This is a genomic window from Shewanella spartinae (assembly GCF_019457555.1).
Classification (GTDB): Bacteria; Pseudomonadota; Gammaproteobacteria; order Enterobacterales; family Shewanellaceae; genus Shewanella; species Shewanella loihica.
The window spans coordinates 3,109,022-3,339,707 of sequence record NZ_CP080418.1; the positions used below are offsets into that span (position 1 = coordinate 3,109,022).

Below are 230,686 nucleotides of genomic sequence, written 5' to 3' on the forward strand. Positions count from 1 at the left end.
TTGGGACCGATAATCGAAAACACGGCGCCGCGCTCGACCTCAAAGCTCACATCGGTCAGGGCCTTTACCCCACCAAATGCGAGCGAGATCTGATCGACAGTTAAAATGGTATCTTTCACAACCCTACTCCTTTAAACGGCTCTGCCTGGGTGTCTCGGCGGTGAGTGCCAGGGGCTTGGCCCCTGGCGAAACTAAACGGGTAAAAAAAGTGGGGAGGAGGCCCTCCCCCAAGAGCACTTACAAGGCGTAACGCATTGAGAACTGTGCGTAGTTAGAATCGACCTTCTGGTCGTCCAGGGCGAAGTTACCCACTTCGATACCCACGGCCAGTGCCGGTGTCAGGTTCTGGAACAGGTTGACGCTCCACTGGCTGCGATCGGCATCTGACTTGTCGGTCTCTATGCGACCATAGAGGAAGGTGCTGCGCAGGGTGTCTGTCCAGTAGTGGCGGTAGGCGGCGAGGTATGAGGTGCTGGTTTCCACCTCTTCGCCGATAAGATCTTTAGTCACCCCCAGGCCCACGTAGCGGCCCACTTCCCCTTGATGGAACTGGAAGCGCAGGTCATCTTTGCCGAAGGTGTTGATGCGACCGGCAATCGAGCCACCGAAGGCGGTCTCGCTGTTGCCGCCCAGGGTGTTGAGCCTGCGACCCAGCGCCGAGATGGAGACGTTACCCCAGTCGCCCTTGAAGTTATAACGGGCTACCACATCCGGCAGATCGTCGTTGGCGGTATCGCCGCCGTCACTCTCAGGGTTCTCGATAGAGACCTGGAAGCCGCCCATGTCGTAGCGGATCTGGCCCTGACGCACGAAGGCCAGACCGACCGTGGCACCGGCGAAGTCGGCGGTTTCCGGGATGGCGCTGGTGTTCATGAAAGTGGTCCAGGTCTGACCCACGGTTAAGTCTTTGTACTTGATGAAGGCGTGACGCAGACGTGGATGGGCCGAGTTAGACACCACCTGGTTGCCGCCACCGCCGAGGAAATCCATCTCGATGAAACCCATCACGTCGCCGTGAACATACTTGGTATTGAAACGAGACTCGTTGGCGAAGATACGGAACTGTGACGCGCTCTCTTCGAGCGGCGTGCCGGTACCGATCCAGAAGTCGCGATAGGCGACATCGCCATTAACATAGCGGGCATCGACCTTGAGGTAGCCGCCGAAAGACAGCTTGCCGTCGTCGCCGACGTTAAAGTCATAACCTGCCATGGCAGAACTGGCCATCAGACCGAGTGAAGTTGCGAGTGTGAGTTTTTTTATTGTTGATGTGAGCATCTTGATTATCCCCTTTTGTGGTTGCCTCCAAGATGGAGAAATGCCTCCTTGGCCTCAATTGGGAATAGGTAGTAATGCAGCGGTAGTAGGCCATAGGGCGCAATACCCGAGGATTAGGCAGTAAGCACTAATACTTAAGTCGATGGCCGTAAATGCCGACTTTCACCTTAACTGTGATATGTTGGCTTGAATAACAAAATAAAAGGAGCGAGCCTTGATGGCGAGATAAGCTCCTGAAAAGATAGGATAAGTGACAGATGTTCCCAAACTGGCTATTGGTTGCCATCAGCATCAGCTATATCGGCCTGCTGTTTTTAATGGCATTTCTGGGTGACAAGTACCGAGGCAAGTGGTTTGCCGGGCAGCACACCGTCATCTACTCCCTCTCCCTTGGGGTCTACTGTACCTCCTGGGGCTTTCTCGGCACCGCCGGACAGGCCGCCAATAACTCCTTCGCCTATCTGCCGGTTTATATCGCGCCTATCTTGCTGTTTATCTTCGCTTGGCCCTTTATCCAGCGGGTGATCCGGGTTTGTCTCAAGCTCAACATCACCTCGATTGCCGATCTGCTGGCGGCCCGTTTCGGCAAATCGCCCTTGCTGGCGGTGGTAGTCACCTTCGTCGCCCTGTTCGGCACCCTGCCCTATATCGCGTTGCAGCAGAAGGCGATCGTCAACTCCTATGAGATCTTGCGGCAAGATCACCTGCTCTCCTCCTGGCAGTTGGGCCTGGTGGTGAGTCTGATCCTCGCCGGTTTCACCATAGTCTTCGGGGTGCGCGCCATTGATGTGACCGAGCGCCATCCGGGGATGATGCTAGCCATCGCCTTCGAGTCCTTTGTGAAGCTTATCGCCTATCTCACCATAGGCATCTTCGTCTCCTTCTTCCTGTTCGACTCGCCCATGGATATCTGGCGCCAGGCGACGGAGATAAAGCCCCTAGAGGCGGAGTTTAACTACCCCAACTTCATCTCGCTGTTTGGCCTGTTGATTATCGTGATGTCGGCATTTCTCTGTCTGCCGAGGCAGTTCCAGGTGTTGATCGTCGAGCTGAAATCACAGAAGCATGTGCTCTGGAGCCGCTGGACCTTCCCCCTCTATGTGCTGGTGTTTGCCTTCTTCGCCACGCCATTGGGTCAGGCGGGTAATATCCTCTACGGCGACTCGCTACAGAGCGACGCCTATGTGCTGTTTCTGCCCGTCTTCAGCGGCGATATCTGGCTGGGGCTGTTTAGTTTTCTCGGCGCCATCTCGGCGGCCAGCTCTATGGTGATCATCTCCACCATCGCCCTGAGTACCATGCTGAGTAACGAGATCGTCTTCCCGACCCTATTTAAGATCAACAATATACAGAGCAATGACTTCCACAAGTTCCGCTCGCACCTGCTTAATATCCGCAAGGCGCTGGTACTGCTGGTGATCTTCATGAGCTATGGCATGTTCCTCATCGCCCCGCCCGACACACTGGCCTCCCTGGGTGAGGTAGCCTTCGGCGCCATCGCCCAGATAGGCCCTGCGCTGTTTGCCGCCTTCCTCTGGCGCCGGGTCACGCTGATCGGCGTATTGGTTGGGATCTCCAGCGGCTTCGCCCTCTGGCTGGTGCTGAACCTGTTGCCGCAGCTGGGTCTCTACGGTCACCCCTTCGCCGGCAGCGGTTATTCGATGACCACTATGGCAACTCTGGTGGGTCTGTTTGTCAACGTGATGGCCATCTGGCTGGTCTCCTCCTTTACCCGCCAGAGCGTGCACGAGCAGATGCAGATAGGTCACTTCATTGAGCGCCCAGAGCTGGACAAGGCGCTGCCCGAGGTGCCCAAGCATGTGAACCCGACCGAGCTTGAGCTACTGGTGGCCCGTTTCGTGGGTAAGGACAAGGCCGCCCAGGGCTTCTACTCCTTCTTCTCCTGTCAGCCCCAGCCAATTCTGGACAAGAACGCCCACAATCAGGCACTGATCTTCTTTACCGAAAACATGCTCGCCAGCGTCATGGGCTCTGCCTCGGCGCGCCTGGTGCTCTCCTGCGCCCTCCATGGCCGCGACATCGCCATCGAGGATGTGGCCCAACTGGTAGAGGAGGCCTCCAGCCATCGCAAGGAGTTCAGTCGCAGCGTGCTGCACAGCGCCATCGAGAACGCCAGCGAAGGGATCTCGGTTATCGACAAAGACCTCAACCTGGTGGCCTGGAACCAGCAATACCTCAGCCTGTTTAACTACCCGGACGACCTTGTCTACATCGGCTGCCCGGTGCGCCAGCTGATCGAGTACAACCTCAAGTTCGGCAAGGGCTATATCCCCAACCTGGATGAACAGGTGGAGCGGCGCCTCAACTTCCTGCGCCAGGGGAGCCGCCACGCCACAGAGCGAATCCAACCCGACGGCAAGACGATTCGCATTCAGGGCAACCCCATACCCGGTGGCGGCTTCGTGATGATCTTCTCCGACATCAGCATGTACCGCGAGGCCGAGAAACTACTGAAAGAGAAAAATTTAGACTTGGAGGCCAGGGTGTTTGAACGCACCAAGCGACTCGAGCAGGCCAACCTGCAGCTGGCCAAGTCCAACGAAGAGCTGGCCGAGGCGCTACAGAAGGTAGAACAGGCGCACCAGAAGAAGAGCCAGTATCTCAAGGCCTGTAGCCATGATCTGCTGCAGCCGCTGTCGGCGGCGCGCCTCTTCTCCTCCGCCTTCGTCCAGGGCGGGCAGCTGTCCAACAAACAGAAACAGCAGATAGGCTATATCGACAACGCCCTGCAGGTGGCCAACGAGCTGCTGCTGGATCTCAACGAGGTGTCACGCATCGAGGGTGGCACGGTAGTGCCCGAGATCACAGAGTTTGCCCTGCAGGAGGTGCTCGACTCCCTGGTGGAGGAGTTTAGCGCCATGGCCAGCACCACACAGGCTGAGTTTAAGTGCATCAAGACCAAGCTCTGGGTGCGCAGCGACAAGGTGCTGCTCAGACGCATACTGCAGAACCTGATCAGCAACGCGTTTCGTTACGCCGGCGGCGGGCGCATATTGCTGGGTTGTCGCCGCCACGGTGACACCATCGCCATCCAAGTGGTGGACGACGGCCCCGGGATCCCCGCCGATAAGCAGGCGGTGATCTTCGAGCAATTTACCCGTCTGCAGCACTCGGGCCACGAGGGCGTTAACGGCCTGGGACTTGGGCTGAATATCGCCCAGGGGCTGGCGGAGCTGATGCAGCATCGGCTTACCCTGTCATCACAGGTTAATCAGGGCAGTATCTTCAGCCTGCGCCTAAATGTCGCCCAGCCAAAGCTTATAGAGGAGCAGAGCAGCCAGCCGGATATTCTTACCCTCAACGGCGTCAAGGTGCTGTGCGTCGATGACGACCCCAACGTGCTGGCTGGCATGGAGGAGCTATTGAAGGGCTGGAAGTGTCAGGTGCATACCGCCTCCTCGGCGCAGCAGGCCAAGGCCTGTGTCAGCCAGTTTTCCAGCAAGATAGACATAGTGCTGATGGACTATCAGCTGGATAACAACCTAAACGGCCTGGATCTCATGGCCGAGCTACAGGCCCTCTCCAGCCGCCCCATTCCGGCGATTCTGATCACCGCCACCATAGACGAGGAGGTGGTGCAGCGCACCAAGGCGTTGGGTTATGGCTATCTGCGTAAGATCATCAAGCCCATCGCCCTGCGCGCCGTGATGAGCGCCACCCTGGCCAACAGCCTGCACAACAACTATTCGGCCCAGCCGAGCCCCCACTTTAATCTGGTGGACCCGCTGACCGATTAAAAGCAAACGCCCCGCTGCGGACATAAACCGCTGCGGGGCGTTTTTTATTAAATATGGGAAACCTGTCAGCCTGAAACGACTAGACCTCTTCTACCTCGGCGGTCAGCGGCGTCTTGTCCAGATAGAGCTGGCTCATGGCGATCACCGCCTGAGTGCGGGTATGTACCCCAAGCTTGAGGAAGATGGCGCTGGCGTGGGCCTTAATAGTAGCCTCTGACAGACCCAACTCATAGGCGATCTGCTTATTGAGCAGGCCGTCGGCAAACATCATCAGGATCTTATGCTGACGCGGCGACAGACTGGCTATCTTACTGCTCATGCTGTCCAGGGTCACAGCGCTGAGATCCTCACACCCCGGCGGCATCCACTGGCGGCCGGCCATCACGGCATTGATCGCCTTAACCATCTGCTCGACCGGCGAGGACTTGGGAATAAAGCCCGCCGCGCCGAAGGACATCGCCTTGCCCACAGTGACTTTATCTTCCTGGCCGGAGATCACCACTATCCCTATGTGGGGATAGCTGTTACGAATATTGACTAAGGTGTTGAATCCATGCGCATTGGGAATGTTCAGATCCAATAAGAGCAGGTCTGCATCCTGATGCTGGGTTAAGATCTCATCCAGTGCCGTCACCGTTTCCGCCTCAAACAGCATAGGCTGATCGAACTGAGTGGTTAGGGTGTTTACGAGTGCTTGCCGAAACAGTGGATGATCATCAGCTATTATTATTTTTAGTGGCTGTAACATGCTTGATCCCTCATATGTACTCATTTCCAGTCTACGCGAACCTTAGAGATTATCAAACAGGCCCAAAACCCATGGTCGAGGGACAGCTTGTCAGTTAACATTTACATTACAAGTAGATAGCGGCATTGTGACGCCAAAAGCGGCCACAGAGGCTTGAGTCAATATAGACTTATTATCTAGGTCATCACCCTATTATTTGTGCTAGAGATGGCGTATTGAGGCCTTATCGCAGCTTGTTAATCCCAAAAGGCCCTAGAAGCTGCGCCGTAGGGGCGAGAAAATCATCCAGGGACACTGGCTTGAACATGGCTCACGGCTCACATATTCTAATCAATATCGGCCTTGGCCATTGTAAGCGAGACAGCGCTAAGGGACGTTACCAACAGCCGGACATAGCTAACTTGGCAAGACATATATAAATGACAGACTGGTCAAGGCCAGCACAATCACAAGACTTGCCGCCAGGCGCGACACAATAGAATTCATTCAGAGGGAACTCAGTTGCCAGATAAGACAGCATTGGTATTAGGGGGCGGCGGTGCGCGCGCCGCTTACCAGGTCGGGGTACTCAAGGCGATAGTTCAGTTCTATCCCCGTAACCACGGCGTGCCCTTTAAGATCATCTGCGGCACCTCTGCCGGCGCCATCAACGGCACCTCTATTGCGACCCATGCCTCCTGTTTTCATTTAGGGGTACGTAAGCTCGAGTGGGTCTGGCGCCACTTTAGCACCCACAAGGTCTACCGCTCCTCTTTTGGCGGCATCTTTTCCCACCTGGCGCAGATGGCGCTGATGGGGCTGCAGGATGTGAAGATCAACACCGAAGCCGGCAGCCTGTTCGACAACCAGCCCCTGAGAAACCTGCTGAACAACCTTATTAACTTCGAGCGGATCGACCGCAATATCGCCAACGGCGCCCTGCATGCCCTGAGCGTAGATACCTCCTGCTACAACTCGTCGCGCTCGGTGAGCTTCTTTCAGGCCGCCAAGGAGATTGATGAGTGGAACCGCGCCCGCCGTGGCGGCCAGCGCACTCATCTGCATACCGAACATCTGCTGGCCAGCGCCGCCATCCCCCTGGTGTTTCCCTCGGTGAAGCTCAATCGCGGCTATTATGGTGACGGCTCTGTGCATCAGCTGGCGCCCCTGAGCAGCCCAATTCATCTGGGGGCGGAGAAGATCATGGTGATCAACCTGGAGAGCCCCCATAAGCAGGTGCATAAGGAGTTCGAGCATCATCCCAAGACGGCGACCATAGCCGGTCACCTGCTCGATACTATCTTCTCCGATACGTTAAACAGCGATCTCGAGCGTCTACAGCGGATCAACAGCACACTCAATCTGATCCCCAAGGAGCGCAGACATGAGGCGTCGCTCAAGACCATAGACACACTTGTGATTAAACCCAGCGAAGACCTTAGCCTTATCGCCGCCCAACACTATCAGGATATGCCAATGGCGGTGAAGGCCCTGCTGCGGCTAATCGGCATCAACCAGCAATCTGACTCGAGTATCGTCTCCTACCTGCTGTTCGAGCAGTCTTATTGCAGCGCACTGATCAACCTGGGTTATCAGGATGCCATGTGTCAAATAGATGAGATCAAGGCCTTCTTCAATATCCGCTAAAGACTCTCAAAAGGCGTTAACTAGACTGGACGGGTCGACTATAAGGTGACAGCCCCGCGGCGGGCGAGGATCGCCTGACTGGCGCATTCCGCCCACAGACGATAGCTGGCCGCACTGGGGTGAAAGCCATCGCTGGCCAGGGCTTCTGGCGTCAGAGGCAGCATGAGGGGCAGAAGCTGACAGGCCCCTTGGCCCTGGCAAAACTGCTCTAGTGCCCGATTAAAGCGCGCCTCCCGTCGCCGCAACACACCGGCGAGAGGCTGAGAAAATCTCGGAAAGTCCCCTAGGGGCGGCAGCGGCGTCAGCAGCACCCTTGCGCCGGGTGAGGCCTCAAGTAAGCCGCCTATCAGCGCGCCGGTCGAGGCGAGCCAGCGCTGCACGTCGATGGGCGAGAGCAGATCGTTGACCCCCAAAGAGATAAGAATAACATCGACCCTATTTGGTGCCTGCTGGATAAGCTTGAGCGTCTGGGCCGTGGTCATGCCCGACTTAGCATGTAAGCACCAGTTGAGGCGATAGTGAGGTGCCAGCAGACGAGTGAGCTGACCGCTCAGGGCTTCATCCTGGTGGGTGACGCCGACGCCCGCCGCGGCAGAGTCGCCAAGAATCAGGAGCCTAAGTGGCTTCCCCTCCCCCAGCTCGCCACTGCGCTCACCATCGGGCTCTGGCAGCCTTGGCGTGCGCCACTTGACCCACAGCGCCTGTATCAAGAGCAGCGGAGAGAGCACAATTAACAGGGCTGGTCGTACCATAGCGCTTTTACCCTCTCTTCTCCGGTTAGCCTTGAAGCAGGTAATGCTCGGCCTTCTCGATGCGCCTTGGCTTACCGAGGATGATGAGGATATCCCCGGGGCGAATGAGCCAATCAAGCTCAGGGCTTTCTACCTCGGCGCCGCTGCGGCGCACCGCCCGCAGCTCCACCCTAAGCTTGTCCCAGGGAATGGCCGAGAGCGGCTGGCCCACCACCTGGGCGCCTTTGGGCAGGGCCACGGCGTGCAGCAGTTCCAGAGTAAAGTCTGTCTCCTCACCGGAGAAGAAGCCGTGCAGATATTGATAGTGGTTACGCCGCTCATATTCGAGGCGCTTGAGGATCCGGGTCAGGGGCACGCCGCACTGATAGAGCACTTGAGACACCAACATCAGGCTGCCCTCCAGGGTTTCCGGGATCACCTGACTGGCTCCCGCCTCCTCCAGCGCCTCCATGCCCTCATCGTCGCGGGTCCTCACCAAGATCTTGGCCTCGGGCGCCAGCTGACGGCACAGGGGCAAGACCTCATCGAGGACATGACTGCTGGTAAAGGTCAGCACGATCAGCTTGGCCTGTTTGATCTGCGCCTGCTTGAGGATTGCCCGCTTGGCCACATCGCCAAAATAGACAGGCTCCCCCGCCCGGCGCGCCTCGCTCACCCTGGTGGGGTCCCGGTCGAGCACCAGATAGGGGATCGCCTCGGTCTTCATGAAACGGGCTATGGTCTGCCCCACCCGGCCATAACCTAGAATCAACACCAGGTCGCTACTCTGCTCCGGGATAGGAATAGTCTCGTGGCCGCCCTGCTTAACCGACTTGACCCCGTGCAGGCGCCTTGCGATATCTACGCTGTGACGCACCAGCCAGGGAGCCACCGCCATCGAGAGCACGGCCACCATCACCAGCTTAGTACTGACGGTGATCTCCAGCAGCTGATAGTTGACCGCCAGCGCCAGCACCACGAAGCTGAACTCCCCCACCTGCGCCAAGCTGATGGCAGTAGCCACAGAGGTGCGAAACGACTCCTTGGCCGCCCTGAGCAGGCCAAAGACGATCAAGGCCTTGGCGATGATCACCGCCACCACCAGCAGCAGTACCTGCCACCAGAAGGTGATCACCAGGCTAAAGTCGAGCAGCATGCCGATAGAGATGAAGAAGAGTCCCATCAAGAGATCCCTGAAGGGGCGAATATCTGCCTCCAGCTGGCGTTTGTATTGGCTCTCCCCCAGCAGCATACCGGCGATAAAGGCGCCCAGCGCCATGGAGAGCCCCAGCCACTGGGTCAGGGCGCCTGTGACCAGCGCCACCACCAGGGTAGAGAGCACAAATAGCTCGTTGGAGCGCGAGCGCGCCACCTCATCAAACACCTTAGGCAGCGCCCACTTACCCACGGCCATCAGGGCGATGAAGGCTAATACCCCCTCCCCCATGGCGAGCAAGATCTGGTGCCAGCTCAGCATCTCGCCATCTGAGGCCAGCAGGGGCATGAGGATCAACAGGGGCACCACGGCCAGATCCTGAAACAGCAAGACACTCACAGACAGCTCACCGTGGCGCCGCCTGAGCCAGCCACGCTCGTTGAGCAGCTTGAGTACGATGGCAGTAGAGGAGAGAGCGATGGCCGAGCCCACCACGATGGACTCACTCAGGTTAAGCCCCAGTAGCATGCTGATGCACATGGTGAGGACGGCGGTGACAAACACCTGGGCGCTACCCAGGCCAAATACGGTGCGGCGCATGGCCCACAGCCTGGGCAGCGAGAATTCAAGACCTAGAGAGAACATCAGCAGTACTACCCCCAGCTCGGCCACCGAGTGGATCTGCTGCTGAGTGAACCAGTTGAACACAGAAGGGCCGCTGATCACCCCGGTGATCAGATAGGCCAGGATAGCCGGCAGGCCCGCCCGCCTAAAGAGGGCGATCGCCACTATGGCCATCATCAACATCAACAGGATCTTAATCAGTATGCTGTGTTCCATTACCGCTGCGCGCTCCTCTGCCTGCCCTCAAATACGCTCTTCCCAAAACTGTGTGCCCAAAACGGTGTGCCCAAATGGGCCTGGACACGAACTCTAGCGTCAAGTTTCTTGCCCGAGTCAAAATACTGTCACCGACTAAGCCCCCCTTCCCCAGACTAACTCAATGACATATATAGACAAACTCATCATTTAGTATTAGGCACGTTTTTTGCTTTATATAACCTATCTCGGGTCCGTTACATTGTGGAGTAAAGATTATGGACTTTGCCTTAGCGACAGAATTTTCGTTTGACGAATATCGCTATCAGCCAGATCACCATCACAATACAGTCGGTGCGCCTAATTTGGTCACCGTCATGCAGCAGCTGCATGAGAGCCTAGATCCACGGACGGTATTTGCCTGCTACGGCAAACTCATGGGACAACACTTGCCAGTGCAGGGGATCACCCTGTGCTATAAAGAGTATCAGCTAAGCTGGGGCGGTGAGCAAGGTTTACTAATAAAACAAAACCTTAGCCATGATGGGGTGAGCATTAGTATCGCCTATCGTCTATCGGCGCCGCTGATCAAGCCACAGACAGAGCTGCTATATCAGTTGCAGTCACTGCTGCTGAGTCCCTTGGTAAACGCCATCGCCTACCAGCAGATGGCGAGACAGGCGATGCATGACTCACTCACCCATCTGGGCAACCGCCGCTACTATGAGCAGAGCCTCAAGCAGGTTCTGGCCCGCGCTCAACGCCATGGGGATGCGATCACCTTAGTGGTGCTGGATCTCGATAACTTCAAGAGCCTGAATGACAAGTATGGCCACCTGGTGGGCGATGAGGTGCTGAGTCAATTCGGCCACACCCTAGAGCAGGCGATTCGCGACAGCGACCAGGCGTTTCGTATCGGCGGTGATGAGTTTACCCTGCTGATCGAAGGCGATACCCAGGCGGCCAGCGTGCTGTGTGAGCGGATCCTCGCCATGATGGAAGGCGATAGCCTGCTGACCAAGTTTCAGGTGCAGACCAGCATGGGCCTTGCCCAGTGGCAGCTTGGCAATGACGCTGAGACCCTATACCTCAGGGCCGACAAGGCCCTCTACCGCGCCAAGGCGGCCGGACGTCGCTGCTACCGCGTCGATTAGAGTGGCATCCGAGTCAAAGACGAGATCGAGTGAAGATTAAAAGGACTTTAGAACAGGTTTAGAGCAGATTTAAAGAAGTCGCGATTTGAAAAGTACCCAGCAGGATAGCGCCATCCTGCCGCCTAGATGTTAGGTATTGGAAGATTGCTATTAGATGTTAGGTATTAGCTGTTAATTACTAGATGTTAGCGATTAGATATCAGCTATTAGCCATTAACTTCGGCAAGGCTGAACTTCCAGCCGCCCTCGCCTTCAGGTGCCAGGTAACGTTTATCCACCCAGAGCCCCACAGCGGCAACTAATTGCTCGCCCGAGAAGATAAGCGGAACATGTCCTCGCTCCCAGGGAGGCACGGCAAACTCTTGCCACAACTTCTTAAGCTCCCGCCCCTTGTCCCGCCCATGGGGATGACAGCGCAGGCTACCCGGGGCGCCAAAACGAAGCGTCAGGTCGTCTGTCTTTTCTAGACGTAGCCGAAGCCCCGTCAGGCTCCAGTTCGCCACAAGCTGGCTTTGGCTATCGATAGGCCAGCTTAACGTCGAGCCTTGGGATCTCACATCCTCATCCAGGCCTTGCAGCACTTGGTTATGTCTAGGTGCAACCTCTGCTGAGTCCAGATAGAGGGCGTGTTGAAAACGTCTCAGCACCATAGATCTGATGCGAATCGCCACCTGAGCATCTGCCTTGGCCTCAAGCTGCGCCAAAATATCCCCCAGCTGCGCCGCCGAGGGTAAAGGGAAGCCGCGATGCTCGATAAAGCCCCGCAGCAGATGGGGACGCCAGCGCCCTGGCTGCTCTGCCAGCGCCTTCAGATCCAGCACGGTCGCCTGGCTATGGGGCACGCATAGCAGCATGGCAGGTAAACGAAGACTCACCTCCTCGTCGATCAGCGCCTGCTGCTCGGCGCACAATTGAGCGCTGCGACTGGCGGTGGCGGCAAAGGCCGGCCAGCGCGCCGTGAGGATCGGCAGCACCTGATTGCGTAAAAAGTTGCGGTCGAAACGACTGTCCTTATTACTCTCATCCTCGATATGGCTAAGCCTCTCGGCCTTAGCGAAGGCTTCTATTTGGGCGCGGGATGTGGTCAGCAACGGCCTGAGCAACAGATTATTGGGGGTAAAAGCCTGCACCTCTCCCATGGCCGCCAGCCCCTTGGGCCCGAGGCCACGCTTGAGGGCCAGTAATAGCGTCTCTAACTGATCGTCCTGATGATGGGCGGTGAGCAGGATATCGCCGGGGGCTAACTCGCTTCGCAGTGCATCGTATCTCGCCTCGCGGGCCGCTGCCTCGAGACTGATGCGGGCGCCACTAGCCACTGTCACCCGCTTGACGCTGATCGGCAAGCCATACTCGCGGGCGCGACGCTCACAATGGCGCTGCCAGCTCTCAGCATTGGCGCTGAGGCCATGATGCACATGCACCAGGAGATAATTAAACTCGGGATGCTGCTTGGCAAATAGGCTCAGGCCATGGGCAAGCACCTCCGAGTCGACGCCGCCGCTGTAAGCCAGTACTAACTTAGTATCAGGCTTAGTGCCGGCCGCAGGCTTCACCCGCGCTAGTAGCTGGGTCAGGGCATCAAATGGACAGAAGCTGTCGGGCGCCATCTAGAAGAGGATCCTTACCTTGTCAGAGCCGGTCAGTGTCTCCAGTGCCAGCATCAGCTCGTCGGTCGGGTTGACCCGCCATTCATCCCCCAGCCTAAACTGGGCCTTGGCGGTGGGCTGAGCATAGTTGATCACCAAGGGCACACTGCCCGCCTTCCAGGGCTCGACAGCTTGTTGGAACTGGCCGAGCCACTCTGGTGTGATACTGGTGCCATCCAGATCCACCTCGACCGCGTGGGCGAAGTGGCTGCGCGCCTCACCCATGTCGATGATGTTGCGGGCCGTCATGCGATTGCCGCCGGAGAAGTCATCGAAACTCACCTCCCCTTCGACGATCAAGATCCTGTCTTTCTCCAGCAGCTCACCAAATTTCTCAAAGGCCTCGGTAAACAGCATCACCTCCAAACGCGCACTCTTGTCGTCCAGGGTGACCAGGCCCATCTTGGAGCCGCGTTTAGTCATCATCACACGGGTCGCCACCACGAGCCCGGCGGCCTTGGTGGTCTTGCCCCGCTCGGTGGGATGCACATCCTTGAGCCTACCCGAGGTGTAGTGCTTGAGCTCCTTGAGGTACTGATTAATCGGGTGACCGGTGAGGTACAGACCCAAGGTCTCCCGTTCGCCCTCGAGCCACACCTTATCGGGCCAAGGTGTACAGTGCACAAACTGCTGCTTGTTGTCTTCCGGCTCGCTGTTGAGCAGGCCAAACATGTCGTGCTGACCAATCGCCTCGGCCTTGGCATGCTGATCGGCGGCGCGAATTGCCTCAGGCAGAGTCGCCATCATGGCGGCGCGGTGCGGTCCCAGGTTATCCAAGGCGCCGGCGCAGATCAGTTTCTCGATAACCCTGCGGTTTAGCTTCTTGAGATCGACCCGGGCGCAGAAGTCGAACAGGTCCACGAATGGCCCATCCTCCCGCGCCTTCAGAATCGATTCCACCGGGCCTTCACCCACGCCTTTGATGGCACCGATGCCATAGACGATGTTGAGGTCGTCATCTACCGTGAAGCGGAACAGGCCCTTGTTGACGTCCGGCGGCAACAGCGGCAAGCCCATGCGCTCACACTCGTCCACCAGGGTCACGATCTTGTCTGTGTTGTCCATATCCGCCGACATCACCGCCGCCATAAACTGCGCCGGGAAATGGGTCTTGAGCCAGAGGGTCTGGTAGGACACCAAGGCGTAGGCGGCCGAGTGCGACTTGTTGAAGCCGTAACCGGCAAACTTTTCCACCAAGTCGAAGATCTTCATCGCCAGCTCGCCGTCGACGCCGTTCTTCACAGCGCCCTCTTCGAAGACACTACGCTGCTTGGCCATCTCTTCGGGTTTCTTCTTACCCATAGCACGACGCAGCATGTCCGCGCCGCCCAGGGTATAGCCCGCCAGTACCTGGGCGATCTGCATCACCTGTTCCTGGTAGAGAATGATGCCGTAGGTGGGCTCCAGAATCGGCTTAAGGCTCTCGTGTTGCCACTGCTGATCGGGATAAGAAACCTCTTCACGACCGTGCTTACGCTCGATGAAGTTATCTACCATGCCCGACTGCAGCGGCCCGGGACGGAACAGGGCCACCAGTGCGATCATATCCTCGAAGCAGTCAGGCTGTAGGCGCTTAATCAGATCTTTCATGCCGCGGGATTCCAGCTGGAACACGGCGGTGGTTTCATAACGCTGCAGCAGACGGAATGAAGCCGGGTCGTCCAAAACGATCGCCTCGATACGCACAGGCTCTTTGCCCTGCTTCGCAAGATGCGGATTGATCATCTGCAGCGCCCAGTCGATGATGGTCAGGGTCCTCAGACCCAGAAAGTCGAACTTCACCAGACCGGCGGTTTCCACGTCGTTCTTATCGAACTGGGTAACCGGGTTGTGCCCTTCGGCATCACAGTAGAGCGGCGCAAAATCGGTGATCACCGTCGGCGCGATCACCACGCCCCCGGCGTGTTTACCCGCGTTACGGGTGACCCCTTCCAGCACCCGGCACATGTCGATGAGATCTTTCACCTCTTCGTCGGCGTCATAGGCCTCGGGCAGTGCCGGCTCGGCCTCGAACGCCTTGGCCAGGGTCATGCCGGGCTCGGCCGGGATCATCTTAGAGATACGGTCGACGAAGCCATAGGGGTGACCCAGTACACGGCCCACGTCACGCACCACGGCCTTAGCCGCCATGGTACCAAAGGTGATGATCTGCGACACGGCGTCGCGGCCATAGAGTTCGGCCACGTGATCGATCACCTCGTCGCGTCTGTCCATGCAGAAGTCGACGTCGAAGTCGGGCATGGAAACACGTTCTGGGTTAAGGAAACGTTCGAACAGCAGGTCAAATTCCAGCGGATCCAGGTCGGTGATCTTAAGGGCATAAGCCACCAGAGAACCCGCCCCCGAACCACGGCCTGGACCGATAGGGATACCGTTGTCTTTCCCCCACTGGATAAACTCCATCACGATGAGGAAGTAGCCGGGGAATCCCATGTTATTAATTACCGTCAGCTCGACATCGAGACGCTCGTCATACTCACCGCGGCGCTCGGCGCGCTGTGCCTCATCGGGAAAGAGGAACTCGAGACGCTCCTCCAGGCCCTTCTTGGAGACCTCGACCAGAAAATCTTCGATGGAGAGATCGCCGGTGGGGAAGTTCGGCAGGAAGTATTCACCGAGTCTCACTGTGACGTTACAGCGCTTGGCGATCTCCACACTGTTTTGCAGCGCCTCGGGGATATCGTCAAATAGCTTACACATCTCATCCTGGCTGCGGAAATATTGCTGCTCGCTGTAGCGGCGCGGCCGCCTTGGGTCCGCCAGGGTGAAACCATCCGAGATGGCCACGCGGATCTCATGGGCTTCGAACTGCTCAGGCTGTATGAACACCACCTGATTGGTGGCGACCACGGGCAGGTCTTTCTCGCCCGCCAGCTCAACTGCCATATGCAGATAACGCTCCTCGTCGGGGCGCCCGGTGCGGATAAGCTCGAGATAATAACGGTCGGGGAAGTGGGTCTGATAGAAGGCGACCAGAGAGTCCACCTGGCCCTGGTTCCCCTTGAGCAGCGCCTTGCCCACGTCGCCATCTTTGGCGCCGGATAGCAGGATCAGCCCTTCGCTGTAGCGCTCCAGCCAGGCCTGGTCGATCACCGCCCTGTCTTTTACATGGCCACGCAGGTAGGCATCGCTGATCAGCAGGGTAAGGTTCTTATATCCCTCGTTGTTCATCGCCAGCACAGTCAGGGAGCAGAATTCATCCTCGAAACCCGGCACCAGCATGAAGAAGTCACAACCTACGATGGGCTTGATCCCCGCACCGTGACAGCCGCCATAAAACTTCACCAGACCGCAGAGGTTGGTGTTGTCGGTCAGGGCCAGTGCAGCCATCTGATCTTCACTGGCCTTGGCGAGAATGGGCTTGACCTTGGCGAGGCCATCAGACATGGAAAAATCACTGTGTACGCGCAGGTGCACGAAACGAGGTTCTGACATAAGGAGGTTCTGATTTAGTTAGCTAATTTTCTAATATTTATGCGGCGAACTATTCCCGTGAAAGAGTCGCCTTGAAAGAGTCGCCTTGAAAAGTCACCTTTAAAGAGCAACCTTGAAAGAGTACCAGAGTCACACACAGGGCACCAGTCGCAGGCGCCCCCGCGAGGGCGGTTTAACAGGCCTCCAGACGCTCCTTGACCGGCCTGAAACTCTTGCGGTGCTCTGCCAGCACGCCATGGGCCTCGAGCGCCTCGAAATGCGCCTTGGTGGGGTAGCCCTTGTGCTTGGCGAAGCCGTACTCGGGATAACGCTCATCCAAGGCTTCCATCTCTCTGTCGCGCACCACCTTGGCAACGATAGAGGCGGCGCTGATGGCCGGGATCAGGCCATCGCCCTTGATCACCGCATGCCCCTCCAGGGTCTCATCGGTAAAGTCCGGTACCCGATTGCCGTCGATCAATACTCTGTCAGGTCGGGCACGCAGTCCAGCAACGGCGCGCTGCATCGCCAGCATGGTCGCGTGCAGTATGTTGAGCTCATCGATCTCCAGCGGCGAGCAGCGTCCGACGCTGACATCCAGCGCCTTGGCGAGGATCTCCTCATAGAGGGCGTCGCGCTTCTTCTCCGACAGCTTCTTGGAGTCATTTAACCCCTCGATAGGATTGTTCGGGTCCAGCACCACGGCGGCGGTCACCACATCACCCACCAAGGGGCCACGGCCGACCTCATCGACGCCTGCGTAGAAGCCGCAACACAGTGCCTCGACCTGTTCGGCGGTAATTTGTTTATAGATAGCCACTATTTTGTCTCCACTAGCTCAATAACCGCCTGGGCCGCGCGCGCACTGGCATCGCATCTTAGCTGTTGATGCAGCGTCATAAAGGTCTCCATCAACGGCTGATGATCGCCATCGAGCTGATTGGACACGGCGTCGACTATCTTATCAGGGGTACAGTCGGCCTGGATCAGTTCAGGGATGATCTCCCTGCCCGCCAGCAAATTAGGCAAGGAGTAATGAGATATCTGCATCATTCCCTTAGCGATACGATAGGTGATCGGCGATACCCGGTAGGCCACCACCATGGGGCGTTTCACCAGCATGGCTTCCAGGGTCGCAGTGCCCGACGCCAGCAAGATAGCGTCGGCCGCGGCCATCACGGTGCGAGACTGTCCCTCGACCAGATGTATGTCGAGATCCGGCGCATGGGTCTTGAGGGCCAGCTCAAACTGGGCCCGACGCTTGGCATTGACCAGCGGGGTGACGAACTTAAGGTCCGGGTAACGCTGGCGCAACTTTACCGCCGCCTGCACGAAAGGCTCGGCCAGCTGCTTGAGCTCGCCGCCCCGAGAGCCGGGTAAGATAGCGAGGTATTCGGCGTGGGGATCTAACCCCAGGGTCTCGCGGGCGCTGAGCTTATCACTCTCTAGCGGAATATCGTCCGCGAGTGTGTGGCCGACGAAGGTACAAGGCACATCGTGCTTATCGTAGAAGGCCTTCTCGAAGGGCAACAGCGACAGCACCATGTTGGTCGCCTTGGCGATCTTGAAGATCCGCTTCGGGCGCCAGGCCCACACAGAAGGGCTGACATAGTGAACCGTCTTGATCCCCTGTGCCTTAAGCTTCAGCTCCAGACCTATGTTGAAATCGGGGGCATCGATACCGATGAAGCAATCTGGCTTTAGGGCGGTCAGCTCGTCGATCAGCGTTTTACGCACCTTAAGCAGGCGCGGCAGGCGCGACAGCACCTCGACCAGGCCCATCACGGCCAGCTCCTCGAAAGAGAACAGGGACTCAAACCCCAAGGCATCCATCTGCGGGCCGCCGATACCGACGAAGCGGGCATCCGGGTATTTCTGTTTCAAGGCCTTGATCAGGCCGGCGCCGAGAATATCACCGGACAGCTCACCCGCCACCATGGCGAATACTTTTTGATTGCTCTGATTCATCTTCTGTTACTTGCTTACTGAAAATAAAAAAGCCCGTGAACACGAGCTTTTCTTCGATAGCTAAACCAATTAGCTAAACCGATTAAAGAAACCGATTAACGAATAATGCCTCGGCTCGAGTTAACCACAAAGTCCATCAGCAGCTTAACCTGCTCGTCCTCGGCATCCTCACCCAAGGCGGCAACCGCTTCTTCAATGGTCAAGCCCTTGCGATACAAGGTCTTATAGGCACGGCGCACCGCCAGTTGGCTCTCCTTGGAGAAGCCGCGGCGTTTCATGCCTTCGCTGTTCAGTCCCCTTGGGATAGCAGGCTGTCCCGACGCCATCACAAATGGCGGCACATCTTGCAGGATCAATGAATAACCAGCGGTAAAGGCATGGGCACCGATATGCACAAACTGATGCACACCCGTCATGCCGCCTAGGATCGCCCAGTCGCCCACATGGACGTGGCCGGCGATAGAGGCGTTGTTGGCCATGATCACATTGTTACCCACCACACAGTCGTGGGCGATGTGCACATAGGCCATAAACAGGTTGTTAGAGCCGATACGGGTCTCACTGTTATCCTGTACCGTGCCGCGATGTATGGTGACAGATTCGCGGATCACATTGTTATCGCCGATGATCAGTCGGGTTGGCTCGCCAGCATACTTCTTATCCTGGCAGTCTTCCCCTACTGAGGCGAACTGAAAAATACGGTTACCCTTGCCGATAACCGTAGGGCCCTTGACCACCACGTGAGAGCTCAGATGACAGTCGTCGCCGATCTCGACATCTGGGCCGATATAGGTCCATGGGCCTATGGTAACATTGTTACCGATTTTGGCATCTGGGTGTACAAATGCTAACTTATCAATCACTTGGCAATCTCTCTGCGGGCACACATGATCTCTGCCGAACAAACTAGTTCGCCATCGACCTTAGCTTCACCTGTGAAGACGCCAATCCCGCGGCGTTCTTTAATCATCTTAACTTCGAAATGAAGTTGGTCGCCAGGCTCGACCACACGCTTGAAGCGAGCGTTATCGATACCGGCAAAATAGTATAAGGCATCGTTAGATGGCTCATCGCTCATGGTTTTAAACGCTAACAGACCGGTCGCCTGAGCCATCGCCTCTAGGATCAATACACCTGGCATCACAGGAGCTACAGGGAAATGGCCCTGGAAGAATGGCTCGTTGATGGTGACATTCTTGATCGCATGCAGTGTTTCACCTGGCGTAAAGTCGAGGACTCTATCGATCAATAAAAACGGATACCTGTGAGGTAGGAACTTTAGGATCTCTTTGATATCCATCGTATTTAATTGATTTGACACTCAATAACTTCCTTAGCTGCCCTCGGGCAGTTAATCATCTGATTTAACGTTTTTTTCAAGCTGTTTGACGCGTTGGAACAATTCATCAAGTTGTCTGAATCTGACGGTATTACGTCGCCACAACTTGTTTTCCATCGCAACGGTAGCAGAAGAGTATACACCAGGCTCACGAATAACACTCGTCACATTGGTGCCACCCGAGATATGGGTACCGTCGGCAATCGACAGATGCCCAGCCACGGCGCTGCTGCCGCCTATGATACAGTATTTACCTATGGTACAACTGCCGGCAAAGGTAGAGCTACCGGCCAGCGCGGTGTTTTCACCGACCACCACGTTGTGTGCAAGCTGCACCTGGTTGTCGATAATAACCCCATCGTGGATCTCTGTGTGATCCAGCGCGCCGCGGTCGATACTGGTGCAGGCACCGATCTCGACACGGTTACCGATACGCACCCCACCGGTTTGTGGGATCTTGATCCATTGACCACGCTCATTGGCATAACCAAAACCGTCAGAGCCGATCACTGTACCCGAATGCACGATACAGTCTGTACCCAGCTGTACGTCATGGTAAAGGGTCACGTTGGCCCACAGGATAGAGTTTGAACCGACGATAACATCCTGGCCAAGCACACAGCCGGGACCTATCTGAACATTCTCACCTAAGATAACATTGGCGCCTATCACCGCATTGGCACCTATGGCGACGCCTTCACCCAGCTGGGCGCTAGGGTCGATAACCGCACTGGGGTGAATGGCCTCGGCGGCCTTAGGCGTGGTATCGAGCAGCTGAGCGACTCTTGCAAACCCGACATAGGGGTCGGCTAACACTATGGCATTACCACTGAAATGCTCGGCCATCTTGGGCGAGAGCAACACGGCAGAGGCTGCCGTGCCTTCTAACTGACTCTGGTATTTTGGATTCGCCAGAAAGGAGATCTCCCCCGCCTGTGCCTTCTCCAGCGTGGCGACACGGTGAATAGTCACCGTCTCGTCACCCTTGACCTCGGCATTCAGATGGGCGGCGATCTCACTTAGGGTATAACTTGTCATCAATGCTTAGCCTTTGCTCAGAGCTTCAACCACTTTGCTGCTGATGTCTGAAGTCGGCTTCACGTAGATCACGGCGCCGCGCTGTAGCACTACGTCATACTTCTCTTTCTCGGCGATAGCGCTGATGGCTTTTTGAACCTTAACCAATAGCTTGTTTTGCTCTTCACCGTTACGACGACGCATATCTTCGTCCAGCGCCTTGCCTTTAAGCTGCAGCTCAGCCTTGAGAGACTCCATCTTGCGCAGCATCTCAGTCTTTTGCGTTTCGCTCATCAGGGCCGCGTCGCGTTGCTGCTTCTCTAGCATGCCGCGAAGCTCTTCCTGCATCTTCTGTACGCCAGCCACACGATCGCCGAATTCGGTTTTCAGTGTTTTGCTGACTTCTTCGCGCTGTGGTAGCTGCTCAAATACCGCCTGCATATCGACTACGGCGATCTTTTCAGCTTGTGCTGCGATAGGTGCGCCTAACAGAACCAACACCATCATTGCGCGATTAAACATCTTATTCAAAATAAACTCCTTATAATCAGCAAAACTTGCCGATGACTTTTTATTTAAATTAGTTCTACTTTAGAAAGTTTTACCAATGTTGAACGAGAAGATCTCTGTGTCATCATCTTCATATTTTTTGATTGGCCATGCAAGACTAAATACCATAGGTCCCATTGGCGACAACCATTGAACGCTCATCCCCGCCGAGGCACGGATACGTCCTGGGTCTGAATAGTCAGACAGCTTGTCGAACTGCTCAGCCGGCAGGAAGCGATATGAGTCGTAATCGAACTCGGTATCCCAAACGTTACCGGCATCGACGAAGAAGCTGGTACGCACCGAGTTAGTGTAGGCCTCATCCAGGAATGGGGTTGGCACTATCATCTCGACACTCGCCGTAGCGATAGCGTTACCACCGATAGAGCGGCCACCGCTCACAGTGACACGGTTAGGATCCCCTGGCAAGGTACAAGTATCCCCTGCTGGATCTGGCGAGCAGGGCTCACTACCACGATACAGGTAGAATGAACGTGGACCCACAGAGTTAGACTTGAAGCCACGCAGTGAGCTGCTACCGCCCGAGTAGTAGTTCTCCCAGAAAGGTAGGATCTGGTCGTTGTCGTTGTACTGACCATAACCGTTACCATAACCCAGGCGCGCCTTAGTCAGGAGCACGAAGCTGTGGCTGCGGTTGATTGGCCAGTAGAAGCTGGTATCGAAATCTGTCTTAAAGTACTGCAGATCCGAACCTGGCACCGTCATCTTGCCGCTCAGACGCTGTGACGAACCATCGGTTGGGAAGGTGCCGCGGTTAAGCGTGCTGCGGTACCAGCCGAGGGTCAGCTCGAAGTTATCGAACGACAGGTCGGCGTTAGGATCGTTGGCATCACGATAGATGTTGTAGAAGCGCAGGGCCTGCTCGTAGGCCGAGATCTCCGAGATGCTGTTGTGACGATAGCCGATACCACCGTTGATACGGTTGTATTCGTTGATCGGGAAGCCGGAGTTGACCGCAATACCATAAGAACTGTTCTTATAGCGTTCGAGGTTCGCTTCCTGAGCGTCAAACTCGTTCCAGTAGATGCTACCACCCAGGCTCACGCCATCTTTGGTGAAGTAAGGATCTGTGTAGTTGATGTTGACGTTCTTCGAGTACTTGTTGGTATTAAGGTTGATACCTGCCTGATTACCTGTACCCAAGAAGTTACTCTGCTGCACACCAAACTGTAGGCTCAGACCCGACTCGGTACCATAACCCACACCAGCGTTGAACGAGCCTGATGGTTGCTCCTTCACGGTGAAGTCGACGTCAACCAGGTCGTCTGTGCCCGGCACCTGAACCGTCTGGGTGTCGACGGTTTCGAAGTAACCCAGGCGGTTCAGACGCGCCTTGGATTGCTCAACCTGGGCCGAGTTCAGCCAGGCGCCTTCCATCTGACGCAGCTCGCGGCGCATTACCTCATCTTTGGTAACCTGGTTACCGGTAAAGTTAATGCTACGCACATAAACGCGCTTACCCGGCTTGATGTTGACGTTGAGGGCGACCTCTTTGGTCTCATCATCGATCTCAGGATAGGTCTTCACCTCAGGATAGGCATAGCCGAAACGGCCCAGATACTTGCCATACATCTCTTCGGTAAAGGTCACGTCTGCGCCGTTATAGGTATCGCCTACCTTGATCGGCAGAATCGCCTGCATCACCTCTTCGCGGCCCATGAGGTCGCCAGTCAGGTTAACTTCTTTAACCTTGTACTGCTCACCCTCGTCAACGTTGATGGTGATATAGAGACCCTTACGGTCAGGGGTCATCGCCACCTGAGTCGAGGTCACCTCGAAACGGATATAACCGCGGTTGTGGTAGAAGGTCTTGATGGTCTCAAGGTCGGCCTGCAGCTTCTGCTTCTGGTAGCGGCGCTCGCCAAAGAGATCCCACCAGGCCACATAGTCTTTCAGCTCCAGCATGCCGATCAGTTCGGCGTCGCTAAAGACTGTGTTGCCCACCACGTTGATCTGACGAATCTCTGCCGCCAAACCTTCGGTAAACTTAAACTTCAACTCGACACGGTTACGCGGCAGGTTGATCACCTGAGCCTCAACCTTGGCGCCATATTTACCCACGCCATAGTAGAAGTCCTGCAGGCTCTTCTCGATGCCGCTGAGCATGGTGCGATCCAGCGACTCACCGGCCTTGACGCCACTGCCGTCGAGACTCTCTTGCAGCTGCTCGTCTTTAATGTCCTTGTTGCCTTCGAAGGTCACGACGCTGATGGTAGGCCTTTCTTTGACCGTTACCACCAAGACGCTGCCATCGCGGCTCACCTCGATATGCTCGAAGTTGGTCGAGGAATACAGGCTCTTAATCGCCTGCTGCAGACGCATCTCGTCGACCGTGTCTCCCACCTTGATAGGAATATTCAACAGCGCCGCACCCAGTGCAACACGCTGCAGTCCCTTAACCTGGATGTCGGTCACTTCAAAAGGCTGGAATGTATCGGCCCAACCCTTCCCTGATAAAGACGCACCGACTAATAACATCGAGGCAAAAATTTTATTCAATCTCATAGAGCACTTCTAATTATGTGTGTGTCCTTGCTCAGAGTCGGGAAAAATCATTGAAAAGGGCGATACTCATCAATATTAGCAGCAAGGCTGCCCCAAATCTGAATCCAATTTCCTGCACCTTTTCCGGTACAGGCCTGCCTGTGATCACTTCGATGAAGTAATATAACAGATGCCCGCCATCAAGCACGGGTAAAGGCAATAAATTAATAATGCCTAAATTCACGCTGATTAATGCCAGGAATCCCAAAAAGTAAACTAAACCATAGTTGGCGCTGTTTCCCGCGCCCTGAGCGATAGAGATAGGGCCACTCAGGTTCTTCACCGACACGTCACCGGTAAAGAGTTTGCCGATCATCTTAATGCTGACCGATACAAGTTGCCATGTTTTATCGGCGGCGACCATGAGAGACTCACCGACACCGTATTCCAGTTGCAGGCGCATCTCTTCGGGCCAAGGCGCCTGGGTTGGTGCCACGCCAATCACGCCCTCGACCTTACCGCCGTCAATAGTGCGCGCCTTAGGGGTGACATTAAACTTAAGCTGCTCACCATCGCGTCTGATGGTCACGCTAATTGGCTTGTCGGCCGATGCCTTGATCTTGGCAACAAACTGATCCCAATCGCCATAAGATTTGTTATCGACGGCGACTAAGGTGTCACCTAGGCGCAAACCCGCGGCATAGGCGGCGCCATCTTCGGCCACAAAACCCAACTTAGGGGTGATGGCAGGCCTAAAGACATTGAGGCCCAGCGAAGTAATGGGCGACTCAGTCTCAGGATTAAACTTCCACTTGCGGGTATCTAGCTTATAGGTGCGCTCCTCGCCCATCACGCCCGACAAAGGGGCCAGGGTGACGTCGATGGCGTCATCGCCTATGTGACCGACCAAGGCGTAGGTCACCTCTTCCCAGTTGCGCACGCTGCGATCGCCAACGGCAATCACCTGCATCGGCTTCTTGACCTGAATCACCGCCGCCGGCGAGCCGGACTGTGTCGATTCGATCACAGGTTTAATCGAGGGCACCCCAATAAGGTACATGATGTAGAGGGCAAAGATGGCGAACACAAAGTTGGCCATGGGGCCGGCACCGACGATGGCGATGCGCTGCCAGACAGATTTACGGTTAAAGGCCTGGGGCTTTAGCTCGTCGGCAACGGTATCGACCCGCTCGTCGAGCATCTTCACGTAGCCGCCGAGGGGGATCATGGCCACCACGTACTCGGTACCATCGGCGCCGATCTTGCGCCAGATGGCCTTACCGAAACCGATAGAGAAACGCTCAACTTTCACGCCACAGCGTCTGGCCACCCAGAAGTGACCATATTCATGGGCCGTGATGAGAATTCCAAGGGCGATAATGAATGAGCCCAAGTTCCACAAAAAGTCTAGCATTCCTCTCCTTATCTCTGCTTACGTAAGCGGCAAAACCTTAAAACGAGCTAGCGCGAGCCCTATATTTTGGCGACCCGCTCCTGCGCTGCACGCCGTGCCAGGCCGTCCAGCGCCAAAATATCTTCTATGGTGTCTAAGCTACGCTGCTCGACATGACTCAGGCAATACTCGTTTACCCGTGCGATATCGGTAAAACGTATCAATCCTGCCAGGAAGGCCTCGACCGACACCTCGTTGGCCGCGTTCAATACCGTGGTGGCTTCCTGTCCCTGCTCGCAGGCATCTATGGCCAGCTTCAGACAGGGGAAGCGATTGAAGTCGGGTTCAAGAAAGCTTAACTGTCCGACTTTGAAAAAATCTAAAGGTTCAACGCCCGCCGAAATTCTTTGCGGATAGGCCATGCAGTGCGCTATGGGGGTGCGCATGTCTGGATTGCCCATCTGGGCCAACACGCTACCGTCCTTATACTGCACCATAGAGTGGATCACGCTCTGGGGATGCACCACCACCTTGAGTTGCTCTTTAGTGGCATTAAACAGCCAACGGGCCTCGATATACTCGAGTCCCTTGTTCATCATGCTGGCGGAATCGACCGAGATCTTGCGGCCCATCGACCAGTTAGGATGTTTGCAGGCCTGATCCGGCGTCATCTGACTCAGACTATCGAGATCTGAGGTGAGAAAAGGTCCGCCTGATCCGGTCAACAAAATATGGGAGATGCCGGCACCGGCCAGATCGCAGGCGCCGATGGCTTGCTGAGCAGGCTCTGGCAGACACTGGAAGATGGCATTGTGCTCACTGTCTACTGGCAACACCTTGGCGTTTGAGCCCTGCATCGCATCGATAAACAGACGACCCGACATCACCAGCGACTCTTTATTGGCCAGCAGCACCCGCTTACCCGCCTTAACCGCCGCCAGTGTGGCAGGTAGACCCGCCGCGCCGACGATGGCCGCCATGACGCAATCCACCTCGGGCAGCGCGACGATAGCCGCCAACTCATCTTCGCCCGAAGAGACGGCAATCGCCATGTGCGCCGGCAAACGACGCTGCAACTCGGCCGCCGCCTGGGGGTCGACCATGTGGGCTATCGATGGATTGTACTTGATACACAAGTCGAGCATCTTATCGACACTCTTATGGGCGACCAGGGCAAAGGCCTTGTAGGCCTCAGGATTTTGCTCGATAACGCTCAGGGTACTGGCGCCGATAGAACCTGTGGCGCCTAGAATCACCATTTTCTGCATGGTTACATCCAAAATGCGATATAAATTAGGATAAAGATGGGCAGCGCCGCCGTCAGGCTGTCGATGCGATCCAGCACCCCGCCATGACCCGGCAATATGGTGCCAGAATCTTTAATGTCGGCCACACGCTTAAACATACTTTCCGATAGATCCCCAAGGGCCGAGACCAGGGCGACAAACAGGGTCACGCCGATCACGAGCCCCAGCTCCTGCTCTGGCGAGACCATCATCACGCCCGCCACGACCACCATGGTAGTCACCAGGCCACCGAGCAGCCCCTCGACGGTTTTCGCCGGGCTCACGTTAGGCATCAGCTTGTGCTTGCCCAGGGCCTTACCGGCAAAATAGGCTCCAGAATCGGTCGCCCACACGGTCAGCATCACCAGGAATACCAAGGCGCCGCCATAGTATGGCATGCTCGCCGTGCTCAGGGCCTTTAGCGCGATCAAGGCGGTAAAACAGGGCACTAGGGTCAGCTGACCGAACATGGATTTCAGCATGTGGCTCTTGCCCCAGAGGGCGGCGCTTTTAGGGTAGCTGAGCACCAGGAATAACGAGATGACCCACCACATGGCACCAATCAGTGTGATGGCGAGATAGACAGGATGTAGCTGCCCCTTAAACCAAACCTCTTCGGTGGGCACCAGGAGGTTTAACGCCACCAGCAAGATGCCTATGGTCAGGGTGAAACTCCACTGGGTCACATTACAGCGCTTGTCTATGATGCGTCCCCACTCCTTGGCGGCGATCAGGAACACAGCCACCAAAGCCCATGAAAAATACTCCACAGGGAAAAAGAAAATGGCTCCCATCACCAATGGGATCAACCATACTGCTGTTATTATTCTATGTTTTAGCAAAACTTTCCCTCTTAAATTTATTACTCAGCCTGCAAAGTCTCAATTTGAGAACCCGTCAATCCAAAACGGCGCTGCCGGGTAGCAAATACGGCTACCGCATCTTTAAAGGCCTGTTCATCAAAATCTGGCCATAACACATCAGTAAACACTAACTCTGCGTAAGCCGCTTGCCATAACACAAAGTTACTAATGCGAAAATCGCCACCGGTGCGAATCATTAAATCAACTTCCGGTTGATTTTGCATGCTTAAATGCTGACTTAGCGCCTCCTCGGTGAACTGACTGCTGGTCATTTCGCCAGATTCCACCTTTTTGGCTAAGGTTTGCGCCGCCTGCACTATGTCCCAACGACCGCCGTAGTTGGCCGCCACATTGAGGATCAAACCAGTGTTGTTGGCCGTCTTCTCCATCGCCGCGGCGATCTGCTTTTGTAAGCGGACAGAAAAACGACTGATGTCCCCTATGATGTTGAGCCTTACCCCGTTTTTATCCAGCAGTTTTATTTCTCGTTGTAAAACGGTGAAAAACAGCTCCATCAAGAGGCTGACTTCTTTCTCGGGTCTGCGCCAGTTTTCACTGGAAAACGCAAACAGGGTTAACGAACCTATCCCCATCTCACGCGCCATACTCACCGCGCGACGAACAGTCTTTACACCGGCCTTATGGCCTACAACACGGGGCTTGCCCTGTGCCTGTGCCCAGCGCCCGTTGCCATCCATGATGATCGCCACGTGCTTGGGAATAGACTGTTTTACCAGCTCTGCGAGTGCTTCATTAGATAACTCAGAGCCAGATTGAGATTCGATTGACATCTATTACAACCCTTAAAAATAGCAAACGCCGTGTAGTATACCCCTACACGGCGTGCGAACTCTAGTAACGAAACAGGGAGATTAGACTTCCATCAACTCTGCTTCTTTTGCCGTCAAGATCTCATCGATCTGCTTGATGTGAGCGTCAGTAAACTTCTGAATCTCATCTTCAGTGCGGCGTACATCGTCCTCGGTACACTCTTTCTCTTTCTCTAGCGCTTTCACGTCAGAGTTAGCGTCACGACGTACGTTACGTACGGCGATACGACCGTTTTCAGCCTCGGCGCGAACGACCTTGATCAGGTCCTTACGACGCTCTTCGGTCAGTGCTGGTAGTGGAATACGGATAGTCGTACCGGCAGACATAGGGTTTAGGCCCAGATCTGAACTCATGATCGCCTTCTCAACCGCTGCAATCATAGTGGTATCGAAGACAGTGATTGCCAGAGTACGAGAATCTTCAATAGATACGTTACCTACCTGCTTAAGCGGAGTTGGCGTACCATAGTAAGGCACCTTGATCGAATCAAGCAGACTTGGGTGAGCACGACCAGTACGTACTTTAGCCATTTGATTCTTAGTCGCTTCAACACACTTCGCCATACGGCTCTTTGCATCTTCTTTGATTTCGTTAATCACGTTAAATATCCTTAAATTCGTTCGTATCGGGTTATTTATTCGGCAGTCTTACGGCTACTTCTAATAAGCGTACCTTCATGGTCGCCCATGATAACACGTCGTAGCGCACCAGGCTTGTTCATATTAAACACTAAGATAGGCATATCGTGATCTCTTGCAAGGGTAAATGCCGCAAGATCCATCACTTTCAATTCTTTTTCCAGGACTTCGCCATAACCCATCTCGTCATATTTTACCGCTTCTGGGTTCTTGACTGGGTCATCAGAGTAAACACCATCTACCTTAGTGCCCTTGAGTACCACTTCGGCTTCGATCTCGATACCGCGCAGGCAGGCGGCAGAGTCTGTGGTACAGAAAGGATTACCCGTACCGGCGGCGAAGATCACCACACGGCCAGATTTAAGCAGGCTAATCGCTTCGGCCCAGTTATAGTCGTCACACACGCCTTTCAAGGGGATGGCCGACATCAGGCGGGCATTCACATAGGCTCTGTGCAGCGCATCGCGCATCGCCAGACCATTCATTACGGTTGCCAACATGCCCATATGGTCGCCCACCACACGGTTCATGCCTGCTTGTGCTAGGCCTTCACCACGGAATAGGTTACCGCCACCAATCACAACACCTACCTGAATACCAAGCTCAACCAGCTCTTTAATCTCTTGTGCCATGCGATCTAGCACCTTGGGATCGATGCCAAAGCCCTCTTCGCCCATCAGGGCCTCGCCACTCAGTTTGAGAAGAATACGTCGAAAAGCAGGTTTTGGATTTGTGCTCATAGTTGTTTGTCCTGATAAATGCCGATGGGTAACGTGCCAATTATATAGAAAAAAAAGCGCTGTGCAGCAATCTAATTGGCATAATAAAACCGCAGCGAATGCTGCGGTTTTTAGGGTATCTTACAACTGGCGATTACGCCTTAGAAGCGGCGATTTGCGCTGCTACTTCAGCGGCAAAATCTTCTTCTTTCTTCTCGATACCTTCACCAACTTCTAGACGAATGAAGTTAGTTACTGTAGCGCCTTTCTCTTTTAGGATTTCGCCAACAGTCTTCTTAGGCTCCATGATGAAAGCTTGACCAGTCAGAGAAACCTCACCGGTGAACTTCTTCATACGACCAGCAACCATCTTCTCAGCGATCTCTTGAGGCTTGCCTTCGTTCATCGCGATTTCGATCTGAACGGCTTTCTCTTTTTCAACAACTTCAGCTGGTACGTCTGATGGGTTAACGTATTCTGGCTTAGAAGCAGCAACGTGCATAGCAACGTGCTTCAGAGTCTCTTCGTCAGCTTCACCAGTTACAACAACACCGATACGGTCGCCGTGACGGTAAGAAGCTTGGCTAGCACCATCGATGTACTCAACGCGACGAACGTTGATGTTTTCACCGATTTTAGCAACTAGCGCAACACGAGTTTCTTCGAACTGAGCTTGTAGGTCGGCAATAGATACTTTGCCAGCTGCAGCAACATCCAGAACTTCGTTAGCGAAAGCCAGGAAGTTAGAGTCTTTTGCAACGAAGTCAGTTTGACAGTTAACTTCTAGAAGTACTGAGAAACCTTCGCCTTGCTTGATCAGGATAGTACCTTCAGCAGCGATGTTACCTGCTTTCTTAGCAGCCTTTGCAGCACCGCTCTTACGCATGTTTTCAATCGCTAGCTCAATGTCACCATTGGTTTCAGTTAGCGCTTTCTTACAATCCATCATGCCAGCGCCAGTACGCTCGCGTAGTTCTTTAACTTGGGCAGCAGTAATTGCCATTGTTAAATCCTCTATAGGTAACTCTACAAATCAAATGTGAAAAAACAGGGGCCTTAGGGCCCCTGTTCACCAATTATCTATCTTGGTTAATAAGGGCGATGAAATTCATCCCGCCTTTATTATTCAGCTTCTACGAAACCGTCTTGCTCAGCTTGTACCGCTAGGTCTTGACCACGACCTGCTTTAGCAGCCGCTGCTACTGACTCAGCATACAGACGAATTGCACGCATAGCGTCATCGTTACCAGGAACGATGTAGTTGATGCCGTCTGGAGAAGAGTTAGTATCAACAACAGCAACAACTGGAATACCTAGGTTGTTAGCTTCTTTAATAGCGATATGCTCATGGTCAGCACCGATAACGAAGATAACGTCAGGTAGGCCGCCCATGTTCTTGATACCACCAAGAGACTTTTCTAGCTTCTCAAGCTCACGAGTACGCATTAGCGCTTCTTTCTTGGTCAGCTTGTCGAAAGTACCGTCTACAGACTGGCTCTCAAGATCTTTTAGACGCTTGATTGATTGACGAACTGTTTTCCAGTTAGTCAGCATGCCGCCCAACCAACGGTTGTCAACGTAGTATTGATCACAAGAAATAGCAGCTTCTTTGATCGCTTCGCTTGCAGCGCGCTTAGTACCAACGAAAAGTACTTTACCTTTCTTAGATGCTACGTTGCTGATGAACGCTAGTGCTTCATTGAACATAGGCACAGTGTGCTCTAGGTTGATGATGTGTACACCGTTACGAGCGCCGAAGATGAAAGGCTTCATCTTAGGGTTCCAGTAACGAGTTTGGTGACCGAAGTGAACACCGGCCTGAAGCATGTCGCGCATTGAAACTGTAGTCATTTTTTTACCTTAAAAAATTGGGGGTTAGACCTCCACGCATCCCATATCTCCGACCTAAATAGGCACCCCGAAGAACGTGTCGATACGTGTGTGATTTAGTATTTAGTCATAGCCATGTATAATGGCCGCCACATTCGCTCCAAGATGGGGTCATAATGAACCTCATCGGCAAGAGTCAAACATAACGGCGCGCTTTATACCATAATATCGGCGCCAACACAAATTTTTAGCGCCTTGAGGCGCCCCAAATTCGACTACCGACACAACAGAGAAAGCTTAATGAGTATAGTGATAAAAACAGCCGAAGAGATCGAAAAAATGCGCGCGGCAGGCAAGCTGGCCGCCGAGGTATTAGAGATGATTGCCCCCCATGTTAAGGCCGGGGTAACCACAAACGAACTCAATGATATCTGTGCGAAATATACCGAAGAGCAAGGCGCAATTTCGGCCCCGTTAGATTACCATGGCTTTCCTAAATCTATCTGTACTTCCATCAACGAAGTGATCTGCCACGGCATCCCAAGCGATCGCGCCCTGAAAGATGGCGACATCATCAATATCGACATCACAGTGATCAAAGATGGCTACCATGGCGACACCTCTAAGATGTTCCTCATCGGTGACGTCAGCGCCAAAGACAAGCGCCTGTGCCGCGTGGCTCAGGAAAGCCTGTATGAGGCGATCAAGAAGGTGCGTCCAGGCATGAAACTGGGCGAGATCGGCACCATCATCGAGAAATATATCAAGAGCAAGAAAACCGGCCTGGAAAAATACAGTATCGTCACCGACTACTGTGGCCACGGCATCGGCGCCGGCTTCCACGAGGAGCCGCAGGTGATGCACTACAAGAACAATGACAAGACGGTACTGCGTCCTGGCATGTGTTTCACCATAGAGCCGATGATCAACGCCGGTCGTCACACCAGCGTACTGGACAAGGACGACAACTGGACGGTGACCACCTCTGACGGTAAAAACTCGGCTCAGTGGGAACACACTTTGCTGATCACCCCTACGGGTGTAGAGGTCCTGACCCTGCGCGAAGAAGAAAACTTCCCCCGCATCATCAACCACTAATCGCACACGCAGCTAAATTGTGGTTTACTCCCATAGCAGGCCATCCGGCCTGCTATGCTCGCTCTGAGGTTAAGGACTGCAATGAACACTGCGCTAACAGCTAAGAACGCCCTAAAACAACAAAATCAAGAACTCCTAGAACGTTTCAGCGCCGGCGAATCTGTGACCGCCCTGGTCAGCCAACGCTGCCGTTTCGTCGATGAACTCCTTATTGCCCAGTGGCAAGCCCATCAACTCGATACCACGCCCGTGGCGCTAATCGCCGTCGGCGGCTATGGCCGGGGGGAACTGCATCCCCAATCCGATGTGGATCTGCTGTTTCTTATCCAAGGTTCGCTCGAATCCAGCGACGAAGCTAAACTCAGTCAGTTTATCGCCTTCCTCTGGGATGCGGGCCTCGAGGTGGGTCACAGCGTCAGAACAATTGATGAGACCATAGCTCAGGGCAAGGCCGACATCACCATCGCCACCAACCTGCTGGAAGCCAGATTACTCTGCGGCCCCCAGGCGATGTTTAATACTCTGTATGACAAGGTGCGTGAGGGCGATTTCTGGCCCGCTAGCGACTTCTTTGTCGCCAAGCGCGATGAACAGGTGGCGCGCCATGCCAAGGCCAGCGCCTTCGATCTCGAGCCCAATCTCAAATCCTGCCCGGGCGGCCTGAGAGACATTCAGACCATCACCTGGGTGGCGATGCGCTACTTCGATGCCAGCTGCGCCGAGGAGCTGGTCGCCCATGGCTTCCTCGAGCAGGATGAACTCGAGGAGCTGCTGGAGTGTCAGGGCTATCTGTGGCAGCTGCGCTTTGCCCTGCACCTTATCTCGGGGCGCGACGAGAACCGCCTGCTGTTCGACCTGCAGCGTCAGGTGGCGGAGCTGCTCGGCTACAAGGACGAGACCCAACTTGCGGTCGAGCAGATGATGAAGCGTTACTATCGCACCGTGCGCCGGGTGATGGAGCTCAATCAGATGCTGCTGCAACTCTTCAAGCGCGCGACCCTGGGCCACACCAAGGAGCTGGAGATCCAGCCCATAGACGAGGATTACCAGCGCCGCGGTAGCTTTATCGAATCCCTGCAGGCGGATCTGTTCCATGACCCGGTAGAGATCATGCGCCTCTTCCTGCACACGGCGCGCAACTCTAATATCAAGGGGATCTACGCCCCTACCCTGCGCAGCCTAAGGCGCGCCCGTCGCGCCCAGCAGACGCCGCTGATGGACAATGAGGATTGCCGCAAGGTGTTTCTGGAGATCTTGCGCCACCCTCGGGGCATAGCCTCTCTCTCCCTGATGCACCGCCACGGCATACTGTCGGCCTACCTGCCAGCCTGGCGCAACATCGAGGGGCAGATGCAGTTCGACCTCTTCCACGCCTACACGGTCGACGAGCATACCCATAGACTGCTGCTCAACATCGACAGATTCTCACAGACGGAGCAGAAGGATGAGTTCCCCTTAGGCTCCATACTGATCAATCAGCTGCCGAAGAAGGGGCTGCTGGTGCTTGCGGCCATCTTCCACGATATCGGCAAGGGACGCGGCGGCGATCACAGTAAACTCGGCGCCGTCGATGCCCAAGAGTTTTGCGATCTGCATGGCCTCAACAAGCATGATGGTCGCCTGGTGAGCTGGTTGGTGGAAAATCACCTGGTGATGTCGGTCACCGCCCAGCGCCGGGATATCTCGGATCCCGATGTGGTGGCCGAGTTTGCCGACAGGGTGCGTGACGCCGTGCACCTGAGTTACCTCTACTGCCTCACGGTCGCCGATATCTGCGCCACCAACGAGAAGACCTGGAACAACTGGAAGGGCTCGCTGCTGCGGGATCTCTACTTCTCCACCCAGAGGGTGCTTGCCAGGGGCAAGGAGAAGCCGGTGGATATTCGCGCCCGCGTGCGCGAGCATCAGGGCAAGGCGAAGAAGGAGCTGCTGCGCCGCGGGATCAAGGAGAAGAGTCTTGATACCCTGTGGCAACGATTCAAGGCCGACTATTTCCTGCGTCATCAGCCCAATCAGGTGGCCTGGCACGCCGAGGCGATACTCAAACACAAGCACGATGAGGCCCTGGTGCTGATCTCCAAGCACACCACCCGCGGCGGCACCGAGCTGTTTGTCTACAGTCAGGATAAGCCAAAGCTATTTGCCACAGTGATGGCGGTGCTGGATAACAAGAACATTAACGTGCATGACGCCAGCATCATGACCTCAAAAGATGGCTACGCACTGGATTCTTTCGTCATTTTAGAGCAAGATGGCAGCCCGGTGTCGCAGATCTCCCGTATCCAGGGGATCAAGAAGGCACTGGTGAAAGCCTTAAGCAATGACACGGCGAAACTGCCGAAATTTAAGAAGCTGCCGCGTAAGATGAAACCTTTCAGGGTACCGACCCAGGTAAGCTTCCTGCCGGCGCGCAAACAAGGCACCAGCATGATGGAGCTGATCGCCCTGGACAGCCCAGGACTATTGGCCAAGGTGGGGGATATCTTCTATCGTTGTGAGATCACCCTGTTGGCGGCGAAGATCACCACCATAGGCGAGCGCGCCGAAGATTTCTTTATGTTGCAGACACAAGATGGGCAGCAACTGAACGAGACACAACAAGAGGCGCTCAGTGAAGCACTGGTCAAGGCGCTCGATACGCAAAACCAAGTTTAATCAACAGACAATTTTATGATAATTGGGAGACGTTAATGGAGGCTTTACGCCAACGTATAGAAGCAGCTTTTGAAGCTCGCGCAGAAATCACCCCTACCACGGTCGAGCCGAGTGTTCGCGCCGACGTTGAGAAAGCCATCGCCATGCTAGACACAGGTGAAGCGCGCGTCGCCGAGAAGATCGACGGCCAATGGCATGTACACCAGTGGCTAAAGAAAGCCGTATTACTCTCTTTCCGCATCTTCGACAACCAGGTGATCGACGGCGCGGAAACCAAATTCTTCGACAAAGTACCGATGAAATTTGCCGACTATGACGAGGCACGTTTCAAGCAGGAAGCGATCCGCGTAGTACCGCCTGCCGCTGTGCGTAAAGGCTCTTTTATCGGCAAGAACACCGTACTCATGCCGTCTTACGTTAACCTCGGCGCCTATGTCGATGAAGGCACCATGGTTGATACCTGGGCGACTGTAGGTTCTTGCGCCCAGATTGGTAAGAACGTGCACCTGTCTGGCGGTGTCGGCATCGGCGGCGTGTTGGAGCCGCTACAGGCAGGCCCTACCATCATCGAAGACAACTGCTTCATCGGAGCGCGCTCAGAAATCGTCGAAGGCGTAGTGGTCGAAGAAGGCAGTGTTATCTCTATGGGGGTATACATTGGCCAGAGCACCCGCATCTATGACCGTGAGACCGGCGAGATCCACTATGGCCGCGTGCCAGCGGGGTCGGTTGTCGTATCAGGCACCCTGCCCTCTCAGTGTGGCAAATATAACTTGTATGCCGCCATCATAGTGAAGAAGGTCGATGCCAAGACCCGCGGCAAAGTAGGTATCAACGAGTTGCTACGCATCGTCGATTAATCCCTGTCGCACCCTAACCTTAAAAAGCCAGGTATTTATCTGGCTTTTTTTTACCTCTAAAGGGATATCCAGACACATTCTGTTACTCCCAGACATAGCCTGATCCACTCCTCACATACCGATACATTTCGCGACAAATAGCTAACAGCTTTTCACTAAATAAAGGGCTTTACTCATAGTCGATCCCAACAGAAATATGCTAGGAGCACAAAATGAGAAAGTTACTAACGATTGCCGCCATCGCATTAGCCCCACTGGCTTTTTCTTCACAAGCCGCCATGTCGCCTCATATGGAAAAAACCTTAGTGGCCGTATGTAAAGCCGGCGCAAGCAACAGCATTATTGAATTTAACGGTACAATGAAAGAGTATCGCATCAACAAACAGCGCGTCTTCCCTCGCCTTGTCTGCAATGACCAGAGCTTCCATCAATTTGCTCTGAGCAACGGCGCCGATCGCACTGCCGCTAAGATTGAACGCTACAGCTTAGGTACTGTGACCATTAAAGATCTCGCCATGAACTATGGTGACGAAGAGATTTTAGCCGTTAACTTCTAAGTTAATAAGCTTGGGCATCAAGCTGACCTGCAGCTAAAAACCAATAAAAAAGAGCCTACAGGCTCTTTTTTGTTAACTATAAATTATAGATTTACTCGGTACTACAGACTAGAAGACCACAGTCTTATTACCGTAGACGATCACCTCTTCCTGCAACACCAATTGCAACGCCTTACTCAGCACACTCTTCTCCACATCCCGGCCACACCTGGCCAGCTCCTCGGCGCTGTAACTGTGATCCACAGGGATCACATCCTGCTTGATAATCGGCCCTTCATCCAAGCAGTTGTTTACGAAGTGGGCCGTGGCACCGATGATCTTCACCCCACGCTCCCACGCCTGACGATAGGGCGAGGCGCCAATGAAGGCTGGCAAAAACGAGTGATGAATATTGATGATACGGTTTGGATATTGCTCGACAAACTCTGGGGTCAGCACCCGCATAAATTTCGCCAGCACCAGGTAGTCAGGGTCATGTTGCGCAATCACGGCTAACATCTCCTGCTCATGCTCATGACGCGTCTTGCCCTCATGAGAGACACAATAGAAAGGCACCTCAAACTTATCAGCTAGCGGCTTGAGCGTGTCGTAATTACCGACGATAGCGGCGATCTCCACATCCAGGCCACCATAATAGGCCTTCATCAGGATATCCCCGAGGCAATGGGCCTCCTTGGTCACCATCACCACCACGCGCTTCTTGCCCTTGACCACCAGCTTACGATGACGCTGCTCAGGCAGCACCTCATCGATATCGGCCAGGAACTTCGCCTCGTCGAACAGCCCTTCCAATTCGGTGCGCATGAAGAATCGCCCCTGAGCATTGTCGACAAATTCACTGTTCTTAACGATATTGAGCCCGTGGGCATAACAGACACCCGTGATCTTAGTGATAAGTCCTGGTGCGTCGGCACAATCTGTGATTAATACTCTCTGTTGCATCTTCTCTACCTCTAAATGTCTAACCTTTCAAATTCACGATTTGTGCCTATCTAGATAGCGCTGCAATAAGCGCCTAATACTCTCCGCTTTCGTGCCGTAAACCAACTGAACCCCGTTGCCGACCAATACCACACCCTTGGCGCCCAGCTTGTTGAGCTGGGCCTTATCCACCAGCTCGGCGTGTTTCACGCTGATGCGTAGTCGTGTCAGGCAGGCGGTTAATTCATTGATATTATCCTGTCCACCCAAGGCGGTGATCATGGAGATCAGCCCGGCCCGCTGGCCGCTGCCCGCCTCCATGCGTCCCGGGGTCTTGAGGTTAAACGCCAAGATGGCGCCGCGAAACACCAGATAATAGATAACCGCCGTGAGGGGGCCGAGGATCAAAAACCATTCTACATTTCTGGACTGTCCCAGCAATAGACTGAAATCGACTAAGCCATGGGAAAACACTACGCTATGGTGGATATCCAGCGAAATCGTCACCGCATAGGCAATCCCCGTCATCAAGGCATGCAGAATAAACAGCAGCGGGGCGACAAACATGAAGGCAAATTCGATGGGCTCGGTGACCCCGGTCAGCCAACAGGCGGTGGCCGCCGACAGCATGATCCCGGCGACCCGGTTGCGCTCATGTTTATCGGCACAGCGCCAGATGGCCAGCGCGGCTGCGGGCAGGCCCCACATCTTTATTAGATAACCACCGGCCAGATTACCTGCCTGTGGGTCGCCGGCCAGATAGCGGGCCACTTCGCCTCTGACCCACTCATCGCCATTGAAATACTGCCCCATTTCCAGGTAGAAAGGGGCATTCCAGATATGGTGTAGCCCAAGTGGGATCAGCAAGCGTTCCACCATGCCATATACGGCAAAGGCCGAGGCGGGTTCCTGATAGACGGCCCAGTTAGAGATCTGCTCGATCCAACTAGACAATAAAGGCCACAGGAGCAGAAACAGGTAGGCCAGCAAGATGGCCATCGGCAGCATTAACAGCGGCGCCGAGCGGCGTCCCTCGAAGAAGGAAAATACCGCCGGCAGGCGTATACGCTCGCTGTGCTTAACCGCCAGACAGGTAAAGGCACCTACCATCATGCCACCGGCAATGCCCGTGTCTATGGTGGCCTGCCCCAAGATCATCTCGGTCGGCAAATGATAGATCTTCGCCAGCGCCGACAGGCTAGAGAAGAAGACTCCATAGCCGAAGACCGCACTGAAGGCGGCTATCCCCTGATCTCGGCAGAAGCCTATGGCAATAGTGACCGCAAACAGCATGGGCATCATGGAGAAAACCAGGTTGCCCACGGTCCACATGAGCGTGGCGAGATCCGCCGAAATAAAAGGAATGGGGTTGGTTGCCAGGCCAATCATTACCCCCGCCGCGGGCAAGATGGCGATAGGCAGCAGCAGCGCTTGGCTCAGCCGCTGGGCAAACTTAAACCATTGACGACTGATCCGGCTTAGTCGGCCGCGTGGTCGTTGATGAGTTGGGTCCATTGGGTTAACCATGCTTTTGCTTCTACTTCCGGCTCCATCGTCTCACAGGCATCTATCTTAAGCAGTTCACCTATGCGCGTGCCGCCAAGCTCAGTTAACAACTCATCGAAACGTATACCGGCAAAACAGAAGGTCTCATAGCTCGAGTCCCCCAGCGCCACGACGCCATATTCCAGCTTTGGCAGGTAAGGTGCCTCGCCTCTCAGGGTCTCAAACCAGGGGCTGATATCATCGGGCAAATCGCCCTGCCCCGTCGTAGAGGTGACCACCAGCAGCAACTCATCCTCGGGCGGAACGAAGCCGTTGAGGGTCTCTGGTGTCATCAGAGTGACCTGGATATCTTTGGCCAATAGCTCTTCTTGTAGGGTCTCGGCAACAAACTGTGCATTGCCATAGACAGTTCCATATACCAGATTCACTTTTCTCATGTTTTACTTAGCCCTTAGCGCATTAATTACTTATACTCTAAACATACTTTATTGAAAGCTTGATAGCTACACTAGGTTATTGAGTTTCAAGGATCAATTCGATGCGACATTCGAGCCGACAGAAACATCTAAAGCATGTTCACCGCAGCGCGCACATCAGGCGCATGTGTTATTTCAGAACCGTTCAGTCCCTCTCGCTCAACCCGCATCCCCCATCAGAAATTGACCTCCCCGAAGAGAAGCTATCGCCCCTCACAGCCATCAAATCGGCCTGCGCGCTGGTCAAGTAACCCTAAAGCCCGAACTTCAAGTATCGAGTCACGGGCCTTTAGGGTTAGGCGGAATAAACTTATCTAGGCGCACGCCGTTTTGCGCTCGCTGTTTAGCGTTACCTTTATGCCTAAAACATTAAGCCTCACAGATAAGTAACGCTTGTTCGCCACTCAGCTGCTGGTCATCCCAGCCGAACAGTTCAAACAGCGACAGCCACTCGGCCTCGAGCTCTGTCTCCACCGCTATTCGCTCGCCGCTTCGAGGATGATTGAACTCAAGTTTCTTGGCGATCAGCCACAAACGATTGATGCCACTATGCTCGCGCATGAAACGGTTCTGCTTGCCGTCACCATGGGTGGTATCACCAATGATGGGATGACGCAGATGGGCCATATGCCGACGCAGCTGATGCTTGCGCCCTGTATGGGGAGTTAGCTGAACCAAGGCATAGCGACTGCTGGCATAGCGGCCAGAAGGATAAGGGATCTCACAATTGAGTAAGGGGTGATAACTGGTCTGCGCCTCCTGCGCCGCCTTGTTAGGGTCGACATTCTTGTCACCCAGCTCGTCGAGCTCTTGCTTCAAAGGGTAGTCCAGCAGCCCAGGCTCGTGCATGTTCCCCCTGACCAGAGCAACATAATGCTTTTGCACCGACTTGCTGGCGAACTGTTCACACAACTGGTTCGCCATCTCACTGCTCTTGGCAAACAGCAGCACACCCGAGGTCGGTCTGTCGAGACGATGGACGGGAAACACATGGCAGCCCACCAGATCCCGCGTCATCTGCATGGCGAAATATTTTTCCCGCCGCGCAAGGTAGCTGCGATGCACCAGCAGACCAGCGGGTTTGTGGATGGCGACAAGATCGTCATCTTCATAGAGGATCTCGATTGTCGGTGCCGCTTCGACGACAAGGCTGTCATCGTCGCCAGCTAGCCGCTCATTAAGGTTTTCCATGGTTTCAGGGTTAGTTAGATCCACTCAAATGCTCATCTAATTGATTAATAATGGTGATTAATACTCGCATCTCGGCCCTACCTTGCCACACATGCTCGGCCATGGGAGCCAAGGCAATCTGACTGGGCAGCGCGCCATTGACCGCGATGATCTCGCCCATCTTGGGCAGAAAGATAAACTGCAACCACTGCTCAAATGTCATCGACTCGCAGGCAAAGGGCGTCGGGTCCGCCATCGCCTCGGCAGAAGGCGGCTGGTCTTGCCACAAATGCAGTCGTTTCAATTCGGCTTCGATAAGCCCCAGCTGTTTTTCGGTATAGAGAGACACACTCACCTCAATGATAATGATCGCCGTGGCGCCTAAGCCTTTACATGAACCCAAGTCAGCACATGAGTCAGTACAAGAACTTTAGCCTGCGAGCTATTTCGGCCGAAATTGTACCATCTCAGCGGACTTCTCCCTATAATAAGCGCCATTTAATCTGTTCCCTGTAAGTAAAACGGCATTCTAATGACTGAAATTACCACTCTTACTCAATTTCTCAGCACGGCTAACACCCAATTCCAAGTCTATGATCTCGGCCGCCGGGTACAGCATATTGACATGATGGCCTTCTCCCAGATTGAGGCGCTCCAGGCCCCTTATCCCTCGCCTATCCAAGGCCATGCCCAATTTGCCATCGTCTTCTGGGACGACTCCAACCAACACTTCATCTGGTTCCTTAAGCTCCCCTTGGATGAACGAGGCCTACTCTCACCTGCGCCGAGAACCCAGTTTATTCGTATGGTGATAGAGGCGCTGGGCAGCGATCCAACCCAGGCACTCTCACAAGATCAGCAAGACAAGCTCGCCAACCATCCTTTCGCCTTTAAACCGAGTGCGGAGAAACTTGCGCTCTTCAACGCCTTGGTACGTAAACAGCTGGGCCTACCCGCCTCGGCGCAATATGAATTTGCCTATCAATACCTATCGGGGCAAGTTTCACCTGAGCGTTGGCAAGATGTGGGGTTACAGGGATTAGCGGATATCTGTGTGCGCGCCACGGCGCTCGACCACAATGAGCAGCTGCTTAACGCCTTTGAACACAGCGCAGACGAAGTCAAGATAGCCCTGTGCCAACAGCTGGAGCACATCACACTCGAGGCGCCTTTAGCCGAGCGGCTGTTAAGCGCGTTTTATCAAGCCAGTCCCGAACATAGACTCTACTACCTGCGCGCCTTAGCCTCGGCGCCAGCCCTTGCTCAGCAAGCGATACAGTACCTGGATGAGCAAGATGCGCTGGATGACAACGCCTTGATCACCATAGCGGGCCGAAATTGGACCGCATTAAAAGACGATCAGTCTCGCAAGATCTATCTCGAGGCCTTAGCAAAACAACCCCAGGGCTTCTTTAACCAGATCTTTGCTGATATTGTGGCAATTCCAGCGATACGAACTCAACTCTTGATGGCATTAAGAGACAGCGAACGCAGCCAGGCCCTCGCCAATGCCATAGGTGGACTCTTTAGGGTGACCAAAGCATGATGACAGACTTTTTAATGATCGCCGCGCTGGTGATCATTGCTGCCTTTTTCTGGCAATTACGCCAGATGGCCGAACTGAGCCGGGTATTTGCCAGCAGTGAATGTAAGAAGCAGCGAGTGCAGCTCCTGGCTATCGCCATGGAATCTGCCCGCCCCAGCGTAGGGGGCACTAGCGGGCTGACCTGGAAAGCCAAGTTCTTGATGGAGTTCAGCACCGACGGTATCAATCAATATCGCGCCCATATCTGGATGCATGGTAAGAAGATAGAGAAGATTCAGTGGCCTATCTTTCCCGAACCCGAATGGTTGCAAGCCCCAGAGGCACGAGGTTCGGTCGGCGGCAGTTGTGGCAGTCGCGGCGGTTGCAACTCTGGCGGCTGCAAATAAGCCATCAAGCACGCATCGACGGCTGCCTCGCATTCCAATGCTTACTCAAATTAACAGTCAGTCTGCAGCCATGCATAATACCAATCGTAGTAAATAACTGATCATGCTAGCTTGTTAAAACGTCCGATAACGGTGTTATCATTTTTGATTGTAGAATAACTACTTATCAAAAAATGCTGCCTTATTCTCGAACGTTTTTCCCGCGCTATTTCTGATCACTTACTTACCGTGATTGGTATAAATCCAGGCACCTGCCATTACAACAGAGCTACTGTTCTAAAACCCAGATAAAGAAAAAGCGCGGCTCAATTAAGAGTCGCGCCTTCTATCTTTTTCGCTAAGCAATCCAGCTATTTTAGTGCTCCCTGCTCCATCCTTGCGAATTTATGCTCCTTGCATCTTCCTTGGTCCATCTATTCCTTGTACCTTTTAGCACTTCCATACTAAGGTACCGTCCCTGAGCTTGATCATCCATTTACCAAGTTTGCTTAATCCCTAAGCATGTCCAGTCTCTTCCTTGGGATTCCTTTCCTACACTCCTTGTCATCTACCATCCTAGGTAGATATCCATCATCCGTGAGTGTTCGGCCTTCCCTAGTTGTCGACTCTTCCGTGAGTTGCCATCCTTGTACCATCCTTGCCATCATCATCCTGATGATGTGTAGGTCATCCTGACCCTTCCCTGCGCATTCATCCTTGAACACTGTTAATTCTAGTGTCCCTGTCGCCCAATAATAGGGATGGAAAAAATTCTGCTTAAGGAGTCACATTATTGCCATCTTGGTAATTAACAGTAAGCGCATGAATTTAATAATAAATAAGCAAGGTTACAGATATAGACAGCATGTTATCAGCTTTATCTCGCACATCAATGTAAGAGATGTCTCACACGGCGGCGGGCACTTTCTGTGAGCAAAGGCCAACTCCAGCAAAACCTTTCACTCAATGCCCCCAGAACTCTGGATTCCCCAGCTAAAAAGAAGGGCTAAAAAAATCGAGCAGAAAAAGAAAAGGCGCACTTTATAGTGCGCCTTTCTATACTCTTGTGTTAGCCATCCTGCTATCGCCGTGCTCCCTGCATCATCCTGATCACATCGGCGTCCTGCCGTCTCCAATTCCTGAGACATCCTGTCTTATTCTTCCCTGGGTGGTCGACTCATTCAACCACGCTCCCACATCCTATGGGCTCCAACGCGTCCTGCCATTATCCAATTATGCTTACTCTTACCTGTTCCCTGGTAAGCAATTCCTTGATAAACATCCTTGGTTACACTCACAATCCCTTGAGTGACAATCCTTTTAGAAACAGTCCATTTAGCTGAAGTCCATTTCGCGATAATCCCTATCGCCTATCGTCCTAAAGCATCCTGCTCTCATCCCTGACGCTAAGATTCTCGCTTCCTCGACAATCTTGCTATCCTTGGCTTTCCTTCGCCGTCCGTATTGCTTAAGTAAGCTCCTTAACTTGAGTTCAGTATACTTACCGCTGCGCCAGAATGTACGCCATCAAAAACAATTGTGAACAGCTTAAATTTTAGCCAAAGACAAATATGCAGTTAACTTATTGAACATTAATGATATTCAAATATCCGCAGGCGAAAACAGGGTTAATTTCAGGAGAAAGACTCACATGTTTGTAAGCGATCTCTCACAAACGGCTTGGCAAATTGTGAGTAGGCACATCTTAAGGGTTTTATAATGATGTCTGTGATCACACGACCTCCCCCGTGACAGTCGCGGGATAAAGCTGTCATCGACGGCCCGTTAGCCACTGGGCCAACATAACCCAGTCGGCAAAGAAGCTGTATAAAGGGTACTCGAAGGTTGCCGGCCGGTTTCGCTCAAACACGAAATGCCCTATCCAGGCTGCGCCATAACCCAGAACAGGCAGCAGCCAGAGTAGCCAATACTTGGCCAGCACTAAGGCCACCACCAGGAGCGCGATCACTGACAGGCTCCCCACATAATGCAAGGCGCGGCATCTGGGATCCCTATGTTGCGACTGGTAGAAGGGATAGAAGTCTTTGAAGCTGGTGTAGCGCTTACTCAATCTCAGGGCTCCGGTAGAAAAGCAGCTCGCCCGGCACGCCGCCTATAACGAGGCGCTCGATGGGGGCAAAATCCATGGAGGAAAACAGGTGGGCATGATCATCTTGGGTCACATAAACCCCAACCCCTTCGAGCTCGGGTTGCTCGTCACACCAGCTCATCACCGCCTGGATCAAACGTCTACCTAACCCCTTATGCTGCTCGATCGGTGTGACGGCAATAAACTGCAATATGCCACATTGAGTGCTGGGTAGATGCTCTAGAATCGAAGATTCTTTCTTCATCAGCGCCTGGGTCGACTGCCAGCCGGCGCTCAACAACATCTTCAGGCGCCAATGCCAGTATCTGGCCTCCCCCAATGGCACCTGCTGGGTCACGATACAGGCCAAGCCAATCAGGCGCTCCTCCTCAAACAGGCCAATCAATGCCTGCTCCTCTTGCCACAGGGTGTGCAGTTCCTCGCGAATGGCACCGCGTAGCTTCTGCTCATATTGCGCCTTGTCTCCCTTATGCAGGGCAGCAATAAAGAAGGGGTCGTCATGGTAGGCGTTATAGAGAATCGAGGCGGCGACGCGTAGGTCTTCGGCGGTTAAATAGACAGCTTTATAGGTTTCGTTAACAGGTGGGGTAGCTGTTGTCATCATTGCTGTTATTCCTTGATCCAGATCAACATGGTCCAATGTAACAAGCTTGTAAAAAAGTGCAAACTTTAATCGATTCGAAACTTTATCAATTTATCGCATACTAAATAGAAGCACCTCATCATCAACAAGCGAGGGATAAGATGGACATCACACAACCGGATCTAGCCACCCTATTTGACCAACTCGGCCTGCCGAGTGAACCCGATGCCGTTGAGGCTTTCATCAAGCAGCATTCCATCGCCGCGGAGATCCATATCGCCGAGGCCCCCTTTTGGACCCAGGCCCAGAGGAATTTTTTAGCCGAAGCCTTAGCAGAAGATGCCATGTGGACAGAGGTGATCGATCACCTCGATGCCCAGCTTCGCACTTAGATAGCGAGGCTTAAACATCCTCTTATGACTCGGGTATCTGGGACTAAAGAATAGGCTTAAAAATTGGCTTCGAAAAGTCTCACTTGTGAATGGCTTATACAAAAAAGGCAAGCCGAACTGGCTTGCCTTTTTACTAAAGAGTATCCATTACATGTTGTGGTAGGCCTTCTCACCCCAGCCCACGACGCGATTGTCTGTGATCACGATAGGCGTGCATTCATCCTTGGTGGTGGTGCCATCTTCCCGCGTACGCTGGGTACGGTAGTAGAGCACGTTGATCGTCTTATCTTGCTTGGTATAGGCCTCGTTAAAATCGGCGGTGCCCATAAGCGTCATCACCTGATCGCGCGTCATCCCCAAGGACAACTTAGACAAATTCACGCGATTTTGCTCCTGCACGCGCTCCCAAGAATTACCCGTGCTCCAGCCCTTGTCACCTTCACCCACATTCAATACACACCCAGATAGCACTAAACTGGTCGCGCCGAAGACCAATGCTGTTATTAATTTTGTTTTCACTTTCACGTCCTGTTTATCTATTATAACTGGATTCAGGTAAAGCAAAGCTTATGCCAAACAGACATATCCATATTTTTCAATACCTTGTAACAATCAAAGGTTCGAGTGTATGTCTGTCAGGCTAAAAAGTAAGGAATTTCACCAATCATGAGTCCACTCGAACAGGTGCTGGTCGCCGCACGTAAATTGAGTCTGGCGGGTAAGCCTCCCAGCCTGGCATTGATCAAGGCAAGTCTGGGCAACTCGCTTCCCATGCCTATCCTGGTTCAAGGATTACAACGCTTTAAATCTATGTCAGCCGATGAGCAGGCGGCGATAGTGGTAACCACAAGCGCGCCAGCAGCAAATGTCCAAAGCGACGACGCTATGCCAACGCTGGCCCAGCTCGCCGAGCAGGTTGCCAGGCTCACAGCCAATCAACAGGCCTTGGTTGAGCGTATCAGCGAACTCGAAGCCAAATTAAACGACAAGGACCCTCGCTGATGCACGTGGTGGAACTCAGATTCGAGTGTTTTGACAACACCACTATCACGGCCGCCGAACGCGCGATTAATGGTCTGCTGGAAGCCTACCGGGCCAATGGCCAGGTACTAGGCCGTGAATTTGCCGTGGCCTTCAACGAAGGGGAGTTCAGGGTGCGCCTGCTGCTGCCAGAAAAGAGTAGCCTAGCCAAACGCTTCAACAGCCCCTGGGTCAACTATGCCCTCGAGGAGCTCACCCAGGCTAAGCTGCTGCATCCAAGGGAAAAATATATCGGCCAGGATATCAACTCTGAAGTCAGCAGCACAGAGACCCCCAGCTGGCAACTGCTCTACACCAGCTATGTACACATGTGCTCGCCGCTACGAAACGGCGATACCCTGCAACCCATTCCCCTGTATCAGATCCCCGCGACCTTCAACGGCGATCACAAGCGGGTGATCAAGTGGCAAACCGAATGGCAGGCCTGCGATGAGCTGCAGATGGCGGCGGCCACCAAGGCAGAGTTCGCCGCCTTAGATGAATTGAGCCAGTGTGACAGCGACCTGTTTCGCCGTGGCTGGGATCTGCGTGGACGCATCGAATACCTCACCAAGATCCCCACCTACTACTACCTATACCGCGTGGGCGGCGAGAGCCTGGCCGCCGAGCAGCAAAGGCCCTGTCCACGCTGCGGCAACACTCACTGGCTATTGGAAACCCCTTTGTTGGATCTGTTCCACTTCAGGTGCGACAACTGCCGCGTCGTCTCCAACATCTCATGGGATCATCTCTAATGGCGTTTCGCGCTCACTCTCTTCTCGCGAGCTAATTATCTTTTAGCACGCCGACTATCTCCTTGAGCCTAGGTGCCGCCACATGGTCTTGAGTCGTTGCCAAATCCCGGGATGATCCGTCTCGGGCATAGGCGCTTCGACCGGCTTTTGTGGCGGGCAGACTCGCGGGCGAAGAGAGGCGATAAAATCCTCCAGGCTAGCGGCCAGTTGACGATGTGGCTGCTCCCCTGGGATCTCTATCCAGACGCTGCCGGTCTCGTTCTCCACCACCAGCATCTCATCCCCCTCCCCAAGCACACCGATAAACCAGGTCGCAGGCTGTTTCAGCTTCTGCTTCATCATCAGATGGCCGATAAGGTTTTGCTGCAGATATTCGAAATCTTGTTGGTTCCAGGGCTGCAACAACTCACCCTCACCAAAGTCTGAGTCAAACATCAACGGCGCCGCAAAGTAACGCCCGTAGAAGGCCTGTATGCTTGGATGCAGTGTGATTGAGAGGGCATGCTCTATGTTATCGAACTGTCCCTGGCTGTCGCGTTTTACCGCCTGCCACTGCACCGACCGCTCGGGCGATGCATCGACCTTCTCCTGATCACACTCCAGCACGCAGGGAGAGGCCTCCCCCTGCGGGAAATAACGGGGCGATTCACCCAGTCTATCGCTATAGGCTTGATGATAAAGCGTAAAAAATTGATCCAGTGCAGGCAAAGAAGACACTTAGCAGTTACCCGAATTTTAAGTATAATGTGCGCCTATTTTGACATGGAAAAACGATTGATGACACAGGTTCATGACCCTTATCGCGACGCCCCCGCGTTGTCCAAACTGACCTTAAGTAAATCGACCGGCTATCAAGCCCAATACGATTCCTCCCTGCTACAAGGCGTACCACGCCAGCTCAATCGGGATGCCATCGCCTTAGGCGATACCCTGCCCTTCCATGGCGCCGACATCTGGACCGGCTATGAACTCTCCTGGTTAAACGCCAAAGGCAAGCCCATGGTGGCCATCGCCGAGTTTATCCTCGACTTTAACAGCGACAATCTGATCGAGTCCAAGTCTTTCAAGCTCTATCTCAACAGCTTCAACCAAACCCGCTTCGACTCCATCGAACAGGTTCAGCAGACCCTGGCTAAGGATCTGTCGGCCTGCGCAGGCGGAGAGGTAGTGGTCAAGATCATCGAGCCAAAGCAGTTCGCCCATCAGCGCGTCGTGGAACTACCAGGCACCTGCATCGACGATCTGGATATCGAGATCGACAACTACGAATTTTCGAGCGATTATCTTATCGACAGCACAGATGACAAGAGCGTGGCGGCCGAGACACTAACATCTAACCTGTTGAAATCTAACTGTCTTATTACCTCTCAGCCTGACTGGGGCAGCGTGATGATCCGCTACCAGGGCCCAAAGATAGATCGCGAAAAATTGCTGCGCTACCTGATCTCCTTCAGGCAACACAATGAGTTTCACGAGCAGTGTGTCGAGCGCATCTTCGTCGACCTCAAGCGCCTGTGTCACTGCGCCAAGCTGACCGTCTACGCCCGCTACACCCGCCGCGGCGGCTTAGACATCAACCCCTATCGCAGCGACTTTGAAAATCCACCCGAAAACCATCGACTGGCACGCCAGTAACCTGATGAATGAAGGATTGAGCCCGCATTAAGCGGGCTTTTTGTTATAGAGACCCATTGAAGTGACAAAAGCGCTACACTCACCTCAGGTGCCACCTCATCTCACTTCATCTCACTTCATTTCACCTCAATGCATGCAAAAAATATTATTTAGCACACCTTAAAAATACCACTTTAGAGATACCTCTAATTTAGTATAAGCTCATGATCTTTATCACAATTATTGACACAAAAAATCAATCACTGTGCAACATTGTTTTAGATCAACAAACCGATCCTTTTGCAGCCCTATAACAGCTCCTGAGCAATGACCAAACAAAAGGATCACAATTAATGAAACTTCACGCCCTCAGCATCGCCGTGCTTGCTAGCTTGTCCGCCTCTGCCCTTGCGACAGAGAGCGTCGATCCCCTTAAGAAAGCCTTTATCGACGACTCTCAAGTCAAAGTGCAATTCCGCCTGCGCTATGAAGATGTGGACCTGGCCGATGTCGACCAGCAAAATCAAACCACGCTGCGTACCCGCCTGACCTATCAAACCGGCGACATCTACAAGCTATTTGCCCTGGCTGAAGTGGACGACGTGCGCTCTACCGACGATGAGCCACTGATTGCCGACTATGAATATACACAAATTAATCAGGCCTTTATCGGTTACCGCGGCCCGGCGAATACCTTGGCTCAATATGGCCGTCAGCGCATCCTGCTCGACAACCAACGCTTCGTCGGTGGTGTTGGCTTCCGTCAAAACGAACAGACCTATGATGCCTTCTCGGTGAAGAACACAGCGGTAGAAGGGCTCACGGCTTACTACGCCTATGTGAATAACGTTAATCGTATCTTCCCGGAAGGTTCGGGTAAGGATGAGCACAAGAACAAGACCCACCTGGTTAACGTTAACTACAAAGGGTTAGACTTCGTTAAGCTCAGCGGTTACGCCTATCTTATCGACAACGTCAATGTGGCCGCCTTCTCCACAGATACCTATGGTCTGCGCGCCACAGGCGATATCAAGCTGGAAAAACTCAAGTTCAACTACGAGGCGGAGTACGCCCAGCAATCTGAAGGCGGCGACAACCCTGTCAGCTACTCAGCCCCTTACTATAAGCTGGGTGCGGGGGTGAACTTCGAAGCCTTCGGCGCGAAAGTCGGCTACGAGGTGTTAGGTTCTGACGATGGCAAGGCGGGCTTTATCACGCCACTGGCCACACTACACGCCTTTAACGGCTGGACAGATAAATTCCTCTTCGGCGGCAAGGGTAACTGGGAAAACGGTATCGTAGATACTCACGTGATCCTCACCGCAAAGGTTGCAGGCTTGAAACTGTTGGCCAAGTACCACAAGTTTGATTCAGACTACGGCGATGTGGACATGGGTAAGGAATGGGGCGTCTCGGCTACCTATCCTTTCGCCAAACACTATAGCCTAGGGGTGAAATACGCCAGCTTCAGCGGCGCCGATGCTGGATATGCCTTCTCCAACGACACAGATAAACTCTGGTTGACCTTCCAGGCAAACTACTAAGCCTTTTCCTATCGCCCGAGACGGGCAATAGGCGCCAATACTCCCTGAGTAGCAACAGCTTTTTGCGGGAAAACCACAGGTGAAAACCTCGGCCTTCCCGCTTTTTTTAGCGGTAAATATCCAGCTAGCTTTTGGGCTAAATTGAAGTCTTTATTGGATGAAGTCTGTATTGAGTGAAATCTGTAGCTCGGGTAAGGCATGTCACTCAGACAACAAGGCCTGTGCACTCACCATCTCACAGCGTAAATCTAGCGGATCTGCCGATGAGAGGCTCAGCGCGAAGCGATACTCATCACCGAGTTGCCACAGCATACTCTGCCAGCCCGCAGCCGGTTGAGCCTGTTGTGGGTCATTGCCTAAATCCGTTTGCTGAGAATCTTCTTTGACGAGAAACAGGCGCACCGCCTGCTCGAGCCTACCTTGTCTGGCATCTAGCCCCTTAAAATTTAGCGCCTGATGCTGAGTCTCACTCAACTCGAAATAGAAAGATTTGAGCGAGAGTGCCAGCCCAAGCCCCTTGGCCTTAATGTAGGACTCCTTCAACGCCCAGAGATCGAAGAAACGCTGACGCTGACGCGCGCTCGGCAGCGCCAGCAGGGCCTCTCGCTCCTGGCGGGTAAAGTAATGATTCAGGATGGCATGAATGTTAGTGTTCTGCCTCAGACGCTCAATATCGACCCCGAGTTCCAGCTGAGGCGATTTAGCGATAGCCAGCAACATATAGTCGCCACTATGGCTCAGGTTAAACACCAGATGGCTGCGCGCAAAAAAAGCTTTGCTGAGCATGGGCTTACCCTTATCTAGGTAATCGAAGCGCCACTCACTCGGGGCGATAGCGCCGCCTATGTCGGAATTTAACTGGCTTTGGTTTAACTGGGTATGAGCTTTTGACAATAGCGCACGCAGATAGCACCTGACCAGGAGCCCCTTCTCCCTTGCCGGCGCCATTCGATAACGCATCACTTTCTGCTGCTCATCCAAAGGTAAGGTATCGAGCAGATACGCTTGCAGCTCGCTGCTAAGTCCCGGCAAGTTCAAGGGGCAAAGATAAAGATATAGGGAGATAGCGTCGCCAGCGGCCATGTTCAACTCGATTAATGTCCTGGGATTAATGCCCTGCGCTTAATGTCCAGCAGAGGAGGAGAAAAGATAAGAGGCCCAAGCCTAACATCTCAGGCTTTGGAGTACCACACTTGCCTTTTAGCTGAGCCTTTCAAGCTGAGCCTTTCAAGCGGCGCCGTTCAAAAGGAATCGTTCAAGCAAGGCCTTAAGCATAGGATTAGACATTCGAACTAAAAGCTCCACTTAAGCTGCAGGTAGCCCAAGGTGGAAGCCGACTGGCCGAACAGGCTGGCGCTCGAACCGTCGAAGCGCTGCGCGATCAGGCTAAGTTGCCAGTCATCCGCCAGCGAATACTGGTAGGTTAAGCCGACAAAAAAGGAGTCATCATCATAATAGCTGGCGTTGGCACTGAGACGACTGAGCGGCGTCAGATCAAAACCCAGATCCAGATAATAGGTCCAGGTGGTGAAGCTCAAGGTACGGGCCGAGAGCGGCAGATTCAGATAGAGCAAGGCGCTGTCGACGCTCAGGGGCGACGAGATATAGAGGGCGGCGCCCAGTACGCGCCAGTTGGCATCAGTGGCGAAGCTGTAATCCATCTCCAGGGTCGCCACAGTACTGGCCTCAAGTATCTGTGTCGCGCTTGCGAGCGACTGTATAGTCCTAGGCTCGGCATCGACAGGCGCCACGTATGACGTATTTATAGGATCGAAATGGCTCACCTCGCCCCGCAGCCCCGCGCCCCAAATATCGCCAGCGAATCCGCCGCCAAACACCCTGTCGTCACGGGTCTCGCCGAGTATCAGCTGCCAATCCCAGCCCAAGTCATACCCCAAGTCATCGCCGAAGTCATAGCCAAAAAAGTTATGCCCAAGATAGCGCCCGGCGTACTGACGATTCGTGCAGCCAATCGATACATCATTTATTGCGCTATCCGCCCCCTGGCTATAGACAAACTCCAGCTGGCTGGCGTAACTCAATTGGCGGCTAAGCTTAACGGCATCGACCCCGCGGCGCTCGGGATAATCGACATCATAGATGGAGTAGGCATTAAAGATATCATTGGGATTCCAAAGCGTGCTCATGGCCCAATTAACCCTAAAGCGCCCGGCGACCAGCTCCCAGTTGTCAGCAAACTGCCAGCTCAAATAAGCGCGATCTAACTGGCTGTTGCCGATCCAGCCGTCGCTATCTAGCCAGTTGGCCGACAGATCCCAGTAACCGGGATCCCAGGCAAGCAGGTCACCGTATCCCGGCAGCCTACTGCTGTCCCCGACCATGAGGCGATTGCGCAGGCCGACATTCACCCTGAGCGACTGCCAGCGATACTCGGCGTCGATACGATTATGCAGCAGGCTGTCCCAAAGCTGCTCGCCCTCGGCCGGGGCAATGACAGAGCCGAGATAACTCACATAGCCCTTGACCTGCCAGGGCTGCTCTGGCGTAACGCCAGGAATGGGCGCCGCCTGTGAGCCCCGACTTGACAAGGCACCAAGACTCAACACAGCCGCCCAAAGGCAGAGGATGGCAGTCAACATTGGCCTTAACCCAAGCTTTAGCATAAGCACTCAGCCGCCCGATTCATTGACGGCGATCCTCGACCAAGCGGCCATCTTCAAACACTATCACCCGCTTGGCCCTGGCGATCACCCGGGGATCATGGGTCGAAAAGATAAAGGTGGTGCCCTCCTGCTCATTGAGCGACTGCATGATATCCAACAGCTCGGCGGTGCTCTTAGCATCCAGGTTGGCGGTGGGCTCATCGGCCATCACAAACCTCGGTCTGGGGGCCAGTGCGCGCGCAACGGCTACCCTCTGCTGTTGCCCGCCCGACAACTTGGCGGGGATCTTATCCTGCTGGCCTGTCAGCCCTACCTGGGCGAGCAGCGCCATGGCCCGCTCGCGACACTCAGTCTCGCTATGGCCCTGCAGCTGCATAACAAACTCGACATTCTCCAGCGCCGTCAACACGGGCAGCAGGCTATAGTCCTGAAAGATAAAGCCCACATGGTCGCGGCGAAAGGCGATTAGCGCCTGCTCGCTCAGGTGGGTGATATCCTCGCCGTCGATAAACACGGCGCCGCTACTCGGACTGTCGATGCCGCCTATCATGTTAAGCAGCGTGGTCTTGCCTGAGCCGGAGGGGCCCATGATGGCGACAAACTCGCCCTGGGCTATGGTGAGGTCCAGAGACTTTACCGCCGCCACCGGAAAGTCACTCTCGGGGTTATAGATCTTAGTTAATGCTTGAATCGCTATGGTCATTAAATATCTGACTCCTTTGGCCTAATGCTTCTGCGACATGGCGTCTACCGGACGCTGCTTGACTATCTGCCTCGCAGGATAGAGGGCCGCCAGCAGGCTCACAATCACCACCATCGCCAAGGTCGAGAGATACTGGCCGAGGGTGACCTGGGGATAGAGGGTGGTCGACACCCCGAAGGCGCCGAGTCCATCGGCCATGTTACCAAGGGGGATGCCTGTGTTTACCAGCAGCGCGATCACCAATACGCTGAGCATAAGGCCAAGTAGCGCCCCCGTCAGCCCAAGCAGCAGAGACTCCAGCAGGATCAGTCCCATTATCTTGCGCTTCACCATGCCGATGGCCATCAGCACACCAAACTCCCGCGTGCGCTCAAACACCGCCATCAACATGATGTTGGCGATCCCCAGCCCCAGCGCCGAGATGAAGATCAGCAGAATCACGGCGTTGCTGGTGTCCATCTGAGCGATAATGGTAGCCAGCATGGGCTGGATCTCTTGCCAGTCGCGCACCCTGTCCTGGGGCGACAGCACGCTCGACAACCTCCTGGCAAGCGCCTTAGCGCGGCTATTGTCCAGACTATCGCTTTTTGTCAGGCGAATGGCGATCTCATGCACGCCATCCAGCCCCGCCAAGGCGGTCAGATCGGCGCGGCGCACATAGGCATTGGCCTCATCGAAGGTGCTGGAGGGGGAGCGATAGAGGCCCGCCACCCGAAACGCCGCGCCGCTAACCGCCTTATCGGCGTTGCTGAAGGTAAGCACCACCTTGGAACCCAGCCTTAACTTGAGGCGGCTCGCCGTCTTCTCCGAGATCACTATGGGATGCCGTCCACCGGCCTCGAGCCAGCCCCCCTGGGTGATGTTGTCGACGATGGGCGTCACCCTGGCCTCGGCGGCCGGATCGACGCCATTGATGCGAATACCGCGACTCGCCCGGGGCGAGGCCAGCATCCCCTGCACCACAAAGCGCGCCGAGACACCTTGCACCTCGGAGATCTCACTAAGCTTAGTCAGCACGGGCTCGGGCGCGCGTATCCGGCTATTGATATCCGGGTCGAGCAGGTAATCCTTGTTATGCACCTGCAGGTGGCTGGTCTGCCAGGCGACGGCGTTATCTATCATGTTGGCGTACATGCCTGTCATGAAGCCTAACATCACCACCACGCCCACCAAGCCAAACACCATGGCGCACACCATGATGCTGGTGCGCAGCCGGTTACGCCACAGATTGCGCCAGGCCAAAAGGGCCAACATGGGCGGATGCCAGCCAGAATTATCCTTGGTCATCATCGCCTCCTTTGAGAGCCGCAACCACCACCAGATGCTGGGTGCGCCACAGGGGATAGCAGAGGCAGAGCGCCATCAGGCTGAGGATGATGATCACCTGATTGCGCACCAGCGCCAGCGATACCTTCATGGGCATCACAGGCTCCCAGCCCATCTCGAGCATCATCTTGGCGGTCTCGCCAGTCAGAGAGATGGGGTGATAATAGAAGTAGCCTATCACCACGCTACTGACCCCAAGCCCCAGGGCCGTCCCCAAGGCGGCGATCAACAAGGATTCGATCATCACCAGGCGCAGCAAGGTCAGGCGCGCCATGCCGGTCGCCAGCATGACGCCAAACTCCCGCCTGCGCTCCAGTGTCATCATCAAGATAGTGGCAAACAGGGCGAAGCCGACGATAAGATAGAGCAGGCAGATCATAAACAGGCCGCCGGCCCTATCCAGGGCGATCTGCTGCGCCATCTCAGGGGCCAGCGACTGCCAGTCCCGTACCTTGACCCTATCACCATAAAGCACAGAAAGCCTCTCGGTCAGAGGCGCCACCTCATCTAAGTTGTCACTATGCAGTACCCAGGAGGTCACCTGATCACCGGTTGAAAACAAGCCTTGGGCCGCACTCAGAGGCATATAGACCAACTGATTGTCCAGCTGCGCCAGGGGGAAATGCAGTATGCCGGCGATAGGATAGACTCCGGCCGCCGTTTGACCATGGTAGCCCTGACCATAGAGCACCAGCTCATCGCCGACACCCAGTTTCAGATACTCCGCCAATCCTTGTCCCAGCAGCACCTGCTGGGCTCCTGGGGTTAAGTAACGACCGGCCACCAGCTTGTCATCTATACCCGAATAGTCGCTCTCAAGCTGCGGGCGCACGCCATACACCAGCACGCCTTTGGAGCGCTCCTTGCTGGAGGCCAACAGGAAAGATTCGATTCTGGGCAGGGCGTAGCTGATGTGGGGCAAGGCCTTGGCCGGGGCGATAAAATCATCATCGCCGGGCAGCAGATCTTCGATGCTCTCTGTGATGGCATATTCGGGGGATTGCAGCTGGATCAGGCCGGTGGAGAAGCGGGCACTGTTGTCGATATTGTGCTCGTAACTGCCCTCCTGCATGCTGCGCATAAAGAGGGAGAGAAACAGCGCCAGCGCCAGGGCGAAGGCGGTCAGCAGGGTGCGCCGCTTCTGCCGCCAGAGATTGCGCCACGCCAGCTTAATCAACATGCCTCACCTCTACTCTTATATCTAAGTTTCTATACCTAAGTCTTTGTACCTAAGTCCTTGTACCTAAGTCCTTGTACCTTAGCCTTAGCGTCTTAGATTTATCTCTGTGTTAGTCCCGCAGCGCCTTCATCTGCTGCTGAGAGAAGAAATCATCACCTATCTCGAAATCAAATGCCGCCTCATGGGTGATAAGCTCGGTGCGCTGCCCCGGTTTATCGGCCGGGATCATCACCATTTTGGTGGCCAAGATGCGCCCGCCCATCTCCTGAATGCCTGAGGTGGTCAGGGTGTTTACCAGCTCATCGAACTCGTCGAAAAATTCCACCTTACGCTGCAGATAATCGCGACTCGAGATCCACAGACGGATACGGCTCCAGACCACGGGCGCGTCAGGCTTGGCAAAGGCATCGATGACGAAGCAGTCATCCCCCTGAATCGATTCGTGCTGCACCAGCTGATGGCGATAGTCGACAACTATGGAGGACTGATTGATAAGGTCGTCATTGGTGAAGTCTGAGCCCATCCAAGACTGACTCAACATGGAGGGGGCTATCTTGATGATGCGCTCGATGGCGGGCACCCAGTTCCACATCTCACGGTAGCGTTTGAGAGACACGCTGCCCTTGTCCTTCGCCGGCGCCGTCACCAGTACCAGCGACAGCTCCTGCCCCTTGGTCCAGCTCTTCATGCTCATGGAGCGCGTCCAGTCCGGACGCACAATATTCATGGTCGCCACCACATAGCTGGACTTGCCGCGCATCTGCTCGTCGGCGCGGCGCACTATCTCGCGCGCCTCCAGGGCGTCGCTACTATTTATAACCGCAGTCTCGGCAATCATAGTCTCAGTAGCCAGAGTCTCAGTAACCAGAGTCTCGGCTGTCGCTGAATTTGGTGCCATACACACCAAGGCAAGGCCTAGCATGCCCGCTAACCAAGGTCTCGCTCCATCCATGTCGACGCCTCCCCCAATTGCTCAAATGCCGTGCTAAACACTAAAACTTTAGACTATAACTTGTTGTCTTAAAAGGAAACAAACGAAAGTGTGACCCGCTTTTTTTTCCCTCGCTCTAAACTTACTTAAACCTTTTCCTAAGCCTTTTCCCTGTCACCATGACTTGGCGGTGTCGAGGTCACCAGAAATTCCAGCACCTGCTCGCCGCCGTTGCGCAGGCAATGAGCCTGACCCGGCGCCACATGCATCCCCTGGTGAGCAGTGAGTCTATGCTCGATACCCTCCACCTCAAGCAGTGCCGTGCCCGACAGGATGAAGAAAAACTGCTCCGCCACCTTGTGGTAGTGACGCTGCTCGCCCCTACCCACAGGCACCCGCTCCTGAATCACGCTTAGCGCAGAACGCTTCACCAGATGCCAGCCATCACAGGCGTTGCCTTCCATATCCTGTTCGCCCCAAAGATAGTGCTCACTGTTGTCGCGACTGACCACCTTCATCGATGCCCACTCCTTATTTCCGCTGCTAGATTAATTTATGATGCGACCAAGCTAATCCTAAGACCCAGCGAGTGCAATAAGCGTCAGGGCATTTAGCTAATGCAAGATAGCGCTGGCACAAGAAAAAAGGAGAACTTAGTTCTCCTTTTTTCCGGCTCATTTTTCGAGGCTCATTCATCAATGACTAGCATATGACGCTAATGCCTAATCGGTTCTTAGTGAGCCTTTGCCGCCGAGACCAATGCCTTCTGCACATGATCCGGCACCACATCATAGCGGCTAAAGGTCATGGCAAACTGACCGTCGCCGCCGGTTAAGGATTTCAGCCTGGTCGAGTAATCGTCGACGGTCGCCAGCGGCGCCTCGACCTCTACTTCCACCTTACCGTTGCCCTGGGCCTGGGTGCCGCAGATGATGCCGCGATTGGCGCTGATATCCCCGGTAATGTCACCCACATGCTCCTGGGCCACCTGCACCTGCATCTCGACGATCGGCTCCAAGATCACCGGGTTGGCTTCCTGCACGGCATCGAGGAAGGCCTTCTTACCCGCCATCACGAAGGCGATCTCCTTCGAGTCGACGCTATGATGCTTACCATCCAGCAGGGAGACGCGCACATCCTGCATAGGGAAGCCCGCCACGGCGCCGCCATTCATCGCCTCCTTCACCCCTTTCTCGACCGCAGGAATGTATTGGCTCGGCACCGAACCGCCCACCACCTTACTGACAAACTCGAAGCCTGCGCCTCTTGGCAACGGCTCGACGGTGAGCTCCACCTCACCAAACTGACCGGCACCGCCAGACTGCTTCTTGTGACGATAACGCGCCGTGGCGCTGCGGGTGATAGTTTCGCGGTAGGCCACCGCGGGCACATCGGTTTCCATATCGACGTTAAAGAGATCATGGGCCTTCTCCAGCGCGATCTGCAGGTGCAAGTCCCCCTGGCCCTGTAGAATCGTCTGTCCCTCGGCCTCATTCTTGGCGATATGCAGGCTAGGATCTTCCACCACCAACTTGTTGAGCACCTCGGCAATCTTCTGCTCATCGCCGCGGCGCTTGGCCGACACCGCCAGGCCGAAGATAGGTTGTGGCAGTACCAACTCAGGCAGGTGGAACTCGTCTTCGTCGTGACTGTCGTGCAGCACGGCACCCACAGTCAGCTCATCCACCTTAGAGATGGCGCAGATATCGCCCGGCACCGCCGAGGTCACGCTGATCTGCTTGTCCCCCTGCAACTTAAACAGGTTGCCCACCTTGATGGGTTTACGACCATCGCCGATAAACAGTTTCATCCCCAGAGAGATGGTGCCCTGATAGACCCTAAACACTCCCATACGACCAAAGAAGGGGTCGATGGCCACCCGAAAAACATAGGCCAGGGCGTGATCTTCGCTGGACTGGGTCACATCCACCGGCAGGGCCGATTCCCCTTGCCCCTTGATGAACTGGGGCGGATTGGCCTCTAATGGGTTGGGGCTCAGCTTGATGATGAGCTCTAACAGCGCGCCTATGCCGACCTGCTGCTCGGCGCTGGTGAAACAGACAGGCACCAAATGGCCCATGCGCAGCGCAGTTTCCAGCGGGGCATGCAGCTGCTCAGGCGTAAGATTTTCCCCCTGCTCCAGATACAGCGCCATCAGCTCATCGTCTTCCTCGAGCACAGTATCCACCAGCTCATCGCGGGCACTGGCCACATCGTGGAACAGGGCCTCACCCTGCAACTCAGGCTGAGGATGCAGATAACAGTCGATCACATCATCCAGGGCGGCGTTAGGCAGATTCACCGGCAGACAGCGATGGCCAAACTTGGTTTGGATCTCATCGAGCAACCCCGCCAGATTGGCGCCATTGCCGTCGATATGGTTAATCGCAATCAGCACCACCTTACCCTGTGCCCTGGCGGCCTCGAAGGCGCGCTGGGTGATGGTCTCTATGCCGGTGGCGGCGTTGATCACCAAGAGCACAGACTCCACGCCGCTAAGCGGCAATAGCGCACGGCCGAAGAAGTCGGGCAGACCCGGCGTGTCGATGAAATTGATGTGATGATTGTCGAAATCGAGATTGAGGAAGGAAGGTTCTAGGCTATGTCTGTGGTCTTTTTCCTGGGCAGTGAAATCAGCATGATTTGTGCCCTTGTCCACCCTGCCTTTTTGGGCGATCGCCTCGCCCTGGAACAGCAATGCCTCGAGCAGAGTGGATTTACCCGCCCCTGTGTGTCCGAGCACCGCCAGATTCCGGATCTGCTCCGTGGTAAACTCAGCCATATCGGCCTCCTTTGATCTGTTATATCAATAGGTAACAGCACCACGATCTCTTTCCCTGCCACTAAAATCGTGTTTGCTGCAAACAAAAACAATGTGTTGTGATCGGTCTATTAACAACCAGTATAGGCCTGTCACCATGCCTTGCTTTTGATCGAGATCACGCTTTAACTCACAGGGTTAATTTAGCTAACGCCTGTCACAAACAGCGAACATATGTAAGCTAAAATAGCCGGTGTCGAAGACTTTTAAGTCCCAGGTGATTGTATTGGCCCTCAAGCTACTGTAGTCTGCTGCTCTATTAACGTCAGTTCAGACGGACAACGCGGAATTTTGCAGGCTAGCAGCAAACCGCGACGGCACTTGTCCCAATAGATTATTGATGGAACGCCCTAACCAGTATGCTCGAGAAGCCTAACCACAAGACGCAGCGCCGGGACTCGCAAACCGCGGCGCGAAAACTCAGCGCCAGTGAATATAGGCACAAGAATGCCACCACCACCCCTGAGATGCGTCAGTTTATCCAGGAATCGAAACTACCGGTGAGCCAGCTGGCAAAGGTGCTCAACATCAGCGAAGCCACAGTGCGTAAATGGCGCCGGCGCGACTCCATCGAAGACACGCCCAACACCCCACACCATCTCAACACCACACTAACGCCTATGCAGGAGTATGTGGTCGTGGGGCTGCGCTACCAGCTGAAGATGCCGCTGGACAGGCTGCTCAAGGTGACTCAAGAGTTTATCAATCCCAATGTGTCCCGCTCCGGCCTCGCCCGCTGCCTCAAGCGCTACGGGGTATCGCGCATCCACAACATCGAGCGCCCCGAGGTGCCAGATCATTACTTCAATCAGCTGCCCATCGCCCAGGGCAGCGATATCGTCACCTATACCTTAAACCCTGAAACCCTGGCCCATACCCTGGCGCTACCACAGGCCGACGGCGACACAGTGCTGCAGGTGGCCTCGCTCACCCTGCCGCCACAACTGGCGGACGCCAAGCCAAGCTCGGTACTTTTGGGCATAGATCCCCACAGCGACTGGATCTACTTAGATATCTATCAAGACGGTAACACCCAGGCCACCAAGCGATACATCACCCATCTGCTTCGTCAGGGGCCGTTTCATCTGCGTAAGCTTTTGGTACGCAACTATCACACTTTCTTACAGCGCTTCCCAGGTGCCACCATGGCACAGCTAACACCCGGCGCTGACATACAGACACCTGAGCATCAGGTAGCAAGCGGAGACTCATAATGAGCCAGACCGAAACATCAAAGACGTCAAGCGATCAGCGCCTCAACAAGCGTCTGAAAGATATGCCCATTGCCATCGTTGGCATGGCGAGCATCTTTGCCAACTCACGTTATCTCAACAAATTTTGGGATCTGATCTGCGACAAGATTGACGCCATCACCGAGGTGCCAGACACCCATTGGCAGGTCGACGATTACTACGACAGCAACAAGAGCGCGCCGGACAAGAGCTACTGCAAACGCGGCGGTTTCATGCCCGAGGTCAACTTCAACCCTATGGAGTTTGGCCTGCCGCCGAACATCCTAGAGCTGACCGACACCTCACAGCTGTTGTCACTCATCGTCGCTAAAGAGGTGCTCGCCGATGCCAAGCTTCCGAGCGACTACGACAGAAACAAGATAGGCATTACCCTAGGTGTGGGCGGCGGTCAGAAGATCAGCCACAGCCTCAACGCCAGGCTGCAATATCCTGTGCTGAAGAAGGTGTTCAAGCACAGCGGCATCAGCGACGCCGACAGTGAGATGCTGATCAAGAAGTTTCAGGACCAATATGTCCACTGGGAAGAAAACTCCTTCCCCGGCTCCCTGGGTAATGTGATCGCAGGGCGTATCGCCAACCGTTTCGACTTAGGCGGCATGAACTGCGTCGTCGACGCCGCCTGCGCCGGCTCGCTGGCAGCCATGCGCATGGCACTGAGTGAACTGGTGGACGGCCGCGCCGAGATGATGATCACCGGTGGCGTCTGTACCGACAACTCCCCCTCCATGTATATGAGCTTCTCCAAGACCCCCGCCTTTACCACCAACGAGACGGTGCAGCCCTTCGACATCGACTCCAAGGGGATGATGATAGGCGAAGGGATAGGCATGGTAGCCCTGAAGCGTTTGGAAGATGCCGAGCGCGATGGCGATCGCATCTATGCTGTGATCAAGGGCGTAGGCGCCTCATCGGACGGTAAGTTTAAGTCTATCTACGCACCGCGCCCCGAAGGCCAGGCCAAGGCGCTCAAGCGCGCCTACGACGATGCTGGATTCCCGCCCCATACCCTGGGGCTGATGGAAGCCCACGGCACGGGCACGGCCGCCGGTGACGTGGCCGAGTTTAACGGCCTCAAGTCTGTGTTCAGCGAAGGCTGCGAGGCAACGCAGCATATCGCCCTGGGCTCGGTGAAGTCGCAAATCGGCCATACCAAGTCGACCGCTGGCACCGCCGGGCTTATCAAGGCGGCGCTGGCATTGCACCACAAGGTGTTACCGCCGACCATCAATGTGGACCAGCCCAATCCTAAGCTGGATATCGCCAACTCGCCTTTCTACCTCAATACCGAGACGCGCCCCTGGCTGCCACGCCCCGACGGCACTCCGCGCCGCGCCGGTATCAGCTCTTTCGGTTTTGGCGGCACCAACTTCCACTTCGTGCTCGAGGAGTATCAGCGCGAACATAGCCGCGATCTGGGCAAGCTGACCCAATTCCGCCAGCGCGCCGTGCCTCAAAGCTTGCTACTGAGCGCCGCCGACAAGACGGGGCTCATCGCCACCATCAGGCAGCTCGTTGCAGACGTAGATAAACAATCCCTCGACGCCCTGGCCGCTCAACATCCGCTGCGCGTATTAGAGCCCAATGCACCGCGTCTTGGCCTGGTGGTTAGCGACACAGACAGCCTCAAGACCCTACTTAATCAGGCGCTTAGCCGCCTAGAAGCGGGCGATGAGGCATACTGGTCGCTACCTGGCGGCCTGCACTATCGCAGTAGCAGTCTGGCTAACCCTAAAGTAGCCGCGCTGTTTGCCGGACAAGGCGCCCAATACCTCAATATGGGGCTTGAGCTTGCCTGTCATTTCCCCGAGATGCGCGAGCAATTTGTTCTGGCCGACAAGGTATTTGCCAGCCAGGATAAGACGCCGTTGTCGCAACTGGTGTACCCGGTGCCAGTCTTCACGACTGAGGAGCGCAAGGCACAAGAGGCACTACTGACCAATACCGCCAATGCCCAGAGCGCCATCGGTGCCATCTCCATGGGACAATACACCCTGCTCAAGCAAGCCGGCTTCACGCCCGACATGGTGGCAGGCCACAGCTTTGGTGAACTCAGCGCCCTGTGCGCCGCCGGGGTGATAGGCCTCGAAGACTACTACCAGCTGACATTCGCCCGTGGCGATGCCATGGCCAGCCCAAGTGTCGAGAGTGCCGAGGGGGCCGATCGCGGTACTATGTATGCCATCATCACCAAAACCGCCGAGGATCTGACTCGACTGGAATCTACCCTTGAAACCTTTGAGGGGGTTAAGGTCGCCAACTACAACGCGCCGACCCAGCTGGTGATCGCCGGGCCGACAGATGCCACTACCCAAGCGGCCAAGGCCCTAAGCAAGCTCGGCTTCAAGGCGATCGCCCTGCCGGTATCCGGCGCCTTCCACACGCCATTGGTGGGCCACGCCCAGGCACCATTTGCCGAGGCGATCGACAAGGTGAAGTTTGCCAAACCGGCGCTGCCTGTGTACGCCAACGCCAGCGGCGCTCGCTACGCCAATGTCGCCAAGACCATCAAGAGCGAGTTTAAGCAGCACATGCTGCAATCGGTGCGCTTTAGCGAGCAGCTAGAGGCCATGTACGCCGATGGTGCGCGCGTCTTCGTCGAGTTTGGCCCGAAGAACATCCTACAAAAACTGGTGGAGAACACCCTTAGCGACAAGCTAGATACCCTGTGCACCATCAGCCTCAACCCTAATCCTAAGGGCGATAGCGACCTGCAACTTCGTCAGGGCGCCATGCAGCTTGCCGTCTGCGGCATCGCACTGGATGAGATAGACCCGTACCAAGCCGAACCGGCCCAGGCCGAGCCTGTCTCACCCATGAATATCACGCTCAACGCGACCAACTACATCAGCCCGGCGACCCTGGCAAAGATGGAAAAATCCCTTAACAAGGGCACCATCACGCCGCAAACCCGAGTGCAAGAGAAGATAGTGGAAGTTGAAAAACTGGTCGAAGTCGAAAAAGTTGTCGAAAAATTTGTAGAAGTAGAGAAGATAGTGGAAAAATCTATCCCCGCAGCCCAAGCGCCACAGGCCAATGACTCTCATGGCTCAGTCATCAATACACCTGCCATCCAGACGTTACAGACAATCGCTGGCGATGATGCCCTGACGGCACTGTTCGCCGCCCAGCAACAGACGGCTCAGCTGCATCAACAGTTCCTGACCATACCTCAGCAGTATGGTGAGACAGTCACTCAGCTGATGACGGCGCAGGCACAGATGGCCGCCGCCGGGGTCGCGATCCCTGAGAGCCTGCAGCGCGCCATGGAGCAGTTCCACCAACATCAGGCGCAGACGTTACAGAGCCATACTCAGTTCCTCGAGATGCAGGCCCAGAGCAATCAGAGCGCCCTGCAACTGATGGGACAAGGCGGTCAACCGCTAACGCCTACAGTGCAAGCCGCGCCGCTAGTGACGCCTGTTATTCAGCCTCAATCTTTACCAGCAGAGACGCCCGCCGTCCAGAGCGCTCCTGTAATGACGTCGGCACCAGTGATGCAGCAAGTGCAACAGGCGCCTCAGACTCCTGTCGTAGCAGCACCAGTTCATGCCGCAGAGGTTCAGGCGCCAGTGCCTGCGACCCCAAGTACTGCTGCAAAATCGAGTGCAGACGAGATTCAGAAGACAATGCTTGAGGTGGTCGCCGACAAGACAGGTTATCCCACAGAGATGCTGTCGCTTGAGATGGACATGGAGGCCGACCTCGGCATAGATTCCATCAAGCGCGTCGAGATCTTAGGCACGGTTCAGGATGAACTACCGGCACTGCCCGAGCTCAGCCCGGAAGATCTGGCCGAGTGCCGCACCCTGGGTGAGATCGTGGCCTATATGGAAAGCAAGCTGCCCGCCGAAGGCGCTCACATTTCAGAAGCCGCCGCGGGCGCTCACATTACAGAAACCGCCGCAGGCGCAACTCAACAAGCCGCCGCGGGCACTGTTGCTACAACAGAGGTTCAAAACACAGCTACTAGCGGTTTATCTTCGACACAAGTCCAAGAGACCATGCTCACAGTTGTGGCTGACAAGACAGGCTACCCTACCGAGATGTTGGCCCTTGAGATGGGCATGGAAGCCGATCTCGGCATCGATTCCATCAAGCGCGTCGAGATCTTAGGCACTGTGCAGGATGAGCTGCCGGGACTGCCTGAGCTGAGCCCGGAAGATCTTGCCGAGTGCCGCACCTTGGGTGAGATCGTGGCGTATATGGAAAGCAAGCTGCCCGCCGCAGGCGCTATAAACAGCAAACTGTCCGCCGCTGGCGCTACTCAACAACCCGCCGCAGGCGCAATTCAACAAGCCGCCGCGGGCTTGTCATCGACACAAGTCCAAGAGACCATGCTCACAGTTGTGGCCGATAAGACAGGTTACCCAACCGAGATGCTATCACTTGAGATGGATATGGAGGCCGATCTCGGCATCGATTCCATCAAGCGCGTGGAGATCTTAGGCACAGTGCAAGATGAGCTGCCGGGTTTGCCGGAGCTTAGCCCGGAAGATCTGGCCGAGTGCCGCACCTTGGGTGAGATCGTTGCTTATATGGCAGGCAAGCTGCCAGCCGCGGGCGCTCATATTACAGAAACCGCCGCTGGCGCAATTCAACAAGCCGCAGGCGCTATGACCAACCAACAGCCGACAGCACAAACTCAAGCGGGCGCTGGCTTGTCATCAGCACAGGTGCAGCAGATCATGCTGAGCGTGGTAGCTGATAAGACGGGCTACCCAACCGAGATGCTGGCCCTTGAGATGGATATGGAGGCCGATCTTGGCATCGATTCCATCAAGCGGGTCGAGATCTTAGGCACGGTTCAAGACGAACTGCCAGGACTGCCCGAGCTCAGCCCGGAAGATCTGGCCGAGTGCCGCACCCTTGGTGAGATAGTTGCTTATATGGCAGGAAAACTACCCGCCGTTGGTACTCACATTTCAAAAGCCGCCGCAGGCGCTACAGTCAGCCCAGAGATTCAAAGCTCTGATGCGACTGATAGCCTGTCATCAACACAGGTGCAGCAGACCATGCTGAGCGTGGTAGCTGATAAGACAGGTTACCCAACCGAGATGCTGGCCCTCGAGATGGATATGGAAGCCGACCTAGGCATCGACTCTATCAAGCGGGTGGAGATCTTAGGCACAGTTCAGGATGAGCTACCGGGACTACCGGATCTCAACCCGGAAGATCTGGCCGAGTGCCGCACCCTGGGTGAAATCGTGGCGTATATGAACAGCAAACTGCCCGCCGCAGACGCGATAGTTGACACGACAAGCAGCCAAGAGCAGAGCGCCACTGTTACTCAGGTGCAAGCCATCTCCGCCGAGCCGCTGGTCGAGTTACCGCCTCACAGCGAGGTGGCGCTAAAAAAGCTTGAAGCGGCGAAGCCTGATGCCGAGGGTTTCGCCGCCAATGCTACCCTAGTGATCCAAGATGATGGTCACAATGCCGGGGTACTGGCCGAGAAACTCAGTAACAAAGGACTCAAGGTCGTGGTTGTGCGCCTGCCAGAAGGTCTGCCCCAGTCACCGCTGAGCAGCGCCATCGCCAGCTGGCAGCCAGAAGGACTGGCTGAGCAAGATGTGGTGCAAGCGATAGCAGGAATTAGAGCAGACCACGGTAACATTGCAGGTTTTGTACACCTACAGCCTCAGCAGGAGGCCAACGCTGTCTCAGGGCTACAACTGAGCGACGCAGGCTTTAACCACCTGAGTTCGGCGTTCCTCTGGGCCAAGCATCTGCAGGCGCCATTAAGCGCGCAGACGGGCCGTCGCTGCTTTGTCACCGTCAGTCGTATCGACGGCGGCTTCGGCTACCTGGATGCCAAGCAACTGGCCAAGAGCGAACTTAATCAGGCCGCGCTTTCGGGTCTCACCAAGACTCTGAGTCATGAGTGGCCAGGCATCTTCTGCCGCGCACTGGACTTAGCGCCAGAGATGAGCGCAGCGCAGCTGGGCGATACCCTACTCGCGGAGCTCATGGACAGCGACAGCGGTCTCAACGAGGTCGGTATCAGTGTCGATGCCGGCGGCAAACTGTGCCGTCATAGGCTACAGCCGGGGGAAGCGGCGATAAAAACCGCAGAATCCCAGCTAGATAGCTCAGATAAAATACTGGTGACCGGGGGTGCAAAAGGGGTGACCTTCGAATGCGCCTTAGCGCTGGCCAAGCGTTGTCAGTCGCACTTTATCCTGGCCGGTCGCAGCGAACATATTAGCCCGAAGGATCTGCCAGAATGGGCTCAGGGCAAGACTATCGGCGAACTTAAGCAGGCCGCTATCGCTCATCTACTCGCCAGCGGTGACAAGCCGACGCCGAAACAGGTCGACGCCCTCATCTGGCCGGTAAAGAGTAGCCTTGAGATCCAGGCCGCCCTCAACGCTTTCGAGGCGGTGGGTGCCTCGGCGGAATATCTGGCGATGGATGTCAGCAAGGCAGAGGCGATCGAGCAGGCCCTAGGCGCCATCAATCAGCTAACGCCAATTACAGGACTCATCCATGGTGCGGGCGTACTAGCCGATAAACACATACAAGACAAAACCTTAGATGAGCTTGCGCGAGTCTACGGCACTAAGGTGGCCGGGCTTAAGGCGCTACTAAGCGTGATCGATCCCGCCCAGCTCAAGCTGGTTGCCCTCTTCTCTTCGGCGGCCGGTTTCTACGGCAACACGGGGCAGAGCGACTACGCCATGGCCAACGAGATCCTTAACAAGGCGGCACTGCAACTCACCCACAAGAGCCAGGCTAAGGTGATGAGCTTTAACTGGGGCCCTTGGGATGGCGGCATGGTCAATCCTGCGCTGAAGAAGATGTTTGTCGATCGCGGCGTCTATGTGATCCCACTGCAGGCGGGTGCCGAGCTGTTTGCCACCAAGCTGCTTGGCGACAGCGGCGTACAGCTGCTGGTAGGCAGTGATATGCAAGGCAACACAGCTAAAGCCGATGAGGCAAGCTCAGTAAAAAAGCCTGATGCGGATGAGGTGCACGTCGCACAGCATCCGCTGCCGCCTGTCACCTTAACGCGCCAGTTAACGCCCACGACCATGGCCTTTGTCTCTGACCATGTGATCGGCGGTAACCCGGTATTACCGACGGTTTGTGCTATCCAATGGATGCGTGAAGCCGCTCGGGCGCACATTGGCGCCCCGGTAAAAGTGCGCAGCTATAAGCTGCTCAAAGGCATTATTTTCGACACCGAAGCGCCGCAAACCTTAGTGCTTACGCTAACCCCTGAATATAAGGGCGATAGCCTGACGGCCATTCAGGCCTCAATAAGCAGCGAGGGACGACCGCAGTACCAGGCGAGCCTTTGTTTGATGGATAGCGAGGACAGCTCGGCGCCAATCAAGGCCTTCGAGCGGCTGTACAACGGCGAGGCGGTGACCGATGCCAGCACGCTCTACAGTGACGGCACCCTGTTTCATGGGCCTAGACTGCAGGGATTGGATAAGGTTGTGAGGTTCGATGAGCAGGGGCTTATCGCCTCTGTTAGCCTGCCCCTGGTGCGCGAAGCCGACTGCGGCGAGTTTGTACCTAGCCTAAGCAGCGCAGGCTGTCAGCCTTTCGCCGAGGATCTCTTGCTCCAAGCCATGTTGGTCTGGGCAAGGCTCAGCTATGGGGCGGCCAGTTTGCCATCGGCCATCGAAGAGTTCATCAGTGTGCAGCCGATGCACGGCGGCGAAACTGGCTATATCGAGCTGAACGTGGTCAAGAGCAATCGCAGAAGCCTGACGGCCGATGTAGCGCTTTACCATCAAGATGGCCGCCTGAGCGCCCTGATGAAAGGAGCCAGGATCACCATCAGCTCAACCCTCAATGCTGCCTTCGTGCCACACGGTGCGCGCGGTGAAACGGCCAACGAGGAGGCGACGCAGTGACCCAGGAGTTTGGCCAAAAGGTAAGCAATGCTAACGCTAACAGCGAAGGCACTACCCCACTGCGGGTAGCCCTCTTGCTGTTGCCAAAAGATGCCTCCTTGCCCGATACCTTAGCCAATCAGCCCGTTCGGGAGCTGCGAGTTGACCAAACTGAGCCTAAGTTAACCGAGGCTGACCTTACTGAGAATAAGCTGGCTCAGACGCTAGAGCAGGCAGTGAGCTGGGTCGCCACAGGCGATCTGGTTTGCCTGCAAGGCGCCCAGCAAACTTTGCTGCTGATGCCATCTCTCAAGGCGGCGCAGCACAAGCTGCACCCTCATGCCCATCTGGCGGCGCTGCAATATGGTCAAAGCCAGAGCAGTGCACTGCAAGGCGCGCTGGCACAGGCCAAACGCCAACCGGATAGTGTTCAATGCAGAGCGCATATCGATGATATGAACAAGGGCTTCGACGCCTTGTGTCGCCTGATCGCTGATATTGCACAGCGAACCATTAGGCGTTCAGATACTCGGCGTCACTATTGGTTTACCGAGCCCTATCAGGGACGAGTGGCGACGCTTACCCTGGAGAATACCCAGCCTCAGCAAGGGAAAGCGCAAACTCATCTGGCCATGGTGCTGACACAGGGCACAGGCCGGCTCAAGGCGCGTTCGCTACTGTCGGCCAGCCAGCTGTTCTTTCTGCTACCCGGTAGCAGTGAAGCCGCGCTCAACCAAGGGCTCTGGGCCCTGGCGGCGGCCTTGGATAAGCTCGCCTTATCACAGACCGAGTCCTTAGCGCGCGAGATGGCGATCATTGAGCTGATGCAGCAAAATCTCGATGCCTTTGTCACCAGCGGCCCGACACGTTTTGTGAGCTGTCTACAGGCCATAAGTATCGAGGCGCTTGGGCAGGAGATCACCGCCATGAGCCAGGCGCTGGCCAAGGTCTGTAAGGAGAAAGGGGAATACCGTACCCCCTCGGGTAGCTATTTCAGCGCCGCGCCGCTGGGTCAGGCCAAGCTGGCCTTCGTTTATCCCGGCGTTGGCACCATCTACCCAGATATGCTGCATGAGCTGCACAGCTACTTTCCGGCCCTGTTTAGCCGCTTGCAGCAGCAAGGAGATCTCAAGGCGATGCTGCAGGCCGATATGATCTATCAAGAAGATAAGGCCGACACTCAGCAGATGCCTCTAAGCAAGATGGCCATTGCCGGTGTGGGCGCCAGCTACCTGCTGACCAAGCTCTTGGTGGATGAGTTTGCAGTGCAGCCGCACTTTGCCCTGGGTTACTCCATGGGTGAGGCCGCCATGTGGGCCAGCCTGGATGTGTGGCAAGCCCCCCATAGCTTGATCGATAAGACCCTGAGCGATCCCCTGTTTACCGAGGAGATCTCGGGTCCGCTCAAGGCGGTTCGTCGTCACTGGCAACTGTCAGACAAGGATCCTCTCGAATGGAACAGTTTTCTGGTGCGATGCCAAGGCGATGATATTCAGACTTTGCTGGAGCGTTACCCCAGAGTCTATCTGGCCATCACCCAGGGGGATACCTGTGTAATAGCTGGCTGTCAGGCCAGTTGCCAGGCCCTGTTACAGGAACTGGGTAAGCGTGGCATAGCCGCCAATCGAGTGACCGCCATGCATACGCCACCAGCCTTAAGCCTGCAGTCGCAGGTGCAGGCCTTCTATCATCAGGCGATCATGGCCGAGGCCGCCGAGCATCCGGTCAAATTTATCAGCGCCGCCAGCCTCATCGATGGCCAAGATGGCGCGGTCAACGAGACCCAGGCCCTGAGCGCCGAAGCGATCGCTACCTCGATAGCCAAGACCTTCTGTCATCGCCTCGATTTTGAGTCACTCATCCAGAGCGCAACCCATCAGGGCGCAGCGCTATTTGTCGAGGTCGGTGCCGACAGACAAAACTGCACCCTGATAGATAAAATTCTAAAAGCCAGCGAGACACCCCACGTCAGCGTGCCGGTCAATGCCCGCGGCGCAAACGAGGTGATCACTCTGCTCAAAGCCTTAGGCACACTGATCAGCCACAGAGTTCCCGTCAGCCTCACTGTGCTGCAACTGGGACTCAAGCGTGAACTGGCTAAGCTGCAACAGCGCAGCGCTCAAGGTGAGCCACCGCTCGCCAATACCCTATTTCAAGAGGAAGTCTAATGCCTTCAAATGAAGCGCCTTCTGCCAAACAAATGTCCCCAAAGACCCGAGGTCATGGCAAGATTGCCATCGTGGGTCTGGCAAACCTCTACCCAGACGCCAAGACCCCTAAGCAGTTTTGGCAAAACCTGCTCGACAAACGCGACTCTCGCACCCAACTCAGCGATGACAAGCTCGGCGCCCACTTAGCCGACTATCGTGGCGAGCAGGGCGAGGCCGATCGCTTTTACTGCGATAAGGGCGGGTATATTGAAGATTTTCACTTTAATCCCTATGGCTATAAACTGCCGCCCGAACAACTCCAAGGGATGGACGATAGCCTGCTGTGGGCGCTGGACACCAGTCGCAATGCCCTGCTCGATGCGGGCATTGCCCTGGACTCTCCTCAGCTATCACGCTGCGGCATCATCATGGGCACCCTCTCTTTCCCTACGGCAAAATCGAATGAGCTGTTTCTGCCCCTCTACCATAAGGCGGTAGAAAAAGCCCTTAAGCAGAAGCTGGCCTGCCCAGACTTCAGCCTGAGCGACTATGACGCCCATCGCCCCGCAGCCAACACCTTAGACGTTGCCAATGGTGCCATCGCCCACAACGCCTCTAAGCTAGTGGCCGATGCCCTTGGCCTTGGGCGCGTTCAACTTAGCCTGGATGCCGCCTGCGCCAGCTCTGTCTATTCGCTGAAACTGGCCTGCGACTATCTCAATACGGGCAAGGCCGATCTCATGTTGGCGGGCGCCGTCTCCGGCGCCGACCCTTTCTTTATCAACATGGGCTTCTCCATCTTCCATGCCTATCCAGAGCATGGCTTCTCGGCCCCCTTCGATCGCAATACCAAAGGGCTGTTTGCCGGAGAAGGCGCCGGGGTACTGGCACTCAAACGCCTCGAAGACGCCGAGCGTGATAATGATAAGATCTACGCCATCGTCAGCGGCATCGGCCTGTCTAATGACGGCAAGGGACAGTTTGTGCTCAGCCCCAACAGTAAGGGGCAGGTCAAGGCCTTCGAGCGTGCCTATCGCCACAGTGGCGTCGAGCCTAAACAGATTGAAGTGATCGAATGCCACGCCACGGGTACTCCGCTGGGTGACAAGGTAGAGCTAGCCTCTATGGAGCAATTTTTTGCCCCTCGGCTCGAAGGTGCGAGCGCGCCCATGATAGGTTCGGCCAAGTCTAACTTAGGGCATTTACTTACCGCCGCGGGCATGCCAGGGATCATGAAGATGATCTTTGCCATGAATCAGGGCCAGCTGCCCCCAAGCATCAACCTCAGTGAGGCCATCGAATCGCCAAACGGCCTATTTGGCGCTCATACCCTGCCCAGTCAAGTGACCCCTTGGCCGGTTAAGGTCGATAATCAAACGCGCCTGGCCGGGGTGTCGGTATTTGGCTTCGGTGGCTGTAATGCCCATCTGTTGTTAGAGTCCTATACACCCACAGAGTGCGAGCCTTCAACCACAGCGACATCGCCGCAGTTAACTGCGCCTTGTCACAACGGCTCGACACCGCAATTTGTGATCAGTGGTATTGCGGCGCATCTTGGCCCACTTGGCAGTATTAACGCCCTCGACACCTGTATTCGCCAAGAGCAAGAGGCCTTTGTACCCCTACCGCCAGCGCGCTGGAAAGGGTTAGATCAACACCCAGAACTGCTAGCACAATTTGGCCTGGACTCGGCGCCCCGAGGCGCCTATGTGGATAGCTTCGAGCTGGATTTTCTGCGCTTTAAACTGCCCCCCAATGAAGACGACCGCCTTATCGGCCAACAGCTGATGCTGATGAAAGTCGCCGACGAAGCGATACGCGACGCAGCGTTACAGCCAGGGCAAAAAGTGGCCGTCTTGGTCGCCATGGAGACAGAGCTGGAACTGCACCAGTTTCGCGGCCGGGTAAACCTGCACACTCAACTCAAACAGAGTCTGGATGCTATGGGCGCCAGCCTGAGTGACAGCCAATATCGCGAGCTTGAGGCCCTGGCCATGGACAGCGTGCTCGACGCCGCCAAGCTAAACCAATACACCAGCTTTATCGGCAACATCATGGCCTCGCGTATCGCCTCCCTGTGGGACTTCAGCGGTCCGGCCTTCACCATCTCCGCTGGCGAGCAATCTGTGGGCCGCGCCCTGGATGTGGCGGAAAATATCATGGTGCAGGAGCAGCTTGATGCTGTGGTGATCGCCGCGGTCGATCTCTGTGGCAGCCTGGAGCAGGTGATGCTGAAAAATGCTATCGCCCCCGTGGCCAGTCAGAGCTATCCAAACGGCTGGCGACTGGCGGAAGGCGCCGGCGCCCTGGTGCTGGAAACCTCATCTCACCAAAGCCAGCGTGGCGCTAGCGCCTATGGCAAGATAGAGAGCCTCAACTTTGGTCCTCAGCATCAATTAGCGCGCCTGTGCGATGAGCTATTGACCCTCAATGGCACAGATGCCGAGCAGATCTCACTGGTCGAGATGAGTGTGGCACCTTGCAGCCAGCATCAGCCCCAACAGCTGATAGCGCAGTTGCCTACGGCGCAGGCTCGTCTGGTGCAGAGCGACCAACAACTGGGCCACAGCTTTGCCGCCGCCGGCATGACCAGCCTTATCGCCACACTGCTGCGCATGACACAAGAAAGCGCGGGCAACGCCCTGGTCGCCAACTTCAGCGAAGATCAGAGCGCCTTGCTGCACCTTACTCAAACCCACGCCCAGCGCAGCGCGCTGACCCAAAGGCTAGACCAGGACCTCACCACCCATGAGGGGCGTAGCCTGATCAAGCGGGTCACCCTGGGTGGACGCGGCATCATAGAACACATACTGACTCAGCCGCTGACGCAACTGTCAGCGCTACAAGACAAGTTGGCCGCGGCCAATGGACAAGTTCAAACTAAACCGAAAAAAGTGGCCAAGCTTATAAGCTATTTTGGCCAGGTTAATTCGAGCACGACTCAAGCATCACAGTTTGCCACGCCGTCGATGACAGGCGATGCAACAGGTAACTTACCCACTATGACCCAGCATTCAGCTCAGCCACCTGGCTCACCGATCAGCAACCCTGATCTCCGCGCCTTTCACGACAATCAACAAAAGGCGCGTCAGGCCCATCTCGCTTTCCTCAAGAGCCGTGAATCAGGCCTGAAAGTGGCCGACCTGCTGCTTAAGCAGCAACTGGCCCAAGCCATAGGTAGCCCATCGGCGCCAGCTTCGACCTCAAGCGTCACCCAGATGCCACTCAGACCAAGGCACGATCTGGTCGCGCCATACCGCGCGCCAGTTCCGGCCCATAAGCCCTGCATCTGGGACTATCACGACCTGGTGGAATACGCCGAGGGCGATATTGCCAAGGTGTTCGGCCAAGAGTATGACGTCATCGACGGCTACTCCCGCCGTGTGCGCCTGCCCACCACAGATTATCTGCTGGTATCACGGGTCACCAAGCTGGACGCCAAACTGGGCGAATATAAGCCCAGCACCATGACCACGGAATACGACATTCCCGTCGACGCCCCCTACCTGGTGGACGGTCAGATCCCGTGGGCGGTCGCAGTGGAATCGGGCCAGTGCGACCTCATGCTAATTAGTTACCTGGGCATAGACTTCGAGAACAAGGGCGAGCGTGTCTATCGCCTGCTTGACTGTACCCTCACCTTCTTAGGAGATCTCCCCCGTGGCGGCGATACCCTAAGGTATGAGATTAAGATCAACAACTTCGCCCGCAATGGCGATACCCTGCTGTTCTTCTTCTCCTACGAATGTTTCGTCGGCGATACCATGATCCTCAAGATGGATGGCGGCTGCGCCGGTTTCTTCACCGACGCCGAACTGGCCGACGGTAAAGGGGTGATCCGCACCGAAGAGGAGCTGCTGGCCCGCAGCCGCGCCACCAAGCAGACCTTTAATCCACTCCTGGACTGTCCGCGCACCCAATTCAGCTATGGCGACATCCACAAGTTGCTGTCGGCCGATATCCAAGGCTGTTTCGGTCCATCCCACGCAGGACCTGCTCAGCCTTCGCTCTGCTTCGCCTCTGAGAAGTTCCTGATGATCGAAGAGGTCAGCAAGGTAGAACGAAACGGCGGCGCCTGGGGGCTTGGCCTAGTCGAGGGCCACAAGCAGCTCGAGCCTAACCACTGGTATTTCCCTTGCCACTTCAAGGACGATCAGGTGATGGCCGGCTCACTGATGGCCGAGGGTTGTGGTCAGTTGCTGCAGTTCTACATGCTGCACCTTGGCATGCACACCCAGACCCAAAACGGTCGTTTCCAGCCCTTGGAAAATGCCTCGCAGAAGGTGCGTTGTCGCGGCCAGGTGATCCCGCAATCGGCCCGTCTCACCTACCGCATGGAGGTGACAGAGATAGGCTTTAGCCCTCGCCCCTTTGCCAAGGCGAATATCGATATCTTGCTCAATGGCAAGGTGGTGGTCGACTTCCAAAACCTAGGGGTCATGATCAAAGAGGAAGCTGAGTGCACCCGCTACCCAGCTCTCGGGACGAAGCAAGGCGCTTCACAGGCCAAAAACGGTCAAGGTGTATCAGCCAATGCCCCGCTGATGACTAATGCTCCGCTGATGGCTCAGATACCGGATCTTAACGCCGAGCCCAACAAGGGCGTGATCCCACTCACTCACGTCGAGGCCCCGCTCATCCCGGATTATCCAAATCGGGTGCCCGACACTGTGCCTTTTACGCCCTATCATCTGTTCGAATTCGCCACCGGCGATATCGAAAAGTGCTTCGGCCCAGAGTTCGCCATCTACCGCGGCATGATCCCGCCGCGTACCCCCTGCGGCAATCTGCAGCTCACCACCCGGGTGATAGAGGTTAACGGCCAGCGCGGCGACTTCAAGCGCCCCGCCAGCTGTATTGCCGAATATGAGGTGCCAAGCGATGCCTGGTATTTCGATGCCAACAGCCATCAGGCGCTGATGCCCTACTCCGTGATGATGGAGATCGCCCTGCAGCCAAACGGCTTCATCTCAGGCTACATGGGCACTACCCTCGGCTTCCCTGGCCTGGAGCTCTTCTTCCGTAACCTAGATGGCAGCGGCGAGCTGCTGCGCAAGGTGGATCTGCGCGGCAAGACCATAGTTAACGACTCGCGTCTGCTCTCTACCGTGATGGCGGGCACCAATATCATTCAGAGCTTCAGCTTCGAGCTGAGTACAGATGGCGAGCCCTTCTATCGTGGCACAGCGGTGTTCGGTTACTTCAAGGCCGAGGCGCTCAAAGACCAGCTGGGATTAGACAATGGTAAGGTCACTCAGCCTTGGCATCAGGCCAAGGGCATTGCGCCGGACACCCGGGTCGATCTGCTGGACAAGGGCGGCCGCCACTTCAACGCGCCAGCGAGCCAGCCTCACTACCGTCTGGCGGGCGGTCAGCTTAACTTTATCGACAGCGTCGAGATTGTCGATAACGGCGGCACCCACGGCCTGGGCTACCTCTACGCCGAGCGCACCATAGATCCTAGCGACTGGTTCTTCCAGTTCCACTTCCATCAGGATCCTGTGATGCCGGGCTCATTAGGCGTTGAAGCCATCATAGAAACCATGCAGACTTATGCCATCAGCAAAGACTTGGGCGCCGGGTTCAGCAATCCGAAATTTGGCCAGATCCTCTCCAACATCAAGTGGAAGTATCGCGGTCAGATCAACCCACTGAATAAGCAAATGTCGATGGATGTGAGTATCACCTCGATTAAAGAAGAAGCCGGTAAGAGAGTGATCACAGGTAACGCCAGCCTGAGCAAGGATGGCCTGCGGATCTACGAGATCACCGACATCGCCATCTGCATCGAAGAAGCCTAAGCACAAACAAAGATGTAGACAGCGCGATAAAAACACATAGATTGAGCAACATAAGAAAATCGGCCGATACGGGTCATGCCTTATAAAACAGGCATGTTCCCGGGTCGCCCAAGACGAAAAAGGTCTTTTATTAGATGAATCCGACTACCACAAATGAGCAGCTTTCTCCCTGGCCCTGGCAGGTAAGCGACAGCAAGATAAGCTTCGACACGGCCGCCATGGCGACTGCGCTCAAAGATTTCAGCCGCGCCTGCTACCTGGTCAACGACAGCGACCTGGGGGTGGGCATCGCCACCGAGGCGAGCCTGATGACTAATAATCAAGGTTCGGGCGCTCAGGCCTCGGGCCACCCGGTCAGCGCCTTCACCCCGGCCCTGGGCACTGAGAGCCTGGGCGATGGCAACTTTCGCCGGGTGCACGGCGTCAAGTACGCCTACTATGCTGGCGCCATGGCCAATGGCATCTCGTCGGAAGAACTAGTGATCGCCCTAGGCAAGGCGGGGATCCTCTGCTCCTTCGGCGCCGCGGGACTCATCCCCAGCCGGGTCGAGCAGGCGATCGAGCGTATCCAAACCGCGCTGCCAAACGGCCCCTACATGTTTAACCTGATCCACAGCCCGAGCGAGCCAGCCCTGGAGCGCGGCAGCGTCGAGCTCTTCCTTAAGCATAAGGTGCGCACGGTCGAGGCCTCGGCCTTCCTGGGGCTGACGCCGCAGATCGTCTACTACCGCGCCGCCGGCTTGAGCCGCGACGCCAACGGCAACATCGTCATAGGCAACAAGGTGGTCGCCAAGGTGAGCCGCACTGAGGTCGCCGAGAAGTTTATGCAGCCAGCACCTATCAAGATGCTGCAGAAGTTGGTGGACGAGGGCTTGATCACCCATGATCAGATGGAGATGGCCCAGGCTGTGCCCATGGCGGATGATATCACCGCCGAGGCGGATTCGGGCGGCCACACGGATAACCGTCCTCTGGTGACCCTGCTGCCAACCATTTTGGCGCTCAAGGAGGAGATCCAGGACAAGTATCAATATGCCACGCCCCTGCGCGTCGGTTGTGGCGGCGGCATAGGCACACCGGATGCGGCCCTGGCGGCCTTCAACATGGGCGCGGCCTACATAGTGACAGGCTCTATCAACCAGTCCTGTGTCGAGGCGGGCGCCAGCGAGCACACCCGCAAACTGCTGGCCACCACAGAGATGGCCGATGTCACCATGGCGCCGGCCGCCGACATGTTTGAGATGGGCGTTAAGCTGCAGGTGGTCAAGCGCGGCACCCTGTTCCCCATGCGCGCCAATAAGCTATATGAGATCTACAGCCGCTACGACTCGATAGAAGCGATACCTGTCGATGAGCGCGACAAGCTGGAGAAGCAGGTGTTTCGCGCCAGCCTAGATGAGATCTGGGCCGGCACAGTCGCCCACTTCAACGAGCGCGACCCTAAGCAGATCGAGCGCGCCGAGGGGAATCCCAAGCGTAAGATGGCGCTGATCTTCCGCTGGTATCTGGGGCTGTCGAGCCGCTGGTCAAACACCGGCGAGCAGGGCCGCGAGATGGACTATCAGATCTGGGCTGGTCCCGCGCTGGGCGCCTTCAACCAGTGGGCCAAGGGCAGCTATTTGGATGACTACAGCAAGCGTCATGCGGTGGATCTGGCCAAGCACCTGATGTATGGCGCCGCCTATCTGGCGCGGGTCAACGCCATCAAGGCACAAGGGATCAAGCTGCCTGGCGAGCTCTTGCGTTACAAGCCGCAAGTGGCTCTGGCGTGAGCCTGACCATCGGCTAACTCGGACTCTAGCTAGATCAAAAAAAGCCACCCTAGGGTGGCTTTTTTGTCGGCTTAAACAGCTAATGCCGAGACCTACTCAATCAGTCTTGCGCCTGGCTCGGCATCAGGGTCAGCTTAGCCTCTATCTCCCCAGGCAGCAGTGGCGTCGCCGCGCCGCGGGCATACTCGCTAAAGCCGGCGCGGTAATATTTCGACAAGGGGTGGCCAGACTGACCACCGGGGATCGCCATGATGGCTCGCTCCTCATAGCCGGGCTGTACGATAAAGCGCTGGGAGGCGCCGAAACTCTTGCGCTGCACCGCCGGCATGAAGGTGTCACCGAAACCGGCCACCTTTGGCATGTCCAGCCAGCGACTCAGCAGCGGGAACTGGCGACTAAAGGGATGCTGTATCGCTAGCGTATTCACCCGGCCCCAATTAAGCGCACTCAGCTCACCATCCTCGCTGTATTTATCTAGCAGCTCGTCGCGGGCGATGACATAGCTGGCGATCACCAGCTCATCCCAGCTGGCAACATCTTGTGGCAGCCAGTCGGCAGGCTGCTGCTTGAGCAGTTGCCAGATGGCGGGCTCCAGGTAACGCTTGAGCACAGAGAGACTCAACTGGGCGCTATTTAGCTCGGCTTCCACCGGCGCGAAGGCGCTGTCTAACACCTGGCTGCGAAACGCCTTCACCAGGGTAAAGCCCACCGACTCGGCGCAGGCGCACTCCTGCCAGTCACGCAGCTGCACTATATCCTTGACAAAGCGCTTGGGCTCGCGCATCAAGCTCTCCAACAAAAAGGCCTGCCAGGGGCGATAGAAGCGAGCCTGATTATCGAGCTGAATGCGATAGAAGTCGCTCTCATCGAACAGCTCCTGCTCCAGCAGCCGGTCGCGGATCTGCGCGCTTCTGGCCCCCAGGGCGTAGCCGCCATCGCCGTAACGCTCTGCCTCTTGGGTCGACATCACCCTGGCATTAGCGCTCCACAGCCTGTCGCTAGTGGGATCCTGAAGCGACGGCAGCACCTTGTCTCTCTCTTGCCACTTATCCCAGGCTATCTCCTCACTTGGCAGGGCGATATCGCTGCTATTGGTGCGCGCAGGGACGGCGCCGGCAAGCTGCCAGGCGGCGTGGCCCTTATCATCGGCCAGCATCAGGTTCTGCACCGGGATCCCGAAACCGCTGGCCTTGACCATCGCCTCGGGCACACTATCTATCTGCTCCAGCGCCATCAGCTCCATATTGACCGCATACTCTTGATGAGCGACCCAGGCCAGGGCATAGGCCTGCTCCCCCAGGCGGCGAACTGGGCCGAAGCGCGACAGCGTGATGGTATAGTCCTGCTCCCCCTTTGGCAGCTTAATGGTCTCGTGGACCACCTCAAGCGGCTCATCTTTGTCCAGCGCCACCCAGTCGGCGGTGTCGATATAGGCGTTGGTAAAACCCCAGGCCAGCTTGCCGTTGCTGCCGACCACAATCGCCGGTGCGCCGGGCAGTGACACGCCGGTCACCTGCACCGCCTTGCCCTCACCATCCGGGTAGTTTAGCTGCGCGCGGTACCAGATGATGGGCACGGCGAAGGAGAGGTGCATATCATCTGACAGCATGGCGCTGCCGGTGCGGGTCATCTTGCCTGTCACCGCCCAGTTGTTGCTGCCCACTTCGATGGGCTCCTCTATGGTCACCGCCAGGCGCTGGGACAGGGTCGAGGCCGTGCTCTGTTTTAGGCTGACACTTGGACTTAGGCTTGGAATTGCCGGTGGATCGGAAGGAAACAGACTGTTATCCAACGCCGCCTGATAGTTTGAGGTCTGGGTGATAAAACTGCGCATCTCCGGGCCGAAGCGGCGCTCGATATGATCAAGGGTGAGATCGCGCTTGGGACCATTGCCCTGCAGATCCAGATACATGCTGTAGATCACCAGCAGGCTGTCGGCGGGTCGCCATGGCTCACGCTTGGCACGGGTCAGCAGATACTCGAACGAGGGCAGCGACTGGGCGGTGAGCGCGCGATTGACGCCGTCGGCATAGCGCTGCAACAGCTGTTGCTGGGCGGTGGGCAGATGGCGATAGATATGCTCGGCGCGCTTTCTCAGCTGATGGAAGCGGCGCGATTCATCGAGTTTTACCGCTGGCTTGCCAAACAGCTCGGCCAGCTCACCGGCAGAGTTGCGCCTTAGCAGGTCCATCTGAAAAAACCTGTCCTGACCATGGGCAAATCCCAGGGCAAAGGCGGCATCCTGACGATTCTCGGCGTGGATCACCGCAGTGCCAAGACGATCCCGTCCTATGCTGGTCTTGGCCGAGATCTGGCTAGTTTGAACCTCGCCAGAGAGTTTGGGCAGGCTGAGATTGAGGCTGACATAGACGCCGACCACCAGCAGAAAAACGAGCGATAGTAGGATGAGCAACAGGGTTTTCAGGTGTCTTAACATGAGATAAGCGAGTGATAAGTCAATGGAAACTCATCATAACAAAAGTTGCTTACTTGTTAAGCTCCTAAAACGAATTTGTATTTGCTTTCTAGGCCAAGGCCGCGCTACCCCATAGGATGAAGGTTAACGCGCCAAGGTACGATCTCCCGGATGATCCCCCGGATAATTGTCGATGATCCAGTCGACGATACGCATAATACGCGCGTCACGCTTCTTGGAAGTCTTGTAGGCGATGTAATAGGTCAGTCCCGAAAGACAAGTCGGCAGGTCCAGTTTCACCAGATTTCCCGAGTCCAGCTCCACCTTGAGTGTCTGCTCTAGCCCCAATACTATCCCCTGGCCATAGATAGCCGCCTGCACTGCCAGCATGTTGTGATTGAAGAAGATCTTCTTCTGGTTGGGACTGATGGCGATATCATTGTTTCTAAACCAGGTATCCCAATCGACGCCATAGTCTTTATGTTTGGAATAGAGCAGACAATGTTGATCTAGGGTCGCCAGGCTGATCCCCTGTGACTGAGCAAGATAATCTGGGCTGCAGAAGGCCACCAGCTTCTCGGTGACCAGAGGGATGATGGTATAACCGTCCTGACATTCCCGGGTGACAATAAAGATATCGGCGATCATGTCGCTCATCTCAATATCATTCTGGAACATGCCGACATTGATATTGAGCTCCGGGTACATCTGCCTAAGCTGCTCCATCTTAGGCACCAGCCATCTGGCCGCCAGCGAGGTGTAGGAATGCACCCTCACCTCACCCGCCATGTTCTGCACCAGGCTGGAGCAGACGCTGTTGAGATCGTAAAACACAGGAGCCAGGCGCTCTCTGAGCTCTATGCCCGCCTCGGTAAGATTGATCTTTCCGCCTTGCCTGTAAAATAACTTCTCTAAGAAATAGTCTTCCAGCTGCTTTATCTGCTGCGACACCGCACTCTGGGTTATACACAGCTCATTGGCCGCGAGGGAACAACTTTCTAATCTGGCACATGCCTCAAATATCTGCAGTGCTCTTAGCGGAATATTATTGTTCATGATTCTTTAGCAAAGCGAAAACCGAATCAAAATGCTAACAAGGGATCTGCAGAAAAGATGTAACGCCGCGCACAATATCTAAGTTAACACCAGGTTAAATTACTGATTCATTGCGGTAATCAGACTAAGATCACTAAGTGATAAGCATGAGGCAGTGATATCGACCACAAGCAGCAACTTAAGCGGGGGATGACAGCAGATCCTGCGGCCAACCCCACTCCTCACGATGCTCGTTGAGTTCCTATAGCGATAGCCCGGCTATTCTCCTTGGAGCGCCAGCAGCGGCCTTACCGCCTCGCTCAGCTCGTCAAGAAAGGTCTGCGCCAGAGTAAAGCGTTGTAACATCTTGATAAAGCCGTGAATCGTGCCTTCATACATCTTGTAAGACACAGGCACCCCGGCCAGTTTTAGCTTCTGCGCATAGTTGAAGCCATCGTCACACAGGGGATCGTACTCAGCGGTATAGATGAGCGCCGGCGGCAGACAGCTATGGCTGGCGGCATCTAAGGGCGAGCAGTAGGGGTTCTGCCCGTCGGCTGGGCTGCGAAGATAATGACCCCAATAATATTTCATGCTCTCTCTTTGCAAAAGATAACCAGTGCCGTGAAGCTTTGCCGAGTCCGTGTCCCAGCCATAATGCACAGCTGGATACACCAGCACCTGACAAGCCAGCAGAGGCCCCATCTCATCGCGCAGCCTCATGGTCACCGCGGCGGCCAGATTACCGCCGGCGCTGTCGCCCATGATACCTATACGCTTAGGGTCCAGCCCCAGCGCCTTAGCCTGTTCAAACACCCAGAGCGTCGCGTTGTAACAATCGTCCATGGGAATAGGGAACTTATGCTCAGGCGCCTTCTGGTAGTTCACCGCGATCACCACGGCGCCGGTGCGATTGGCAAGGGCACGGCTGAAGTGATCATTGGTCTCGATATTAGAAACCACCCAACCGCTGCCATGAATAAAGATCAGCGCTGGTGCGCCAGCCTCAGGCACCTCTATGCCCAGGGGGCGATAGATGCGCACAGGCAAATCCGCCGTCGGGCCGGGAATAAAACTGTGGATCACCTCACTGACGGCCTCAGGCGTCTTACCCGCATTTGCGATGGCGAGATCCGTCAGCTCCTGACGTCTGGCCTCGGCAGGCGTCATCGTCTCATAGGCAGGCGCCCCTGAATCTTCAACCTCTTGTAAAAATTGCGCTACCTCGGGATCGAGTGGCATGACTAACTCCTTATACTTAAAGCGCCTTAGATTGAGTCGCCCCCAAGCTGCGCTCGTTTCACCGTCGCCATTCACAAGGCTCGTCCGGTCTCATCTTGCTGATAAAGATACAGAATTGGAGGCGCCTATTAGGCGACCTCCATCCCAATTTGCGTCTATTGCGGCTTACTTGCCTTGCCACACAGGATCGCGTTTCTCGGCGAAGGCCGCCGGACCTTCCAGCGCATCTTCAGAGTGCAGCACACTTGGATAGTGCTTCAGCTGACCACTGCGGATATGGGCATAGCCTTGCTCGACAGACAGCTCGCCGGTCTCGCGATAGATCTCCTTGATGGCCGCCAGTGCCAGCGGCGCACTCTGGCTGATCTCTCTAGCAAGCTCGCGAGCGGTGTCCATCAGGGCTTCTTGCTCAACTACACGGTTTACCACGCCCCAGCCTAGGGCCTCCTGGGCGTCCATGCTGCGACCCGTCATCATCAACTCGTTAACGATAGGTGCAGGCAGCAACTTAGGCAGGCGCAGCATGCCGCCGCTGTCTGGCACTATGCCTAGCTTGGCCTCAGGCAGCGCGAAGCTTGCATTGTCGGCGCAGACGATCAGATCAGCCGCCAGAGCAAGCTCGAAACCACCACCGAAGGCATAACCATTGACCGCGGCGATCACCGGCTTGTCGATATCGAACAGTTCGGTCAAACCGGCAAAGCCACCCGGGCCGAAGTCGGCGTCTGGTGCCTCTCCCTCTGCCGCCGCCTTGAGATCCCAACCCGCAGAGAAGAAACGCCCGCCGGCACCGGTAATGATGGCGACCCTTAGCTCGGGATCGTCACGAAATGCCAAGAACACCTCCCCCATCTCGTAACTGGTTTTTGCATCGATGGCATTGGCCTTAGGTCGGTCTAAAACGATCTCTAAGATGCTGCCATTACGGGTTACGTGTAATGATTCGCTCATGTTACTACTCCATTGAAGTTATCGCGTGATAACGGAAAAATTTGTACGGCTCGTGGCCTCAACGGGTCTCGAGCAGTTTCTTATCGACTTTGCAGGTGCAGGTGCGGGGAAAGCTCTTGCGGATCTCCACCGCACTGGGCACCTTAAACTTGGCCATGTTGGCGCTACAAAACGCCAAGATCTCCTCTCGGGTGAGTGACTGGCCTGGGGCGAAGATGACAAACGCCTTAACGGCCTGATCTCGAATCGGATCGGCTATGCCGATGACGGCGGCATCCTGGATGGCGGGGTGTGACATCAGCACGTTCTCCACCTCTGTGCTGGAGATGTTCTCGCCCGAACGCTTGATCATGTTGCTCTTGCGATCGACGAAGTAGAACAGGCCTCGCTCATCCACGTAAGCCTTGTCGCCGGTGAGCAGCCAACCATCGTCACCTAACGCCGCCCGGGTCGCCTGTGGGTCCTGGTAATACTCTTTAAACAGGCTGCGGCCAGGCACGCCCTTGACCCAGAGGTCCCCCACCACGTTGGGCGGCACCTCTTGGCCGGTCTCATCGGTCACCCTGGCTTCATATCCCAGCCCGGGTCGTCCTATTGACGGCCAATGGCGAGGCTCGCCGGGCGTGTCGCCAATCAAGCCCACCAGGGTCTCTGTCATGCCGTAGGAGTTAAACAGGGTCACCTTGAAGCGCGTCTCGAAATCCAGCTTCTCCTGATCTGAGATATGCATGAAAAACAGCATATCCCGCAGACAATGCTGGTCTTCCCCCTCGGCCACGGGTTGCAGCATCAGGGTGCGCAGGATCATCGGCATGCTATGGGTCAGCGTGGCTCGGTAGTCGCAAATCTGCTTCCAGAAACGGCGGGCGCTGTATTTCTCCAACATCACCAGGCAAGCACCGACGGTAAACACCGCCATGGCCGCATTGCACTGAAAATCGATGTGAAAATTGGGCATCATGGAGAGATACCTGTCCTTGGCCGTCAAGCGGGTCTGCCAGGCGGTATAGTGCCCGGCAAATTGCAGGTTGCAGTGGGTAAGCACCACTCCCTTGGGTAAAGAAGTCGTCCCCGAGGTAAAGAGGATCTCCGCGGGGTCTTCGCTTTCCAGCGGCACATGCAGGTCGAGAGTTGGCGCCTGCAGTGCTAACTGATCATCGAAATTCACCCGCCCCGCAAACTGCTCTCCCGCAGCACGGGCGACCAAGACCTGCTCGAGCCTTTGACCCTTCGCCGCCACCGCCTCATAGATAGGCAGAAAGCTTGGCTCTGTCACCAGGGCGGTGACGTCACACTTGGTCAGTATGTAGCTGCACTCACCCTGCACATATTGGGTGTTGATAGGCACGATCACCGCGCCTATCTTGGCCAGACCAAACCAGCAGAAGATAAACTCCGGGCTGTTATAAAGCTGCACCGCCACCTTGTCGCCCTTGGCTATTCCCTGTTTGAGGAAGAGGTTGGCCGCCCGGTTAATCTGGGCGTCCAGGGATTGATAGGTAAAGGTGCGGATATCGCCGCCAGCATCTTCATATATCAATGCCGTGTTATCACTGTACTGCTGAGCACGCTCCTGCCACATGCACCTTAATGTTCTGCTGCCCACGATATCCATCACTTGCCTCACTTACCTTCAAACACCTTGGCAAGACCCTTGGCGCTCAGCGCCGCGATCTCTTCTGCCGAATAACCGATATCGCTCAAAATCGCCTCGGTATCCATGCCGTGCTTAGGCATGCCGCGCCAGATCTTGCCTGGGTTGTTCTTGAACTTAGGCATCACGTTAGGGCCCTTGTAGGCCTTGCCATCGATGTTGGTCCACTCGGTGATAGACTCACGCGCCTGGTACTGAGGATTTCCTTCCAACTCTGGGATGGTCAGCACCTTGGCACAGGCAATCTTCAGCTCGGCAAAGCGTGCCAACACGGCTTCGATGGTCTTGCCGTTGAGGTAGTTGTCCAGGCTGGTCTCGACTTCGTCGCCAAATGGGCATTCCACCCTATGGATAAGCTGAGTGCCCTCTGGGATCTCGGGCGTTGCCCACAGGTGGCTAATGCCCATGTCCTTGAACATCTCTTCAATCTGCATGGCACCCACCAGCTCCATGACGATGTAACCATCGGCACACTTGTAGAGACCGCAACCGGCATAGTAAGGATCTTTACCTTTAGTCATGCGCGGGCAGACTTCGCCGCCGTTGAAGTAGTCCATCATGAAGTACTGCCCCATGCGGAGCATCACCTCATACATGGCCACATCAATACTCTCGCCGATACACGTCTCACGCACCTTATGCAGGGCCGCCAAGGCCGCTGTGGTGACCGTCATGCCTGAGAAATAGTCTGCGGTGTATGGGAAAGCGGGCATAGGCTGGTCTTTGTCGCCGTTTTGGATCAGGTAACCACTGAAGGCCTGGGCGATAGTGTTGTAGGCCGCAAGATTGGTGTACTCATCAGTGCCGTACTGGCCGAAACCAGACAAGTGAGCGACCACCAATTTAGGATTGTGCTGCCATAACACCTCATCTGTGATGCCACGACGGGCAAAGGCAGGGCCCTTACTGGCCTCGATGAAAATGTCTGTAGTCTCCATCAACTTAAGGAAGGCATCGCGGCCTTCATCCTTAAAGATATTGAGCGACAGGGCATGCAGGTTACGACGCGACAGCTCTGGATAGTGAGGCTGCACGCGAATGGTATCTGTGTAGGCGACGTTTTCAATCCAGATCACCTCGGCGCCCCACTCGGCCAACATCTGCGCCGCAAAAGGACCGGCAATTTCAATCCCTGAGAACACCACACGCAGGCCCGACAGGGGACCAAATTGCGGGGTAAATAACTTCTTCGACATATCTAACATCCTTTTTTACACAAACCCGTCCCCGGCACCAATGCAAAGGCATCAATGCGGTAGCGAATTTACAAACTTAATAGAGTGTGAGGAGGACGGCGGCCATCACACCGCCATCCGTGGGCAGCGACGCTGGGAGCCGCGCCGCTACCCTCCCCACTTAGCGATATTGTTTCAACACGGCGCGGCCTAAGGTAAGGATCTGCATCTCATCCGAACCACCGGATACGCGGTCGACGCGGATGTCGCGCCACATACGACTGATGCGATGTTCACCGGCGATAGCATAGCCACCCAGTACCTGCATGGCGGAGTCGATCACCTCGAAGCCGGCATTGGCACAGAAGTATTTACACATGGCCGAGTCACCCGATGTCATGGTGCCTTGATCGCACTTCCAGGCCGTTTCATAGACCATGTTCTTCATGCTGTTGAGCTTGATGGCCATGTGAGCAAACTTGTCTTGGATCAGCTGGAAGCGACCGATAGTCTCGCCAAACTGTACGCGCTGGTTGGCGTACTTGGCCGCATCTTCGAAGGCGCAGTAGGCGGCGCCATAGTTGGTCAGGGCCACCAGGAATCGCTCAGAGTCGAACTCCTCCTTCACACGTAGGAAGCCGTTGCCCTCGATACCGAACATGTCAGACTCTTCCAGCTCGACCTCGTCGAACTGCAGCTCGCAGCAGCTGTCCATCTTCAGACCCAGCTTAGGTAGCTTGCTCAGCTTGATGCCCGGCTTGGTCATGTCGACAAACCACTCGGTGAAGATTGGCTTCTCGCTGTCTGCATCTTTGGCCATCACGACCACATAGGGGATACCTGCGGCGCTGGTGATGAAACACTTGCTACCCGTCAGGTAGACCTTGCCGTTGCGACGCTTGTAAGTGGTCAGCAGGCTGCCCACATCAGAACCCGCGCTTGGTTCGGTAATGGCCGAGTTCCACATCTGCTTACCCGTGCCACGCAGCGCCATGATCTTATCGATCTGATCTTGGTTACCGTGTCTCAGCACAGTGGCGATGCCAGGTAGCTGATACAGTACATAGGTTGGCGCGCCTAGGCGGCCCAGCTCCTCCCAGATCGCCGTCAGGGTCACCATGCCCTCTTCGAAGCCACCGTGCTCCTCTGGCAGCAGCAGGCTATCGATACCCATCTCGGCCAGCTCTTTGACAAACCTTTCAGGGTACTGGCTATTTTCGTCACACTCGGCAAAATAGCTTTCCCAGTTCTCCTTCGCCATGAGATCGCGAATACCAGAAACGAATAGCTCTTGCTCGTCGGTTAATTTAAAGTCCATCGTATATTCCTATCTTTACAGTTAACGGCTGCTTAGTGGGAGGGCCCCATTAAGAAGCCCAATTGTTTTTACGTGCATCTTTCAAGAAAGAGATGATCACCAGGATGTTGACGATCACCAGCGGCGCCCCGCCGGCAATGATGGCGGTTTGCAGGGGTTTCAACCCACCCAGTGACAGCAACACGATACCGATCACCCCCACCAACACAGACCAACCCACACGGATCCACACAGGTGGCTCGTTGTCGGCGTCGGCGCCCTTACAGGTCGACATGGCCAGGGTGTAAGAACAGGCATTGATCAGAGTCACTGTGGCGAGGAAACAGAGGATGAAGAAGCCCCACATGGTGATAGTGCTCATCGGCAAGGCGGCCCAGGTCTCGATGATGGCGCGTGGCGCCCCATGATCTTGGATCAACTGGCCCATGTTGATGATGCTTTCGTGCATCAGGTTCACAGTGTTACTACCGAGGATGGTCCACAGGAACCAGGTAGAAGCGGTAAGACCCAATACCATGGTCAGACACAGCTCACGCACTGTGCGGCCACGAGAGATCTTAGCCAGGAAGATACACATCTGGATGCCATACACGACCCACCAGGCCCAGTAGAATACGGTCCAGTCTTGTGGCCAGCTGTCGGCGCTGATTGAGCTGGTATAGAACAGCATGCGTGGCAGGTAAGCCAGCATCACACCGACGGACTCGGTGAAGTAGTTAACGGTAAAGCTGGTCGCACCGATCAGGAACACCCAGAACAGCATGATGATGCTCAGGTAGCTGCGCAGGTCACTGGCGATCTTAATGCCCTTAGTCAGGCCGAAGGCCACACACACGGCGTTAAAGATGATCCACACAGAGATCACGAAGGTATCCACTTCTATGGTGCGCTCAATGCCGAACAACCACTGAATACATTCGGTCACCAGCGGCGTCGCCAAACCAAGGCTAGTGCCCATGGCAAGGATTAGTGCTACCACATAGATGTTGTCGATGAATGTGCCGAGGATCCCCTTGTGATGCTTACCTAGCACGGGGGCCAGGGTACCGCTGGGGCGAACCACATCCATCTTCTTCACAAACAGGAAGTAACCTAAGGCAACGGTAAAGAAGCCATATCCCATCCAAGGCAAGGGGCCCCAGTGGAAGAGACTATAGGCCACACCAAGCTCCTTGGCCTGTACCGACATCGACTGAATTTCGAATGGCGGGTAGGTCAGATAGTAGTATGCCTCTAACGAGCCCCAGTAGAGCACGGCAGCGGAGGTACAGGAGGCAAACATCAAGAAGATCCAGCTTCCTGTGCTGAACTCAGGTTTTTCCTGACCCAGACGGTTGTTGGCATAGGGTCCCCATACCAGCCAACCCCAACCTATGGCCAGGGCAATCATGTACCACTCAAATGCCCATCCCCAAGAATGGGTCAGATAATGAAATACTTCCTTGATAACAACATTGGCCGCATCGAGATCTCTTACGGTCAAGTAAGAGAGCAATATCACGGCAATCAGAGAAGGGAAAAAGATTTTAGGTTCAATCGTCACCTTCTTCTTTTTCCCTTCTGCGAGATCAAATCCCATGGTTTTTTCGTTCATCTTAATAGATCTCCCTCTTTATAGGAGGACAATAGGTAAAAGCCAATTTCATCCGTACATTTATGTTTTATCGACAAGCAGACCTCGACCAAACACTTCCACATACAATTGATAAGCAGTTTTTATTTTGTTTCACCACACAACGTTAATTACATCGCAATTAACGAGTAATTAAATGGTTAGCAGGCATTTAAATAATACGTAGGCAATCTTATTGTTCAGTGATCGTTATCACGTATAAATAAAATCAATAAAAAAGCCATAAATACAGACCGTCCAAATGACATCTATAAGACATAATCAATCATCGACACGGTCACAAAAAACATGTACTCACGATATCAAATTAGAAATAAAAAGTGATTTAAATCATAGTTAAACCAGCTAACGCCATACAACTCAATGGAAGTAAAACCATAAAATACAGAAGCTTACGGCTTGATGGCGATAATAAAACCTAGAATCAAGACGACTAACAATAAATACTAAATAGGTTATTAGTAAATCTAAAAATGACAGAATAAGTTTGGCTTAACTGGTCATAAGAAAAACTAAATCATCTTATTAGCCATACTTATACCCTTTTAAATAAAACTAAAAAATACCAGATATATTAGCCTGACTAATATATCTGTTAGAAACCCTCTCAGGCAAAAATTAAATTCAAAGCATAAATGTGAAGCGTGTAACATCAGATTAAATATTTATGATCCTATAATTACCCCACAGTCAATCAACAGAATGGCAAATACAAATTATTTATCGTCTATCTGTAGCGACTACATGTTTAATTCTATTAATGAGAATTCTAGAACGTCTGTCTCACTCAACGACAGCAGATCATCAGAATTAGTATTTTATCGTTTTGATTAGGCCATAAATAAACACTGATAATTTGGAGATATAATGAAAATTATTACCTGCTATAAACTGGTCCCCGAAGAACAAGACATATCGGTAAATGGTGACGGTTCGCTAGATACCAACAAGGCCGCCCCTAAGATTAACCCTTTCGATCTCAACGCCGTCGAAGCCGGTGTACAGCTTAAAGCTATGGTTGAAGGCAGTCAGCTCACCGCCCTAAGTGTTGGCGGCAAAGCACTGGATAATCCTAAGGCACGCAAAGATATCCTCTCCCGTGGTCCTGACGATCTGACGCTAGTGATCGATGAGCAATTTGGGGCACTACTGCCCCATCAAACCGCACGTGTTCTTGCAAGCGCAGCACGCCAGTGCGAGTTTGACCTGATCCTGTGTGGCGATGGCTCGGGCGATCTATTCGCCCAACAGGTGGGCATGCAATTGGGTGAACTGCTTAACGTCAGTTGCATCAATGCCGTCAGCAAGATTGTGGCGGCCACGGACAGCACTCTAACGGTAGAAAGAGCCCTGGACGATGAAGTTGAAGTGCTGGAGATCGACCTACCTGCAGTGCTCTCAGTTTCTGCCGACATCAATGAGCCGCAGATCCCATCTATGAAGACAATTCTGGCGGCAGCGAAGAAGCCCGTTACCACACTCGACACCCAAGCGTTGGCGCTGGAAGCGCTACCTAAACTGGTCGACGCCATCAGTGTAGTCGCACCGAAGCAGGCTGAGCGCGCACAGATCATCGTCGAAGGTGACGATGAGACGCAAATCGCGGCCTTTGCCGACCATCTACGTAAAGCAATGAACTAATCGAGGGGAATACGATGAGCAAACTATCAAATGTATGGGTATTTAGTGATATTGCCACACGTCTACCCGAGACCATCGCCGGTGGTCGCGCCTTAGGTGAAAAAGTCTCTGCCTTTATCATCGGCAGCGAAGCCGATATCGCCACGGCCTACTCCTACGGCGCCACGCATGTCTATTACCTTGGCAACAAGGCCGATGCTCAGATGGTGGAAGACTATGCAGCCACCATGAGCCAAGCGATCAATGACGGCGACAAGCCAACCCTCGTTTTGCTTCCGGCCACCAAACGCTGCAAGGCACTGGCAGCAAAACTCAGTGTCCAGCTTGAGGCAGGCCTGATCAACGATGCCACCGAGGTAAGCCTGGATGAAGGCGTCACCGCCAAACATATGGTCTATGGCGGCCTGGCCATAGGTACTGAGAGAATCACCTCCCCCGTGGCCCTAGTCACCCTGGCCAGCGGTGCCTTTGAGCCACAAGTTGCCGATACCTCACTAACGGGTGAAGGGGTCTCCTTAGCTTTCGTTGCGCCTAAACAGGCCATTCGCTGCATCGAGCGCCGCGTCAAGCAAGGCAACAGCGTCGATCTGGGTAAGGCCAAGCGGGTTATCGCCGTCGGTAGCGGCATCGGCAACCTGGACAACCTGGCTCTGGCTGGTGAACTCGCCACTGCGATTCAAGCCGAACTCGGCTGCTCGCGCCCTATCGCCGAGACCGAGAAGTGGATGGAGCGCGAACGCTACGTGGGCGTATCGGGTGTCATGCTTAAACCCGACATCTACCTTGCCCTGGGTATCTCAGGGCAGATCCAGCACATGGTGGGCGCCTTAGGTTCTCAAACCATACTCGCGGTCAACAAAGATAAGAACGCGCCGATCTTCCAATACGTGGATTACGGTCTGGTAGGTGACATTAACAAGGTACTGCCAGCCCTTATTCAGGCCATGAAAGGCTAGGCAGATCAAGGCGGAGAGCCGGGCCTAGGGCTCGGCCTCCCTCCCCCAACACAAGAGTGACTAGATATGTCAGAAGAAGCATTTGACGCGATCATCGTTGGCGCCGGGCTCGCAGGCTGCGTCGCCGCCTATGTCTTGGCCAAAGAGGGCGCCGATGTATTGGTGATCGAGCGCGGTAATTACGCCGGCAGCAAAAACATGACGGGCGGCCGCCTCTACGCCCATAGCTTGGAGAAGATCATCCCAAGCTTTGCCAAGGAGGCCCCCATAGAACGCAAGGTCACCAAGGAAAAGGTCACCTTCCTGACCGATGATACCGGCGTCACCCTGGACTATCACAACGGCCGCGATCAGAGCCCGGTGCAGGAGTCTTACACCCTGCTACGCGGTGAGTTTGACCAGTGGCTCATGGGCAAGGCCGAAGAGGTGGGCGCTCAGTTCATCACAGGGATCCGAGTGGACGAGATCCTCACCCAGGATGGCAAGGTTATCGGTGTTAAGGCCGACGGCGATGAGCTTACCGCCAAGGCGGTGATCTTGGCCGAAGGGGTCAACCCCATTTTGGGCGAACAGCTAGGCATGGTGAAGCCTAAGGTAAGCGCCGATGCTATGGCGGTCGGTGCCAAGGAGCTAATCGAGCTCCCCGAGTCGGTGATCAAAGACAGATTTAACCTCAAGGATGACGAAGGCGCCGCCTGGCTATTTGCCGGCTCCCCCTCCAATGGCCTGATGGGTGGCGGCTTTATCTATACCAACCGCAATAGCATCTCCCTAGGCATAGTGTGTGGCCTGCATGGCATAGGTGAGTCGGATAAGAGCGTGCCACAGATGCTGGAAGACTTTAAGAATCACTCGCTCATCAAGCCTCTCATCGAAGGTGGCAAGCTACTGGAATATTCAGGCCATGTAGTGCCCGAGGCGGGTCTCAACATGGTGCCTAAGCTGGTTGACCATGGCGTGCTGATCACCGGCGATGCTGCGGGATTCTGCCTAAACGTCGGTTACACGGTTCGCGGCATGGATCTCGCCATCGCCTCGGGTGAGGCTGCGGCCAAAGCAGTACTCTCGGCGCGGGCCCTGCAAGACTTCTCGGCCCAGGGGCTGAGCAGCTACCAGAGCCTGCTTGAAGAGAGCTTCCTGATGAAGGATATGAAGCTATACAAGCAGCTCCCCGCCTTCATGGAGACGCCGCGCATCTTCAATCAGTATCCCAAAATGGTCGCCGACATCATGCACCAGATGTTCACCATAGACGGAACCCCTGCACAGCCACTACGCAAGACGTTGCTGAAACACTGCAAAGAGGTGGGTTTCATGAACCTAATCAAAGATGGTTATAAAGGAGTCACATCAATATGACCGAAGCAGTCAATGTCGACGTGAAATTGGGTGTCAATAAGTTCTATGTCGATGAGGGACACCCGCACATCATTTTAAAAGACAACCCGGACATTAAGGAGTATCGCAAGCTGGTAAACGCCTGCCCTGCGGGCCTCTATAAGCTGGAGCAGGACGGCAGCATACGTTTCGACTCCGCTGGTTGCCTGGAATGCGGCACCTGTAAGTTTCTCTGTGGCGAGACCATTCTAGAGAAATGGGAATACCCAAGGGGCACCTTCGGTATCGAATACCGCTACGGATAACCCGTTTGGGATATAAATAAGTCTTTAATCGTTATTATCGCGCCAATAATATGGCAAATAGATATCGGCCATTCAAATAAATGAATACTTGAAACGATATTAATCATAAAATTTTTATTGCGCGCGATAAAAATAACCAAAGCCCTACACCGATCACGAAGTTATAAATTAACAATTAACAGACTTTAAAACAGAACAAAAAACTTGGTTACATCACCGTTTACAAAATGTAAACCAGATAAAATAACAGCGCGGGTCGATGATTATAAAAAGATCAAATGTACAAATTTAAACCTGTGTACATTTTAACGCCCGGCACAACCTGACAAGTTGTGATTTAAATTAACAAGTTAAGTCGGTGGTTAGAAGCATGAAATCAAAGAAGAGTTTCGATGATTTGGAGTTTACTCCGCTTCATAAAAAAATAATGTTATGGGGAAGTGGGGGTCCTTTCCTCGATGGTTATGTGTTAGTGATCATAGGATTAGCCCTACAACAGCTCACACCTGCTCTAGAGCTGGATGCCCAGTGGATAGGACTGGTAGGAGCCGCGACCCTGGTCGGCCTGTTTATCGGTACGGCGCTATTTGGTTATGTCGCCGATCTCTTTGGGCGCAAACTGATGTTCATGATAGATATCATTGCCATCGCTGTGCTCTCTTTCGCAACCATGTTCGTCTCCTCTCCCATAGAACTGGTGATATTGCGTTTCTTGATTGGCATAGTCATAGGCGCCGATTACCCCATCGCTACCTCTATGGTCGCCGAATTTTCCCCAACGAAACAACGCGCCTTTACCATGGGCTTCATCGCAGCCATGTGGTACGTGGGCGCGACCGCCGCCAATATGGTGGGCTATCTGCTATACGATGTCACCGATGGATGGCGCTGGATGTTTGGCAGCGCTATCGTCCCCTGCCTGGTTATCTTGCTCGGACGCTTCCACCTGCCGGAATCTCCCAGGTGGCTGCTGAAGAAAGGCCGTATCGAAGAGTGCAAACAGGTGATGCACCAATTTTTCGGCAAAGATATCAGCCTGAATTTTGAGACTGCAGAGCAGACTAAATACAGCAAGTTATTCGAGGCAGTTTATTTAAAACGTATCCTGTTTGTCGGCATTATCTGGACCTGCCAGGTGATCCCTATGTTCGCTATCTATACCTTTGGCCCGGAGATCATCGAACTCTTGGGCTTCACCGACGGTAAAGATGCCGCCCTTGGAAATATTGTCATCAGCATCTTTTTCATGGCGGGCTGCATTCCGGCCATGTACTGGCTTAACTCCATAGGTCGTCGCCCCCTGCTCATCGGCAGCTTCGCCATCATGACAGCCGCCCTGGCGGTGCTGGGAATAGTGGATACCCCGAGTATCTGTCTGATTGTTGCCGCATTTGCCATCTACGCCTTCTTCTCCGGTGGCCCGGGGATCTTGCAATGGCTATATCCTAACGAACTGTTTCCGACAGAGATACGCGCCTCGGCGGTTGGTGCCGTGATGTCTTTCAGCCGTATAGGCACTATCGTGTCCACCTATGGCTTACCACTGTTTATGGCGACCTATGGCATCTCGGCCACCCTGCTAGTTGGCGCGGCGATCTCCCTGCTTGGGCTACTGGTTTCCGTCTTTATGGCGCCGGAAACCAAGGGGCTGACACTGGAGACCACCAGCTCGGTGGACTTTGAGTAGCACCATCCTAACTGGATGAATGACGAGTATTATCGGCATGAAGAATAGGACAATACAGACAGCTTAATAAATAACGCTTTCGATAGTTAATTAATCAGAAATAAAACATTCAATAAATTATTACCACTCTTGCAGAGTTCAGGTAAGGAGGTTTTGCACACCTTGGAAAACACAAGATATATAAAGCGCTACATCAATAAAGTTTAAAAAGTAACAAACAAACATAAAGCAACACAGTTTAAAATTTAAATTGGATATACGATGATGAATAAAACAACATTTTGCCTTTCTATTTTAGCCAGCGCCATGGCGCTCAGTAGTTTCAATACCTTAGCCGCAGAAGAAGATGGTATTAATATTCACGGCGCCGTGCGTATTAATTATGCTTATAAAGACTATAGCGAGAGTTCTAAAGACAAAGGCGGTGACTTTACCTTCGATATGGCCTCGCTAAGATTTGATGGCAAACTGGGTAATTGGGGATTGAAATCTGACTATCGTTTCACCTCTGGCACCAACTACATCAAGTATGGTTACGCCTTCTATGATCTCAACCCAGAGTGGCAACTACAGATGGGTATCAACCAGGTACCTTTCGGCAACCGTGATTATATTTCAAATAGCTATTGGTTCGGCCTGCCCTACTACCTGGGCTTCGAAGACGACTATGACATTGGTGTGAAGGCGACCTTCGAACGCAACGGCTGGCATACCGACATGGCCTTTTACAAAGGCGCCGAGTATGGCCCAACTGAAAACAAACGCTATGCCGCCGATCTCTACACAGGCACCATCAATGGCACCGAATACAACAACGAAGAAACCAATCAGATCAACCTGCGCCAGACCTACACTGTCGAACATCAGGGCGGCACCACCACTATAGGTGCATCATTAGAAGCGGGTCAGATCTACAACGCCAAGACAGGCAATAACGGTGATCGCTACGCCGTTGCGGCTCACCTCAACACAGTATTCGACGGCTGGAACATTCAGCTACAGGCAATGCAATATGAGTTCAATGCCGCCGATGCGGTCGATGACAACAAGATCGCCGTCTCCGTGGTGAGTTGGCAGTACGAAGTAGCATCGAAAGGCCAGATCTACAACCTGAACATCGCCAAGACTATTGCCACTGATTGGGGCAGTATCAAGTTCTACAACGATTTCGGCCTGATGACGCCGGACGTAGATGATGACACCTACGACAACAGTATGCAGAACGTATTAGGCGCCGCACTATCTGCCGGTCCGACTTACACCCATATCGACTTCATCATGGGTAAAAACATGACCTTCTCTACCGCTAACAACGACCATGTCGGCCTGCCCGAAGTCGGCAACGATTGGGACAAGCGCATCAATATCAGCATGGCCTACTATTTCTAACCGCCAGTGTGGTCTATCGACTATCGGACGCCACCCTCATTCGATAGTCGATGACCACCTTTAGGGTCGGCTCCGAGTTCGTTTAACGCTGTACGAATAGCTTTTGGCCCAGCCTTCGCCCCGTCGAAGGCTTTTTTTAATTTATCAATGAGGTTATCAGCGCATGTTCAAGCTTAAAAACCTAGCCGTTAATCACAAGATAGCGCTCGCCTTTAGCTGTATCGCCGTTGCCATCGTGGCTCTCAGCATGATGCTAATTTCGGGACTCAATCAAACACGTGACAATATTCTCACCCTGACGGATGAGGTGCTGCCCAACGTCTTGCTGGTCGAGAAAATTAAGTTTGTCACTATCTTCATTCGCCGAGATCAATTCAGTTTTCTTCCCAGTATTGGCGACCCCGAAATGAAGAGCTGGATGCAAACGACAGACGATATGATCCAAGATGTCACTAGGATGATCGACTCCTACGAGAAAGCCATTAAAACCGACGCCGAGCGTCAGGCGTTTATACTGGCAAGAACACATTGGCGCGATTACCTCGCCGCCCAGAGTGGCTTTAACGAGATAGTGTTGAAACAAGATTTAGCCGGGGCAAACACTTACCTGCTCAGTTCATACAAGCAGTTCAATAAGATGCAAGAAGCCCTAAACCAGCTTACCGCCATCAATGTGACCCGTACCGAAGCCGACAGAGTCAGCACCCTAGAAGGTGTGAGTCGCACCTCCATTAAAACCTATATAGGTATCGCCGCCGTAATTGTCCTTATGGCATTGATGACACTTTTACTGGGCAGGCAGATTCGCGCACCGCTGCATGCCGTGATGCAGATGGCTCAGGCGATTGCCAGTGGTGATCTGACCTACAACATAGATCGTAAGCAGATAGGCACAGACGAATTCGGCCAACTAGCCGATACCTGTATCAGCATGCAAAACAATTTAACGGCCTTGGTAACTCAGATCAGTGCCGCGGTAGAGCAGCTAAGCACCTCTATCGAAGAGGTCAGCGCCATCTCTACCCAGTCTTCTCAAGGCATGGCTGCGCAGCAAAGTGAAATCACTATGGTCGCCACGGCAATGCAGCAGATGCAGGCCACGGTCAATGAAGTCGCCATGAATACAGAGGACGCCTCTACATCGGCCAACGCCGCCAATGACTTTGCCGACCGAGGCAACCAAGAGGTCAAACATAATATCCAGGCCATCGAACGGGTCTCCACTGTGATCGACGAGGCCGGAGTAATGGTGGCGCAACTGGAGAAGGACTCTGCCAGTATTTCCATGGTCGTAGACGTGATAGGCGGTATCGCCGAACAAACAAACCTGCTGGCGCTCAATGCCGCCATCGAGGCCGCACGGGCCGGCGAGCAAGGCAGAGGCTTTGCTGTAGTTGCCGACGAGGTGAGAACCCTGGCCGGCAGGACTCAAGATTCTACTCGTCAGATAGTGGAGATTATCGAGAAGCTGCAACAAAGAGCCGTCGAGGCCGGCAGCGCCACCAAACAAAGTTGTGAGATGATTCGTCGCTGTGTGTCACAGAGCCTGGCAGCCGGCGATAAGATAAGCGAAATCGAAGTCGCCGTTGCACAGATTGCGGCGATGAACATTCAGATCGCCAGCGCTTGTAGCGAACAAAACTCGGTGACCGAAAACCTCAGCCAAAACATAGAGCGAATCAATGTCTCCTCGGCGGAGGCTGCTCAGGGTGCCAGCCAGACGGCCCAGGCCTGTATTGAGTTGAGCCAACTCTCGCTGGAACTAAAAACCATGGTCGATCACTTTCAAACGACCTAGGGTTCCCTCCCGCTGCGATGATAGATATCTGGCCCTGTGGTATTGACCCCAGGGCCTTTCTGTTTCGCTTAACGGATAAGATTGCAATACAATGACAATTCATTCTCTAGTAGCTTCAACTTTAACCACTAAAAATAACAAAACAGCCATGGCCCGCCCCAACAAGAAAGCGCCCAGTCGCACCGTCGAAATTTTCTGTGCCCAGTGTAAGACCCGGCTGTTTAAGTATCGTAAGGGCGGTAAAGGTGTCTTGGTCAAATGCTTCAAGGAGCGCATCGTAGAAGATGATACGCACATGCCCTGCCATTGCCCAAACTGCGAGCAGTGTTTTGCCCGCGATACCTTGATTAGAGGCGTACCCGCTTTTAAGATAATTGGTGGCAAGGCAACAATGAAATAGCTAACCAATTGCAAGATAAGCTAAATTTATCATTCGGCCTACGCCACTCTCGGCGCGACTAGGCACAACTTGACGCAAATCGATTAAAGTTGGCAGTAAAAAGGGATTCAATGCATAAAAGGGATGATTGGCCATGGGATTAACCAAGCGAGCAGCAAGGTTGTTACAGGCAAGTCCTGGGCAGACTGCTGGCCTGAAGAGTCTAATAGGTCGACTCGCACGCATCCCTCATAAGCCCTCCTTGTCACTAGCCCATACACTCGCGCTTACACTCACGCTTACATTTGCCCTAACACTCAGCGCTAACGCCGCCTCCTGCGAACTCACCATGGGCTATCGCACCAGCGAGCGCCTGCCTTACATACATGCCGAGCCGAATGACCAGGGTCTCTATCTCGCCCTATACCAGGTAGCCAGCGAACGAATAGGTTGTACCCTCAAGGTGCTCAGGGCTCCCAAGAAGCGGATACTCAGAGAAATGCGTCTGGGCAAGGTGGACTTTTATCCGGGCTTTGGTTTTACACAAAAGCGTAATCAGTACAGCTACTTCATTGCCAATGGCCTCTATGAGCGTTACACAGGGATCAGCCACAAAGACCTAGCACAAATCGGCTCCCTTAACGAGTTGGTCGGCACCCCCTATGTGCTACTCATCTCACCCGGGGGCTATGATCTCGATGGTATTCCTAAGGGCATAATCACCCGTCGTCCGCCGGAGATGGATGCCGCCCAGGCCTTTGAGCTACTGATTGCCCGGAAGGGCGACTTCTTCAGCTATGATGAGACCACCTTAAGGTTTGAACTGGCCCACCATCCCCATCCCGAGCTCAAGCTTCACCCAGAATGTTGCGAGCCGATGCGCGACATGTATCTGGGATTTTCACGGGCGAGTCGCTATTTTAAGGCCTCACCCAATCCTGATTACGATCCCAGCCAAGCCGACTCCATCGCCAACAGAAGACTCTTGTTGACGCCCGGCAGTAAGGCTCACGCCCTGGCCGACGAACTGGAGAGAATGCGTGCCAGCGGCGAGACAGAAAGGATAAGAGAGAGCTTTTTCGCGCCAAGCCAAGCCACTGATGTGACTTCCGCCTCACACAGTCAATGACTTGAATGACTTGAGTGACTGAATACCGGCTTGAGCAACTGCTTAGGCAGTTCCTGCGACTTTATTGTGTCACAATCTGCGATTATGCTATGACTGGCTATAAGCTAAGGCCAAATCCAAGTTTGGCCTGTTGCATCGATCGCTCACTAGACTAAACTGCGTCGGTGAAGGCTAATGGATAAGCGAAATGGAAAGCACAAATTGGCATGAGGAAACAAGGATGAACTCACTACTCAAGGCATGGGACGCCACCCCCGAATTACTAAAACCACTCGTCGCTCTGGCGTTGTTGGGACTCTTGTGTCTCACCGCATTTTTCTTCGGCCAGTTGATCGGCCTGCTGCTCTACTAAGCGCTAACTAATCGTCAATCGCTAGGCTCGCTGGCGGTTGTCTCGGCAAGGCAGAGATCACTGCCGATTTTGCATGAAATCTTCGCTGAAGTCGGTCGGCCAGTACTTATAGCCTTGTACGGTCGCCTGCGCCGCCGCCCCCATCAAATTAACCTGATAGGTTTTTACGCCGTCGAGATCCACCGACTGATTGGCCGACACCTGATCGCCACTCTCCTCATATTTGGCACTGGCCTCCGCCTGGGCTTGGCCCTCATAGCCTGAGTCCTTAAATCTTTTCAGGGCATCAGGCTTCATGAAGGCCTGCACGAAGGCCACCTGCTTCCAGCCGATCCCGGCACCAACGCCGCCTGTCGCGAAGCGATAGTAGCTGTTTTTGCGACCTTCGCTCAGCACACAGATACCGCCCCCCGTCGATAGCGCAAACAGATAACTGTTACTGCCGGTGCAGACCACGTGGGCAACCGAGTTCGCCACCGCGCGCTTAGCCCCCGGATGCTTTGCGTAGATACTTGTCAACGCCTCCTGGGTCTCCTGACGGGCATTGGCCTTCTTCGCCTCGGGCGTATTGCCTGTAGCGCAGCCAGCAACAAGTGTTATCCCGATAAAAGCCAAAAGTGTTTTTCTTGTCGAAATTGTAAACATACCAACTCTCTATTAACGCCTGCGCGAAATACGCAAAAACGTTTTAACCAATTGAATATAAAGAACATATAAAGTTTCCGCGTAATATATCCAGGCATTTAAACAATGCAAAACAGATGGTCAATTGTGAGAGCTCAGCAGCAAATCTACCCGATTGAATAATAGATAAATCTAAAGTGTATTAATAATGAAGATAGTTTGAGTGATGGAACATCGAAGGCAATAAGCCAGAGTCGATACAAGCGTATGGATAAGCGAAAGGGAATGAACTAATCGGGATGAGCTAAATGGGTGAATCAAACGAAACGAGTAGTCAGTTAAATAGCTGTCGCTAGGCCAACACTAGAGTTTAAAGTTAGGGCTAGAGTTAAGACTAGCGCTAAAGCTAAAACTGAATACTAAGAGTGGGAGTTAATCAGACTCGCCTGCAATCGCCAGTCAGACTGGCGATTGTCTCGGCCAAATAGCCGCTACTTATCTTTCTCGATGAAATCATCGGTAAAGTCTGTCGGCCAGTATTTATAGCCTTGCACCGTCGCCTGCGCCGCCGCCCCCATCAAATTGATCTGATAGGTTTTCACCCCATCGAGATCCGCAGATTGATTGGCCGACATCTGATCGCCACTCTCCTCATACTTGGCGCTGGCTTCGGCTTGGGCCTGACCCTCATAACCAGAGTCCTTGAATCGCTGCAGCGCGTCTGGCTTCATGAAGGCTTGCACGAAAGCCACCTGTTTCCAGCCAATCCCCGCGCCAACGCCGCCCGTCGCGAAGCGATAGTAGCTGTTCTTGCCGCCTTCGCTGAGCACGCAGATACCACCACCCCCCGTCGATAGCGCAAACAGATAACTGTTGCTGCCGGTACAGACCACGTGAGCAATCGAACTCGCCACGGCCGATTTGGCAGCTGGATGCTCGGCGTAGATACTCGCAAGGGCCTCCTGGGTCTCCTTACGGGCATTTTCCTTCTTCGCCTCGGGTGTATTGCCTGTGGCACAACCGGCAATGAGTGTAACCAAGATAGCCGCCATAAATGGCGTTTTCATCGACAATGTAAACATCCTTATCCCCTCATTCATTTCAGCATTAATATTTGAAATAACACTAATTTATAGAAGTGAAAATCCAATAAATCAAATTGGTGCCGAACAAAATTTATCCAGGAATATAAGCCCTATAGAGACCCTGCCGATGCAAAGCTCATGAGATGTTAAGGCTAGGGATGTTGAAGCTAAAAAATGTTGAGAATAAGGGAAAGCTAAGCTGTGATTGAAGCAGGCTGTTCATAAGTGCGCCATCCATAACTTGGTAAATCCAAGGCGCGACATTTTGTCTCGCCCACCACTTAATTCAGCGATCCCTGTAGCAAGTTAACTTCCTGCCTAAAGCCGTCTATTGCCCAGGGGCGAAATCTCGGGTTTGATAGGCCAATCTATGACAAACAGGGATTTTAATCATGAAATATCAGTGGTTTCTAAGCACGCTTTTCATCGCAGGCATGAGCGCTCAGGTAACGGCCCATGAGGCGCCCATCGAATTTCGCGCCGCCGGCAGCCTCAAGGCCGCCATGACAGAGGTGATTGGCGCCTATCAGGCCAAGGGCCATAGCGAGGTTGCCCCTCAGTTTGCCCCATCTGGACTGCTTAGAGCGCGTATCGAGTCCGGTGAGAAGGTGGATCTCTTTGCCTCGGCCAACATGAAACATCCTACTACTTTGAGCCAAGCTTCCCGCAGCGGCGATGTGGTGATGTTTGCCCGTAACAAGCTCTGCGCCCTGGCGCAGCCAGAGGTCGAACTCTCAAGCGAGACTCTGCTGACCCAGATGCTCAATAGCAAGATACGTCTTGGCACCTCGACCCCTAAGGCAGACCCCGCCGGTGACTACGCCTTTAAGGTGTTCGAGCGCGCCGAGGCCATCTCATCCGGCGCCCAGCAGCAGCTGGAAGCCAAGGCACTTAAGCTAACCGGTGGCCCGGACAGTGCTAAGCCACCTAAAGGCCGTAATCCCTACGGCTGGGTAATGGAGAACAAGCGGGCGGATATCTTCCTCACCTACTGCACCAACGCCGTGCTGGCGCAGAAAGAGGTCAAGCCCCTCAAGATAGTGCAGCTACCTGAAAACCTCAGTGTCGGCGCCAACTACGGCCTGACCGTCATTCAGGATGCGCAGCCCCATGCGGCGGATCTGGCGCTCTTTATCCTGTCACCACAGGGGCAAAAAATTCTGGCCAGCTACGGCTTTGATACCCCAACTCTGCCCTAGCAACTACTCAGTCCTAACAACTAATTCCTAATAAATAAGTCCTAACAACTAAGTCCTTACAGCAAAAAGGGCTGGCACATGCCAGCCCTACCTTAAAAACTTCTAGTAGTCTTAAATATCGACCGGTTAACACGCTATTCCTTAAACAGATCTAAGGCCGCACGGCTCATCGCCTGCACTCCCACCTCGATGGCGACGGGGTAATCCGGCGCAAACTTGCTGGAATGCAGCGAGGGGTGACTCGCGCCCGATGCCTGACTGGCCGCATAATCGGCCGCGGGCACAGCGCCTAACCAGAACAGGGTGATTGGCTTTTTAGCGGGCGTTAAGCCATACAGACCAAAATCCTCTCCCGCCATCACAGGCGACGCCTCCAAGACATTATCATCCCCCAATTGCTTGGCGATGCTGGCCCTGACCTTAGCTGTCTGCTCCGGGTCGTTGTAGGTCGATGGAATGCTCTCCTCCTGATGCACATACACATCAGGCCACTCGGCCTCGCTCAGTCCCGCACTGATGGCGATCCCCTTAGTGAGTCGCTCGATGGCGGCGATCTGCTGCTCGCGCACCTTAGGATCGTAGGAGCGCAGCGTCAGCTGTAGCTTCACCTCGTTGCCTATGATGTTGTGTTTCGAGCCGCCGTGAATCGAACCCACGGTGATCACATTGGGCGATAATGGCGAGACCTCCCGGCTGACGATAGTCTGCAAAGCAAGCACTATGCGCGCCGCTAACACCACAGGATCGACCGTGGTATGGGGATAGGCGCCGTGACCGCCGCGCCCCTTCACGCTGACATCCACCGAATCCATGTTCGCCAGGGCATAGCCCGGGGCGATGGCCACCTTACCCGCAGGTACTGAGGCGCTGACATGCAGCCCAAGAATATGATCGGGTGTCGGGAACTGGCTAAACAGCCCCTGTTTAAGCATCGCCTTGGCACCGCCCCCCACCTCTTCGGCGGGCTGAGCCACCAGCATCAAGGTGCCCTGCCACTTATCTTTTTGCTGAATCAACTGCTGCGCCGTGCCCACCAGATTGGTCATGTGCACATCATGGCCACAGGCGTGCATCACCCCCACCTGATTGCCCTGGGCATCAAGGGTGGTAACCTTAGAGGCGTAAGCTTTGCCCGTCTCCTCAACAATCGGCAGGGCATCGGTATCGGCGCGGATCATCACAGTGGGCCCCTTACCGTTACGGTAGATGCCAACCACGCCATGACCACCAAAATCCCGGGTCACCTCTATACCTAAGGCCTCGAACTCGGCCGCCATTCTCTCGCCACTCTGTTGCTCATGGTAAGAAAGCTCGGGAGCTTGGTGCAGCTCGAGATAGAGACTGGAGAGCGCCGGCATGGCTTGCTTGACCGACTGCGACAGCGCCTCGTCTTGGGCCCAGAGGCTTTGGCTGGTGCCGAGGGCAACCAGGGCGCCCGCTAAACAGGATTGATGAATGATCTGGCGTAACATGCTTGACTCCATTGCCTAAAATTTTTCCACTAGGTGTTCAGCATAACGACTCTTAGGGAGGAAACCAATCTAGCCATTATTCTATATCCCATGCACCACCGGCGAGACAAAAGAGAGTTTTGCCTCTCCCTTGCCATTTGCCCGGCAAATCGGTAGTTTCATATGCCTGTACCCGGACACACATACGTCCAGCTAGTCACAAGAATAATGAAAGGACTTTTTGATGGGGAATATTCTTTGGGTCGCCTCCTATCCCAAATCGGGCAACACCTGGGTTCGCGCCTTCCTTGAAAACTATATCCAGAACGCCGAGCAAGGGGTCAACATCAACACCATGCACAAGATCTCGACCGCCGAGTCGGCAGCGCACCGCTTTCAAGCGCGCCTGCAAGATGGCCGTAAGACGACAGACCTCAGTCTGGATGAGATCTGCGCCCTCAGGCCCGCGGTGCAAGCCGACATCGCCATGCAGGCTCACGGCACCACCTTCGTGAAGACCCATAACTATCTGGGCACATATAAAGAGTATCCGCTGCATAACTCTTCGGTGACCTCGGGCTCCATCTACATAGTCCGAAACCCCTTAGACGTCACCGTCTCTATGGCCAACTACTTCGGTTACAGCATAGATGAGACCATCGCCTACATGGCAGAAGAGATGACAGGCACCCCCAACGAGCCCGAAAACGTACCACAGGTGATCACCTCATGGTCAATGCATGTCTCCAGCTGGACTCAAAACCCAGAAGAGGCCAAGCTGGTCCTGCGCTACGAAGATATCTTAGATGACCCTAAGAAGGTGTTTCGCAAGATAGAATCTTTCCTCGGCCTGAAGAAAGACCCCAATCGCCTCAAGAACGCCATCAAGCACTCCTCCTTCGCCCAGCTTAAGGCCCAGGAAAGCAAACGCGGCTTTGTGGAGAAACATGAAAATGCCAAGTCTTTCTTCCGCCAAGGCAGCAAGAACCAGTGGCGTCAGGTACTGAGCGACGAGCAGGTGGCGAAAATCGTTGAGCACCACGGCGAGCAGATGGCGAGATTCAAATATCTGCCGGGTAAATTACGCTAGGATTTACCCACAAAAAAACGCAGCCTGGGCTGCGTTTTTTATTACCTATCTAGCTGATAACAGGGCCAGTTATAAACGATAGCTGAGGCTCAGCTTAGCGTTGCGTTCGGCGCCAGGCATACCGCCGAGGAACATGGCTTTCTCATAATAGTCCTCATCCAGCAGGTTATTCACATTCAGCTGCACTGTCCAACTGTCTGCCTGATAACTCAACGCAGCATCCATCACGGTATAACTGGGCACATAACCATCTGGGATCCCAAACGATGCGGAGTGGGTGCTGCGCTCATCCACATATTTTGCGCCCAGGCTGACACTGAGCGGACTCGGCAACTTAAACCAGTCGGCATCATAGGTCACCCAGGTACTGGCCGTCACGTAAGGGACACCTTTCTGACGCGTATCGAAGCTAGTGCTGTTGGGATCTTGCTTATCTCTGGCGTCCTGATAGACACCATTGATATTTATCGCCCAGCGCTCGCCAAGGTGAGCATTGAGATCCAGCTCAACCCCTTTGGTCTCTTCCTTGCCGTCATAGAAATATTGCGCTACATCTGGGCCCGATACCCCCGCCTCATAGTCCTTGTTGTTGTATTGCAAGTTCGTTCGTGAACTTTCAAACACCACAATCGAGGCCAGCATCTGATCATCAAAGGCTTTAAAACGTACCCCTATGTCGTTGCTGATAGACTCCGAGTCTTCTCTATCGGCACCATCGCCCTTTAGGCTGCCCAGCACGCTATAGGCGGTACGCCCCTTGGCGTGATTGATAAAGAACGACAGATCATCGGTTGGCATGTAGGTAATGCCCAAGTTATAGGTCATCCCATCATCTGAGGTATCGGCTTCTGGCGTAGGCTGTGCGAGACTGGCGCTGTAGCGCGCATCGACGCCATAATGCTCGTAACGCTGAGAGATGTCATTGAAGGCGACGCCAATTCGCGTCGTAATACCAGAATCAAAGTAGCTCACATGTTGAAGGCCCACGCCCCATGCCTGCACCTTCTTGTTATAGTTGCTGGTCATCAGAGGGTCATAATCTTCGAACTGTCCCTCCGCCCAGTTGGGTGAGCGAATATCGAAAATATAGGGCAGCTGGCCCTGATAGATCACCTCACCGGCCTTGTTCTTGATCACCTTGTCCGCGTCATAGATGGAGTATTGCTTGAAGCGAATATTGCGATCTTCAAAATTGGCGTTAACTAACAGCTCGTTATCTATTCCCGCGACGCTAAAGTCATAACGCAGATCGGCAAAATACTGCCACGAAGTCTCGTCGGCCTGAACCTGACGATACTCCTGGCGACGTGCGGCGAAGGGATACAGACGATCATCTACCACCAGAGGCGCTCGGGGATCGCTGTTGATCACCCCGTTGCGGTTCCAATAAACATAGTTATAGGCACCTGTCTGACGGGCAAATCCCGACTGATAATCGCGATACTGCAACTGCTGATTAAGGAAAAGATTGTCAGCGAAAAAGATATTATGGGTCAGCTTAAACCTTAGCTCTTCACCCTCGTTGTCTTTCGCCATCGGCGAAATGATCCCTGCCTCACCAAAGGCATAGGGGGTCAGTCCATCGCCGGCAGATAGCGAGTCAGCCAGTTGCTGGCGCTGTTCATCGCTCAGCTGTAATCCCGCGCTAGAAGCATCGTTGACCAGATCCTGCCAGCTAACCTCACCCGCAGGCTTACCCCCAACCGACGCGGCATTGTAAATACGAATAGGATGTCCGATTGAGTCTACCGCTATCGCATCTTTGATGTAGGCGGCACTGAACATGATATCTTGCTGATCGCTCAGTAGATATTTTAATGAAGCGTAAGCCTCATCCCTGTCGGTACCTATGTCTCGGTATCCCTCGCTTCTGGCATGCTTTGCCACCAAACGATAGGCCGCCTTATCTGTCAATGCCGCGGTACTGTCGAGCCCCAGTGAATAGCTGTCCCACTGGCCAACTTCGGCAGTGAATTGATGGCTGGCATTAAACTGAGGCTTCTTCTCAATAAGGTTGATCACGCCGCCGGCGCTGCCCATGCCATAGAGGCCGGTTGCAGGGCCTTTTAGCACTTCAACCGACTCGACATTAGTCAATGAACGTGTCGGATTAAAGGTGTTCCCGAGACCCGCACCACCATACATGCCATCATAGGTGTAGTTCGCCCCCAGGCCACGGATAACGATATTGTCGCCTATGCCATAGTTGTTGCCCGCCTGGGTCACACCACTGATGTTACGCAGCAGCTCCTGCAGCTCTGTTGCCCCCTGGGTCGTGATCAACTCCTCATCGACCACCACTACGGCTGCTGGCGTCTCCATGAGTGACATATCAGATTTAGTGGCCAGGCCTGAATTCATCACGACCTTGTTTTGCCGGCCATATACGGTAATGCGTTCGACCTGTGCCGAAGCTTGTTGCTCGATACTGGTATTGTGTTGCTCTGCCGATACCGATAAGGATACGGCACATCCTAGCGCGACTGCTGATAAGCGCATCTGTTTCATTTGTTAAGAATTCCCCTAAAAATTGCACGCAAATGATAACGATTATCAATAAGCTTTCAATATGGAGAAGCTAAGGGGAGAGAGAAGCAGATGCTTTGTAATTGTTTAAGAAGGAGTTATTGTAGATTTTTTACATTGTAAATACGCCTTAGATGACGTTTTGCAAACTTAAAGCGTAAAAAATGCAGCCCTGGGGCTGCATCTTATTTATCGACATTCACTATCTAAAATTGGACCTGAGTCTAAAAATGGAGGTGAGTCTAAAGTTGGGCTAACGCCTAAAAGTCCATCTAGCCCCTAAAACTGATAATGCACGCCTAGATAGACATTGCCCCAGTCGCTTTCCACCTGCTCATTGAGCCCGGTCGCATCGAGATCGGTATAGAGCATCTCATAGGCGATACGCACGTTAATGCCATTGTCGAAAGCCATGTTAAAGCCAGTGCCCCACAGCCAGCCGTTGCCGTCGTAGTCCAGATCGGCCTCGACCTTAGTGGCCGCCATACCCGCCTTGATGAACATAGAGTAAGTATTATTGAAATAGTGATGGAACTTGGCCGCGATAGACAGCTGATTGGCCTTCACATCCCCTACATCGACAAAGTTGTCGGTGCGAACATAGGTGCTCTCGACGGCGAAGTTTTTACTGAAATAGTAACCGCCATAGAGACCATAACTGATGGCCGACTCGTCAAATTCTCCCGCCTCTAGCGTAGAATGACCCGCCATGGCCCCCAGGTAATACCCCTTAATATCGGCAACCGCCATCGCAGATCCCGATGCGATAAGACTCGCCAAACACAGTGCCAGCATAGATGCGCGCTTCATGCTTCCCCCGGAAACGAAACATTTACAAGTAGCTAACATACTAGACCAAAAATCGCATTAAATTAAGTCTTTAATTGCCACTTTGATAAAAAACCAACCAAGCTTTGCCCGCTCGGCAAATAGGTAGAATCCAGGGCATAAAAAATGCAGCCTGGGCTGCATTTTTCTCACAAGGACGTCTAAAACCAGTTAACTGATTGCATTGGCTTAGGCAATGAATCTTCTAACGCCTTTGTTTGCCGTAGTTAGTGCTTCTCATCCTCGGCGGGGCCGCTGAGGGGCTTGTTACCCGATATCATCGCCGACACTAGGCCAGGCTGATGTTTAATCTCGGCCACTATCACCCCGGCCACATGCAGCACTATCATCAGGATCAGCAGATAGACGCTATACACATGCACCTCGCCGGCCAGCGACTTATAGGGCTTTAATACCGCCACCTTCTGCGCATCGACGCCGGTGTCGTCATAGGGCTTGATGCTGGCACCATCGACGCCAGGCTGGGCGATATAGTCGCTGACCACACCGCCAAAGGGTGGGTAATAGATATCGGTTCCGGCGCGCACCAGGCCTGTTACCATTATGGTCACCAACAGCAGCATCATGGCAAAGATAGCCAGACGCCCCATGGGGTTATGATGCAGATATTGAGGTGACTCCCCCTTGGCCAGCTTGGCCTTATAGCCAGACAGCCCCTTGAGATCCGGGAGAAACTGACTCAGGCGGGCGCTATGACTGCCGATGACACCCCAGATCAGCCTGACACTCAGGTTAATGGCAAACAGGTAACCGACCCAGACATGCAGTTTCTTCAAGCCAATCTTGGCTTCCAGGCCGCTGATGCCGATATCGCCCTTAAATAGCATCACCATGCCGATGAAGATCAGCACCATGACTAAGCCAAGGTTTATCCAGTGGAACAACCGCGTTGGCTTGTCCCACACCTTGTAAACCTTCACCTCTTGACTGACTCCTTGATGACTGACGGCCCCTTGATTGGCAGCCACTTGATTAATCGCCTCTTTTGGCATCGTCTCCCCCATTTCAGACGTTTATCCAGTGGCTCATAATATACGCCTGTTGGGAGCAAAATTTTGTGAAATATGCTTCATGGCAAGGCAACTTAACCTTGTTTTTTTTATGGTTAATTAATCTTGCTACGAAGGAAGATCTCGATAACTTTGTTAACCCTGCTGGCGGCGTCTGATAAGGCTCAACCAGCCCAACCCCAGTAGCCCGAACAGCCAGCCCACAGAGAGGCTACCGCCACTCACCTCGACTTCGGTGACGACCTCTTCGACCACATACTGATCGCGATCGGCGCTCTCCAGCGGCAGACCATAGAGATCATCCAGATCATCGCTGCTGATGGTGGCGACGATATCGCTGTAACCCACCTCATAGAGATCGATCAACACATCATAATGGTCCGTCGGATAACCAGTATGCAGCGTGGTGAGCACCTCAAAATCATCGTCGCTGGCATCATCCACTATGGTGAACACATCTGTGGTGTGGTACAGCTCCCAGGGGCCACCATTCCGGCTCAGATAAAGGTCGGCATAGACGTTGGCATGCTCACCCAGATAATAACTGTGGACGTCGGCATCGAAGGTCACGCTGAAGGTGCGATAGAAGCCGTCATAATCGATATCTTCAAACAGGCGGCTGCTGGCCTCATAGATAGCAAATTCGTGGTAGATCCCCGCCTCGAGGCGCTGAGCGGAGGACTTGAGCACCTTAATCCCAGCATCAGATGAGCTAAGTGCTAGCCCCTGACGCTCGGCAATCACCTGCTCACGCGTCTTACGCGGGGCAAGTTCCACATCCTGCTGTTTAAGCTGTTCGGCGCTCGCCTGCTGCGTGCTGGTCATGGCCTGCCCGGCGCGGCTAAAACCTTGGGCCAGCGTCTGTTCATCCTGCACTACGCTGGTCGATACCGAGCCGACCAAGGCGCTAGTCTCACCTGTATTTTCTCCAAGATTGTCGGCCGCCATGGCTGCGCCGCTGCCCAGCATGGTCAACAAGGCGGTGGCCTTGATGGCGCTATACAGCTTGCCCAGAGCAGAGGGGGGCTTAATTGAAGGCGTCTTAGTTAATGGCGTATTAGTTGCCAGCTGCTGGCTCGTTTTCATCGTGAGTCTGTTCATAATCAATCTCCATAAAATGGACTGCGTCTTGCTTAAGGCCATTAGATGCGATCGAAAATGAACGTAAGCTGAACATTAAAAATCAGCCTATTCAACAAGATGGCGCAAAATTAAACATTCAGCTCCTGTTCATCTGCACCAGATAACAATGAAAAAGCACGCTTGCCGCTTTCCCCTGGCGAGCATGGAGATTCGCGGCATATGTTTCTTATTTTTATAGGATCTTTTACACTGTCCGAAGAATTCAACACAGGTGATTTTGATGAAACCAGCCCTAATATTGCTCGCCATAGCGTCACTCCTGTTTCCCCTACAAGGATACAGTGCGGGCTATGGAATATCGGCGGCCAGTAGCAGCATCTTGATGGCGGCTCAGAAAAATACGAATCAAAATCTACGTGTTAAAAATCGTCAGCAGGCCACTCAGATGGTAAAGGGGCGCTATAACGCCAAGGTCCTGAGCGTGCAATCATCACGGGTCAATGGCAACCCAGGCTACCGCGCCAAGTTGCTCAGTAAAGATGGCGTGGTCTTCTATGTCGCCATCGACGCCGTCACAGGACAGATGAGCCGACAATAACCTGCTAAGAAAGGACACGCCAATGCGATTACTACTGGTTGAAGACGATTTAGCCCTTCAGGAAAATTTAAGACAACACCTGCTCGATGCCAACTACACCCTAGACATTGCCAGCGACGGCGAAGAGGGCCTGTTTCAGGGACGAGAGTATCCCTACGACGCCGCCATTATCGACGTGGGACTGCCTAAGTTAGATGGTATCGCGCTGATCGCCAGGTTAAGAGAAGAGGGAATAGACTACCCCATACTGATCCTGACCGCCCGCGACAACTGGCAAGACAAGGTCGAAGGCCTGGATGCTGGCGCCGACGACTACCTGACCAAGCCGTTTCATCCCGAAGAGCTGGTTGCCAGGCTCAAGGCGTTGATCCGCCGGGCGGCGGGCAAATCCAGCCCTGTGATTCAAAACGGGCCATACTCTCTCAACACCAGCAGCCACGAGATCAAATTTGGCGACCAGGATGTCAGCCTGAGCGGCTCCGAATACAAGCTGTTCGAGTATTTCATGCTGCATATCGGCGAGGTGAAGTCCAAGAGCATATTGATCGAACACATCTATGATCAGGATTTCGACTTAGACTCCAACGTCATCGAGGTCTTTATCCGCCGCCTGCGTAAGAAGCTCGACCCCGACGGCCAGTATGGTCTTATCGAGACATTGCGTGGCCAGGGCTACCGCCTCAAGCCACTGGATAACAGTTAAGCTTTCGAGGCCATCTGATGAGCAGCCAGCGCGCCCCACAGGGCAAACTCAACTCCCTCAGGGTTCGTCTGATCCTCAGCGCCCTGCTGCTGATATTGCTGCTGCTGCCGACCATTGGCTTCGCCCTCAACAACGCGTTTAAACAACAGGTGATGACCAACGTCAGAGAGCAGCTAAGCGCCTACCTCTATTCTGTACTGGCGGTGGCCGAGATGGACGATGGCAAGCTCTATATGCCAGAGGCGCTGCTGGAAAATCAGTTCAATGTCATAGGCTCAGGCCTCTACGCAGTGATCGACAGCGCAGGCGATCACCGAACTGAAAGCGACCGCCAGGGTAACAACCAAATTGAAAGTGAACGCCAGGCCAGCGTTGAGCCCCTCTGGTCATCCAACTCCTTTCTTGGGTTAAACATCACGACGCCCCTGCCCCATCCCAAGGTGGGACGCAGCGAATTTGGCGAGCTGATGTTAGAGCAGCAGCCCCATCTCATCTACAGCTTCAGCGTACGCTTCTCCCCCGGCGAGGCCCAGCGCCAGAGCGCGCCAATCACCATCCACATCATCAAAGATCTCGACGGCGTGGCGCAGCAGCTCAACGCCTTTAGCCAACATCTGTGGAGCTGGCTGGTCGTGTTGATGCTGGTGCTGCTGGCGATTCAATTTGCCTGGCTGGCCTGGACACTAAAACCCCTGGCACGCTTCAGAGAGGAGCTGGGACAGGTACAGCGAGGCGAGGCGGAGCAGCTCAGCGGCCATTACCCCAATGAACTGCAGGCGGTGGCCAAACAACTCAATACACTGCTGAGCACAGAGCAGCGCCAGCGCAGCCGCTATCGCAACGCCCTCTCTGACTTGGCCCACAGCCTCAAGACGCCACTGGCGGTGATCCAGAGCCAGAAAGATCTCAGCCCCACCTCTCTGGAGCAGGTCGGACAGATCAATCGCACCATAGGCCACCAACTCAAGCGTGCCCAGAGCGCCGCCGGTAACGCCTGGCACCTGGGGATCAAAGTCAGCCTGGTCTCCGACAAGCTGCTGCGCACCCTGGTCAAGATCCATCCTGGGGTAGCCCTCAGCTATGGCAAGGCCCCAGAGGAAAACCAGATCTTCTACGGCGATCAGAGCGATCTCACCGAGATGCTGGGCAACCTGCTGGATAACGCCTGCAAGGCGGCACGCGGCAAAGTGATGCTGAGCGTCGACACTGACAATGGAAAGCTCATCATCAGCGTCGAAGATGACGGCGCTGGAGTTAGCCCAGAGCAGCGTCAGCTCATACTCGAGCGTGGACGACGCGCCGATACCTATGAGAAGGGCCACGGCATAGGGCTCGCCATCGCCGGCGACCTGGTGCAGAGCTATCAGGGAGAGCTCACCATAGACAGCTCGGCGATGCTTGGCGGCGCCAAATTCATCCTGAGCTTCCCTCAGCAGTTCGCCGAGTAGCCATAGCGTGAGCAAAAGCCGGGTTTGATCTAAAGCCTAAATCAGCTCGGTTCAGCATTTATTTATTATTTTCTTCCCCACTTTTAGCTTTCAGCTAATGTTCATCTTGGGCCTTTTATTATCTGAGTAAATCCAATGACAGATAAGCCTAGGAGACGTTATGAAAAGCATCAGACAATGGACTTTGCTCCTGCTCATTGCCCTTTCACAGTCACTGCTTACCCCTTCAGTGTCGCGGGCAGAAGACGCTGTTCAAGAGATCCAGTTTAGTGATGCCGAGCTGGCACAGATGCTGGCCCCCATCGCCCTGTATCCCGACAGCCTACTCACCCACATTTTAATTGCCTCCACCTATCCGCTAGAGGTGGTGCAGGCCAATCGTTGGCGCAACAAAAACAAGTCGTTAGAAGGCGCTGAGGCGGTTAACCGCGCTGAGAAACAGGACTGGGATCCCAGCGTCACCGCCTTGGTCGCCTTTCCCGACCTGCTGCAACGACTGAGTGACGATCTCGAGTGGACTCAGAAGCTGGGCGATGCCTTCTTGCAGGACGAGGAGCGAGTGCTGGACAGCATTCAGAGCCTGAGACAGCAGGCCGAGCGCGCCAATACCTTCGACGATATGGAGAATATGAAGGTCACTAAGGTCAATCGCCAGATCGTTATCGAACCTGTGCAGCGAGAGGTGATCTATGTGCCTTACTATGACACCCGAGTGGTCTACGGCCATTGGCACTGGTATAACTACCCGCCAGTATATTGGGCCTATCCGCCCCATTATGCCGGTTACTACCCGGGTCATATTTCGGGACACTTCTACTTCAACAGCGGCATACATATCAGCTTTAACTACTTCTTTAGTGCGTTTAGCTGGCGTCAGCGTCACATAGTGGTGACCCATCACCACCACACGACTCGCTACCGCCCCTATAGCCGAATCGTGACCAGCAGCGGCGCCCAACGTTGGCACCACAAGCCGGTCCACAGACACGGTGTGGCGTATCGCTCGCCAAAGGTTAAGGCCCGCTACGACAAGTATCGTCCTAACCGCTATGACGTAAAACACAATAGCAGCGTCGAGCGCTATTCCAATTCAAAGCAGGCCAAGCCGAGTCAGGCCAAGCACTACAACGCGGCGCAGGTTCAAAAGCGCCGCGAGCAGAACTTCAGCCATAAGCTGAGCGATGCACGCAGCCAGCATGACCGTCATCAAAACGCGCATAAGACGCCGACCAAGTATTATGAGAAGCGCGACCGACTCAGCCTGAATGACAAGGATAACCGCTCATCGAGCAATAAGGCCGACAACAGGACAAAAGAGTGGAATAGAGAGAAGAGCCCTCAGCGAGAGGTGAAGAGCCATCAGCGCGACAATAAGAGTCATCAACAGCAAAGCTACCAAAGAGAGAGGAGCCCTCAGCCCCAGAGCTATCAAAGAGAGAGGAGCCCTCAGCGGGAAAGGAGCCATCAGCCAGTGAAGAGCCCTCAGCGGGAAAGGAGCCATCAAACCAATAACGGTCGCGGCGCCTCATCTCACAACCAACAGGGCCGAACTAAGCAACGTGATAACTAAGCGGTAAGTCGCTAAGTAACTAAATAGCTAAGTAGGGAGCGGTAAAGTTGGGAGCTCGCCTAGGAAAGAGCAAGCATTAAGGCGGTGGCAATCACCGCCGCCATTTTCTCGAATCAGTTCAGCAATACTCGGATCCCGCACCCTTTTCACCTAAATCTACCAGCGTCTTAATCTACCAGCCTAGGGCGCCACGGCAAGCCATAGAAACGGTAGTAACCCACCAGATTACTGCCGATAAACAGCAGCTCCATCACCACAGCCGTCGGCGAACCCACCAGATAATTGTTAAGCAGCCAGATGCTGGTACCCACTAACATCAGCTGTCTCAGGCCTTGATCCCTTGAACAGAAGGCGGCGATGGTCTGAGTACAGCTGCCGGCAAAACTTATCAGGCTCAGGGGGCCGGCATAGGTAAATAGGGCGATCAGGCTATTGATCCCTAGGAACAGCCAGAGCAGACGCCGCGAGTGTGAAAATACGGTTACCAAGTAACGAATCGCGGCAACCAACATGAGTCCGGCGGCCGTCCACTGGAGCAGCAGCGCAAAATGAACGCTGATTAATACCCCAGACAGTGCGAGGCAGAGCACTATGTGGCGCTTCTGCTTGAATTGAAAAGAGAGAATGTCTGTAACGATCGCCATGGCGATCAAGCATTGAGACAGAAGAAACAGCGACATAGACCACCTAAGATTTCAACATGCTAAAGATGGCGCTAGTATGGTTCAGCCTTGATTCAAGGCGCATTAACTTAAGATAAGTCGGGAAGAATCTTTTCGGTGCTTATATGTACTAGCTTATACCAAGGCATGGAAAGTGCCGACCGGTATCTTTTCGCCTATAGCAATAAATCTGTCATTTAAAACTACTGCTTCTCATTCGTTCCTCTCATCAGTTAGTCTCAGGTTAGGCTAGCCTGGCCTTGAGCCGCGACAGGCTCACGGGCGTAATACCTATATAGCGAGCCAGCTGCACGTTACTCAGGCGCTCGACCCACATGGGCCTGTGATTGACCAGATAGAGATAGCGCTCCTCAGGACGTTTGAGCAGCAAGAAGGCCTCCTTCTCCTCCTTGTACAACAGCTGTTGACTCAGCAAGGCGATCAGCACGGCTTGCCAGCTCGCCTGTTTGAGCAACGCGAGGGGGAAGCGCACCAAGGTCGCGTCAGTCACCGCCTCCAGCTGATAGGGCGTCGCATCCCCCGTCAGCAGGCTGTGATAGAGCAGACAGAGCTCCCCTTCGAAATAAAACTCCTTCGAAAACAGGCCGCCACAATCACCATAATACTGAGCGCCCAAGATGCCATCGACGATGAAATAGCCATGCTCCTGGCAGGCCCCCTGGTGCAGCAGTATCTCACCTCGGGGCGCGCACATGCATTTGGCCTGACTCAGCGCCTCGCTGCATCCATCATCCGCCAGTCCAAGCTGAGCTAATCGCTCAGCAAAAACGCTAAGGGCATCATTAGCTGGTCTCTGTGTCACTCTGTTTCCTCTACGCTCTGTTAGGGCCCTGATGATAGCACTCTCAGACGACGCTGAATAACCATTGCCCTACTCGCCAGAAACTTACGAGCATATCAGTAAAACGCCTCCTTTAAACCGCGCCGCTTTTTAGGCTAGACTCAGAGGTCATCCATGATTTTATTTAGGTTTTTAACCAGCGGAGAGCCACAGATGTCAACACGCGTTTTTGTGATAGCCCAGTTTCGTCCCAAGGCGGGAAAAGCCGCCGAACTCTTCGAGGTGCTTAAGGCTCTGGAGCCCGACTCACTGCGGGAACAAGGTTGTATTCAGTACATTCTCACCCGCCAGATTGACCATCCGAGCGCCAGTCGCACCGACTACCCTATCGTATTCAACGAGATCTGGGCCGATGGCGAAAGCTGGACGGCTCACGGCCGTCGCCAGCAGATCAAACACTTCTTCGACACTCAGGTGAGCTCCCCCACCGGCCTGGTGGATGATGCCATAGTGACCGCCTATACCGACGAGAGCTACGAATACGACGCCCCGGTATTTATCTAGCCATTTGTCTAATCCTCGCCTCAAGAGATAAAAAAAACGCAGCCTAGGCTGCGTTTTTTATCATTTTTCGTGGCTTTCGCTATTAGTTAGCCACACCAGTCGCGGCCTGGTTTTGCGCCGACCAGAGGGTCACGCGAGCCTGACTGTCGAGGCCATTAACCATACGCGCCACCTGATCTTGGGTGAAGTTGGCGTATTGATCTGAGTAGGCCATAAAGTTCTGCCAGTTGATGGTCTGCCCCATGCAGTTGACTATGCCGCCATCACCCGGGTTCATCTGCCAGCTGTTTTGCTGTGGCGTATCGCAGTTCTCATCGCCCGTGGTGCCGCAGCGGCGCTCCATACCACGTTTACAACCGCCTTCGAAGGTGTGGATCAGATCCAGGAAGTGACCAAACTCGTGGGTCAACACAGAGCGAAAGTTCTCGTCGGTATTGCTGCCAAGGTAGGCGCCGTTGTAGGTCACCCGTGCCAGCCCCTCGTCTGACATTGTGGTATCCGGGTACCAGGCCACCCCTGAGTTGTTGGTGACACCATCGGCATAGAGGTCATTCTGAATGTAGACATTCATGTACTTATAGTTATCCCAGTGATCCCGCTTCACATCTGAACTGGAATAGTTACCCGCCCCGGACGATGCCGGATGATAGACGATACCCGAAGTGGGATTCCCCTGGGGATCGATACTGGCTAGGCGAAACTCGATGTTGAGCGCCTGCTTCACCCCTTGGAACTCGGCATCTATGTCGGCGAAATCGGCGGTGCGTCCCTGAAAGTCTTCGTTGGTCTTGTTGAGCGCATCTATGATCACCGCATCTGTCACCGTCTTACCATTGAACTGGGTGCCATACACATGGAAAACAACTGGGATCACATAACTTGGGGTCGTCGACAAAGCCAGCGCTGAAGGGGTATCGCCGGTCGCCACACTGGCATCATCGCCAGGCTTGGCCATGGCGCGCTTACGCTCAAACAGCTTGGCATGACGAGCCTTGGCCTCAGCCTCGGCGGCAGGGAAATTACGATAATGCTGAGCGTTGATCTCCCCCGCCTTACAGTGATCGGCGGCAAACTCGGGCTGCCTGGCGCTAACGCCTGCGCTAGTTGTCAACAGGGCGGCCAGGATAGATAAAGTCAATTTGTTGGTCATGTTATTAGTCACTCTTATTGTTAGCTTTTTAGGGTAAATCGCCCTCTCCCTGGCGTCTGCGCTTCCTTTCGGGCGAATAACAACATTACCTATTGAGATAAAATATTCTGTATACAATATACTCAAATAAAAATAGGAGTAAACCCAAATGTGAATATTTTGTAAATCCGTAATTTCACAGAGACAACTGGGTTGCAGTGACTCAACGGCAACTCAGCTCAAAGCTAAAGAGACAAAGAAGTATGTTGATTGAACGGGGAATATTGCTGGCTAAGCGCCAGCCAAGATTTGTAGTATCAAGCTGATTTTATTCAGGTAATAAGCATAGAGCAAGCAGAGACTGCCCAAGCTCAATCGTCTGATACGCGATCAGAGAAAAGCGTCGCCAAAGATAACGCTCTGCCAGATAGAAAGCGCAGACAAATAGAAAACGCAGAAAAAGAGAAAGCGCTGCTAAAGATAAAGCCTTGGCAGCAACTCGACTCGACCTAATGGGCTAAATATTAGGGCTTGTCTAGCGCCTTACTTCCCTGCTATCGACCAAAATCCACTAATAACCAGTCTGGGCACCGGCCCTCGCCCTGAGCAGTTTAAACTTATGAAATCCCAGGTTTCTCAGCCTTTGTAGTTCGAAATCTATCATGCCCTGCATCTCTCTCGCCTTAAGATCTTGGGAACACTTAAACTCGCCCCCTAGCCCCTTATTAAACTTAGAGATAGACTTGTAGCAGGTACGCGCCGGACAGGTGTAGGCACAGCCCGCATTGGCAAACAGACGAATACGCGCTTTATGAGGTAGTGCTGCCAGGAAAGCCTCATCATCGTTGAGCACCATAGGAAGCACCAGGGTATCGTAGAGCCCAAAGGCCTCTTCGATCTGCTCGGGTTTTAGCAGGTTCTTTATCACGCTGGCTTCGATGTCATAGTCGGGAAATTCCTGCTTGATCCAGTAAGCGAGGTCATCGTTTGTGCAGATAATAGAGTTGCGCTTGTGATGATACTTAGCCAGCAAGGCGCGATTGGCGTCGAACTCCTCCTTGGTGGCAAAGTGATTGGTAAAGGGAATTCTAAGCCCAATACCATGATCCGCCAGCAGGCCCGTGTCCCGCTCAGACAGCTGACGCATCAGATAGAAACGCCCGCCATATAGGGTCGATGGCTCGACGAAACCAAATACACTCTCAATCTGCCCAAGGGGCACCGCGGCAAAGTGTTGTCTTAAAAACTTAATCACCGACTGATGATCCGCCTTGCCCCGCGCCGACACAGTATAAGTGCTCTTAGGTGCCGTGCTCTCGCTTCCCGCTGGCTTGTCGCTCATATCATTGCTTAGTTAACCTTTAGATAACAAAACAATATAAAGCTAAGCCTGCTAGACCACTATGACACAGATCAAATAGCAACCTGTCCCACGTCGACATAAAAAAACGCAGCCATTGGCTGCGTTTTATCTTAGAAAGACTCAGGGATTAATCGCCGAAGTCGTCCAGTAGTATGTTTTCCTGCTCAACCCCTAAGCTTTCTAGCATGTTGATCACCGAGGAGTTCATGATCGGAGGGCCACACATGTAGAACTCACAGTCTTCCGGCGCCTTGTGATTCTTCAGGTAGTTCTCGTAGAGCACGTTATGGATGAAGCCTGTGTAGCCGTCCCAGTTGTCCTCTGGGAGCGGGTCCGACAGGGCCACGTGCCACTCGAAGTTATCGTTTTCCGCCGCCAGCGCGTCGAACTCCTCCTGATAGAAGATCTCACGGCGTGAACGGGCACCGTACCAGAAGGTCATCTTACGCTTGGTCTGTTCACCCTTTAGCTGGTTAAAGATGTGTGAACGCATCGGCGCCATGCCGGCACCACCACCGATAAACACCATCTCGGCGTCTGTCTCCTTCACGAAGAACTCACCAAATGGCCCTGAGATAGTCACCTTATCGCCCGCCTTGAGGTTAAAGATGTAGGAGGACATCTTGCCCGGTGGCAGCCCTTCTGATGGCGGGGTGGCGATACGCACATTCAGCATGATCACCCCTTTCTCATCCGGGTAGTTGGCCATGGAATAGGCGCGCAGCACGTCTTCCTCTACGGTCGAGACCAGATCGAACAGGCCATACTTTTCCCAGTCGTCGCGGTACTCGGTAGGAATATCGAAATCGCTGTATTTCACCTCGTGAGCAGGCGCCTCAATTTGAATGTATCCGCCCGCCTTGAACTTCACATCTTCCCCTTCGGGCAACTTGAGCAGCAACTCCTTGATGAAGGTGGCCTGGTTATCGTTGGAGATCACCTCACACTGCCACTTCTTGACGCCGAAGATCTCCTCTTCCAGCTCAAGCTCCATGTCTGTCTTCACCGCCACCTGACAGGCCAGACGACAGCCCTCTTTGGCCTCTTTCTTGTTGATATGATCGCGTTCGGTCGGCAGGATATCGCCGCCACCCGACTTAACCTTCACCCGGCACTGACCGCAGGTACCGCCGCCGCCACAGGCCGAAGGAATAAAGATATTCTTGCTCGCCAGGGCGCCCAGTAGCTTATCGCCCGCCGCCGTGGTTATGCTCTTGTCATCGTCGTCGTTGATGCGGATGCTCACGTCACCGTTGATCACCAACTTGCTCTTGGCGACTAAAATCACCATCACCAGCACACACACCACTATGGTGAACATGCCTATGCCTATTGCCATTTCCATCTAATAACCCTTTTTCTTAATGCACTGACACTAGCACGCCCGTTACAGCGAGATGCCGGAGAAAGACATAAAGCCCAATGCCATCAGGCCCGTGGTAATAAAGGTGATACCCACCCCTTGCAGCCCGGCTGGAATGGCGTGAAACTTCATCCGCTCACGCAGGCCCGCCAGCAGCACGATGGCCATCGCCCAGCCAAGGCCTGAACCGGTGGCAAACACCACAGACTCACCCAGGGTGTAGTCGCGGTTCGCCATGAAGATCACCCCGGCGAAGATGGCGCAGTTAACCGTTAGCAACGGCAGGAAGATCCCCAGGCTGTCGTACAGGCTGGGAATATACTTATCCAGAAACATCTCCAGGATCTGTACCAGGGCGGCGATCACGCCGATGAAGGTGATGAGCTTAAGGTAGCTCAGGTCCAGCTCGGGATAACCCGCCCAGGCCAGGGCGCCCGGCGCCAACACCTTAGAGTAGATCAGCTGGTTCAGCGGCACCGCGAGTGTCATCACCACGATCACGGCAATACCCAGACCGAAGGAGGTCGATACCTTCTTCGACACGGCCAGGAAGGTACACATGCCCATGAAGAAGGAGAGCGCCATGTTGTCGATAAAGACGGCCTGAACAAAAAGATTGATATAGTGTTCCATAGCCTTAACCTCGCTTACGCTGGATAACATTGATGGCCCAGATCAGTAAGCCAATCAGGAAGAATGCACTCGGCGGCAACTTAAACATCTCGTTGGCCAGATACCAGCCATCGTTCTCGACCGTCTTTAAGATCTCATGGCCAAACAGGGTACCGGCGCCCAACAGCTCACGCACGAAGGCGACGCTCAGCAAGATAACGCCATAGCCCATGGCATTACCCATGGCATCCACCACAGCCAGATGCGGCGGCATCTTCATGGCGAAGGCTTCGGCGCGGCCCATGATGATACAGTTGGTGATGATCAAGCCCACAAACACCGACAGCTGACGCGACAGCTCATAGGCCACATCCTGCAGCACCATGTCGACGATGATAACCAGGGATGCGATCACCGTCATCTGAGCGATGATGCGCACGCTGTTAGGAATAAAGTTACGAATGCTGGAGATGATCAGGTTGGAGAAGACCAACACGAAGGTCACCGCCAGAGTCATCACCAATGCGGTCTGCATCGAGTTGCTCACCGCCAGCGCCGAACAGACCCCAAGCACCTGCATGGCCACGGGGTTATTGGCGAAAATCGGGCCGGTTAGAATGTCCCGGGTCGCCGTCATACTCTTACTCATCTTAAACCTCCGACGCTTTTAGCTTGTGAAGGAAGGTCTGATAACCTTCGACCCCGAACCAGAACTGCATGGCACGCTGTACGCCGCGTCCCGTCATGGTTGCGCCGCTCACGGCATCCACACCATGGAGATCGCCGGCCTTAGCACCGCCCTTGACCACCTTGAAGGAAACCTGTCCCTTCTCGTCAAACAGCTGCTTGCCCTTAAGCTTGTCGGTCCATGCCTTGTCGTCGAGGAAGTCGCCGATACCCGGTGTCTCACCATGCTCGTAGAAGACCACGTTTTCTATGGTGTTCAGATCCGGCTTGAGCGCCACATAGCCATAGATGATCGACCAGAGCCCCTTGCCATAGATAGGCAGCACCACGGCGTGCAGCTCGCCCTTGTCGTCAAACACCTTGAACACGCGGGCCTGATTGGCGCGGGTCTTGATTTTGGCGATATCTTTCTTAGGCTTGCTCGAGGTCTGCGGATTGATGGCTGCCATACGGTCGTCGAAATCCAGCACGTTCGCCTGGCTATCGATGACGCCGCTGTCCAGCTCCACCAGCAGAGGCTTCACAGACTGCTCGAAGATGGCGCGAAAATCTTTGTCGCCGCTGATATCGATATCGGCGGCCAGCAAGACGTTGCGCTTAAGCTCGTCGCGCTTTTTCACCAACTTACGTTCTTTGAGTACCTCGGCCGTTCCTGTGATCATAAAAGAACAAGAGAGGCAGAGGACGAGTGTGAAGATCATGGTCCCCACAACGGTATCTTTCTTAAATGCCATTAGCGTTGCTTCTCCATAGTGGCTCGCTCTCTGGAACGACGAAACAAAAAGGATGCGAAGATTGACGACCAGAGGTTGGCAGTCTGGATCCTTAACATATGTTCTGACTTATAAGGCATTACGTTTCAGCCTCCGCTTCATGTTGCTGCGCGCCACCAGGTAATCGAAGAGTGGTGCCCACAGGTTGGCAAACAGAATCGCCAGCATGATCCCCTCAGGCATCTTGAGATTCAGCACGCGAATCAGTACCGTCATAAAGCCGATCAGGGCGCCGTAGGCAAACTTGCCTTGGCGGGTATAGGCTGTGGTCACAGGATCTGTGGCCATAAACATCATCCCCAGGGCGAAGCCGCCGGTGACCAGATGCCAGGTCCAAGGCATGGCGAACATCTCGTTCTTGGCCGAACCGATAAGGTTGAACAGCACGGCGGTTGCCACCATACCGGCCATCACACCGGCCACCACGCGCCAGTCGGCTAGGCGAGTCAGCAGCAGCAACAGACCGCCGATCAAAATGGCCAGCGTGCTGGTCTCGGCGATAGAGCCGACGGTGAAGCCGAAGAAGGCATCCCACCACAGCGGATCGCTAAAGGCCTGATACCAGGTGTAACCCTCGAAACTCATCTTGCCTGCGGCCGTCTGAATCAAGGTTGTCGCTCCCGAGAAGCCATCGACCGCCACAAACTGGGCGATCTGCGCCACCTCGGTCGGGTAGGCAAAGTAGATAAAGGCGTAACCAGCCAACGCAGGGTTAAGGAAGTTGTACCCCATGCCGCCAAACACCTCTTTGGCCATGATCACCCCGAAGGTGATGCCAAGGGCCACTATCCACAGCGGTGTCGATACCGGCAGGATCAGGGTAAACAGCAAGGCGGTGACGAAGAAGCCTTCATGCAGCTCCTGGCGACGCACCTTGGCGAACACCATCTCCCAAAACAGGCTCACCAACAGCGCGGTGAGATAGATGGGCAGGTAGAAGCTCAGGCCATAGCCAAACAGGCCAAAGAAACCGCTCTGCTCGCCGAGGCCGCCGGTGATGGCATTGAACGGCAGTAGCTGCCAAACATCGGGCGTGGTCAAGCCAGAAGCCAGCGCCAGCTGCGCCTGCAGACCCAGGTTATAGATGCCAAACAGAATCGCCGGCAGCAGACACAGACCCACCAGGGTCATGGTACGTTTTACATCGATCGCATCGCGAACGTGCACCTTGCCTTTAGTGCTGCGGCCGTGGGCATAAAGCAGCGAGCGTAGGAAGCTACGCATCGACGAGCCGTGGGCATAGTAATTCTCTTGCACATCTGGCTTATTGTCTTGCTTACTCATTAACCTTCCCTCTCAATAATATCTAGGCAGATGCGAAGTTCCCGTCCGAAGTCATACTTGCCCGGACAGACAAAAGTACACAGGGCCAGATCTTCTTCATCCAGCTCTAAGGCCCCCAGGGCCTGCGCCTCATCTGTGTCACGCACCACGAGGTCGCGTACCAAAAGGGTCGGCAGGATATCCAGCGGCATCACGCGATCCAGCTGACCGAAGGCCATCATGGCGCGGTGTGAACCACCGGCGTGAGTGGTGAGGTCGAACAGACGCTTGGTCGCCTTGAAGCGAGAGGTCACGGCGCGGGTGATAGAGAACTTGTCTGCGCCGCCGCGCACCCATGGAAGTAGCTGATGTTTAGCATCTTCCGCCAGCACGGAGATCTGCTGATGGAAACGGCCCAGATAGTCGTGAACGCCAAAGGCGGTATGACCGGCCAGTACAGAGCCAGACACCACACGGTTGCTGCCTGGCTTGATCTCACCCTCTACCAGGGTGCTGAGCTGAGCGCCCAGTTGAGTGCGCAGTAGTCTTGGATTGAGCGCCGTCGGGCCACCCAGGGCCACCACGCGATCTGTGTAGAGCTCACCGGTCAGGAACAGCTTGCCGTAGGCGATCACATCCTGATAGCCAAGGTGCCATACTGGGAGTTCCAGGCTGGCAGGCGCGATAAAGTGAATATGGGTGCCCACCAGACCTGCGGGATGCACACCGGCAAAACGATGGCTCTCGATGCTCGGCAGTTCGGCGCCCGGCAGGGCCTCACCGGCATCGTGACACAGGTGGATCTTGCCAGAGGTGAGATATGTCAGTACTTGAAGTCCTGCGGCAAAGGCCTCGCGCTGCTCTGCGATGATCACGCGGGGATCGGCCGCCAGCGGGTTGGTGTCCATGGCGTTGACGAAGATGGCGGCAGGTTCGCTATCGAGCAAGGGCACACGCGAGAAGGGGCGAGTGCGCAGCGCGGTCCACAGACCACTCTCGACCAGGTTTTGCTGTACGGCTTCACGGCTCAGGCGGCTCAGATCTGAATAGGCCTTAAAGGTGACTTGCTCATCGCCCTCGACCTGGATCACCACAGACTGCAACACACGACGCTCGCCGCGGTTGATCTCGACGACCACACCACTGGCCGGCGCGGTAAAACCTATGCCCGGCGCCTTCTTGTCTTCGAACAGGGTCTGACCCTTCTTCACCCGATCGCCGACCTCCACCAAGAGGGTGGGTTTCAGGCCAACATACTCTTCACCCAGGAGTGCCACCTTTGCAGGACGAGCGCAGCAATCTATCTCTTGCCTCGGCTCGCCGGCGATAGGCACATCTAGGCCCTTCTTTATCGTCTTAATCTTGTCTGGAAAACCTGCCATCGCAAACATCAACCGTTACTAAATTGGGATGCCTCATGGTAAAAGTTTGTTAACCGGGATTCCGCTATTGAGGTCACATTCCGACACCGGCTTGTAACTTAGCTACAGTTTTTCCGCCAGATTTGTGATCCTGATCGCTAGCGAATCCTAAGAACTGTTAACAATGTAGTTTTATAACAATAAAACAGGTAAAGGGGATGCCGCTTATTTAGCTGGGGCTAAAACATTCAATTTGGGACAAAAATTGCTCGACTCGAGTGATGTCATCCGGGCTTATTTTTGCCTGTTTTGATGCAATAGGATCCAGAGAAAAAAGGCGGATAGGCAATGCCCTCTCGAGCCAATTCGACCATAGAACTCATCTCATCGAGCAAATCATCAGCAAATTAAAAACATTTAGACATCTAGAAGTCTAAATGCTATGGTCATTTTTCGATCACAGGTTTTCAGTTAAGCGATAGGATGAATTAGATGAAACTCGAATCTCTAGCCCTGCATCATGGATATACCTCGGAAGCGACCACCAAGGCGGCGGCCGTGCCCATTTATCAGACCACCTCTTATACCTTCGACGACACCCAGCATGGTGCCGACTTGTTTGATCTTAAGGTGGCGGGCAACATCTATACCCGCATCATGAACCCCACCACAGATGTGCTCGAACAACGCCTGGCCGCCATCGAAGGCGGTATCGGCGCCCTGGCACTGGCCTCCGGCATGGCCGCCATCACCTATGCGATTCAGGCGCTGACACAGGTGGGCGATAACATAGTCAGCACCAGTCAGCTCTATGGCGGCACCTATAACCTGTTTGCCCATACCCTGCCACGCCAGGGAGTTGAGGTGCGTATGGCGGCCTTCGACGACTTTGATGGCCTGGAGGCCCATATCGATGACAAGACCAAGGCGCTGTTTTGCGAGTCTATCGGCAACCCGGCGGGCAATATCGTCGACATCGCCCACTTGGCCGAGATAGCCCACAGACACGGTGTGCCGTTGATCGTCGACAATACGGTCGCCACTCCGGTGCTCTGCCGCCCCTTCGAGCATGGCGCCGACATCGTCATCCATTCACTTACCAAATATATTGGCGGCCATGGCACCACTATAGGCGGGGTGATCATCGACTCGGGCAAATTCGACTGGGCGGCCCAGCCTAAACGTTTCGCCCTGCTCAACGAGCCAGACCCCTCCTATCATGGTGTGGTCTATACCCAGGCCTTCGGTCCGGCGGCCTTCATTGGTCGCTGCCGCGTGGTACCGCTACGTAACACCGGCGCCGCCCTCTCGCCCCAGAGCGCCTTCCTGCTACTGCAAGGCTTAGAGACGCTGGCCCTAAGAATGGAGCGTCACTGCGACAACGCCCTGGCCCTGGCCAACTTCCTCCAGCAAGACCCCAGGGTCAGCTGGGTCAACTATGGCGCACTGGACAACAGCCCCTATCGCGACAACTGCGAGAAGATCACCTCGGGCAAGGCCTCGGGCATCATCAGCTTCGGCATCAAGGCCGAAGATAGCGAGGCGGCCAAGGCGGCCGGCGGACGTTTTATCGATGCCCTACAGATGATCCTGCGCCTGGTCAACATAGGTGACGCGAAGTCCCTGGCCTGCCACCCGGCAACCACCACCCACAGACAGCTTAACGGCGAAGAGCTGGCCAAGGCGGGTGTTTCAGAAGATCTTATTCGCATCTCGGTCGGCATAGAGCATATCGAGGATATTATCGCGGATGTCTCTCAGGCGCTGGATAAGGCGATCTAATTTAAACGTCTACTGCTAAGCGCTTAGATAACTGACTTAACAAGCCAACTCAGATATCGGCCCCAAGCACCGCCCTACGAGGAGCGGCCATTGGGGCCGTTTTTTATCTCTCACCTTGAGTCCCCCTCCCCTGGCAGTTTACACGGCCTAGTTAGTAAGACTTGGCGCACGAAAATAAAGCAAGGCGTTGAAAATATTGGGGTAACAACAAACCTTGGATTAGGCTATGATGCTAAGCGGTCTAGATGCTAAAAAGGAGAAGGCAGGCATGAAGACAAAGAGGTCAAACGCTTGATGATGAACAGGCAAGAGATCGCACATATTCCCGTCTTTAGCTCGCCATCTCAGCTATTTAAGCCGGTTGCTCGGGAGTATCCAGATGGCCAACTACTGGCGCCCCATTGGCACCACGCCGCCCAACTGATTTACGCCGAGTCCGGCGTGATGGAACTGAGCTGCCAAGAAAGTTTCTGGATAATCTCGCCTCAGCAAGCCCTGTGGATGCCCGCCGAGCTGCCCCACAGATTCAAGGCCCGAGGCCAAGTCAGCCTGCGTAGCGTCTATTTTCAACCAGATGCCCTGCCCGATAGCTTCTCCAAGCAACCCCAAAGTCTGGTGGTCAGCCCTCTGCTTCGAGAGCTGATGAAGAGTGCGATGCCGGTGACCAGCAGCAGCCCACCCAGCAGCAGAGAGGTGCACCTGATGCAACTCCTGATGAGTGAGATTAGCTGGGCACAAGAGATCCCCTTGAAGCTCCCCATGCCAAAAGATAATCGGCTGCAGAAGATCTGCCTAGGCCTGCTCGCAGATCCCGGCAACGACTGCACGCTCAGCCAGTGGGGGGAGATAGTCGGCGCATCACCCAGAACCTTATCCAGGCTATTTCAAACCCAGCTTGGGACGAGCTTCGCCATTTGGCGTCAACAGGCCAGAATATTCGCCGCCATCCCCAGGCTAAATCTCGGCGAGCCCATAGTACGGGTGGCGATGGAGATGGGCTATGATTCTGCCGGCGCCTTCGCATCGGCATTTAAAAAGATGATGGGAGTCACCCCGAGCGAGTTTCGCACGCAAGTTGTCTGATTAGCGAAGATACCTGTCCGTTCCAAGGCAGACCCCTTCGCCCTCTCGCCTTACTATTTTCTCGTTTCCCCATATTTGAGGTCCCGAGTTAATGAGTGATATAGAGGTGACTATGAGTCAATTTACCCGCCACAGTGTTAAGGTGCCAGCCAACGGTGTCGAGCTAGACGCCTGGCTTTATCTGCCTGTCCACGAAGAAGCATCCCTGAATAAACCAGCCCCGGCAATTGTGATGAGCCACGGCTTCGCCGCCGTTAAAGAGTTGTATATCGACAAGTTCGCCGAGGCATTTGCGAAGGCGGGCTTTGCCGTGCTGCTCTATGACCACAGAAATTTCGGCAAGAGTGGCGGTGAACCCCGAGGCGAGATCATCCCCTATCAACAGATAGAAGATATGAGGGAGGTGATCAGCTGGCTGAGCTTTCATCCCGAGGTTAACGCCGAGCAGATAGGCGTGTGGGGCACCAGCTATAGCGGTGGACATGCCATCATGGTGGGCGCCTTAGATCGCCGGGTGAAATGTGTCGTCGCCCAGGTGCCGACCATCAGCGGCTATCAAACGTTCCTTCGCCGCGCGGGTACACGGCTCAGCACAGTGCAAGAAGAATTTGAGCAGGACAGAACAAGGCGGTCCCAGGGCGACACGCCCAGTTACATAGGAGTGATCCACCAAGAGAAGGAATCCGGCATCTATGCCAGCGATGAAGCCATGGCGTTTTACAGCAAAGCCTGGGCGCTCGCGGACGGATGGGAGAATCGGGTCACACTCAGGTCCAGCGAAAAAGCGAGCGAGTATGAGCCTGGGCTCTGGATTGCGCGCGTGAGTCCCACGCCGCTCTTGATGATAGTCGCTGACAATGACACTGTCACACCGACAGACATAGCCTTGTCAGCCTATAACAATGCACGCGAGCCCAAGCGGCTCTGCCTGCTGCCAGACGGTCACTTCGACCCCTATGTGAAAAACTCAGCGCGTTCGATAACGGAGGCGATAGCATGGTTTAGCAAATACCTGAAATAAGATTCGAATCAGGCTTTAGTGGCCGAGATGTCAAAAACCGTTGACTCCGATTTCTTGATTAAGGTCATGGTTTTACGCCTTTTGCCCCTAAGCCATAGGTATAATGCTATCTCTGCCGATGTGTTGACTATAATGATGGGTAGCGATTTGCGCGCAAGCAGGCGACAGGCCAAGGGAGCGGCACATGTACTACACCTCGACGGACCTTAATCAGCACCCCTCTATCATGAGCAAGCTGTCACACCTTCACGCCACCACCCAGGCCAAGCTGCCGCAGATCACCCGTATCGCCGTCGCCCTATTCGACCAGGACAGCGACATAGTGCGCACCTTCATCTATAGCGGCAAGCCCTCCCCCCTCAACCACTATCAGGCCAATCTCAGCCAGTGCCACTCGCTGCAAGAAGTTGCCCGCTCCAGAGAGGCCAGGATAGTGCAAGATCTTGGCATCTACAGAGACAGCCGACACGAGCACGCCATCAAGATCTATGAGGCGGGCTATCGCAGCAGCTATACCCTGCCCCTGCTTTCAGGCGATACCCTGCTGGGCTTTATCTTCTTTAACGGCGACGACGAGCAGGTGTTCGACAAGCGCTGCGTGGAGCATCTGGATCTTATCGGCAATCTGCTGGCTCTGATGGTGATCAACGAGTTGAGCGAGGTGATCACCCTGGCCTCGACCATGAAGACCGCCATAGATGTCACCCATTTTCGCGACCCGGAAACCGCAGGACACCTGAGCCGCATGGCCCATTATTCGCGGCTGATCGCCCAGCGAGTGGCGGATGAGAGAGGCTTAAATGATCACTTCATCGAACATATCTTCATGTTTGCGCCTCTGCACGACATTGGCAAGATCACAGTACCCGACGAGATCTTGTTTAAGCGTGGCCCGCTCACCCCAGATGAGCGCACCGAGATGCAGAAACACTGTGAGTCGGGCCGGGATCTTATCGACAAACTCTTGTGTAACTATCGCCTGAGTAACCTGGACCACACCAAGATGCTGCGCAATATCGTACTCTGTCATCATGAGGCGATGGATGGCTCCGGCTACCCAGCGGGACTGATTGGCGAAGCTGTGCCGATCGAGGCAAGAATCGTGGCGGTTGCAGACGTGTTCGATGCCCTCACCAGTGAGCGCCCCTACAAGGCCGCCTGGACCAATAGCGATGCCTTTGCCGAGCTTGCACGTCTGGCGGGCAGTAAGCTGGACGCCGACTGTGTCGCCGCCCTCCATGAGGCTCTCCCCGAGGTGCTCAGAATTCAAGCCACCTTCGACTCCACCGAGTTCTAATGCTAGCAGCAAAAAGATTGGGCGCGAAAAAGCAAAATAGGTAGCAAAGCATTAGCGCCAAAGGCCACTGTTCTGATACCTGAGAGCAGAGCGCAGAAAAGGATTAGCACTGAGCTAGGCATCACTAACATAATAAAAAAAAGAAAAAGAAGTAAGAAAAAGGCCTGCTAAGCCAGGGCGCTAGCAGGCCTTTGTTACTCACTATGTCTCTCACCTTGAAAACAAGATTTTAAAGCAGAGACACTTAGTCAGAAACATTAGGTCAGAGACATTAGATAAGAGACACCAAGTAAAAGACATTGAGTCTCAAACATTTGTCTGACAGAAATCTTAGAAACGACCGACTACGCCAAGACCTATGTTGACACCATCGAAATCTGAATCCAACACGCGGATCAATTCGAACTTAGCCGAGAAGTTATCAGAAATACGCAGCCAGTAAGCGGTTCTCACGTCGAATGCATCATCATACTCTGTATCGGTATAACCCAGACCCACAGACCAAGCATTGTTCACATACCAGTCTGCGCCCAGGTTAATCTTGTCGTCATTGTCACTGTGAGTCCAGTTAGCTTGTAGATCCACGCCAGCAGTAGATTGTAGCGCAATATAGCTGCGAACCTTCACACCATAGCTCTCTTCAACACCCTTGTCGCCATCGGCATAGAAGACAGACACAGATGAAGAGTCATTGAAGTAGTAACCCACTTCTGCGCCATAGGTGTCGAAGTCAAAGTTAGCATAGTCGTGCTTGTTATAGTTCACGCCAACAAACCACTTAGAGGCGAATACATAAGTACCATCGATACCGTAATAGTCCAGGTCGGCATCGTCGATGTTGCTGTAGTAAGCCCCCAGGTTAGAGCTTTGCGCCAGGAAGCCATTTAGGGCGTATGGGCTGCTGCTCTGATCCACTGGCGTCACATAGTAGCGGTAGTTCGCGTTCCAGGTACCATCGCCGAACGCTTCAGAGTTAGACTTATAGTTCAAACCGGCTTCGTGTTGAAAGGCATTGTCCTGGGCAGCGATGGCGCTCATGCTGCTAAGACCAAGAAGAATGGCAACGGCTGTTACTGATTTTTTCATCAATGTATTCCCTTATATTTATGAAGCTAGGAGAATAAAAGACAAAAAATAGAAAGGTGTTTTACACAATCCATTGTAAAATTCTGATATTTATGAGAATAAATATCCGGCGCTCTCCTAGCGGCGCTAACGATACGCCATAGTTTAGGAAAAGTGCAATAAAAACTTCATAAAAGCCAAGCAATAAAACATTAACAAAAACAATGAGCAACAAATAGATAACAAGTGATACCTAAAGATTACACTTCGCCCCCCTGACCCAAAGACACCCTGCTGCTTGCTCTCGTATTCTCATAAGCCACTAATTTTTAGAGACCACTAATCCTAAGACGCTTTAACCTTATCGGAAATTAGTGCTCGACTAACAGCGGCGCTGGGCAGCTAGTTGCTCAGGGCAATCTTGGGCTCTGGGTAGTCAGTTGCTCTAGTTCTATTTAGCGCTAGACAGTCTTAGTCGCTTTGGCCTGCTCACGCTCATCGAGGATCAACATTCCCTGAGTGATCGCCTGCACCGCCCTGGACTTAAACTCGCGGCGATACAGGGTATAGACCACCACCAGGCTAGAGACGATAAACAGCAGCGGATGGAAGAACCAGCCCAGCACAGCCATCGAAAAATAATAGGAGCGTAGGCCATAGTTATAGGCGTGGGCCGCCCTGTCCTGCACTATCGCCATCTGCAGCGCATAGGCCTTTAGCTGCTCATCTTGACCACTCTTATCGACCGGGGTCGCCCCCACCATGACGTTGAGAAAACCATACTGGCGCATCGACCAGGTGAACTGAAAGAAGGCCATCACGAAGATCAGCGTCAATATGCCAAGTTTGAACTGGATCAGCATGTGAACCGGCGGCGCCGTCATGGGGATAGAGGCGATCACCGCCTCCAGACGCTCGACCTGGGCAAACAGGGTCAATACCCCGGCCAGCACCAGCATAGTGGTGCTGGCGAAGAAGGTGATGTTTCGCTCAAGATTAGCCAGCAGGGCTGCCTCCGCCACCCTCACCTCGCGTCCTAGCAGCTGATACATCCAATGAATACGATGCTGATGCAGGCAACGGGCGATACAGTTAGTGTTCTTGGCCTTCTTGCGGGCAAAGCGGGCGTAACCTATCCAGCAGCTAAAGAAGCAGGTCACGGCGATAAGGTCGAGCAGGTAATTATTCATTATGGATTCAACTTGTTAACAAGGGTCAAAGTGGTCAAAGGCTGCCAAGATTCATTTAATCATAGCCCATTGATATTGCAACTCAATTTCCTCGTATCTTAATGTCTAATTGGTGTGGTTATGCGCAATCGCTCCCTCAGGCGGCTCATCGCCAGCAAAAGCATGACAGGTGACAATTGTCGGCTGGCTATAAGGTACAGTTAAATGGGTGCAAACGAAGAAACGCAGGTAAATTAGAACCGATCCCAATGCCTGCATATTCGACCATTTCTGCTGGCTTATCGTCGGTTTATCTGAATCCTCGCCCCGTTAAGGCCACCTTCTCGATGCAATCGGCTACAAACTGGTGTGAAAACGAGTAGGAAAACACAAGAGCGTCCGCGACTTAGGCTATACCTGTATGCAATTCTTAGCTAAGATGGTCAAGAAATTGTTACACCCATGTTTTCCGGCATGAGACCCGTTAACAATTGCAACGTCACCAAACACAAGAGTTTAATAATAAAGGATTATTTATGAAGTCAATCTCAAATGCTCTGTTTACAAGCCTGATCGCATCAGGCCTCTTGCTCACTGGCTGTAGCGGCGGTGGCAGTGGTAGCGATACCTCTGGCAGCGGCGGCTCCATAGGCACGGGCAGCACGGTGAAATGGGTCGAGGGAGAATTTACTCCCTATGCACAATTGGCCAACCAATGCGATGCGGGTCTCAAGGAAAAACTGTGGTTACGTTCTTGGAGTAACGACACCTACCTTTGGTACAGCGAGATCATCGACAGAGATCCGGCTCCTTACCAGGTCTTAGAATATTTCAGCCTACTGAAAACCGAAAACCTGTCGGCCACTGGCAACCCTAAAGATCAGTTCCACTTCTCTATGCCCACCAGCGAATGGGAACAGCTCAATCAATCGGGCGCCTCGGTCGGCTATGGCATGAGCTTCCATCTCCAGCAGGCCAGCAGCACCGCAGACAGAAAGGTTACCGTGACCTACACAGAGCCTAGCTCACCGGCCACCAGCGCCAATATCGCCCGCGGCGCCGTCATCGTCAGCATAGATGGCGTGAGCGTGAAAGATGCCAACGACACGGCCTCGATCAATACCCTGAATAACGGCCTCTTCCCCAGTGACGACGGCCAGCAGACACGCTTCACTATTCTAGATCTTGGTGCCAGCCAGACCCGTGACGTGGTTCTTACCGCGCAAACCGTAGTCTCTACCCCAGTACAGAATACCAAGGTGCTCGCCAGCCCATCGGGTAACGTGGGTTACTTCCAATTTAACTCCCACATCGCCACGGCAGAGCGCGGCCTCTATGATGCCATCGCCACGCTGGCCAATGCCAAGGTAGACGATCTGGTACTGGATCTGCGCTACAACGGCGGCGGCTTACTGGCCATGGCGAGCCAGCTGGGCTACATGATTGCCGGCCAGCAGGCAACGCAAAATCGTATCTTCGAGCGCAGCACCTTTAACGACAAGTACCCCACCAAAGATCCTGTCACAGGCCAGACATTAACGCCTATGCCTTTCATCGATGAAACCATTGGCTTTAACCCAAGCCTGTTGGGTGGTGGACAGAGCCTGCCAAGCCTTAACCTGTCACGGGTATTCGTGCTCACCACAGACAACACCTGCTCCGCCAGTGAGGCGCTGATCAACAGCCTACGCGGTATCGATGTCGAAGTGATCCAGATTGGCGGCACCACCTGTGGTAAGCCCTATGGCTTCTACCCAACGCCAAACTGCGCCACCACCTACTTCACCATTCAGTTCAAGGGGGAAAACGACAAGGGCTTCGGCGACTACTCAGACGGTTTCGTCCCCAGCAGCAACCCGACGCTACAAAGCGAAGTGCCAGGCTGTGACGTAGCAGATGACTTCAATCATGCCTTGGGAGACCAGGAGGAGAGCCAGCTGGCTGCGGCCCTCTACTACCGTGACAACAACAGCTGCCCGGCTCAGGTGGCAAAGGCATCACGTACTCAGGCGAAACCTCAGTTTGTCGATGCGGGTTATGTGCTGCAAGATACCCGCAATCAAAACCTGCTGTTTAATAACCGGATTCTGACTCAGCCTAAGTAGGATTTATGATAAAACGCATAGTTCGTATCATACTCGGCGTCATGCCGTTAACGCTTCTTGGCTGCTCATTACAGGCACAAGACGCTGCTTTGCCGGATCCTGTGCCAGCCCCTGTGCCTGCAATAGTCAGCGAGCCGAGTGCAGAGAGTCTGGCTGAGCTGGAAAATGCCATCGCCAAGCTGTTACAGATGCAGAAGGTGACCCTAGCCGCCGATGCGTTCACCCGAAACAGTCGATTGGCGCTTGAGCGCAATCCCCATAAGGATCCTAACGGTCAGCTGTTGATGGGCCGTAACTTTGAGCTACCGCAGATAGTCCAGCTTTGGATAAGCGGTGATGAGTGTTTTGTCGCAGATGCCGAGGAGCATCGCAGTGCGCCGCTGACAGTGACTCGCTGCTCTCCTGAATAGACCAATCAGCCTGGCTATCTGGCCATCAAGATGAGTCTTCTCCACGACGGCTGCTTACCCAAAGCAGCCGTCGTTTTTCATGGTTAATGCAATCAATATCTACTCTTATCTGCTGGCCGCGAACCTATCGTCAGGCCTAAATTTGGGCGGTCCTCCTCCCCAACGACAAAGACCCATTCTGCAAACGTCATCCAGTTCACTGGGTGCGTTAGGCGAGATAAAATGCTCCTTCGATACGCAATCGCGAGTACTCAATAGAACCGTCTGCACTGAGTTAGTACATATCCTTCTAAATGTAACAATTGTTACAGTGATATTATCCCGCGCTTCTCATTATTGTTTTACATACCAATTATTAAGAGGCCTTATGCGCTTAGCTGTTTCCGCATTAGCAGTGTCATCTGCACTCATCCTTCCTGGCGTCCACGCTGAAGATCAACAAGCGACCTTAGATCAACAAGCCAGCTTCGAGAAAATCGAGATCATAGGTTCACGTATCGCACTACGCACCGCCACAGATAGTGTGGCACCGGTGGACATTATTACCGCCGAGCAGCTCGAATCGACGGGGATGACAGAAACGGCTAAGGCACTGCAATTTGCCGCACCCAGCTACAGCTTTCCATTCTCATCGGTAACCGATGGATCAGATGCGGTGCGCCCGGCGAGCCTGCGCGGTCTATCACCGGATCACACCTTAGTCTTGGTCAACGGCAAGCGTCGTCACGGCTCGGCACTGGTCCATCTGAGTGGCACAGTTGGTAAAGGCTCATCTAACGTCGACCTGAACGCCATTCCGATGACCGCAATCAAGCGCATCGAGATCCTGCGTGACGGCGCGTCGGCGCAATATGGCTCCGATGCGATTGCCGGCGTCATCAACGTGGTGCTAAAAGACAGTGAACAAGGTGGTAGCGTATCGGCACAAGCTGGCCAAACCTACGCGGGTGACGGCGAACAGTGGCGACTGGGTGCCAACCATGGCATAGCCCTGGGTGACGATGGCTTCGTCAATGTCTCACTCGAAGCACACCATAAAGACAGCACTAACCGCGCAGGGCTAGATCCTCGCCAGCAGTATCCGCAGTTAGCCGATGGCTCAGCGGATCCTCGCGAAGCTACCTTTAATCGCAAGAGCCACCAGGTTGGCGACGCCGAATACGACAACCTAGGCCTGTTCATCAACGCCGCCAAGGCCATTTCAGACAAGGGCGAGCTATACGCCTTCGGTGGCGTGAGCAAACGCGAAACAAAATCAGGCGCCTTCTACCGCAGAGCCCTGGATAAGCGTAACTTAACCGAAGTTTACCCCGACGGTTTCTTACCCCAGATCAACCCTGAAATTATCGACACCTCGTTAGTGCTAGGTTATGAGTTCACCCTGGGTGAATGGAACATCGATACCTCCGCAGGCCACGGCGAAAACTCATTTAACTACAATATTGTTAACTCATTAAACGCATCTTTGGGCCCCGACAGCCCGACCGAGTTTGATGCAGGCACCTTGTCGACCCGTGAAACCAACTTGAATATCGATGCGTCGCGCTATTTCAACTTTGCAAACGACTCAGAGATCCTCTTTGCCGCGGGTGTGTCATGGCGCAAGAATGGTTACCAAATTGAAGCGGGCGAGAGTGCTTCCTACATCAATGGCGGTTTTGATAATCGCGCCGCCGGCAGCCAGGGCTTCTCGGGCTTTACCCCAGAATCTGAAGTCGACGAGACCCGAGATAACACGGGCGTTTATGTCGAGCTTGAAAACCAGTTAACCGATGACTTTTACTGGGCGGCGGCGCTGCGTTACGAAAATTATTCAGACTTCGGCGACAACACTAGCTGGAAGCTAGCGGGCCGCTATGACTTTACCGACAACCTGGCATTGCGCGGAACCATCAACACAGGCTTTAGAGCGCCAAGCGTGCAGCAACTGTACTTCAGCAACATCTCTACCCTGTTTAACCCCGATCCTGTCACGGGTCAGTTGGTACCGACAGAATCGGGCACCTTTAACACCCTGTCACCCGTGACAAAAGGGTTAGGGATCAATGAGCTCGAGCCAGAATTATCACAATCTTTCAGTCTAGGTCTGGTCTATCGCAATGATGCGGGCCTGGCACTGACCTTGGACGCCTATCAGATCTCTATCGATGACCGTATCATCTTGTCGAGCTCAGTCACGCCCGATGATTCACCTGCGGTCGCAGAGGCCTTGGCCGGCACCAATGCCGAATCGGCACGCTTCTTCATCAACGCCGTCGATACCCGTACCCGAGGCGTCGATCTAGTAATAAGCCAGGATTTCGATATCGGCGCTTGGGGCGATCTGCAAGCCAACCTGGCCTATGCCTATAACAAAACGGAAATTGAAGACATTCATTTCCCGCAGGTGTTAGACGGCGTAGGTAAAGAACTCTTCGATCGTATCGAACAAACCCGTATGACCGCGGCCACGCCAAACAACACAGGCAACCTGGGGCTCACCCATAGGCTTGGCGACTTCAAGACCAACATTCGTCTAAGCTACTTCGGCGATTACACTGTGGGTTATTCCTCTGGCGATGTCACTTATAGCGACCAATGGGTAATGGATTTGTCGGTGCAATATGCGGCAACTGAGGCGCTAAGCTTTACCGCCGGGGCGCAAAACCTGTTTGATGTCTACCCGGAGAAGCGTCCGGACAGCAATAACTTCAATGGTATCTTCGTCTATCCACTAACCAATACGCCATTTGGCTTTAATGGTGGTTACGTCTTCTTAGAAGCCAAATATACCTACTAACCCCCGTAGGTTTATCACACTAAAACAGGCCATTTATGGCCTGTTTTTTTATTTAGCCACACATAGATGCATACTAGGGACAGCTTAAGCAACTTGTTCACATTGGTGCCCTATGTGAGAATCGACAGCAGGCATTTGAGGGAAGAATATGACACAAGCACCAGATAACTCGACCACGGCTAAGACGGCTCTTGATGACGCGAGTGACGAAATAAAACTCGCCGTAGACCTTATTTATCTTCTAGAGAGTCATGAGATTGAGCCAGATGTGGCGCTGGCGGCTTTAGAGATAGTAAAGCAGGATCTACAGAGAAAACTGAGCAAAGGAAATTGAGCAAAGAAGTTTGAGCAAAGCAATTTGAATAACAAAAGTTGAGCAAGGCTAACAGTTCGCGCCTTACATTCAGGGTATCAGGCATTCACTTGCGGCTCATTCATTACTCCAACTCATTGCTCTCTTTCATTACGCCCATCTATTGCTAATGAATTAACCATAAAAAAACGCAGCCTAGGCTGCGTTTTTAGTGTTACTCAGGGAGTTGTTTAGAAGATCACTGTCTGCTCGGCAGTACAGGTAGAAGTACCTTCGTCACAAGCCTTATAAACGTAAGTTCCGCCACCCTTAGTGTTGATGGTGTCAGTGTAGGTGCTGCTCGCCGAAGTGGTCGCAAGCTTGCTGCCATCACGGTAAACATCTACGTTTGCACCAGCGGCACCAGAGAAGGTCAGATCCACTGTCTTAACGCCCTTGTTCTTGTAGCCGTTGGCCGACAGAGTGAAATCACCACCAGTGTTTCCGCCACCATTGTCTCCACCACCATTGTCGCCACCGGCACAGCCGTTAGCGGTCAGGTAAGCATCGGCAGCCGCAGCCTGAACGATACCGTAACCGAAGTACTCATCTTTACCCGGTGCACCGCTGTCCATGGCAGTCGCTTTCAGCGCAGCACGGATCTCGCTACCTGTACACTGGTTGTGGTTAGACCAAACCAGCGCCGCAATACCAGATACCGCAGGCGTCGCCATAGAAGTACCACTCATGAAGCCGTAGTCGGCAGTACCGATATCTACAGTCGCAGTGCTCGCCGCTAGCAGCGCCGCACGATCTTCCTGTGCAGTGCCTACTGCTGGGATAGAGGTAGTGTTGGTGTCACCTAGAGTGCCGTACAGCATGCCAGGCTCGTTGTTGATGATGATCGCACCGACACCACCCGAGTTTTCACAGTTAGCGACCTTGTCGTGGAAAGAGATCACGCCGCGGTCGATCACACAGATGTTACCGTTAGCGCCAGCATCGGTCGCTTCGGCAGTGCCCATGTAATAGGTGTTGCCTGAAACTGTGCCTGAGTTTTCCATCGCGCTGCTGGCAAATGAAGCGCCATCTGCACTCAAGTTAGACGCAGTCGCCATGCCTGCTGGGTAAGTTGATAGTGTGTCTACACCACCGGCAGTCACTTCCACACAGATAGTCTCGTCTGAAGTCGCCTTAGGACCACGACCCGAAGTACAAGATGGGAACTGAGAGAAATCGGCGATGTTGTTGTTTGCATCGTTCGCGCCCACCATCATGACCGATGGGTAACCCGCTGGGTATGAACGTACGTTGTTACCATCGTTACCCGCAGCGGCGACCACCAGACCGCCTGCATCGACGAAGGCTTGGAAAGCGTTAGATTCGGTAGAGTTAGCTCCGCCGCCACCTAAGCTCATGCTGATGATGTTGGCGCCGGCCGCGCTACACAGGTTAGTGGCATGGGCCAGATCAGATGAGTAACCCCATCCTTCAGCGTTGAATACCTTGATGATGTGCATGTCGACGCCAGGCGCCATACCGATCACACCGACGTTGTTGTCGGCTGCACCGATAGTACCGGCAACGTGAGTACCGTGTGGGCCGCCGTTGACGTTCCAGCTACCTGTACCCGAATCGTTGTCACCAGTGATCTTGTTCCATTCGAAATCTGGGTTAGACGCGTCAAGACCCGAGTCGATGATACACACCTTCATGCCCGCTGCGGCGTTGAAAGTCAGCTGGTTAGCCTGTGATTGATACACAGCGTAAGGTGTTACCTGCTGCGTCATTGGGTTGCCCGCATCATCGCTAAAGCTCATCAGATGACGACGCTGGTCCGCCTCGACTAATTTAACGTGTGGGTTGTTTAACAGTCCCTTGACCTGGGCCAGATCTTTGCCCGCAAAGGTTGCAGCGATAAAGCCTTCACCATCTACATGGATCTGTGCGCCTAACTGCTTAGCCAGTGCCTTAACGACACCCTTACTGCCATTGTCTACCTGGATGATGTAACGATCATCATCGGCAAATGCCTGAGTTGATAGGCCAACACTTAATGCCATTACCGCACTTGCCAACTTAGTTAACTTCATAGAGGTCTCTCCATTATATTTATTTTGTTAAGAGTCTTTTTATTAGAACTTCCCTGAATAGCAAATGCCGCGGTATATCTCTCTTCAATTGCGACCTGATTTGGCATTTACTACCACACAACAAGGCACAAGCTATCACACCAACTTGATAGCAACAAGGTGTTAACAAAAAATAAACATATGTTGCACGGGCGTACATTTTATTCGGAGTGGAATTCGCTGGCAGGCTTATCGCGCCGCCAGACAAGACGCTTTGCGATCAGACAAGAGGCTTTGCGCTCATCAGACAAGAGGCTTTGCGCTCATCAGACAAGACGCTTTGCAATACAGATCGCGGCTTGTCAGCTGGTAAAAGCGCTGTTGCAACGCGCCAAGGCTGGTATACTAGGGCCTCATTTGCCACTATTGACGACATTGACGATGACAGACAACGCCACGCCAGCAAACCAAGCAGTAGACTTCTCGGCCATCAACAAGAGCACGGCCGCCTCCTTTAACGAGCAGAAGAATCTGATCAAGCGGCTATTTAAGGGCAACAGAGTCGATTGCCAAAAATGTAAACAACCACTGCAGCTGATCGTGCCCACCGAGAAGGCGCAAACAGGCCATTACGGCGTGTTTTGTAAGAAGGGTTGTACGGATATCGAGCTGGAAATCGATCTGCTTTAACTTTTAACGACCTAGATCAAGCAACCCATTAAACACCGGGAATGTCGATACAACCGCCATTCCCGGTGACGAGTCTCCCCTTTGAAACTCAGTCAACGCCTCTCTCACCTGCAGGACATGGTCGATGACCACTACGCCCATATCTGGGACTGCTGCTGCGATCACGGCCTGCTCGGCGCCGCCCTGCTAAAGAAGCAGGTGGCCGGTACCCTGCATTTTGTCGACATAGTGCCTGGCATCATGCAGACCCTGCAGGGCAAACTCGAGCGCTTCTTCCCACTAAATCAAGATGTCACCAGCCCTCAATGGCGGGTGCACTGCATAGATGTGGCCAAGCTACCGCTGGCGGACTTTCCGAGCAACACGCCTCAGCTGGTGATCATCGCTGGGGTTGGCGGCGAGCTGACCGGCGAGCTGGTCAGCGCGATTCAAGCCAGCGCCGACGCCTTCGGGCAAAGCATAGAGTTTCTCCTCTGCCCCGTGCATCACACCTATCAGCTCAGAGACAGGCTAAGTGCCATGGGGATCAATCTGGTCGATGAGAAACTCATCAGCGAGAACAGGCGCTGCTACGAGCTTTTGCATGTGGCGCGCCGGGGCGAGCGTCCCATCACGGCAATTGGCGACAGCCTCTGGTCACAGGCGCCGTTTGAGTTGCAGCAGGCCTACCTAAGGCGCCTTTTGAAACACTATCATCAGGTGGTCAGAGGCAGTAAGCAAGAGCAGAAACCGCTGCTCGAGCGCGCCATCTCAGATTATCAGGCGCAGCTGGACCTGCTTAGCGCCTAGCCTGTTGTCTTTGGCATTCCTTTTTCATCTTCAAGTGAGTCACTTATGCGCCTGCTGAAATCCACTATCCATCCCGACCTTAACGCCGCCACGCCAGAGGAGGTAACCGGACAGGGCTTCATCCGCCGCGCGGCGCGCGCCATAGTACTTAGGGGTAGCCAAATATTGATGCTCTACACGGCGCGGTATCACGACTACAGCATTCCCGGTGGCGGCGTGGATGAGGGCGAAGATATTCGCCAGGCGCTGCTGAGAGAGCTGGAAGAGGAAACCGGCGCCCATACTATCGAGATCTTGAGTGAGTTCGGCCGCTACCAGGAGTTTCGTCCCTGGTATAAACCCGGATTCGACTTCGTGCAGATGGAGTCTTACTGCTTTGTCTGCGAAATTGGTGAGGAGCTGGGCGACACCAGGCTTGAGAGCCATGAGCTACAAAACGGCATGCACCCGGTCTGGATAGAGATTCATGAGGCGATCGCCCACAATGAACACACCATGGCCCATAGCGACAAGAAGGGATTGTCTATCGAGCGTGAGACCTATCTGCTACGGCTGATCCGCGATGAGCTGCTCACGAGCTGAACGGCTCACGAATTAAAATCATCTCAAGATAAACGACCCGTAAATCCACAAAAAAAGAGCGCCGCAGCGCTCTTTTTAATTCCTAGCAATAGGTATTAACGGCTGTATTCACAGGCGATCTGCGCCGCCAACTTGGCGTTGTTAAACACCAGCTGGATGTTGGCGGCCAGGCTACTGCCTTCGGTCTTCTCGGCCACCTTGGCCAACAAGAAAGGCGTCGAGGCCTTACCCGAGATCCCCTTGGCATCCATCTCGGCCACCGCATCTTTAATCACCTGATCGATCATCGCCTTATCCAGGGCGTAGTCGGCAGGAATAGGATTAGCCACAACCACGCCGCCCTTGAGGCCCATCTGCCACTTGGCCGTCATGGCATCGGCCACCTGCTTAGGGGTGTCCAGACGATAGTCGACACCAAAATCGCTCTCACGAGTGTAGAAGGCGGGTAGCGTCTCGGTTTCATAACCGACGACTGGCACACCTTGAGTCTCTAAGTACTCCAGCGTCAGGCCGATATCCAGAATCGACTTGGCACCGGCGCAGACCACGGCCACGTCGGTATTAGCCAGCTCCTGCAGGTCGGCAGAGATATCGAAAGTCTGCTGGGCACCGCGATGCACGCCGCCGATACCGCCGGTCGCAAACACCTTGATGCCCGCCATCGCCGCCAAAATCATGGTCGACGCAACCGTGGTCGCGCCATCGGCCTGCTTAGCCACGATGAAGGGGATGTCGCGTCGGCTGGTCTTGATCACCGCCTGACCCGCCTTACCCAGATACTCGATCTCATCGTGGGTCATGCCCACCTTGAGGCGTCCCTTGAGGATGGCGATGGTCGCAGGTACCGCGCCGTTATCACGGATGATCTGCTCCACCTTGAGAGCCGTCTCGACGTTTTGCGGGTAAGGCATACCGTGAGAGATGATGGTCGATTCCAGTGCCACCACGGGACGACCAGCTTCCAATGCCGCTTTCACTTCTGGGTTGATATCTAGGTACTGCGCTAACATAGAGACTCCTTGATAACTCGGTTAACTGATATTTCAGACATATTTGGGTTAATCGTTGCCAGATCCGACAGGGCGACTACCGCCGCCGCCATGGCAAACTCGGTCGACTGACGGGTCGACCAGCCTTGAATAAAGCCGTGGGCCAGGCCCGCCAGGAAGGCATCGCCGGCGCCGTTGGCGTTGACCATCTCCACCGGAATGGCCGGAATATGGGCCTGCTCCTCACCATCGCTGTAGAAGACACCGTCGATGCCCAGGCTCAGGAAGACGCGCTTAACCCCCTGCTCGTGGAACCAGTTCGCCAGCACTGGCAGCTCACCATAGTTGGCGATCGAGATCCCCGAGAGCTGCTCGGCCTCTTTGAGGTTCGGCTTGAGGGTGTGGACGGCGCCGAGATAGGGCTTAATCTTCTCTGCCTTGGCGCAGGAGACGGTGTCGACAAACAGCGGAATGTCGGCGAAGTTGCTCAGCAGGTAGGCCAAGGCGGCCTCGGACAGGTTGGCATCGATAATCGCCAGGCTGGCGCGCTTGAGCATCTCCTGCTGACTCTTGAGCTGCTCGACCCCGAGACGCTCCAGAATCGCCATGTCGTTGATCGCCACATGCATGTCGCTGTCACCATCGAGCACAGAGAGATAGGTGGAGGTCACGCCATCGCTCAGCTGCAAGCTGGGTTTCATGTCTATGCCGGCGCGCTGACAGTGCTCGACGATCTGCTGGCCGTAGGCATCTTTGCCAACTGCGGTCATCAGGCGGGTATCCGACCCCAAGCGGGCCAGGTTCTCGGCGATGTTACGCCCCACCCCACCTGGGCTGCAGCTGACGCTCCCCGGATTGGAATCCCCCACCCGCAGGCTAGACGCCGGACGACCGAGAATATCCATGTTGGCGCCGCCAATCACCATGGCATACTTGGCTTCGGCCAGGATATAGCCCTTACCACGAATCACCCCCTTGTTGGTGAGATTCATGATATGCCCCGCCACGGCGGAGCGGCTGATCCCTAAACGGTCGGCCAGCTCCTGCTGAGGGATCAAAGGGTCTTGCTTGAGTAGTGCTAAGATTTCTAATTCACGTTCCGTCATTTAGGCGATCTCACTAAGCATGGGTAGTGTGTGCATGGGTACTGTCTGGCTATGCAAAGCTATAGCAAGCAAATACCAAAACACAAACAAATGTTTGTATTCCAAACTTTTGTTTTACGTTAATCGATTTCGCCAGCGAGCGCAAGGTAAACAAAATCGGAATCAAGTGGTTATGTGAGGTGCACCACACAGCCCTGCTAGCTATTTCCCAATCGGAGAGGCACTTCGGCGTCAGCAAGCACTAACTTTCGAGCATAAAAAAAGCGCCAGATTGGCGCTGATTAAACGACGGGCTGAGCAGTCTAACGCTTGTGATACTTAGTGATCAGGCGATCCAACTGATTGCCGAAGGCCTGCTTCTCGCTCTGGCCTATGGCCGCCGGGCCGCCGGTCTGCACGCCGCTGGCACGCATGGTGTCCATAAAGTCGCGCATGTTGAGAATAGACTTGATGTTATGCTCGGTATACAGCTCGCCTCTGGGATTCAGCGCTAGGGCGCCCTTGTCGATCACCTCCGAGGCCAGTGGAATATCGGCAGTGATCACCAGATCGCCAGGCGCCGCGCGCCGCACTATCTCATTGTCGGCCACGTCAAACCCAGAAGAGACTGTCACCAGCTGAATAAAACGCGATGGCGGGATCCGCATGGCGTGGTTGGCCACTAAGGTCACGGCAATCTCGGCGCGATCGGCGGCGCGAAACAGTATCTCTTTAATCACGCCTGGGCAGGCATCGGCATCGACCCAAATTTTCATCTCTTCTTCCTGTCATCACAGTCAATCATGGCTGCGAGCACTATAGCATAGCTCTCGCGCTTTATAACGAGTGACCTTACCCCTTAGCAAGCGGCATTAACACTCCGGGGATCTCTTATGGTAATTTATTCAATACATTGATTTTAAATAGATAGATTTTAAGTAGATAGATTATGACCACATCTGCCACCAAGGAAGCGCTTTTCAGCCCGGACTGTCTCGAGTTTCTCGCTAAGTTGGCCAGCAACAACGAGCGTGACTGGTTCAAGGCCCACCAGGCCGAGTATGAGGCCAAGGTTCGCACCCCGGCGCTTAACTTTATCGGCGCCATGGCGCCCCATATCCAGCAGCTCTCGCCGCGCCTCACGGCCGTGCCCAAGAAGGTCGGCGGCAGCCTGATGCGCCCCCAGCGCGATGCCCGTTTCAGCAGCGATAAGACTCCCTACAAGGTCAACGTGGGCATTCAGTTTCGCCATTTTCAGGGCAAAGATGTGCACGCTCCCGGGCTCTATCTGCATATCGCCAACGACGGCTGCTTTCTCGGCGCCGGGATCTGGCACCCTGACAGCAAGGCGCTGAGCCAGATCCGCAGCTGCATAGACGATAACCCCAACGCCTACAAACAGGCGCTCAAGCAGCTAAGCGTCACCGGATTTGCCATGGAGGGTGACAGCCTGCAGCGTCCGCCCAAGGGCTATGACAAGCATCACCCCATGTTAGACGAGCTCAAGCGTAAGGACTTTATCGCCATCAAGCCGCTCGACACCCAGCAGTTGTTTGCCAAAGATTTCGATACCTGGTGCGCCGAACAATTTAACCAGGTCAACAAACTCATGGGCTACCTCTGTTTCGCCCTGGATCTTAATTATTAAAAAGGATTTTTGATGTTTAACCGTAGACAAAACAAGCCGCTAAACTCACGTCTGAGCCAGCGCCTGAACATGTTCAATCGCCTTAAATTTATCGCGCCGCTTGTGGTGGTATTGCCCCTTGCCGGTGGCCTCTCTGGCTGCACCAACCCCAACACCCCGGCGGGGGAAGAGGGCTATGTGTTTGAGAAGCCGCGCATCTTTGGCGCAGGCGGTTATCGCGGCACCCTCATAGGCCCCAGCAACTATGGTGTCTCCCTGTGGCGCAACGAGGTGATTAACATCGATATGCGTCCCAACACCTACACGGAAAACTTTAAGATCCTCGCCAAGGACGACCTCAACATCAGCTTTAACTTCCACGCGGTGATCGCCATCAAGTCGGGCACGGTGAAAGAGGTGGTGGAAAAATATGGCGCCGAGAACTGGTATGTGCGTTTCGTGCGCGAGACCTTCCGCACCTATGTGCGCGACGAAGTGCAACGCTATGACAGCGTGGCGCTCAAGGAGAACCGCTCGGAGATCGCCCAGGCGGTGTCGGTCAAGCTCAAGGACTACCTCAAGACATCGCCCTTTCAGCTCAACAATGTGATCGTGGGTAATATCAACTATCCCGACATAGTCGCCATCGCGGTCGAGAAGAAGCTCGCCGCCCAGCAGCTGTTGTCGGAAAAAGAGACCCAGAAGGAGATCGCCCAGAAGGATGCGGAGATCCGTATCGAAGAGGCCAAGGGTATCGCCCAGGCGCAGAAGATCATCAACGAGACCCTGACCCCCAACTATCTGCAGCACGAGGCGATTAACGCCCAGCTTAAGATGGCCGACTCGCCCAACCACACTACCGTCTACATTCCGGTCGGCACCAACGGCATCCCCCTGATCAAGGGCGCCAAATAGCAGTAACTGAACCCAAAAAGCCTGTCGTCCTTTAGGCGACAGGCACTAGAAGCGTCAGCGATAAAGCATTAGTGAGGCCTTGATTCGCGTGCCTTAAACAAACTAGTTAGCGAGCAACTTAAGCTAACCACTCACAGCTAGCGATTTAAGATAACCCATAAGCACCTCACGGGCCTGAGCGATACGCGCCTGCTGCCTCGCCTTGCCCAGCACACGTATTCCCTGCATCTGCATCACCAGAAAGCTTGCCAGCTGCGTACATTGGACACCTGCCAACAACTCACCGCGTTGCTGCGCCCCTTGCAGCACCCGCTCGAAGGTCTGATGCAGCTCGTCAAACAGGCGAGTACAGATTCCCTGCACCACCTCATCGCTTAGGTATTTTTCCAGCACGGCATTTTGCAAGAAACAGCCGAAGGGCTGGTTAGACTGCCTGACGATAAACTCCTCCAGATAGGTCACCAACTCATCTAAACCTGCCGTCTCGGCAAACAGGGGCGTGAGATTGGGCATGGCATGGTTATCGAAGTAGTAGGCCAGCGCCTCACGATACAGGCTCAGCTTGTCACCGAAGCTGTTATACAGGCTAAAGCGGTTAATCTTAAGGTGATCCACCAGATCCGCCACCGAGGTGTCGGCATAGCCTTTCTGCCAGAAGAGCTCCATCGCCTCTACCAGCTTCTCCTGCCTATCAAAATTACAACTTCTCGCCATAGATGATTTTGCTCAATATTAGTCAAAAGTGTTCGCAACAAGTTTCTTGACCGAACGTTCAGTTATGAATTAGATTCTATTCTAAACGAGCGTTCAGTTAAAGCAAAAACCTTCAACTGCGGCCACCACAACAACTTCCACAAGAGTCAGAGAGGGATAGATGAAACTCTACGAATTAGCCATGACCCCCAGCGCCAGACGCGTCAATATCTTCCTTAAGGAACTTGGTCTAAACGAACAAGAGATAGGTCTTGAGCGTGAGAGCCTCAACCTGCGCGCCGGTGACAACCTGAGTGATGAGTTCAAGGCCATCAGCATCAACGGCCGCATCCCGGTGCTGGAACTCGACGACGGTCAGACCCTGTGTGAATCTGTGGCCATCTGCCGCTATTTCGATGAAATCACTGCGCCAGAACACTCGCTGTTTGGCAACACGCCGCTGGAGAAGGCTCAGGTTGAGATGTGGCAGCGGATCTGTGAACTGCAAGGCCTGTTCGTCGCCTTCCAAGCCTTTAGAAACATCACCAAGGTGTATGAAGACAGAGAGCGCTGCGTCGAGGCCTGGGGCCAAGAGTCCCGCCAGCGCGTGATAGAGTTTCTGCCGACGCTAGAGAAGCAGCTTAGCCAGCAACCCTTTATCGCCGGACAGAATTTTTCCATCGCCGACATCACCGCCTACGTGATGATGAGCTTCATCAAACACCTGGAGATCACCCCAAGTGACGACCAGCCCCACCTCACCGCCTGGCTAAACAAGATGGAACAACGCCCCGCCATCATAGCCGTCAACGGCTAACACAGCATCACTCCTAAAGGGCTAAAACAAACAAGGCGAGCCCAAGCCAAAGCTCAAGCTCGCACTCTATTAACGCCCGGCTCAGCCGTTAGTTGCCGGAGGTCGGTTGCAGCCGCTTGTTATCTCTTAATCTAAAATACTCTTTCTCAGAGTACTTGCTAAATCATCGGCTTCTGACATAAGCCGAAATATTTCTTTTTTCTTTTTAAGAAACTCATCATACTCTTTTGATGATTTCTCACGTAATCTTGCCAAATCAATCTCTATTGCAAATTCGTTCTGGTAACTTTTTAGTAGTAGGATAAGCTCATCTTTATTTTTGGTTATTCTGTTTGATTCTCGAATAAAACGATCGAACTCTTTACTACCTTTCTTTGAGTTACACTCTTTGCAGCATGGAACAAGATTACCAATTTGATGACCAAACCCACGTAACTCACCATTTTTTACTAAACCTAGTAAATGATCCCACGTCTCAGCCTCTGAATCGCAGAAAACACAGAGTAAATCACTATCTGGAAGTTGCCCCAAAAATGACAGTGCCTGTTTCATTTTCTCTTCTGAATAGTCATCACTGGGTGCGATAGCTGAAGCGAAAGCATGATTAATTGTCGTACGTCTTTTGCTATAAACAGAGTAAGTTTTTAAGTAACGTTTTATATCTTCTTTTTTCAATTCACTAAACTCTCAAAGGAGATAACGCCCTGTTAACAAGCTAAATATAGTTGCTAAAACAAGCGACGAATGAGCAAAAGGTCAACTGCACTTTGTCCTTGATAAACAGTCCATTAGGTAAAGGATACGCCAAAACAATTTCGAATGTCAGACTCTAGCCGCTGACCGTCAAAATTTTTATTTGCACGCTGATTAAGTATACGCACAGATTCGATAATGTTACCGATTAGTAATTTGATCCTTTGTTCGTCACTACCGCTGCAAAATTCATCATAATCAATGCGCAAACGGAAGTCAGTTGAGTGTGATTTTCTTTTAAAAAGTTTCCGTTCTTTATGCCAACCAGCAGCCTCCATTTCATCGGATAGTTTTACGATTATTGGAATAATATTTAGCTCAGCCACTTCATTTCCGTAGTTTTCTACCTCAAAAATTGGAGTCAACTTTTCAGTAACGTAGTCGCTAGCAACTTGAAACTTTTTATCGATTTGGTCTTGTGGCTTTGTTCCATCAATTTCACCACTTAAGAAGAATTTCACGACAATTCCTTTTGAGTTACCTAACGCTGCGTTAAGGGATGAATGCCGCCCAAACCAACCTTCCGCAAACCACTTTCACCACCAAAAACCACCGCATACCAAAAATGCCACGCGGCATGAATCCCTCTTAAACGCCTTGTTAAGTGTTTCTGCCCACTTGCTTGATACGGGAAGAGTTCAACTGTTTATTAAGCAACCTAATCTCTAGCTCCGTTTTTTCCTTTTGCTTCATTAAAAGCTCATCTTGTAGCGGTTGAATTTTTTTATGCCAGCGATAAAACCCAAAAGCCAACAAAAATAATGACAAAGCTAGAAAGAAGCCAATAGCACTCATATAGGTTTTCTTGTCCGAAGTATCTATCAATTCCTTTGCTTCTAAAACTTCTTTTCGAGCCGATTGCTCTGGCGTTAGTTTAGATAAGGAAGACAATACCTTAAGCTCTACATAGCGAGCATGAGAGTTAGCTTGAAATGTAGAGTAAACGAATAGAAAAAGTGCCATAGTTGAAACTAAAAGTACAAGTCCAAACGTAGCATAGAACTTATATATATTATCTGTAGGAATGGATATCCTTGATTGCAAAATTTTCTCCTTACACTTAACGCCCGCAACAGCGGAATATTTGGAGTGGATTGTTTTGTGGTAGCGTAGCGTTAAACCACAAAACAAGGAACGGAAAATATTTCCGGCTGATTGCGTTTGTTAGCCTTCTGCATCGTCATTGAAGCCTTTAAATTTATAAAAGCTCTGCAATGGTACTTTTTCTACGCCAATTCCCTTTGCAAAACATGTGTCTACAATAATATCAATATCGATAAGCACAATCGACCTTTGGTTTTGGCTCGGCTCAGCCTCTTTAATGGCTTCAGAAGAAAAGCTGTTAGATGTGACGATTACTCCTGTATCAGTATCCCCTTTTAAACCTCTTAGGCGCTGAACTTCCTCGGGGCCAACTTTCTTTACTTTCCAGTGCTTTGCAGAAACTATCGTTTTACTGCTAACCAGTCCACGTTTGTATGCACATTCTGCGTCCTTGCCACCATCCCTTGTTCTCTTGGTAATCTGAATGGAAGAAAACCCTAAGGCATCCAAAATTTGCTCAAGAAAGTTATCTTCAAATTCTTGCCAAGGAAGATTTGATATGGCGTTTCTAAGCTTCGATTTTGCATCTGAGTTCGCCTTTTCAATAATTTCTGGAATTGATTTTTGATAGTCCTCTGTAATAGCTTTTATAGATTTAACTGATTCATTTTTTTCTCTTATCGAAATGTAACCGCGATCTTCCGTGCCATCACCTGAGTGGTTAAATCGAGGTGTTTGTCCTCTAGCATCTTTAGACTGATTATCCCACCTCACGACTGTCGTAACGGCTGAGGGGTGTAAATCTGGCGCATCTTCCTCTTCTGATAGTTTTGCCAAGATGCCGGCGACTTTCATCCGTCTAGCGCCATCCTCTTCGAGAATTCTAAAAATTCTGTCTGCTCTAGTAGTCATTTAGTTATTTCCTAGAATTGTGTGACTGGCTAACAACTTATTAGTGAGACCTTGCAAGGTACGCTACCTTGTAAGGTAGGAGACCAAGCATGTAAATAAGTGGGGGCAGAGTAATCTTATAAAGGAGCTGATTGGCGCATCTGGTTGGCTTTTTCATTCCCTGAATGGCGTAATCGATGTTTGATTCGAGTTGGCCTAGCTCTGTCCTTAATTGGTGATACTTTAATCTATCTCGTCAGGGCTATACAACATGCTAGGTCACATTTAATCAAAGATTTATCTCTAAAAAATAATGAGTTGAACCTATTCGAACCCGAACACCTCCAATCGAAGAAGCGTTGAGATACGGGTGTAAACAAGGTTTTGGCCTTCGAAATCATGGATGATTTCGCAGAGCATCCATGGATGGACTTGCTGCGCGCCAAAAACGTGTTTGCACATCCCTCGCCGGGCAGGCGATAAGTTACAGTGAAGGTTTGACCTTCAAACCCACTTAACAGATGAACATACCGTCAAACGCTACTTAAGCAACAAGGAATTGCCAATCCCTTACCTTTACTCCCCCAAGCTCAGCGTCTGCGATATCACCTCATGTATCTTAAGGTGCAGTGGAGAGTTGCGTCTGGTCTGGGCGAGATAACCATTCACCCTTAGCTGGCGATAATCGGGATTGACTGGCGGCAACTCATAGGTGGTGAGTCCAGGATAGAGGCCGCTGGTCTGCTTGGCCGCAAACAGGATGGCATCGCTCCGCTGCATGGCATGGGCGGCAATCTGCTGGCATTGGGTTCGCAGTGCAATATTGGCCCGAAAGCCGAGCCGCGCATACAACTCGGCCAGATGATTGCGGTATTCGTTTACCCCGGGGATCACCAGCTGAATCAACTGCAGATGATTAATATCGGCCCACTCGCTGCTATGTGACAATACTGGGTGATCTTCCCTGGCGATAATCGCCATCTCGAGATCGCAGAGCGCCCTCCCGCAGAGACTCTGAGGCAGGGGAACCGCTTCGAGCTCAATACCATAGTCGATATCGCCGCTGTTGAGCAGCTCAGTGCTGGTAGGATGCCATTGCTCGATACGCAGGTGGGCCTCGGGAAACGTTTCCCGCAGGGCATCGTGCAGCTCACAACCGAAGATCTCAAGCAGGTAGCCATTGGCGATGATCTTCAGGGTGCCTTGATAGGTGGCCGGCTCGAAGGAGTGGTACTCGAGAAGCACCTGAGACACGGGCGACAACATCTGATCGACGGCATCGGCCAGACGGATTGCCAGCTCCGAAGGCTCGACCCCGTGAGCCTTACGCACGAAGAGCTGATCGCCAAACACCTCCCGCAGCTTAGCCATGCCCCGACTCACGCTGGTTTGCGAGACGTTGAGCCGCTCGGCTGCCTGATGGGTATTGCCGGTTTCCACTATGGCCTTGAGCATCCTGAGCAGGTTTAAATCCAGTTGTTCCAGTAGATTCTGCATCGCCACACCAACTCTTTGTTATGTGAATGTTCATTATTGAATTTCTCTAATTCATACCCCTAAGTCAAGCCGGGCTTTATCTTGTGCCACAGCAATATTTCAAGGTGGGATCAAGATGAAAAAAACCATGCTAGGCCTGAGCCTGGCCTTAGCACTTTTAGCGCCCAGTGACGCCGAGGCGGTGGCCTTTCCCGAGATCACCCTGTTCAAGGGTGGGCCAGGGGTAGACTCGGAGCGCCTATGGTCACAGACCAAATTTATGTTTGGTCTGGGGGTTGGCGTGGCGGGCGGCCTCTATCTGTTGCCTGAGTCTGTGACCAATTGGGACAAGTCGGCACTCGGCAAGGGTGGCCTGGCCAAGAAATGGTGGGAAAACGTCTCAACAGGCCCCGTGTGGGACGACGACCATTGGCTGATCAACTATGTCGGCCATCCCTACTTCGGTGGCGTTTACTATCAGGTGGCCCGTAAGAGTGGTTATGACCAGTTCAACGCCTTCCTGTATACGGCCTTGATGAGCACCTTTTACTGGGAGTATGGCGTCGAGGCCTTTGCCGAGGTGCCCTCGATTCAAGATCTGATCGTCACCCCCATAGGTGGCTGGCTATACGGCGAGTGGGCTTTTCATAAAGAGCAAGAGATCCGCGCCAACGATGGCCTGGTGTTTGGCTCGCAGACCATGGGCGACATCGCGCTGTTCATGCTAGACCCCGTCGACTCCCTGGCCCGGGGGTTCAACAACTGGGTGGGAAGCGACTTCATCAAGACAGACGTCACCCTGCACCTGTCCAACCCGGGGCAACTGCCCACCAGCGTCAGGATGGAAGACACCTACATTGGCCTGCAATTTCACATGAAATTTTAAGCGCCATTTTCAGAGACATTTAAAGAGAAGAGAATGAAACAGATTGCTTTACTCCTGTTGGGGCTCTCGCCCCTTCTGGCTCAGGCCGAGGTGCTTACGGTCGATGAAGAGGCCCACCAATGGGGCCTGGCCATGGGGATCCGTAGCGCCGAGGTACCTTTCTCTGGCGCAGACTGGGTTTCGGATGTGGTCCCCCTGATCCAATATGAGGGGAAATATGGCTATCTGCGCGGCCTGCAGGCGGGCGCCTACCTGTGGCAGGACGAATCCCGGGGGCTTAGCGCAGAAGTACATGGTCGCTTTCGCTTCGTCGATCTGCCTAAGGGGCTGCAAAATCAGCTCCAGGCCGACAGTTTTGACGCTGGGCTTAAGCTCAACTGGAGCCAGGATGCCTGGCAGTTTCATGTGGCGGCGCTGGCCGACAATGATGGCAGGAGCTATCTCAATAGCGGCCTGAGTTACGATTGGCAGCATGACAGGCTGGAGCTCACCCCCTATCTAGAACTGGATTGGCAGAGCCGACGCTTCAACCAACATTACTATGGCTTTGATCAGCTATCGCCTGGCTCGGGTACCAGCATCAGCGGCGGCGTGCGCGGCCGCTGGCACCTGGCCGATAACCTCTATCTGCTGGCTCATGGTGGTGTGTCGCGACTACCGAGCAAGCTGCATGACCTCCCCTGGATAGACAGCCACTATCAGATGGAGACCTTTGTGGGCGTCGGCCTCTTCGCCCCGCCCAAGCGCCGTGGTCACATGGCCGATGGCGACGCCTTCGTGCGCCTCGCCCATGGCTGGGCAACGCCATCCAACCTGGGGGACATTCTTGCCGGTAATGCCAGAAGCGATAGCTATAACAACCAGATGAGTTCGGTCTTTGTCGGTAACCAACTGACAGATAAGCTGTTTGGTCTCCCCTTGTCGCTCTACTTCACCCCAGGGCTGGTCGCCCATCATGGCAGCCAAGTGCAATCCAGCACCTTCGAAGCCGTGGCGGCGGTAAAGCTATTCTGGACCTTCGAGCTAGGCCCAAGATGGCGTTTTGGCGTTGCCGAAGGGTTATCCTACATAGGCGATGTAACCTATATCGAGGGCAGCGAACTGGAAGCCAAGGGCTATCGACCATCGAGGCTATTGAATTACCTCGACTTTTCATTAGAGGTGAATGTCGGCGATCTGCTAAAAGCGCCGTCGCTCTCGCCCCTGTGGCTCGGCTACAGCATCCATCACCGCAGCGGCATATTTGAGAGCAGCTCCATGTTTGGCCGTATCAAAGGCGGCAGTAACTATCAAAGCCTCACCCTGCAGTGGCACTTCTAGACTCATCCCAAGCGGCCAAGAGAATCTCCTGGCCGCTTTCTTTGCGTTACTAGGCAGCATCCCTTCCTCACCAGGCGTCACTCCTTCCTTGCTGGTTTATGCCAATCGCCACCGACCTAGTCACTCCCCATTAGGATTCCATTAGTCACCAGCCTGGCAGAGTGAGCCTGCCAATCAAGATTCGACCTGGTATTGTGATCTTCCTTAGCCCCCTTCTCCCCGATAGATCACCTCTAAGACAGCCTCGTCTAGATAAGTTTTTCTGGCCCCCGCTAAGCGCCGATTAAGCTCAAGCCACGCTTGATTAGGGCTCAGGATAGGACTTCTATATCACGTCGCTTATCAATTGATTGCAGCACATGCAGAGACACTTACAGGTGAAACCAGGCTCGCCACTAAGAGTATGCTGTTCGCGCCTGTAGCCGAGGTCGATAGGCAGACACTAGAACCACTGGCTCGAGTATTGGGAATGAAGAGTGTTAGGAATGAGAAGCAAGGAGTAAGGAGCAAGGAATAAGAAGTGCAGAGTGAGGGGGAAAGCTCCTAAGCCTCGACCATGACATGAGCCAGGCTCGAACTCACTCCGGCGAGATAAAAGCACGACTAGGTAGGAACTAGGTATGAGCTAGGTATGAGCTAGGTAAGAGTTAGATATGAGCTAGGTTAGATGTGAGCTAGATTAGGTGTGAGCCAGATTCGATATAAATCAGGCACCTGCGCAGAATCACAGATAAGACGAAAGCAAAGAATCACCTCCTGCGATGAGAGATGACCTATGTACCCTGAGCTGAACGGCAAACCAGAGTCCATCAGGCCAACATCATTCATCGCCTGAATCAGCCACTAGGAATCAGCCATTAGGAGTCAGCTATCAGGCGTTAGCTATCTGCAATTCTCCTTTAAAGGTTAACCACTAAGTAGAGGAGGCGTTTCGCGGGACGGTTAATGCCATTCAAATTAGGTAAATAGTAAGCCTGCCCCAGAGAGACGGGCGGCCTGGAATACTGGAGCAGAGGTAAGAAAGATGGCTTAGACGCTGGCGGTCTGAGTCAGCAGAAGATGACAGGGAAAGTAAAAGCAAAGCGCTACCATGTTAGAGAAACGAGAAAGCCCCTTAACTATTGCCACTAAATAAATGGGCTTAAGTTAAGGGGCTTAAGTTTAGCGCTTATGTTTAGTGCTGATGTTCAGCGCTTATGTTTAGCGCTTTGGCCCAACCCTTTTACGTTAGGCCATTGCTGAGCTAATGGCTTTTCGGCTTGTCATCCGGCAGCTCACAGCGAAAACTTGCGGCGCTGCGGTCATCGCCCTTGCCATCCCACACGGCAACCTGAGGGTATGCGCAAATTTTTCGGTTGCCCGTGACGCCCTGGCCAGGTGTAAACCAGTGTGCCACCATCTCTTGAGGCTTCTCCTGGCTATCTAGCCATTGATTGGCTTCGGCCATCCAGTCCACCATCCAGGGGCCCGCGCCGCCGGCGCAGTGATCCATACCCGGCAATAAGAAGAGAGCGACATCTTCCGCAGCCTTAGGATCATGCTTTATCACCTCTTGATAGTAGCTTCTGGTGCTGGCAGGTGTCACCGCCATATCGTGTAAGCCATTCCAAATAATGAGTTTTCCCCCCTGCTTTCTAAAGGCCGCCAGATCTGGACTAGTGGCGCTGATGTTGTTCGTCACCCACTGTCCATCTTCACGGATATTGTCGAAGTTATAACTCGCGGCGTCATACTCACCATCGAAGACGAAGTTGCTCATGATGCCATTGCCAAAGGCGTAACCAAAGCTCGGCGTAAGCGGTGGCTGCATATCAGGGTCTATCTGCACGCCCGACTGGAACTGGCTTAAGTCATTGACCGCCAAGCCACCCGCAAGCCACTTGTTGAACATGGCGACACCGGCACCTGGATAGAAACCTTCGGCGATGAGGTTACCCTGGCTGTCATACAGGCCGTTGAAAACCAGATCGAATACCTCAACCTGCTCCGGGGTTAAACACGCCTCATTGTTGCTTGCCGAGCACTGCAATACCTTGAGGTCCAACTGACAGTTCCAGGGCTCACTCAATACATTGGCGTCCAGGCCATCACGATTGCTGCACTGCTGGGCTACGGCACGATTGACTAACTCGATCTCTTTGTCGCCGACGATGGCATGATCTAAGTTGTTAGGGTCGGGAAACATCTTACGGGCAATCGCCGCATGTAACGCGCCCGCGCTCACCGCATAATCGTAGGCCGGCGAGCCCGCGACAATCACATCGTAGTCGGTCGGATAACGCTGAGCGGCGATCAGGCCCTCTCCACCGCCTCTAGAACAACCGAAGAAGAGGTTACGCTGGCTTTCCTGCTGATAATAATGCTGAATGAGCAGCTTGGCATTTTGGGTGGTGAGATGGGTCGCCCGGCCACCAAAATTGGTCAACCGCTCCTCTCTGTAGGGCGTGTTGGCCGCCCAGTTTGACTCGAGCGCATGGGCCCTGTGTCCCGAATCTGTGCCAGCGGTCGCATAGCCCTTATCTGAGGTGGCAAGATGAATCACGTCCACCACAGAGCCCACAAACCCACCGCCGCCGCTCTGGGCGAACATGCCGTTCCAATCATCGGGCAGCGAGACGGTAAAGTTAATCTCTCTTTCAATTACCCCGCTGACCAGGCAATGGGTATCGGTGCGCTCTACCTGGGTATAACGCACATTGTGAAGTATTGGCATAGCCTCTACGCTACACTCGCCCAGGCTAAACTGATGCTTGGCGTCGTTCGATAGCTGCGTCACGCCTGATTGTTCGGCGGCTTGAGTAATCTGAGGCGCTTGTGGCGTGTCGGCGCTGTTACATCCGGCTAGCACGGCAAGGGCCAGCAGACTCATGGCACTGACAGGAAGATTTTTTAAATTTACAAACATAGTGTTACCCGCTTTTTTATGGCTACCGATTAGGGTGGCTCACCAACAGAACTGATTTCTGAAACGAATTATCTCGGTAAAACTAAACCCGGGATATGAATTACAGAAATTCAGATCTGCAGTAGGCTAACGGCCTAGATTTGTCAGATAGGACTCACGGCCCAACAGCAGAGGCTATTGCCCTTCTTGCCATTCGGCGATCACCTCATTGGCGGCGCGAAACGCCTCAACCCCGGCTGGCATGCCGCAGTAGACGGTGGAATGCAGCAGCACCTCTTGGATCTCCTCGACGGTGCAGCCGTTACGCAGCGCGCCGCGTACATGGCCCTTGAGTTCGGTGGAGGCCTTGAGTGCGGCCAGGGTCGCTATGGTGATCAGGCTGCGGGTGCGTCTGTCGAGTCCCTCTCTGGCCCACACCTCGCCCCATGCGTTGCGGGTTACCAGCTCCTGCAGGGGCTGGGTAAAATCGCTGGCCGACGACAGCGCCCTGTCGACAAAACTATCGCCCATCACCTCGCGCCTGATGGCTAACCCTTGATCATACTTGGCCTTATCCATAGAGACTCCTTCTACGTCATGATTATAAACACTCGTTTAAAGTGCTTGTAAAACCGCCAAAGGTCAACCCCATTCCTGAGCCATCAGCCAGAGCTAAGAAGCATCAGCCATGAACCATAATCATGAACTTGAAGATGAGTAATGAGACTAAAGCAGCGAGGGTTAAAGCGGAGGCTTAAACAAACAATAGGAACAAGGTTAAGACTGCAAGGTTAAAGACAGATTAGGGTTCACCTAGTGAACACAAAGTGCAAGAGATAGCGAAGAGTTAGCTGTTGGCGATAAAGGCCAACAGGCTTGGGATAAAGGCTTCCCCCTCACTAAGGCCGCGGCGATAGACAGCTTCGACCTTACTCACGTCCCGCTCCAGACGCGACAGCCCCAGCGGCGTGGCGGGCTGCAACACCAGGGCACTGCCATCGACCTGAGCCTTGGCCAAGTCATCGAGCGCCTGATTGTAGACTTGGTGGCGGGCAAGCAAGGCGCTGGCCACCTTGGGATAGCGGCGATAGAGACGTTTCGCCAGCCATTTGGCCTTGAAAGCCGATTTACGGTAGTCCTGCTCCTGGGTCAGAATCACCACCTGGCGCTTAAAGCCATCTTCACGGGCCTGTGCCAGGGGGATCGGCGCCCCTATGCCGCCATCGAGATAGGGCGTGCCGTCGATGACGGTAGGTTTTGAGATAAACGGCAGGCTGCTCGAGGCAATAAGCACCTCGAGGAAGGTGTCGTGATCGGCAAAGTCCGCCATACCGAAGAAGTCGGTCTCGCCGGTCAGGCAGTTAAAGGCGCCCACCTTGAACTCGGCCTCGCTGCTGGCGAAGGCATCGAAATCATAGGGCACCAGCTCGTGAGCCATGCGGCGATAGGTAAAGTCGGTGTTGACATAGTTGCCGGTGCGCAGCAGGTGCTTGAGCCCCATGTAGCGCTTATCGGCAAGAAAATTCTGTTGGATGGTGAGGTTACGCCCCATCTGACGCGACAGATAGGAGGCGGGATAGATGGCGCCGGCGGAGACCCCCACCAGATACTGAAAATGGATCCCCGCAGCCAAGAAGGCATCGAGCACGCCGGCGGTATAGATGGCGCGCAGGCCACCGCCTTCGAGTACCAAGGCGCAGTTATCCACTCTGAACTCGGCCGCTGCTGTCGTTTCAGAGCCTGGCAAGGGTGAACCTGACATTCCTGATCCCGGTAATTCTGAGTCTTGTAGCGCCGCGCCCAACACAAGTTACTCTTCCGCCTGGATCTGTCCCACCAGGAGTACAGGGGCGGCATCCAGCTCCTGGGCATCCATCATGGAGGCGATACGCTCGACGGACGAGAGCAACTGGCTCTGTTCCCAGTCTTCAAGGTTTTGATAACGCTTGATAAAGTGATCCTGCAGCGGCTTAGGCGCGGCCTTTAAGATCTCGATGCCCGCCTCGCTGAGAGACAGGTGCCACTTGCGCTTGTCTGACACGCTACGAGTTCTCACCACTAGGTCTCGCGCCTCAAGGCGATCGATAATGGTGGCGACCGTAGCAGGGCTGAGCGCCACTTCCTGGGCGATCTCCTTGGCCAGCGGACGGTCGTAGGCGGCAATGGTCTGCATCACCATCAGCTGCGGCCCGGTGAGGCCAGATTGCTTGTTGAGCTGCCGAGAATGTATATCGATGGCGCGGATCACGCGGCGCAGCGAAATCAGTAGTTGTTCGTACTTTTCCATAATCTCCTCTCGTTTCAGCCGCACCATACCAGAAATAATTTCCAGACTCATGCTCTATTAGCAAAAAAGCAATACAAGCTTATCATTTGCTCTGCTTTTGCACTAATGCCAAGGGCTTATCTATGCTGAGGTTTTTTAAATATCGAGAAAGATGGAGCCAGTAGAACGGCTTCAGACCGACGAAAGCTAGCGTATTAGGCGTTAGCTGGCGTCCTGGGCCAGACACTGGCGATAACGCTTGGGGGTGATCTTAATCAGCTGTTTCAGTTCTCGGGTCATATGGGCCTGATCGGCAAAGCCAAGCGCTAAGGCGACATCGGCAAGGGGCGCCAGAGGTGTGAGTTTCAAGGCCTGCAGGGTCTGTCTCGCCCGCATCAGCCGCTGATAATATTTGGGGGTCATCTCGAGATAACGGCGAAAATACCTCTCTACTTGCCGCTGACTCATGACCCCATTCTCAAAGGCCGTCATGTCGGCATCGGGCCTGTCTAGCGCCTGCAGCACTTCTTTGATCACTCGTGGCAATGGCTGGTTTAGCGTCTGATTGGCTCGCAGCCAGCGATAGGTCAGGCTTAACCGCTGACGATGGCCACGACATGCGCGCAGCGATGCCGCCAAGGCCATGAGTTCCGCATGAGAAGTGAGCGGCGTAATGGCCTCCCTCCCCTGCTCGAAGGCGAAACGCTCCATCATCCAGGCCCGCCCGGCGCCGGGCAGGAAACGCACGCCAACGGCGAGGGCGCCGGGCGGCAGCGTCACCCTGGTGGTCTGCTTGTTGACGGGCAGGAGATAGACTCCGGCGGGCACCTCCTGCTCGTCATAACCCAGCGGCGCGCCGAGATTAATCAGCAGGCCGCTGGCAGCATCACTATGGAGCCAGGCATGCAACTCGTCGGCCTCTGCCGGGCGCGAGACAGACCAGATCCCCTGAACTAAGTCAGACAGCGCGCCCTTAGGACAGAAGAGGTGAAAGTCTAAGTCCCTGCTCACGTTTGCTCCCTTTAAATTCTGGTCTCGAAACCTGTCTGTTTAAATAAGGCTAGGCTTGAGCGCCTTACAGAGACGATTCCAACTATTGATCGCGTTGATCCCCAAGGTCAAATCGACCAACAGCTTGTCGCCAAAATAGCGCCGCGCTTGTTCACGGGCCTCGATAGAAATGTGCGGTAATGCCAACTGCTCGGCCCAGGCGAGCGCCTCACGCTCCGCCTCGCTGTAATAGGGTAGACCACGCCAGGCACTGAGACCGACTATCTTGTCCAGGCCAACGCCCAGCTCCAAGGCGACCTTGGTGTGCATCTCAATACAAAAGGCGCAGCCATTTACCTGTGAGATATGCAGTTTCAACAGCTCAAGCTCCGCCAGCCCCAACTTCTCATGGTCACTAAACACCTGCTTTAGATAGTTTTCTTGGTTGTATAAGATGCCGAGGGCCTCTGGCGCCAGCGTCATGTAATCGATACTTGTACTCATTTGGGTTCCTCCGATAGTCGAGTAGCATCAGGATACCCAGCATCTGATTTGCGCTATTGGAGATTTTCGACATCTTGCGAACTTAATGTGCCAATGTGAATGTGGCGAGAGTGGCGACTAGAGTCAAGGTTTCATGGGGTGTTTCGCGTGCCTCGGCGGTAGCAAAAATGCCGACATCTGGTACACTTGCGCCCTCGGTATCAGATCTCAGCTTAGGCGTATACTCATGGGCGACTCCACAACTTCGGCAACCACCTCTAGCAAGGCTCCTCTGGCGGTCGCCAGCATCAGCAGCGAGCAGCTTCATCAGGCGCTAAACGCCCAGAGCGGCGCCGAGAAACGCGCCCTGAGTTACAGCCTGACCATACACCAGCTATTTTGTCAGACCCTGCAGAGTAAGCTGCCGGGCGATCGCATCTTGGCCGACTATTTTCGCGCCCATAAGAAACATGGCTCCAAAGACAGACGGGTGATCCGCGAAACCCTGTTTGGCCTGTTTCGCTGGCATGGCTGGCTCAAATTAATTCCGTTAAAGGGCGACAGCCAGCAGGCTATCACCCAGCAGTGGTTTGCCCAGCTAGCCATGACCGCCGCCCTAGAGGCTCATTCTTGGCAGGATATCGTCTCGGCCTGGCGCGGGTTTGCTGAACTCGATGGGCCAGTAATAAATGCTCAAGCAGACACTGACGATCTTAAGATCAAGCAGGCCATGCTAGCGGCCGCTTTCCCAGCTCAAGCCTTCCCCTTGACCGCACTGGCGCCCGACTGGTTCTGGGCCCATTTCGACCAAGACCTTGAGATGCAAGAGCGCTTAGTAAGCAGCCTAAGCACTCGCCCGCCTATCTGGGGTCGTCTGCAGGGGATCTCCCTGGCTAAGGCCAAGAGCAAGCTGGCGGAGCAGGAGATAGAGGCGAGCGGCAGCGACTACTTCAAAGATGCCATCAACCTTGGCCATAAGAGCATCAACCTCAATGGCGTGGCACTCTATGGCGAGGGTAAGCTGGAGATCCAGGATCTCGGCTCTCAGGTGATAGGCAATATCTGCGCGCCCAAGGCCGATGAAACTTGGTGGGATGCCTGTAGCGGCGCCGGCGGTAAGAGTCTGCAGCTGCGATCGCTGATGTTGCAGCAAGATAGCAAGGCCAGCGGCAGCGTGGTCGCCTCTGACATTCGCCGTAAACCGCTCGAAGAACTCACTAAGCGCGCCAAGCGCGCCGGTTTTAGTCAGATCAGCACCCAGCCCTGGCAGTCGGATGCCCTACCTGTGGCCGCGCAAGCTTTCGACGGCGTGCTGGTCGATGCCCCCTGTAGCTGCACCGGCACCTGGCGACGCAACCCGGATATGCGCTGGCTGGATGACGCCAGTGCCATCACAGACAAGGCGAGCCTGCAGCTGGATATCTTAAGCCGTGCCTGTGAGGCGGTAAGACCCGGCGGCGCTTTGGTCTATGCCACCTGCTCTATCAGCCCGGTGGAAAACCAAGAGGTGGTCGAAGCCTTCCTGGCCAAACGACCCGACTTCAGCCTGCAGACACTGACCCATCCCTTCACCAATGAGGCCACACAGATGCTGACGGTACTGCCCTATCAGGCTGATAGCGACGGCATGTTTGTCGCTAAGATGATCCGCCAGGGCGAGTAGTCTTCCCATCTGTCAACACGCTGCGCCGCTCTCTTGCGGCGTGCTCTTGCTCCGTGCGCTGGCTCCGTGCTCTGGCTCACCGCACAGGCTCAGGGCTGTTGCTCACTGCACCGGCTCCGTGATCTGGCGGCGCACGTGTCACCTGTTCGTCTCATCTCTGTCACCTAAGCGTCATCTTAGCTTCTTACCATGCGACTTCGGCTTGATTAATGACAAGAGGCTGGTATCAGCAGATTAGTCATTGAAATTTAGCCACAAAAGATTAATCACAGAAGATTCGTAACATTAGATAAGTCACAAGCGACAGGTGAGATCATGTCACACTATGATGAATTTGAGATGGCATCGGAGCAGACACCCACTTGGGAATTTGATGCCCAGGATAAGCTACGCAACAAGCGTAGCAAGCAGAGACGTCGCCATCAGGCAAACCAACCAAAGCGTTATGACCATGATGACGAGTTTGACGAAGAGATCTGGCGCTAGCCACTCTTGAGTAAATACCTCGCTCAGATGAAAGCTTGGGTGAGCGTAAGATCCGGCTCACCCAAGTTGCCGAGCGGCTAATCGCCGATTAGAAGTGGGCGCTGGCGCCGATATAGAAACCACTGTCGAAGGTGTTATCGGGGCGATTATCGTACTGCAGGCGAATGTTACGGTAGCCGGCAAACAGCCCCAGGCTGGGGTTGACCTGAAACTGTATCTTGCCATCCAGCTCGTACTGGCCATCGATGCTGCCGAAACTCAGCACGGAAGGCGCATAGTAGGCCGAGGTCTTAAGGGCAATGTTTGAGCCCAGATCCAACGAGTAACGACCACCGATAGCCACCACGCTGCCATTACTGCTGTTTTTCGCCCAGTAATGGGAAAACTTTGGCCCTATCTCGAAGTGATGCACCCCGGCATCGTGACTCATATGGGCCGCGGCCGAGACAGCGTGCCCCTCATGATTGGAATATAGATACCCCATCACCAGATTGGCCGACGGATTAAGATCCATCTGCAGGTCCGTCGAGATCACATCATCATTAATTCCAAGATTAAAGTCGTTGGCCTGGGCCGTGAGGCTCAGGGTGCCTAAGAGCAGTAGCGCAAATTTGGTTTTCATCTTCACCCCTTAGAATACGGTTTTTATTCGGCCAAGAGGGTATCAGACTGTATTTTCGCTCACCATTAAATATGCTTCATCAAATTGTTTTTAAAGGCATTATTAACAAACTCGCTGCATATTAACCCCATAGACATTACAAGCCCATCGAGTCAGACACAAAGGTCACCTAAGCCTGTTCGATGCCGACCCGCAGCGGGTTAGGCCCTTGCGAGCTCATTCCCCTCAAAACGGCAATTTAAATTGCGCGCAATTTATTTTATTGCTAGGCTTATAGCATCATCAGGAGGAGCCTATTATGTCGATTTACGATTTTTCACTCACCCGCATCGATGGCAGCACCCAGCCGATGGCGGATTACAAAGGTAAGGTACTGCTTATCGTCAACACGGCCAGTAAATGTGGCTTCACCCCTCAATATCAGGCGCTACAGGCGCTGTATGAGCAGTTCGGTCCTGAGCGTTTTGCCGTGCTCGGCTTCCCCTGCAACCAGTTTGGTCAGCAGGAACAGGGGGATGAGAGTGAGATCAGTCAGTTCTGCGAGCTCAACTTTGGCGTCAGCTTCCCGCTCTTTGCCAAGATAGAGGTGAACGGCGACAAGGCTCATCCTCTGTATCGTTACCTCAAGCGTGAAGCCAAGGGGGTGCTTGGCAGCGAATCGATCAAATGGAACTTCACCAAGTTCCTGGTCGACGGACACGGATGTGTGCTGGAACGCTTCGCTCCCACCACAAAACCTGAATCTTTGGCAGAAAAAATTGCTGCTTTAGTGAGCCAATCCAAATAGATAGGAGAATGTTGGAAATATTTTCAAACATTTTTGGTTATTTTTTGAACTTTTCAACGTTTGAAAACTCCAATTATTGAACACGAAGATTTGCTTTTTCATGTTCATCATTCTCCCTGGGACTTCTAGCGCAGTCCCCCTAGATCTAGATGGATCGACAGGCAACCTCCTTGGTTGCCTTTTTTTATAAAAATCATCCATATCAATCTATTAGGATTCAAACTCCCACAGCTTCTTGCCCAACACCCGGAGCAATTTATGTCAATTCCCGACGGCAAGATGACAATCTGACATCTATACTAAAAGGTTAAAATTGCCCCTTTGGCGACGGATAGGAAAAAAATTTGAATTTTTTACAAGCTTTATTGAACTTATCTGCTAAAGGAGACTCTGAATAAGTGAACGGATTAGCGGGTTGGGTAATTTAGCTAACGAATGATTCGGTAGGCTTACCTGGCTCAAGTTACATTGTTCATCATCATCTCCCTTTGGTGACCCTCTAGGTCCCAAGAGCATCTACCTCGCTAGCGCACTGAGGTTTATGACTCGACACTTATTTGATTCATGGCAACCTTTGGTTGCCATTTTTTTTGCCTGTTTAGACACTTTGGTGCCTAGCTTCCCAGCTAACGGGAAAAATCGGCCTTTTTCGAAAATTTTTTAACTAATTGTCGCGGCGTGGGGAACTAACTTGATATTGGTGACTCTGAAGAGATGTAACAGATTTTTCATCATTGTTTGTTCATCATTGTTTGTTCATCATCTCCCTTCGAGACTGAGTTGGTCTCAGGAGGCAAGAAATTTCGCTAGCGCACAGATTTCTTTCTCCAAATAGATAGTTGTGGCAACCCCTTGGGTTGCCATTTTTTTATCCTGCTTCTTTCGTTCTACTGCAAGCGATCTGTCTTACGGCAATAGCTGTTTATCCAGCTGCACTGACAGCGAAGGATGGTAACCCGCCCTCGCCTTCTGATAGATGCGACGCAGCTCCTCGCCATAGCCGGCCAGCAACAACTCGTTATACAGGGGACGCACAAACTTCCCCCGCCCTATCTTCATCAGATAAGTCTCGACGAAAGGCAGTACGGGATCGTAATGATTACGTATGGCGACCCGATACCAGTCACAGGCGATCTCGGCATTGGTACTGCGGCTGAAATCGAAGCTGGTATCTAAGTCGATCAACGCCTCTTGCTCGAGCACCTCGGGCAGGCTGTTTAGGAAATACTGCCAGTGGTGCACCCGCCAACCCGCCGTGTTGGCCTTATTGATCGGCTCACCGGCGAGCCAGGCGGCGCGCAGGGCATCGACCTTCTCCAGGCTGTCTGAGCTAGGCGGCACGAACCAGGCGGGCATCCCCTCGCCATAGACCCACTCGAGCAACTCGGCCTCGGTTATCTTATCGCCGTGCTGGATAAGCAGTGTCTGTCTGGCGTAATCGACGAAGGTTTCAGTGGTGATCGCCTCAAAGGCAAAATGATTCACATACTCGAACAGGAAACGATCGAAGGCCTCACGCCCCAGACGATGCTCCAGCTCGTGAACAAACATGGAGGCCTTGTCATAGGTGAAGCGGTTAAAGGCATCGTTAGGGTCACCCGCCTGCACATTAGCCGGCAGAGTCTGCGCCTCGAGTGGCATGCTCACCAACTCCTCCTTGAGGCGGCCATATTCCAGCACAACCTCAAGCTCAGCCAGTTCCTTGCCATACACTGCCTCGACGATGCGGTTGGTGAAATAGGTGGTAAAGCCTTCGTTGAGCCAGAGATCCCGCCAGGTGGCGTTGCTCACCAGATTGCCTGTCCAGGAGTGGGCCAGTTCGTGGGCGACGGTAGAGACCAGGCTCTTATCGCCGGCGATGAGTGTTGGGGTCATAAAGGCGAGCCTTGGGTTTTCCATGCCGCCAAAGGGAAAGCTAGGCGGTAGGATAAGCATGTCGTAGCGATCCCAGGCATAGGGGCCAAGCAGGGACTCGGCGATCTCCACCATCTTCTCGGTATCTTCAAACTCCTTCACCGCCGCGGATAGCACCTCGGGCTCGGCATACACGCCGGTGCGCGAACCTATGGCGCCAAAGTGTAGATCCCCAACGGCAATCGCCAGCAGATGGGTCGGGATAGGCTTTTCCATCTCGAAGCTAAACTCGCCCGTTAACGGCGCATCGCCATGGTTCATGGCGCTCATCACGGCGCGCATGCCTGGCGGCACTGTGATCTTGGCATCGAAGGTGATTCTCGCCTTGGGGCTGTCTTGCAATGGGATCCAGCTGCGGGCATTAATGGGCTGCGACTGACTGAAGAGAAACGGCAACTGCTTACCGCTGGTCTGCTCCGGTGACAGCCACTGCAGCCCCTGAGCCGAGGGCGAGGTGTGATACTGCACAGTGACCTGTTTACTTGGCGAGCTCAGTTCGATGGCCAGGCGCTGACCGCGCACCACATCTTGCTCATCCAGTTGGTAGACCAAAGCATTGCCAGCTTCGTCCTGCACACTGGTGATGGTGAGCTCGCGGGTATCTAAATAGAGGACACGGCAATCTTGCTCGCGATAATCTAAGTTAAGCCGGGCGCAACCTATGAGTTGCTGCGCCGCAAAATCGACCTCGAGGGCCAGGCTCAAATGCGTGACCCGCAGGGCGTCCACATTGGCAAACGAATGATGATCTTGTTGATTATCCCACTGAGTGACCACAAGGATTCCTTTTTTATGATGTAGGGCTGGTGCCATTTTAGTCCCGCTGGCTAAGAATGTCATGGCCACCCGATAGAGCGACCTGACTAAATAAAGCCTAAGGCGATTGGCTCAAACAAATGGCCTAAGCAAACGGACTAAGCAAACGGGCTATACGGACCGCTTATACAATCTGCGTAGAAATTGACTTCAACGAATGAAGGTGAAACAATCTGGATATTTTATACAAAAATAACAATAAGGAAACCTCTGTGTCTCAATCATCTCTCATGGGTTTTGTGGTTGCCCTGCCCCTGCTGACCAGCTTTGCCCTACAGGCAGGTGAAACCTCGCCGGTTGCCCCATTACAACAAATCTTAAGCCAGAATCACGACTGCAGCCCCACCATCACCATTCGCTCCCAGGCGCTCACCCAGGAGCAGATAACCCAGGCCTGCGCCCTGATGCAGAAGCAGGAAGCCAAGTTCCACCAGCTGTTTGACACCCAAGGCAAGCCGGTCGCCAATGACAACAATCAGCGTATGCGCGCCAACGTCTACCACAGCCGCGACGACTATACTCGCTATGTCACAGCGCACTTCGACGTGCCCAGCGACAACGGCGGCATGTTCCTGGAGGGACTTCCCCACCTAGCAGGGAATCAGGCAGAGTTTGTCGCCTATGAGCGCGGCGGGCAGATCTGGAACCTAGCCCACGAGTATGTGCATTACCTGGATGGTCACTTCAATCTCTATGGCGATTTTTGCGCCTCGCTGCACGACTCCCACAGCGCCCCCGAGTATTGCCCTGAGCCGGCGCCGCTGCTGCCTCACCTAGTGTGGTGGAGCGAAGGATTAGGGGAATATATCTCTCAGGGAGACGACAACCCGGCGGCCATCGCCATCATCGCCAAACAGCACTTCGAGCTGAGTGAATTATTTAACACCAGCTATGAGCACAACGGCGGCACAGATCGCGTTTATCGCTGGGGCTATCTGGCGGTGCGCTTCATGATGGAGCGTCACAAAGACAAGATAGACACCATGCTAGGCTTTACCCGCAAGGGCGACTACCCGAGATATCAGGCATTGATAAAGCAGTGGGGCACCAGCATGGATGCGGAGTTTCAGGCCTGGCTTAAGGCGCTGAATGCTACCAGCACCGCTAAACAAGCCTCTTAAAGCCGAGCTTACTACTGAGTACTGCCTTCTCCATCGCGCGCCAGGAGCCAATAGAGGCCTTGGCTCGCCGTGGTGGGAAAGGCGGTTTCGTGGCGCGCCCCCGCTATGGTGAGGCTCTCGAGTACCAAGTTATCCCCCAGCTGGCGCCTTAGGTGGCGACCAAGTTTATCCGCTCCAGCGACCATGTCGTGTTGCATCCCCGCCTTAGCAGGTGTCTCCAGCGCGCCGACCGCCAGGAACACTCGCCGCGCCTGTTTTTCCTCGGCCCTCGGCTTTGCCGTCAGGGATAACAGCTGCTCGCCGTTAAACCACACCGACGGACTGCCCAGCAAATAGTTATCAAACAGATTCGGCTTCTCCAGTAGCAGATAGGCCCCAAGCAGGCCGCCGAGGGAGTTGCCCACAAAGATGCGCTCCTTATCATCTACCCGATAATGCTCGGCCATGAAGGGTAACACCTGAGTCTCTAGATAATCGGCGTAGTGACTGGCACCACCGGTTGTCAGCTTCCAGCTCGAATCGTTAAAGGGGGTATAGTCGCGCACTCGGCTCTGCGGCCCCTTGTCACCCTTGGCATAGGAGAGCCCGACTATGATGGCCTCACGCATCTTGCCGCTATTCATGGGAAAGCGGGTCATGCCAGAGACAATCTGAAAGGCATAAGGCGCATCGGACACATAGACCACAGGGTAACGCCTCGTACTATCGGCTTGATAAGAGCGCGGCAACTTGACCCAGAGCGGATAGATGCGCTTACTCACGGGATCGGTCAGGTCAAAGATCTGAGTGCGAGGGATCTCCACCTTAGGCACGGACGCTTTAGCAACCGCGTTAGAAGCAGGCGCCGCTTGTTCGGATACCGCTACAGCAGAGGACGCCTGACTGGCCAAAGAGAAAGTTAAGAAGATAGCCAGCGATGTGACCAGATGGGGGAACTTCATGTCGGCGCAATGTCCTTATTGATGACGAAAGATGAGTAGTAAGTCAGGCAACAGACTACTTTAGCCGGTGCTAAACATGAAGCTTTTTGTTGATTTAATAAGGTTTTTTAAAAAAGATGAAAATATTTCAGAATTTTTCTGAACTAATCCCGATGAAAGCACTCTGATAATATGAACAGAATTTGCATCGATTAGTTATCCCAGTGACAGGTCTTAATTAATCATCAGTGTGTTTACCGTTCATCATCATTCCCTTTAGATAGTTTCTAGCGCAACTATCCTTAGATTCCGAATTTGGAACTTAAGCGACCTCATCAGGGTCGCTTTTTTTTATCCTGAATTTGCTTAGGTTTACCTTCGAATAAAGGGCCTGACATTAAGGCTTACGGCATCCTGCCGTATAGGTTTTTACTTCGCAGATAGATGCGTTCACCTTAATGGTTTTGAAATGCCTGCGGCAGGCTTATGTGCAAACACATTTGTGACACGCTACGAGCACATCCATGAGAGCTCTACCTCGTTATCTGACCTCCACGGACAGAGGGAATGCCAAAAATGTCGGGAACATTTTTGGCCATGCCTCGGAAGGTCACAAATGTGTTTACACCAGTATCTATAGTCTCTTCGATTTAACGTTATTGCACAGCCAAGCTTTAAAAACATTCTTGGGCATTTCCATGTTAGATTTTTATTCTAATCCACTTGGCCCTGATTAATATTTAAATGGGTAACACCGGTCACAGTGGCTGGTCCTTGTTAAGCCTTTCCAGCCTCTTCTTCAAAGATTTCTTTAGCCGCATTTAAAGCATTTATCATAGATGGCAAGCCACCATACAATGCCATCTGAAAAATTACCTCACTAATTTCTCTTTGAGTCACACCAACCTTTAGAGCATTTCTGATGTTTATTCTCAACTGAGGTAAAGTCTGAGCGCCTTGCGCTGTGAGTGCTGCAATGGTGGCAATAAATCTTGTTTTTACATCGAGTCCAGGTCTCGAATATATGCGGCCATAGGCCATTTCAATTAGTGACTCTGAAAACTCAGGGAGTATTCCATCATATCTCTCACTTAGGATTTCTTCGAGCTGAGGGTCAACTTCTCTAACAGCTTTCCTTCCTCTTTCCAGTGCAGAATCCATTACTTCTTCTCCAAACGATATATTAGTTGACTAGGCTTAACGCCGAATTAAGGTGTAAACCATGCAATACCATTCCTTCTGCATACAACCTTAACCACTAAACCTGACGCATATCCAAAATGCCACGCGTGCTGAATCCCTCTTAACCAGTTTGTTAGGTTGCACTGCCGATACATCTAATTGCTTTACAGGGAACTAACCACGTTATCTTTGGAAACCCTTTGATTTTTATATGATGGTATTTTCTCATCGACCAATTCCTTTTCGTTTGAATGATTGTGAGATCTGACCAACAAAAAAATAAACATGGTTTTCCCAACGACCAATAATACAAACCTTCCTGTGTTTCAGCGAAATGACCAAAGCCATCCCATACACTTGATTTTTCTTCCCTTAACAGACCGCTACCAGCCCAGCGCCATTTGGTATTTTTCGGCTTGCTGATTTTATGGGTTTTTATTATGTCTGCAATTCCTTCGATCCTTCTCCATCCCTGGGACATCACAAACCAATAAAAAAACAAAAAGGCTAAAACTAAGATCCAGAACATCAGTTACCTTTAGCAACCTAACGCTGGCTATCAGGGGCAAATTTGGAGCGTAGCGGAAAATTAGTCCCTTGCATGGCTTTGTTATGTACGACGTTCATTTGAACTCATCATTTAGCAACAACATGGCCGCAGCAGTGGCATTGATCGAGTACATTGCTATATTTTCAGACACTATCTTGGACTGTGTTCCTCCGCCATGTGATGTACTCAGGCGGTTCCTCAGTGTTGCAATCAAGATGAGTGGCTGCTCCCAGAATGAATCCAAGTTCGATCCACCCATCAGCGCCTTGAGCAGTGTAGATGCGGTGTCCGTTTGCTTGTATGCAACTGACTTTCGCATACACAGCACTTTCATAACGCTCTCGAAGCTGCTGCAGCATTTCGTTAGGCAATCCCCGAAATCCTGCTTTCTGAAATCTTCCAGGGCATTCAAGAACTCTGTATTTGCTTGGTGGAACTCTTTTCCCTTAAGCAAGGTTAGTGCCGGTTCAATGGCGGTCTTGTGTAGAGCTTCGCTGTCTTTCCTAATGATCTGGGGATAACTGCCGATCCTTGTGGCCATCGTCGGAGTTCCATAAAGCGAAGATTGAAATTCCTCTAAGGTATAACCAGTAAGGTGGTACGGTAACTTGTCAACTCTAAAAAAATCGTTGATCCCTTCTATTAAAGGATTGTCCGGCCAAGTAATGCCGGGCAGGTTTGACTTAAAGATGAGTTCGATGACATCAAACAACTCCTCATCTTTGCAATTGAGGACGAATTGGAGTGTGTCGTCCGGCTGCAGCATTCGCGCATTTGAGAGCTGAAACTCCCCGTGCAAATAGCCAATCTTCGTATGTAGTTGCCCTAGGAACTCCCCAAAACGACTCTGCAGATGATCGCGAAGCAACATGATCAACCTGTTTCTAAAGGTTCTAGTGAGCGGCGTAAGTTTTGGCTCTGAGTCAGATAATTGTCTTCGAGAAAAGACGTTAAAAAGTTCCTCAAACATGGTTCAACTCTCTTAGCACATAACAACTTATTAGTGAGACCTTGCAAGGTACGCTACCTTGTAAGGTAGGAGACCAAGCATGTAAATAAGTGGGGCAGAGTAATCTTATAAAGGAGCTGATTGGCTCATGTGGTTGGCTTTTTCATTCCCTGAATGGCGTAGTCGATGTTTGATTCGAGTTAGCCTAGCTCTGTCCTTAATTGATGATACTTTAATCTATCTCGTCAGGGCTATACAACATGCTAGGTCACATTTAATCAAAGATTTCTCTCTAAAAAATAGTGAGTTGAATCTATGTCTTCTCAATGACGGTAAATCGAAGAGATATTAGATACCGAGTGTAGATACGGCTGTGACCTTCGGTTTCAGGGATGAAACCGCAGAGCGGCCAGGGATGGCGCACAGCGTGTCACAGGCGTATCTGCACATTCCCCGCCGGGTAGGCGTTAGATAGCCATGAAGGTGTGACCTTCAACTCAATTAATAAATGACTATGTCGCCAAATGCTAATCAAGCAAACTATAGAGATGCCAAACCTTCATTCCAAGATCAACACACTTTGAAACAAAACCAAGTTAGCTTTTGCTCCCTTTCTACACCATTCACGGTCAAATCGAAGAAACGTTTAGATTCCAGTGTAAACACGCTTTTGGCCTTCGAAATCATGGATGATTTCGCAGAGCCCACAAGGATGTGCCCGTGGCGAGCCAAAAGAGTGTTTGCACATAAGCTCACCGCAGGTGATAGGTTGCCATGAATGTGGACAAATCAGACACACTCAACAAATGAGATTGCCGTCAAATACAACTCAAGCAAACAAAATATCGTCTTATTTGGAAGACAAAAAAGGCCTCACTAGGAGGCCTTTTCAGTTCAAGCTGTCGTCTTACAGACGGATACCAGCTTTTTCTAGGTCTTTAGCAGTCACACTACGTGGTAGTGGTACATAACCGTCTTTCATTACGATTTGCTGACCCTGCTTTGACAGTACGAAGCGTAGGAATTCACGCTCGAGTGGTGCCAACTCTTTGTTAGGGTGCTTGTTCACGTAAACGTATAGGTAACGTGAAAGTGGGTAGCTACCGTCAGCAGCGTTAGCAGCCGATGCTTCGATGTAGTTGGTACCTTTCTTAGCGATAGCAACCGCTTTCACGCCTGCTGTCTTGTAACCGATACCTGAGTAACCGATAGCGTTAAGTGATTGAGATACAGACTGAACCACTGATGCAGAACCAGGTTGCTCGTTTACGTTAGCCTTGAAGTCGCCCTTACAAAGTGCTTTCTTTTTGAAGTAACCGTAAGTACCAGATACTGAGTTACGACCATATAGCTGTACGTCTTTAGCAGCCCAAGAACCGTCTAGACCTACATCGCCCCAACGTTGAACATCGCTACCGCCACACTTGTGTGTTGCAGAGAAGATGCCGTCGATCTGCTCGATGCTTAGACCCTTGATTGGGTTATCTTTGTGTACGAATACTGCAAGAGCATCGATTGCTACACGGATAGCAGTTGGCTGGTAACCGTAGTGCTTTTCGAATGCTTCGATTTCGTTAGGCTTCATCTTACGGCTCATTGGACCGAACTGTGAAGTACCTTCAGTCAGTGCTGGTGGCGCAGTAGATGAACCCGCTGCTTGAATCTGAATGTTAACGTTAGGGTACATTTCTTTGTACTCTTCCGCCCATAGGGTCATCATGTTGGCTAAAGTGTCTGAACCTACAGAAGATAGGTTACCTGATACACCACTTGTTTTTTCATAAGTTGGCAGTGATGGATCAAGAGCGGCCATAGAGGCTGCTGAGAATACACTAGCGGCTGTTAAACTCACCGCACCGACAAGCTGTTTAAGTTTCATTCTATGCTCCAGTGTTAAGCGGACTTGCTTACTCGTTTCATTTAAGTTGCAGCCAGTATCAATCGCAACAGTGACAAGTCTATGACTGTGATGTGACACTTAGATGACAATGACAAATTAAATTGCCGCAAATACGCTTTTTAGCGTCGCCATATTAAGTTTGACATCAAATCGTCAAGTTTGCGTCATGGGTGGCGGCGATTTCCATAGCCTAGCCGCCATTAAATAAGTCCCATAAAAAACGCCGTCATTAGCGACGGCGTTTAATCTATGCAATCCAACTAGTACCAAACTTCAGCCGTCTAATACCTCACATCTAACCGCTAAAGGTCGAGCAGATGATTAGGGATGATGAAGCTAAAGCGGCTGCCCACTCCGAGTTTACTCTCTATGGTGAGATCGCTCTGGTGATGATGCAAAGCGTGTTTGGTAATCGCCAGACCCAATCCCGAGCCGCCACTCTGGCGCGAGCGGGCGCTATCGACCCGGTAGAAGCGTTCGGTCAGACGGGTAAGATGCTGCGGCGCTATACCCTCGCCGGTATCAGTCACGCTAAACTCGGCCCCCATAGGCACACGTTTCCAGCGAATGCTGATCTTACCGCCGGGCTCGGTATAACGAATGGCGTTCGACACCAGGTTAGAGCAGGCACTGCGAAGCTGCACCTCGCTGCCATAGAGATTCAGGCCGGGATCCGCCTCGATAGACAGTTCATACTGCCCCAAGGCCAGCGCCTGCGCCTCCTCTTTGAGGGTCTCCATGAGCACTGTCATGTTCACCTTGGTCTCGAGATTAACCGCGCTGCCATCTTCGATGCGCGACAGCACCAGCAGCTGCTCCACCATGGAACGCATACGGTTGGTCTGCTGCTGCATCTGCGACATCGCTTTGGCGTTGGGCGAGTCTGGCTCGGCCATCCCCTGCATCATCTCCAGGTAGCCCTGCAATACCGTCAGCGGCGTCTTGAGCTCGTGAGAGACGTTGGCCACAAACTCCTTACGCATCCCCTCGAGCTGGCGAATACGTGTGATGTCGCGGGCAATCAATAGCCTCTGCCCCGAACCATAGCCCATAATACGTATCTCCAGGATCCGGCTATCACTCTGGGTGTCGATAAGTTCGAACGGCTCGTCGAAATCGGCCTGCTTGAGGTATTTGGAGAAGTCGGGGTGACGGATAAGGTTGTCGATCCGCTGACCGTTATCCTGGGGCCACACTAGGCCTAACATGAGCTGGGCAAGCTTGTTACACCAGGCGATGTTGTTCTCTGAATCGAGCACCACGGCCGCATCGGGTAGCGCCTCGGCCCCTTGTCTGAAGCGGGCGAGAAGATAGGCAAGCTGGCTGACACGTTTACGGTTTTTACCTTGCAGACGGTAGATACCGTTGAACACCCCTTCCCAACTGCCACTGCCGTTGGGGGGCGTCAGCCGCTTATCGCGCCACAGCCAATAGTTGAGTCTTGAGATCTGTTTATAGTGCCAAATGAGCAGGGCGATACTGCCCAGCAACATGATCCACAGCACCTGATTTATGAGTAATCCAACGGCAAGACAGAGCAGTAGATATATCACTAATCGAGTGAGTAGTTGATACCCTGAATATGAATCAAACATAGATAAGCCATAGTGAGCGAATGGGCACAAGATAGCTTAAATTGCCGCTTGTGCCTATCAATTTGCTTGGATCTATCGACCCTTGCTGTTTGTTTCTGCGGCGATCTTTTGCGTTTTTCCCCAGCAGTCCATGTCTGAAGCAATGATGTACACAGGCATGGGATGGCTGACAAATAAGGCACAAGAGGCGCGGCCCCTAGGGTTCATCTAAACAGCGTCTGTGTTTTCTTGCCGGCTAGCAGTCTGTCACTACAAACCCCAAGCCATGCAATCAAAACCTGTTTAGATGAATCTTAAACCACAAAGAAATTTGGCCCTAGAGACGGGTCGAGAAACGGTAGCCCGCACCACGAACGGTTTGAATCAAACGGTCGTGATTCGATGGCTCGACGGCCTTACGCAGGCGACGAATATGCACATCGACGGTTCTGTCTTCGACATACACATTGGTGCCCCAGACGTTGTCCAACAGCTGCTCACGGCTGTAGACGCGCTCTGGATGGGTCATGAAGAAATGGAGCAACCTAAACTCGGTCGGGCCCATCTCCAGCACCTGGTCGCCCACGGTCACGCGGTGGCTCACAGGGTCGAGTACCAATCCTTGTACGTCTATTGGCTCTTCCAGTGCCGTCGGTGCTGCACGGCGCATTACCGCCTTGATGCGTGCCACCAGCTCTTTGGGCGAGAAAGGCTTGGTAATATAGTCATCGGCGCCCACTTCGAGCCCCTTCACCTTGTCTTCCTCTTCGCCACGGGCCGTCAGCATGATGACGGGAATGTGACGGGTAAACTCATCCTGGCGCAGTTTCTTGGCCAGCTGGATACCACTGCCGCCCGGGAACATCCAATCGAGCAACACCAAATCTGGATAAGGTTCTGACAACATATCCAATGCTGAGTCGAAATCCTCTGCTGTAGTTGTCGTAAATCCATGTTGTTCTAAAACAAAAGCTAACATCTCTCGGATGGCCAGCTCATCTTCAACTATCAAAATCCTAGCAGTCATATGCGATCTTCTATCTGTGAATTCCCACGTGTCCATTATTGGTCTTTTTTATTACAAAATTATGAAACCGCAGGGCTAGTTTGTCATAAAACAGCTTATTTTGTCATAAATCTTACATCAAAAAGGGAGGCATAAGCCTCCCTTTAGTCAGCACTCGACTGGCGAGTGAAAGTTATTTATCAATAACTTAGAACTTGTGCTCTAGACCCAGACCGAAGAATTTATCGGTAGTGTCAACACCTTCGAAATCACGGTTGGTGTAGAAGGCAAACAGTTTAGTTGGCTTGCCTAGCTTGTAGTCACCACCCACTGACCAAGAATCACCTTTGTCTTCCATGTCTTGGTACTGAGCCTTCAGTACTACGGCATCGATAGTGTAAGCAGCGCTTACCAGGTAACCAGTCTTGCTGTCAGCACCAACAACGGCAGTACCGTCTTTCTTGTAAGTCTCTTCCTGCTGCTGGTACATACCACCAATCTTCAGGCCAGCGATCTTACCTTGAACAGTAGCGCGAACAACTTCATAGCCTTTAACGTCTGAGTCGTAAGCGATAGAAGCGAAGATAGGAGACTTCTTCAGCTTAGCATCACCGTACATAGCGGCAACGCTGAAACCGTCTTGGCCATACTGTGAGCTAGCGCCTTCAGCAGCATAAGTCACACCAACTTTGAAACCGCTGAAAGAAGGCGTCATGTAAGTCGCAGTCTGCTCGATACGGTTTTCACCTTTGAACAGGTGCTTCAGGTCACCAGACAGGTCGTTGAACTGGTCAACTTTACCTTGAGATTGCTTCAGTATGGTGTCGTTACGACCCACAGAGAAAGCACCGAAGTTACCTTTTAAACCAACGAACTGGTTACGAGCCAAGAAGTTTTCCTTAGCCGCATCACCTGTGTCCACTTCATACTCAACAGTGTAGAAAGCTTCAAGTGAGCTGCTCAGCTCGAAAGCACCCTTCACGCCAAAACGAGAAGCGTTGCTCTGAATAGTCGTCGTTGCATCACCATCTACATCGTTAGATTGAGCCGTTACGTTTAGTTTGCCGTAAACAGTCAATGGCTCTGCAGCGTGTGCAGAAGCGAGAGTGGCAGTTGCTAGCGCAGAAGCGAGTAGTGTTTTACAAAAAACGTTCATCATTTAATCCTTTCGACGTTTGTTCGTCTTGGTTATTGGTTTGGACGGCCGAAAGTGTGCAACTTTTATGTTGCAGTTTTATTTCATCGATTTAGCAACTGGATAAATTTGATAATATGAACTACGCCCCCTGGCCACAAACCCAGGCGATATGGGCGGTTCGAGGCGACAAAAAGAAATATTACAGTTTGATGAATTATGTCACTTGAGCAATATTTGTGACATTTTGAGGAAGATTGTTAGCGGTTTACCCGCGCGGCGCAATGGCTTACACTGCGGCTTTATTTTTGATTGAGCGCCTATCATGTGGTTTAAGAATCTTACCGTATATCGTTTTAATAAACCTTTCTCTGTCGATACCGAAGCGCTAGAGAAGTCACTGGAAGACTTTACCTTTTCTCCCTGCTCAAGCCAGGACATCAGCAAATTCGGCTTCTCCAAAGCACTGGGTAAACTCGGCCACACCTTAGTACACAGCGCCGAAAACAGACACCTTATCTGTGCCACCAAAGAGGAGAAGATCCTGCCTTCTCAGGTGGTAAAAGAAGCCCTCGAAGAAAAAGTGGCGCAGATCGAAGCCGAAGAAAACCGCAAGCTAGCCAAGAAAGAGAAAGATGCGCTCAAAGAGGAGATCACCACCACGCTATTGCCACGCGCCTTCTCTCGCCGCAGCCAGATCCACGCGCTGATCCTGCCTGAGATTGAGATGATCCTAGTGGACTCATCAAGCGCCACAAAGGCAGAAGAGCTACTGGCCCTACTGCGTAAGGCGCTGGGCTCACTGCCGGTGATCCCTATGAGCTTCAAGACGCCAATCGAAGCCCAGCTAACTGAGTGGCTCAAGAGCAACAGCGCGCCTGCACCATTTGAGATGCAGGATGAAGCCGAGCTTAAGTCAGATTCAGATGAAGGCGGCATAGTACGCTTTAAACAGCAAGACCTGACCGAAAACGAGGTGCTGGCGCATCTTGAGGTGGGTAAGCAGGTGCATAAGCTGGCGCTGCATTTCGGCCAGTCTATCGCCTTCGTGTTGCAGTCAGATGCCGGCATCAAACGTCTGAAGTTCTCGGAAGAGTTTAGGGCGCACAACGACGAGGTGGGCACAGAAGATCCACTGGCGCGTCTGGACGCCGACTTTGCCCTGATGGGCAGCGAGCTGATCGCCCTGATGAACTCGCTAGTCGAAGTATTGGGCGGCCTGGAAGATAGTCTGTAAGCCAAGATTCTTGACGGCTTGAGAGACTAACTTTCGAGTTGCCAAGGAATAAAAAACCACCCAAGCGGGTGGTTTTTTTGTTCATGGGTTCAGGCATTCATGCGTTCATACGTATAGGCATTCAATACGCCTGCCTCGATACAAGGAACGCGACGCTTGAACCTTATTTTTTCAACTTACCTTCGCTATCGAAGGGCCAGTCGATCCCCAGCCAGGCCTCGAAGAAGGCTTTCTGTTTCCGACTCGGCTTATCGACGCTAACAAGCTTAAGCTTCTCACTGGGCTGCTCCGCCAACATCAGCGCCACCTCTTTTAGGGTATCGTTACTAAAGAGCGTCACCTTGATGGTATCGCCCGGGGAAAAGTCTTTGATGCGCGCCCCAAAGCCTTCGGCGGTGACCTTAAGGCCATTTATCGCCACCAGCTCATCGCCCGCCACTATGCCAGCCCTCCAGGCCGGTCCCTCACGTTTCACATGGCTGAGTCTTAAACTACCTTCACGAGTCTGCATGCCGGCATAGGCGATCGCCTTATTCTCACTGCCATAGTCTTTCTTCAGTCCCGCCTTGGCCAGCAAGGCGTCATAGTCCAGCACCAGCGGGCTGTTGACATGACGCTGCCACCAGTCGCCATAATCTTTGCCCGACAGCTCACGCAGAATCTGCTTTACATCGCTAACTTGGTATCCCACCGGAAGCTTATAGTCTTGATACAGTTTGGCATGCAGATCCCGATAGGAGGTCTTGAGTCGGGTGTCACTCAGCAGGCTGAAATCCAATGCCAGCGAGGTCAGATAGCCTTCGGCATAGATGTTACTGCTGTGGTTTTGGGCATAATCGCCGCCACCGGCCACCCACTGACCGGCACTGGCCTCGGCGACAGACTGCACCTCCCGCCCCGGTGTCTGCTCGTTGCGCGTGATACGCCGGGCCAGATCTTCCAGAAACTCCTTAGGGGTGATCACGCCGGCACGTAGCAGCAACTGACTCTGAAAATAGCTGGTCGAGCCCTCGGCGATCCACAAGAGTTCGGTGATCCCCTCCTGCTGATAATCGTAGGGCACCAGCCCCTGAGGGCGGTAGGCCTTCACGTTCCAGGTATGAATGAATTCGTGGGAAGCCGTCTTGATAAAGCCGAGGTAATCATTGCGCTCGCGAAAGCTAAAGCGTGGGCGCTGGATAACGGTTGAGTTCAGATGCTCGGTCGCGCCACTGGCGCCGCTGGTGGCGTGCACCATATAGACGTAGCGCTTAAAGGGGTAGCCTGACCAAATCGCCTTGGCCTGCCCGCTGAGCTTGGTAAGATCTTCCACCATCTTATCGAGATCATAGTTACCCTCGCCCCAGACCACCAGCTCGTAGTCACGACCGTCTGCCGAGAAGGCTCTGTGCTGGCTGATCCCCGTCTCTATGGGCGAGTCCACCAGCACATCATAATTGTCCGCAATAAATAGATGAGCATCCTTTGATTCCATGCCCGAGTAGCTGCGCCAGGCCTCAGGCACCTTTAGCGAGACATTTACCTTTTGATCGCGAAATTCTGGGCTGTAGACAAATACGCCGCTGGCGTCCAAATAGGCATGGGAGTCGTCGATATGACTCACTCTCTGCCCCAGGCTGTTGGCATACAGCTGATAGGTGACCTTGACCTGAGTCGGCTGGCTCAATTTCACCTGCCATTCGCCGCTGGCGCTGCGTTGCCACTCCAGCGCCCTGCCCGACTCATCTTCGGCCCTAAAGTGGCGAATCGCATCCCCCAGGGACAACACCTGATACTTGCCGGTGCGCCATACGGGTAGATTCACACTAAGCTGCTTGGCCTCGCTGCGGGGAAAATCGACCTCCACCTTGGCCAGGTGATGCTGAGGCTGGGTGAGATCGATCCGGTAATTAACATCTGCGTGGGCTTGAGACAGGAAAAAAGGACTAAAAATCAAAATCAAGGGTACAGCTAGTTTCACTCTGGCTTCCTTCTGTTATCATAGTTGTAATGTGAAGTTCGTCAGTATAACCCGATTTATCCCTCTCACTGCGGACAGAATTCTAAAAACATAATATGCCCGCCTGCGGCTCGGTGATGCTACAAAAATGCGCGTATTTCTCTACAGTCTGCTACTGTTCTTTTGCTGTGCGACCTCGGTCAATGCAGCCTTCAGCCAATTGATCAGCAAAGAGGTTAAGTTTAAAGAGTCGGCCCCCGAGTTTTACCAAGACGCCATCGCCAGCCTCTCCTTTCCCATCGAATTTGCCAGCGAAGTGGAATTCAATCACCTCGCCGATACCCAGGGCTTCAGTAGCCAGGAGCTAGAGCAGCAGCTACAGTGGCTGGCCCGTGTCTACCTAGAGCCGGGTATAGGGGTCGATGACGCCATGGAGAAGGCGCAGCAGGTGATGACCCAGCTTGAGATCATCGCCGACACTCCCTACGACAGGGCTTACTTGCTGATGCTACAGGGGCGCAAGACAGGCCGGGATAAGCAAGATTACCAGCTGGCGATCACTTACTATCAGCAGGCGCTGGCTCAGCTCAAGGCCAGCGAAGATCTGCCGACTCAGCTGCTGCTACACAACATTCATTACCAGCTTGGCGACCTCTATCGCATCACGCTACAGAAGAACGCCGCCCTCACCCACCTCAACCAATATCGCGAGCTGGCCTATCAGCTCAGAGACGACTATCTAATTGCCAAGGCCGAGTCGACACTGGGGCGCTACTACAGCGGCGATGAGCAATTTGCCAAGGCGCTGCAACATTATACCGAGGCGATCCGCCTGGCCGAGGGGCTGGACAAGCCTTTCCTCAACGCCATCTTGTCGCTGCGCTTGGCCCGCGTCTATCGGGATCTCAAGTCTTGGGATGAGGCCCTGACCTATGCCCACAAGGCCGCCGATGGTTTTACCAAGGTGGGTAAAGACAATTATCTGTCTAGCGCCATGACGGTGATCGCCATGGTGTATGGTGAACAGGAGCGCTGGAATCAGGCGATCGATTACTACCTCAATGCCCAGCAGATAGATGTCAGACGCGGCAACCTGACCGCCCAGGCCCTCAACCTGCACAACCTGGGCGAAGCCTATTTCAACAACAAGGAACCCAAGCGCGCCCTGACAAACCTTATCAAGGCTAACGGCTTATTCCTGCAAAAGAAGAGCAAGCACTACCTGATCTATAACGATCTGCTGATCGCCCAGGTGGCCAGCCAACTCGGCGACTGGAGCATGGTCAACGCCTATGCCGCCAAGGCCTTCGTATTAGCCCGGGAGAAGAAACTGCCGGAGCAGATGTTTGAGGCGCTGCAATATAAGACCCGCGCCTTGAAGGAACTGGGCGACATCGACAAGGCCCTGGCAGCGCTGGAGCAGCTAATCACCCTGAGTCAGGATCTCGAACACGAGAGCCAGAAGCCCTCAGACTATAGCCCGAGTGTGTTGGCCGAACAGCAGCTCAAGCTGCAGCTCAGTCAGCTGCAGGCATCAAACAAGACACAAGAGAAGCAGGCCCATCAGTTCAGGTTGGCCGCCAGCATCATCTTTATCGTGAGTCTGCTGCTGGCGCTGGCCGGCATCAACCAGTGGCGCGGTAAGAGTAAGTTGAAAAGGCAACTGGCTAGTCTAAAACAGAAGGTAAATCAGGAACCCATCACCCAGCTGCCTGGCTATCACGGCTTCATCGCCCGCATGCGACAGAAAAATGAGATTGCCCAGCTGGCGCTGCTCTCTCTCGATGACGGCCACACGCTGGATCTCAACCTGGGCAACGATACCTATCTCGAGGCCACCGCGCGTCTGATGGACACCCTGAGTCGGGGCCTGGCCGGAGAGGCCTATCTTATTCGTCCGGGCCTCATCCTGCTGACGCTTAACGAGGTAAACGCCCATCAAGCACTGCTGGAGCGGATCCGCAGCCTGCTCGATGACCAGCCACAGAGTCAGGGCACTCATTTCAAGCTGGGCTGCATCAAGGTGCCGCTACTTGGTAATCCGGACATCAAGGTGACACCGGATACCTACTTCAATGTGCTGCAGATGTTAGTAGCAGGCGCCATGAGTCTGGGCACGCAAAAAGATTGTTATGTCAGTATCACACCACTGAATTTTGCGCCGGCAGCAATTTTGTCTAACCCGCTATACTTACACTTGGAAAAAGGGATCAGCCGAGGATTGGTAAAGGTCGAATGCAATGAGAATAAGGCACTCATCCAATGGCCCAAATGGCAGGGAGCAAACGATGCAGACCCCACATAATTTCACAAAAGTATCCTGCTTGGGTCACATACCCTCGACGGTGCATTTGCATAACCTACGAGATCGGATACCATTGGCCTCAAATAGGTCTCCATTAGACAATGGTAAAATTGTTCGGCAACTTCTAACCGCTTTACAATATAGAAGTTTCTTCCATAAACTGACGCTGAAGCTTATTGATAAGGTCTAGAATGAAAGACGCTATGACAAGCCTCTCCCAGGTATCGCTCCTTCAGCAGAAACTCCATTCTGCCAAAATCGCCTTGGCCGAACTCAACGATCAGAAGGCCCAGAGCCAGAGCTCACTGCTGCAATTTATCGGACATCTCAGCCTCGCCTGTAAGGGTCAGAGCATAGAGCTGGACAACAAGCTGGCCAAGCTGCGCCACAACCTTATCAACGTCGAACATATCGACGAGGTCTTGCCGGACCTGCTCGAGGTCGAGCAGCTACTCAAGCAGCAGTACCATCATGTGATGGGACAGCTCGAAGATGGCCGCGCCAGCCTCGCAAAGGTGATCCGTCAGCTACAGCGTGTAGACTCGGTACCGGACAAACTCAAGAAAGAGATCGCCTACTACAAGCAAGATCTCGGCAAGCCATTTCATACTTACTGGGACTACTTTCCTAAGGTAGAGCGCCTGGTGGGCTTCTTCGAAGCCATCATGCATGAGCAGCTCAGCCAGGGCGACAAGCTAGAGGTTCTGCCGAAACACAGGCAGCTGGCCCACGAGCTGGCACAGATGATCTCTGAGATCGAGTTTCGTAAGGATCAGCGCGATCAGGTACTAGTGATCAAGGATTACCTGGCTGCCGAGATTGATGTCGACGGTCTTATCGACGCCTATCAGACCATACTCTCACTGCTGCTGGAAAATATTGCGCTGGAGAAGAGCGCCTCTCAGGAGTTCCTCTACGCCCTTAACGATGCCCTCTCAGCGGTGCGTGAGGTGGTGAATGACTCCTACAACAGCAACCAGCGCAGCTATCAGCTGAAGAAGCAGCTCAACCGTGAGATCAACTCGCGGGTCGACAATGTAGGCGATGCCATCATAGACATCGATGACATAGACCACCTCAAGCTGCAGGTCACTGAGCAACTCGCTTCTATCCGCACCGCCCTCGGGCGCAAGGAGGCGCTGGAGCAGCGCGAACAGGCGATGCTGCGCAAATCGATGGAGACGATGCGCGACGAGCTCAACGAGCTGAGCAAAGAGGCCAACGCCTATAAAGAGCGTCTGTTCGAGCAGCAGAAACTCAACCTGCTCGACACCCTGACCCAGCTGCCCAACCGCGCGGCGCTGGAAGAGCGTATGGAGCAGGAGTTCCGCAACTATCAACGCCATCGTCATCCGCTATGGGTGGCGGTTGCCGACATAGATCACTTCAAATCCATCAACGATAACTTCGGCCACAGCACTGGGGATAAGACGCTACAGGTGATCGCCATGGCACTGAAAAACTCCCTGCGTGAATCTGAGTTTGTGGCCCGCTACGGCGGTGAAGAATTTGTCCTCCTCATTCCGGATGTGTCGGCCAACGACATAGAGCAGCTGTTGAATCGCGTGAGGGAGAAAGTAAAAAATATTCCCTTTAAGTTTAAAAATCAGAGAATTACAGTTACAGTATCAATAGGTGCTGCACAAATTCTTGAAAACGAGCAGATAAGCGAAACCTTCGAACGCGCCGACGCAGCACTCTACAAGGCCAAACATGAAAGCAGAGACAGAGTGATTATTGACGCCTAATCCTGGGGCCTTCCCCAGGAGTTTCCACCCTTTTCCCCGGTGTCATGGCTTTGGGTCTACTGCTAAGGAGTCGCCATGATCGTCAATATCAGTCCCAGAGGCAGTATGGATCAACTTTCCCAGCTGGAAGTTGATCGCCTCAAGCAAAACGCTAGCAGTGAACTCTACCAACTCTTTCGCAGCTGCTCCCTGGCGGTACTCGCCTCAGGATTAAAGAGCGACAACGCCTGCACCCTGTTTGAACAGTACAGTAACTTCAATATCAACGTGCTCAGGCGCGAGCGCGGCATCAAGATAGAGCTGGTCAATCCCCCCGAGGCCGCCTTCGTCGATGGCAACATCATCGCCGGGATCCAGGAGCATCTGTTTGCCGTCCTCAGGGATATCGTCTACCTCAGCGATCGCTACGACAATCTGAAACATATCAACCTGACCAACTCCAGCCATATCACCAACGTGGTGTTCGACATACTGAGAAACGCCCAGGTGATCCCCCGTCAGGATCCCAACCTAGTGGTCTGCTGGGGCGGCCACAGCATAGATGAAAACGAATACCAATACACCCGAGAGGTAGGTTACGAGCTGGGCCTGCGGAGCATGGATATCTGTACCGGCTGCGGCCCGGGTGCCATGGAGGGCCCCATGAAGGGCGCCGCCATCGGCCATGCCAAGCAGCGGGTGCGCACCGCCCGCTATGTCGGTCTGACCGAGCCCAGTATCATCGCCGCCGAGCCCCCCAATCAGATAGTCAACGAGCTGGTGATCTTGCCCGATATCGAGAAACGCCTTGAGGCCTTCGTCCGCCTGGGACACGGCATAGTGATCTTCCCCGGTGGCGCCGGCACCGCCGAGGAGCTGCTCTACCTGCTGGGGATCTTGCTCAACAAGGAAAATGCCAACATCCCCTTCCCCTTGGTGCTCACAGGTCCGAGGGAGAGCGCCGATTACTTTACCAAGATAGATGAGTTTGTCGCCGCCACCTTGGGCGAAGAGGCCCAGAGCAAGTATGAGATCGTCATCGATGATCCTGTGCGGGTCGCGCGGATCATGAGCCACGGCATGACAGTCATCAAGCAGCACCGCAGAGACACGGGCGATTCCTACCAGTACAACTGGTCGCTGAAGATAGAGCCCGAGTTTCAGCTGCCCTTCGTTCCCGATCATGAGATCATGAACAACCTCAACCTCTACTTCCAGCCCAACAAGGCGGATCTTGCGGCCAACCTGCGACGCGCCTTTTCTGGTATAGTGGCGGGCAACGTCAAGATGGACACCATGCGAGAGATAGAGCGCTCCGGCCCCTTCGAGCTCAGGGGCGACAAGCAGCTGATGAAATTGATGGACACCCTGCTGCAGGCCTTCGTGGATCAGCAGCGCATGAAGCTACCCGGCAGTGCCTATGTCCCCTGCTATCGGATCGCCACTTAACCCTATGTTAGAGACAAGATGAACCGATTTTTAATCATAGATGGACTCAACCTGGTGCGGCGCATCCACGCCGCCCAGCCTAACGAGAACGATGTTAATGGCCTGCCGGAACGGGTCACCTCCGCCTGCCGTAAGCTGCTGAGCAAACACAACCCCAGCCATGTCACCCTGGTCTGGGATGGCGATGCCATCTCCTGGCGTAAGAAGCTCTATGACGACTATAAGAAGGGGCGCAAGCCCATGCCAGAGGCCTTGAGTCAAGCGCTGCCCGCCCTTAAGCAGCACCTCGCCGAGCGCGGCTTTCACTCCATCGACGCCATAGCCGAGGCCGACGATGTTATCGCCACCCTGGCCAGCAAGATGGTACAGGCCAAGGGAGAGGCGATCATTGTCTCCACCGACAAGGGCTTTACCCAGCTGCTTTCCCCCCAGATACAGCTGTGGGATCACTTCAATCAGCAGTCGATAACCATAGAAGATCGCGAGCGTCAGCTCGGCGTCGATAGGAGTCAGTTCATCGATTTTCTCGCCATGGCGGGCGACAGCGGCAACAAGATCCCCGGTATCCCGGGTATCGGCCCTAAGTCGGCCAGTGAGCTGCTAAAGACCTTCCGCACCCTGGCCAACGTCTACGCCTCCCTGGATAAGATAGGCGCTAAGCAGGCTAAGAAGCTCGAAGAGGGACGCTCGCTAGCGAGATTGAGCTATAAACTGGTGCAACTGCAGACCGATATCCCCCTCAATACCCGTCTGGCTAACTTCAGGGTCGAGCAGACGGCCAAGGCGTAAACATTCGCTTACTTATTTGTTGGCGTTCTCGCACCTGTAAGCAATAACGGTACTACCATACCTTTTTCATCTGCTTTATATTGTAAGCAATATGTTGCAGTGGTTTAATCCACTGCAGATACACCCGCAGCATGGAAGGATCCCAAGGTAAGATGAAATCTAAAGTTCCAGTGATCATAGGCTCAATCTTCGCGGCCTATCTGGCCTTTGTCGCCGTCGTCGTCCTGGTTTATGAACCCACGCCAGACGATATGGACTGGGAAGACAGACAGGCCTACAACAACGCCAAGTTAACCGAACTGTCCATAGGACAACCGATAGAACAGATCAAGACACTCATGGGTAAGGCCGATTTTTCCGAGGCCAAGAGCAGCAATCAAGATACCCTACAGGTACTCTTCTATCGCACCCATCACAGCAAGTCGGACGGCGAGACCACCCGCGACGAATGTACCCCGCTACTGTTTAAGAACAACAAGCTGATCGCCTGGGGCCAGGACACCTATCAGCAATATCTCGACTCTCCCATCGGCGGCTAACCGCCAAGATAGAACAGGCGCTGTTACAACCAGCGCCTGACACTCAATAGATACGCCCCATACTCCTTAGGAAACTTTGCCAGCAGGTAGACCTCCTCACGGCGGATCGCCAACCAATAGACCCCGAAACAGGCGGGCAAGGTGCTGAGCAATAACCAAGGGGAGGCTAATAAGAGCCCTAATCCAATGGGAAAGCCGCAGAAGGCCAAATAGATGGGATTGCGGCTATAACGATAATAGCCAGAGGTGATAATGCTGGAGGTAGGCTTCCAGGGCTCGATGGCGGTCTGACGTCGCCTGAAAATGAGCATTATATGCAGCAAGACTAAGCTAGTTGCCAGCAGCAAGGCGCCACCGGCTATCTGACCTATGGGGTGACTCGTCAGCCCCATGGGATAGCGCCACTCTAAGGCCAAAGCCAGGCCCATGGAGATGATAAAGATCAAGGGCGGCGGCACCCTGACGCTGGCGCCCTTGCTGTCGGTATCTGTCATGTCCTGCTCCATATTGTTTCGCTCTCCTTAATCCTTTAATTCCTCAAACACCCAGACGCTTAATTATCTTAGGGTGCAGCACACTATTAAGATACACCATAAAAAAGCCGGGCTAGGCCCGGCTTAAGGTATACAAGTTGGGCTTAGCCCGCCTTCTTATACTCTTGATAGGCCTCTCCCTCAGACAGCCACTTAGGCGCTGGCTTGCCCTTCAGGTAGTGATCGAAGTATTGCATCATGCGCAGGCTATAGTCGACCTTGTTAGGGTATTTTTTCAGGTGATGTGGCTCATCCTGATACTGGAGGAACACCACATCCTTACCCGCACGGCGCATCGCCAGATACAGCTCAACCCCTTGCTCCCAAGGCACTGCGTCGTCTTTGTCGCCAAACATGATCATCATAGGCGTCTTGATCCGCTCGACATAGAAGACGGGGGAGTTTTCGATATATTTCTGCGGCGCCTTAAACAGGCTCTCACCGATACGGCTCTGTCCCGTCTCATATTGGAACTGACGCGCAAGCCCAGTGCCATGACGAATGCCGCTGTAGGCGCTGGTCATGTTAGATACAGGCGCGCCGGTGACCGCCGCCTTGAAGATAGAGGTCTGTGTCACGGCAAAGGCGGTCTGGTAACCGCCCCAGGAGTGACCCTGGATGCCCACGCCATCGGGATCGGCGATGCCCATATCGATAAGCTTCTGCACCCCAGAGGTCAGCGCCTGAACCGAGCTTGCACCTGGATAACCCACCTCGAAACGGATATCTGGCAGGAAGATGGCGTAGCCGTTATCGGCATACCAGGCGAAGTTTGGTCTGTGGTTCAGCTTCATGTCTGGGAAGGCATGCAGTCTGTCGCTCATGAAACGGTAGAAATAGACCAGCACAGGGTAGCGCTTACCGGCCACATAGTTAGAGGGCTTGATCAGCATGCCATCGAGCGGCTTGCCATCACCATTGGTCCAGTGCACCAACTCGGCCTTACCCCAATCGAGCTGACGCTTCTGGTCGTCGAGACGGGTCTGGCGGATCGCCTGCTCAGGGCTTTGCAGATCGCTGGCGTAGAGATCCGGGTAGAGATCATAACGCTCCTTAGAATACAGCACCTTATCACTCTCTTCGGCGCGGGCCAGCAGCTTGAGCTTATAGTCGCCCTCCATCAGCGGCTTGACGCCAGAGACGCCCACCTTGGCGCTGTAGAAACCGTCGCCCTTGGTGCGCTCGTTATAGCCATGCAGTAGCAGGCTCTGATCCGCCTTTAGCAGATCCGGCTTGTCCGCCTTGTCTAGCAAGCCCGTAACGCGATACTGGATCTGCGCCTTACGTCCCTTGGCGGCCGTGATACGAAACGCATCGCGAGAGTCGGTATTGAACTGCCAGATATCATACTTATCGTAGGCCAGGAAGGCCGAACCATCTTCGAGCCAAGGGCCTAGTCCATAGCTTGGCGCCACAGACGGATAGTCATGATCTTCATCGGCAAACGGCGTCTTGAAATCTTTGGTCAGCTTGACCCGGCTATCCTGAGCGATCTGATACAGGAAGATATTGCCCTGCTGATAATAGGCCACGAAGCGCTCGTTAGGCGACAGCGACGGCTTCTCGGAAACAGGTTGCTGAACGAGAAACGCCTGCTTGCGCCCAGTATTGAGATCCACCAGATAATAGTCGCGGTAGAAACCGGCCCAGGTGATCATCTTAAGGTAAGGCACATCTGTGCTGGCGAGCATGAAGCGCTGCTGCTGACCAAGCTCAATATCCGGCACCGCCTGATCGGCCAGCTGCACCACCTGCTTAGAGCCAAGGTGTAACACCGCCAGATAGGTGCGTTTCAATTCTTTCTTGTACTGCTTGACCTCGTTTGGCTTGATACGTGGGTCGTCCCCATGCCAAACCCTGAGTTCGCGCTGGCCTGTGATCACCTCAGGATCATAGAGATCGTCCGCCTTGGCCACCTTAGGCAGCTCTAGCTGCTGACTCACCTCGGGCACACGGCCGAAGAACAGACGCTTACTGTCCTCGGAGAAGGTCAGCTCGCTGTAACGGTTAAGGGTCCACTCTTTGGCGTTGGCCACCTGATGCAACTTGTCGCTACCCACTTGATGCAGGGCGAGATGATATTCACGACCCCAGGGCGCATCGCCGGCCTTACCATAGGTGAAGGCAACATATTTGCCATCTTCGCTGGCCGATACGGCGCCTACTTGTTGATCCACATAACCGGCAATCACCTGCAGCTCACCGCTGGCAAGATCCATACGCTGCACTCTGTGCAGATTGTTGGCGATATCGTTTTGTGCCACCACCAGCTGGCGACCCGCCTTATCGAAATAAAAGGCGGTCACATGGGCGATTTTCTCACTCTTACCCGCCTTCAGGTTCACCACCTCTAAGGTGCGGCCCTTGTCATACTTATCGACTTTGGGCTTCTTGGCAGCGAGTGCAGGCTTAGCCTCGTTATTCTTGTCGTTAGCTTCCGGCTCATCTTTCTTATCGCTATCGGCCTCTTCACCTGCCTCATACCAGATGGCCAGATGAGTCCCGGCATCGTTAAAGGCAAACTCCTTCACCTTGTCATAACGGGTCTCTTTGCCAGATTGAGTGTCCAGCAGCGCCAGACCGGCCTTAAGTTTCTTGCGGGCCTTGGGGCTGGCTTTTTCCTGCTCGAGCAAGGCTGGCGCGATGGCAAAGGCGGCGAAACGGCCATCATGGCTGATCAGCGGCTTGCTGCCACCCGCCACGGTAAAACTTTGCTCGCTGCCTAGGCGCTTCACCATGCCGTGACTGTCTCCCCTGTCGGGACTGACCTCGACGGCAAAGGCACTGCCATTGGCGGCGAGCACTGGCTTATTGAGAGATTCGAATTTCATGATGACATCGGGTGTCACATCGGCGCTGAAGGCGGCGCAAGAAAAGAGACTGGCACACAAGAGGGATAGGGTCGGTAATGGCTTCAAGGTCTTCCTCGTTTTTAACTTATTATTAACGGATGCAGCTTGTCATTAACGGATGTAGCCTGGGTTATTAGACTAAAGTAGACTTTTTTAACGCTTAAGGATCAATCATCGTCATTAGCCTTTGTTATTGCAAGTTAGCCTACACAAAAAAACGTGAGATTGCTCACTATTTCCTGTGAAATTTGCGCAAAAGTAGTTAAAATAAGACCGATAAGATTCTAAAAATTCATAGTCATAACACCGTGTCTTTCGACATGGTCAGACAATAGCAGTAACGACCAACCGTGGAAGGACTCTCCATGTCAAAAAGAACTATTACCGTTATCCCGGGTGATGGGATTGGCCCAAGCATAATCGACTCAGCAATCAAGATCTTAGATAAAGCTGGATGTGATTTCGAATACGAATTTGCCGATGCTGGCCTAGCCGCACTTGAGAAGCAAGGTGAACTTCTACCTCAACGTACATTGGATATGATCGAGAAGAACCGTATCACGCTGAAAGGGCCACTAACGACCCCTGTCGGCGAAGGTTTCACCTCAATCAACGTCACTTTACGTAAAAAATTCGGCTTATATGCCAACGTACGCCCTGTATTGTCTTTTAAAGGCACTCAGGCACGTTATGACAACATCGACATCATCACGGTACGTGAAAACACCGAAGGCATGTACTCAGGCCTAGGTCAAACCGTTTCAGAAGATGGTGCGACGGCGGAAGCCACCAGTATCATTACCCGTCAGGGTGCCGAGCAGATCACTACCTTCGCTTACGAGCTAGCGCGCAAAGAGGGTCGTAAGAAGGTGACTATCGTTCACAAGGCTAACATCATGAAGTCGACCTCAGGCCTGTTCCTGAAGGTAGCTCGTGAAGTAAGCCAGCGTTACCCAGACATCACCACTGAAGAGATGATTGTCGACGCGACCTGCATGAAGCTGGTGATGAACCCAGAAAACTTCGACGTGATCGTCACCACCAACCTGTTCGGCGACATCCTATCGGATCTGTGTGCCGGTCTGGTGGGCGGCCTGGGTATGGCACCTGGCGCCAACATCGGCAAGAACGCGGCGATCTTCGAAGCGGTACACGGCAGCGCGCCAGATATCGCAGGTAAGAACCTGGCTAACCCAACGTCAGTGATCCTGGCATCAATCCAGATGCTGGAATACCTGGGCATGTCAGACAAGGCACAAGCCATTCGCGCGGCGGTTTCTGCCGTGATCGAAGAAGGCGATCGCACGACTCGCGACCTTGGCGGTACTCACGGTACTTCTGACTTCACTCAGGCGGTACTCGAGCGTCTGTAATAGACCAAGTAAGCCGTAAGCGAATAAGCTAAAACAAAAAGCCCCGCAATCGCGGGGCTTTTTATTATCCGAAAATTCGGTAGTTAACCGACATTTCTTAAGTTAACCAATGATTCTGTTGTGAACCATGGATCCTGTTATTAACCAAAATTAAAACCGACGCTAGGTTTCAGCCAGAGATGCACTGTCACCTCATCTCTGTCGTGGTACAGATGCTTACAGGCCAGGTGGAAGTCGTCGATACCATTTTCCCTTAGCACCTCTTGCATGGTCTCCAGGATGGTCGATACCTCTTTGTAGCGGCTCTTCATCGGCAGCTTAAGGTTAAATATCGCTTCCTTGAACCAGCCGTTGATCGCCCAGGCCTCCATCAGCTCCGCTACTCGCGAGGGCTTCTCAACCATGTCGCACACCAGCCAGTAGATATTCTTCTTAGGCGGTTCGAAACGGAAACCGTCGGCCTGATAGTGTCTCACCTGCCCGGTGTCCATCAGGTTTTGCGCCATGGGGCCGTTGTCCACCGCCGCCACAAACATGCCGCGGCGCACCAGCTGATAGGTCCAGCCTCCTGGGCAGGCGCCGAGATCCACAGAGTTCATGCCGCTGCGCAGACGCTGCTCCTGCTCCGACTTAGGGATAAAGTGAATGAAGGCCTCGTCCAGCTTGAGGGTCGAGCGGCTCGGCGCATCGCTGGCCATCTTGAGTCTGGGGATCCCCATGAAATAGGGCGAGCTGTTGTGGCTCAGGGAGTAGCCCACATAGGCGGTACCCGGCCCGACAAAACAAACATGTATGATAGGACGCTTAGGGTTTTCCTTCTCAAGCAGGGCGCCGCTGCGTTTCAGCGCCTGTCTCAAAGGCACGGTTAACTTACGACAGAAGGTCGATAGCTCCTTGGCCTCATTGGTATCTGGCGTCTCGACTCTGAGCTCGCCCGCCTTGCTCACCTTAGCCAGGGCATCGACGATGGGCGTGACGCGATCCCCTTCGGGCAGATCTTTGAGCAACTCATTGGCGGCAAACATCTGACGGGTGAAGATCAAGGAGTCCAGCTCGATCTGCTCGGCCAACAGATCGGCATCTCCCGCCTGGAAGCACTGAAAAATCACGTAACCATCGTTACGATTAGTCTTTACAAAGCCGCCAACATTCAGCTCCGCGGCTCGCTGCTGGATCTCGGCGGCGCAGTCTTTCTCGTAGCCGGCACGGCAATATAAAAATAGGTTTATCATAGGAAGATCCTGAATAAAAAATGGCGACCCATATCATTGGGGCGCCATTCTACACTTTCTCGAAAATGAATACGATTATCTTAATGGCCGGTTAATCGTCCAGCTCCACCACGCGATTACGCCACACGGCCACCGCGATGAACAACCAACCCAGCAGGAAGCAGACGCCACCCATAGGCGTCACAGGGCCAGTCCACTTGCTACCCACCAACACGTAGAGGTAGAGGGAGCCGGAAAACATCACTATGCCCAACAGGAACAGGTAGCCCGCCCAGTCGATAAGGCGCGACTTGAGCCAGTGACCGCTAAAGGCCACGGCGATCAGTGCAAAGGTGTGATAAAACTGATACTCGACCCCTAGATTAAAGATGTCGATCATCTCTGGCGTGGTCACCTGCTTGAGTCCATGGGCGCCGAAGGCTCCCAGAGCCACGGCTAAAAAACCACTCAAGGCTGCCAGCAATAAAAACCCTTTACGCATCTAACCCCCTAATAAATTTAATACTGTGTGAGACTGCCAAATCCAGATTAGCGCTTTGGGTCGTGCCTGACGACTTTCTTGGTAGAAAACTATGATCGCCATCGGCTAACCATACTAGTTTGACCTTAAAAGGTGCAAGCCAAGGTTCGACCTGCCCCTTGGCGCCAAATTTATCGCGCTCCCCCTGTATCACCAGGAGCGGCGCCTGACACTCGGCGATAGGCTCGAGTCTGGGCTCGCCCCCTTTGGGCGGCACGAAGGGATAACCCAAGCAGATAACCCCATCGACGGCTTGCTCGCCAGCGAGTATCGCCGCCATGCGTCCGCCCATGGACTTGCCCATGACTATAAGGCGCTTGGGCTTATAGACCTCACGCACCGTCTCTAACAGCAGGCTAAAATCCTTAATCAGCTTAGGCGCCCTGTCCGGCGGCCTGCGCTTACCATCTATGGCGTTATTCCGCATGTAGGGAAAATTAAAGCGGATCACCCCAAGCCCCTGGCCTGCGAGACGCTCAGCCATCTGCGCCATGAAATCGTGTGCCATGTTGGCGCCAGCCCCATGGGCCAGCAACACTAAGGTATCGCAGGCCAGCGCATTGTCATCCAGCGGGCCCGAGATTAGGCACTGGCTCGCGGGCAACTCGGCCGCCTCGAGCCGCGCATTCAATTTTTGGGTAAAACTCATCTTGCCTCTTTATCTTTGGCTCACCACCCATAAAGGGCGTAGCCAGGTAATTCAATCGGGTTAGCCCGGCAGCAGCTCGCTGCGAGACTCCTCTTCGAACATGTCCAGCATCCACTTTCTGAAAGCGACTATCTTACCTATCTCGGCGTGGTTTTGCTGGCACACCAGGTAATAGGCGTTCTTACTCACCAACACCTCGGGGAAAGGACACACCAAGCGCCCGGCCTTGATGTCGGGACGGGCCAATACGCTGTAACCCAAGGCGACCCCCTGACCGTGAGCGGCAGCCTGCAATACCAGGGAGGAGTGACTGAAGATAGGACCCTGGTTCACATTAATGTCATTAATTCCACATTGTCTAAACCAAGCCTGCCAATCATGACGGCTGGAGTCGTGCAGCAGGGTGTGATGTTTCAGGTCGCTCGGCTGAGATAACGGCTTGGGGCCGCTGAGCAACATGGGCGAACAGACAGGGATCAATACCTCGTTTCTCAGCTTATCGGCGCGCAGCCCTGGCCAGTTGCCCATGCCGTAATAGATGGCCACATCCACGTCGTCGGTCAGGCTGCTGGTCTCATCGTCCACCGCCTTGATCCGCACGTCGATGTCGGGATTATTCTCGCTGAAATTCGCCAATCGCGGCACCAGCCACTGAATGGCGAAACTGGGCGAAGTGCTTACCGTGAGCGAGCCTATGGCGCTTCGGGCCAGCAATCTGTCGGTGGCATCGGCCAATTGCACAAAGATATCTTTTATGTCGAGAAAGTAGCCCTGCCCCTCTTCGGTCAGCAGCAAAGATCGGTTCTTACGACGAAAGAGCTTTAGCCCTAAATATTCTTCTAATGCCTTAATCTGATGGCTTACTGCGGCCTGTGTCACAAAAAGTTCTTCCGCGGCGCGCGTAAAGCTTAAGTGACGGGCTGCAGCCTCGAAAGCCTTCACCGCATTCAATGGAGGTAAACGTCTCGACATAGTGATCCTTGTCTCACATTTTAATTAGTTTTTCTAATCCGTATTGTTACATTTTATCGTTTGTAAAGGGAAGGGGTTTTGGTTAAATTTTGCGCCAACGAAATGATTGAAGTTAGACAGCCTCTACGACGTATTTGGGGAGTGTCTGACACCCCAAGATATGCCGCCCGGAGGCGACCACTATGATTAACTTTAAAACTGTATTTGCCATCGCACTGCTCTCAGCCTCAACCGCTGCCACTGCCGATGAAATCGTTATCGATACCACAGACCTGCATGCCGCCATCAGCGCGCAACTGGCCGAAGGCTTAGAGCAGATGCAACAAGATCTGAATGAAGACCTCAACGCCATTCTGGTTGCTCAGAAAGACGAGCAGGCGGACACCAGCGTCAGCGCCCAGCGCGCCGAGTAATCGCCAGCCGGCAACTAGCAATAGCCAGCAGTTAACAATAGTCTGCAGCTACCGATAGCCAGCTGCAAACACTAAGCAACAAGCCGCGTCTTATGATGCGGCTTTTTTATGCCCACCAGCTTTAAGCCCACCAACACAGCTAACCCATCTCTGGCAGTAAAGGCGAGACCGACCCGCCAGATACGTTACGTGAGAAGCTAAACAGATCCAAGGTTTTATACCGCTATGGGTGAAAGTTCTCCATAGAAACAGCCCATAAAAAAGGCCGCCCACTGGCAGCCTTAATCTCGAATGCTTGGCTCTCTAATACTTAGCTTTCTAATACTTGGCTCTCTAAAGAGAGCCACTTAAAGCCATTATGCGGGGCGATAGACCTTCACATTATGATAGCCCTGCTCCTGCAGGTAGAGCGCCTGTAGCTTGCTCATGACGCCTCTGTCGCAATAAAGCAGATAGGTCTTCTCTTTATCGAGATCGGCAAACTGGGTCGCCAACTTGAAGAAAGGAATACACTTCACCTCGATGCCGTTAAGGCTAAGCGGGCTCTGCTCCTCCTCTTCTGGCGAGCGGATATCAACCACAACCTCACCACCGGATACCGCATCGACGGTTTCAGTCTCGGTGATCTTGGTATCCATGCTGACGGCGATATCGCGAATATCGATCACCTCAGCGGCTTCCACCACGCGGTCGATCAAGTCTTCGGAGAACTTCTCCTCCTCGGCGAGGATCTTACCCATCACAGCCTTCACCGTAGGCTTCTGTGAGATCACGCCACAGTATTCAGGGATAGACTTGGCAAAGTCTTCGGTGCCGATCTCGCGGGTCATGTTGATAATATCTTGCTTATCCATCACGATCAGCGGACGCAGAATCAGCATATCTGTGCTGCGGTCGATCACATTCAGGTTGGTCAGAGTCTGGCTGGACACCTGCCCCATCGCCTCACCCGTCACCAGCGCCTGAATGCCCATCTTCTCGGCGATACGGCTGGCGGCGCGCATCATCATGCGCTTAAGGATAACGCCCATCTGGCCGTTATCTATCTTCTCTAGGATCTCCTGCACCACAGGATCGAATGGCACTGAGATAAATTTCACCTTGTGCGACTCGCCATACTTCTGCCACAGATGATAGGCCACCTGCTTCACACCTATCTCGTGTTGGTCGCCGCCTAGGTTAAAGAAGCAGTAATGGGTACGAGAGCCGCGCTTGATAAACTGGAAGCTGGAGACCCCAGAGTCGAAACCACCTGAGATCAGCGACAGCACATCTTCCTGGGTCGCCATAGGGAAACCGCCCAAGCCGTCGATACGTTTCTCCACCAGATAGAGATGCTCGTTGTCTATCTCTAGGTTTACCGTCATGTCGGGGTTCTTCAGCCTGACACCGGCCGCCTCGGTAAACTGGTTGAGTCCACCGCCCACGTAACGCTCCACCTCGATTGAGTTAAACTCATGCTTACCGCTACGCTTAACCCGCACACAGAAGGTCTTACCGGCCAGTTCATCTTTGTAGAGTGCCAGCGTCTGCTGATAGATATCGTCCACCGACTCGAAGGTGCTCTCACGCACCTGCAGCACATGGGCGATACCCGGAATACAGGCAAGACGCTCGGCATAACGCTCAATCATCTCAGGCTTGTCTTCTGGCACCCTGACCATGATCTTATCCCACTGACGCTGCACTCTGGCCTCTTCATCGACCTTGCGCAGCACATTTCGGATATTGGTTTCAAGCATCTTGGTAAAACGCATTCTTACCGGTTTGCTTTTCATCATGATTTCAGGAAAGAGTTTTACGATAAATTTCATGGGCGTTCCGCGGGAATAATTTTAAACAGCAATCTTGCCATTATACCAAGCCCGGTGCACAAATGCCCATAAATCAGCGACTCGGCAGGGATTTTCTGCCCTCGCCCCCTTAATGTGCGCAATATTTATTCAGCTTAGGATAATCCGCTCCGAAGAGAGTGGCTGAGGATAGGCTGGTAGAAATGAAAAGCGTCCACCGGTGTGGACGCCTTATCTGAAACTATTTGCCTTAAGTTAAGACCTAAATAGACAGGCTACTGCTCGACTTGAATCTCGTCTGACTCTTTCGGCTTGCCCTGCTCGATGGCAATTTCGACCCGGCGATTACGGGCGCGATTGGCGGCAGAGTCGTTCGGCACCAGCGGCGCCGTGCTGGCCATGCCCACCACCTTCATCCGCTGCTGATCGAAGCCGGGCACACGCACCAGCTCATGAGCCACGGCCACGGCGCGTTTACTGGAGAGATCCCAGTTAGAGCTGTAGAGCTCGTTGCTGATATTCATATCATCCGTGTGACCGGATACGGTAATGATCCCCGGCACATCCTTGAGCAGCTCGCCCACACGGCGGATCACCGGCTTAAACCTTGGCTGTAGGAAGCCAGAGCCCGATGAGAAGGCGCCCTTCTCTCGGATACGTATGATGATCTGCTGCCCCAAGGACTCAATCTCGATCGCCCCGTCGACGATCTCCTTGTTGAGCTCCTGGGCCATCTTCTTCACTTGATCATTGATCTGATCCTGTGACGCGGCCTCCTGCTGCTGTTGCTTCGCCTGAGCCTCGGCATCAGCCTCTTCCTGAGCCGTCGATGAGGCCTCGCCGCCGCGCTGCTCACCGCGCTGCTGCTGCACGCCGCCGGCACTGTCGTCTTCACCTGCCTGCACCTCAATGGTGGGCTCGGTCATCTCATTGGTCTGCTGATTGATGATCTCGATGGGAGTGGGTTCTGGCTTACCGGGGCGAAACTCCAGCGCGATCACCGAGGTGCCCTTGGGAATATCTTTGACTTCAACCTTGTTCTGCACACCGAAGGCATACTTCATCGACCCGGCGATCTGCTTAAACTTCATCACGTCCATCTCGGAGAAGGCCAGCAGCAAGACGAAGAAACACATCAATAGCGACATGAGGTCGGCAAAGGTTGCCAACCACATGGGCGCCCCGGCGGGCGGACAATCGCATTTGACCTTCTTAGCCATCTGGCTATTCCCCGTCCGTCGTGTCTATATTCCGCTGTTTCTCCGAGAGATAGTTCTTCAAGAAGCCCTCGATAACCCTAGGGTTTTGACCGTCTTGAATGGCGAGTACCGCATCCATGATCAGGTTGCGGTTGAGCATCTCTTCGCCCATGCGCAGCGAGAGTTTATCGGCGATCGGCAGGGCGATCATGTTGGCAATCACGGCGCCATAGAGCGTAGTCAACAAGGCCACCGCCATGGCGGGGCCGATAGACTTAGGGTCGTCCATATTAGACAGCATGGCCACCAGACCGATAAGGGTACCTATCATCCCCATGGCAGGTGCCACATCACCCAGCGCCTTGAAGATGCTGATCCCCGTTTTATGGCGCTCTTCGGTAAGGGCGATATCCTTCTCTAGGGCTTCGCGCACCACCTCGCCGTCATGGCCGTCCACCAACATGTCGACCGCCTTCTGCATGAAGCTGTTGCTGATCTCCGCCTCTTCCAGAGCCAGAAAGCCCCCCTTACGGGCAGCATCGGCCATGGTGACCGACTGCTCGATCAACTCGTCCGGCTTATCTATCTTGAACATAAAGGCTTTTGCGGCGATCTTGACCGCACCGAGGAACTGTTTGAGGTTAAATTTCATCATCACCACAAACAGAGAGCCTATCATCACGATAAGCACAGAGGGCACGTCAACAAAGATGGCGATACCACCACTGCTGACCATAGCTCCGATAATAAAACCAAATGCACCAATCAGGCCTATCAGGGTCGCTAAATCCACAACTCTTCCTCATTTACAGTATCGGCCGTTGCTAATACCTTGATCTCGGGATCAAGCTCTCAGTCAACACCATAATCATCTCGAGACAGGTCTCTACTCTACTCACTCTTGCAATGAAAGGCATCTCCCAGGACCTGGACGACGACACAAAAGTCGTCAATTAGACGGGAATTCGCCTAACCGCAGACGGGAGTTTACGATATAATATCTGACAAAATTGAGTATTGTTCTAATTCAATTATCGGACAGCTTACACGCAAGTTTAGCTACAAATTCAATTTTTTATAAAAAAACCTCCTTAAAGCGTGCTATTGCACAAATATACGACAGCGCAATTTGACCCCTAGGGTCGACTGAGATACTTTGTCTGTCGCTAAATTCTTGGGAAAATCACCGTGGCCAAAAAACCTGAAAACCTGACCTTCGAAGAGTCACTCACAGAATTAGAAAACATCGTAACCAGCCTGGAGCAGGGCGATGTCTCTCTGGATGACGCCCTCAAACAATTTGAGCGCGGCATCAATCTGGTCAGAAACAGCCAAGGCAAACTCGAACAGGCCCAACAGAAAGTCTCTATCTTGACCCAGGAACAAGATCAACCCAGCTTGCAACCCTATCTGCCAGAGGGCGAATAATTGCTAAATGAAGCGATAACGCGATACCAGCAGCGCGTCGACGGCCAGCTGCGCCATTTTATCAATGCACAAGACGATACCGAGCCACAACTCAAGGCCGCCATGGAACACGGCGCCCTGATTGGCGGCAAACGTATCCGCCCCTTTCTGGTCTACGCCGTGGGCGAGATGCTGGGTGTACCACTGGAAAGGCTAGATGCCTGCGCCGCCGCCATCGAATGTATTCATGCCTACTCGCTGATCCACGACGATCTACCGGCGATGGACGACGACGCCCTGCGCCGCGGCCAGCCGACAGTGCATATCGCCTTTAATGAGGCCACCGCCATCCTGGCCGGCGATGCCCTGCAAACCTTGGCCTTCGAGATCATCAGCCAGGAAGGCAGCGAGCTGAGTGCCAGCCAACAACTGGCCATGGTGCGCGCCCTTGCCAAGGCATCTGGCTACAGCGGCATGTGTGGTGGTCAGGCGATGGATCTTAACGCCACCGACAGACAGATAGATCTCGAGACCCTAAAGCGGTTACACAGATTAAAAACCGGCGCCTTGATTCGCTGTGCAGTAGAATTACCTATCATTGCTGCCAAGGTCACAGATGAGCAAGCGAGCCATCTGTTAACATTTGCCGACGCCATCGGCCTCGCCTTCCAGGTACAAGACGACGTGCTGGACATCATCGCCAGTACAGAAGAGCTGGGTAAGCCCCAGGGCTCGGACTGCGAATCGAACAAGAGTACCTATCCGAAACTACTCGGTTTATCCGGGGCCCAAGCGACTGCGAAAAGTTTGATCGAAGACGCCCTATCAGCGCTGGCTAAATTACCATACAATAGCCAGTTAATTGCCGAATTCGCCCGTTTTATCATAGAGCGAAGAGTATAATAAAGAGCCAAAGAATCTCGCTATGAGTTTGGATATTACGAAATACCCTGTGCTGGCACAGGCCGACACCCCAGATGAATTAAGACAGCTTCCCCAGGGTGTGCTACCAAAACTTGCTGACGAACTCAGAAGTTATCTCCTACAGTCGGTAGGCATCTCCAGTGGCCACTTCGCTTCTGGCCTGGGCACGGTCGAGCTGACGGTTGCCCTGCACTATGTCTACAACACCCCGTTCGATCGCCTGATCTGGGATGTAGGCCACCAGGCCTATCCCCATAAGATCCTCACGGGTCGCCGGGACAAGATGCCTACCATACGCCAAAAAGGCGGCATTCACCCCTTCCCATGGCGGGAAGAGAGCGAATATGACACCTTCAGCGTGGGTCACTCAGGCACCTCTATCAGTGCGGCGCTGGCCATGGCCGTTGCCGCCGAGAAGGAACAGGCTGGCCGCAAGGTCGTGGCGGTCATCGGCGACGGCGCCATGACGGGCGGCATGGTATTTGAGGCCATGAACCACGCCGGCGATCTACACAACGACATGCTGGTCGTGCTCAATGACAACGAGATGTCGATCTCCGAGAACGTCGGTGCGCTGAACAACCACTTGGCGCAACTGATGTCGGGCCGTCTCTACACCACCATTCGCGAAAACAGCAAGAAGGTGCTCAAGGGGATGCCCGTCATCAAGGAGATGGCCAAGCGCACCGAGGAGCATCTCAAGGGCATGGTCGTCCCCGGCACCATGTTTGAGGAGCTGGGCTTTAACTATATTGGCCCTATCGATGGCCATGATGTCGACGCCCTGGTCGAGACCCTGCGCAACATGCGTAACCTCTCCGGCCCGCAGATTCTGCACATCATGACCAAGAAGGGACGCGGCTACGAGCCGGCGGAGAAAGACCCCATCGGCTGGCACGCCGTGCCTAAGTTCGATCCTTCCACCTTTGCCAAGCCAGCCGCGAAACCGGCTAACCCCACCTTTTCTCAGGTGTTTGGTCGCTGGCTGTGCGACATGGCTCAGAAGGATGACAAGGTACTGGGGATCACCCCAGCCATGCGTGAAGGCTCAGGCATGGTGGAGTTCTCCCAGCGCTTCCCGAATCAGTATTTCGATGCGGCCATCGCCGAGCAGCATGCGGTGACTCTCGCCGCGGGCTTCGCCTGTGAGGGCTACAAGCCAGTACTGGCGATCTACTCCACCTTCCTGCAACGCGGCTATGATCAGCTGATCCACGACGTGGCGCTACAGAAGCTGCCGGTGATCTTCGCCATCGACCGTGGCGGCATCGTCGGCCCAGACGGCCCGACCCACCAGGGCGCCTTCGATCTCAGCTATATGCGCGCCATTCCTAACATGGTGATCATGGCGCCGTCGGATGAGAACGAATGTCGCCAGATGCTCTATACAGGCTACTGTTACAACGAGGGACCGACGGCGATCCGTTACCCACGTGGCAGCGCCACCGGCGAGCCTCAGGTCGAGACCATGACCGCCTATGAGATTGGCAAGGGCCTGATCAAGCGCGAAGGCAAGAAGATCGCCATCCTCAACTTCGGTACCACGCTGGCATCGGCGAGTCAGGCGGCCGAGGCGCTTGATGCCACCCTGGCAGACATGCGCTTCGTTAAACCGCTGGATGTGGAGCTGGTGAAACAGCTGGCCGCCAGCCATGATCTGCTGGTAACTGTGGAAGAGAACGCCATCATGGGCGGTGCAGGCTCGGGTGTACTCGAACTGCTGCAGCAGCTTAAGCTGCCTATGCCTGTGCTCAATATCGGCCTGCCCGATGAGTTTATCAAGCATGGCGAGTGCGGCGAGATCCTGGCCGAGTTACAGCTAGATGGCCCGGGCATCGAAGCGCAGATCCGCGCCTATCTGGCGGACTAAAATCCATTTTATGCGAACAAAAAAGGCCTCATATTGAGGCCTTTTTTATCGCTTTCTTTTACTGACTTAAATCAGCCTCAGCCAATTAAGCCTGAGTATCGACGCTGGCGCCGCCCTGAGATACCATCACCATGGCAGGACGCAACAGACGCTCGTTTAGCATATAACCTTTCTGCATCACCATCATCACGGTATTGGCCGGAAACTCCTCGCTAGGCTGCATACCGATCGCCTGGTGATGATCCGGATTAAAGGCTTCTCCTTGAGGATCGACCTGGGTCAGACCAAACTTGGCCACGGCGCTGGTGAAGGTCTTCAGGGTCAATTCAACCCCTTCGTAGATAGCCTTGGTGGCCTCATCTTCACTGCTGGTACCTTGTAGCGCGCGCTCCATGTTATCGATAACAGGTAGCAGCTCGTTGGCAAACTTCTCCAGGGCAAACTTATGGGCCTTCTCGACGTCGATGGCCGCACGGCGACGCACGTTCTCTACCTCGGCAGCGGCGCGGATCACAGAATCTTTCTGCTCTTCCACCTTAGCTTCGGCAGCCGCCAGGGCCTGCTCCAGCTCTTCAACTCGGAAATTAGCTTGGGTAAGCTCGTCCATCAAACTGGCTGCATCTTCAACCACCTCGGTTTCAACGGCTACAGCTTCGGTTTCTTCAATCTGTGGTTCTTGGGCTTTGTTTGACTCTTTGCTCATTGTTACTCCAGCTAAAAATGCTTTGTTTCTGCATGCTCTGGGCATATTATGGGGATCAAATTTGAGGTTTCAAGCCCTAAGGCATGGATCAAACAGAAATATGAGCAAAGCGTTTCACTCAATCGGCTTAATCGGCAAACCCCATCACTCAGGGACCCATAAGACCCTCAAACGTCTGCATCATTGGCTGACCATGCAGTCCTACGATGTTTATGTCGAAGAGCGGGTTGCCGCCGAGATAGGTCCACAGGTGAAATCCGTGGATCTGCTGCAGATTGGCGAGTATTGCGATCTGGCCATAGTGGTGGGCGGTGACGGTAACATGCTCGGCGCCGCACGGGTGTTAGCCCGCTTCGATATCGGCGTGATTGGCGTTAACCGCGGCAACCTGGGCTTTCTTACCGACCTGCCCCCAGATACCTTCGAAGAGGCCCTGGGCAAGGTGCTCCAGGGTGAGTATGAGACTGAGCACAGGTTCCTGCTGGAATCTGAGGTGCACAGACACGGCGAGATGAAGTCGAGCAACACAGCGGTCAACGAGGCGGTGCTCCACCCGGGCAAGATTGCCCACATGATCGAGTTCGAGGTCTATATCGACGACAAGTTCATGTACAGCCAGCGCGCCGACGGCATGATAGTCTCCACCCCAACGGGCTCGACCGCCTACTCGCTGTCTGCCGGTGGCGCCATACTGACGCCGAATCTGGAAGCCCTGATCCTGGTGCCAATGTTTCCCCATACCCTCTCCTGCCGCCCAATCGTAGTGGATGCCTGCAGCATCATTAAGCTGGTCGTATCGCCTGACAACGGCGACGCCCTGGAGGTGAGCTGCGATGGTCACGTCACATTACCTGTATTGCCGGGAGATGAGATCATCGTCAGGCGCAGTAAGGAGCGGCTCAGACTGATCCACCCCAAGGGCTACAACTACTTTCACGTGCTTAGAAACAAACTGGGCTGGGGCAGCAAGCTGTTTTAGGCCGCCAGTATCAATAAAAAGCCCGCATCTTTCGCGGGCTTTTTATTAGTTGACCTTGTACTCGAGCTGCACGCTCACCTCGGCAGGTACGGGTTTACCATCGACAAACTTAGGGGCGTAGCGCCAGCGCTTGATGGCCTTTAGCGACTCGCGGGTGAACTGCTGCCCCCCTTCAGAGGCCAGCACCACAGGGTCACGCACAAACCCCTGCTCATCCACGGTAAAGGACATCTGGGTCCAGCCTTCCCGGCGATCTCTGGCATAGGAGATAGGATACTTTGGCGCTTCCCGGTAGAGGGGCGCCTGCTCCTGTTCGTCAGACCAGGGCTTCATGCTGCCGATGGCCACACAATGCTGGGTCGACTTGTCGCTCTCGCCTTCGGCCTCATAGATCTCCACCAGACGCGCATGGGCGGCCAGTTTGTAGGGATGGCTAAAGTCGAGCACGGCGAACTGCTTGATCACCTCTTCGAGCAGAGGGACCGCCTTATCATACTTCTTCTCCGCCGCCTTGATCATGCCAACATAGTAAGTGGCTTTGAGCCTTGCCATGGCATCGGCCGGCATCTCTTGGCGATAGATCTCGTAGGCTTCTAGCGCCTCGTCACGTATCTCCCGGGTATAGAAATGGGTCGATGCCAGACCATGGAAGGTCAACATCTTCACCTCGGCCAGCAGCAGCGGCTTGTCGGCGTCCTCGGCGATGGCGATCGCCTGCTTGAACAGATCCACCTTCTCTCTCGAGGCAGCCATGGTCTGGGCGGCGCCAATCAAGGGATCGACAAGCTCTATGGCATCGCGGCCAAAGTGCTTACGATAGACCTGAATGACATTGTTGAAATGCTCGTGGGCGGCCTGAGTCTCGCCACTATCTTGCAGCGCAGTGGCCAGGTTAAGCTCGAGATTGACCAGATCGATACTGTCTGATTCGAAATAGCCCTGGCCTAGCTCGTAGGCCTTAGCCGCGGTAAGCGCCACCTGGGCTTTATCTTGCCCGGCCAGCGCCTGCTGATAGGCGGCGTAGCTTTCGCTAAAGGGCGAGGCGAAACTTAGGGGCGCAGCGAAGTGCGCGCACAACACCAGGGCGAGGCCTGATAATGACTTCTTCATAGTGAACAAATATCCTTATTTGTGATCCTGCAAGATTCTCATGTAGAGAATGGCATCCAGCGATTAGTTTCCTACGAGTAATTCAGAACAGCCTTACCGAATCTCAGCCGGGATACGCCCACCTTGGCACACCCGGAGTATCGACTCGCGGCGCGGAAACTACAATCGCCACTAGGGTAACAGGAATCCAGGCCAACTTAAATCACTGGCTAATTTAAATCCCTGACTAACTTAAAACATAGGGTCAGTTAACTTCTTGGAAAGCTTAGTTAAAGTGTAAACCATCCAGATGGTCAGCAATAAGGAGCAGCTCGCCAGGGAGATCCAAACACCTGTGACCCCAAACAGCCAGGCGAACAGATAGAGCACCATGGCGATCAACACCAGCTTGCTACCTGTCAATATCGAGGCCTCCTTAGGACGGTTGATCGCCTGGAAGAAGGCGGCGCCCACCAGAATAAGCCCCTCGAACGGCAGTCCCCAGAAGTAGAGACGCATCCCCTCTATCGCCACGGGCGCCAGCTCAGAATTATCCCCGGCAAAGATATAAACCAGATATTCTGGCGCCCAGTAGATAAAGACGACGCCCGCCAGCGCGGTCACCAGAGTCATGATGATGACCAGCCTCAGGGTCTCGAACACCCTGTCGAAACGCTTCGCCCCAGTGTTGAAGCTAAACAGAGGCTGAGTACCAAAAGCTATCCCCTCGAAGATCAGGTAAAACAGCGCCTCGGCGTAGCTCACCACCCCATAGGCCGCCACATGAATGGGGCCGCCAACCCAGAGAAACGCCATGTTATGCAGGGTCAGGACGATGGAGAGATAGAGGTTCATCAAGAAGCTTGGCACGCCGACCCTGAGGATGTTGCTGCAATGGTCCAGATTCAGACGCATCTGCTGCCAGTTTATCCCCAATCGCGTGCGCTTGGTGAAGAAATGCTGCAGGCAGGCGAGCGCAGTGAAGGCCTGACAGATCATGGTGGCGATGGCGGCGCCCGCCAGGCCATAGGGAAACACGACGATCAGCAGCCAATCCAATAACACGTTCAAACAGCCTGAGAGGATAAGCACCAGGGTGACGAAGCCGGGGCGGCCATCGTTGCGCAGCAAGGCGGTAAAGGCGATGGCCAATACGGGAAAGACCCCGAGGGCAAAATACCAAAACAGATACTGCTCGGCGCTGGTCAGCACCTCCCCTTCGGCCCCCAGCCAGATGAGTATGGTCTGGCTCCAACGGGTACCCAGCAGGGCCAGTCCGGTGCCCGCCAGCAGGCAGAGGGTGAAGGCGTTACCCAGCAAGTGCCGCGCCCGGGCGACATCTTTAAGCCCCAGGTTTATCGACACCAATGATGCGGCGCCCATACCTATCAGGGCGCCGACGGCGTAGAGTATCGCCCCCACGGGATAGGCCAGCATCATGCCTGCCAGCCCCACCTCACCAAGATAGTGTCCGACAAACATACCGTCGATGGCCACATAGACGCCGGTCACCACCATGGAGAGTATGGTGGGAATGGCATAGCGCCACACCAGTTTAGGGATGGGGGCTGTGGCTAGATCTGAGTGCTCATCACTCTGGTGCGCGGCATGATGCTCTGTCATGATTTTCGGAAAATTTCTCTATCATGGTTGTTGATAGTGTGTTGATTCAACACCTAAACGGCTATTGGAGAGCGAAGATATCAGATAGCCAAGCGTTTAGTTAGACAGGCGTTTAGTTAGACTGAGCAGCGCCTGCTCTATCTCTGCCTGGGGCAACGGCTTATCGGCTATCATCTCCAGGCGTGAATCCAGGCTATCATCCAGCTCCATCACGCCGAGTTGACCGTCCACATAGTTAAAGGCCGCGATCCCATCGCCCGTTATCATCACCGCCTTGAGGCGCAGACAATCTTGCGCCTTTACCCAAGCCACCAGAGCCTCGAAGTCAAACTCATAGCAACAGTCGAACACCCAACCCAGGGTATAACGGCCCTCATGCCGATTGCTGGCGCGGTAGATCCCCAGCTCATCAAATGCCTGCTCATCAATCGATAGTTTACGCGTATCATCCGCCTCATCAAAGGGCATCGCGGGCCGGCTGCCTAATAGTGAGGAGCCTGTCGAGGTTGCAGGCTTACTAATGCGCCAGGCGGTAGGGCGCGCAAAATAGTGCTTCTCAAGATATTGATACAGACTGGCTTCTTTTGCCGAGAGTAGCTGCGCCATCTGCACCGGCAACACCTTGGCCGTGATGGATTGCTGCTGCAAATAGGCCTCTAGCTGCTGTAAGTCGGCCAGGCTTGCCAGATCCATCTTGTTGGCCAGGATAAGGTCGGCGATGCGTAGCTGATCGGTAAACAGCGAGCTCTCCAGGTAACGCGGGTCCTTGAGTTTTCTGGGATCCACCAGACAGAGGCTGGCGCGCATCGACAGCACCGGCTTGAAATGCCCTTGGCTCAGGGTCTCGACAATGGCCTTGGGATGGCCCAGCCCAGTGGGCTCGATAAACAGGCGATCAGGCCTCGCCTTGGCGATAAGCTGGTTGACCGCCACCTGAGTCGGCACCCCGGCGGCGCAGCAGAGACAACCACCCGCCACCTCCTTGATGGCGACATCACCGCCCTCACCCTTGAGCAGCTCACCGTCTATGCCAATCTCGCCAAATTCGTTCACCAGCACGGCCCAAGTCTCATCGGCTGGCTTATGGGCGAGCAAATATTGGATAAGACTGGTTTTTCCCACACCGAGAAAACCTGTCACGACATGGGTAGGGATGGGCTTGAGGATCATTGGCGGCTCCGCACTGAAAAATCGCCCCCAGTGTAAAGGGCAGGCCTGAGATTGCAATCCTTTTCAGCAGCCCTCACTTAACCTGCTAGCGCTTGCCCCTGAAGCCCTTATCACTCGATGGGCGTCTCGCCTTGTCATTACTAGCCTTGTCGCTACTAGTCTTGCGCTTGGGCGCCTGTCCCCTTCTACCGTCTTGGCTGCCAAACTTCTGCCCCTTGCCTCGTTTAGGCTGGGCCGCCTTAGAGGTGACTCTGGTGTCGAGCTCGCGATACCTGGCCGGTAGCGGTGCCCCCAGCTCATATCCGGGCTGCACCTCTCGTGGCAAGGTCTTGCCGATAAGGGCCTCGATCGCGCCAAGTGCCGTTTCATCTTGCTTGGCGACGAAGGAGATGCTAACCCCGCTAAGACCGGCGCGGCCGGTACGACCGATACGGTGAACATAGTCCTGAGGCTCATCGGGTAGCTCCAGGTTGATCACTAAGGGAAGCGCTGTGATGTCCAGGCCGCGGGCGGCCACGTCGGTCGCCACTAGCACCCGCAGCTCGCCGGCCTTAAACTGCTCCAGCGCCCGATTGCGCGCCCCTTGGGTCTTATCCCCGTGAAACACCGCATTCTTGATGCCATCGAGCTTCAACTCGCGGTGCAGGCGCTCGGCGCTCTCCTTGGTGTTGACGAACACCAGCACCTGTTGCCAATTATTGCGACCGATAAGCTCGGCCAGCAGCTCCGCCTTACGCCTTGCATCTAAGGGATAGATCTTCTGCTCGATCTGCGGCCCACTACTAGCGCTGGTCACATTGATCCACTCAGGGTTATCCAGCATCTTGGTGGCCAACGTCTTCACCTCTGGGGTGAAGGTGGCCGAGAACAACATGGTCGAGTGAGACGCGCACAGCAGCCGCTTGGTGCGCTCGATATCTCTCACGAACCCCATGTCGAGCATGCGATCTGCCTCATCGACAATGAGCTGATCTACCGTCTCCAGGCTCAAATCATGTTGGCCCAAGAGATCGAATAGCCTCCCCGGCGTGGCCACCAGAATATCGACCCCTCTCGCCAAGGCCTTGCGTTGGGGGTTGATGTTGGCACCGCCATAGACGGCCAGAGTGGTCAGCTCGGTAAACTGGCTGTAGCGACTGATGCTGTCTGCCACCTGGATCGCCAGCTCTCTCGTTGGAGTCAGAACCAAGGCGCTGAGTTGCCCAATTGCTCTTGGCTGATTGAGCAGGCGCTGCAACAACACAAAGCTAAAGGCCGCCGTCTTACCTGTTCCTGTCTGGGCGCAGGCCATCAGATCCCGCCCGGCCAGCGCCGTGGGGATCACCTTGGCCTGAACCTGGGTCAGGGTCTCGTAGCCGCAGGCCTTAGCCGCCTGGGCCAGTAAGGGGTCTAACGGGAGGGCATCGAAATTCATGGGCAACCTGCGAGCTGATAAAAAGTGAGCGCGGAGTCTAGCAAAAAGCGCCCCATAAAGGTAATGCTATCTTCACCGCACAGACTAGCGCGCCTCGGGGTTAACATAGAGGCGCTCAAACTCCGGTAGGGAGACAGGCTTGGAGTAGAGATAGCCCTGGGCAAAATCACATCCGGCGCTAGCCAGGATATCGTGCTGGAACTGGGTCTCCACCCCTTCTGCGATCACCTTGATCCCCAGCTTATGGGCCATCACTATGATCGCCTCACACAGGGCCACGCCGTCGCTGTCGGATTCCAAGTTACGGGTAAAGGACTGATCGATCTTGAGATAATCTATGTCGAACTTCTTCAGATAGGCCAGCGACGAATAGCCGGTGCCGAAGTCATCCAGAGACACCTGAATACCGGCGTCACGATAGGCCAGTAGCTTGTCGGTCACTCCCATGGAGGCATCCAGCAGCAGGCCTTCGGTGATCTCGACGCAGATGGCGTTGCTGGATAGCTCAAGATGACGCAGCAACGCCAGCCAGTCGCTGAAGGTGTCCCCCTCGTCCCTGAACTGAATTGGCGACTTGTTGATGCTGATCTGGATCTCGACGCCATGTTGAGTCCGCCAGCGGGCGCTCTGTTGGGCGGCCTTCTCAAATACCCAGTTGCCTATCTCGTTGATAAGCCCAGTCTCTTCCGCCACCGGAATAAACTCGCCCGGCGAGACCAGGCCCCGTTGAGGATGCACCCAACGGATCAGCGCCTCCGCCTTGTAGACCCCCTGTTTGTTCATGTCGACGATAGGCTGATAGAAGAGCTCAAACTCCTTGCGATTGATAGCGTTACGCAGATCTTTGATCAGCGCCATGCGATAGCGGGCATACTCCTGCATCGAGGGGGTAAAGTAATGGAAACGGTTGCGCCCCTGCTCCTTGGCGGCGTACATCGCCTGATCCGCATGTTTCAGCAGCCCCTCGATACTAGTGGCATCGTCGGGGTAGATGGTAATGCCGATACTGGCGCTGATGTAGGCGGTCTCATCCCCCAGGCTGTAGGGCTCGGCGATGCGCTCCAGTATACTCTGGGCCACCCGCTCGACGCCGCTGGGGGAGTCGATCCCCGAGAGCACTACGGTAAACTCATCGCCCCCCAGGCGCGCCACCACATCCGACTCACGAATGCAGCCCTTGAGCCGCTTGGCGGTCTCCTGCAACAAGAGATCCCCCATATCATGGCCCAGGGTATCGTTGACCTCCTTGAAGAAGTCCAGGTCCAGGAACATCAAGGCAAAGTGGCTATGATTACGATCGATACGCAATATCTCGGTATTGAGGTACTCCAGCAACATGCGGCGATTGGGCAGGCCGGTCAGGGGGTCGTAGTTGGCCTGTTTCCAGATGATATGCTCCGCCTCTTTCTTCTCGGTAATGTCGGAGAAGAGCGCCACCCTGCGGTACACCTGGCCGTGCTGGTCGAAGATGGTATTGATAGTCAACCAGACCATATACTCCTCGCCGCTCTTGTTCTTGATCCACAGCTCCCCCTGCCAATAGCCGGTATCGCGAATGGCGCTGTTCATCTCATCGTATTGGCTTCTCGGGGTGCGTGCGCTCTGCAATATACGGATATTTTGCGTCAGCGCCTCCTCCTGGCTGTACCCCGTAATCGCGGTGAAGGCGGCATTGATGGTGATGATATGCCCCTTGTGATCCTGAACGCTCATGGCTTCGCTGGAGTTGTTATACACAGAGGCCGCCAGCTCTAGCGATTCTTGCACCTTCTTCTGCTCGGTAATGTCCGAGTGCACCCCGCACATGCGGGTCGGCAGGCCATTACGGTCACGGCTGACCACCTTGCCGGTATCCAAGATCCAATGCTCTTCGCCGCTAAGGCTAATCAGCCGGTATTCGATGTAATGTTTCTGAGTCTCCCCCTTGAGGTGACGGTCGATGGAGTTCAGCACCGCCATCCTGTCCTGGGGATGGATGGCGTCGATCCAGATACGGCTGTCGCGATTAAGTCTTTCGAGGTCGCAGCCCAGCACCTTGGCACACCAAGGATTACGCTTGGTCTCGTTACTCTTGATATCCCAGTCCCACATGCCAAGATCGCTGCTCTCCAGCACCAGGGCCAGGCGCTCCTGACTGGTGCGCATCGCCATATCCGCCCGTTTATGCTCAGTAATGTCGATAAGGCCAGCGATCACCATATCCACCATGTTATGGTTGCGGCGACAGGCCACCGTCAGGTGGGTATAGACAATCTCCCCATCCTTGGCAACGAAGCGCTTGTCCATCTCGTAGGCATCTATCTCCCCCTTTAACATGCGCTGGAACTGGGTCATATCCGCCTTAAGATCTTCGAAATAGGTCAGTTCGGTCCAGGTGCGGTTGAGCAGCTCTGTCTCGGAATATTTGAGCATCTTACACAGGCGAGGATTGACCTTGATCCAATGCTGATCGACCGAGGTGATAGCGATCCCCATGTTGCCAACGTTAAATTGCGAGCGAAAAATAAAGTCATCCTGAAGCTGAATCTTAGCGTCCCGCTCCACCTCCAGCCGCCTGGCCAGCAACATCCCCAGCAGGGCCGTCACTATGGGAAAAATCAACATCACAGGCAAAGCGATCTGCACCAGGAGATCGACAAACATGGAAAAGGGCAGAATAAACAGCAGCGACAGGGTCGAGAAATGCAGCAGGAAACCAAACAGATACAACTCGATAAAGCTGAGATCGGCGATGGTGGTCTTGCGATAGTAGCGCCACAGGCTACCAAACAGGGCGGAGACCAGAATCACTGTCACCCCGACCAGCATGCCATCGCCCCCCTGGAACAGGCGATAGGCACAGGCAACAGAAGCGGCTACGAATGTAGGCAGGCCGCCGAAGAAGAGCCCACTGATGGCCAACACCACAGAGCGGGTATCGATAAAGACCCCGGGCTGATATTCCCAGGAGGTCATCATGGTCAGTACTGTCACGCCGCCTATTACCGCCCCCATGATGAGGCGCCACAACAGAAAATACTCGCTACGATGGTGCCGTGGCACCGCGTCGTAGATAAATACCATGATCAACAAGAGCGCGGCATTTTGAGAGAGCGAAAATAATGTATCTTGATTCATACAAGGCTTAAATTTTCTCGAGGCTAAGTTTTTTATTATCAACCTGATAACATCATTCAGAGTGTAGCAGAAGCCCCGAAAAAAAAACCACTAAATCATAATAAGCTAATGATTTTGAACGCCTCTCCCTCAGTCCCGCAACCTCTTGCCCAGCCATACAAATCACCGCAGCAGCAGCGAATGACAGCCTAAATCGCCTAAGCTCCACACAGATGTAGCTCGAATGCTACAAAAAACACCCCGTCAGCCGCAGCAATGCAGTTGATCTCCCTCGAAAACCCCTTATCATGGGCAACATAAGGACGCGACCGCTGCAAGGAATCTGATGTTGCACCCCAGCTTATCTCGGCAAATCAATCACCTCATCTCTGGCCTGACACTCATGCTGGCGCTTTTTAGCCTCACCGCCACCGGCCAGGAGCTGAATATGGCCTCGGCCGACAGCCCGTCGGCGCCGCTCAAGGTTAAGCTGGCCGCCGAAGATAACTGGGCGCCTTTTGCCGATCCCTATGGTAAGGGGCTGTCCCATCGTCTGGTCAAGCAGGCGTTTTCCCGGGTCAATGTCGATGTCGACAGTCTGGTGGTCTCCTATGCCCGCGGCGTGGTGATGACCAAGCAAGGCATAGTAGATGGTGTCTTTAATCTGCACAAAGAGCGCAAGACCCAGGAGGAGTTTGTCTTCGGCCAGATCCCCCTGTTCACCACATCGGCCTCCTTCTATCAAAATAATGCCCATCCGCTGCAGGCAGAGGACAAATGGCACCTGCCCCAGGGGTTACTTGTCGGCATCATCAAGGGCTATGAATATGGCGATGAGTTGTCACAGCTCAAACAGCTCAGATTAGTCGAGGTGGACAATCACAATCAGCTAATCAACCTGCTGCTGCTCAACCGCATCGATGCCGCCATCATGTACGACGAGGTGGCCAATCAGTATCTTGGTCAGATGGGGGTCGGCAAGGTGATTAGCCGCAGCGTGCACAATCATACCGGCGACCTCTATGTGGCCTTCTCCAAGCAGCGTCCCAACGCCCAGTTGTTTGCCGACAAGCTAGATCTCGGCCTCAAGGCCCTCAAGCAAGACGGCAGCTATCAGAGCATAATGAACAGCCTACAGGCGATCGCCAGCAAATAGCGCTTTAACACACCACTCGCCAACAAGTCGTGCCATGACAGACCGAGAGTATGCTATGCTGTCGCCTCTCTAATTTAGCCCAGACTCCAGATGAAGCCAGACGATAAGTTCAGCCCTACCTTTCATTTTCCGGTGCAGATCTACTACGAAGATACCGACTTTTCCGGCGTGGTGTACCATCCTAACTTCTTGAAATATTTCGAGCGTGCTCGTGAGCATGTGATCGGCGCCGAGCGACTGGCAGCCCTCTGGCAGCAGCACGGCCTGGGTTTTGCCGTCTATCGCAGCGACATGCTCTGCCATGAAGGGGTTGAATTTGCCGACGTGGTGGATGTGCGTACCCGCTTCTATTTCGAGAGTAAGTATCGCACCGTATGGCAGCAGGAGATCTGGCGCCCCAAGGGCACCAAGCCGGCGGTGACCGCCCACATCGAGATGGTATGTATGAACAAGGCGAGGCAGCTCTGCCCCATGACGCCGCCCCTCATCGAGGAGCTCGGCCGTCACTTCGACCAAGCCATCAGCCTGTAATAAAGCCTTTTAGCACTTAAATCCTAGAGGAGCGGCTGATTTAACTTGCGCCAATGCATCTCAAGCTCTGGCGCTCGCATCGGCTTGGCGTAGATATCCCCCTGCACCTTATCGACCCCCATCTCCTGCAATAGATTAAACACCGGCATCTGCTCGACGCCCTCGACGGTCACCGAAAAGTCCAGCCCCTTGGCCAGGTCGACGGCGCTGCGAACGATATGCTGCGCCCGCGGATCCGACTCCAGCCCAGTCAGGAAGGCCCTGTCTATCTTAACTTCGTCCACCGGCAGGTGTTTGAGATAGGCCAGCGAGGAGTGACCGGTACCAAAATCATCTATCGCCACCTTGACGCCGGCGCGCTTGAGACGATTGAGCACGGCCACGGTACGCACCATGTCTGTCATCAGCTGGCTCTCGGTGATCTCGATAGAGAGCACCTGAGCACTGAGGCCATGTTGCTTTAGGCGGGTGATGATCCGCTCACTCAGCTGCTTCTCGCTCAGATCGTCTATCGCCAGGTTGATCGCCAGCTGCAGGCGAATATCACTCTCCTGCCAACGCACCTGCTGCAGCAGCACCTGATCGATCACCCACTGGCTAAGCAAGCTGATCATCCCGGCGCACTCTAACAGCGGAATAAACTCCCCCGGCGAGACAGGCCCAAGCACAGAGCTGTCCCAGCGGATCAAGGCCTCGGCGTGGGTGCAGTTGCCTGTGGCCAGGTTATATTTGGGCTGAAACACCAGATAAAGCTCGTTTTGCTCCAGCGCCTTGGGGAAACAGCTGACTATGGTCAACTGCCTGTGCTGACTACGATCGTCTCCTTCCTGATAGGCGGCGATATAGTTGCTGGCCGACTTGGCCCGCACCAATGCCAAGTCCAGGCGGCGCAGCATCTGGCTAACATCCGCGTGGTGCAATGACAGCTCGAGATAGCCAAGTTGCAGCTGCAAATTGATCACGGTTCCCTTGATGCTGATGGGCTGCGCCAGTCCCTGCTGAAACACCATAAGCTCGGCCTCGCTCATGGGGGTATTAAAGTAGATCAGAAACTCATCTTCATTCATCCGCGCCAGCATGTCCTTATCGCCGATGCGCCGTTCCAAGCGCTCTGCCAAGGCCTGCAGCAGCTTATCCCCCAGGGAGAAGCCAAAGAGATCATTCACATAGCGAAAGCGATGGATATCGATAAGCACAAACATCCCATGGGTGAGAGGCATCTTGCGGGTCAACTTGGCCTTGAGACCGACGCGATTGAGCAGCCCGGTCAGCTTATCGCGACCCTTTGGGGGCGGTAGCTGTTTCAACAGGTGTTGCAGCTGCACATAGAGGGGGATAAAACGGTAGGGAACGGTGGCAATATTCAGGGGCTGGCGCACCTTATGTTGCTGACTTAACTGGGTCACCAGACGCTTAATAAACTTAAGCTCAGTGCGCCTATGCCAGTACCAGTAGATGATACCAGCGATGCCGATTGCTATCAGATAGACTATTAACCAAACCAGCTCAGTTGCCGTCACACAATCCCTAATATTTTGATAAATAAAGAAACGACAAGACGGATCGGCACACTCTGCCGACCTGCTCGTATCTATTCATAACTTAATTTAATCGAATGGTAGTTGTCGAGAAATTCATCCGATCCCAGATATTCTGGGCTCACGGGCAATCCGCGCTGAAGGAACACGTCCAGACGCTCCTCCAGATCGTGACCGGCGCGCAGTTCGCCGGTATAGAAGGCGGCCGCGCGCACGAAATCCAGATAGGTCACCTGCTCTGGCAAATAGGGCAGATCCGCCCAGCGCTCGACCACCTCTGTCACCTCGGGCGAGAAGTCCCAACTCTTGAGCACGGCGCGACCTAGCGGCCCCTGCATCTTCCTAACCAGCGCCCTGAGTTGCTCTATGCTGGTAAACAGATGGGGATTGGCCTCGGCCTCGGTCAGTACCGGCAAGGCGCCGATATTGTGCACTAGGCTCGCTAATGTCAGGGTGTCGTAGTTGAGTCCACAGCCCTTGTGGGTCTTGGAATACTTGAGTAGCAGGGCGCAGGCCGCCGAGGTCACCTCGATAGAGGCACGCCACACCTCGTCCATCACCTCCCACACCATCTCGTTGGTAGAGATGAACAGCTGCTCCATGGCCACTGAGGTGGCGATCGCCTTGATCTGCGTCAGGCCGATGCGAGTCACCGCCGCGTTGATGTTTTCCGCCTTGATGCCGCGGCTATACATGGCGCTGTTGGCCACCTTGATCATACGGGCCGAGATGGCGGCATCCTGACCGATTATTTCGGCCACCTGCTTAGGGCTGGAGTCGGGGCGGGAAACCACCTCCTGAACGCGCATTGCTACCTCGGGCAAAGTCGGCAAGACCAAAGCATCTGCCTTTAACTTTTTCAGTAACCCAACCAGTAGTTGATGCTCGCTAGACATGCAAACTCCTTAAAAAAACTATGCCCATATTGATGTTGCCAGAGAGTATATCAGCACTCTTGCTAACCGTGATGGTAAAAATCGTCCATCCAGTTAAGAATTTGTGTAATTTTAGCTAAGTTTAAGATTATAGGTTATTAATTGGCTTAAATTTCTCCTGTTTGCCCGCTTTTATCGTCAGTCATTGACGGCTGTCGATAAAATAAACAACTTCTAATTTGCATAAGCCTTGCCCCATTGAGTAAAATGCCCGCCCCAAGTTTGTTCGATACCTGTTAATTGAGAGAAATGATGTTTAAACCTGAGCTGCTGTCTCCTGCCGGGACCCTAAAAAATATGCGTTATGCCTTCGCATATGGCGCCGATGCGGTTTACGCAGGCCAACCGAGATATAGCCTGCGTGTCAGAAACAACGATTTCAAGATGGAAAACCTCGCAACGGGTATCCAAGAGGCCCACAGCCTGGGTAAGAAACTCTATGTGGTGAGCAACATCGCCCCCCACAACACTAAGCTCAAGACCTATATCAAGGATATGGAGCCTGTGGTAGCCATGCAGCCCGATGCGCTGATCATGTCAGACCCGGGTCTTATCATGATGGTACGTGAGGCATTCCCGGATCAGACGGTGCATCTGTCTGTTCAGGCCAACGCCATCAACTGGGCCTCGGTTAAGTTCTGGCAGCAACAAGGGATCAAGCGTGTGATCCTCTCTCGTGAGCTGTCGCTGGATGAGATTGAAGAAATACGTCAACGCTGCCCAGACATAGAGCTCGAGGTCTTCGTACACGGCGCCCTGTGTATGGCTTATTCAGGCCGTTGCCTGCTCTCTGGCTATATCAACAAGCGTGACCCTAACCAGGGTACCTGCACCAACGCCTGCCGCTGGAAGTACGACGCCCACGAGGCGGTGCAGACAGAGACCGGCGACATAGTGGCGGTTAATCCTGAGGTGCAGATGCACAACCCAACCCTGGGTGAAGGTGCGCCAAGCAACGAAATCGTCCTGCTGCAAGAGGCGGGACGTCCGGGCGAATATATGCCGGCGTTTGAAGATGAGCATGGTACCTACATCATGAACTCCAAGGATCTGCGCGCCATCCAGCACGTCGAGCGTCTGACCAAGATGGGCGTAGATTCACTGAAAATCGAAGGCCGTACCAAGTCCTTCTACTATGTGGCCCGTACCGCACAGCTCTATCGCCAGGCGATCGAAGATGCCGCGGCCGGTCGCGAGTTTAACCCGGCGCTCATGTACCAGCTCGAAGGGCTAGCGCACCGAGGTTACACCGAGGGCTTCCTGCGTCGTCACGTGCACGACGAGTACCAGAACTATGACTACGGCTACTCCATCAGCGATACCCAGCAGTTTGTCGGCGAGTTTACCGGCAAGCGCAACGCCAAGGGGATGGCCGAGATCGACGTGAAGAACAAGTTCTCCGTCGGCGACAGCGTCGAACTGATGACGCCCCAGGGCAATATCAACCTGACCATAGAACACCTGGAAAACCGCAAGGGCGAGAGCGTCGAGTCGGGGCTTGGTTCGGGTCACTTCGTCTATCTGCCGGTACCGGCCGAAGTCGAGGTCGAGCGAGCCATCCTGATGCGCAACCTGACGGGCGAGCAGAGCACACGTCAGCCACACCCTTAAGATTCGCCTCGAGCGACTTAAACACAGCCTCTAAACAGCCCGAATCTCTCGGGCTGTTTTTTTATCCCCACAAAATAAGCCTACTAGTTCAACACCTAGCTCAACACCTAGCGCAACGACTTACTCTAGTTCTGACTAAGCGACTTATCCTAAGTGACTTAACTTAAATGACTTAACCTTAGTGATTTACCTTGAGCGACTTAATTTTAGCGACTTACCCTAAGCGACTTACCTTGAACGACTATGGCGGAGTGCCAGACTCGGCAAGCGTCTGCTCCGCGAACGCCTCCCAATATCTGACTCTAACCCTAGACATAGCCATGCCTCGCACACGCTCCACACCCAAGTCCTACAACTGACTCCAACATTCAAGTCCCACATCCAAGTCCCGCACTAGAGCCTGTTACATCTTCACATTTTTTCTACAATTTGGTAGCAAGCCCGCCATTAGCTGTTAAACTGAAACGCATAGTTATCTTGATGAAATACAAGGTATAAAAATGAAGACTCCCCGCGCTTCCGTGAAATGTCTACTCCCTACTCTAATGGCCGCTAGCCTGGCGTCACCGACGGCCTACGGCAAGAGTGAGATCCTCGAAGGCCAGTCAGGCACGATTTCTGAAGTGGGGGATGTGGTGCAGATCGCCCTGCCCGCCGCGGGCCTTATCGGCGCCCTCTGGATAGGCGATACCGAAGGCGCCTGGCAGGTCACCAAGGGCGTCGCGGCCACGGCGGCCATCACACATACCCTGAAGTTTGGCGTCGAGCGCCTGAGACCCGACGGCACAGAGTCCAACTCCTTCCCCTCGGGGCATACCTCGGCGGCCTTCTCCGGCGCCGCCTTTATTCATCACAGATACGGTAACGCCTACGGCATTCCGGCTTATGCGGCGGCGGCCTTCGTGGGCGGCAGCCGTATCTGGGCCAACCGCCACTACATGGACGATGTGCTTGCCGGCGGCTCCATCGCCGTGATGACCAGCCTCTATTTTACCGACCCCTATGCCCAGACAGATCTGGTGATCGCCCCAAGCCTGGGGGAAGATCATATTGGCCTGGCGCTGAGCTACACCCCAGGGCTGGCGGGTAACAAGGGCCCTCGGAGCGAGCGCGAAAAAAGCCATGATTGGGGCCAGCAAGACAAGCCGCTCAATAACAGCTACACCCTGATGATCGGCGGCTTCGATACTGACACTAACTATATTCGCGACAAGCAGGAAACCGGCTTCGACCTTAACGGCTTCAGCAAAGAGAGTGAGCCCAACACCTACGCCTCGGCACTGGTCAACTGGGGGGTGGGCAAGCAGCAATATCTCTCCTTCAGGTTTACCCCCTTGGAGGCCAGAGACACCAGCGTACTTAACCAGGATATCGGCTTTAACGGCAAGCGCTACGCCGCCGGTAGCGAGGTCATCGCCGCCTATCGCAGCTGGAACCTCTCCGCCGACTATATGTTTAACCTGATGCCAAAGAACGACTGGATAGTGAATGTCGGCGCCGGTATCAGCCTGATCGATCAATGGATCCGCCTCGATGACCTGGAGGGCGGAAATCTTGGAGAGTTTAACGACTTCTTCATCGTCCCCGCCGCCGCTGCGGAGCTGGGTTATCGCTTTACCCCGGCAGTCAAAGCCAGCCTGGGCTATCGCATTACCGGTCTCTCCGATTTTGATTCCAGCGCCTTCTGGGGCGATGTCACCTACCAGATCAACGAGCGCTGGGCGGCCTCACTCTTCTACGGTCAGCTAGAGCAGACCTCGGACACCGACGAATATTATAACGACGCCCGTTTCAACTTCGCGGGCTTTGCCGTCACCTATAGCTTCTAAGCCAGCTCTGGTGACATCAGCCTCCTGCGCTGGCTTTCTCTATCAGCAGCGAAGGGGTTAATAGTTGTGGCAACACCTGCGGCGCTGGGTTGCCCTTGCTGTACCAGAGATACAGCGGCACACCTGAGCGCCGGTTTTTTGCAAGGAAACGGGTGATCGCCGGATCCCCCTTGGTCCAGTCGCCTAGCATCACAGCCGTATTTGCACGGGCGAAGGCAGCCTGGGTCTCCTGGCGCTCGATGGCGACCTTCTCATTGACCTGACAGGTTAAACACCAGTCGGCGCTGAAATACACAAACACATCCTGCTGTTTGACCAAGGCCGATAGGCTAGCCTCATCGAACACCAGAGGGCATACAGACTCAGTCGCAGCATCTGCCTCAGCACCAGCCTTCATCTCAGTACTCGCCGCCGAGTTCGCCCCGAGATGATTGCTGCCTCCGGGCGTTGCAATCATCAGGGTGCCGCCAACAAGGATAACGATCGGTACCAGCGGCCACCAGGGGCGGTGGCGACCCGAGCGTTGCAACAATCCCATCAGCCATAATCCCAGGCTCAACAAGAGCAACAGCAGCAAGGCGATGAACAGATAGCCTCTGTCAGCTTGCTGCATCAATACCCATACCAGCCCCAAGGCCGTTAAGAACATGGGCACGGCAAAGCAGCGTTTCGCCGTTAGCATCCAGGCGCCGGGTCTTGGCATGCGTTTACGCAGCGCCGGAATGAACCCCACCAGCAAGAAAGGCAAGGCCATCCCCAAGCCCAAACCGGCGAACACCATAAGGCCTACACTGGTGGGCAGTACCATGGCTGCCCCTAAGGCCGTCGCCATGAAGGGGCCGGTGCAAGGTGTCGCTACAAAGGCGGCCAGCACGCCGGTCCAAAAATCTCCCGCAGACCCGGGCTTTTGTTGCAGCTTGCTTCCGGAGCTTAGGGTACCCAGTTCAAACAAACCGGCCAAATTGAGCCCTATGGCCATCATCAGCAGGATGAGTGCCACTATGATCTCCGGGCGCTGCAGCTGAAACGCCCAGCCCACCTGAAGGCCAAACGCCCTAAGCATCAAGATAAGCGCGCCCAGCAGGACGCACACCAACACGGCTCCCAGGGTATAGGCCAACGCGCCTGTTTTGGCTGTACGCTCGTCCCCCAAGTTAGTCAGGCTGAGCACCTTCAAGCTGAGAATGGGAAAGACACAGGGCATCAGATTCAGCAGGAGTCCGCCCAACACGGCGCCAAATACGGCCAACGCAGCTGTGACCAGCGGATTGCCGGGCGCCCCTGGCGGTATAGCGGCAATTGAATAGTCCTCTTGGGTTGGCACTGCGACCTGAGCCATCAAGGCCGATGAGCATCAAGGCCGATGAGGTTGGAAACGCCAAGGCAGCTTGCGGCTGCCGAACTGCCCTGAATCTGACGGCCAGCGACTCATTTAGGGTGATCACCCCATAAAAGTCACTGATATCTCCCTCGCCATCGCCATCGCCATCACCGGCCGTAGTCGTCATCAAGAGGCGATCGCCCTTTCTGATAAAACGCTGCGGCGCCGTGTTTGAAATCACCCCGTTCACCTCTGGGTAAAGATGGGCAATGTCAGTCAGCTGGGCAGTGTCAGTCAGCTGGACAGACTCAGGCAGAGGGAGTGACAATACAAATTGCCCATCCTGAATACTAAACTCGGCGCTGGCCACAATCGGCCTTGGCAGTTGTTGGCGCCAGCCATCGAAGGTCTCGCGAACCTCTTGAGTCGCGCCGCCATCCCCTACGCTGAACTGCACATGAAGGCTCTGCTGCTCCGGCAGACACAGCTTGGGACTGCACACCAGATAACGAAGATCCGCAGTCAATGTGATAAGGCTGCCGATCGGTAGATCTTCGTCTATGTGCAGCGGTGCCAACAGGGCGTAGTCACCATGATAGATGTAATTCATCAGACCGCTGGTCAGCAACTGCTCGGGCGCCGGATATTGCAGCTCACCAACCTTCACCCCGTCAGACAGCTGCCATTGCACCTTTAATGGAAACCCGGCATCCCCTGGGTTAAGCCAGTAACCGTGCCAGCCAACTGCGGGAGACATAATGATTGCCAGCATAGTTTCGGCGCCGGGCGCAGGCGCGTCAGACTCCAGCATTAGGGATGCCGTTATCTTTCGGCCGCCCTCGTCACTGGCCTGAGCCGGTGTGGCCTGCGCTGGCAAAACCTGAGCCTGAATGGCCAAGCACAACATTAGCCAGAATCCGGCAGCAGCTTGCGCCAATAAGGTTCTGTTTTTAAACATATACCTATACTCCAAACGCGTGATTTATTTGCGTTCTAGGTCGGCGAGCAGCGACTCGAGGCGCTCGGCAAAGTCGGGTGCTCTCAGGCTAACCTTTTCGGTGATTTTGCCTGTCTCATCGATGAAAACTATCGTCGGCAGCTGGGTAACGCCGAATCGCTCGAACAGGCTGCCATCCTCGTCGAAGACTATGGGCAAGCGAGTGTGATAGTTGCTTTGATACTCGACCAGATCGGCCTGGGTGGACCAGAGGTTGCTGGAGAGATGCAGCCACTGGACGGCGTTGTCTACAGTGGCGCTCTCTGCAGTGGCATTATCGGCAGCGACATCAGCAGCAAACTGCTCGACCCGCTCCCGCACCAACTGACAAGACTTGGCCGTCTTAGGCTCGGACTCTGCCAGGTACCACTCACACCAAGGGGCGAAGAACACGAGTCCGGTTGCCTTGCCGTGGCGCGCCGCCGACGGCAATGGGTAGTCACTGTTATCGTGCGCCTTCAATGACATAGGGCTCACTTCTGCACCCAGCTCGTAGCCGGACGCCTGCTCGGCCATGTTTCTTACAACAGCTGAACCACTAACGGCCTGAGCATTACCAGAAGGACCATTGGAATGATTTCCCGCGATAACCTGCTCCAATGCCTGATGAAGCGCCTCGTCATCCTGATGTCCGACATAAGTGATGTGGCCATTCTTATCGATGAGGAAATGCTGCGGCGTCACCCGTAACTTGAAGGCCCGCGCCAGGGAGCCGTCATCTATGGTCACCGGCATCTTGAGGCCAGCCTTCTTTACAAAGGCGCCGACTGAGTTGCTGTCGTCACTGATCCCAGTATTTACGGCAATCACCTGCAGCTTGTCGCCATATTCTTGATAGATCTTTTCAAATCCAGGCATCTGCTGGCGGCAAGGAACGCACCAGGTCGCCCAAAACTTGATGTACACAGGCTTGTTGCCATACAGCTCGCCAAGATTAATCTTGTCCCCGGCTAATGTGGTCAGCTGGCGCTGCGGCGCCGGCTTACCAAGCAGCTCGCTGCCGGCAAGCTTGGCCCTTCTCTCCCCCTCGGCGGCAAAATCATCTTTTGCCAACGCCTGCCCCAAAAACGCCGCGGATAGCAACAATGCAGACAGGCTGACGGTTAGCCACTTGGAGGGTTTAATTGCTAGGAGTTTCATGCTGGGTTCCCATATTCGATGATGACTAATGAAGGCCGCAGGCCAAAGGGCCAAACCTGGCGAGCGCACAAGTTCAACCTGCCATGGCAGATATCGCGACTAAGGGCATCTTATGTAAAGCTGGGAAATGCGAATTGTAAAATTTCGACATTTCATTAAGATTCGAAGGAGACGACTCGCTTTTACCGCATCCATGCACAAATAAACTGGACTGAGAGGTTAATGGAGCAGATTAACATGCCAACCTTGGCACACCTTGGCTTTCAGCGCTTTCTTCCCTGCGTCGCGCTTCAGCCCTATATCCAGTGTTACTGGCATATTGTTAGGGCTGAGGGACCAGAGTCGCTGTCGACAGAGTTTATGCATCCTGAGGGCGGTAGTGGCATCATCTTCAACTTCGGCGCGCCGATTCACTTGGATGGCATGCAACATGGCGCCCATTGCCTGGTGACAGGGCCCACGAGACAAAGCACCAAACTGGAACTGTCGGGCAAGGTCGATGCCTTAGGGGTGCGCTTCTGGCCCGGCAGCGGGCGCGCCTTTCTAAATGCCCCCCTGTCGGAGATGCTGGGGCAAAACCTGACGCCAACGGATCTATCCCTCGCGCTACTCGGCGATGAGTTGACCGAGCGCCTAGCCGCGCAGCCAACGGCGCAGGCGCGAATTGCCCTGCTGGAAACCAGGTTGCTGCACTATCTGGCAGCCAAGGAATCACTGTTTGATGCCAGTGAATCTAGGATGAGGCACGCCTTAAACTGGATAACCAGACAGAGAGGCCAGGGCGAGCTGCGCCACTTATTGGGCGAGCTAGATATCGGCCAGCGCCAGCTGGAGCGTCTATTCCTGCAAGATGTAGGCATGACGCCGAAAAATTACAGCATCTTACAGCGCACCGCCTATGCCAAGGAGCTACTCAGGCATGACGCCGACAAGTCACTCACCGACATCGGCTATCACGTCGGCTTCTACGACCAGGCTCACTTCATACGCGAATTCAAGAAGGTCATAGGCATCACCCCAGGCATTTACCGAAACAAGGCCTTGCACAACCCAAAGCGCTAGTTTATCTCCATTAGGATAACTCCAAGCAAGGAGAGGCACTCCCGTCAAGGCTCTGGTCCATAGGGAGAAGAGGTGTGTGCTTGAGTCTGACAGCAAAAAGCCCCCACCTGGCCAACGCTATTTTGTCATCGGATAACCAAAGCCTGTGATACAATAGGCGCTAAGCGATTATCTCCAGTAAATGAGACAGAAAATCGGCGTAAGACTAGGCCCTTAAACGGGCGAAATAAGATTATCGATAACAATCACAAGTAAACTTAACTGATTGTTATAAAAGGCAAGTATAAGGTATTACAACTAAATGGCATTACTGATCGACGACAGCTGTATCAACTGTGACATGTGTGAACCTGAGTGTCCCAACCAGGCGATCACCATGGGGGAAGAGATCTATGAGATAGATCCTAACCTGTGCACCGAATGCGTCGGCCACTACGACAAGCCTACCTGCGTCTCCGTCTGCCCCATCGACTGTATCGACCCGGACCCCGCCCATGTGGAGTCCCAGGATGAACTCCTGGTCAAGTATCACCTGATCACCGGTAAGCCGATCGATTAAGTGACCAACAAGAGTTAACCGTCTTCAAATAAACAAAAAGCGAAGCCTTGGCTTCGCTTATTGATGACTCATCATGAGTTAGCTCAATCGGCTATTTCAGGCCCATGGCATGTTCGCTTGGCGCTGCAGTTGGGTCAGCATGGCGGCAGCCTGAGTGATGCTCTGGCGCATAAATACCGGCATGGTGTCGAACTCTATGCTGAGGAGCTGATTTTTTACCTCGAGCCCAAGCTCGGTATCTCCCTCAATCGCCAAGCGGCGCTGGAAAAACAGGGTATCTGGGTCTTCCTTACCGGCGGCGATCAGAAGCAGCGCCTGACTACAGCCGCTAAAGCTCACCTCAGCCTCGCCACTTTCACGGACGATGAGGCGCTCATCGAAGCTAACCTCGAAGCTTAACTCGAGATCGGTCACGTTAATCTTCACCCAGCGAGCCTGCAAAAAGTCCAGCTCCCCATCTTTAATCTGCGCCGCCATCAGCAGATTTAATATACGCTCGATAAGCTGAGCCTTAATTGAAAAAGGAACTAAGTTTAATGGTTTAGCTATGACTTTAGGCCCATATTGCAATAGATGTTTGGCCATGTTTGCCAACACACTTCGCTGCATGACAGAGATTCTCCTACCAAATTGGAGGACCGAAATCGTGACTTCGATCAATGTTTAGTGAGGTTCCCGACAACCGCTGTCGAGAGTGATAAGGAAATCAATTTTAACCAGATTTTATGATCACAAACCTGTTTTACATCAAGAATTCTTCAGCCATTCCCTTTTACACTTCACACTTTTTAAGGGAGAACAGCACATGGAACTTCTTTGTCCGGCGGGTAACCTCGCCTCCCTCAAGGTCGCCTTAAACGCCGGTGCCGACGCCGTCTACCTTGGGTTGAAAAACGATACCAACGCCCGCTCCTTCGCCGGGCTGAACTTTACGCCGGAAAAATTAGCCCAGGCGGCCAAGCTCACCCAGCAGGCGGGTAAGAAGATTTTTCTGACCATCAATACCTTCCCAAAACCCGGTGAAGAGCAACGCTGGTACCAGGCGATCGATCTGGCCGCCGACACAGGGGTCGATGCGCTGATCATGGCCGACCTCTCCCTGCTGGATTATGCCCACAGCCGTTACCCTCACCTGCCGCTGCATCTGTCGGTGCAGGCCAGCGCCACTAACCTGGGGGCACTTAGCCTCTATAAGCAGGAGTTCAACATCGACCGTGTGGTTCTGCCGCGGGTGCTGTCGATGAAACAGGTCAGAGACCTCTCCAAGGTAACCCCTGTGGATCTGGAGGTGTTCGCCTTCGGCAGCCTCTGCATCATGGCCGAGGGGCGCTGCCACCTCTCCTCCTATGTGACGGGCCAGTCCCCCAACACGGGCGGATCCTGCTCGCCGGCAAAACATGTACGCTGGCAAGATGTGGGCGACAGCCAACAGACCCGCCTCAACGACGTGTTAATCGATCAATCGGGCAAGGATGAGCAGATGGGTTATCCCGTAGTCTGTAAGGGGCGCTACACCACCAGCGACAGCCAGGAGGCCTCGCACCTGTTGGAGTCTCCCACCAGCCTCAACACCCTCAGCCTGCTGCCGGAGCTCGCCAAGGCTCGCGTGGTCTCCCTCAAGATTGAGGGGCGTCAGCGCAGTCCGGCCTATGTGGAGCAGGTGACCCGGGTATGGCGTCAGGCGATCGACACCTACCTAAGCGATCCAGCGGCCTACACCACCCAGGCCCAGTGGGATCAGGCCCTGGCCAAGGTCTCCGAGGGACAGGTCACCACACTGGGCGCCTATGAGCGCACTTGGCAATAACAGCAAAGCAATAAAGACAAAAGGATAACAAGATGAAAACCTCATTAGGACCGATTCAATATTGCTGGCCCAAAGAGAAGGTGGTCGAATTTTATGAGGCCGTGGCCCAGAGCAACGTGCCCCTGGTCTATCTGGGCGAGACCGTCTGTAGCCGCCGCCGCGAGCTTAAGTTCAGCGACTATATGGCATTGGCGCGCATGCTAAAGGCCGCAGGCAAGGAGGTGGTGCTCTCTACCCTAACGCTTATCGAGGCGCAGTCGGAATTTCTTGAACTCAAGAAGCAAGTGGAAAACGGCGAGTTCACCATAGAGGCTAACGATGTCGGCGCCATCTATCTGGCCAAGGAGCATGGGATCCCCTTCGTCTGTGGGCCCAGCGTCAACAGCTATAACGCCGCGACCCTGAAGAAGTTTGCCAGCTGGGGCATGCAACGTTTCGTGATGCCGCTGGAGCTGTCCAAGGCCTGGCT

Annotated in this window: 190 protein-coding genes (2 of these 190 cut by a window edge); 76 read left to right on the plus strand and 114 right to left on the minus strand. The window is 53.9% G+C overall.

The genetic code is table 11. The annotated features are described in order from the left end of the window. Both K0I31_RS13585 and K0I31_RS13590 read right to left on the minus strand, forming a co-directional pair. A protein-coding gene (locus tag K0I31_RS13585; RefSeq protein ID WP_011866408.1) for an ABC transporter ATP-binding protein crosses the window boundary here: on the minus strand, positions 1-119 show its 5' end (the start). Its footprint begins 679 nt before the window's first position; only the first 119 of its 798 coding nucleotides appear in the window; the start codon lies at positions 117-119; its stop codon lies beyond the left edge, outside the window. A 118-nt stretch (positions 120-237) separates the two neighbouring features. Next, positions 238-1,278: a DcaP family trimeric outer membrane transporter gene (locus K0I31_RS13590; RefSeq protein ID WP_011866409.1), complete on the minus strand. Its 1,041-nt coding sequence runs from the start codon at positions 1,276-1,278 to the stop codon at positions 238-240. Positions 1,279-1,535: 257 nt separating this feature from the next. On the opposite strand from K0I31_RS13590, the gene K0I31_RS13595 reads away from it, so the two are divergent. Further along, a complete protein-coding gene (locus K0I31_RS13595; RefSeq protein WP_220078729.1) occupies positions 1,536-5,036 on the plus strand; it encodes a PAS-domain containing protein in 3,501 nt (1,166 codons plus the stop codon). A gap of 79 nt (positions 5,037-5,115) precedes the next feature. Here K0I31_RS13595 and K0I31_RS13600 read toward each other — a convergent pair whose 3' ends face one another. Next, complete coding sequence (locus K0I31_RS13600) at positions 5,116-5,784, minus strand: response regulator transcription factor (RefSeq protein ID WP_144200326.1); 669 nt, start codon at positions 5,782-5,784, stop codon at positions 5,116-5,118. A 501-nt stretch (positions 5,785-6,285) separates the two neighbouring features. On the opposite strand from K0I31_RS13600, the gene K0I31_RS13605 reads away from it, so the two are divergent. Next, on the plus strand, positions 6,286-7,410 hold the full coding sequence (locus K0I31_RS13605) for a patatin-like phospholipase family protein (RefSeq protein ID WP_011866412.1): 1,125 nt from the start codon (positions 6,286-6,288) through the stop codon (positions 7,408-7,410). Positions 7,411-7,448: 38 nt separating this feature from the next. Here K0I31_RS13605 and K0I31_RS13610 read toward each other — a convergent pair whose 3' ends face one another. Both K0I31_RS13610 and K0I31_RS13615 read right to left on the minus strand, forming a co-directional pair. After that, complete coding sequence (locus tag K0I31_RS13610) at positions 7,449-8,162, minus strand: SGNH/GDSL hydrolase family protein (protein ID WP_220078730.1); 714 nt, start codon at positions 8,160-8,162, stop codon at positions 7,449-7,451. Between the two features lie 25 nt (positions 8,163-8,187). Next, positions 8,188-10,137, minus strand: a complete 1,950-nt coding sequence (locus K0I31_RS13615; RefSeq protein WP_011866414.1) for a monovalent cation:proton antiporter family protein — start codon at positions 10,135-10,137, stop codon at positions 8,188-8,190. A gap of 257 nt (positions 10,138-10,394) precedes the next feature. Between K0I31_RS13615 and dgcS the strand changes: the two genes are divergently transcribed. After that, a complete protein-coding gene (gene dgcS / locus K0I31_RS13620; RefSeq protein ID WP_220078731.1) occupies positions 10,395-11,270 on the plus strand; it encodes a diguanylate cyclase DgcS in 876 nt (291 codons plus the stop codon). Between the two features lie 206 nt (positions 11,271-11,476). Here the strand turns inward: dgcS and tilS are convergent, their stop codons facing one another. The 17 genes from tilS to rpsB all read right to left on the minus strand — a co-directional run bounded on the left by tilS (position 11,477) and on the right by rpsB (position 31,289). Further along, the gene (gene tilS / locus K0I31_RS13625; RefSeq protein ID WP_220078732.1) at positions 11,477-12,877 is read right to left on the minus strand and encodes a tRNA lysidine(34) synthetase TilS; all 1,401 of its coding nucleotides are present in this window, start codon (positions 12,875-12,877) and stop codon (positions 11,477-11,479) included. Continuing rightward, positions 12,878-16,351, minus strand: a complete 3,474-nt coding sequence (gene dnaE, locus K0I31_RS13630) for a DNA polymerase III subunit alpha (RefSeq protein WP_220078733.1) — start codon at positions 16,349-16,351, stop codon at positions 12,878-12,880. It abuts the gene before it with no gap. Between the two features lie 172 nt (positions 16,352-16,523). Beyond that, on the minus strand, positions 16,524-17,150 hold the full coding sequence (gene rnhB, locus K0I31_RS13635; protein WP_220078734.1) for a ribonuclease HII: 627 nt from the start codon (positions 17,148-17,150) through the stop codon (positions 16,524-16,526). Next, complete coding sequence (lpxB, locus tag K0I31_RS13640) at positions 17,150-18,298, minus strand: lipid-A-disaccharide synthase (RefSeq protein ID WP_220078735.1); 1,149 nt, start codon at positions 18,296-18,298, stop codon at positions 17,150-17,152. Before lpxB ends, rnhB begins: the two co-directional genes overlap by 1 nt. A gap of 95 nt (positions 18,299-18,393) precedes the next feature. Beyond that, entirely contained in the window at positions 18,394-19,161 is a 768-nt protein-coding gene (lpxA, locus tag K0I31_RS13645) for an acyl-ACP--UDP-N-acetylglucosamine O-acyltransferase (protein ID WP_011866420.1), read from the minus strand. Further along, a complete protein-coding gene (gene fabZ / locus K0I31_RS13650) occupies positions 19,158-19,619 on the minus strand; it encodes a 3-hydroxyacyl-ACP dehydratase FabZ (protein WP_011866421.1) in 462 nt (153 codons plus the stop codon). The genes lpxA and fabZ overlap by 4 nt, the downstream gene beginning before the upstream one ends. Positions 19,620-19,649: 30 nt before the next feature. Beyond that, complete coding sequence (lpxD, locus tag K0I31_RS13655; protein ID WP_220078736.1) at positions 19,650-20,675, minus strand: UDP-3-O-(3-hydroxymyristoyl)glucosamine N-acyltransferase; 1,026 nt, start codon at positions 20,673-20,675, stop codon at positions 19,650-19,652. Between the two features lie 6 nt (positions 20,676-20,681). Continuing rightward, positions 20,682-21,176 carry an OmpH/Skp family outer membrane protein gene (locus K0I31_RS13660; protein ID WP_011866423.1) on the minus strand — a complete coding sequence of 165 codons (495 nt, stop codon included), beginning with the start codon at positions 21,174-21,176 and terminating at the stop codon, positions 20,682-20,684. Positions 21,177-21,245: 69 nt separating this feature from the next. Then, complete coding sequence (gene bamA, locus K0I31_RS13665) at positions 21,246-23,729, minus strand: outer membrane protein assembly factor BamA (RefSeq protein WP_220078737.1); 2,484 nt, start codon at positions 23,727-23,729, stop codon at positions 21,246-21,248. Between the two features lie 31 nt (positions 23,730-23,760). Further along, positions 23,761-25,122 (minus strand): sigma E protease regulator RseP, encoded by a 1,362-nt coding sequence (gene rseP / locus K0I31_RS13670; RefSeq protein WP_220078738.1) that lies wholly within the window; start codon positions 25,120-25,122, stop codon positions 23,761-23,763. Between the two features lie 59 nt (positions 25,123-25,181). Beyond that, complete coding sequence (ispC, locus tag K0I31_RS13675; RefSeq protein ID WP_220078739.1) at positions 25,182-26,369, minus strand: 1-deoxy-D-xylulose-5-phosphate reductoisomerase; 1,188 nt, start codon at positions 26,367-26,369, stop codon at positions 25,182-25,184. Positions 26,370-26,371: 2 nt separating this feature from the next. Next, positions 26,372-27,229 carry a phosphatidate cytidylyltransferase gene (locus K0I31_RS13680; RefSeq protein ID WP_220078740.1) on the minus strand — a complete coding sequence of 286 codons (858 nt, stop codon included), beginning with the start codon at positions 27,227-27,229 and terminating at the stop codon, positions 26,372-26,374. A 20-nt stretch (positions 27,230-27,249) separates the two neighbouring features. After that, complete coding sequence (gene uppS / locus K0I31_RS13685; protein ID WP_220078741.1) at positions 27,250-28,041, minus strand: undecaprenyl pyrophosphate synthase; 792 nt, start codon at positions 28,039-28,041, stop codon at positions 27,250-27,252. An 81-nt stretch (positions 28,042-28,122) separates the two neighbouring features. Next, positions 28,123-28,680: a ribosome recycling factor gene (frr, locus tag K0I31_RS13690; protein ID WP_011866429.1), complete on the minus strand. Its 558-nt coding sequence runs from the start codon at positions 28,678-28,680 to the stop codon at positions 28,123-28,125. Between the two features lie 35 nt (positions 28,681-28,715). Beyond that, complete coding sequence (gene pyrH, locus K0I31_RS13695) at positions 28,716-29,459, minus strand: UMP kinase (protein WP_011866430.1); 744 nt, start codon at positions 29,457-29,459, stop codon at positions 28,716-28,718. A 133-nt stretch (positions 29,460-29,592) separates the two neighbouring features. Continuing rightward, positions 29,593-30,441: a translation elongation factor Ts gene (gene tsf, locus K0I31_RS13700; protein ID WP_011866431.1), complete on the minus strand. Its 849-nt coding sequence runs from the start codon at positions 30,439-30,441 to the stop codon at positions 29,593-29,595. Between the two features lie 119 nt (positions 30,442-30,560). Beyond that, positions 30,561-31,289 (minus strand): 30S ribosomal protein S2, encoded by a 729-nt coding sequence (gene rpsB / locus K0I31_RS13705; RefSeq protein WP_011866432.1) that lies wholly within the window; start codon positions 31,287-31,289, stop codon positions 30,561-30,563. Positions 31,290-31,523: 234 nt separating this feature from the next. Between rpsB and map the strand changes: the two genes are divergently transcribed. The 4 genes from map to K0I31_RS13725 all read left to right on the plus strand — a co-directional run bounded on the left by map (position 31,524) and on the right by K0I31_RS13725 (position 36,438). Next, positions 31,524-32,366, plus strand: a complete 843-nt coding sequence (map, locus tag K0I31_RS13710; RefSeq protein ID WP_223294717.1) for a type I methionyl aminopeptidase — start codon at positions 31,524-31,526, stop codon at positions 32,364-32,366. 81 nt (positions 32,367-32,447) lie between these two features. Further along, positions 32,448-35,021: a bifunctional uridylyltransferase/uridylyl-removing protein GlnD gene (gene glnD / locus K0I31_RS13715; protein ID WP_220078742.1), complete on the plus strand. Its 2,574-nt coding sequence runs from the start codon at positions 32,448-32,450 to the stop codon at positions 35,019-35,021. A 35-nt stretch (positions 35,022-35,056) separates the two neighbouring features. Next, positions 35,057-35,881, plus strand: coding sequence for a 2,3,4,5-tetrahydropyridine-2,6-dicarboxylate N-succinyltransferase (gene dapD, locus K0I31_RS13720; RefSeq protein WP_144200295.1), 825 nt, complete (start codon positions 35,057-35,059; stop codon positions 35,879-35,881). Between the two features lie 212 nt (positions 35,882-36,093). After that, complete coding sequence (locus K0I31_RS13725; protein WP_220078743.1) at positions 36,094-36,438, plus strand: DUF3718 domain-containing protein; 345 nt, start codon at positions 36,094-36,096, stop codon at positions 36,436-36,438. Positions 36,439-36,546: 108 nt separating this feature from the next. Here K0I31_RS13725 and purU read toward each other — a convergent pair whose 3' ends face one another. The 5 genes from purU to K0I31_RS13750 all read right to left on the minus strand — a co-directional run bounded on the left by purU (position 36,547) and on the right by K0I31_RS13750 (position 40,860). Further along, positions 36,547-37,380: a formyltetrahydrofolate deformylase gene (gene purU, locus K0I31_RS13730; protein ID WP_220078744.1), complete on the minus strand. Its 834-nt coding sequence runs from the start codon at positions 37,378-37,380 to the stop codon at positions 36,547-36,549. Positions 37,381-37,413: 33 nt separating this feature from the next. Continuing rightward, the gene (locus tag K0I31_RS13735; RefSeq protein WP_220071908.1) at positions 37,414-38,886 is read right to left on the minus strand and encodes a PTS transporter subunit EIIC; all 1,473 of its coding nucleotides are present in this window, start codon (positions 38,884-38,886) and stop codon (positions 37,414-37,416) included. Further along, positions 38,838-39,302, minus strand: coding sequence for a flavodoxin (locus tag K0I31_RS13740; protein WP_011866439.1), 465 nt, complete (start codon positions 39,300-39,302; stop codon positions 38,838-38,840). The genes K0I31_RS13735 and K0I31_RS13740 overlap by 49 nt, the downstream gene beginning before the upstream one ends. Before the next feature lie 408 nt (positions 39,303-39,710). After that, a complete protein-coding gene (gene truC / locus K0I31_RS13745) occupies positions 39,711-40,532 on the minus strand; it encodes a tRNA pseudouridine(65) synthase TruC (RefSeq protein WP_220080855.1) in 822 nt (273 codons plus the stop codon). A 10-nt stretch (positions 40,533-40,542) separates the two neighbouring features. Continuing rightward, entirely contained in the window at positions 40,543-40,860 is a 318-nt protein-coding gene (locus K0I31_RS13750; RefSeq protein ID WP_220078745.1) for a YqcC family protein, read from the minus strand. A 183-nt stretch (positions 40,861-41,043) separates the two neighbouring features. Between K0I31_RS13750 and K0I31_RS13755 the strand changes: the two genes are divergently transcribed. Continuing rightward, the gene (locus K0I31_RS13755; RefSeq protein WP_220078746.1) at positions 41,044-42,057 is read left to right on the plus strand and encodes a DUF3549 family protein; all 1,014 of its coding nucleotides are present in this window, start codon (positions 41,044-41,046) and stop codon (positions 42,055-42,057) included. Then, positions 42,054-42,443: a DUF3301 domain-containing protein gene (locus K0I31_RS13760; RefSeq protein ID WP_220071911.1), complete on the plus strand. Its 390-nt coding sequence runs from the start codon at positions 42,054-42,056 to the stop codon at positions 42,441-42,443. Before K0I31_RS13755 ends, K0I31_RS13760 begins: the two co-directional genes overlap by 4 nt. A 1,750-nt stretch (positions 42,444-44,193) precedes the next feature. On the opposite strand, the gene K0I31_RS13765 is transcribed toward K0I31_RS13760, so the two are convergent. Both K0I31_RS13765 and K0I31_RS13770 read right to left on the minus strand, forming a co-directional pair. Then, positions 44,194-44,493 (minus strand): Mpo1-like protein, encoded by a 300-nt coding sequence (locus K0I31_RS13765; protein ID WP_220078747.1) that lies wholly within the window; start codon positions 44,491-44,493, stop codon positions 44,194-44,196. Beyond that, a complete protein-coding gene (locus K0I31_RS13770) occupies positions 44,486-45,136 on the minus strand; it encodes a GNAT family N-acetyltransferase (RefSeq protein WP_011866445.1) in 651 nt (216 codons plus the stop codon). Before K0I31_RS13770 ends, K0I31_RS13765 begins: the two co-directional genes overlap by 8 nt. Before the next feature lie 140 nt (positions 45,137-45,276). Here K0I31_RS13770 and K0I31_RS13775 point away from each other — a divergent pair, with 140 nt between their 5' ends. Further along, positions 45,277-45,507 carry a DUF2789 domain-containing protein gene (locus K0I31_RS13775; protein WP_220078748.1) on the plus strand — a complete coding sequence of 77 codons (231 nt, stop codon included), beginning with the start codon at positions 45,277-45,279 and terminating at the stop codon, positions 45,505-45,507. Positions 45,508-45,654: 147 nt separating this feature from the next. Here K0I31_RS13775 and K0I31_RS13780 read toward each other — a convergent pair whose 3' ends face one another. Further along, positions 45,655-46,026, minus strand: a complete 372-nt coding sequence (locus tag K0I31_RS13780) for a DUF3192 domain-containing protein (protein ID WP_144200280.1) — start codon at positions 46,024-46,026, stop codon at positions 45,655-45,657. Between the two features lie 147 nt (positions 46,027-46,173). On the opposite strand from K0I31_RS13780, the gene K0I31_RS13785 reads away from it, so the two are divergent. Next, complete coding sequence (locus K0I31_RS13785) at positions 46,174-46,509, plus strand: hypothetical protein (RefSeq protein WP_220078749.1); 336 nt, start codon at positions 46,174-46,176, stop codon at positions 46,507-46,509. After that, positions 46,509-47,282 (plus strand): Zn-ribbon-containing protein, encoded by a 774-nt coding sequence (locus tag K0I31_RS13790; RefSeq protein ID WP_220078750.1) that lies wholly within the window; start codon positions 46,509-46,511, stop codon positions 47,280-47,282. Before K0I31_RS13785 ends, K0I31_RS13790 begins: the two co-directional genes overlap by 1 nt. A gap of 54 nt (positions 47,283-47,336) precedes the next feature. On the opposite strand, the gene syd is transcribed toward K0I31_RS13790, so the two are convergent. Then, positions 47,337-47,999, minus strand: a complete 663-nt coding sequence (gene syd, locus K0I31_RS13795) for a SecY-interacting protein (RefSeq protein WP_220078751.1) — start codon at positions 47,997-47,999, stop codon at positions 47,337-47,339. Between the two features lie 60 nt (positions 48,000-48,059). On the opposite strand from syd, the gene queF reads away from it, so the two are divergent. Together queF and K0I31_RS13805 are read left to right on the plus strand one after the other, a co-directional pair. Next, positions 48,060-48,917 carry an NADPH-dependent 7-cyano-7-deazaguanine reductase QueF gene (gene queF / locus K0I31_RS13800; protein WP_220078752.1) on the plus strand — a complete coding sequence of 286 codons (858 nt, stop codon included), beginning with the start codon at positions 48,060-48,062 and terminating at the stop codon, positions 48,915-48,917. Positions 48,918-49,249: 332 nt separating this feature from the next. Then, a complete protein-coding gene (locus tag K0I31_RS13805) occupies positions 49,250-50,440 on the plus strand; it encodes an alginate export family protein (protein ID WP_220078753.1) in 1,191 nt (396 codons plus the stop codon). A 201-nt stretch (positions 50,441-50,641) separates the two neighbouring features. On the opposite strand, the gene K0I31_RS13810 is transcribed toward K0I31_RS13805, so the two are convergent. The 8 genes from K0I31_RS13810 to fusA form a co-directional block, all read right to left on the minus strand. Then, positions 50,642-51,523 carry a 4'-phosphopantetheinyl transferase family protein gene (locus K0I31_RS13810; RefSeq protein WP_220078754.1) on the minus strand — a complete coding sequence of 294 codons (882 nt, stop codon included), beginning with the start codon at positions 51,521-51,523 and terminating at the stop codon, positions 50,642-50,644. Between the two features lie 209 nt (positions 51,524-51,732). Continuing rightward, entirely contained in the window at positions 51,733-53,040 is a 1,308-nt protein-coding gene (locus tag K0I31_RS13815; protein ID WP_220078755.1) for a TonB-dependent receptor, read from the minus strand. Positions 53,041-53,083: 43 nt separating this feature from the next. Further along, on the minus strand, positions 53,084-53,767 hold the full coding sequence (locus tag K0I31_RS13820) for an ABC transporter ATP-binding protein (protein ID WP_220078756.1): 684 nt from the start codon (positions 53,765-53,767) through the stop codon (positions 53,084-53,086). 21 nt (positions 53,768-53,788) lie between these two features. Beyond that, positions 53,789-55,057, minus strand: a complete 1,269-nt coding sequence (locus K0I31_RS13825) for an ABC transporter permease (RefSeq protein WP_258406499.1) — start codon at positions 55,055-55,057, stop codon at positions 53,789-53,791. Continuing rightward, complete coding sequence (locus K0I31_RS13830) at positions 55,041-56,273, minus strand: ABC transporter permease (RefSeq protein ID WP_220078757.1); 1,233 nt, start codon at positions 56,271-56,273, stop codon at positions 55,041-55,043. Before K0I31_RS13830 ends, K0I31_RS13825 begins: the two co-directional genes overlap by 17 nt. A gap of 109 nt (positions 56,274-56,382) precedes the next feature. Then, the gene (locus tag K0I31_RS13835) at positions 56,383-57,225 is read right to left on the minus strand and encodes an outer membrane lipoprotein-sorting protein (RefSeq protein WP_220078758.1); all 843 of its coding nucleotides are present in this window, start codon (positions 57,223-57,225) and stop codon (positions 56,383-56,385) included. Between the two features lie 137 nt (positions 57,226-57,362). Beyond that, positions 57,363-57,722: a cupin domain-containing protein gene (locus K0I31_RS13840; protein ID WP_220078759.1), complete on the minus strand. Its 360-nt coding sequence runs from the start codon at positions 57,720-57,722 to the stop codon at positions 57,363-57,365. Between the two features lie 215 nt (positions 57,723-57,937). Beyond that, on the minus strand, positions 57,938-59,986 hold the full coding sequence (fusA, locus tag K0I31_RS13845) for an elongation factor G (RefSeq protein ID WP_220042957.1): 2,049 nt from the start codon (positions 59,984-59,986) through the stop codon (positions 57,938-57,940). A 398-nt stretch (positions 59,987-60,384) separates the two neighbouring features. Between fusA and K0I31_RS13850 the strand changes: the two genes are divergently transcribed. The 5 genes from K0I31_RS13850 to pfaD all read left to right on the plus strand — a co-directional run bounded on the left by K0I31_RS13850 (position 60,385) and on the right by pfaD (position 78,842). Beyond that, positions 60,385-61,239: a helix-turn-helix domain-containing protein gene (locus K0I31_RS13850; RefSeq protein WP_220078760.1), complete on the plus strand. Its 855-nt coding sequence runs from the start codon at positions 60,385-60,387 to the stop codon at positions 61,237-61,239. Further along, a complete protein-coding gene (locus K0I31_RS13855) occupies positions 61,239-69,140 on the plus strand; it encodes a type I polyketide synthase (protein WP_220078761.1) in 7,902 nt (2,633 codons plus the stop codon). Before K0I31_RS13850 ends, K0I31_RS13855 begins: the two co-directional genes overlap by 1 nt. Beyond that, positions 69,137-71,287, plus strand: coding sequence for a PfaB family protein (locus tag K0I31_RS13860; protein WP_220078762.1), 2,151 nt, complete (start codon positions 69,137-69,139; stop codon positions 71,285-71,287). Before K0I31_RS13855 ends, K0I31_RS13860 begins: the two co-directional genes overlap by 4 nt. Then, positions 71,287-77,070 (plus strand): hotdog fold thioesterase, encoded by a 5,784-nt coding sequence (locus K0I31_RS13865; protein WP_220078763.1) that lies wholly within the window; start codon positions 71,287-71,289, stop codon positions 77,068-77,070. Before K0I31_RS13860 ends, K0I31_RS13865 begins: the two co-directional genes overlap by 1 nt. Before the next feature lie 134 nt (positions 77,071-77,204). After that, entirely contained in the window at positions 77,205-78,842 is a 1,638-nt protein-coding gene (gene pfaD / locus K0I31_RS13870) for an eicosapentaenoate synthase subunit PfaD (RefSeq protein WP_220078764.1), read from the plus strand. Positions 78,843-78,942: 100 nt separating this feature from the next. Here the strand turns inward: pfaD and K0I31_RS13875 are convergent, their stop codons facing one another. The 8 genes from K0I31_RS13875 to caiT form a co-directional block, all read right to left on the minus strand. Then, the gene (locus K0I31_RS13875; protein WP_220078765.1) at positions 78,943-81,279 is read right to left on the minus strand and encodes a penicillin acylase family protein; all 2,337 of its coding nucleotides are present in this window, start codon (positions 81,277-81,279) and stop codon (positions 78,943-78,945) included. 123 nt (positions 81,280-81,402) lie between these two features. Next, on the minus strand, positions 81,403-82,314 hold the full coding sequence (locus tag K0I31_RS13880; protein WP_011866467.1) for a LysR substrate-binding domain-containing protein: 912 nt from the start codon (positions 82,312-82,314) through the stop codon (positions 81,403-81,405). A 258-nt stretch (positions 82,315-82,572) separates the two neighbouring features. Next, entirely contained in the window at positions 82,573-83,535 is a 963-nt protein-coding gene (gene lipP1 / locus K0I31_RS13885; protein ID WP_220078766.1) for a LipP1 family hormone-sensitive lipase, read from the minus strand. Between the two features lie 165 nt (positions 83,536-83,700). Beyond that, on the minus strand, positions 83,701-84,486 hold the full coding sequence (gene caiD / locus K0I31_RS13890; protein WP_220078767.1) for a crotonobetainyl-CoA hydratase: 786 nt from the start codon (positions 84,484-84,486) through the stop codon (positions 83,701-83,703). 58 nt (positions 84,487-84,544) lie between these two features. After that, on the minus strand, positions 84,545-86,101 hold the full coding sequence (gene caiC / locus K0I31_RS13895; RefSeq protein ID WP_220080857.1) for a crotonobetaine/carnitine-CoA ligase: 1,557 nt from the start codon (positions 86,099-86,101) through the stop codon (positions 84,545-84,547). A gap of 8 nt (positions 86,102-86,109) precedes the next feature. Further along, positions 86,110-87,336 (minus strand): L-carnitine CoA-transferase, encoded by a 1,227-nt coding sequence (gene caiB, locus K0I31_RS13900; protein ID WP_220078768.1) that lies wholly within the window; start codon positions 87,334-87,336, stop codon positions 86,110-86,112. 160 nt (positions 87,337-87,496) lie between these two features. After that, positions 87,497-88,633, minus strand: a complete 1,137-nt coding sequence (gene caiA / locus K0I31_RS13905; RefSeq protein WP_011866472.1) for a crotonobetainyl-CoA dehydrogenase — start codon at positions 88,631-88,633, stop codon at positions 87,497-87,499. A gap of 49 nt (positions 88,634-88,682) precedes the next feature. Then, positions 88,683-90,227: an L-carnitine/gamma-butyrobetaine antiporter gene (gene caiT, locus K0I31_RS13910; RefSeq protein WP_011866473.1), complete on the minus strand. Its 1,545-nt coding sequence runs from the start codon at positions 90,225-90,227 to the stop codon at positions 88,683-88,685. Between the two features lie 906 nt (positions 90,228-91,133). On the opposite strand from caiT, the gene K0I31_RS13915 reads away from it, so the two are divergent. The 10 genes from K0I31_RS13915 (at position 91,134) to K0I31_RS20130 (ending at position 101,240) form a co-directional block, all read left to right on the plus strand. Further along, a complete protein-coding gene (locus K0I31_RS13915; RefSeq protein ID WP_220078769.1) occupies positions 91,134-91,907 on the plus strand; it encodes an electron transfer flavoprotein FixA in 774 nt (257 codons plus the stop codon). Between the two features lie 14 nt (positions 91,908-91,921). Further along, a complete protein-coding gene (locus tag K0I31_RS13920) occupies positions 91,922-92,863 on the plus strand; it encodes an FAD-binding protein (protein ID WP_220078770.1) in 942 nt (313 codons plus the stop codon). A gap of 66 nt (positions 92,864-92,929) precedes the next feature. Further along, positions 92,930-94,222: an FAD-dependent oxidoreductase FixC gene (fixC, locus tag K0I31_RS13925; protein WP_220078771.1), complete on the plus strand. Its 1,293-nt coding sequence runs from the start codon at positions 92,930-92,932 to the stop codon at positions 94,220-94,222. Beyond that, a complete protein-coding gene (locus K0I31_RS13930; protein WP_011866477.1) occupies positions 94,219-94,506 on the plus strand; it encodes a ferredoxin family protein in 288 nt (95 codons plus the stop codon). The genes fixC and K0I31_RS13930 overlap by 4 nt, the downstream gene beginning before the upstream one ends. A gap of 427 nt (positions 94,507-94,933) precedes the next feature. After that, positions 94,934-96,193 (plus strand): MFS transporter, encoded by a 1,260-nt coding sequence (locus tag K0I31_RS13935; protein WP_258406500.1) that lies wholly within the window; start codon positions 94,934-94,936, stop codon positions 96,191-96,193. A 261-nt stretch (positions 96,194-96,454) separates the two neighbouring features. Continuing rightward, entirely contained in the window at positions 96,455-97,582 is a 1,128-nt protein-coding gene (locus tag K0I31_RS13940) for a hypothetical protein (RefSeq protein ID WP_220042974.1), read from the plus strand. A gap of 163 nt (positions 97,583-97,745) precedes the next feature. Then, positions 97,746-99,380: a methyl-accepting chemotaxis protein gene (locus K0I31_RS13945; protein ID WP_220078773.1), complete on the plus strand. Its 1,635-nt coding sequence runs from the start codon at positions 97,746-97,748 to the stop codon at positions 99,378-99,380. Between the two features lie 148 nt (positions 99,381-99,528). After that, complete coding sequence (locus tag K0I31_RS13950) at positions 99,529-99,780, plus strand: hypothetical protein (RefSeq protein ID WP_220080858.1); 252 nt, start codon at positions 99,529-99,531, stop codon at positions 99,778-99,780. A 133-nt stretch (positions 99,781-99,913) separates the two neighbouring features. After that, positions 99,914-100,888 carry an amino acid ABC transporter gene (locus K0I31_RS13955; protein ID WP_220078774.1) on the plus strand — a complete coding sequence of 325 codons (975 nt, stop codon included), beginning with the start codon at positions 99,914-99,916 and terminating at the stop codon, positions 100,886-100,888. Between the two features lie 220 nt (positions 100,889-101,108). Next, positions 101,109-101,240, plus strand: a complete 132-nt coding sequence (locus K0I31_RS20130; protein WP_258406501.1) for a hypothetical protein — start codon at positions 101,109-101,111, stop codon at positions 101,238-101,240. Between the two features lie 57 nt (positions 101,241-101,297). On the opposite strand, the gene K0I31_RS13960 is transcribed toward K0I31_RS20130, so the two are convergent. Beyond that, entirely contained in the window at positions 101,298-101,885 is a 588-nt protein-coding gene (locus K0I31_RS13960; RefSeq protein ID WP_220078775.1) for a lipid-binding SYLF domain-containing protein, read from the minus strand. A 470-nt stretch (positions 101,886-102,355) separates the two neighbouring features. Then, positions 102,356-102,946 carry a lipid-binding SYLF domain-containing protein gene (locus tag K0I31_RS13965; protein ID WP_220078776.1) on the minus strand — a complete coding sequence of 197 codons (591 nt, stop codon included), beginning with the start codon at positions 102,944-102,946 and terminating at the stop codon, positions 102,356-102,358. Between the two features lie 395 nt (positions 102,947-103,341). Between K0I31_RS13965 and K0I31_RS13970 the strand changes: the two genes are divergently transcribed. Continuing rightward, on the plus strand, positions 103,342-104,148 hold the full coding sequence (locus tag K0I31_RS13970) for a molybdate ABC transporter substrate-binding protein (protein WP_220078777.1): 807 nt from the start codon (positions 103,342-103,344) through the stop codon (positions 104,146-104,148). A 134-nt stretch (positions 104,149-104,282) separates the two neighbouring features. Here K0I31_RS13970 and K0I31_RS13975 read toward each other — a convergent pair whose 3' ends face one another. Continuing rightward, complete coding sequence (locus tag K0I31_RS13975) at positions 104,283-105,620, minus strand: M20 metallopeptidase family protein (protein ID WP_220078778.1); 1,338 nt, start codon at positions 105,618-105,620, stop codon at positions 104,283-104,285. Positions 105,621-105,843: 223 nt separating this feature from the next. On the opposite strand from K0I31_RS13975, the gene K0I31_RS13980 reads away from it, so the two are divergent. Beyond that, positions 105,844-106,689 (plus strand): sulfotransferase domain-containing protein, encoded by an 846-nt coding sequence (locus tag K0I31_RS13980; RefSeq protein WP_220078779.1) that lies wholly within the window; start codon positions 105,844-105,846, stop codon positions 106,687-106,689. Between the two features lie 69 nt (positions 106,690-106,758). Here the strand turns inward: K0I31_RS13980 and K0I31_RS13985 are convergent, their stop codons facing one another. From K0I31_RS13985 to K0I31_RS14000, 4 genes are all read right to left on the minus strand, one after another. Continuing rightward, positions 106,759-109,197: a TonB-dependent receptor gene (locus K0I31_RS13985; RefSeq protein WP_220078780.1), complete on the minus strand. Its 2,439-nt coding sequence runs from the start codon at positions 109,195-109,197 to the stop codon at positions 106,759-106,761. Positions 109,198-109,494: 297 nt separating this feature from the next. Beyond that, positions 109,495-110,025: an outer membrane beta-barrel protein gene (locus K0I31_RS13990; RefSeq protein WP_220078781.1), complete on the minus strand. Its 531-nt coding sequence runs from the start codon at positions 110,023-110,025 to the stop codon at positions 109,495-109,497. Positions 110,026-110,270: 245 nt separating this feature from the next. Then, positions 110,271-111,056 (minus strand): cytochrome b/b6 domain-containing protein, encoded by a 786-nt coding sequence (locus K0I31_RS13995; protein ID WP_258406502.1) that lies wholly within the window; start codon positions 111,054-111,056, stop codon positions 110,271-110,273. Between the two features lie 153 nt (positions 111,057-111,209). Continuing rightward, the gene (locus K0I31_RS14000; RefSeq protein WP_258406503.1) at positions 111,210-112,175 is read right to left on the minus strand and encodes a choice-of-anchor H family protein; all 966 of its coding nucleotides are present in this window, start codon (positions 112,173-112,175) and stop codon (positions 111,210-111,212) included. A 262-nt stretch (positions 112,176-112,437) separates the two neighbouring features. On the opposite strand from K0I31_RS14000, the gene K0I31_RS14005 reads away from it, so the two are divergent. The 4 genes from K0I31_RS14005 to K0I31_RS14020 all read left to right on the plus strand — a co-directional run bounded on the left by K0I31_RS14005 (position 112,438) and on the right by K0I31_RS14020 (position 116,476). After that, a complete protein-coding gene (locus tag K0I31_RS14005; RefSeq protein ID WP_011866491.1) occupies positions 112,438-112,755 on the plus strand; it encodes a PepSY domain-containing protein in 318 nt (105 codons plus the stop codon). Positions 112,756-112,777: 22 nt separating this feature from the next. Beyond that, on the plus strand, positions 112,778-113,458 hold the full coding sequence (locus tag K0I31_RS14010) for a response regulator transcription factor (RefSeq protein WP_220042982.1): 681 nt from the start codon (positions 112,778-112,780) through the stop codon (positions 113,456-113,458). A 17-nt stretch (positions 113,459-113,475) separates the two neighbouring features. Then, positions 113,476-114,906 (plus strand): ATP-binding protein, encoded by a 1,431-nt coding sequence (locus K0I31_RS14015; protein WP_220078782.1) that lies wholly within the window; start codon positions 113,476-113,478, stop codon positions 114,904-114,906. A 160-nt stretch (positions 114,907-115,066) separates the two neighbouring features. Continuing rightward, positions 115,067-116,476, plus strand: coding sequence for a DUF3300 domain-containing protein (locus K0I31_RS14020; RefSeq protein WP_220078783.1), 1,410 nt, complete (start codon positions 115,067-115,069; stop codon positions 116,474-116,476). A 167-nt stretch (positions 116,477-116,643) separates the two neighbouring features. On the opposite strand, the gene K0I31_RS14025 is transcribed toward K0I31_RS14020, so the two are convergent. Next, entirely contained in the window at positions 116,644-117,156 is a 513-nt protein-coding gene (locus tag K0I31_RS14025; RefSeq protein WP_220078784.1) for a YgjV family protein, read from the minus strand. A 226-nt stretch (positions 117,157-117,382) separates the two neighbouring features. Further along, positions 117,383-117,961 (minus strand): Crp/Fnr family transcriptional regulator, encoded by a 579-nt coding sequence (locus K0I31_RS14030; RefSeq protein ID WP_220078785.1) that lies wholly within the window; start codon positions 117,959-117,961, stop codon positions 117,383-117,385. 192 nt (positions 117,962-118,153) lie between these two features. On the opposite strand from K0I31_RS14030, the gene K0I31_RS14035 reads away from it, so the two are divergent. After that, on the plus strand, positions 118,154-118,504 hold the full coding sequence (locus K0I31_RS14035; RefSeq protein ID WP_220078786.1) for a putative quinol monooxygenase: 351 nt from the start codon (positions 118,154-118,156) through the stop codon (positions 118,502-118,504). An 82-nt stretch (positions 118,505-118,586) separates the two neighbouring features. On the opposite strand, the gene K0I31_RS14040 is transcribed toward K0I31_RS14035, so the two are convergent. The 8 genes from K0I31_RS14040 to K0I31_RS14075 all read right to left on the minus strand — a co-directional run bounded on the left by K0I31_RS14040 (position 118,587) and on the right by K0I31_RS14075 (position 127,076). After that, positions 118,587-119,654: a M43 family zinc metalloprotease gene (locus K0I31_RS14040; protein WP_220078787.1), complete on the minus strand. Its 1,068-nt coding sequence runs from the start codon at positions 119,652-119,654 to the stop codon at positions 118,587-118,589. A 550-nt stretch (positions 119,655-120,204) separates the two neighbouring features. Continuing rightward, complete coding sequence (locus K0I31_RS14045; protein ID WP_220078788.1) at positions 120,205-120,975, minus strand: hypothetical protein; 771 nt, start codon at positions 120,973-120,975, stop codon at positions 120,205-120,207. Positions 120,976-121,123: 148 nt separating this feature from the next. Next, positions 121,124-122,341 (minus strand): NADH:ubiquinone reductase (Na(+)-transporting) subunit F, encoded by a 1,218-nt coding sequence (nqrF, locus tag K0I31_RS14050; protein WP_011866501.1) that lies wholly within the window; start codon positions 122,339-122,341, stop codon positions 121,124-121,126. Between the two features lie 42 nt (positions 122,342-122,383). Beyond that, positions 122,384-122,992 carry an NADH:ubiquinone reductase (Na(+)-transporting) subunit E gene (gene nqrE / locus K0I31_RS14055; RefSeq protein ID WP_011866502.1) on the minus strand — a complete coding sequence of 203 codons (609 nt, stop codon included), beginning with the start codon at positions 122,990-122,992 and terminating at the stop codon, positions 122,384-122,386. Positions 122,993-122,996: 4 nt separating this feature from the next. Then, positions 122,997-123,620 carry an NADH:ubiquinone reductase (Na(+)-transporting) subunit D gene (locus K0I31_RS14060; RefSeq protein ID WP_011866503.1) on the minus strand — a complete coding sequence of 208 codons (624 nt, stop codon included), beginning with the start codon at positions 123,618-123,620 and terminating at the stop codon, positions 122,997-122,999. A 1-nt stretch (position 123,621) separates the two neighbouring features. Then, entirely contained in the window at positions 123,622-124,392 is a 771-nt protein-coding gene (locus K0I31_RS14065) for a Na(+)-translocating NADH-quinone reductase subunit C (RefSeq protein WP_144200210.1), read from the minus strand. A 108-nt stretch (positions 124,393-124,500) separates the two neighbouring features. Continuing rightward, positions 124,501-125,715 carry an NADH:ubiquinone reductase (Na(+)-transporting) subunit B gene (locus tag K0I31_RS14070; protein WP_220078789.1) on the minus strand — a complete coding sequence of 405 codons (1,215 nt, stop codon included), beginning with the start codon at positions 125,713-125,715 and terminating at the stop codon, positions 124,501-124,503. Beyond that, entirely contained in the window at positions 125,715-127,076 is a 1,362-nt protein-coding gene (locus K0I31_RS14075) for a Na(+)-translocating NADH-quinone reductase subunit A (RefSeq protein ID WP_220078790.1), read from the minus strand. Before K0I31_RS14075 ends, K0I31_RS14070 begins: the two co-directional genes overlap by 1 nt. A 471-nt stretch (positions 127,077-127,547) precedes the next feature. Here K0I31_RS14075 and K0I31_RS14080 point away from each other — a divergent pair, with 471 nt between their 5' ends. The 4 genes from K0I31_RS14080 (at position 127,548) to K0I31_RS14095 (ending at position 132,238) form a co-directional block, all read left to right on the plus strand. Beyond that, the gene (locus K0I31_RS14080) at positions 127,548-128,837 is read left to right on the plus strand and encodes an O-acetylhomoserine aminocarboxypropyltransferase/cysteine synthase family protein (protein ID WP_220078791.1); all 1,290 of its coding nucleotides are present in this window, start codon (positions 127,548-127,550) and stop codon (positions 128,835-128,837) included. A gap of 294 nt (positions 128,838-129,131) precedes the next feature. Further along, positions 129,132-129,920: an AraC family transcriptional regulator gene (locus K0I31_RS14085; protein WP_220078792.1), complete on the plus strand. Its 789-nt coding sequence runs from the start codon at positions 129,132-129,134 to the stop codon at positions 129,918-129,920. A 112-nt stretch (positions 129,921-130,032) separates the two neighbouring features. Then, entirely contained in the window at positions 130,033-130,941 is a 909-nt protein-coding gene (locus tag K0I31_RS14090; RefSeq protein WP_220078793.1) for an alpha/beta hydrolase, read from the plus strand. A 184-nt stretch (positions 130,942-131,125) separates the two neighbouring features. After that, complete coding sequence (locus K0I31_RS14095) at positions 131,126-132,238, plus strand: HD domain-containing phosphohydrolase (protein WP_220078794.1); 1,113 nt, start codon at positions 131,126-131,128, stop codon at positions 132,236-132,238. 330 nt (positions 132,239-132,568) lie between these two features. On the opposite strand, the gene K0I31_RS14100 is transcribed toward K0I31_RS14095, so the two are convergent. Both K0I31_RS14100 and K0I31_RS14105 read right to left on the minus strand, forming a co-directional pair. Next, on the minus strand, positions 132,569-133,324 hold the full coding sequence (locus K0I31_RS14100; RefSeq protein ID WP_220078795.1) for a putative porin: 756 nt from the start codon (positions 133,322-133,324) through the stop codon (positions 132,569-132,571). Between the two features lie 440 nt (positions 133,325-133,764). Then, complete coding sequence (locus K0I31_RS14105) at positions 133,765-134,493, minus strand: DUF599 domain-containing protein (RefSeq protein ID WP_144200757.1); 729 nt, start codon at positions 134,491-134,493, stop codon at positions 133,765-133,767. Positions 134,494-135,008: 515 nt separating this feature from the next. Between K0I31_RS14105 and K0I31_RS14110 the strand changes: the two genes are divergently transcribed. The 4 genes from K0I31_RS14110 to rsmS all read left to right on the plus strand — a co-directional run bounded on the left by K0I31_RS14110 (position 135,009) and on the right by rsmS (position 140,100). Then, complete coding sequence (locus K0I31_RS14110; protein ID WP_220078796.1) at positions 135,009-136,577, plus strand: S41 family peptidase; 1,569 nt, start codon at positions 135,009-135,011, stop codon at positions 136,575-136,577. A 5-nt stretch (positions 136,578-136,582) separates the two neighbouring features. Next, a complete protein-coding gene (locus K0I31_RS14115) occupies positions 136,583-136,987 on the plus strand; it encodes a hypothetical protein (RefSeq protein ID WP_258406504.1) in 405 nt (134 codons plus the stop codon). Between the two features lie 367 nt (positions 136,988-137,354). Next, complete coding sequence (locus K0I31_RS14120; RefSeq protein ID WP_220078797.1) at positions 137,355-139,766, plus strand: TonB-dependent receptor plug domain-containing protein; 2,412 nt, start codon at positions 137,355-137,357, stop codon at positions 139,764-139,766. 148 nt (positions 139,767-139,914) lie between these two features. Next, positions 139,915-140,100: a pleiotropic regulatory protein RsmS gene (gene rsmS, locus K0I31_RS14125; RefSeq protein ID WP_220078798.1), complete on the plus strand. Its 186-nt coding sequence runs from the start codon at positions 139,915-139,917 to the stop codon at positions 140,098-140,100. 209 nt (positions 140,101-140,309) lie between these two features. Here the strand turns inward: rsmS and K0I31_RS14130 are convergent, their stop codons facing one another. Then, positions 140,310-142,151, minus strand: a complete 1,842-nt coding sequence (locus K0I31_RS14130; RefSeq protein ID WP_220078799.1) for a S8 family serine peptidase — start codon at positions 142,149-142,151, stop codon at positions 140,310-140,312. A gap of 420 nt (positions 142,152-142,571) precedes the next feature. Between K0I31_RS14130 and K0I31_RS14135 the strand changes: the two genes are divergently transcribed. The 3 genes from K0I31_RS14135 to K0I31_RS14145 all read left to right on the plus strand — a co-directional run bounded on the left by K0I31_RS14135 (position 142,572) and on the right by K0I31_RS14145 (position 144,191). After that, a complete protein-coding gene (locus K0I31_RS14135; RefSeq protein WP_041406678.1) occupies positions 142,572-142,820 on the plus strand; it encodes a hypothetical protein in 249 nt (82 codons plus the stop codon). An 81-nt stretch (positions 142,821-142,901) separates the two neighbouring features. After that, positions 142,902-143,609, plus strand: a complete 708-nt coding sequence (locus K0I31_RS14140) for a tRNA (adenine(22)-N(1))-methyltransferase (RefSeq protein WP_258406505.1) — start codon at positions 142,902-142,904, stop codon at positions 143,607-143,609. Positions 143,610-143,654: 45 nt separating this feature from the next. Further along, complete coding sequence (locus K0I31_RS14145) at positions 143,655-144,191, plus strand: NUDIX domain-containing protein (protein ID WP_220078800.1); 537 nt, start codon at positions 143,655-143,657, stop codon at positions 144,189-144,191. Between the two features lie 95 nt (positions 144,192-144,286). On the opposite strand, the gene K0I31_RS14150 is transcribed toward K0I31_RS14145, so the two are convergent. From K0I31_RS14150 to K0I31_RS14160, 3 genes are all read right to left on the minus strand, one after another. Then, complete coding sequence (locus K0I31_RS14150) at positions 144,287-145,201, minus strand: pseudouridine-5'-phosphate glycosidase (protein ID WP_220078801.1); 915 nt, start codon at positions 145,199-145,201, stop codon at positions 144,287-144,289. Next, a complete protein-coding gene (locus K0I31_RS14155) occupies positions 145,195-146,286 on the minus strand; it encodes a PfkB family carbohydrate kinase (protein WP_220078802.1) in 1,092 nt (363 codons plus the stop codon). Before K0I31_RS14155 ends, K0I31_RS14150 begins: the two co-directional genes overlap by 7 nt. A 302-nt stretch (positions 146,287-146,588) precedes the next feature. Next, positions 146,589-147,041 carry a YaiI/YqxD family protein gene (locus tag K0I31_RS14160; RefSeq protein ID WP_220060241.1) on the minus strand — a complete coding sequence of 151 codons (453 nt, stop codon included), beginning with the start codon at positions 147,039-147,041 and terminating at the stop codon, positions 146,589-146,591. Positions 147,042-147,214: 173 nt separating this feature from the next. Here K0I31_RS14160 and K0I31_RS14165 point away from each other — a divergent pair, with 173 nt between their 5' ends. Next, positions 147,215-147,913, plus strand: coding sequence for a DUF2461 domain-containing protein (locus tag K0I31_RS14165; RefSeq protein ID WP_220078803.1), 699 nt, complete (start codon positions 147,215-147,217; stop codon positions 147,911-147,913). Between the two features lie 69 nt (positions 147,914-147,982). Then, on the plus strand, positions 147,983-148,807 hold the full coding sequence (locus K0I31_RS14170) for an SPFH domain-containing protein (RefSeq protein ID WP_220080863.1): 825 nt from the start codon (positions 147,983-147,985) through the stop codon (positions 148,805-148,807). A 123-nt stretch (positions 148,808-148,930) separates the two neighbouring features. Here the strand turns inward: K0I31_RS14170 and K0I31_RS14175 are convergent, their stop codons facing one another. Further along, the gene (locus tag K0I31_RS14175) at positions 148,931-149,521 is read right to left on the minus strand and encodes a TetR/AcrR family transcriptional regulator (protein WP_220078804.1); all 591 of its coding nucleotides are present in this window, start codon (positions 149,519-149,521) and stop codon (positions 148,931-148,933) included. A gap of 160 nt (positions 149,522-149,681) precedes the next feature. On the opposite strand from K0I31_RS14175, the gene K0I31_RS14180 reads away from it, so the two are divergent. Continuing rightward, entirely contained in the window at positions 149,682-150,317 is a 636-nt protein-coding gene (locus K0I31_RS14180) for a glutathione S-transferase (RefSeq protein ID WP_220078805.1), read from the plus strand. Positions 150,318-150,443: 126 nt separating this feature from the next. Here K0I31_RS14180 and K0I31_RS14185 read toward each other — a convergent pair whose 3' ends face one another. From K0I31_RS14185 to K0I31_RS14205, 5 genes are all read right to left on the minus strand, one after another. Then, positions 150,444-150,992 (minus strand): HNH endonuclease, encoded by a 549-nt coding sequence (locus tag K0I31_RS14185; protein WP_220078806.1) that lies wholly within the window; start codon positions 150,990-150,992, stop codon positions 150,444-150,446. Positions 150,993-151,105: 113 nt separating this feature from the next. Further along, positions 151,106-151,531, minus strand: a complete 426-nt coding sequence (locus K0I31_RS14190) for an Imm44 family immunity protein (RefSeq protein ID WP_220078807.1) — start codon at positions 151,529-151,531, stop codon at positions 151,106-151,108. 139 nt (positions 151,532-151,670) lie between these two features. Beyond that, positions 151,671-152,114 (minus strand): hypothetical protein, encoded by a 444-nt coding sequence (locus tag K0I31_RS14195; RefSeq protein WP_220078808.1) that lies wholly within the window; start codon positions 152,112-152,114, stop codon positions 151,671-151,673. A 120-nt stretch (positions 152,115-152,234) separates the two neighbouring features. After that, positions 152,235-153,026 (minus strand): restriction endonuclease, encoded by a 792-nt coding sequence (locus K0I31_RS14200; RefSeq protein WP_220078809.1) that lies wholly within the window; start codon positions 153,024-153,026, stop codon positions 152,235-152,237. Positions 153,027-153,581: 555 nt separating this feature from the next. Beyond that, positions 153,582-154,502 carry a LysR family transcriptional regulator gene (locus K0I31_RS14205; RefSeq protein ID WP_258406652.1) on the minus strand — a complete coding sequence of 307 codons (921 nt, stop codon included), beginning with the start codon at positions 154,500-154,502 and terminating at the stop codon, positions 153,582-153,584. Positions 154,503-154,617: 115 nt separating this feature from the next. Between K0I31_RS14205 and K0I31_RS14210 the strand changes: the two genes are divergently transcribed. Continuing rightward, the gene (locus K0I31_RS14210) at positions 154,618-155,367 is read left to right on the plus strand and encodes a DUF3943 domain-containing protein (protein WP_220078811.1); all 750 of its coding nucleotides are present in this window, start codon (positions 154,618-154,620) and stop codon (positions 155,365-155,367) included. 33 nt (positions 155,368-155,400) lie between these two features. Beyond that, positions 155,401-156,687, plus strand: a complete 1,287-nt coding sequence (locus K0I31_RS14215) for a MipA/OmpV family protein (RefSeq protein WP_258406506.1) — start codon at positions 155,401-155,403, stop codon at positions 156,685-156,687. A gap of 1,243 nt (positions 156,688-157,930) precedes the next feature. Here the strand turns inward: K0I31_RS14215 and K0I31_RS14220 are convergent. The 6 genes from K0I31_RS14220 to K0I31_RS14245 all read right to left on the minus strand — a co-directional run bounded on the left by K0I31_RS14220 (position 157,931) and on the right by K0I31_RS14245 (position 163,331). Further along, a complete protein-coding gene (locus K0I31_RS14220) occupies positions 157,931-159,592 on the minus strand; it encodes a tannase/feruloyl esterase family alpha/beta hydrolase (protein ID WP_220078812.1) in 1,662 nt (553 codons plus the stop codon). A gap of 174 nt (positions 159,593-159,766) precedes the next feature. Continuing rightward, positions 159,767-160,150, minus strand: a complete 384-nt coding sequence (gene pcaC / locus K0I31_RS14225) for a 4-carboxymuconolactone decarboxylase (RefSeq protein ID WP_220078813.1) — start codon at positions 160,148-160,150, stop codon at positions 159,767-159,769. 268 nt (positions 160,151-160,418) lie between these two features. After that, complete coding sequence (locus tag K0I31_RS14230) at positions 160,419-161,279, minus strand: patatin-like phospholipase family protein (protein WP_220080865.1); 861 nt, start codon at positions 161,277-161,279, stop codon at positions 160,419-160,421. A 102-nt stretch (positions 161,280-161,381) separates the two neighbouring features. Further along, a complete protein-coding gene (locus K0I31_RS14235) occupies positions 161,382-161,858 on the minus strand; it encodes a MarR family winged helix-turn-helix transcriptional regulator (RefSeq protein ID WP_011866533.1) in 477 nt (158 codons plus the stop codon). Positions 161,859-162,059: 201 nt separating this feature from the next. Further along, on the minus strand, positions 162,060-162,848 hold the full coding sequence (locus tag K0I31_RS14240) for an AraC family transcriptional regulator (protein ID WP_220078814.1): 789 nt from the start codon (positions 162,846-162,848) through the stop codon (positions 162,060-162,062). Between the two features lie 39 nt (positions 162,849-162,887). Further along, positions 162,888-163,331 carry a carboxymuconolactone decarboxylase family protein gene (locus K0I31_RS14245; protein ID WP_220078815.1) on the minus strand — a complete coding sequence of 148 codons (444 nt, stop codon included), beginning with the start codon at positions 163,329-163,331 and terminating at the stop codon, positions 162,888-162,890. 226 nt (positions 163,332-163,557) lie between these two features. On the opposite strand from K0I31_RS14245, the gene K0I31_RS14250 reads away from it, so the two are divergent. Both K0I31_RS14250 and K0I31_RS14255 read left to right on the plus strand, forming a co-directional pair. Next, entirely contained in the window at positions 163,558-164,973 is a 1,416-nt protein-coding gene (locus K0I31_RS14250) for an RsmB/NOP family class I SAM-dependent RNA methyltransferase (RefSeq protein ID WP_220078816.1), read from the plus strand. Between the two features lie 315 nt (positions 164,974-165,288). Continuing rightward, complete coding sequence (locus K0I31_RS14255; RefSeq protein WP_190272391.1) at positions 165,289-165,459, plus strand: hypothetical protein; 171 nt, start codon at positions 165,289-165,291, stop codon at positions 165,457-165,459. Positions 165,460-165,547: 88 nt separating this feature from the next. Here K0I31_RS14255 and K0I31_RS14260 read toward each other — a convergent pair whose 3' ends face one another. Further along, complete coding sequence (locus tag K0I31_RS14260) at positions 165,548-166,081, minus strand: YfaZ family outer membrane protein (RefSeq protein ID WP_220078817.1); 534 nt, start codon at positions 166,079-166,081, stop codon at positions 165,548-165,550. A gap of 298 nt (positions 166,082-166,379) precedes the next feature. On the opposite strand from K0I31_RS14260, the gene K0I31_RS14265 reads away from it, so the two are divergent. Beyond that, a complete protein-coding gene (locus K0I31_RS14265; RefSeq protein ID WP_011866538.1) occupies positions 166,380-166,868 on the plus strand; it encodes a glutathione peroxidase in 489 nt (162 codons plus the stop codon). 906 nt (positions 166,869-167,774) lie between these two features. On the opposite strand, the gene K0I31_RS14270 is transcribed toward K0I31_RS14265, so the two are convergent. Then, positions 167,775-169,595, minus strand: a complete 1,821-nt coding sequence (locus K0I31_RS14270) for a M1 family metallopeptidase (RefSeq protein WP_220078818.1) — start codon at positions 169,593-169,595, stop codon at positions 167,775-167,777. A gap of 215 nt (positions 169,596-169,810) precedes the next feature. On the opposite strand from K0I31_RS14270, the gene K0I31_RS14275 reads away from it, so the two are divergent. Beyond that, positions 169,811-170,719 carry a collagenase gene (locus tag K0I31_RS14275; protein ID WP_258406507.1) on the plus strand — a complete coding sequence of 303 codons (909 nt, stop codon included), beginning with the start codon at positions 169,811-169,813 and terminating at the stop codon, positions 170,717-170,719. An 11-nt stretch (positions 170,720-170,730) separates the two neighbouring features. Here the strand turns inward: K0I31_RS14275 and K0I31_RS14280 are convergent, their stop codons facing one another. The 8 genes from K0I31_RS14280 to K0I31_RS14320 form a co-directional block, all read right to left on the minus strand. Further along, positions 170,731-171,660 (minus strand): alpha/beta hydrolase, encoded by a 930-nt coding sequence (locus K0I31_RS14280; RefSeq protein ID WP_220078819.1) that lies wholly within the window; start codon positions 171,658-171,660, stop codon positions 170,731-170,733. A 756-nt stretch (positions 171,661-172,416) separates the two neighbouring features. Beyond that, positions 172,417-172,800, minus strand: coding sequence for a carboxymuconolactone decarboxylase family protein (locus K0I31_RS14285; RefSeq protein ID WP_220078820.1), 384 nt, complete (start codon positions 172,798-172,800; stop codon positions 172,417-172,419). A 154-nt stretch (positions 172,801-172,954) separates the two neighbouring features. Then, a complete protein-coding gene (locus tag K0I31_RS14295; protein ID WP_220080913.1) occupies positions 172,955-173,350 on the minus strand; it encodes a hypothetical protein in 396 nt (131 codons plus the stop codon). A gap of 94 nt (positions 173,351-173,444) precedes the next feature. Next, positions 173,445-174,341: an abortive infection family protein gene (locus K0I31_RS14300; RefSeq protein ID WP_220078822.1), complete on the minus strand. Its 897-nt coding sequence runs from the start codon at positions 174,339-174,341 to the stop codon at positions 173,445-173,447. Between the two features lie 886 nt (positions 174,342-175,227). Next, on the minus strand, positions 175,228-176,199 hold the full coding sequence (locus K0I31_RS14305) for a PstS family phosphate ABC transporter substrate-binding protein (protein ID WP_011866544.1): 972 nt from the start codon (positions 176,197-176,199) through the stop codon (positions 175,228-175,230). A gap of 323 nt (positions 176,200-176,522) precedes the next feature. Next, a complete protein-coding gene (gene phoR, locus K0I31_RS14310) occupies positions 176,523-177,815 on the minus strand; it encodes a phosphate regulon sensor histidine kinase PhoR (protein ID WP_011866545.1) in 1,293 nt (430 codons plus the stop codon). Between the two features lie 316 nt (positions 177,816-178,131). Beyond that, a complete protein-coding gene (gene phoB / locus K0I31_RS14315; protein ID WP_041406681.1) occupies positions 178,132-178,821 on the minus strand; it encodes a phosphate regulon transcriptional regulator PhoB in 690 nt (229 codons plus the stop codon). Positions 178,822-179,008: 187 nt separating this feature from the next. Next, positions 179,009-179,959 carry a porin gene (locus K0I31_RS14320; protein ID WP_220078823.1) on the minus strand — a complete coding sequence of 317 codons (951 nt, stop codon included), beginning with the start codon at positions 179,957-179,959 and terminating at the stop codon, positions 179,009-179,011. A gap of 301 nt (positions 179,960-180,260) precedes the next feature. Between K0I31_RS14320 and rdgC the strand changes: the two genes are divergently transcribed. Continuing rightward, complete coding sequence (rdgC, locus tag K0I31_RS14325; RefSeq protein ID WP_220060221.1) at positions 180,261-181,172, plus strand: recombination-associated protein RdgC; 912 nt, start codon at positions 180,261-180,263, stop codon at positions 181,170-181,172. A 163-nt stretch (positions 181,173-181,335) separates the two neighbouring features. Here the strand turns inward: rdgC and K0I31_RS14330 are convergent, their stop codons facing one another. After that, positions 181,336-183,132 (minus strand): M61 family metallopeptidase, encoded by a 1,797-nt coding sequence (locus K0I31_RS14330; protein WP_220078824.1) that lies wholly within the window; start codon positions 183,130-183,132, stop codon positions 181,336-181,338. 127 nt (positions 183,133-183,259) lie between these two features. Here K0I31_RS14330 and K0I31_RS14335 point away from each other — a divergent pair, with 127 nt between their 5' ends. From K0I31_RS14335 to K0I31_RS14355, 5 genes are all read left to right on the plus strand, one after another. Beyond that, positions 183,260-185,416: a tetratricopeptide repeat protein gene (locus tag K0I31_RS14335; protein ID WP_220078825.1), complete on the plus strand. Its 2,157-nt coding sequence runs from the start codon at positions 183,260-183,262 to the stop codon at positions 185,414-185,416. A 191-nt stretch (positions 185,417-185,607) separates the two neighbouring features. Beyond that, positions 185,608-187,164, plus strand: a complete 1,557-nt coding sequence (locus K0I31_RS14340) for a GGDEF domain-containing protein (protein ID WP_011866551.1) — start codon at positions 185,608-185,610, stop codon at positions 187,162-187,164. A 75-nt stretch (positions 187,165-187,239) separates the two neighbouring features. After that, complete coding sequence (ppnN, locus tag K0I31_RS14345; protein ID WP_220043027.1) at positions 187,240-188,592, plus strand: nucleotide 5'-monophosphate nucleosidase PpnN; 1,353 nt, start codon at positions 187,240-187,242, stop codon at positions 188,590-188,592. 18 nt (positions 188,593-188,610) lie between these two features. Next, on the plus strand, positions 188,611-189,381 hold the full coding sequence (gene xni, locus K0I31_RS14350) for a flap endonuclease Xni (RefSeq protein ID WP_220078826.1): 771 nt from the start codon (positions 188,611-188,613) through the stop codon (positions 189,379-189,381). Positions 189,382-189,533: 152 nt separating this feature from the next. Next, positions 189,534-189,920, plus strand: coding sequence for a DUF3192 domain-containing protein (locus K0I31_RS14355; protein WP_144203755.1), 387 nt, complete (start codon positions 189,534-189,536; stop codon positions 189,918-189,920). A 23-nt stretch (positions 189,921-189,943) separates the two neighbouring features. Here K0I31_RS14355 and K0I31_RS14360 read toward each other — a convergent pair whose 3' ends face one another. Together K0I31_RS14360 and K0I31_RS14365 are read right to left on the minus strand one after the other, a co-directional pair. Further along, positions 189,944-190,426, minus strand: a complete 483-nt coding sequence (locus tag K0I31_RS14360; RefSeq protein ID WP_220078827.1) for a methyltransferase family protein — start codon at positions 190,424-190,426, stop codon at positions 189,944-189,946. A 131-nt stretch (positions 190,427-190,557) separates the two neighbouring features. Continuing rightward, positions 190,558-193,371, minus strand: a complete 2,814-nt coding sequence (locus K0I31_RS14365; RefSeq protein WP_220078828.1) for an alpha/beta hydrolase family protein — start codon at positions 193,369-193,371, stop codon at positions 190,558-190,560. Between the two features lie 299 nt (positions 193,372-193,670). Here K0I31_RS14365 and K0I31_RS14370 point away from each other — a divergent pair, with 299 nt between their 5' ends. Continuing rightward, entirely contained in the window at positions 193,671-194,678 is a 1,008-nt protein-coding gene (locus K0I31_RS14370; RefSeq protein ID WP_011866557.1) for an isocitrate dehydrogenase, read from the plus strand. A 140-nt stretch (positions 194,679-194,818) separates the two neighbouring features. On the opposite strand, the gene rlmM is transcribed toward K0I31_RS14370, so the two are convergent. From rlmM to K0I31_RS14390, 4 genes are all read right to left on the minus strand, one after another. Then, positions 194,819-195,910 (minus strand): 23S rRNA (cytidine(2498)-2'-O)-methyltransferase RlmM, encoded by a 1,092-nt coding sequence (rlmM, locus tag K0I31_RS14375; RefSeq protein ID WP_220078829.1) that lies wholly within the window; start codon positions 195,908-195,910, stop codon positions 194,819-194,821. Positions 195,911-196,001: 91 nt separating this feature from the next. Further along, positions 196,002-196,391, minus strand: a complete 390-nt coding sequence (locus tag K0I31_RS14380) for a DUF423 domain-containing protein (RefSeq protein ID WP_041509171.1) — start codon at positions 196,389-196,391, stop codon at positions 196,002-196,004. Beyond that, the gene (locus K0I31_RS14385) at positions 196,384-197,079 is read right to left on the minus strand and encodes an alpha/beta fold hydrolase (RefSeq protein ID WP_220078830.1); all 696 of its coding nucleotides are present in this window, start codon (positions 197,077-197,079) and stop codon (positions 196,384-196,386) included. The genes K0I31_RS14380 and K0I31_RS14385 overlap by 8 nt, the downstream gene beginning before the upstream one ends. A 60-nt stretch (positions 197,080-197,139) precedes the next feature. Beyond that, positions 197,140-198,051 carry a transcriptional regulator GcvA gene (locus K0I31_RS14390; protein ID WP_011866561.1) on the minus strand — a complete coding sequence of 304 codons (912 nt, stop codon included), beginning with the start codon at positions 198,049-198,051 and terminating at the stop codon, positions 197,140-197,142. 182 nt (positions 198,052-198,233) lie between these two features. Here K0I31_RS14390 and K0I31_RS14395 point away from each other — a divergent pair, with 182 nt between their 5' ends. After that, entirely contained in the window at positions 198,234-198,464 is a 231-nt protein-coding gene (locus tag K0I31_RS14395) for a hypothetical protein (RefSeq protein ID WP_011866562.1), read from the plus strand. A gap of 356 nt (positions 198,465-198,820) precedes the next feature. Here the strand turns inward: K0I31_RS14395 and thiI are convergent, their stop codons facing one another. From thiI to pomA, 3 genes are all read right to left on the minus strand, one after another. Beyond that, positions 198,821-200,278 carry a tRNA uracil 4-sulfurtransferase ThiI gene (thiI, locus tag K0I31_RS14400; protein ID WP_220078831.1) on the minus strand — a complete coding sequence of 486 codons (1,458 nt, stop codon included), beginning with the start codon at positions 200,276-200,278 and terminating at the stop codon, positions 198,821-198,823. Positions 200,279-200,532: 254 nt separating this feature from the next. Further along, positions 200,533-201,477, minus strand: a complete 945-nt coding sequence (locus tag K0I31_RS14405) for a flagellar motor protein MotB (RefSeq protein ID WP_220078832.1) — start codon at positions 201,475-201,477, stop codon at positions 200,533-200,535. Between the two features lie 4 nt (positions 201,478-201,481). After that, positions 201,482-202,249: a flagellar motor protein PomA gene (gene pomA, locus K0I31_RS14410; RefSeq protein WP_220043035.1), complete on the minus strand. Its 768-nt coding sequence runs from the start codon at positions 202,247-202,249 to the stop codon at positions 201,482-201,484. A 395-nt stretch (positions 202,250-202,644) separates the two neighbouring features. On the opposite strand from pomA, the gene xseB reads away from it, so the two are divergent. From xseB to dxs, 3 genes are read left to right on the plus strand one after another with little or no spacing between them, the layout of a single operon-like run. After that, a complete protein-coding gene (gene xseB / locus K0I31_RS14415; RefSeq protein WP_011866566.1) occupies positions 202,645-202,884 on the plus strand; it encodes an exodeoxyribonuclease VII small subunit in 240 nt (79 codons plus the stop codon). After that, entirely contained in the window at positions 202,885-203,766 is an 882-nt protein-coding gene (ispA, locus tag K0I31_RS14420; RefSeq protein WP_220078833.1) for a (2E,6E)-farnesyl diphosphate synthase, read from the plus strand. A gap of 22 nt (positions 203,767-203,788) precedes the next feature. Continuing rightward, positions 203,789-205,657: a 1-deoxy-D-xylulose-5-phosphate synthase gene (dxs, locus tag K0I31_RS14425; RefSeq protein ID WP_220078834.1), complete on the plus strand. Its 1,869-nt coding sequence runs from the start codon at positions 203,789-203,791 to the stop codon at positions 205,655-205,657. A gap of 85 nt (positions 205,658-205,742) precedes the next feature. On the opposite strand, the gene grpE is transcribed toward dxs, so the two are convergent. Continuing rightward, a complete protein-coding gene (gene grpE / locus K0I31_RS14430; RefSeq protein WP_011866569.1) occupies positions 205,743-206,360 on the minus strand; it encodes a nucleotide exchange factor GrpE in 618 nt (205 codons plus the stop codon). A 100-nt stretch (positions 206,361-206,460) separates the two neighbouring features. Between grpE and nadK the strand changes: the two genes are divergently transcribed. Beyond that, positions 206,461-207,339: an NAD(+) kinase gene (gene nadK / locus K0I31_RS14435; protein WP_011866570.1), complete on the plus strand. Its 879-nt coding sequence runs from the start codon at positions 206,461-206,463 to the stop codon at positions 207,337-207,339. A gap of 45 nt (positions 207,340-207,384) precedes the next feature. On the opposite strand, the gene K0I31_RS14440 is transcribed toward nadK, so the two are convergent. The 5 genes from K0I31_RS14440 to K0I31_RS14460 form a co-directional block, all read right to left on the minus strand. After that, on the minus strand, positions 207,385-208,449 hold the full coding sequence (locus tag K0I31_RS14440) for a TonB family protein (protein WP_220078835.1): 1,065 nt from the start codon (positions 208,447-208,449) through the stop codon (positions 207,385-207,387). A gap of 231 nt (positions 208,450-208,680) precedes the next feature. After that, positions 208,681-210,051 (minus strand): MATE family efflux transporter, encoded by a 1,371-nt coding sequence (locus K0I31_RS14445; RefSeq protein ID WP_220078836.1) that lies wholly within the window; start codon positions 210,049-210,051, stop codon positions 208,681-208,683. 96 nt (positions 210,052-210,147) lie between these two features. Continuing rightward, positions 210,148-211,221 (minus strand): CobW family GTP-binding protein, encoded by a 1,074-nt coding sequence (locus K0I31_RS14450; RefSeq protein ID WP_220078837.1) that lies wholly within the window; start codon positions 211,219-211,221, stop codon positions 210,148-210,150. An 85-nt stretch (positions 211,222-211,306) separates the two neighbouring features. Next, positions 211,307-212,635 (minus strand): DEAD/DEAH box helicase, encoded by a 1,329-nt coding sequence (locus K0I31_RS14455; RefSeq protein ID WP_220078838.1) that lies wholly within the window; start codon positions 212,633-212,635, stop codon positions 211,307-211,309. A gap of 84 nt (positions 212,636-212,719) precedes the next feature. Beyond that, positions 212,720-215,752: an EAL domain-containing protein gene (locus tag K0I31_RS14460; protein WP_220078839.1), complete on the minus strand. Its 3,033-nt coding sequence runs from the start codon at positions 215,750-215,752 to the stop codon at positions 212,720-212,722. 325 nt (positions 215,753-216,077) lie between these two features. Here K0I31_RS14460 and K0I31_RS14465 point away from each other — a divergent pair, with 325 nt between their 5' ends. Beyond that, positions 216,078-216,887, plus strand: a complete 810-nt coding sequence (locus K0I31_RS14465) for a substrate-binding periplasmic protein (protein ID WP_011866576.1) — start codon at positions 216,078-216,080, stop codon at positions 216,885-216,887. Between the two features lie 90 nt (positions 216,888-216,977). Continuing rightward, the gene (locus K0I31_RS14470) at positions 216,978-217,418 is read left to right on the plus strand and encodes a thioesterase family protein (protein ID WP_011866577.1); all 441 of its coding nucleotides are present in this window, start codon (positions 216,978-216,980) and stop codon (positions 217,416-217,418) included. Positions 217,419-217,441: 23 nt separating this feature from the next. On the opposite strand, the gene K0I31_RS14475 is transcribed toward K0I31_RS14470, so the two are convergent. After that, positions 217,442-218,938: a putative bifunctional diguanylate cyclase/phosphodiesterase gene (locus K0I31_RS14475; protein WP_220078840.1), complete on the minus strand. Its 1,497-nt coding sequence runs from the start codon at positions 218,936-218,938 to the stop codon at positions 217,442-217,444. Positions 218,939-219,009: 71 nt separating this feature from the next. After that, positions 219,010-219,852 carry an HDOD domain-containing protein gene (locus K0I31_RS14480; RefSeq protein WP_011866579.1) on the minus strand — a complete coding sequence of 281 codons (843 nt, stop codon included), beginning with the start codon at positions 219,850-219,852 and terminating at the stop codon, positions 219,010-219,012. Positions 219,853-220,143: 291 nt separating this feature from the next. Here K0I31_RS14480 and trhP point away from each other — a divergent pair, with 291 nt between their 5' ends. Both trhP and K0I31_RS14490 read left to right on the plus strand, forming a co-directional pair. Beyond that, the gene (gene trhP, locus K0I31_RS14485) at positions 220,144-221,502 is read left to right on the plus strand and encodes a prephenate-dependent tRNA uridine(34) hydroxylase TrhP (RefSeq protein WP_220080867.1); all 1,359 of its coding nucleotides are present in this window, start codon (positions 220,144-220,146) and stop codon (positions 221,500-221,502) included. 500 nt (positions 221,503-222,002) lie between these two features. Then, the gene (locus tag K0I31_RS14490; protein WP_220078841.1) at positions 222,003-223,331 is read left to right on the plus strand and encodes a phosphatase PAP2 family protein; all 1,329 of its coding nucleotides are present in this window, start codon (positions 222,003-222,005) and stop codon (positions 223,329-223,331) included. Between the two features lie 16 nt (positions 223,332-223,347). On the opposite strand, the gene K0I31_RS14495 is transcribed toward K0I31_RS14490, so the two are convergent. Genes K0I31_RS14495 through K0I31_RS14500 form a run of 3 tightly spaced genes read right to left on the minus strand, consistent with a single transcriptional unit; the run spans position 223,348 to position 226,789 of the window. Next, a complete protein-coding gene (locus tag K0I31_RS14495; protein WP_258406508.1) occupies positions 223,348-224,559 on the minus strand; it encodes a protein-disulfide reductase DsbD family protein in 1,212 nt (403 codons plus the stop codon). Beyond that, positions 224,486-225,610: a protein-disulfide reductase DsbD domain-containing protein gene (locus tag K0I31_RS20135; RefSeq protein ID WP_258406509.1), complete on the minus strand. Its 1,125-nt coding sequence runs from the start codon at positions 225,608-225,610 to the stop codon at positions 224,486-224,488. Before K0I31_RS20135 ends, K0I31_RS14495 begins: the two co-directional genes overlap by 74 nt. Before the next feature lie 24 nt (positions 225,611-225,634). Further along, on the minus strand, positions 225,635-226,789 hold the full coding sequence (locus K0I31_RS14500; RefSeq protein ID WP_220078843.1) for a TlpA family protein disulfide reductase: 1,155 nt from the start codon (positions 226,787-226,789) through the stop codon (positions 225,635-225,637). A 222-nt stretch (positions 226,790-227,011) separates the two neighbouring features. Here K0I31_RS14500 and K0I31_RS14505 point away from each other — a divergent pair, with 222 nt between their 5' ends. Both K0I31_RS14505 and K0I31_RS14510 read left to right on the plus strand, forming a co-directional pair. Next, positions 227,012-227,851 carry a helix-turn-helix transcriptional regulator gene (locus K0I31_RS14505; protein WP_220078844.1) on the plus strand — a complete coding sequence of 280 codons (840 nt, stop codon included), beginning with the start codon at positions 227,012-227,014 and terminating at the stop codon, positions 227,849-227,851. A gap of 301 nt (positions 227,852-228,152) precedes the next feature. Then, a complete protein-coding gene (locus K0I31_RS14510; protein WP_011866582.1) occupies positions 228,153-228,410 on the plus strand; it encodes a YfhL family 4Fe-4S dicluster ferredoxin in 258 nt (85 codons plus the stop codon). Between the two features lie 96 nt (positions 228,411-228,506). Here the strand turns inward: K0I31_RS14510 and ubiT are convergent, their stop codons facing one another. Further along, positions 228,507-229,019 carry a ubiquinone anaerobic biosynthesis accessory factor UbiT gene (ubiT, locus tag K0I31_RS14515; RefSeq protein WP_220078845.1) on the minus strand — a complete coding sequence of 171 codons (513 nt, stop codon included), beginning with the start codon at positions 229,017-229,019 and terminating at the stop codon, positions 228,507-228,509. A 196-nt stretch (positions 229,020-229,215) separates the two neighbouring features. Here ubiT and ubiU point away from each other — a divergent pair, with 196 nt between their 5' ends. Both ubiU and K0I31_RS14525 read left to right on the plus strand, forming a co-directional pair. Further along, complete coding sequence (ubiU, locus tag K0I31_RS14520; protein ID WP_220043048.1) at positions 229,216-230,217, plus strand: ubiquinone anaerobic biosynthesis protein UbiU; 1,002 nt, start codon at positions 229,216-229,218, stop codon at positions 230,215-230,217. Positions 230,218-230,249: 32 nt separating this feature from the next. After that, positions 230,250-230,686, plus strand: partial view of a U32 family peptidase gene (locus K0I31_RS14525; protein WP_220078846.1) — the 5' portion only. The gene runs 409 nt beyond the window's last position; the window shows 437 of its 846 coding nt (coding positions 1-437); it begins with the start codon at positions 230,250-230,252; its stop codon lies beyond the right edge, outside the window.

Coding starts and splice junctions, on each gene's coding strand:
- queF (WP_220078752.1), top strand. CDS start 48,060: ATGACACAGGTTCATGACCCTTATCGCGACGCCCCCGCGTTGTCCAAA.
- K0I31_RS14130 (WP_220078799.1), bottom strand. CDS start 142,151: ATGAAGTTAACTAAGTTGGCAAGTGCGGTAATGGCATTAAGTGTTGGC.
- K0I31_RS13950 (WP_220080858.1), top strand. CDS start 99,529: ATGGCCCGCCCCAACAAGAAAGCGCCCAGTCGCACCGTCGAAATTTTC.
- K0I31_RS14110 (WP_220078796.1), top strand. CDS start 135,009: ATGAAGTCAATCTCAAATGCTCTGTTTACAAGCCTGATCGCATCAGGC.
- K0I31_RS14145 (WP_220078800.1), top strand. CDS start 143,655: ATGCGCCTGCTGAAATCCACTATCCATCCCGACCTTAACGCCGCCACG.
- K0I31_RS13940 (WP_220042974.1), top strand. CDS start 96,455: ATGATGAATAAAACAACATTTTGCCTTTCTATTTTAGCCAGCGCCATG.
- K0I31_RS13970 (WP_220078777.1), top strand. CDS start 103,342: ATGAAATATCAGTGGTTTCTAAGCACGCTTTTCATCGCAGGCATGAGC.
- K0I31_RS13600 (WP_144200326.1), bottom strand. CDS start 5,784: ATGTTACAGCCACTAAAAATAATAATAGCTGATGATCATCCACTGTTT.
- K0I31_RS14015 (WP_220078782.1), top strand. CDS start 113,476: ATGAGCAGCCAGCGCGCCCCACAGGGCAAACTCAACTCCCTCAGGGTT.
- K0I31_RS14000 (WP_258406503.1), bottom strand. CDS start 112,175: ATGAACAGACTCACGATGAAAACGAGCCAGCAGCTGGCAACTAATACG.
- K0I31_RS14455 (WP_220078838.1), bottom strand. CDS start 212,635: ATGAATTTCGATGCCCTCCCGTTAGACCCCTTACTGGCCCAGGCGGCT.
- K0I31_RS14460 (WP_220078839.1), bottom strand. CDS start 215,752: ATGAATCAAGATACATTATTTTCGCTCTCTCAAAATGCCGCGCTCTTG.
- K0I31_RS14075 (WP_220078790.1), bottom strand. CDS start 127,076: ATGGCAGGTTTTCCAGACAAGATTAAGACGATAAAGAAGGGCCTAGAT.
- K0I31_RS13830 (WP_220078757.1), bottom strand. CDS start 56,273: ATGTTGATTAAGCTGGCGTGGCGCAATCTCTGGCGGCAGAAGCGGCGC.
- K0I31_RS14095 (WP_220078794.1), top strand. CDS start 131,126: ATGTACTACACCTCGACGGACCTTAATCAGCACCCCTCTATCATGAGC.
- K0I31_RS13770 (WP_011866445.1), bottom strand. CDS start 45,136: ATGATGACAACAGCTACCCCACCTGTTAACGAAACCTATAAAGCTGTC.
- K0I31_RS14380 (WP_041509171.1), bottom strand. CDS start 196,391: ATGCGTAAAGGGTTTTTATTGCTGGCAGCCTTGAGTGGTTTTTTAGCC.
- K0I31_RS14300 (WP_220078822.1), bottom strand. CDS start 174,341: ATGTTTGAGGAACTTTTTAACGTCTTTTCTCGAAGACAATTATCTGAC.
- K0I31_RS14260 (WP_220078817.1), bottom strand. CDS start 166,081: ATGAAAACCAAATTTGCGCTACTGCTCTTAGGCACCCTGAGCCTCACG.
- K0I31_RS14020 (WP_220078783.1), top strand. CDS start 115,067: ATGAAAAGCATCAGACAATGGACTTTGCTCCTGCTCATTGCCCTTTCA.
- phoR (WP_011866545.1), bottom strand. CDS start 177,815: ATGTTTGATTCATATTCAGGGTATCAACTACTCACTCGATTAGTGATA.
- fusA (WP_220042957.1), bottom strand. CDS start 59,986: ATGGCTGAGTTTACCACGGAGCAGATCCGGAATCTGGCGGTGCTCGGA.
- K0I31_RS13815 (WP_220078755.1), bottom strand. CDS start 53,040: ATGTTGACTGCCATCCTCTGCCTTTGGGCGGCTGTGTTGAGTCTTGGT.
- K0I31_RS14490 (WP_220078841.1), top strand. CDS start 222,003: ATGAAGACTCCCCGCGCTTCCGTGAAATGTCTACTCCCTACTCTAATG.
- dgcS (WP_220078731.1), top strand. CDS start 10,395: ATGGACTTTGCCTTAGCGACAGAATTTTCGTTTGACGAATATCGCTAT.
- K0I31_RS13735 (WP_220071908.1), bottom strand. CDS start 38,886: ATGGTTAACCCAATGGACCCAACTCATCAACGACCACGCGGCCGACTA.
- caiC (WP_220080857.1), bottom strand. CDS start 86,101: ATGGATATCGTGGGCAGCAGAACATTAAGGTGCATGTGGCAGGAGCGT.
- K0I31_RS14505 (WP_220078844.1), top strand. CDS start 227,012: ATGGAGCAGATTAACATGCCAACCTTGGCACACCTTGGCTTTCAGCGC.
- nqrE (WP_011866502.1), bottom strand. CDS start 122,992: ATGGAACACTATATCAATCTTTTTGTTCAGGCCGTCTTTATCGACAAC.
- K0I31_RS14440 (WP_220078835.1), bottom strand. CDS start 208,449: ATGAAGAAGTCATTATCAGGCCTCGCCCTGGTGTTGTGCGCGCACTTC.
- K0I31_RS14205 (WP_258406652.1), bottom strand. CDS start 154,502: ATGCAGAATCTACTGGAACAACTGGATTTAAACCTGCTCAGGATGCTC.
- K0I31_RS13990 (WP_220078781.1), bottom strand. CDS start 110,025: ATGAAGCGCGCATCTATGCTGGCACTGTGTTTGGCGAGTCTTATCGCA.
- K0I31_RS14180 (WP_220078805.1), top strand. CDS start 149,682: ATGAAACTCTACGAATTAGCCATGACCCCCAGCGCCAGACGCGTCAAT.
- dapD (WP_144200295.1), top strand. CDS start 35,057: ATGGAGGCTTTACGCCAACGTATAGAAGCAGCTTTTGAAGCTCGCGCA.
- caiT (WP_011866473.1), bottom strand. CDS start 90,227: ATGAACGAAAAAACCATGGGATTTGATCTCGCAGAAGGGAAAAAGAAG.
- K0I31_RS14105 (WP_144200757.1), bottom strand. CDS start 134,493: ATGAATAATTACCTGCTCGACCTTATCGCCGTGACCTGCTTCTTTAGC.
- K0I31_RS14135 (WP_041406678.1), top strand. CDS start 142,572: ATGACAGACAACGCCACGCCAGCAAACCAAGCAGTAGACTTCTCGGCC.
- K0I31_RS14175 (WP_220078804.1), bottom strand. CDS start 149,521: ATGGCGAGAAGTTGTAATTTTGATAGGCAGGAGAAGCTGGTAGAGGCG.
- rlmM (WP_220078829.1), bottom strand. CDS start 195,910: ATGATAAACCTATTTTTATATTGCCGTGCCGGCTACGAGAAAGACTGC.
- K0I31_RS14210 (WP_220078811.1), top strand. CDS start 154,618: ATGAAAAAAACCATGCTAGGCCTGAGCCTGGCCTTAGCACTTTTAGCG.
- pcaC (WP_220078813.1), bottom strand. CDS start 160,150: ATGGATAAGGCCAAGTATGATCAAGGGTTAGCCATCAGGCGCGAGGTG.
- K0I31_RS14200 (WP_220078809.1), bottom strand. CDS start 153,026: ATGACTACTAGAGCAGACAGAATTTTTAGAATTCTCGAAGAGGATGGC.
- K0I31_RS14445 (WP_220078836.1), bottom strand. CDS start 210,051: ATGACAGAGCATCATGCCGCGCACCAGAGTGATGAGCACTCAGATCTA.
- K0I31_RS14090 (WP_220078793.1), top strand. CDS start 130,033: ATGAGTCAATTTACCCGCCACAGTGTTAAGGTGCCAGCCAACGGTGTC.
- K0I31_RS14040 (WP_220078787.1), bottom strand. CDS start 119,654: ATGACCAACAAATTGACTTTATCTATCCTGGCCGCCCTGTTGACAACT.
- K0I31_RS14370 (WP_011866557.1), top strand. CDS start 193,671: ATGTCAAAAAGAACTATTACCGTTATCCCGGGTGATGGGATTGGCCCA.
- phoB (WP_041406681.1), bottom strand. CDS start 178,821: ATGACTGCTAGGATTTTGATAGTTGAAGATGAGCTGGCCATCCGAGAG.
- nqrF (WP_011866501.1), bottom strand. CDS start 122,341: ATGGAAATGGCAATAGGCATAGGCATGTTCACCATAGTGGTGTGTGTG.
- K0I31_RS13590 (WP_011866409.1), bottom strand. CDS start 1,278: ATGCTCACATCAACAATAAAAAAACTCACACTCGCAACTTCACTCGGT.
- K0I31_RS13935 (WP_258406500.1), top strand. CDS start 94,934: ATGTTATGGGGAAGTGGGGGTCCTTTCCTCGATGGTTATGTGTTAGTG.
- trhP (WP_220080867.1), top strand. CDS start 220,144: ATGTTTAAACCTGAGCTGCTGTCTCCTGCCGGGACCCTAAAAAATATG.
- K0I31_RS13875 (WP_220078765.1), bottom strand. CDS start 81,279: ATGTTAAGACACCTGAAAACCCTGTTGCTCATCCTACTATCGCTCGTT.
- K0I31_RS14405 (WP_220078832.1), bottom strand. CDS start 201,477: ATGGCTAAGAAGGTCAAATGCGATTGTCCGCCCGCCGGGGCGCCCATG.
- K0I31_RS14390 (WP_011866561.1), bottom strand. CDS start 198,051: ATGTCGAGACGTTTACCTCCATTGAATGCGGTGAAGGCTTTCGAGGCT.
- thiI (WP_220078831.1), bottom strand. CDS start 200,278: ATGAAATTTATCGTAAAACTCTTTCCTGAAATCATGATGAAAAGCAAA.
- K0I31_RS14035 (WP_220078786.1), top strand. CDS start 118,154: ATGTCAACACGCGTTTTTGTGATAGCCCAGTTTCGTCCCAAGGCGGGA.
- tsf (WP_011866431.1), bottom strand. CDS start 30,441: ATGGCAATTACTGCTGCCCAAGTTAAAGAACTACGCGAGCGTACTGGC.
- K0I31_RS13805 (WP_220078753.1), top strand. CDS start 49,250: ATGAAACTTCACGCCCTCAGCATCGCCGTGCTTGCTAGCTTGTCCGCC.
- K0I31_RS14215 (WP_258406506.1), top strand. CDS start 155,401: ATGAAACAGATTGCTTTACTCCTGTTGGGGCTCTCGCCCCTTCTGGCT.
- K0I31_RS14255 (WP_190272391.1), top strand. CDS start 165,289: ATGTCACACTATGATGAATTTGAGATGGCATCGGAGCAGACACCCACT.
- caiA (WP_011866472.1), bottom strand. CDS start 88,633: ATGGACTTTAAATTAACCGACGAGCAAGAGCTATTCGTTTCTGGTATT.
- K0I31_RS14385 (WP_220078830.1), bottom strand. CDS start 197,079: ATGAGTTTTACCCAAAAATTGAATGCGCGGCTCGAGGCGGCCGAGTTG.
- K0I31_RS14155 (WP_220078802.1), bottom strand. CDS start 146,286: ATGACGGAACGTGAATTAGAAATCTTAGCACTACTCAAGCAAGACCCT.
- K0I31_RS14470 (WP_011866577.1), top strand. CDS start 216,978: ATGAAGCCAGACGATAAGTTCAGCCCTACCTTTCATTTTCCGGTGCAG.
- ubiT (WP_220078845.1), bottom strand. CDS start 229,019: ATGCAGCGAAGTGTGTTGGCAAACATGGCCAAACATCTATTGCAATAT.
- ispC (WP_220078739.1), bottom strand. CDS start 26,369: ATGCAGAAAATGGTGATTCTAGGCGCCACAGGTTCTATCGGCGCCAGT.
- K0I31_RS13850 (WP_220078760.1), top strand. CDS start 60,385: ATGCTCGAGAAGCCTAACCACAAGACGCAGCGCCGGGACTCGCAAACC.
- K0I31_RS14005 (WP_011866491.1), top strand. CDS start 112,438: ATGAAACCAGCCCTAATATTGCTCGCCATAGCGTCACTCCTGTTTCCC.
- K0I31_RS14265 (WP_011866538.1), top strand. CDS start 166,380: ATGTCGATTTACGATTTTTCACTCACCCGCATCGATGGCAGCACCCAG.
- K0I31_RS14450 (WP_220078837.1), bottom strand. CDS start 211,221: ATGATCCTCAAGCCCATCCCTACCCATGTCGTGACAGGTTTTCTCGGT.
- K0I31_RS14235 (WP_011866533.1), bottom strand. CDS start 161,858: ATGGAAAAGTACGAACAACTACTGATTTCGCTGCGCCGCGTGATCCGC.
- K0I31_RS13995 (WP_258406502.1), bottom strand. CDS start 111,056: ATGCCAAAAGAGGCGATTAATCAAGTGGCTGCCAATCAAGGGGCCGTC.
- dxs (WP_220078834.1), top strand. CDS start 203,789: ATGAGTTTGGATATTACGAAATACCCTGTGCTGGCACAGGCCGACACC.
- ppnN (WP_220043027.1), top strand. CDS start 187,240: ATGATCGTCAATATCAGTCCCAGAGGCAGTATGGATCAACTTTCCCAG.
- K0I31_RS14160 (WP_220060241.1), bottom strand. CDS start 147,041: ATGAAAATTTGGGTCGATGCCGATGCCTGCCCAGGCGTGATTAAAGAG.
- K0I31_RS14285 (WP_220078820.1), bottom strand. CDS start 172,800: ATGGATTCTGCACTGGAAAGAGGAAGGAAAGCTGTTAGAGAAGTTGAC.
- fixC (WP_220078771.1), top strand. CDS start 92,930: ATGTCAGAAGAAGCATTTGACGCGATCATCGTTGGCGCCGGGCTCGCA.
- K0I31_RS13825 (WP_258406499.1), bottom strand. CDS start 55,057: ATGATGACCAAGGATAATTCTGGCTGGCATCCGCCCATGTTGGCCCTT.
- K0I31_RS14510 (WP_011866582.1), top strand. CDS start 228,153: ATGGCATTACTGATCGACGACAGCTGTATCAACTGTGACATGTGTGAA.
- grpE (WP_011866569.1), bottom strand. CDS start 206,360: ATGAGCAAAGAGTCAAACAAAGCCCAAGAACCACAGATTGAAGAAACC.
- K0I31_RS13760 (WP_220071911.1), top strand. CDS start 42,054: ATGATGACAGACTTTTTAATGATCGCCGCGCTGGTGATCATTGCTGCC.
- K0I31_RS13755 (WP_220078746.1), top strand. CDS start 41,044: ATGACTGAAATTACCACTCTTACTCAATTTCTCAGCACGGCTAACACC.
- dnaE (WP_220078733.1), bottom strand. CDS start 16,351: ATGTCAGAACCTCGTTTCGTGCACCTGCGCGTACACAGTGATTTTTCC.
- K0I31_RS14500 (WP_220078843.1), bottom strand. CDS start 226,789: ATGAAACTCCTAGCAATTAAACCCTCCAAGTGGCTAACCGTCAGCCTG.
- K0I31_RS13775 (WP_220078748.1), top strand. CDS start 45,277: ATGGACATCACACAACCGGATCTAGCCACCCTATTTGACCAACTCGGC.
- K0I31_RS14010 (WP_220042982.1), top strand. CDS start 112,778: ATGCGATTACTACTGGTTGAAGACGATTTAGCCCTTCAGGAAAATTTA.
- K0I31_RS13610 (WP_220078730.1), bottom strand. CDS start 8,162: ATGGTACGACCAGCCCTGTTAATTGTGCTCTCTCCGCTGCTCTTGATA.
- K0I31_RS13790 (WP_220078750.1), top strand. CDS start 46,509: ATGCACGTGGTGGAACTCAGATTCGAGTGTTTTGACAACACCACTATC.
- K0I31_RS14335 (WP_220078825.1), top strand. CDS start 183,260: ATGCGCGTATTTCTCTACAGTCTGCTACTGTTCTTTTGCTGTGCGACC.
- K0I31_RS14170 (WP_220080863.1), top strand. CDS start 147,983: ATGTTCAATCGCCTTAAATTTATCGCGCCGCTTGTGGTGGTATTGCCC.
- K0I31_RS14060 (WP_011866503.1), bottom strand. CDS start 123,620: ATGAGTAAGAGTATGACGGCGACCCGGGACATTCTAACCGGCCCGATT.
- pfaD (WP_220078764.1), top strand. CDS start 77,205: ATGAATCCGACTACCACAAATGAGCAGCTTTCTCCCTGGCCCTGGCAG.
- K0I31_RS13865 (WP_220078763.1), top strand. CDS start 71,287: ATGCCTTCAAATGAAGCGCCTTCTGCCAAACAAATGTCCCCAAAGACC.
- K0I31_RS14355 (WP_144203755.1), top strand. CDS start 189,534: ATGAAATCTAAAGTTCCAGTGATCATAGGCTCAATCTTCGCGGCCTAT.
- K0I31_RS13615 (WP_011866414.1), bottom strand. CDS start 10,137: ATGGAACACAGCATACTGATTAAGATCCTGTTGATGTTGATGATGGCC.
- tilS (WP_220078732.1), bottom strand. CDS start 12,877: ATGGCGCCCGACAGCTTCTGTCCATTTGATGCCCTGACCCAGCTACTA.
- bamA (WP_220078737.1), bottom strand. CDS start 23,729: ATGAGATTGAATAAAATTTTTGCCTCGATGTTATTAGTCGGTGCGTCT.
- K0I31_RS14100 (WP_220078795.1), bottom strand. CDS start 133,324: ATGAAAAAATCAGTAACAGCCGTTGCCATTCTTCTTGGTCTTAGCAGC.
- K0I31_RS14080 (WP_220078791.1), top strand. CDS start 127,548: ATGAAACTCGAATCTCTAGCCCTGCATCATGGATATACCTCGGAAGCG.
- K0I31_RS14045 (WP_220078788.1), bottom strand. CDS start 120,975: ATGAGCGACAAGCCAGCGGGAAGCGAGAGCACGGCACCTAAGAGCACT.
- pyrH (WP_011866430.1), bottom strand. CDS start 29,459: ATGAGCACAAATCCAAAACCTGCTTTTCGACGTATTCTTCTCAAACTG.
- K0I31_RS14065 (WP_144200210.1), bottom strand. CDS start 124,392: ATGGCATTTAAGAAAGATACCGTTGTGGGGACCATGATCTTCACACTC.
- K0I31_RS14340 (WP_011866551.1), top strand. CDS start 185,608: ATGAAAGACGCTATGACAAGCCTCTCCCAGGTATCGCTCCTTCAGCAG.
- K0I31_RS14245 (WP_220078815.1), bottom strand. CDS start 163,331: ATGAGTACAAGTATCGATTACATGACGCTGGCGCCAGAGGCCCTCGGC.
- K0I31_RS13915 (WP_220078769.1), top strand. CDS start 91,134: ATGAAAATTATTACCTGCTATAAACTGGTCCCCGAAGAACAAGACATA.
- rpsB (WP_011866432.1), bottom strand. CDS start 31,289: ATGACTACAGTTTCAATGCGCGACATGCTTCAGGCCGGTGTTCACTTC.
- K0I31_RS14150 (WP_220078801.1), bottom strand. CDS start 145,201: ATGTTAGCGCAGTACCTAGATATCAACCCAGAAGTGAAAGCGGCATTG.
- K0I31_RS13945 (WP_220078773.1), top strand. CDS start 97,746: ATGTTCAAGCTTAAAAACCTAGCCGTTAATCACAAGATAGCGCTCGCC.
- K0I31_RS13740 (WP_011866439.1), bottom strand. CDS start 39,302: ATGAGAAAAGTGAATCTGGTATATGGAACTGTCTATGGCAATGCACAG.
- K0I31_RS14360 (WP_220078827.1), bottom strand. CDS start 190,426: ATGGAGCAGGACATGACAGATACCGACAGCAAGGGCGCCAGCGTCAGG.
- K0I31_RS14280 (WP_220078819.1), bottom strand. CDS start 171,660: ATGAAGTTCCCCCATCTGGTCACATCGCTGGCTATCTTCTTAACTTTC.
- nadK (WP_011866570.1), top strand. CDS start 206,461: ATGAGCAAAGCGTTTCACTCAATCGGCTTAATCGGCAAACCCCATCAC.
- K0I31_RS14320 (WP_220078823.1), bottom strand. CDS start 179,959: ATGATGAACGTTTTTTGTAAAACACTACTCGCTTCTGCGCTAGCAACT.
- K0I31_RS14465 (WP_011866576.1), top strand. CDS start 216,078: ATGTTGCACCCCAGCTTATCTCGGCAAATCAATCACCTCATCTCTGGC.
- K0I31_RS14250 (WP_220078816.1), top strand. CDS start 163,558: ATGGGCGACTCCACAACTTCGGCAACCACCTCTAGCAAGGCTCCTCTG.
- rdgC (WP_220060221.1), top strand. CDS start 180,261: ATGTGGTTTAAGAATCTTACCGTATATCGTTTTAATAAACCTTTCTCT.
- K0I31_RS13725 (WP_220078743.1), top strand. CDS start 36,094: ATGAGAAAGTTACTAACGATTGCCGCCATCGCATTAGCCCCACTGGCT.
- xni (WP_220078826.1), top strand. CDS start 188,611: ATGAACCGATTTTTAATCATAGATGGACTCAACCTGGTGCGGCGCATC.
- K0I31_RS14305 (WP_011866544.1), bottom strand. CDS start 176,199: ATGAAACTTAAACAGCTTGTCGGTGCGGTGAGTTTAACAGCCGCTAGT.
- K0I31_RS13975 (WP_220078778.1), bottom strand. CDS start 105,620: ATGTTACGCCAGATCATTCATCAATCCTGTTTAGCGGGCGCCCTGGTT.
- K0I31_RS14220 (WP_220078812.1), bottom strand. CDS start 159,592: ATGTTTGTAAATTTAAAAAATCTTCCTGTCAGTGCCATGAGTCTGCTG.
- K0I31_RS14085 (WP_220078792.1), top strand. CDS start 129,132: ATGATGAACAGGCAAGAGATCGCACATATTCCCGTCTTTAGCTCGCCA.
- truC (WP_220080855.1), bottom strand. CDS start 40,532: ATGGAAAACCTTAATGAGCGGCTAGCTGGCGACGATGACAGCCTTGTC.
- rseP (WP_220078738.1), bottom strand. CDS start 25,122: ATGCTAGACTTTTTGTGGAACTTGGGCTCATTCATTATCGCCCTTGGA.
- K0I31_RS14395 (WP_011866562.1), top strand. CDS start 198,234: ATGATTAACTTTAAAACTGTATTTGCCATCGCACTGCTCTCAGCCTCA.
- K0I31_RS20130 (WP_258406501.1), top strand. CDS start 101,109: ATGAACTCACTACTCAAGGCATGGGACGCCACCCCCGAATTACTAAAA.
- K0I31_RS13960 (WP_220078775.1), bottom strand. CDS start 101,885: ATGTTTACAATTTCGACAAGAAAAACACTTTTGGCTTTTATCGGGATA.
- uppS (WP_220078741.1), bottom strand. CDS start 28,041: ATGTCAATCGAATCTCAATCTGGCTCTGAGTTATCTAATGAAGCACTC.
- K0I31_RS13835 (WP_220078758.1), bottom strand. CDS start 57,225: ATGGATGGAGCGAGACCTTGGTTAGCGGGCATGCTAGGCCTTGCCTTG.
- K0I31_RS13880 (WP_011866467.1), bottom strand. CDS start 82,314: ATGAACAATAATATTCCGCTAAGAGCACTGCAGATATTTGAGGCATGT.
- K0I31_RS14480 (WP_011866579.1), bottom strand. CDS start 219,852: ATGTCTAGCGAGCATCAACTACTGGTTGGGTTACTGAAAAAGTTAAAG.
- K0I31_RS13660 (WP_011866423.1), bottom strand. CDS start 21,176: ATGTTTAATCGCGCAATGATGGTGTTGGTTCTGTTAGGCGCACCTATC.
- K0I31_RS13595 (WP_220078729.1), top strand. CDS start 1,536: ATGTTCCCAAACTGGCTATTGGTTGCCATCAGCATCAGCTATATCGGC.
- K0I31_RS14165 (WP_220078803.1), top strand. CDS start 147,215: ATGACCACATCTGCCACCAAGGAAGCGCTTTTCAGCCCGGACTGTCTC.
- lpxD (WP_220078736.1), bottom strand. CDS start 20,675: ATGACAAGTTATACCCTAAGTGAGATCGCCGCCCATCTGAATGCCGAG.
- K0I31_RS13955 (WP_220078774.1), top strand. CDS start 99,914: ATGGGATTAACCAAGCGAGCAGCAAGGTTGTTACAGGCAAGTCCTGGG.
- lpxB (WP_220078735.1), bottom strand. CDS start 18,298: ATGAATCAGAGCAATCAAAAAGTATTCGCCATGGTGGCGGGTGAGCTG.
- K0I31_RS13965 (WP_220078776.1), bottom strand. CDS start 102,946: ATGTTTACATTGTCGATGAAAACGCCATTTATGGCGGCTATCTTGGTT.
- K0I31_RS14025 (WP_220078784.1), bottom strand. CDS start 117,156: ATGTCGCTGTTTCTTCTGTCTCAATGCTTGATCGCCATGGCGATCGTT.
- purU (WP_220078744.1), bottom strand. CDS start 37,380: ATGCAACAGAGAGTATTAATCACAGATTGTGCCGACGCACCAGGACTT.
- caiD (WP_220078767.1), bottom strand. CDS start 84,486: ATGAGCGAATCATTACACGTAACCCGTAATGGCAGCATCTTAGAGATC.
- K0I31_RS14295 (WP_220080913.1), bottom strand. CDS start 173,350: ATGTTCTGGATCTTAGTTTTAGCCTTTTTGTTTTTTTATTGGTTTGTG.
- K0I31_RS20135 (WP_258406509.1), bottom strand. CDS start 225,610: ATGTTTAAAAACAGAACCTTATTGGCGCAAGCTGCTGCCGGATTCTGG.
- K0I31_RS13810 (WP_220078754.1), bottom strand. CDS start 51,523: ATGGCCGCTGGCGACGCTATCTCCCTATATCTTTATCTTTGCCCCTTG.
- K0I31_RS13930 (WP_011866477.1), top strand. CDS start 94,219: ATGACCGAAGCAGTCAATGTCGACGTGAAATTGGGTGTCAATAAGTTC.
- lipP1 (WP_220078766.1), bottom strand. CDS start 83,535: ATGCCACTCGATCCCGAGGTAGCGCAATTTTTACAAGAGGTTGAAGAT.
- ubiU (WP_220043048.1), top strand. CDS start 229,216: ATGGAACTTCTTTGTCCGGCGGGTAACCTCGCCTCCCTCAAGGTCGCC.
- K0I31_RS14120 (WP_220078797.1), top strand. CDS start 137,355: ATGCGCTTAGCTGTTTCCGCATTAGCAGTGTCATCTGCACTCATCCTT.
- K0I31_RS13840 (WP_220078759.1), bottom strand. CDS start 57,722: ATGAAGGTGGTCAGTCGCGACAACAGTGAGCACTATCTTTGGGGCGAA.
- K0I31_RS13785 (WP_220078749.1), top strand. CDS start 46,174: ATGAGTCCACTCGAACAGGTGCTGGTCGCCGCACGTAAATTGAGTCTG.
- K0I31_RS13855 (WP_220078761.1), top strand. CDS start 61,239: ATGAGCCAGACCGAAACATCAAAGACGTCAAGCGATCAGCGCCTCAAC.
- K0I31_RS14115 (WP_258406504.1), top strand. CDS start 136,583: ATGATAAAACGCATAGTTCGTATCATACTCGGCGTCATGCCGTTAACG.
- K0I31_RS13820 (WP_220078756.1), bottom strand. CDS start 53,767: ATGACCATAGCGATTCAAGCATTAACTAAGATCTATAACCCCGAGAGT.
- K0I31_RS14270 (WP_220078818.1), bottom strand. CDS start 169,595: ATGGCACCAGCCCTACATCATAAAAAAGGAATCCTTGTGGTCACTCAG.
- caiB (WP_220078768.1), bottom strand. CDS start 87,336: ATGTCGAAGAAGTTATTTACCCCGCAATTTGGTCCCCTGTCGGGCCTG.
- K0I31_RS13980 (WP_220078779.1), top strand. CDS start 105,844: ATGGGGAATATTCTTTGGGTCGCCTCCTATCCCAAATCGGGCAACACC.
- K0I31_RS13920 (WP_220078770.1), top strand. CDS start 91,922: ATGAGCAAACTATCAAATGTATGGGTATTTAGTGATATTGCCACACGT.
- rsmS (WP_220078798.1), top strand. CDS start 139,915: ATGACACAAGCACCAGATAACTCGACCACGGCTAAGACGGCTCTTGAT.
- K0I31_RS14070 (WP_220078789.1), bottom strand. CDS start 125,715: ATGAGTAAGCAAGACAATAAGCCAGATGTGCAAGAGAATTACTATGCC.
- K0I31_RS13985 (WP_220078780.1), bottom strand. CDS start 109,197: ATGAAACAGATGCGCTTATCAGCAGTCGCGCTAGGATGTGCCGTATCC.
- glnD (WP_220078742.1), top strand. CDS start 32,448: ATGAACACTGCGCTAACAGCTAAGAACGCCCTAAAACAACAAAATCAA.